The sequence below is a fragment of the Mesorhizobium sp. M1142 genome, from assembly GCF_040318565.1.
In the GTDB taxonomy this organism is placed as follows: Bacteria; Pseudomonadota; Alphaproteobacteria; order Rhizobiales; family Rhizobiaceae; genus Mesorhizobium.
In genome coordinates, this window is sequence record NZ_JAMYMK010000003.1 from 1 (window position 1) to 223,438 (window position 223,438).

A 223,438-nucleotide genomic window follows, 5' to 3' on the forward strand; every position below is an offset into this window, starting at 1 on the left:
GCCGTCGCCTTCCGCCCAACCGAAACCGATGGCGTCTTCGATGCCTACTTCCGCCACCAGAAAATCCAGACCATCGACCTCAATGCAAGCCAACGATAGGATGGCAAACTGTTCGCGATGTCCTCGCACAGCTGTTCGCGATGTCCCCGGTCCAAACACCCCCTTGAGGGGGAGATGGCCGCGAAGCGGCCAGAGGGGGTCGGTCCGACCGGGCTCGGCCCCTTATCGCAGGCGCAAGAGGTCGGTGCTCCATGCGAGACGACCCCCTCTGTCGCCCCCGGCGACATCTCCCCCTCAAGGAGGGAGATTCGCCATCCTGTTGATGTCAGAAAACCTTCATCGTTTCGAAATGTGCCTGAAACATTGAAGCTGGAGCTTGGCGGCGACGTTCAACGCCATCCAGGAGACAGCCATGAACAAGATTTCGATGACGCGGCGCGCTTTCGTCACGTCGGCCAGCGCCGTTGGCCTGGTCGGCGCGTCGGGCCTCGCGCTTCCCTATTACTCGCGCGCCAATCAGCGCCCGGCCTTTACCCACGGTATCCAATCCGGCGACGTCGACGCGACCAGCGGCATGGTCTGGGCGCGCACGGACCGGCCGTCGCGCGTCATGTTCGAAGTGTCGCCGACGGAGAGCTTCGCCAATGCCGTCCGCCTGGCGCCGCTCGATAGCTCGCCGGCCAGCGACTATACGGTGAAGCGGCTGCTTACCGATCTCGCCTCCGACCAGGACATCTTCTACCGCATGGTCGCGGCCGATCTTTCCGATGTCAACGCCGTTTCCGAGCCGATCATCGGCCGCTTCCGCACGGCACCTGCCTCGAAGCGCGACATTCGTTTCGCTTGGTCGGGCGACACCGCCGGCCAGGGCTGGGGCATCGACGACACCGGCATGAAGACCTACGCCACGATCGCCAAGCACACGCCGGACTTCTTCCTGCATTCGGGCGATACGATCTATGCCGATGGCGCGATGAAGGACGAGGTCGACCTGCCCGGCGGCGGCAAGTGGAAGAACACCGTGCTGATCGACGAAAAACGCAAGGTTGCCGAGACGCTGGATGAATACCGGGGTCAGTGGAAATACAATTTGATGGACAGGAACGTGCTGGCGCTGAACGCCATCTGCCCGACGTTCTACCAGTGGGACGACCACGAGGTGGTGAACAACTGGTCGGATTCGAAGGATCTGAGCGCCGACGACCGCTACACCGAAAATCCATCCATGTACTGGCGGCACGCGCGGCGCGCGCCTTCCACGAAATGACGACGATCCGCTACGAGCCGTCGGAGCCCGGCCGTGTCTACCGCAAAATCGCCTATGGGCCGCTGCTCGACGTGTTCTTCCTCGACATGCGTTCCTATCGCGGCCCCAACGGTCCGAATATGCAGGAGACGATGACGCCGCAATCGCGCATCCTCGGCGAACAACAGACGAAATGGCTGAAGCGCGAGCTGGCGAATTCCAATGCAACCTGGAAAATCATCGCCACCGACATGCCGCTCGGCCTCGTCGTCTGGAACGACGGCACCAAGAAGGTCGGGGCTGAGGCAATCAGCAATGGCGACAATGGCCCGGCCAAGGGGCGCGAGCTGGAAATTGCCGACCTCCTTCGCTATATAAAGAACGCGGGGATCAGCAATACCGTCTGGCTAACCGCGGACGTGCATTACACAGCCGCGCATTATTACAATCCGGACAAGGCGCAGTTCCAGGACTTCAATCCGTTCTGGGAATTCGTTTCGGGTCCGATCCACGCCGGCACATTCGGACCGAATGCTTTCGACATGACTTTCGGCCCGGAGCTGAGGTTCATCAAGGCACCGACCGCCGAACAGGGTCAGAACCTGCCGCCGTCGGCCGGCCTGCAGTTCTTCGGGCTCGTCGACATCGATGGAGCCACCGAGCAGTTGACGGTGCGGCTGATGGATCGCGACGACAGCGAACTCTATAAGGTCACGCTCGATCCGGTGCGGTCGGCGTGAGATTGCCTTTTAGGACCACCCCGAAGGTGGATGTGCATCAATCGGGATAGCAGACGACGGGAATCTTGGGCCAGACGGCGCTGTCGCATCCGGCGTTTTTTTGCCTTTGCTTGAAGGCGGTGCTGACCGGTCCGGTCACCACCGGGTCGACGCCGTCCGGAGCATCGGCAAAAAGCTGCTCTGCCGAGCGCTTGTCGGACGGCAGAGCAGACCGCGTCTCCTTGGACGGCGCGGCCGATTGCGCCGCGCTTGCCGCGAGGAGGACGGCGAGCGCGGTACATGCCAAAATCGGCCGGAGTTTGATGCCTGTCTCGATCATGAAATTCGAACTGTCCGGACCACGAAAGGTTCCGCCTTGGTTAATAATTCCACTTCACACCAAGATATTTAAGATTTGGTGACTTTATTTGGTGGCTCGCCTCCTCTTTCGCAAATGCGAAAAACCCTGTATGAGCCGCCCAACCGAAAGAGGCAGCGCCTTTTGGCCTGCTGCCTGCAACGCTCCCGAGACCGAAACATGAAAATCCGCAATATCGCGATCATCGCGCACGTCGACCATGGAAAAACCACCCTCGTCGACCAACTCCTGAAACAGTCCGGCTCGTTCCGCGACAACCAGCGCGTCGCCGAGCGCGCCATGGATTCAAACGATCTTGAAAAGGAACGCGGCATCACCATCCTGGCCAAGGCGACCTCGGTCGACTGGAAGGATACCCGCATCAACATCGTCGACACGCCCGGCCACGCCGATTTCGGCGGCGAGGTCGAGCGCATCCTGTCGATGGTGGATTCGGCCATCGTGCTGGTCGACGCCGCCGAGGGCCCGATGCCGCAGACCAAATTCGTCGTCGGCAAGGCGCTCAAGGTTGGACTGAAGCCGATCGTCGTCATCAACAAGATCGACCGGCCGGATGCCCGCCATGTCGAAGTGGTCAACGAGGTGTTCGACCTTTTCGCAGCACTTGACGCCACCGACGAGCAGCTCGACTTCCCTATCCTTTACGGTTCAGGCCGCGACGGCTGGGTCTCGGAAAACCCCGAAGGCCCGAAGGACCAGGCTCTGGCGCCGCTGTTCGACCTCGTCATCAAGCACGTGCCGGCGCCGACCGTTCATCCCGGCCCGTTCCGCATGATCGGCACCATCCTGGAAGCCAATCCGTTCCTCGGCCGCATCATCACCGGCCGTATCGAATCCGGCACGCTGAAATCCAACCAGGCGGTCAAGGTGCTGCACCATGACGGCACCCAGGTCGAAACCGGCCGCATTTCGAAGATCCTCGCCTTCCGCGGGCTCGAGCGCCAGCCCATCGAGGAAGCGCAGGCGGGCGACATCGTCGCCATCGCCGGCCTGTCGAAAGGCACTGTCGCAGACACCTTCTGCGACCTGTCGGTGACCGAGCCGCTGCACGCGCAGCCGATCGATCCGCCGACGGTGACGATGTCTTTCCTCGTCAACGATTCGCCGCTGGCCGGTACCGAAGGCGACAAGGTGACCAGCCGCGTCATCCGCGACCGCCTGTTGCGCGAGGCCGAAGGCAATGTCGCGCTGAAGATCGAGGAATCACCTGACAAGGATTCGTTCTTCGTTTCCGGCCGCGGCGAATTGCAGCTGGCCGTGCTGATCGAGACGATGCGCCGCGAAGGTTTTGAGATCGCCGTGTCGCGGCCGCGCGTCGTCATGCAGAAGGGCGATAACGGCGAATTGCTGGAGCCGGTCGAGGAAGTCGTCATCGACGTCGACGAGGAGCATGCCGGCGTCGTCGTGCAGAAGATGTCGGAGCGCAAGGCCGAGATGGTCGAGTTGCGCCCTTCGGGCGGCAATCGCCAGCGAATCGTCTTCCACGCGCCGACGCGCGGCCTGATCGGCTACCAGTCGGAACTGTTGACCGACACGCGCGGCACCGCCGTGATGAACAGGTTGTTCCATGCCTACGAGCCTTATAAGGGTGAGCTGCCGGGTCGCACCAACGGCGTGCTGATCTCCAACGAACAGGGTGAATCGGTGGCCTATGCCATGTGGAACCTGGAAGACCGCGGCCCGATGGTCATCGATCCCGGCGTCAAGGTCTATCAGGGCATGATCATCGGCATCCATTCCAGGGACAACGATCTCGAGGTCAACGTGCTCAAGGGCAAGAAGCTGACCAACATCCGCGCCGCCGGCAAGGACGAGGCGGTGAAGCTGACGCCGCCGATCCGCATGACGCTGGAACGCGCGCTGGCCTGGATCCAGGACGACGAGCTGGTCGAGGTGACGCCGAAGACCATCCGCCTGCGCAAGCTCTATCTCGACCCGAACGAGCGCAAGCGTTTTGAGAAGTCGGCGAAAGTGGTCGGCGCGGCATAAAGGGTAATACCGCGCAGTGAGCGGTAAACTCGTCACGGCTGTCATATACGACAATCGACGCGAGGCCGAAGTTTGCGTGTCGATGCTCGACGCGTATGGAATTTATGCTCCCGCGAATTATCTTCTCGACACGGGCAGGCTCGGCTTGATCCATGTGCAAGTCGCCGACAGCGATCTCGATGCAGCCAAGGGTTTGATCGGCTCGGCCTCCAAAGAGGGCGATTGACCCCTGGCCGCAACTGTCTCCGATTGCGGATGCCCTTGCCGTCGCCTCATCCGCCGGCAGCCGAAATGATGTCGTCCCGGTCTGGTTCGCCAGACAGGTGGATGCGGATCGCCGTTCCCGTCCGCGCCGGCCTGCGCAAGGCTTTGGCTCCGTCCGGACTAATGACCAGCAATCGTTTCTCTTCCCAAACCTGAAGCCGCGATCGCGAGACACCGAGTTCGCTGGCGAGCAACCGGTCGAGCCGCAGCGATGTCGGCGTTTCGAGCCAGAGCTGGAGTTCGAGAGCGGTGGTGTTTCCCAGCCTGTCGCCGAGCACCTCCTTTTGAACGGCGGCTTCGGCGAACTCCTCAACGCGCCCGATACTGCTTCGCAATGCGGCAACATCGAAGGCATGGCGCCGCGCCAGGACCGGATCGTTGCTTTCGAGCGCCTGCAATATTGCCGGTTCGATATCCCGGCGGCTGCAGCGCTCCAGAATGCCGAAATTCCAGGAATTGTCGCAGTCGATGCAGCGGTAGATCAACCAGGCGTCAATGCGCTTGCCATTGGCATTGACGCGGAATTTGCCGCTGCAGCGATAGGCTTTCAGGCCGCCGCAGCGATTGCAGTTGAGGTGAGGTCGAGGTCCGGTTTTGGGCGCGATCGCCCAGCGGATGAGCAGTATCGAAGGCATGCCGAAAAGCCCTTCCCGTCGGGAAGTTCGTCAGATCGGCGATATCGAGAACCCCTTGCGGGCACGGCGTGGCGAGAGACTGCGGCAGTTGGAAATCAGGTGTCGCGGGTGGTTATGCGCGACAGCGGTTCAGCAGTGCCAAACCGGTCTCGAACCGCCACCCTGAAGAACAGGTCATGTGAAAACAGGCACCGCGACTGCGACGCCCTGCTCTGTGTTGGGGGAGTTGACGAGACCGGCGGTTACGTAGGCAAAGTGAAGCTCGGAAAGGATTTCGGAACGACATCTCTAGCCGTGAGGTGCCTGGCGGACAAGCCTTCTTTCGGTAGACGCTACCGTCGCCGGAACAGTTGGGTTATGTTGAACACCCCAAACACTTCAAACGAGACCCCGTCATGCATTTCACGTCGCTGCTGATTTTTGCCGGCGCCCTGCTTGTTGCCGCCGGCTCGCCCGGCCCGTCGATTGCCGCTCTTGTGGCGCGGGTCATCGCAAAGGGCTTCCGCGACGTGTTTCCGTTCCTGCTTGCGATGTGGATCGGCGAAGCGATCTGGCTGTCTCTGGCGGTGTTTGGCCTCGCCGTGGTGGCGCAGACGTTCCATTATGCCTTTGTCGTCGTGAAGTGGGCCGGCGTCAGCTATCTCGGCTGGCTTGCCTGGAAGATGTGGACGGCACCGGTCGAGGCGAAGGAAGGTTCGCTGCCGCGCGAAGATTCTCCTGCCAAGCTGTTCTTTGCCGGCATGGCTGTGACGCTCGGCAACCCCAAGATCATGATGTTCTATCTGGCGCTGCTGCCGACCATCATCGACCTCGGTTCGGTCAGCGTGGTCGGCTGGGTCGAGCTGACGGCGACCATGGCAGTGGTCCTGGTCGCCATCGATTTGACCTGGGTGCTCGCCGCATCGCAGGCGCGCAAGCTCTTGAGAAGCAAGCGGGCGATGAAGATCGCCAACCGCATCAGCGCCGGCACCATGGCCGGCGCTGCGGCGGCGATCGCGGCGCGGTCCTGAGCCGGCGCGTCAACCCATTTCGATGATCGGCGCGATCTCGATACTAAAGGCTGGGTCGGTCAAGATAGGACAATCCTTGGCCTTGCCGACGGCATCGTCGATGTCTTTTGCTTCGATGATGGTGTAACCAGCGGTCGGATTGCTGCCGCCGTTGTTCTCGACCTTGCCGCCAGGCAGCACGGTCTTCGACATGCCGACTGGATTGCCACCGTCGACCACCGCTGAGCCGAGCTTGCCGTACCAGCCGGTCCAGGCATCCATCGCTGCCTTCCGTTCGGCCTCCTCGGTCGGCATCTTGCCTGAGCCATGATAGACGTAGAGAAATTTCGCCATGTTCTCCTCCTCTGATCGGCGGCATCGAACCGGCATGCGGTCATGCCGCATGCCGATCATCTGACCAAACCGGCAAACAAGCAACGAGAATGCGAAGTAGCTAATATAATGTGCGGTTGGCTCGCAACAGCGGTGCCCTATCGCGCCATCGCGTGGTATTCATCGTTCGGCCGCATATCGATTGCCGATGCCAGCCGGTTCGACATGTTGAAGAATGCCGCGGTCGAGGCGACATCCCATATGTCGCGGTCGGAAAAGCCGACTTGCCGCAGCGCCGCCCGGTCCGCTTCGACGATCTTTGCCGGTTGCTCGGTCAGCTTCACCGCGAATTCGAGCATGGCGCGTTGCCTGTCCGACAGCTTGGCGGCGCGAAAATTCATCACCATCATCTCGCCGAAGGCGGGGTCGCCGGAAAGCTGGCGCACCGCCGCGCCATGCGCGGCCAGGCAATAGTAGCAATGGTTGACCGAAGAGACGGCGACCGCGATCATCTCGCGCTCGAGTTTCGACAGGCCGGATTCACCCAGCATCAAATCATTGTACATGTCGGTGAAAGCGCGCAGCTTCTTCTCGTCGAAGGCATAGGCGAGTAGCACATTGGGAACGAGGCCGAGTTTCTCCCGGCATTTGGCGAAATAGGCCTTGGTCGCGTCGCTCAGCTCCGCCGGTGCCAGGTCAAGCGCGGTGATTTTGTCCGTCATGGCGGATTTCTCCTCGTTTTTCGCCAGGCTGCCGGTGAATTCCGACATTTCGTCGCAAGCCGTCAAACCTTTGTCGCCAAATACCCGTCATCTGTTAGCATAGCCGCAAAAACATGCGACGGGAGGGACTCATGGCCAGTGTAAAGTCAGCGAGCCGGTTGAAAAAAGCCGGCCTGACGAGGGGTGAAGCCGCGGGTGGCGAAAAGCCCGGCAGGCTTGCCGACTACCTGCTGGCCCGAGCTCCGGCCGAAGATGTCGCCGCCTACGACGTCATCGATCTCGAACGCGCTGCCGAACTCGCCGGCCGCGCAGTGGCCAGGCACAAGAAGGACGACTGCGTCGTTGCTATAGACGTCGATTCCGGTGTCGTCCGCCAGGGCCGGCCGATGACGGTGATCACCGTCGTCAACGACAACATGCCGTTCCTGTTTGATTCCGTCCTCGGCGAAATCACCGAGAGCGCGGGCGAGCCGCTGCTGGTTACCCACCCGGTCATAGTCGTCAGGCACGGCAAAAACGGCGTCGAGGAAATCCTCGGCGACGGGGGTTATGCCAAGGGCGACCACAGCCATGACCGGCTGAGCGTCATCCATGTCCATATCGGCCGCCTTTCGGCCGAGCAGGCTGAAGGTCTGGCCGCACGCCTGACCAAGCTGCTCGGCCAAGTGCGCGCCGCCGTCACCGACTGGAAGCCGATGCTCGCCCGCCTCGACCAGGCGATCTCGGAATTCCGCTACTCGCCAGTGCCGCTCGACAAGGCCCATGTCACCGAGGCGATCGCCTTCCTCGAATGGCTGCGCGACGACAATTTCACCTTTCTCGGCATGCGCGAATTCAACTACACCGGCGGCGAGACGAGCGGCATGCTCGAGCGGGCCGAAAAGCCCGGCCTCGGCATCCTTTCCGATCCCGACGTGCTGGTGCTCAGGCGCGGCACCGAAGCGGTAAGCACGACGCCGGAAATCCGCGCTTTCCTGCATGGGCCGGAACCGCTGATTGTCACCAAGGCCAACGCCAAGTCATCGGTGCACCGGCGCATCTACCTCGACTACATCGGCGTCAAGACCTACACCGGCAAAGGCGTGCTTTCGGGCGAGCTCCGCATCGTCGGCCTGTTCACGTCGACTGCCTATACGCGCTCGGTGATGAAAATCCCCTATCTGCGCTCGAAGGCGGAAACCGTCATCGCCAAATCCGGCTTCAATCCAAGCGACCATTCCGGCAAGGCATTGATCAACGTGCTGGAGAGCTATCCGCGCGACGAGCTGTTCCAGGTTCCGGTGCCGATCCTGCGCAAGCATGCCGAAGCCATCCTGGGCTTGATCGAGCGGCCGCGCGTCAGGGCATTGGTGCGTGTCGACCAGTTCGACCGCTTCGTCTCCGTGCTCGTCTTCGTGCCGCGCGACCGCTACGACAGCGTCGTGCGTGAGAAGATCGGCACGTATCTGAAGACCGTCTTCGAAGGCCGGCTGTCGGCCTATTATCCGGCGTTCCCGGAAGGCGGGCTGGCGCGTGTCCATTTCATCATCGGCCGCTCCGGCGGCAAGACGCCGAAGGTCGAGCAGGCGACGATCGAGGCGGCGATCCGCGACATCGTACGGACCTGGGACGATGCACTGCGCGAGACCGCGACAGAGACCGGCGCCGATGCGAGACTCACGGCCATCGCCTCGCGTTTTTCGGAAAGCTATCGCGACAGTTTTCCGCCGGCCGTGGCGCTGGCCGACGCCGGGCGCATCGCCAAGCTCGATGCGTCAAATCCGATCGCCATCGACTATTACCGTCACGCCGTCCAGAAGCCGCATCAGGCTGCGCTGAAGATCTATCACCACGGCAGCCCGGTGGCGCTGTCGCGGCGCGTGCCGGTGCTGGAAAACATTGGTTTCCGCGTCATCAGCGAGCGCACTTTCGAGGTCGGCGACAATCAATCCGGCATGGTCTTCATCCACGACATGGAACTCGAGAACAGCTACGGCAGGCCGATCGACCTCGGCAATGGCGGCGCGCTGTTCGAGGATGCGTTCCTTTCCGTCTGGCGCGGCGATGTCGACAATGACGGCTATAACGGCCTTGCCCAGACCGCCGGCCTGTGGTCAGGCGAGATCACCGTCCTGCGCGCCTATGGCCGCTATCTGCAGCAGGCCGGTATCCCGCAGAGCCAGGATTTCATCGCCGCCGCGCTCAATCGCTATCCCGAGATCGCCCGCGGCCTGCATGCGCTGTTCGTCGCCCGCCTCGGCCCGACGGCGGAAACGGAAGGTGTCGTCCAGGCCAAACATTTGAAGGCCAAGATCACGGATGCGCTGGAAGACGTTCCCAACATTGATGACGACACCATCATCCGCCGTTATCTGAACCTGATCGAGGCCTCGCTGCGCACCAATCATTTCGTTGCCGATACGAAAGAGAAAGGCCAATCGCTGGCGATCAAGCTCGATTCGCAATCGGTGGACGGGCTGCCGGCGCCGCGGCCATGGCGGGAGATCTTCGTCTATGGCTCTGAGGTCGAGGGTGTGCATCTGCGCTTCGGCCCAGTCGCGCGCGGCGGCCTGCGCTGGTCGGACCGTGCCCAGGACTATCGCACCGAAGTGCTCGGCCTGGTCAAGGCACAGCAGGTCAAGAATGCGGTGATCGTGCCGGTTGGCGCCAAGGGCGGTTTCTACCCGAAAAAGCTGCCGATGAGCGCCGGGCGCGACGCCATTTTCGAGGCCGGCACAGCCGCCTACAAGAATTACGTTTCCAGCCTGTTGTCGATCACCGACAATATCGGCCTGGACGGCGTCATCCCGCCGGCGGGCGTGGTGCGGCGCGACCAGGACGATCCCTATTTCGTCGTCGCCGCGGACAAGGGCACGGCGACCTTCTCGGACATCGCCAACGCCATCAGTGAAAAGCACGGCTTCTGGCTCGACGACGCTTTCGCCAGCGGCGGTTCGGCCGGTTACGACCACAAGAAGATGGGCATCACCGCCAAGGGCGCCTGGGAAGCGGTCAAGCGGCATTTTCGCGAGATGAACCGCGACATCCAAACCACTCCGTTCACCGTCGTCGGCGTTGGCGACATGTCAGGCGACGTGTTCGGCAACGGCATGCTGCTGTCGGAGCAGACCCGACTGATCGCCGCCTTCGATCATCGCGACATCTTCATCGATCCCGATCCCGACATGGCGGCTTCGATGGCCGAGCGCCGGCGTATGTTCGCTCTCGCCCGCTCAAGCTGGCAGGATTACGACAAGACGAAGCTGTCCGAAGGTGGCATCATCGTCTCGCGCAGCCAGAAGTCGATCACCTTGCCGGCCGCCGCGGCTGCAGCGATCGGCCTCGGCAAGACAACGGCCACGCCGGTCGAGATCATGAGTGCCATCCTCAAGGCGCCGGCAGATCTTTTGTGGTTCGGCGGCATCGGCACCTATGTCAGGGCATCGGGCGAGACCAACCAGGACGTCGGCGACCGTGCCAATGACGCGATCCGGATCACCGCGCTCGACCTGCGCGCCAAGGTGATCGGTGAGGGCGCCAATCTCGGCGTCACGCAGCGGGCGCGCATCGAATTCGGATTGAATGGCGGCCGCTGCAACTCAGATGCGATCGACAATTCGGGCGGCGTGAACTGTTCCGACGTCGAGGTCAACATCAAGATCGCGCTGGCTTCCGCGATGCGCAAGGGATCGTTGACCCGGCCGGCGCGCAACAAATTGCTAGCCGAGATGACCGACGAGGTCAGCGCCCTGGTGCTGTCCAACAATTACCAGCAGACGCTGGCGCTGTCGCTTGCCCGCAAGCGCGGCCTCGCCGACATCGCCCATCAGAGCCGCTTCATGGCGGCGCTGGAGGCGCGCGGACTGCTCGACCGTGCCGTCGAGGCGCTGCCGTCGCCGGCGGCCCTTGTTGAGCGCGAGACGCGCGGCGAGCCGCTGACCAGGGCCGAGCTCGGCGTGCTGCTTGCCTATGCCAAGATCGTGCTGTTTTCCGATATCGTCGCCAGCGACGTCCCGGACGATCCGCATTTCGACCGCGACCTGATGGGTTACTTTCCCGAGCGCATGGCAAAGAAATATGCTGCGGAAATCCACGGCCATCGGCTGCGCCGCGAGATCATCGCCCGTGTCGTCGCCAATGATCTGGTCAATCGCGGCGGTCCGTCCTTCGTCAACCGGCTGCAGGAAACAACCGGCCGCAGTGCCGCCGATGTCGTGCGCACCTTCGCCGTGGTGCGGGACGGCTTCGCGCTGCCGGCGCTGTACCGGCAGATCGACGCGCTCGACAACCAGATCGACGGGCAGATCCAGCTCGACCTTTATCAGGCGGTCAGCCGGCTGATCTATGTGACGAGCGGCTGGTACCTGAAGAACGACGCCGGCACCGCGCCGCTCGGGCAGCGGATCGCCGAGTTGCAGGACGCACGCAAGGCGCTGGAGCCGAAGCTGGTTTCGCTGCTGCCGGCCTTCTCGCGCGAGCGGATCGAGGAGCGGCGGCACAATCTGTCGAAGGGCGGCGCGCCGGGGAGCCTTGCCGAACAATTGGCGTTGACCGATGTGGCGGAACTCATCCCCGACATTGCCCTGACGGCGCGGACGGCGAATGCCGGCATCGTCGCTGCCGCCAAGGCATTTTTCGCGGTCAGCGATGTCTTTCGCATCCCGCGCGTCGAAGATGCGGCGCGCTCGATCACCCCCTCGGATTATTACGATCAACTGGCGCTTTCCCGTGCCACCGACACGATCGGCGCGGCCAGGCGCGGCATCGCCGTGGCGGCACTCACCGGCCATGCCGAGGCGGCGGATCCGGTGGCGGCATGGCTGGAGGCCGGCGGCGAACGGGTCGGACGCATCCGCGAGCGGCTGCAGGCGCTGACCGAGGGCGGCGACATCACCGTGTCGCGGCTGTCGGTGGCGTCCGGCCTGATGAGCGATCTGACGGGGCTGTGAGACGTCTTCCATATCGCGCGGGATTGCCGGGAAGAACTGCGCAATAGAGCGAACGGCGCGCTGCTTTTGGGAGCGCCGGAGCATGATGCCGAACCTAACGATCGGCTTTTGGACAAGATCGTGCTCAACAACAAGGTGGAAGCGTCATTCCGATTCGATCAGTATTGAGCAAGCTCCAGCGGAGGGGACATGGCTGAGATGGCAGTGCAGGGGGCGTCGGGACGCGGCATCTGGGGATGGATGCTGTTCGACTGGGCGGCACAGCCGTTTTTCACGGTCGTCACTACCTTCATCTTCGGTCCTTATTTCGTCTCGCGCATGGCCAGCAATCCCGAGACCGGGCAAGCGGCCTGGGGCTACGGCATTGCCGCCGCCGGCCTCGTCATTGCCGTTTTGTCGCCGGTCCTCGGTTCGATTGCCGACCAGACCGGACCGCGAAAGCCGTGGATAGCCTTCTTCGCCGCGGTCAAGATCACCTGCCTCACCCTACTGTGGTTCGCCGCGCCCGGCTCTGATCTTTTTCTGATCGTGGCGTTGTTCTCGCTGGCGTCGGTCGCGGCGGAATTCTCGACCGTGTTCAATGATTCGATGATGCCCCGCCTGGTGCCGAAGAGCGACATCGGCAGGATCTCGAACATGGCCTGGGGGCTCGGCTATCTCGGCGGCATGATCGCACTGATCTTCGTCGTTACCGTCATGGCCGGCTCGCCTGAAACCGGCAAGACCGTTGTTGGGCTGGACCCGATCTTCGGCCTCGATCCCAGGCTCGGCGAGGACGCGCGCGCCACCGGACCGTTGTCGGCGGCCTGGTATTTCCTGTTCATCCTGCCGATGTTCTTCTTCACGCCGGATGCAATCAAAGGCATTCCAATCGGGCCGGCGGTGCGCGAGGGACTGTCGGAACTCAAGTCGACGCTGGCCGAAGTGCGCAAGCGCAGCGGCATTTTTCGCTTTCTCGTCGCCCGCATGATCTATCAGGACGGCGTCAACGCGCTGCTGGCGTTGGGCGGAACGTTTGCGGCGGCAATGTTCCATTGGTCGATTACCGAGATCGGCCTGTTCGGCATCATCCTCAACGTCGTCGCCATAGTCGGATGCCTGGTTGCCGCACGCCTCGACACGGCGCTGGGTTCCAAGTCCATAGTGATGATTTCGCTGGTCATGCTGAGCATCGCCACGCTCGGCATCGTCTCGACCGGCCCGGGCTATACGCTGTTCGGCGCCTGGGTGATGCCCGGACTGGACGGCGGCGGATTGTTCGGCACGGCGGCGGAAAAAGCCTACATTTTCTACGGCCTGCTGATCGGGCTTGCTTTCGGGCCGGTGCAGGCATCGTCGCGCTCCTACATGGCGCGCAGCGTCTCCGCGGCCGAATCGGGCCGCTATTTCGGCATCTATGCGCTGGCCGGCCGAGCAACCAGTTTTGCCGCACCTTTCATGGTGGCCACGATCACCCTGGCCAGCGGCTCGGCGCGGCTCGGCATGGCGGCGATCGTGCTGTTCCTCGGAGCGGGCATGGCGATCCTGATCGGCACGCCCTATCCGGCGGATCGGCCGGCGGAGTGATCTGCTCGTCCCTTCTCCCACAGAGGGAAGGGAGGGAGTTCAATGCCTGAAATGCCTCACGCCGGTAAACACCATGGCGATGCCGTGAGCATCGGCGGCGGCGATGACATCGTCGTCGCGCATCGAGCCGCCGGGCTGGATGACGGCGGTGGCGCCGGCTTCGATTGCCGACAAAAGCCCATCCGCGAACGGGAAAAAGGCATCCGAGGCGACGACAGAGCCCTTGGTCAAAGGCTCCGTCAGACCGGCAGCCTCGGCCGCGTCGAGCGCCTTGCGCGCGGCGATGCGCGAGGAATCGACCCGGCTCATCTGGCCGGCGCCGATGCCGACTGTAGCGCCATCCCTGGCATAGACGATGGCGTTCGACTTGACGTGCTTTGCCACGCGAAAGGCGAATTTCAGATCGGCCAATTCGGCCGGCGTCGGAGCGCGGCTGGTCACCACTTTCAGGTCGAGGTCATCGATCACCGCATTGTCGCGGCCCTGGACCAGCAAGCCGCCGGCAACCGATTTCAAGCCAAGGCCCGCCGCGCGCGGGTCGGGCAGGCCGCCGGTAACCAGCAGGCGTAGATTCTTCTTGGCGGCAATGATGCGGACTGCTTCCTCGGACGCCTCTGGTGCGATGATCACTTCGGTAAAGGTCTTGACGATCTCTTCGGCGGTTCCGGCGTCGAGGATGCGGTTCATGGCGACGATGCCGCCGAAGGCAGAGACCGGATCGCAGGCCAGCGCCTTGGCATAGGCCGCGTGCAGCGAAGCGGCTTCGGCGACGCCGCACGGGTTGGCGTGCTTGATGATGGCAATTGCGGCGGAGCGGGTCGGATCGAATTCGCCGACCAGCTCGAAGGCGGCGTCGGTGTCGTTGATGTTGTTGTAGGAAAGCTGCTTGCCCTGAAGCTGGCGCGCCGTAGCGACGCCCGGCCGCCTGTCGCCATTGACATAGAAGCCGGCGCCCTGATGCGGGTTTTCGCCATAGCGCATCACCGATTGCAGCTTGCCGCCGAAGGCGCGCCATGTCGGATGCTCGATCTCGAGCGCCTCGGCGAACCATCCCGAGATCGCCGCATCGTAGGTGGCAGTACGGGCAAAGGCCTTGGCTGCCAGCTTCTTGCGGAAATCCAGCGACAGCGAGCCGAAATTCATCTCCAGCGCGTTGAGCACCGAGGCATAGTCGTCAGGGTCGGTGACGATACCGACATAGGCGTGGTTCTTGGCCGAGGCACGGATCATCGCCGGGCCGCCAATATCGATGTTCTCGACGATCGCCGCGTAGTCGGCGCCGGAGCGGCGCACCTCTTCGAATGGATAGAGATTGGAGACGACGAGATCTATAGGCTCGATACCGTGGTCGCGCATCGCAGCGGCGTGCTCGGGATCGTCGCGCACGCCGAGCAGTGCGCCATGCACCGACGGGTGCAGCGTCTTGACGCGGCCGTCCATGATCTCGGGAAAGCCGGTGAGCTCGGATACGTCGCGCACGGCCATGCCGGCCTCGGCGATCGCCTTTGCGGTGCCGCCGGTCGAAACCAGCTCGACGCCGGCCGAAGCCAGCGCCTTGGCGAAGTCGATCAGGCCGGTCTTGTCGAAGACGGAGAGCAGCGCGCGACGGATCGGAACAAGGTCGGGCGCGGGAATGTTCTTGGCGGCGACGGCCATGGGCTGGCGGCCTTTCCAGTTCTGGTTGGAGAGCGTCCGCGGGCCGTAGCACATGAGGCCCGGAAATCAAGCAGCAAGGCTTGATCAGTGTTTGCCGTTGCCACTGGCTTCAGCTTTTTCCGGATGACCACCGATAGTAGTCCGCGTCAATTGCCAGTGGACCTCGGAAATCTCCGAGGCTTTGAACGCAAGCACGATCTGCCGGCTGCGGCGCGGGCCGCCGAGCCCGGCGAAATAGATCGATTCCTCGACCTCGGGTGCCACTTCGGTGGAGGTAAACACCCAGGTGTCGGCATGGTCGGCGGCCAGCACCAGACGGTCATGCTCATCCTGGAGCAGGTTTATGTCGGGATGGACATGGAAACGCACCGTGACGAAATCACGGCCATTGTTGCGGATAGAGGCGCCGCCCGGCCGCAGGAAGCGGTCCCTGCCGGCAAGCACATTGCCTTCGGTCGATAATTTCAGCTCGCGCTCATGCAGGAAGCCGAAGCGCGCCCCATAGCCGTCATGGCGGGCGATGAAGCCCTGGCTGCCCTTCTGGTCGGTGCGCTTGCAAGGCACATGCTGCGGTCCGCCGATCAAAGGCGTGCCGAGCAGGTCGTTGACGCGCAGGGAGTGGTTGAAGCGCGCCGACGACGTGTCGTTGATGGTGGCGGTCGAATGGGCGGCGGTGGCGCGGGCAAGCGGCCGGAACTCGGCGGCGCCATAGGTGTCTATGCCGGCGTTGACGATATAGTGCTGGCGGCCCGACGACAATTCGAAGGCGAGGCACCCGGCGTGAGCGGCATTGGACACGTCGACGGGCGGCGGCGGTCCGGTATCGGCGATCACGGTGACACCCCCCATCGACAGGCGCTCATAACCCGAATGCGGCGCGTGCAGCAATGGTGCGCCGGCGGTGTCGTCGTGATGCAGGATGCTGGCGATACGGTCGTGGATGGTGGCGCCCATGCCGTTGAAGCGGGCAAGGCTGCCATCCTGATGGCGAAAGAAGCGCAGCGCCGGCAGCATCCGGTCGATGGCGCCGATCAGGGCGGCCGGCGGTGTCTCGGCCTGATTGGCGTATGTCTGGCGCAACGGCAGAAGGTCGGCGAGGATTTCAAGCACGGCCATCGGATTGCGCGAGATATGGCCGCCGTCAGGCAGGATCTGGCGGTCGATCTCCTCGGCGAGACTGCGGGTGGCACCGCGCAGCGCCGAGGCCGGCGCCGGCAGCGACAAAGCGGCAAAGGCCAGCGCAATGCGCGCGCGCAGCCTGTCCTTGCCGTCCGGCATCTCGCGCGCCATGGCGCGCAGATAGCGGATCTGGACGGCAAGCGATTTCAGGAAGGCGCGGTAGAACGGAAATTCGGCGCCCTGCAACACGATCGAGGAATGCTGCAGCCAGGCAATGACGCGCTTGGCCGTCGTGCCGGGCTCCCAGGCGACGCCGGAAATATGGCTGCCATGGATTGCAATCCAGTCGGAAACCAACGCCCGCGCGTTGGCGGCGGCGAGCTCGGTACGCGCGGCACGCATGTGGCGCAGCCAGCGAAAGCCATGCAGCGTCTTTTGCCAGCCGGGATTGGGCACGTCGATCTGGAAGGGCGATTTGCCGCCGGTCTCGACCAGATGCCCCGAAAGCGGATAGCGGCCGTAATAGATCTCGAGCGCAATCTGAGGATCGGCGAGGCGCAGGTCCGGCGGGGCGATCAGGACGCGCTCCGGCGTGCGGCCTGAGTAGCGCCAGCGATAGAGTGGTCCGGCACGCAAGCGCCGGCGCGCCTTGCGCCAGAACTCCCTCGCGACAAGCGTCCACAGACGCGTCGTGTTACCGGCAGCGATTGCCAAAATCTCTCCTGATCGTCCTCACCCAGGCACAAGTTTATATGATTCAAGAACTTGTGCGAAGGCGAATTCCGCGGCAGCGTGGCCGTTCAGCCTGTTTTCCGTGCCTCCTCGCTCCAAAAGGCCGGACGCGCTTCGATATCTGCCCTTAGCCGGCTCTGCGCATGCGGGCGGCGAAGAAGCCGTCCAGCCCGGAACGGGCAGGGGAGCCAAGCTCCAGGTCGGCAGGCGTGGTGCGCAACGTGCCTTGCGGCGTCAGGAACGGGTCGATGCCGGCGATCTCACCCGGCCGAAGCGGGTCGTCGATGATTTCCGCATTGCCGGCGAGAAAGCCGCGATAAAGCTCTTCGCCTTCGAGCGGATCGAGCGAACAGTTGGAAAAGACGATGCGTCCGCCAGGCTTGACCAGGGTGACGGCCCGGGCAAGCAGCCGGCGTTGCAGGTCGGCCAGTTTTTCGACGTCGGCCGCCGTCTTCGTCCAGGGGACGTCGGGGTGCCGGCGCACCGTGCCGGTCGAAGAGCAAGGTGCGTCGAGGAGGACGGCGTCGAAGCGGTCCTTCGGCTCGTATTTGAGCAGATCGGCCTGCACTATCTCCGCGGCCAGGCCGAGCCGTTCGAGGTTCTGCGTCAGCCGTGCCAGCCGCGTTCTGGACATGTCGAGGGCGGTGACGTGGGCGCCGGCGAGGATCAACTGGGCGGTCTTGCCGCCCGGCGCGGCACAGAGGTCGGCGATTCGCAAACCATTGATGTCGCCGAACAGCCGGGCCGGCAGGCTGGCCGCCGCGTCCTGAACCCACCAGGCGCCTTCCCCAAAGCCGGGCAGTTCGGTCACGGAAGCGCTGAGCTTTTCCACCCGCACCGTGCCGGTCGGCAAGACGAAGCCACCGAGCCGTTCGGCCCACAGCGCCGGGCCCGACTTGACGGTGAAATCGACCGGCGCCTCATGGCGATGGGCGAGCAGTATCTGCCTGGTCTTGTCGAGGCCGTAGACCGTTTTCAAACGGTCGGAAAACCATTTTGGCGCCTCGTCGGTGGCCGCAACCGCCGCCGCGAGCTCATCCTGCTTGGCCCGCGCCAACGTACGCAGTACGCCGTTGACGAGGCCGGAAAAGCGCGCCGTGCGCGGATCGGACTTGGCATGCGTCACGGCGAGGTCGACGGCGGCGCTGTCGGGAACATCGAGGAACAGGATCTGCGCCGCCGCCCCATGCAAGATGTGCGAAAGCGCCGTGGCGTTGGGCGGCAGCGGCTTTTCCAGGCGGCGGGCCAACAGGCCTGATATGGTCATGCGGTAGCGCAGGGCGGTGACCAGAATGGCGCGCACCAGGGCGCGGTCGCGCAGGTCGAGCGCCTTGTATTGCGGATGGCCGTTTTCATGGTCGGTCAGCCCGTCGAGCGGCGTTCTCGCGTCGATGACGGCGGCAAGCAGCCGCGCGGCTGCCTTGCGCGCGGCGAGACCGCGAGCTTCTGAAGCCTCACTGTGAGTTGGCCTCATTGTGCCGGCGATCGGTTGACTAGTTTAAATATGGCGCTGACAAAATCTTCTTTGCTTCCTAGGGGTGAGGTCACCTGAATGTAGTCTTTCTCAACCTTGTCAACATAGTCCGCGACTTGCTTTGGAGATGCACCATCCCCGACAAGTCGGACGATGTGGTGGAGATAGGTGTCATATTCGTTTTCAGGAAGCGGACGAAATTCCAGTTCACTTGATGTTTCCATGTTCGCCATCGGTATGCCGATAGGGTTCCAGTGCCTTGCACAAAGATCGCGTATTTCCGCCAGCGAGATCCCGCCTTTTTTGTCTGTCGCGCTCGTCACGACCACGGACCTTTAGGCCCGGTCGGATTGCGTCCCCAGGGATTGGGTTTCGGCCTGGCCGGCTCGGCCGGCCTTTCGGGCCGGGCGGCCCTTTCCCACGGACCCGACGGCTGCTGCCCGATCCCGTCCGGCGCCGGGCTTGGCGTCGCGGCCGCTTCGGGTGCGCCGGCCATCTGTTGCGCCATCCGCTGCAGGGCGGCGATGCGGTTTTCGGTGCTCGGGTGGGTGGAGAACAAATTGTCCATGCGCTCGCCGGAAAGAGGATTGATGATGAAGAGATGGGCGGTTGCCGGATTGCGCTCGGCATCCGGGTTGCGGATGCGTTCGGCGCCACGGGCGATCTTGTCAAGCGCCGAGGCGAGCCACAGCGGGTGTCCACAGATTTCGGCACCGCGCCGGTCGGCCTCGTATTCGCGAGTGCGGCTCACCGCCATCTGCACGATCATGGCGGCCAAAGGCGCGACGATCATTGCCACCAGCACGCCGACGATGCCGAAGGAATTGTTGTTGTCGCGGTTACCGCCGAAGAAGAAGGCGAAGTTGCCGAGCATCGAAATTGCGCCGGCGAAGGTGGCGACGATCGTCATGGTCAGCGTATCGCGGTGCTGCACATGGGCGAGCTCGTGCGCCATCACCGCCGCGACTTCTTCATGCGATAGCCGCTCGAGCAGGCCAGTGCTGGCGGCGACAGCGGCATTTTGCGGATTGCGGCCGGTGGCGAAGGCATTGGGCTGCGGATTGTCGATGAGATAGGTCCTCGGCATCGGCAGACCGGCGCGTCGGGCGAGGCCCTGCACGATGGCGTAATATTCAGGCGCGTTGCTTTCGTCGACCTCGATCGCTCGGTGCATCGCCAGCACCATCTTGTCGGCGTTCCAATAGCTGAACAGATTGGTGCCGGCAGCGATCAGCAAAGCGATCATCATGCCGCCGGATCCGCCGACCAGATAACCGACGCCCATGAACAGGGCCGTCATTGCGGCCAAAAGCATGGCGGTGCGAAGGGTGTTCATTGTCTGCTCCGTTCTGCCCAACAAAGGGGTCGATCCCTTGTGGACCCATCGCTATATGATGGGAAACAGCGGTTCTCGTTTCAATCGGGGGCCCGTTTCAATCTACCGGAAGATCGCATGATCGACGAATCCAACAAAACACAGGCTCACCACGCGCCGCAAAAGGCGCTGACGCCGGCAGCCCGGCGCGCTTTGGCGGAGGCCGAGGCCCGGCGGCAAAAATATCGCGAGACGGAAGCCACGCTGCCGAGGGAGATCGGCGGGCGCGGCGGCAAGGAGCCTGGCCGCTACGGCGACTGGGAGATCAAGGGCCTGACCAGCGACTTTTAGCCCAGGCAGGGCGCCAAACTACGCAGGCTGCGCCGTCCGCTCCGCTTCGATGGCAATCCAGCCGCTGGCATCGACGGCGATGCCGATCGCGTCATAGCCGGCGATAGCGGCATGCGGCGTCTGCAAAGGATGCCGGTGCGTGGCGCTGATCACCACGATTGCGGCGCCCGCGGCTTCGGCTGCCGCTATGCCGGCCGGCGCGTCCTCGAAGACAAGGCAGTCGCGCACATCGACGCCGAGCCGTTCGGCCGCCAGCCGGAAGCAGTCGGGCGCCGGCTTGCCGCGGGCCACGTCCTCCGCCGCAACGATCACGGCGGGAGCCGGAATGCCGGCGGCCTGCAGGCGCAGCAGGGCGAGTTCGCGCGGCGCGGAGGTGGCGATCGCCCAACTCCCAGGCGGCAGCGATGCGAGGAACGCCGCGGCGCCGGCGATCGGGCGAATGCCCTCGACATCGGCTGCCTCGGCCTGCAAAAGCGCATCGGCTTCGCGGGCAGGATCGACGCCTGGCAGCGCCAGCCGGCCGATGGTCTCGATCGCCCGCACGCCGTGGATGGTCGGCAGGAATGCGGCGACGTCAAGACCTTGCCGACGCGCCCAAGCTGCCCAGACCCTTTCCGCCGCGGCAATCGAATTGAGAATCGTGCCGTCCATATCGAACAGGAAGGCCGCAAATTTTCTGCCTGCAAACATCGGTTTTCCCGGGTCATCCTGGAGGGATTATTTTCGAAGGACGCGTGTCGATCGACCGTAACGTTGCCGCGTCCGTATGGGAAGCCGCGAGGCGTCGTTTTCGACGTTCGCAAGGAACCGCCGCGCACTCTCCTGCGTTGACCAGCACTATCTTCCATGACGATCGTAGGGGGACGGCGATGCTGATCAGGCTCGGCTATGAAATTGGCATTGAATGCGCTGCAGCCACGCCGATTGTTTCGCTGCTCGAGATCCACAGGGATCGCCAGGTCGACATCAAGCGGCAGACGCGCGTGCTGACCTCGCCGTCGGTCCCGACCAGGGTCTACCACGATCTTTTCGGCAATAGCTGCCGCCGCTTCACGGCGCCGGCCGGAAGCTTTCGCATCCTCTATGACGCGGTGGTCGAGGACAGCGGTGAGGCGGACGAAGTCAACACGCTGGCCAGGGAAGTTCCGGTCGCCGAATTGCCGGACGAGGTGCTCGGCTATCTGCTCGGCAGCCGTTACTGCGAGACCGACCATCTCGGCGACCTGGCCTGGCAACTGTTCGGCCAGCTTCCGCCGGGCTGGGCGCGGGTGCAGGCGATCGTCGACTATGTCCACAACCGCCTGTCCTTCGGCTACGGTTATGCGCGCTCGACCCGCACGGCGGCGCAGGCGCATGAGGAACGCGTCGGCGTCTGCCGCGACTTTGCCCATCTGGCGATCACGCTCTGCCGCTGCATGAATATCCCGGCCCGCTACGTGAACGGCTATCTCGGCGATATCGGCGTGCCCGCGGATCCGGCGCCGATGGACTTCTCGGCCTGGATGGAAGTGTTCCTCGACGGCAAGTGGTACACGTTCGATCCCCGCCACAACGTGCCGAGAATCGGCCGTGTCGTCATTGCGCGTGGCCGCGACGCCACCGATGTGCCGCTGTTGCACAGTTTCGGCCCGCACCGGCTCAGCCTGTTCAAGGTCTGGACCTACGAGCAGGAAGGCAACCTGTTCAGGCCGCCCTATCGCGGCCTCGACAGGACCGTCACCGCACGGGTGCTGGCCTAATCCTCCCGGAGACATCCACAGCCGTGTTTCCACGTCCCGCCATCGCGGTCGTGCTGATCCGGTTCGAGACATCTCTTCTGTACCGGATCGGGACGCAGTCCGGCCGTTCCGAATTGCGAGCCGGATCGTGGTAAGCGCTTTGTGAACAAAGCTGCGCCGACGCGGCTTTCGTTTACCGGCTGTTTACCTTGTCGCCGCTCGAAACCGTTTGGAAACAATGCCCTGAGCGGGGGGCGCTCGCTTTCCCGCGCCCGGCGGCGCGATCCGGCCGGATTCCTGCAATGCGCGTTCGGACAGCTGCAGGCTGTAGCGAATGGAGGCGGAAGGAATGCGGCGTTTCGGGGGTCTTGTTCAGGCGATCGGCGGGTTTGCCGGGGATCGCAGCGGAAATTTCGCGGTGCTGTTTGGTATAATCGGCTCAGTACTGGCGCTGAGCGTCGGCTTTGCCGTCAACGTCTCCCAACTCTACAATGTGAAATCGAGCCTGCAAGGCGTCGTCGATGCTGCGGTCACCTCGACGGCCCGCGACCTGACGACCAGCGTCATCAGCGAGGCTGACGCCAGCAAATCGGTGCAGGCCTTTCTCGATGCCAACAGCACGGCGGGTATCCTGCAGGACAATCAGATCGTTCTCGACAAACTGACTGTCGACCGAATCGCCAAGACCGTTCAGGCGGACGTTCATGTCAATGTCAGCTATTATTTCCCGCTTTTCAGCACGGGTAGCATGCAGCGCGTTCCCGCATCGACGACGGCTCTCTATTCGGACAAGCAGATCGAAGTCGCGACGATGCTCGATGTTACCGGCTCGATGGCAGGCCAGAAAATCATCGATCTGCGGACGGCTGCGGCGAATGCTGTCGACAGCTTCCTGGGCGGTCAGGACCCGTCCAAACCGCGCGTGCGGGTTGCCATCGTGCCCTATGCCAATTCGGTGAATGCCGGTACACTTGCCACCAGCAGCGTCTATGTGGAAACCACCGCCAGCCAACGCAAACAGGCGCCGGCCAATGACGCCGTGCAGTATGTCTCGGGCTTCATCCGTCCCGATAATTGCGCCACAGAACGCAAGGGGACCTACCAGTATTCGGACGCAGGCCCCGACGCCAGCATGGTCAACCGCGACTACCTGCTGTCGTCCTTCGCCTGGCAAACCGGCACCGCCGCCTGCCCGGCCGCCACGCTGATGCCGCTGACGGCCGATGCGACGGCGCTCAAGACGGTCATCAAGAATTTCGTCGCCTCCGGCGGCACTGCCGGCCATATCGGCGTGCAGTGGACCTGGTACATGCTCTCGGAGAGCTGGGGGAGCATAATGAGGACTTCGCAGCGGCCGGCCAAGATGGATCCAAAAAAGGTCGCCAAAATCGCGATCCTGATGACCGACGGCGAATTCAACCTGTCCTACTTCGATGCGAGCACGGTGAGCGACGTTTACAATGACGCCGGCAAGGAGCCGACCCGCACGGCAGCCAAGAAACTTTGCGCTGCCATGCGCGACAAGGGCATCGAGATCTTCACTATTGGATTTGACCTAAACGAAACGAATGCCAAGGCGACGCTCCAGGATTGCGCGAGCCCGGACACCACCAAGATCAAGCACTTCTACCAAGCTGCCAATGGAACCGAACTCAACCAGGCTTTCCAGGACATAGCGCGCAACGTCGAGATGTTGAGCGTAACCAAATAAGGGACAACAGCCCAAAAAGGAAAAGGCCGCCGCTTCTTGCGAAGTCGGCGGCCTTCCGTGTTTCCGTCCATGGCGCGGCTCCTGGCTGCGACGGTTGGTCGCCAGCCGCGCATCTCGCGCCTTAACGGGAAGACTGCTTCCCGAAAGTGCGATCCGCTGAGGCCACGTTCTGGAAAACGAAATCACTCGACATCGGATCACCTCCTTTCGATTTGTTGAACACTTGCTCATGATGGGGTGTCATCCGGCAAATGGCAAGGCGGGGCACTCGAAAATCCTGAACAAGCGTGCTTGTGCACTCGGGCGGCTTGCGGCCGGCCGATCCGGCAGGCAAGATCGAGCCGCGATTGTTCCGGGCCGCTTTTTGCCGGGTAAGGGAGGATGGGGATGGAGGCAGCCGAAAGAGCGGCCCGGATTGTTCGGACGGTCATCGAAACGCTGAAACCGGGTTTCGCGGTGAGGCTGTGGACAGGCGAGCGGATCGGCCCGGCTACCGGCCCGGTGCTCACTATCAACGACCAGGACATCGTCTGGCAGATCGTACGTCGGCCCTCTTTATCGACGCTGATCGAGATGTGGATTGCCAAGGCGGTCGACGTCGAAGACGGATCGCTGTTTGATTTCTACGCCTTGCCCACGCACGGCAAGCTCAGGACGAAGCTCAAGACGTTGCCGAAGCTGGCGATCCTGCGCGACCTGCCGGCGGTGCTGTTTTCGCGAAAACAGATGACGGCGCGAACCGATCTTTCCGGCCGCAATCCTTTCGTCAGCGGTTCGAGCCGGGAGGCAATCCAGCATCACTACGATATTTCCAACGCATTCTACCGGCTCTTCCTCGACGAGCGCATGGTCTATAGCTGCGGCTATTTCAAGGATTTCGCCAACGATATCGATCAGGCCCAAAGAGACAAGCTCGACCATATCTGCCGCAAGCTTCGGCTGAAGCCCGGCGAAAAACTGCTCGACATCGGCTGCGGCTGGGGAGCGATGCTCATCCATGCGGTGAAGAATTATGGCGTCGTCGGCCACGGTGTTTCGCTGTCGGAGGCACAGACCGAGCTCGCCCGCGAACGCATCCGCGCCGCGGGGCTGGAGGACCGCATCACCATCGAGATCAAGTCCTATGCCGAGCTGTCCGGCTCCTTCGACAAGATCTCGTCGATCGGCATGTTCGAGCATCTGGGGCTTGCCAACCATGCGGCCTATTTCTCGAGGATCCATCGCCTGCTCAAGCCCGGCGGCATCTATCTGCACCACGCCATCACCCGGCGCGACAAGGGCAGCTTGAAGAAGACGCTGCGAAAGGGGCCGGAATTCAAGGCGCTGATCAAATACATTTTTCCGGGCGGCGAACTCGATACGATCGGCATGACGCTCGGCAATCTCGAGGCGCACGGCTTCCTCGTCTACGACGTCGAAAACTTGCGCGAGCACTATGCGCGCACCTGCAGGCTATGGGCAGAGCGTCTCCACGCACGTTTTGACGAAGCCATCGCTGAGGTCGGCGAAGCCAAGGCGCGGCTCTGGCTGCTTTATCTCACCGGCTGCTCGATTACTTTCGAACGTGCATCGGCGCAGGTTTTCCAGACCGTCGCCACAAGGCGCGCGCGTGGGCCGAGCGGCCTGCCGCCGACGCGGGCGGATTTGTACCGATAGCTACAGGAGGCGCATCGTGGCGCCGATCTCGACGCGGGCCGGTCGATCGACGGTGCAGTAGACGCCGAGATTATGGGCGTTGTGGCGGACCAGGCTGCGCAGGATTGCCGGGTCGTGGTCCAACCCGTCCTGGCCAATGATGGTGAAGCCGCAGCGGCGGCACGGCTCGGAGATGGTCAGGAGCAGGTCGCCGATTGCCAGCTTGCGCCCGATCCATTCCGTCTCGGGGAACGACCCCTCGACCTCCGGCATATCGACGACGATGTTGGGGCGGAAGCGGCGCGCGTCGGCGGTGCCCTCTGGATGCAGCACTTTCAAACGCGCCAGTGAGGCGGTGGTCAGCAGATGAATAGGGGCTTTGACATAGCGTTCCGTCAGCAGAGGGCCGGCGTAATCCGGAGCCGCATTTTCCCGGCGGAACGGCCGGATGGAAGCCGCAAAGCCGAGATACGCGGAAACCGCGCGATCACTTTGCGCGCCAGGTGCCGAAAGCCAGCGTCCGTCGGGGATGGCGACCTCCAGCCTGCCGGCCTGCGACAGCCGGGTGCGGATGCGGGGCACCTTGTGCCATTTCGCTTCGCGGTCGGGCCGTGCGATTTCATCGGTCGAGGTATCGACAAGACCAAACAGGCGGTCGCCTTCGACGGTATACCAGTCGACGGAGATCGCCTCCTGAAACTCGCCGGCGAGCGAGCTCGCGGGATAGCGCCAAAGCTCGGTGACGGCGCCCAATGCGGGTTGCATCAGCCCTTCTTGTTTTGCCGGTTGGCGATCAGGTCGTCGACGACTGCCGGATCGGCGAGCGTCGAGGTGTCGCCGAGCGCGGCAAAATCATCCTCGGCGATCTTGCGCAGGATGCGCCGCATGATCTTGCCGGAACGGGTCTTCGGCAGGCCGGGCGCGAACTGGATCTTGTCGGGCGAAGCGATGGCGCCGATCTCCTTGCGGACATGGACGACGAGCTCCTGGCGCAATTCCTCGCTTGGCGTCTCGCCGGCCATCAGCGTGACATAGCAGTAGATGCCCTGGCCCTTGATATCGTGCGGGTAGCCGACGACGGCGGCCTCCGAGACCTTCTCATGCGAAACCAGCGCCGATTCGACCTCGGCGGTGCCCATGCGGTGGCCGGAGACGTTGATGACGTCGTCGACCCGGCCGGTGATCCAGTAGTAGCCGTCAGCATCGCGGCGGCAGCCGTCGCCGGTGAAGTACCTGCCCTTGTAAGTCGAGAAATAGGTCTGCACGAAGCGGTCGTGATCGCCATAGACGGTGCGCATCTGGCCCGGCCATGAGTCGGCAATGCAAAGATTGCCGCTGGCTTCGCCTTCCAGTACCTTGCCGTCGGCGTCGACCAGCTGCGGCTTGACGCCAAAGAAGGGCCGCGTCGCCGAACCCGCCTTGAGGTGGGTGGCGCCCGGAACCGGCGTGATCATGATGCCGCCGGTCTCGGTCTGCCACCAGGTGTCGACGATCGGCACCTTGCCGTTGCCGACGACGTTGAAATACCACTCCCAGGCTTCCGGATTGATCGGCTCGCCGACGGTGCCCAGCACGCGCAGCGACTTGCGCGACGTTTTGGTGACATGGGCATCGCCGGCGCCCATCAGCGCACGCAACGCCGTCGGCGCCGTGTAGAAGATGTTGACCTTGTGCTTGTCGATCACGTCCCAGAAACGCGACTGCGACGGGTAGTTCGGCACGCCTTCGAACATCAGCGTGGTGGCGCCGTTGGCGAGCGGCCCGTAGACGATATAGCTGTGACCGGTGACCCAGCCGACATCTGCGGTGCACCAGTAGATGTCGCCGTCATGATAGTCGAATACATATTGGTGGGTCATCGAGACATAGACGAGATAGCCGGCGGTGGTGTGCAGCACGCCCTTCGGCTTGCCGGTCGAGCCGGATGTGTAGAGGATGAACAGCGGGTCCTCGGCATTCATCTTCTCGGGCTTGCATTCGGCCTTAACCGTGGCGACCTCGTCATGGTACCAGACGTCGCGCCCGGCGGCCCAGCCGGTCTTGCCGCCGGTGCGGCGCACGACCAAGACCTTTTCGACTTTCGTTCCGGCCTTGGCGGCGATCTCGATCGCCTTGTCGGTGTTGTCCTTCAGCGGGATAGTCTTGCCGCCGCGCAGGCCTTCGTCGGCGGTAATGACGAAGGTCGACTTGCAGTCGTCGATGCGTCCGGCCAGCGCGTCCGGCGAAAAGCCGCCGAAGACGACCGAATGAATGGCGCCGATGCGCGTGCAGGCGAGCATCGCATAAGCGGCCTCCGGGATCATCGGCATGTAGATGGTGACGCGGTCGCCCTTCTTGACGCCGTGCTTCTTCATCACATTGGCGAGGCGGCAGACATGTGCGTGAAGTTCGTTATAGGTGATCTTCCTGTCGTCGTAGGGGTTGTCGCCTTCCCAGATGATGGCGGTCTGTTCGCCGCGCTTCTTCAGATGCCGGTCGATGCAGTTCCAGGAAACGTTTGTCTGGCCATCCTCGAACCATTTGATCGAAACCTTGCCGTCGAAGGACGTGTTCTTGACCTTGCTGTAGGGCTTGAACCAGTCGATGCGCTTGCCGTGCGTGCCCCAGAACTTGTCCGGGTTCTTGACGCTGTCGGCGTACCATTTCAGGTAGGTGTCATTGTCAATCAGCGCGTTCTTCTTCCACGCCGGCTGGACGCGATGGACATGAACATCGGACATTTCTTCGCCTTCCTCCCCAAAACCAAACCGCCGGCTTGACCGCCGGCAGGATCGCAGCGATGCGGCCGCGAATTCGCGCGCATTATTAACAGTTCGGCGGTGACGGCAACATTAGACGTTGGATTCGCGCGGCGGGATGCCGCAGGTGCCTTGCCGGGTGGTGTCAGCACTCTCGTGAGGCGGCTGCTAAGCGCATGTTTTTGCGGGAGGAATCTGGTTTGATCGCAGAAATATCAATAGACGAATAAGCAAATGGGGTGCACAATTTCAGGCTGGGAGGAAGGAGAATCAACCAGGGGACCGCAATGCGCGACCATTCAGAAATGGACCTGATGCTCAAGGGCTATGGCTTGACCACGGCCAAGATTCTTTATCACTTTCCCGATCATCCGCATCTGCTGCAGAGCTTCATCTGGCAGGATTACGACATCGCCCCGAAATTTCCGGTGCTGATCCGCTTCATCGAATTCTGGAAGGCCGAGCTCGAAGGCCCGCTGCATTCGGTGAGCTACACGCACCAGAAGCTGATCGCGCCGAACGAATGGCGCAAGGTCGACGGCGAGTTCGTGCTGCATTAGCCGGGGCGGCAGCCCGGGAGCCGCCGCCAGCTTTTGGAGCGTCAGACTGCGGGCGCGTTCAGCCGGACAAACCCCTCCTGCCGGCGATAGGGAAAATACGGGTAGGGTGCGGTGACCTCACTTGCCGTGTCGAGCTTCTTCATCTGCTCGGCTGTCAAGGACCAGCCGACGGCGCCGAGATTCTGGCGCAACTGCTCCTCGTTGCGCGCGCCAATGATGACGGAGGCGACGGTCGGCCGCTGCAGCAGCCAATTAATGGCGATCTGCGGTATGGTCTTGCCGGTTTCCTCGGCGACAACATCAAGCGCGTCGACGACCCGATAGAGATGCTCATCCTCGACGGGCGGTCCGAAGCTTGCCGTGTCGTGCAGCCGGCTTTTCTCAGGCAGCTTCTGGCCACGGCGGATCTTGCCGGTCAGGCGGCCCCAGCCGAGTGGGCTCCACACCAGCGCACCGACACCCTGGTCGAGGCCGAGCGGCATCAACTCCCATTCATAATCGCGTCCGACCAGCGAGTAGTAGACCTGATGGGCGACGTATCGGGGATAGCCATATCTATCCGCCAGGCCGAGCGACTTCATCACTTGCCAGCCGGAAAAATTGGAGACGCCGACATAACGCAGCTTGCCGGCGCGCACGAGACCGTCCAGCGTCGACAGCACCTCCTCGATCGGTGTTGCGGCATCAAAGGCGTGCAGTTGCAGCAGGTCGATGTAATCGGTTCCAATACGCTTCAGCGCGTCTTCGACGGCCTTGATCAGGCGTGAACGTGACGAGCCGGCATCGTTGGGACCGTCGCCCATCGGCAGCGAGGTCTTGGTCGAGATCAGCACGGCGTCGCGGCGGCCCCTGATGGCAGCGCCGAGCACTTGTTCGGAAGCGCCAATCGAATAGACATCGGCGGTGTCGAACAGGTTGACGCCGGCCTCTAGGCAGATGTCGACCAGCCGCCGTGCTTCCGTCGCATCGCTGTTGCCCCAGGCGCCGAACAGCGGGCCTGAGCCGCCGAAGGTTCCAGCGCCGAACGAGAGTGCCGGGACCTTCAGGCCTGATGCGCCAAGATTTCGATAATCCATGGGTTTGCTCCTTGTGGAAGGATGGCTGTTTCAAGGATTGGTTGAGGTTTGCCGTTCTATGACGGCGCGATTTCCGGTGTGGAGAGGGCAGGGTCTCGGTCGAGGCGCAGAGCAAACGCCGCCACGGCAAGCGCTGAAAGCGGCAACAGGGCCGCGACCCAGGTGACGGCGCCGAGGCCGGGACCGTGCGCGATGACCACGCCGCCGAGCCAGGCGCCGGCCGCGTTGCCGAGGTTGAAGGCGGCGATGTTGAAGGACGAGGCGAGGCTCTGGCCGGCGCCTTGTGCCTTTTCCAGCACCCACATCTGCAGTGGCGCCACGGTGGCGAAGGCGGCGGCGCCGAGCAGGCCGACATAGATAACGGCCATGACCTGGCTGTGCAGGGCGAACGTCATGGTGCCGAGCACCAGCGCCAGGACGACGAGACTGCCGAGAACGGAAGGTAGCAGCCGGCGGTCGGCGAACTTGCCGCCGGCGATGTTGCCGGCGATGAGGCCGCCGCCGAAGACCAGCAGGATAGGCGACACCGCTGCTTCCTCAAAACCGGTGATCTCGGTCAGCAACGGAGCGATGTAGGTAAAGACGGCAAAGACGCCGGCATAGCCAAGCACGGTGGTGGCAAAGCCAAGCAGGACGGGCGTGCGGCCGAGCACGGCGAGATCGGCACGCAAATTGCTCTTCTCAGGTTCTGTTCGGCTGCGCGGCACCACCAAGAGAATGATGGCGGAGGCGGCGATGCCGACCAGGGTCACCGCCCAGAACGTCGCGCGCCAGCCGAAGGCCTGGCCGAGCCAAGTGCCGAAAGGCACGCCGAGGATGTTGGCGATGGTCAGGCCGGTGAACATCAGGGCGATCGCCGAAGCTTTCTTGTTGGGCGCCACCAGCCCGGTCGCCACGACCGAGCCAACGCCGAAGAAGGTGCCGTGGGCGAAGGCGGTCAGCACGCGCGCACCCATCAGCGTCCAGTAGTCTGGGGCAAGCGCACAGGCGAGGTTGCCCAGCGTGAAGATCGCCATCAGCGACAGAAGCACGGTCTTGCGCGGCCAACGGCCGGTTGCGATCGTCAGCAGCGGCGCGCCGATGACAACGCCGAGCGCATAGCCGGAAATAAGCTGGCCGGCAGCTGAGATCGAGACGTCGAGATCGGTGCTGACGTCGAGCAGCAGGCCCATGATGACGAATTCGGTGACGCCGATGCCGAACGCACCGGCGGCAAGAGCGTAAAGAGCAAGGGGCATGGCGGTTCCCACTTCGATGACGACCAGTTTTGACGACGGGCGCCGTGTTCCTCCCACGCCCCAATTCGGAAGATCGTGTCGCGATGTGCTGTGAACCAGCCTTGCATCGGGCACATCGTCTGTGAAATAGATTCACCAATGACCAGACCCGACATCAACCGCTCCGGCGAGATCGAAGTGTTCGTCCGCGTGGTCGAGGCGGGCAGCTTTTCGGCCGCTGCCCGTGCGTTGCGGATGACCCCGTCGGCGGTGAGCAAGCTGATCGCGCGGCTGGAGGCACGGCTCGGCGCGCGGCTGGTCAGCCGTTCGACGCGCAGGCTGCAACTGACGCCGGAGGGGGCGGCCTTTTTCGACAGCGGCGTGCGTATCCTGGCCGACATGGCAGCGGCCGAGCGCGAGGCGGCGGCGGGTGCCGCGCCGCGTGGCCGGCTGCGGATCAACAGCTACGTGCCTTTCGGGCAGCATCGGCTGATCCCGCTTTTGCCGCGTTTTCTGGAGCGCTACCCCGAAATCTCGGTCGATCTGGTGTTGACCGACGATGTCATCGACCTGATGGAGGAGCGTGCTGACGTCGCCATCCGGGCCGGGCCGCTCGGCGAATCACGGCTGGTGGCGCGCAAGCTCGGACAGAGCCGGGTGGTCGTCGTTGCGGCGCCATCGTATCTCGAAGCGCGTGGCACGCCCGTGACGCCCGCCGATCTCGATCGTCACAACCGGATGGGCTTCCGTTTCGTACGCCACCTCGAGGGCTGGCCTTTTATCGATGCGGTCGGCAAGCCGATCAGCCTGTCGATCGCCGGAAATACGCTGGTCAGCGACGGCGAGGCGATGCGGCTGATGGCGCTGTCGGGGGCGGGCATCGCCCGGCTGGCAAGCTGGCATGTGGAGGCCGACATTGCCGCCGGCCGGCTCCTGCCGCTGCTGGAAGAGTTCAACCCCGGCGACGAGGAACTTACCCACGCCGTCTATGTCGGCCATGGCAAGCATCTGCCGGCGCGGGTGCGGGCCTTTTTGGACTTTTTGGTCGAGACTGTCCGGCTGAACTGAGCCCAAAACGATCGGGAGCCTGCCGGCTCCCGAAGCAACGAAGGTAAGAAGGTAAGATTGAGTTACTATTTCGGCGCAAAGGGCGCCGGCCGCCGGCCGGCCGCCTGACGCTCCAGCATCCAGCCCGGATATTCGGCGGGCAGGGCACTGGCTTCGTCGAGGCGAACAAGATCATCGGCATCGAGCTGCAACTCGGTGGCTGCAAGGTTCTGTTCCAGCTGCTCCGTGCGGCTGGCGCCGATGATGACGCTCATCACGAATGGCTTGGCCAGAACATAGCCGAGCGCCACCGTAGCGACGCTGACGCCGTGCTTGGCGGCGATCTCGCGCATGACGGCGACTGCTGCCCAGGCACGGTCCTCATTGACCGGCGGGAAATTGAAGCTGGCGCGGCGGCCCTCGCCATTGCCGGGGGCGCCCGGTCCGTATTTGCCGGAGAGCAGGCCGCCAGCCATCGGCGACCAGACCATCAGCCCGAGCTTCTCCTCGTTGAGCAGCGGCACGATCTCGCGCTCGAGATCGCGGCCGGCGATCGAATAATACGACTGCACGGTCTCGAAGCGGGCAAAGCCTTTGCGCTCGGCAATACCCAGCGCCTTGGCTATGCGCCAGGCCTGCCAGTTCGAGACGCCGACATAGCGGACCTTGCCGGCGGCAACCAGGTCGTCGAGCGCCCGCAGCGTTTCGTCGATCGGCGTCACCGTGTCGGTGCCGTGCAGCTGGTAGAGATCGATATGATCCAGCTGCAGCCGTTCGAGGCTGCCTTCGACCGAATCCATGATGTGGCCGCGCGAGGAACCACGCTGGTTCGGGCCTCCACCCATGGCGCCATGAACCTTGGTGGCGATGATCACGTCCTGCCGGTTGACGCCAAGGTTCCTGAGCGACTGGCCGAGAAGCCGTTCCGAGGCGCCAAAGGAATAGACATCCGCCGTGTCGAAGAAATTGACGCCGGCGGCGAGCGAGCGGGCAACGATCTGGTCAACGCCCTTCTGGTCGAGGCTGGCGATCAGGCCCCATTGGGCGTTCTCGCCGGCCGCGCCGAACGTCATCGTGCCGAGGCAAAGTTCGGAGACGAACATCCCCGTATTTCCAAGTTGATTGTAACGCATGGTGGCTCCAGACGGGTTGAGAATAACTCGACCCATATAGGAACGAAACGTTCCGTTTCTATATGCTGGCTTAGTCAATGTTAGCCTGTGGCCTAAGGCCGGCTGCGCCTCATCTGGCGCCGAAAATCGCCGATCCAACCCTGACACTAGTCGCGCCGAAGGCGATCGCGGTTTCGTAGTCGCCGGACATGCCCATGGAGAACTTGTCGACGCCGGCCTCAAGCCCAAGCTTTTCCAGCAGCGCGAAATGCGGACCGGGGTTCTCGCCGGCCGGCGGAATGCACATCAGCCCTTCGATGGCGAGGCCGTGAACCGAGCGGCAGCGGGCCACGAAGGCGACAGCCTCGCGCGGCTCGATGCCGGCCTTTTGCGGCTCGGAGCCGGTGTTGACCTGGACATACAGCCTTGGTGACCGGCCTTGCCTGGCGATCTCCTTGGCGAGTTCGGCGGCGATCTTTTCACGGTCGACGGTTTCGATGACGTCGAACAATGCCACCGCTTCCTTCGCCTTGTTCGATTGCAGCGGACCGATCAGATGCAGCTCGACGTCGGGAAACGCCGTCCGCAGTGCCGGCCATTTGGCTTGTGCTTCCTGGACCCGGTTTTCGCCGAAGACGCGCTGGCCGGCCTCGATAACGGGGCGGATATCGGCGGCGTCGAAGGTTTTCGAGACCGCGACCAGCGCCACCGCTCCGGCGTCGCGTCCTGCCTCGCGCTCGGCGGCAGCGATCCTTGCCTTGACCGTGAAAAGCTGTTCGACGGCGCTCGCCATGCCTATATCCTGCCTGTGTTTGGCTTTTCGCCGGATCGCCGCAGTTGACGGGTCCGGCAATCCATGGTGAACACCGCGACGACATTTCCTGAGCCGCCCGGGCATTGTCCGGCGGTTCGCGCATGCTTTTAAGTGAAAAACACCCGATGGCAACCGAACGATACAATCCGCGCGCGTCAGAGCCCAAATGGCAGAAGGCCTGGGACGCAAAGAAGCTGTTCGAAGCCGACAATGACGACCCGCGCCCGAAATATTACGTGCTGGAGATGTTCCCCTATCCGTCGGGGCGCATCCATATCGGCCATACCCGCAACTATACGATGGGCGACGTGGTGGCGCGCTACAAGCGGGCCAAGGGTTTCAACGTGCTGCACCCGATGGGCTGGGACGCCTTTGGCATGCCAGCCGAAAACGCGGCGATGCAGAACAAGGTCCATCCCAAGGACTGGACCTATCAGAACATCGCCGCTATGCGCGAGCAACTCAAGGTCATGGGCCTGTCGCTCGATTGGGCGCGCGAGTTCGCCACCTGCGATGTCGATTACTATCACCGCCAGCAGATGCTGTTCCTCGATTTCGTCGAGAAGGGGCTGGTGACGCGCAAATCCTCCAAGGTCAACTGGGATCCGGAGGACATGACGGTGCTTGCCAACGAGCAGGTCATCGACGGACGCGGCTGGCGCTCGGGCGCGCTGGTGGAACAGCGCGAGCTGACGCAGTGGTTCTTCAAGATCACCGACTACGCGCAGGACCTGCTGGATTCGCTCGATCAACTCGACGACTGGCCGGAAAAAGTGAAGCTGATGCAGGCGAACTGGATCGGCCGTTCGGAAGGTCTGCTGATCCGCTGGCCGCTGGCCAAGCCAGCAGCCGGCGAGCATGAGCTCGAAATCTATACGACAAGGCCTGACACCATCTTCGGCGCCTCCTTTATGGCGATTGCCGCCGACCATCCGCTGGCCAAAAAGGCCGCCGAAGACAATCCGGCGCTGGCAAAGTTCATCGACGAGGTCCGCCATATGGGCACCTCGGTGGCGGCTCTGGAGACGGCCGAGAAGAAGGGCTTCGATACCGGCATTCGCGTCGTCCATCCGTTCGACGAGAAGTGGACGCTGCCCGTCTACGTCGCCAATTTCGTGCTGATGGACTACGGCACCGGCGCCATCTTCGGCTGTCCGTCCGGTGACCAGCGCGACCTCGACTTCGCCAACAGATACGGCCTGCCGGTCATTCCGGTGGTGATGCCGGAGGGCGAGAATCAAGGGAGCTTCCAGGTCATCGATGAGGCCTATGTCGGCGACGGCGTGATGATCAATTCGCGCTTCCTCGACGGCATGAAGCCGGATCAGGCGTTCGACGAGGTGGCGAAGCTGCTGGAACAAAAGACCATCGGCAACCGGCCGATGGCCGAGCGCAAGGTGAACTTCCGCCTGCGCGACTGGGGCATTTCGCGCCAGCGCTATTGGGGCTGCCCGATCCCGATGATCCATTGCGAGGATTGCGGCGTGGTGCCGGTGCCGAAAGCCGACCTGCCGGTCAAGCTGCCGGACGACATCGAGTTCGACCGGCCGGGCAATCCGCTCGATCGCCATCCGACATGGCGGCGCGTCAAATGCCCGCGTTGCGGCAAGGATGCGCGGCGAGAAACCGACACGATGGACACATTTGTCGATTCTTCGTGGTATTTCGCTCGCTTCACCGCGCCGTGGGCAAATGATCCGACCGATCCCGAGGCCGCGACTGAATGGCTGCCGGTTGACCAGTATATTGGCGGTATTGAGCATGCGATCCTGCATTTGCTCTATTCGCGCTTTTTCACCCGCGCCATGCGCGAGACCGGCCATGTCGATCTCGCCGAGCCGTTCAGGGGCCTGTTCACGCAAGGCATGGTGGTGCACGAGACCTATCGGGTTGGCGGCGCCTCGAACGGCCGCTGGCTTGCGCCAAGCGAGGTCAGGCTGGAAGACGCCGACGGAAAGCGCCGCGCCTTCGAAATCGCCACCGGCGAAGAGGCGGTGATCGGTCCGCTCGAAAAAATGTCGAAGTCGAAGAAGAATACGGTGAGTCCGGAAGAGATCACCGACGGCTACGGCGCCGATACGGCGCGCTGGTTCATGCTGTCGGACTCGCCGCCCGAACGCGATGTCGAATGGACCGACGAGGGCGCGGCCGGCGCGCACCGCTTCATCCAGCGCATCTGGCGCCTGGTGTCGACGGCTGCCGAATCGCTCGCCGGAGTCCGGCCAGAGGCGGCGAAGGACGGCGAGGCCGGGACAGTGTCCAAGGCCGCGCACAAGATCCTGAAATCGGTCGGTGAGGATATCGAAAAGCTCGCCTTCAACCGCGCCATCGCCCGCATCTATGAGCTCGCCAATGCCTTGACTGTACCGCTCAACGAGGCGGCAGAGGGCAAGGCCGGTCCGGCGCTGCAAGCGGCCTGCCGTGAGGCCGTCGAGATCCTGGTGCACCTGATCGCGCCGGTCATGCCGCATCTGGCCGAGGAGTGCTGGCAGACGCTCGGCGGCACCGACCTTGTCGCCGAACGGCCCTGGCCGGTCTACGATCCCTCGCTTGTCGTCGACGCCGAGATCGTGCTGCCGGTGCAGGTCAACGGCAAGAAGCGCGGCGATTTGACAATTGCCCGCGACGCGGACCAAGGTGCGGTCGAAAAAGCGGTTCTGGCCCTCGACTTCGTGCAGAGAGCGCTCGAAGGTAAGGCGCCGCGCAAGGTGATCATCGTGCCGCAGAGGATCGTTAATGTCGTTGCCTGATCCGCGAAAGACAGAGCTGACGCTGCGCCGCGTCGTGCTTTGCGGGCTGCTCGCCTCGGTGGCGCTGGTTTCCGCCTGCACGGTGCGGCCGCTCTATTCGAGCGCGCCGCTGATCGCCGGCTCGCAGGTCGGCGCTGCTGCCGAGCTGGCATCGATCTCGGTCAAGCCGGTCAAGACCCGCTACGCCCAGCAGGTCCGCAACAATTTGATCTTCGCGCTCGGCCGGGGCGCCGGCGAGCCGGCTTCGCCGGTCTATTCGCTTGATCTCGGCGTCTCCGAACTCGTCGAATCGGCGGCAATCGAGCAGGTCACGACAGACGAGGACGAGCCGACCGCCGGCACTGTAACGCTGACCGCCAACTATGTGCTCAGCGATGCCAAGACGGGCACGGTCATAGCGAGGGGTAAGCGCTCGATTCCGTCGTCATACGACAGGCCGCGCCAGGAATTCGCGTCATACCGAGCCCAGATCGACGCCGAGAACCGTGCGGCGCGCGAGCTGGCAGATGTGCTGCGGCTGTCGATCGCTCAGGATCTGATCAAGCACGGCAAGCCGGCGGCAAGCTAGGTCTTTCCGGAGTGCGCAATCTGCAAAAAAAAGGCCGATTGCTCGGCCTTTTTTTGTTCGTAGGATAGTCGCTTCAGCCGATCTTCTGCCCGGTCTTTGCCCAGTCGGCGAGGAACAGTTCCAGGCCCTTGTCGGTCAGCGGGTGTTTGACCAGTGCCTTGAGCGTCGCCGGCGGCGCGGTGATGACATCGGCACCGATCAGCGCCGCCTGCTTGACATGGTTCACGGTGCGCACAGAAGCGGTCAGGATCTCGGTCTGGAAGTCATAATTGTCGTAGATGGTGCGGATATCGGCAATCAGCTCCATGCCGTCCCAGCCGCTGTCGTCGATGCGGCCGACGAAGGGCGAGATGAAGGAGGCGCCGGCCTTGGCGGCGAGCAGCGCCTGGGTGGCCGAGAAGCACAGCGTGACGTTGACCATGCGGCCGTCCGACCGGATGTCCTTGCAGGCTCTCAGGCCATCGAGCGTCAGCGGCACCTTGATGCAGACATTGTCGGCGATCCTGGCCAGGATCTTGGCCTCCGCCATCATGTCCTTGTATTCGGTGGCGACGACTTCGGCCGAGACTGGGCCCTTGACGATCTCGCAGATCTCTCTTGTGACGTCGGCGATCTTGCCGCCGGATTTCAGGATCAGCGACGGATTGGTGGTTACGCCGTCGAGCAGCCCCAAATCGTTCAGCTCGCGGATTTCCTTGACATCGGCGGTGTCGACAAAAAATTTCATGGCGGTCTCCTGAAGATTTTTCATGTGCACGTCATGCACATTCGGGGTCGGACTTTGATCTAGACCAAAGTCGGGGCAAGGTCACGCCTCATGATCGAAGATTCGCCCTTTGTCGCGGCCGCACCGGTGCTGGTGCCGATGCCCGCCGAGCGCCCCTACACCTATGCCGTGCCGGCTGGCATGCGCGTGGTGCCGGGCTCGATCGTGCGCGTTCCGCTTGGGCCCCGCCAGGTCGCCGGCATCGTCTGGGACGGCGCCGTCGAAAAGGTCGACGCGAAGAAATTGCGGCCGATCGAGCAGGTTTTCGACTGCCCGCCGATCGACCGCGCGATGCGGCGTTTTGTCGATTGGGTGGCGCAGTACACGCTGTCGCCGCCCGGCATGGTGGCGCGCATGCTGCTCAGGGCGCCGGAGGCGTTCGATCCGGAGCCGTGGATCGAAGGGCTGCAGCGCACCTTCGCCAAGCCCGACCGGATGACGGAGGCGAGGACGCGCGTGCTGGAGACGGCCGAAGGCGGACTTGCCTGGACGCGATCCGGCCTGGCGCATGCGGCAGGCGTGTCGTCGACGGTGGTGGACGGGCTGCGGGCGCAGGGCGTATTCCAGACGGTGATGATCCCGCCGCGGCCGGTGGTCGCAGCACCCGATCCCGGCTACGCCGTGCCTTCACTGACGCCCGACCAGAGCGATGCCGCCGAGACGCTGCGCGCCAATGTCGCGACCGGTACATTCGGGGTCACCCTGCTCGACGGTGTAACCGGATCCGGCAAGACGGAGGTCTATTTCGAGGCGGTCGCGGCCGCGCTCGATCGCGGCAAGCAGGTGCTGATCCTGCTGCCGGAAATTGCGCTGACCCATGCCTTCCTCGAACGCTTCCAGGAGCGGTTCGGCGCCAAGCCGGCGGAGTGGCACTCGGACCTGCCGCCAAGGATGCGCGAAAAGGTCTGGCGGCAGGTAGCGGAAGGCGGCGTGCGGGTCGTCGCAGGCGCGCGCTCGGCGCTATTCCTGCCATTCAGGGAGCTTGGATTGATCGTCGTCGACGAAGAGCACGATCCCGCCTACAAGCAGGAGGATCGCGTCTTTTACAACGCGCGCGACATGGCCGTGGTGCGCGGCCATATCGGCGGTTTTCCGGTCGTGCTCGCTTCGGCGACACCGTCGGTCGAAAGCCGGGTCAATGCCAGCCAGGGCCGCTACAGCAGGGCGGTGCTTTCGGCGCGCTTTGCCGAGGCGGCACTTCCCGATCTCAAGACGGTCGACATGCGCCGCGCGCCGCCGGCACGCGGCGGCTTCCTGTCGCCGGTGCTGCTCGGCCATATGCGGCAGACGCTGGAAAGAAAGGAACAGTCGCTGCTGTTCCTCAACCGGCGCGGCTATGCGCCGCTGACGCTCTGCCGGGTCTGCGGCCACCGCTTCGGCTGTCCGGTCTGCTCGGCCTGGCTGGTCGAGCACCGCTTTCGCGGCCAGCTCGTCTGCCACCACTGCGGGCACAATGAACGCCGGCCCGAAGCCTGTCCGGAATGCGGCACGCTCGATCATCTGGTCGCCTGCGGGCCAGGCGTCGAGCGCATCGCCGAGGAGGTCGTCGCGCATTTCCCCGATGCCCGCACCATCGTCTTGTCGTCGGACCTGATGGGCGGCGTGCGGCGGCTGCGGCTCGAGCTTGAAGCCATCGCCAATGGCGAGGCCGACATCGTCATCGGCACGCAACTCGTCGCCAAGGGCCACAACTTCCCCAACATGACGCTGGTCGGTGTGGTCGATGCCGATCTCGGCCTTGCCAATGGCGACCCGCGCGCCGCCGAGCGCACCTTCCAACTGCTCAGCCAGGTGACCGGCCGCGCCGGTCGCACCGGCAAGAAAAGCCTCGGCCTGCTGCAGACCTTCCAACCCGACCACCCGGTGATGCGCGCGATCGTCTCAGGCGATGCCGAGGCCTTCTACGAGCGCGAGATCGCCGAGCGTGAGCGGGCGGGGCTGCCGCCCTTCGGCAGGCTCGCCGGCGTCATCGTCAGCGCGGCGACACGGGCCGAAGCCGAAGGGCACGCCCGTGGCCTGCGCCGCGCCGCGCCGCAAGCCACCGACCTGTTCGTGCTCGGCCCGGCCGAGGCGCCGCTGTCATTGATCGGCGGCCGCCATCGCTTTCGCCTGCTGATCCAGGGCGAGCGGCGCGCCGACATGCAAGGGTTCATTCGCACCATGTTGGCCGAGGGACCGAAGATAAGGGGCTCGGTGCGAGTCCAGGTCGACATCGACCCGCAGAGCTTTTTGTAAGCTGTCGAATTACCCTTTCGAGGCGCGTTCGGTGAATGGGTTCAGGTAAGGCACGTCGAGAATCGCAAAATGCCGGGTGTTGGCCGTCAAAACTGACAGGCCGTGCAAACGGGCAGTAGCTGCGATCAGAACGTCCGCCAGACCCGGATTGGCGCCTCTGGCGATAGTGGCGTCTTCCAGTTTTCCGGCTTCTCGCGCGATTGCTAAATCGATGGGAAGGATGCGCTGGTTGAACTCTAGAAGCAACCTTTCGAACCACTCATTGATGCGCTCTGCCTTCATATGCCCGCCCGCCCGCTTCAGTTTCGCGATTCCTCGTTCCACCTCCAAGATGACGATCGACGAGAGCTGCCAAGAGCCGCGTTCTCCTTGTTCGGCAACCCAGTTCTGCACGTGTGCCGGAAGCAGAGGCCGACCAGGTGCAAATGCCGAGAGAAAAGACGTATCAAGCAGATAGCCGGTCAAAACTCCACTTCCCGCGACGGCGATTCGTTTCGCTCAAGCTCGATGCCGCCTGGATACTGAAGCAGGAAATCCACGAAGTCTTTTTGGCTGTTCTGCGGATAAAGTTTCCGTCCCTCACCGATTGGCACCACCATGACTGCGGGCTTGCCGTGCTTGGTGATAACCGTGGGCTCACCGTTCTCAGCAGCCTCCACGAGCGCGGAAAGGCTGGCCTTTGCCTCTCGTAGTTGCATCGTCTTCATGCGCGGAACCTCTTGTGGTCTCATGTAGTCACAATATAGGAATTGTGCAGAAAAAAACAGCCCGTTGTGTAACGTCCTGTTAGCCCGGTCGATACAACGGCGCTCGCGTTGGGCTGACGCCCCGTAAATTGCGACGGCCCATCTGGCGCATGTCTCTTGCTTCGCTAGAATGCCCGAAAATTTTGAATATCCATTTACGAGGGGACAAGGATGGAATTTGCGTTTCCATGGCCGATGAGCCAGGGCGAGTGGCTGGCATGGTCAAGCGCCGTCGTGACCTTGCTTTTCGGGCTGCTGCTGTTCCTGGCGCCAGGGCTGGCGTTCCGGATTCTCAGGCTGCAGGTCAAGCCCGAGAAGGCGGCGGCGATCGCCGAAGGTCGCGGCAGGATGTCGGGCTTCTATCTCGGTGTCAGCCTGTGCTGCATCCTCTTGGCGCAGCCGCTGCTCTATATGGCGCTCGGCTTCTCCTGGCTGTTCACCGCCTTCGGCCGGCTGCTGTCGATGATGTCGGACGGCGCCAACACGCCGTTCAACTGGGCTTCCATCGTCGTCGAGCTGGTGCTGGCGGCGCTGCCGCTTGCCTTCGCCTTCGGCTTTTTGCCCTGAATCAGGGATCAATCCGGGGTTGGTTGCTGAACTCGCCCGGCGGATGCGACAATAGTGCCTGAAAACCATGCCGGACGACGCATTGCGGTCTGAAAATGCCTGTGCTAGACGGCAATCGACTTTCGACCGGGGATAGCGGAAGCCGCGCCTCCGTGCTTGGAAAAATGCAGTAAGGTCAAAGATTTAGCCAGAGTTTTTGCTCGCGCCAACAATCTGCGGCCTATCAGACAAGAGAAAAGACGGTCCGTGGCCCAATCGTCATCGCCAATCTCAGGTGTCGCAGAACGCTATGCGGGTTCGCTGTTCGAACTCGCGCTGCAGGCCAATTCGGTCGCCGGCGTCGAGGCCGACCTCAACAGGTTCGAAACGATGCTCGAAGGCAGCGCTGACCTTTCGCGGCTGATCAGGAGCCCTGTCTTCTCCAGCGAGGACCAGGCCAAGGCGATCGCCGCGATCGCCGACAGAGCAGGGATTACCGGCCTCACCGGCAATTTCCTGCGCGTCGTTGCCCAGAATCGCCGGCTGTTCGCCGTGCCCGGCATGATCAAGGCGTTCCGCCAGATCGCCGCCGAACACCGCGGCGAGACCGCTGCCGAGGTCACCTCGGCGCATGCGCTGACGCCTGCCCAGGAAACCGAGCTGAAAGCAGCGCTGAAAAGCGTCGCCGGCAAGGACGTGGCGATCACGGTCACCGTCGATCCGTCGCTGCTCGGCGGACTGGTGGTCAAGATCGGCTCGCGCCAGATCGATACGTCGCTCAAAACCAAACTCAATTCGCTCAAGCTTGCACTGAAAGAGGTCGGCTGATGGACATCCGCGCCGCGGAAATTTCCGCAATTCTGAAAGACCAGATCAAGAATTTCGGCAAGGAGGCCGAGGTCTCCGAAGTCGGCCAGGTGCTGTCCGTCGGTGACGGTATCGCCCGCGTCTACGGCCTCGACAATGTCCAGGCCGGCGAGATGGTCGAGTTCCCCGGCGGCATCCGCGGCATGGCGCTCAACCTCGAAGCCGACAATGTCGGCGTCGTCATCTTCGGCGCCGACCGCGACATCAAGGAAGGCGACACCGTCAAGCGCACCGGCGCCATCGTCGATGCGCCCGTCGGCATGGGCCTGCTCGGCCGCGTCGTCGACGCGCTCGGCAACCCGATCGACGGCAAAGGCCCGATCCAGGCCACCGAACGCAAGCGCGTCGACGTCAAGGCGCCCGGCATCATCCCGCGCAAATCGGTGAACGAGCCGATGTCGACTGGCCTCAAGGCCATCGACGCGCTGATCCCGGTCGGCCGCGGCCAGCGCGAGCTGGTCATCGGCGACCGCCAGACCGGCAAGACCGCGATCATCCTCGACACCATGCTCAACCAGAAATCGGTGCACGACAACGGCCCTGAGAAGGAAAAGCTGTACTGCGTCTATGTCGCCGTCGGCCAGAAGCGCTCGACGGTGGCGCAGTTCGTCAAGGTCCTGGAAGAGCGCGGCGCGCTCGACTATTCGATCATCATCGCCGCGACCGCCTCCGATCCGGCGCCGATGCAGTTCCTGGCGCCGTTCACCGCCTGCACCATGGGCGAATATTTCCGCGACAACGGCATGCACGCGCTGATCAGCTACGACGACCTGTCGAAGCAGGCCGTCGCCTATCGCCAGATGTCGCTGCTGCTGCGCCGTCCGCCGGGCCGCGAGGCCTATCCCGGCGACGTCTTCTACCTGCACTCGCGCCTGCTCGAGCGCGCCGCCAAGCTCAATGACGAAAATGGCGGTGGGTCTCTGACTGCGCTGCCGATCATCGAAACGCAGGCCAACGACGTGTCGGCCTATATCCCGACCAACGTCATCTCGATCACCGACGGCCAGATCTTCCTGGAAACCAATCTGTTCTTCCAGGGCGTGCGCCCGGCGGTCAATGTCGGCCTTTCGGTGTCGCGCGTCGGTTCCTCGGCGCAGATCAAGGCGATGAAGCAGGTTGCCGGGTCGATCAAGGGCGAGCTCGCGCAGTACCGCGAAATGGCTGCTTTCGCGCAGTTCGGCTCCGATCTCGACGCCGCCACGCAACGCCTGCTCAACCGCGGCTCGCGTCTGACCGAGCTGTTGAAGCAGCCGCAATTCTCGCCGCTCAAAGTCGAGGAGCAGGTCGCGGTGATCTTCGCCGGCGTCAACGGCTATCTCGACAAGCTGGCGGTCAACCAGGTCGGCAAGTTCGAGCATGGTCTGTTGTCGCATATGCGCTCGGCCGGCAAGGACGTGCTCGACGGCATCCGCAAGGAGAAGGCGCTGTCCGACGATCTGCGCGCCAGGCTGAAGGCAGAAATCGACGCCTTCGCCAAGACCTTTGCTTGAGCAGGACGGACGGGATCAGGTTTAAAGCATGCCTTCGTTAAAAGACCTTCGTAACCGTATCGCCTCGGTCAAGGCGACGCAGAAGATCACCAAGGCGATGCAGATGGTCGCCGCGGCGAAGCTGCGTCGCGCGCAGGAAGCGGCGGAAGCGGCGCGTCCCTATTCGGAGCGCATGGGCGCGGTGCTGGCCAATATCACCCAGGCGATCGGCGGCGGCGGCGATGCTCCGGCGCTGATGACCGGCACCGGCAAGGACGACGTGCATCTGCTTGTCGTCTGCACGGCCGAACGCGGTCTGTGCGGCGGCTTCAATTCGCAGATCGCCCGCTTTGCCCGCGACCACATCCGCAAGCTTCTGGCAGACGGCAAGCAGGTCAAGATCATCTGCGTCGGCAAGAAGGGGTTCGACATATTGCGCCGCGACTACGGGGCGCTGATCATCGAGCGTGTCGACCTGCGCGAGGTCAAGACGCTGGGCTTTGTCAATGCCGATGCCATCGCCAAGAAGGTGATCCACCTGTTCAACGAAGGCGGCTTCGACATCTGCACGCTGTTCTATTCGCAGTTCAAGTCGGTGATCAGCCAGATCCCGACGGCGCAGCAAATTGTCCCGGCGGGCGCGCCTGCGGCTGGCGCGGAAGTGAGGGACGGCGGCAGCGCTGTCTACGAATACGAGCCGGAGCCGGGCGAGATCCTCTCCGATCTCATCCCGCGCAACATTTCCGTGCAGGTTTTTCGCGCGCTGCTCGAGAATGCTGCCGGCGAGATGGGCGCCAAGATGAGCGCCATGGACAATGCGACGCGCAACGCCGGCGACATGATCAACAAATTGTCGATCACCTACAACCGCCAGCGGCAGGCGCAGATCACCAAGGAATTGATCGAAATCATTTCGGGCGCCGAGGCGCTCTAGGCACGCTCACAAGGAGGTCATCGACCTCAAGCGTGTGAGAAACAAAGAGACGAAAAGGGTAAGGACGATGGCGAAAGCAGCGACCCCGAAGACGGCAGCCCCGAAGGCCGCGGCACCAGCAGCAGCAAAGGCCGCTCCGGCCAAGAAAGCGGCAGCAACCAAGGTCGCCGCTGTGAATGCGCCGGCCGCCACCATCAAGAAAACCGGCCTGGCAGGCAAGGTTCGCCAGGTCATCGGCGCCGTTGTCGACGTCCAGTTCGGCGAACATCTGCCGGCGATCCTGAACGCGCTTGAGACGATCAACGTCGGCAATCGCCTGGTGCTAGAGGTGGCCCAGCATCTGGGCGAAAACACCGTGCGCTGCATCGCCATGGACTCGACCGAAGGTCTGGTCCGCGGCCAGGACGTCTATGATACCGGTGCACCGATCACCGTGCCGGTCGGCCCGGGCATGCTCGGCCGCATCATCAACGTCATCGGCGAGCCGGTCGACGAGGCAGGCCCGGTCGACGGCATCGAGATGCGCTCGATCCATCAGCCGGCGCCGACCTATGTCGAGCAGTCGACGGAAGCGCAGATCCTGGTCACCGGCATCAAGGTGCTCGACCTGCTGGCCCCCTATGCCCGCGGCGGCAAGATCGGCCTGTTCGGCGGCGCCGGCGTCGGCAAGACGGTGCTGATCCAGGAACTGATCAACAACGTCGCCAAGGCGCATGGCGGCTTCTCGGTGTTCGCCGGCGTCGGCGAGCGCACCCGCGAAGGCAACGACCTCTATCACGAGTTCATCGAGTCCGGCGTCAACAAGAAGGGCGGCGGCGAAGGCTCCAAGGCCGCGCTCGTCTATGGCCAGATGAACGAGCCGCCGGGCGCCCGCGCCCGCGTCGGCCTGACCGGGCTGACGGTTGCCGAATATTTCCGCGATCAGGGCCAGGACGTGCTGTTCTTCGTAGACAACATCTTCCGTTTCACGCAGGCGGGCTCGGAAGTGTCGGCGCTGCTCGGCCGCATTCCTTCGGCCGTGGGCTACCAGCCGACGCTGGCTACCGACATGGGTGCGCTACAGGAGCGTATCACCACGACGACCAAGGGTTCGATCACCTCGGTGCAGGCGATCTATGTGCCGGCCGACGACCTGACCGACCCTGCACCGGCGACCTCGTTCGCCCACCTCGACGCGACGACCGTGCTCAACCGCGCGATTTCGGAAAAGGGCATCTATCCGGCGGTCGATCCGCTCGATTCGACCTCGCGCATGCTCGACCCGATGGTTGTCGGCGAAGAGCATTATCAGGTCGCCCGCCAGGTGCAGTCGATCCTTCAGCGCTACAAGTCGCTGCAGGACATCATCGCCATCCTGGGCATGGACGAGCTGTCGGAAGAGGATAAGCAGACCGTGGCCCGCGCTCGCAAGATCGAGCGCTTCCTGTCGCAGCCCTTCTTCGTCGCCGAAGTGTTCACCGGCGCACCGGGCAAGCTGGTCGACCTCGCCGACACCATCAACGGCTTCAAGGGCCTTTGCAACGGCGATTACGACCATCTGCCGGAGGCCGCCTTCTACATGGTCGGCGGCATCGAGGAAGCGGTCGAGAAGGCACAGCGCCTGGCCGCTGAAGCGGCCTGATGGTGAATGGTCAATAGTGAATTGTGAATGGGGAGTAGCGGATAGGAAATCGGGGGCTGAGTGAAGGTCATTCTTTCTGACCATTCACCATTCACCATTCACCAGTCGCTAAATTGATCATGCCTGAAGCTTTCAAATTCGAACTGGTCTCGCCGGAGCGCCTCTTGGTTTCCGAGCAGGTCGAATCCGTCGTCATTCCGGGCGCCGAAGGCGAGATGACTGTCATGGCGCATCACGCACCCGTCATGACCACGATCAAGCCCGGCGTCGTCACGCTGAAGACCGTTTCCGGCAAGGAAGAGCGCTATGTGGTGTTCGGCGGCTTTGCCGACATCGTTCCGGCCGGCTGCACGCTGCTCGCCGAATCGGCTGTGGCCGTGGGCGACATCGACCGCGCCGACCTTGCCCGCCGCATCCAGGAGGCCAGGGAAGACGCCGCCGACGCCAAGGACGACCAGACCCGCAGCAAGGCCGAGCAGTTCCTCAACCAGCTTACGACGCTTGAAGGCGCGCTGTTGCCGGCTTAACAGGCGCCCCCTGCCTTCTCCCCTTGTGGGAGAAGGTGGATCGGCGCGCAGCGCCGAGACGGTTGAGGGGTGTTGGAAGAAACGAGACGGCGGCGATCCCTGGAGCACCCCTCATCCGACCGAGCTCCGCTCGGCCACCTTCTCCCACAAGGGGAGAAGGGGGGCTGGTCACACCGTCAGCGCCTCCACTGCGCGCATGACGCCGCGCAGTTCGGCGAGGCCCTTCAGGCGGCCGATGCAGGAATAGCCGGGGTTCACCTTCTTGCCGATGTCGTCGACGATGGCGTGGCCATGGTCGGGGCGCATCGGAATCTGCCAGTCCGCCCTGCCTGCCGCCTTGCGCCGGCGCTCTTCGCCAATCAGCGCCGACACGACCGCCACCATGTCGGTGTCGCCGTCGAGGTGCTCGGCTTCGTGGAAGGAGCCGTCTGGCTCCTTGGTGACGTTGCGCAGATGGGCGAAATGGATGTTTTCGGCGAAGGCCTTGGCCATCGTCGGCAGATCGTTCTGCGCGCCCGCCCCGTAGGAGCCGGTGCACAGCGTCAACCCGTTGGCCGGCGAAGCGACGGCGTCGAGCAGCGCGCGGGCATCATTGGCGTTGGAAACGATGCGCGGCAGGCCGAACAGCGAAAAAGGTGGATCGTCGGGATGGATCGCCATCCTGACGCCGGCCTCTTCGGCCACCGGCACGATCTCGCGCAGGAAGGCAAACAGGTTTTCGCGCAGACCTTCGGTTGAGACGTCCTTGTAGAGGTCGAGGGCACGGCGGAAGCTTGCCCGATCGAAGATGAATTCGCGCGCCGGAACCCAGCCGATCAGGTTGCGCTCCAGCCTTGCCTTGTCGCTGTCGCTCATCCCTTGCAGTCGCACACGCGCGGCCTCGACGCGGGCCGGCGGGTGATCGGCCTCCGCCCCTTCTCGCTCAAGGATGAAGACGTCATAGGCGCAGAGCTCGACGACATCGAAGCGCAGCGCCGTGCCGCCATGCGGCATGGGATAATCGAGATCTGTGCGCGTCCAGTCGGTGATCGCCATGAAATTATAGCAGACGGTATTGATCCCGGCGGCGGCGACGGAGCGGACCGACGCCTTGTAATTGTCGATCAGGGTGCGCCAGTTGCCGCTGCGGGTCTTGATGTCCTCATGGACGACAATGCTTTCTACCACATCCCAGGTCAGGCCCGCTGCCTCGATGTCGGCCTTGCGCCTGGCGATCTCGTCCGCCGGCCAGGCGCGGCCGTCATTGAGGTGATGCAGCGCGCTGACGATGCCGACGGCGCCGGCTTGACGGACATGGGCAAGCGTCACCGGATAGTCTGGCCCGAACCAGCGCCAGGTTTGTCTCATGGCTTCTCACTCCCTATGCCAAGCGCCACGAAGGCAGCGGCAGGTCCGCCTCGCCGCAGGCGCTCGAGATGGGCTGCCGTCAGATCGATCAGTGTCATGCGGTGGGAATGGTCTTTGGCGAAGCCGGCGAGATCGAACATCGCTGTCACCGTTTCGATAGCTGGCCGGCTGCCGAGCACAGTAAGCCGAGTGTCGATCGGGTCGGTAAAATGGGCTTCCGGCAAAGTTTTGCCGCGCGCCTCGCAAGCGGCGATCCAGGCCGCCACCACCAGCATGAGATGCGCGGGCGGGTCACCGGCACCCAGCCGATCGACGGCCGAGGCGACGATGCGCTGCGGCAGTTTCTGGCTGCCGTCATTGGCGATCTGCGCCGTGCGATGGGCGAGGGCGGTGTTCGAATAGCGTTCGGCGAGCTGGGCCGTGTAGCCGGCCGTATCGAGCCCGGCGTCCTGCGGCAGCGTCGGGATGGCTTCGGCCCATAGTCCGTCGACGAATTGCCGGATCGCCGGATCGGCAAAGGCGCGGTCGACCGTGTCGTAGCCGCTGAGCAGGCCGAGATAGGCGATTGCCGAATGCGAACCGTTGAGCAGCCGCAGCTTCATGTCCTCGAAGGGCCCGACGTCGCCGACCATGGTGACGCCGAACTTTTCCCAGACCGGCCTGCCTGCCGGGAAATCATCCTCGACCACCCATTGGCAGAACGGCTCGGTCATCACCGGCCAGGCATCCTCGACGCCGAGCTCGACGGCGATACGCGCCCGGTCCGCATCGGTGGTCGCCGGCACGATGCGGTCGACCATGCTCGACGGGAAGGCGACGCCGTCGGCGATGTGCCCGGCAAGGCCGGGATCGCGCAGTGCCGCGAATTCGACCAGCAGGCGGTGCAGCGTGGCGCCATTGGCCGGAAGGTTGTCGCAGCAGAGCACGGTGAAGGGCTTGATGCCGGCGAAACGGCGGCGCGACAGCGCTTCGGTGAGAAAACCATGCGCCGTCCGTGGCATTTGCGGGTTAGCCAAATCATGGACGATGTCCGGATGGGTGCTGTCCAGACCGCCGCCGGCTGCTCTCAGATAAGCCTTTTCGGTGATCGTGAGCGTAACGATGCGGGTGCGCTGATCCGTCAGAGCGGCGAGCACCGCAGCCGGATCTTCCGGCGCCACCAGCATCGACAGGATCGAACCGACGACGCGCAGCTCTTCGCCGATGCTGCTCCTGATCGCCAGCGTGTAGAGGCCATCCTGCGGCGCTAGTGCGTCGCGTGTGTCTGGACTGCGCAAGGACACGCCGACAATGCCCCAGTCCGCCTCTCCCGCCGCCAGGCAGTGGTCGACATAGGCCGCCTGATGGGCGCGATGGAACGCACCGACGCCGAGATGGACGATGCCCGGTGCGACGCCGCCGCGGGCGTAGCGCGGAACCGCGACCGAAGCCGGCAGTGCCTTCAGCGTGCTGTTGGAAAGGCGTCTATTGGTCATTGCGCCACGTGTCTGATCGAGATTGTTGGGTCCTGCTGGCAGGCGGCGTAACACCCGATGCCGTCACGCACAATGGGCAATGGCCGACGAAAAGTCATCATACAACAACCCAGTTTTTGTATGTTGACATTATTTCTTTCCAACCCTACCGATGTCCGAGTTGGGAGGATTACGTGGCCGCATTGACGGATCCGGATTTGCTGTTTGCCGCCGAGGCGCGCCCGCTTTCGCTGGCCCGCGATCTCTACGCCGCGGTCAAGGATCTGCCGATCGTCAGCCCGCACGGCCACACCGATCCGCGCTGGTATGCGCTCAACGAGGCGTTTCCCGATCCGGCGCAATTGCTGATCGTGCCGGACCACTACATTTTCCGCATGCTGTTCAGCCAGGGCGTTCGGCTTGAGGAGCTTGGGGTGCCGACGCTTGACGGCTCGCCAGTGGAGACCGACGGCAGAACGATCTGGCGGCGCTTCGCCGAGCATTATTACCTGTTTCGGGGTACGCCGACCCGGCTGTGGTTCGACCATGTGCTCGCCCATCTGTTCGGCATCGGCGAGCCGCTGAATGCCAGGACAGCCGACCGCCACTACGACACGATCGCGACGCTGCTGCAGCGTGAAGACTATCGCCCGCGAGCGCTGTTCGAGCGCTTCAACATTGAAGTCATCGCAACGACCGAAGGCGCGCTCGACGATCTCCGATGGCACCAGATGATCCGCGACAGCGGCTGGGAGGGCCGCGTCGTCACCGCCTATCGGCCGGATGCGATCGTCGATCCCGACTTCGAAGGGTTCTCGGCCAATCTCGACCGGCTTGGCGAGGTCACCGGCTGCGACACCGGCAATTGGGCCGGCTATCTCGATGCGCATCGCCAGCGGCGCGCATTCTTCAAGAGCTTTGGCGCGACTTCCTCCGATCACGGCCATCCGACGGCCGAAACCGCCAATCTCTCGGATGCCGCCGCGCAGGAGTTGTTCAACCGCATCCGCCGCGGCTCGGACGACGAGCGCGAGCGAAAGCTGTTTCGCGCTCAGATGCTGACCGAGATGGCCAAGATGAGCCGCGACGACGGGCTGGTCCTGCAGATCCATCCCGGCTCCTGGCGCAATCATTCGCCGGCTGTCTTTCACAAGTTCGGCAGGGACAAAGGCTTCGATATTCCGACCCGAACCGAATATGTGACGGCACTGAAGCCGCTGCTCGACTGCGTCGGGCTGGAGCGCGACCTCACCATCATCCTCTTCACGCTCGACGAGACCAGCTATGCGCGCGAGCTGGCGCCGCTCGCCGGCGTCTACCCGGCATTGAAGCTCGGGCCGGCCTGGTGGTTCCACGACAGCCCCGAAGGCATGCGCCGGTTCCGCGAGATGACCACCGAAACGGCCGGTTTCTACAATACCGTCGGTTTCAACGACGACACCCGCGCCTTTCCATCCATACCGGCCCGCCATGATGTGGCGCGCCGGGTCGATTGCGCTTTTCTGGCGCGTCTCGTCGCCGAGCATCGGCTCGGCGAAGACGAGGCGCACGAGCTGGCGCAGGAACTTGCCTATACGCTCGCGAAAAAGGCGTACCGGCTCTAACGGCGCTTGCCGCCATCGTTCAAAACGGGAGGAAACCAATGCTGCATTTTTCAAGACTGGCGGGAGCTACGCTACTTGCCGCCGCACTGCTGGCCGGATCGGCAAGCGCCCAGACGGTCCTGCGCTCGTCCGACACCCACCCGGACGGCTATCCGACGGTCGAGGCGGTCAAATATTTCGGCGAGCTGGTGAAGGAGCGCACGGCCGGCCGCTATGTGGTCGAGATCTATCCTTCCGCGCAACTCGGCGAGGAAAAGGACACGATCGAGCAGGTGCGTACCGGCGTGATCGATCTCAACCGCGTCTCGATGGCGCCGTTCAACGGGCTCATCCCGGAGACCACCGTGCCCTCGCTGCCCTACATCTTCCGTTCGGAAGAGCATATGCACAAGGTCATGGACGGGGCGATCGGCGACCAGATCGCGGCGGCGTTCGACCAGGTCGGGCTGGTGCTGCTCGCCTTTTACGACGGCGGCTCGCGCTCCTTCTACAATTCGAAGAAGCCGATCAACACCGTGGCCGACATGGCCGGGATGAAGTTCCGCGTCATCCAGTCCGACATCTTCGTCGACATGGTGGCGGCACTCGGCGCCAACGCGACGCCGATGCCGTATGGCGAAGTGTATTCGGCGATCGAGACCGGGGTGATCGACGGCGCGGAGAACAATTTTCCGAGCTACGACACCGCCAAGCACGCGGAAGTCGCCAAGTACTATTCGCTCGACGAGCACACGATGGTGCCGGAAGCCTTCGTCATGGCGAAGTCGAGCTGGGACAAGCTGACGCCGGAAGACCAGGCGATCTTCAAGGCGGCCGCCAAGGAGAGCGTCGCCAAGCAGCGCGAGCTGTGGACCGCCAAGGTCAAGGAATCGCGCGCCAAGGTCGAGGCGGCCGGTTCGCAGATCACGACGCCGGACAAGCAGCCCTTCATCGACGCGATGGGGCCGGTCTATGAGAAGCACGTCAAGGACGACAAGCTGAAGGCGATGGTCGAAGCCATCAAGGCCGTGCAGTGATCAAGCGGCGGCGCGGACATTCCGCGCCGCCATCCTCTTGGGGAGAAAACCGGTGACTTCCAGCCCAAAACCAACACCGCTCCTGTCCGGCGTCGCGCAAGTGATGTCGCGCGTCAGCACGGCGGCGCTGTCGATCGCCGGCATCGGGCTGGTGCTGATGACCGCCTTCGTCGCCTGGCAGGTGTTCGGCCGCTATGTTCTGAACCGCTCGCCGAGCTGGACCGAGCCCGGCTCGGTGATGCTGATGAGCTGGTTCATTTTCCTCGGCGCTGCCGTCGGTGTGCGCGAGAACTACCATCTTGGCTTCGACGTACTGCTCTACGTGCTGCCGAAAGGCGGCAAGCGCTGGCTGCGGATGATTTCGGATCTTGTCGCGCTCGCCTTCGGCATCGGCATGATCTGGTATGGCAGCCAGCTGGTCGCATTGACCTGGGGCTCCGTCTTGCCGTCACTCGGCATATCGGGGGGCTGGGACTATGTCCCGCTTGTCGCGGGAGGCGCGCTCATCGTGCTCTTCACGCTGGAGCGCATCGTGCTTCGCCTCTCCGGCGCGCCGATCGACGATGCCCTCGATGAACTGCCGCCGGCCGAAGTCGCGGCCGAACTCGACACCGCCAACGTGAATGTCTGACGCCATGGAACTGTGGATTCTCTTCGGCGTCTTCACCCTGCTGATGCTTATCGGCACGCCGATCGCTTTCTGCCTGGGCGTCGCAAGCCTCGCCACCGTCCTCTATATGGGCCTGCCGCCGCTCATCGTGTTCCAGCGCCTGAATTCCGGCATGAGCGTCTTTTCGCTGCTGGCCATTCCGTTTTTCATCTACGCCGGCGACTTGATGGTGCGCGGCGGCATCGCCAGCAAGATCGTTGCCTTCGCTGGCTCGCTCGTCGGCCATTTGCGCGGCGGCCTCGGCCAGGTCAACATTGCAACCGCTACACTGTTCGGCGGCATTTCCGGCTCAGCGGTTGCGGAGGCAGCGGCGGTAGGCGGCCTGATGATCCCGCAGATGAAGGCGCGCGGCTATGGAGCGGACTACGCCGTCAACGTCACGTCGATGGCGGCACTGATCGCGCTGCTGCTGCCGCCGTCGCACAACATGATCATCTACTCGATCTCGGCAGGCGGAAAGATCTCCATCGCCGATCTGTTCACGGCCGGTATCATCCCGGGCCTGCTACTGGCCCTGTCGCTGATGGTCACCGCCTATATCGTGGCGCGCTCCCGCGGCTATCCGACCGAGGCGTTTCCGGGCTTCACCGCGGTCGCGCATCTTTTCGCCGTCGCCGTGCCCGGCCTGCTGCTGATCGCGATCATCTTCGGCGGCGTGCGATCGGGCGTGTTCACGGCTACCGAGAGTTCCTGTATCGCCGTCATCTATGCGCTGCTCGTGACCGTCTTCGTTTACCGGCAGATGACCTGGGAAGGGTTCGTTCATGCCACCCATGGCGCCGTGCGCACCACGGCCATGGTGCTGCTCATCATCGGCATGGCGGCGGCGTTCTCGTGGCTGATGGCCTTCCTGAAAGTGCCGGCAGCGCTCATCGCCTCCATGAACGCGATCTCGGACGATCCGCTGGTCGTGCTTCTCCTGCTCAACCTCCTGATGCTGTTCCTCGGCACGTTCATGGACATGGGGCCAACGATCATCATTTGCACGCCTATCTTCCTGCCCGTGGCGCAGGCCTACGGCGTCGATCCGGTGCATTTCGGCGTCATCATGATCCTCAATTTCGGCATCGGGCTGAACACGCCGCCGGTGGGCGCAGTGCAGTTCGTGGCGTGTGCCGTGGGCAAGATATCCGTCTGGGAATCGATGCGCTCGATCTGGCCATTCTATGGCGCAGGCCTCGTGGTGCTGGCGCTCGTCACTTACATTCCGGCCATTTCGCTATGGCTGCCGAGCGTCTTCAAATAGGGGGTGCGACATGGCATCGGACACTGCCGTCGGGCTCCGCGTCGAACGAAGACCGAAGCTTTCGGAAACCGTCGTCGCGGCGATCCGCAAGCAGCTGCAGGCGGGCGAGATCCAGCCTGGGCAAAAGCTGCCGACCGAGGGCCAGCTGACGGAAACCTTCGGGGTCAGCCGCACCGTGATACGCGAGGCGCTGGCCAAGCTTGCCGCCGACGGCCTGGTCGAGCCGCGCCAAGGCGCCGGCGTCTTCGTTACCGAGCATATCTCGACAGCGTTCGGTGCTCTGGCAGCGGAGATGGGCAGCAAGGATTCGATTGCCCTCAACGTGCTCGAAGTCAGGTTGGCGATCGAGATCGAATCCGCCGGGCTCGCCGCCATACGGCGCAACGCCGCGCAGGAAGCGGCAATCCAGGAAGCCTTCTTCGAGTTCGAACGGCTGCTCCTCAACAGCGAGCCGACTGGACCGGCAGACCTTGCCTTCCACCGCGCAATCGCCAGCGCCACCAACAATCCGTTCTATGTCGAGATGCTCGACGTGCTCGGCCGGCGCGCTATTCCTTGCGATGTGACCTCGCCCTGGTCGACCGAGTTCGCACAGTCCGACGCCTACCAGCGCGGCCTGCAGCGCGAACACCTGATGATCCTCAACGCCATCTCGGCAGGCGATGCCGAAGCGGCGCGGGAGGCGATGCGCGCGCATCTCGGTGCCAGCCAGCAGCGCTATCGCGAGCGCCTGCACGCGCGCCAGATTTTTTATGCCGACTCGGTCAAGGCCGCGGCAACTGAATAAGCAATTGAGGCAGCCCCATGGGACAGCAATGAATCACACTGACAATCATACGGATTTCACCTCCCGCTTCGCCATCGATCCTGTTTGTGCCGCAGCCATGGGAACGGACGAGCTGCGACACTATTTCCTGATCGAGGACTTGTTCCAGCCCGGCCGCATCAGCCTGACCTACACCCATTACGACCGCATGATAGTCGGCGGCGCCATGCCCGCCGGTACACCGCTGCCGCTGCAGGCGATCAAGCCGACCGGGACCAAGAATTTTCTCGACCGCCGTGAGATGATCATCGTCAACATCGCCGGTGCCGGCGTCGTGAAAGCCGGCGGTCAATCCTACGAGTTGCAGGCGCGCGACATGCTCTATCTCGGCATGGGCACGGATGAGGTATCGTTTGCTGCGACCAATCCGGCAGCGCCGGCTAAATTCTACCTGCTCAGCGCGCCGGCGCATCAGGGCCATCCCAACCGGCTGATCCGCATCGGCGATGCCAAGCGGCTCGATCTCGGCAGCCAGGCGACCTCCAACGAGCGCTCGATCTTCCAGTTCATCCATGCCGATGGGGTAAAGACCTGTCAGCTTGTCGTCGGCATGACGCAGCTTGCCCCCGGTTCCGTCTGGAACACCATGCCATGCCATGTGCATGACCGGCGCATGGAGGCCTATCTCTATTTCGACCTGCCGGAGGCGGCGCGGATGTTTCACTTCATGGGCGAACCGGACGAAACGCGCCATCTCGTCATGCGCAACGAGGAGGCGGTGCTGTCGCCGGGATGGTCGATCCATTCGGGCGCCGGCACCTCGAACTACGCCTTCATCTGGGCGATGGCTGGCGACAATGTCGACTATACCGATGTCGACCTGGTGGCGATGGAGGAGCTCAAGTGAGCGATCTCTCGGCCTTCAGCCTTGCCGGCAAGCGCATCCTCGTCACCGGCGCCAATACCGGCATCGGCCAGGGCATCGCAGTGTCGATCGCGCGCGCCGGCGGCGCGGTCGTCGGCGTCGGCCGGTCGGCGATGGACGAGACGGCGGAGAAGATTGCGGCTGTCGGCGGCCGCTTCGAGGCGGTCCGCTGCGATCTTGGTGATGATGCAGCCGCCCAGGCGATGCTTGACCGCGTCTGGGACGGCACCGGACCGCTCGATGGCCTGGTCAACAATGCGGGCATCATCCGGCGTGCCGATGCGGTCGACCTGACCGAAGCCGACTGGGACGACGTCTTGGGCGTCAATCTGAAGACGGTGTTCTTCCTCAGCCAGAGTTTTGCCAGGCGCGTGCTTGCCGACCCGGGACGGCGTGGCAAGATCGTCAACATCGCTTCGGTGCTGAGCTTTCAGGGCGGCATTCGCGTCGCCTCCTACACCGCCTCCAAACACGGCGTGCTCGGCATCACCCGCCTGCTTGCATGTGAATGGGCGGCAAAGGGCATCAACGTCAACGGCATTGCGCCGGGCTATATCGAGACCAACAACACCGAGGCGCTGCGCACCGATCCCGACCGCAGCGCTTCGATCCTGGCGCGCATTCCGGCCGGCCGCTGGGGCGCGCCGGAAGACATCGGCGACGCAGCCGTCTTCCTGCTGGCGCCAGCGTCCAACTACATGCACGGCGCGGTGGTGCCGGTGGACGGCGGCTGGCTGGCACGATGAACAACAAAAGGTGAGAGTTTGGCGATGACCGGAACCAAAATCTTCTCGCATGCCGGCGAGGCTGCGTGGACGCCGACGCCGGATGGCAACCGCAGGCGCGTGCTCCTGCACACGGATGAGCTGATGATGGTCGAATTCGGTTTCGACAAGGGTGGCGTCGGCGCGCTGCACTCGCACCCGCACGTCCAGGCGAGCTATGTCGCCGAAGGCCGCTTCGAAGTCACCATCGACGGCAGGACCGAAATCCTAGAGACCGGAAGCAGCTTCATCGTCCCGTCCAACCTTGTCCATGGCGTCAAGGCGCTGGAGGCGGGACGACTGGTCGACAGCTTTACGCCGCACCGCGCCGATTTCCTCGACTGAGCTGCGGGCCCGAAGATCAGGCAGCCGGTTTTCAGAACGAAAAAACCCGCGCCTCCGGAGAGACGCGGGCGTGTTGCCTGGGCGCTTGTGGCGCCGCGGTACTCAAAACATCACCGCAGAACCTGAACCTGCCGAATGATGGTGAAGATAGGATTAACCGCTCCGAGGCGGTGCGATATTCACAGCCAAGGCGAATAGGGGCTGGAACGACGGTCTGATATCGGCCAATGAGAGAAAAGTTCGCCTCAGGCGGTACCGCGGACAGGACCAGAGGGGTCGATAAATGTTCGAATCTGCTGTCCAGGCAATCACCTGGCGATTCGCCGGGGAATTTCGGCAGGTCGTATCCCCGAAAGTTCTGTAATGCAGGTAGCAGCGAGCATCCCGACAGAGGATTCCAAGCGGCGCGTCCTGAAGGATGTATTCGGCTTCGATGACTTTCGTCTCGGCCAGGCGGCCGTGATGGAGGCGCTGCTGGCCGGGCATCATGTGCTGGCTGTCATGCCGACCGGCGCCGGCAAATCGCTCTGCTACCAGGTCCCGGCGCTGGTGCTGGGCGGGCTCACCATTGTCGTTTCGCCGCTGGTGGCCCTGATGCAGGATCAGGTCGCCGCATTGCGCCTTGCCGGCGTGGCGGCCGATACGATCAATTCCTCGCTCGACCGCGATGCCAATGTCGCTGGATGGCGCCGTGTCGCGGCAGGCCAGACACGCCTGCTCTATCTTGCACCGGAGCGGCTAATGACCGTGCGAATGCTCGAGGCGTTGACCAAGCTCGATGTCCGGCTGATCGCCATCGACGAGGCGCATTGCATCTCGCAATGGGGACCGGCGTTCCGGCGCGAATACGAAGAATTGTCGAGACTACGTGATATCTTCCCGAAAGTGCCGATCATTGCGCTGACGGCGACGGCGGACGAGACGACGCGCACCGACATTGCCGCGCAGCTGTTCGACGGGCGCGTCGATACCGTGGTGCTCGGCTTCGACCGGCCGAACATCAAGCTAGGCATTGAGCCCAAGCAGGACAGCAAGCGCCAATTGCTAAACTTCGTGCAGCGCCATGCGGGCCGCAGCGGGATCGTCTATTGCCTGTCGCGCAAAAAGACCGAAGAGATGGCGGCGTTCCTCGAGCGCAGCGGCGTACGCGCGCTCGCCTATCATGCCGGCATGAGCAAGGACGCGCGTGAAGCGAATCAAAACGCTTTCATGACCTTGTCCGGCGTGGTGATGGTGGCGACCATCGCCTTCGGCATGGGGATCGACAAGCCGGACGTCGCCTATATCTTCCACACCGACCTGCCGGGCAGCTTGGAGGCCTATTATCAGGAAATCGGGCGGGCGGGCCGCGACGGGCGGGCGGCCGAGGCACATATGCTCTTCGGTCTCGGCGATATCCGCATGCGCCGGCTTTTCATCGAAGACGAGGACGCGCCGGCTGAGCACAAAAGGCGCGCGCATGGCCGACTCGATACGCTGATCGGCTACTGCGAGACGACGCAGTGCCGCCGTCAGATCCTGCTTGGCTATTTCGGCGAGAGTGCTTCGCCTTGCGGCAATTGCGACAACTGCCTCGACCAGGCGCCGCATGCGGATGGTGAGGCGGAGGCACGGCTCATCCTGGCGGCGATCGCACAGACCGGCGAGCGCTTTGGCGCCGGCCATGTCGTCGACGTTCTGCTCGGCCATGAGACCGAGAAGGTCCTGGACAGGAACCACCACAGGCTTGCCAGCTTCGGCACCGGTGTCGCGCACAAGAAAAATGTGTGGCTGTCGCTGGTCCGCCAGCTCGTCGCGGGAGGGTTTCTGACATTGGACTCAACGGGCCATGGCGGCCTCGCCATTGCCGAGAAGGGCTGTGCGCTGGCTCGGGGCGAGGCCTCGTTCCGGTATCGCGTGGACGCGCGCCAGTCATCGCGAGGCAAGATACGGACCGCACAGGATACCGCAACAGGCACGGAAGGTCTGGATTCGGTGCTGCTGGCCGCGCTCAAGGCTGTACGGCTGCGTCTTGCCCGGGAACGCCAGGTGCCGGCCTTCGTGATCTTTTCGGATCGTACACTGATCGATATGGCCGAACGCTGCCCGTGCGATCTGGACGCCTTCGCCGCGGTCAACGGCGTCGGCGCCGCCAAGCTCAAGGATTTCGGCGAGATATTCCTCGGCGCGATCGCTGCGCATCAATCTGGTGTGGCGGGCTGAAGACCCACTTCAGTGACGTAATCAGCACCTGCTTCGCCTCGCCGCCGCAATCGCAGCCTCCTGCTGCCGCAAGCGCTCGAGCTTCGCACTCTGGCGGGCAGCCACGGTCGAGGCGACACGCTGCCCTCCCAACAGCCAGCCCGGAATGTTGGTGTGGACGACTTTGCCACGAGCGATGGCTGTCGCCGACATTTCGTCGGCGACAGCGCCCATCGCCACGTTGAGCTCGACGCAACTCATCTTGTCGTATTTCGCAGCATCGAAGGATGCAGGCAAAGGCGATGCGCAACTTCCGACAAACATCAGGCTGCATATCAGAGGCGCGGCCGTGGAGATCGCCTTCATTTTCTTTTCAAGCACGTTGACGCCGGCCGAGCGAATTTCGGAGGGTTCTCGATCTCAGGCCGCGAAGCACTCCCGAGGTTCGGCGTAACTGAAGCATGTGACCTCTACAATACTCTGTGCTGACCGTCCTGTTTATCCTCGAAGAATTCCGAGAGTGCCGCTGCCGTTTTGTCGGGGTGCTCTTCCGGGAAAAAGTGCCCGCCTTGAACAGCGCGTCCTTCCACTCTGTCGGCCCATTTCCTCCAAATGGCCAGCGGCCCGCCCTCTTGCGCATACCAGTTCTCCAGGGCGCCTTCGCCACTCCATAGCGCCACTAGCGGACACTCGATGCGACTACCGTTTACCTGGTCCAGCGCGTCATGTTCACGATCGATCGTCGCAGCGGCGCGATACTCTTCGCAGATGGCGTGAATATGCGCGGGATCGCGAAGCGCATCAACATAGGCGTCCCTGACCTCTTTGGAGACCATTTTCGCCGACGATCCCCACTGCGTTATTGCATCGTCGACGACGGCATCGGGAGCCGCGCCTATCAGACGCTCCGGCAGGGGCTCCGGCTGGGCAAGAAGGCTCCAGGGCCAGAAGCCGAGTGCCAGTCTGGCATCCGCCCGATCCCATGTTGCGGCGGTGGGGATGATGTCGAGGACGGCGATTTTGAGCACTTTGTCGGGATGGTCGAGCGCCAGGCGATAGGCAACCCGCCCGCCACGGTCATGCCCGGCAACCATGAACCGCTCAAACCCCAGTTGCTTCATGGCCTGAACCATGTCGCCGGCCATGGCGCGCTTGGCGTATGGGCTATGATCGGCAGATGAAACCGGGCATCCGCTTTGCCCATAGCCTCGAAGGTCGGCGGCGACCACCGTGAAGCGGGGCGCCAAGGCTGCGGCGATATCCCTCCACATCAGATGCGTTTCTGGAAAACCGTGAAGAAGCAGCAGCGGCGGACCGGTGCCGCCGACCCTTGCGAAAATGGTCGTATCGTCCAGTCGCAAGCTGGTGGCTCTGAAACCTGCAAACACCGTCAGCCTCCTCGGGCGCCCTTAGACAAGCTCTCCAAGGGCGCTAACGGCCGCCTGAGGCGAACCCCGGCCGCGATGGCCTGGGTTCAAGCCGGCCAGTTGCTAGAATCGAAACCAGACCCACACGCGCCTGCGGAAGCACCGCCTGCGCCGATAGCCATTTCGCCAGTAAACGCGACAGACCCTTCTCCAAGCACGCCGGCGGCGCCGACGCGGCCGGTGCCACCGGCGATGATAGACTGGTTGCAACTCGGCTTGAGTTTCGTCGTCGTCGAAGGTTTCGACATCCGGCGCCTCGAGTTCATCGAGAATGCCGCTTCTGGCAGTTGGAACGCCGGCCACTGCGTTGATTGGCCGAACTGTGCTTGCAAGGGCCGCGGCCCCGGCAATGCCAAACATTCCTGTCAAAAATAGTCGCCGATCCATGGAAACCTCCCAGTCTTCAACCAGCGATAGAACAAGGCTAACGATGGGGAGATAGCGCAGTCGGTGCAAACGCCTAGTGCCGCCCGGCGATCGCAATGATCCGGTCGGCCGGAGGGCGTTGCCCTCCTCCCCGAAGTGGGATGGCTACCTCGATCGACAAACACCCGGCGCTTTCTGAATTTATGGCGAGCCGAGATCAACGAAGATCGAATGACGTCTACGCCAAAGCCACCCAATTTCACGCTACTCGCTTTGCAAGGAGGCTTGACGGCCATCCTACCAGAAGGTAGGTATGGGCATGAGCAACTTGTCTACCACCTCTGACGACATCCTGGCTTGTGCGCGTTCTCTGATCGTCGCTGGCGGCTACAACGGTTTCAGTTATGCCGACATCGCTGTTGTGGTCGGGATCCGTAAGGCGAGCATCCATCACCATTTCCCAAGCAAAGTCGATCTGGTTCGGACGCTGGTTGCGCGGTATCGGGAAGAAGCTGAAGCGGGGATGGCAAATGTCGAACTTCACGAATCCGATCCGCTCGAACAGTTGCGGATCTATGCCGGGTATTGGGAAGCCTGCATTGCGGACGCCAGCGCCCCGTTTTGTATCTGCGCGCTGTTGGCAAGCGAGCTCCCCGTTCTGCCCGAGGAAGTCGGCCTTGAGGTCCGGGCGCATTTCCGCTCCCTGTCGGCTTGGCTTACATCCGTGCTGGAGCGCGGCGCGCGGCGCGGCCAATTTCAACTGATGAGTACCCCTAGCGCCGAGGCTGAAGCGTTCATGGCGACCGTCCACGGCGCGATGCTTTCGGCACGGGCCTATGGCGACCCGACGATATTCGGCGTCGTGACAGGCCCGCTCCTGGAGCGGCTCGCTCCGCGTTCCCTCCAGATACGACACTAAGATCTCAACCAACCATAGCCGTAACGGCTCCGCGACGTTCGTCAAGACTCTCTACCTACTAGTCGAAAGGACATCCAATGACGGTTCACAATCGCGATCTTTCCCGTGCCAGCCAGGAACAATGGCTCAAGCTCTATTACTTCGCTCGGACGGCGTTCTCGGCTGCCTGGGTGGCGGCTGCCTTTACGGTGGGACAGAATTCCGGGGAGATCGCGGCGGTGTTACTCGTGGCTTATCCTGCATGGGATGCCCTGGCCAATTTTGTCGACGCATCGCGCAGCGGAGGATTGGGACAGAATCGCACCCAGACCATCAACGTCGTGGTCAGTGTGGCGACAACGCTGGCGGTGGTTGTTGCGCTGAAGATGAGCATGAATTGGGTGCTCGGGGTGTTCGGCCTATGGGCGATCCTGTCCGGCCTGCTTCAACTCGGCACCGCTGTCCGCCGTTGGAAGAGCTCTGGTGCGCAGTGGGCGATGGTCCTGAGCGGAGGGCAATCAGCACTGGCAGGCACGTTTTTCATCGCGCAGGTGCGGATGCCGATGCCGCCATCGATCTCCAACGTGGCCGGCTATGCCGCAGTAGGCGCCCTCTACTTTCTGGTTTCGGCGGTGTGGCTAAGTGTGAGCCAATTGCGGCGGAAGGCTGCATAGGCCGCGATCTTAAGCCATTACCGGCGCGATGAGAGATGCAGTTATCTATGGCTCGGGTCGTACCATTCCGAAGTGGCGGAGAGGGAGGGATTCGAACCCCCGATGGGCTTGCACCCATGCCGCATTTCGAGTGCGGTGCATTCGACCACTCTGCCACCTCTCCGCGGTCATGGTCCGCCGTTGCCGGCGCGGCGCACTAGATAACGGCTGGACAGGCAGGTTACAAGGGCCAATCTGCCCCGTCACCGCAGCTTCTGTCCCTGCTTCCTTCGAGCCGCCGGCAGCCGCTGCTCGATATTTGCAAGGACTGGGCTCAACCCGTTTGCAGCTTGCCCGCGGCGCTTGCCTTGACTCAAGCCGAACCTTCGGTTAGGGACAGCGCGCAATCGGCGTGGAGGGATCTTCCGCGCCGCTTGTTTTTTGAACCCGCAGACTGACAAAAAGACGGCCGAACCGCCTAAGGCGGTTCATCAAGGCCGACCGAACAGCGAAAGGCAAAAAATGTTCGCAGTCATCAAAACGGGCGGCAAGCAGTATCGCGTTGCCGCCAACGATCTCCTGAAGATCGAAAAACTCGAAGCCAATGTCGGCGATATCGTCGAGATCGGCCAGGTGCTCGCGCATGGCGAGGGCGAGAACGTCACGTTCGGTGCGCCGTTCGTCGACGGCGCCTTGGTCACCGCCGAAGTCGTCGAACAGGGCAAGAACCGCACTGTCATCGCCTTCAAGAAGCGCCGCCGGCAGAATTCGCGCCGCAAGATCGGCCATCGCCAGCTTTTGACCACCGTCAGGATCGCCGAGATCCTGCTGGATGGCGCCAAGCCGGCGAAGAAGGCCAGGGCCAAGACCGAAGCGAAGGCCGAGGTTGCAGCCAAGACCGAGGTGAAGGCTGAAGCCGCGCCGAAGGCCGAAGGCAAGGCAGAGGCTGCGCCGAAGAAGGAAGCCAAGGCTGAGACGACCGAGGCCAAGGCAACCGAAACCGCCGCTCCGCTGTTCAAGGCACCGAAGGGCGAACCGGACGATCTGACCGTGATCAAGGGCATCGGCCCGGTTGCAGCCGGCCAGCTCAACGAACAGGGCATCACGACCTTCGCACAGATCGCCAAACTGTCCGACAAGGATGTCGCCAAGATCGACGAGCACATGCCGTTCAGCGCCGACCAGATCAAGGACTGGCGTGAGCAGGCCAAGGAATTGGCGAAAAAGTAGAACGAACCGGCGCAATCGTCGCCGGATCGGACTTGAAACGGAACGCGAACGCGTTCATAAGATCGTTTAGGCGCCTCACGGCGCATCGGAGTAGTTAGATGGCACACAAGAAAGCTGGCGGATCGTCGCGCAATGGTCGCGATTCCCATTCCAAGCGGCTCGGCGTGAAGAAGTTCGGCGGCGAAGCCGTGATTCCGGGCAACATCATCATTCGTCAGCGTGGCACGACGTGGCATCCCGGCACCAATGTCGGCATTGGCACGGACCACACGCTGTTTGCGCTCGAAGCTGGCGCAGTCACCTTCAACAAAAAAGCCAATGGCCGAACCTACGTATCGGTGAACCCGATGACGAAGGCAGCGGAGTAGCCGGTTCCGCACGAGAACACCGGCACCCATCTCGGGACCGGTGTCTGGCCAAGCCAGGAAAAGGATCAGGGGAGATGGGTTTCCATCTCCCTTTTTTCTTGCCTGGAGGACTGACATGGTTGCCGAAGCGGAAGACTCAGACGACGAAAGTTACACGATAGATTGCCCGGTGCTCGCGACCGAGCGGCTGGTCATGCGTGCCCCGCGTGAAAGCGACATCGAGCAATTGGTGGCGCTCGCCGACAACCGCCATGTCGCGGAAATGCTGGCTCGCATGCCGCATCCCTATGGCGAGGCGGAGGCACGCGCTTTCCTGGCTATGACGGCCTCGCGCCGGGCTGGAATCGCCTATGCGTTGACGCTGGCCGGCACCGAGACCTTCGTCGGCTGTGCCGGTCTCAACACAACGGATCGCGGGCTGGAGCTCGGCTACTGGATCGGCGAGCCGTACTGGAAACGCGGCTACGCGACGGAGGCAGCGCACGCACTGGTCGACCTTGCCTTCCAGAGAACCACGATCCAGGTGCTGCACGCCTCGACGCGGGTTATCAATCCGGCCTCGCGCCGTGTCATCCATAAATGCGGCTTCCAGTATGCCGGCCAGGGCATGCTGAATTCGATCGTTGCCGGCCAGGTGCCGGTCGAGCGCTATCGCCTCGATCGCAAGACCTGGACCAGCCTGCGGAACTGGGTGCATTTTTGATGGATGCGGCTCACGTCATCTCGAGCCAGACCGGAAAGTGATCCGAACCGGCCGCTTGCCGGTCGACCCACAGGCGCCTCAGCGATTTGGCAAGCGAGGCGCTGGTGAAGATGTAGTCGATGCGCTTGTAGCGGCTGGTATCGCCCGGCTGCTTGGGGTCGACCCAGGTGACGAGATCGGCGCCGGCAGCGCCGAGGCGTGCGGCGGCATCGATGGCGAGGTCGGCGGTCACCGGCATGCCGAATTCGTGGTCAGGCTGGCCGGCGAGTTCGACATGTTCCGGCGATCCGGCCAGCATGTTGAAGTCGCCCATGACGACGAAGGCTTCGGGAGAAGGCAGCTCCGGCAAGCCGATCTCGGCGACGCCGGAGAGCCCGCCGCCCTCGAGCGGGTATTTCAACAGACGCTGGCGCAGAAAGCGGATCTGGCTCAGGCGTTCAACCGGGCTGCGATGGTCGAGATGGGTGGAATAGAAGCGGATCGGACCAAGCGGCGTTTCGACCAGCGCCTCCAGCGCGCCGCGCTGGAAGTTCATCGCCTCGACACTGCGGCTGCGCGGCAAAAGGAGATTGCGCGACAGATGGATCGGCGTCCTCGACAGCACCATGTTGCCGAGCTGGAAGGTGGTCGTGATGGCGCGGCCGTTCTCCAGGCGCGAGCCAGCGTCGGCTTCGAAATTGCTGCCGTAGACGGCAAAATAGTCGGGCAGCGCCTCGCCGAGGTCGGCCACCATGTCGCGGCCGCCATTCTTCGGGTTAGCGCGGGTGACCTCCTGCAGCGCGATCACGTCGGCGCCGCGCACGGCATCGGCGATACGGCCGATATCATAGCGGGCGTCGAGGCCGACGCCGTAATGGATATTGTAAGTTACCAGCTTCATTCCGACATCTCGCGCTTGGAAAGCCGAGGATCGATTTTTCGGCAAGGGTCAACCAAATGGTACGCGTCCAGAGCTACGCGCGACGTTACAGTAGCAAAAACGGCCCTCGCCCTTCGACCCGCCTTGGTTTAGAGCAATCCCGCAAAGCCAATAGCAGAAACCATACAATCCGATGAAATTTCTCGATCAAGCCAAGGTCTACATCCGCTCCGGCGACGGCGGCGCCGGTTCGGTGTCGTTCCGGCGCGAAAAGTTCATCGAGTTCGGCGGCCCGGACGGCGGCGACGGCGGTCGCGGCGGCGATGTCTGGGTCGAGGCGGTCGATGGGCTGAACACGCTGATCGACTATCGCTACCAGCAGCATTTCAAGGCCAAGACCGGGACGCACGGCATGGGCCGCAACATGACCGGCGCCAAGGGTGCCGACGTAACGCTGAAAGTGCCGGCCGGAACACAGGTCTTTGCCGAGGACAATGAGACGCTGATCTGCGATCTGACGGTCGTCGGCCAGCGCTTTCTGTTGGCCAAGGGCGGCAATGGCGGTTTCGGCAACCAGCACTTCAAGACCTCGACCAACCAAGCGCCGCGCCGCGCCAATCCCGGACTGCCGGGCGAAGAGCTCAACATCTGGCTCAGGCTGAAGCTGATCGCCGATGCCGGCCTTGTCGGGCTGCCCAACGCCGGCAAGTCGACCTTCCTGGCGGCGGTCACCGCGGCCAAGCCGAAGATCGCCGACTATCCCTTCACCACGCTGCATCCGGGCCTTGGCGTGGCCCGCATCGACGGTCGCGAATTCGTCATTGCCGATATTCCGGGCCTGATCGAAGGCGCGCATGAAGGTGTCGGCATCGGCGACCGCTTCCTTGGCCATGTCGAGCGCACGCGCGTCCTTCTGCACCTCGTCTCGGCGCAGGAAGAAAATCCGGGCAAGGCCTACAAGACCGTGCGCGCCGAACTCGGCGCCTATGGAAACGGGTTGACCGACAAGGTCGAGATCGTCGCGCTTTCCCAGGTCGACATACTCGATGCCGCCGCGCGCAAGGCGAAAGCCGCCTCGCTGAAACGCGCCGCCGGCCGCGCGCCGATGCTGCTTTCCGCCGTCACCGGCGAGGGCGTCGAGGCGGTGCTGCGCGCGCTGATGGGGGTGGTGGCGGAGGCACGCGAAGCCGTCGCCGCGCCGGTCGAGACGCGCTGGAACGCATAGCCATGGCCGCGCAATCGCTGAAAAATTATCGGCGCATTGCCGTCAAGATCGGCTCGGCGCTGCTTGTCGACCGCACGACGGGCCTGAAGCGCGACTGGCTGGCCTCGCTTGCCGACGACATCGCCGTGCTGGCCAGTGGCGGCGCCGAAATTCTCGTCGTGTCTTCCGGGGCGATTGCACTCGGCCGCACCATCCTCGGCCTCGGCAAGCGGGCGCTGAAGCTCGAGGAGAGCCAGGCTGCTGCTGCCGTCGGGCAGATCGCCTTAGCCGGCGCCTGGTCGGATGCGCTCGGCAAGAATGGCTTGAAATCGGGCCAGATCCTGCTGACGCTCGGCGACACCGAAGAGCGCCGCCGCTATCTCAACGCGCGGGCGACGATCTCGACACTGCTCAAGATGAAGGCGGTGCCGGTCATCAACGAGAACGATACGGTGGCCACCTCCGAAATCCGCTATGGCGATAACGACCGGCTGGCTGCGCGCGTCGCCACTATGATGGGCGCCGACCTTTTGGTGCTGCTCTCCGACGTTGACGGGCTCTACACGGCACCGCCGGCGCGTGACCCGCAAGCTCGATTCATTCAGGTCGTCGACCGCATCACTCCCGACATCGAAGCGATGGCGGGTGCCGCTGCTTCGGAATTGTCGCGCGGCGGCATGCGCACCAAGCTCGACGCCGGCAAGATCGCGACCGCCGCCGGCACCGCCATGATCATCACATCGGGCACGCGGCTGTCGCCGCTGCTGGCAATCGAGCGCGGCGAGCGTGCCACCTTCTTCCGGCCGAGCGCCAATCCGGTCAAGGGCTACAAGACCTGGATCGCCGGGCAGCTCGAACCTGCAGGACGGCTGACCGTCGATGCCGGCGCCATCGGCGCGCTGCTCTCCGGCAAGTCGCTGCTGCCGGCCGGCGTCAAACTGGTCAGCGGCAATTTTGCGCGTGGCGACACGGTGGCGATCCTGTCGCCCGAGGGCCGCGAGATCGCGCGCGGGCTGGTTGCCTATGATGCCGCCGATGCCGTAAGGATCGCTGGCCTGAAGACGGCCGAGATCGAAACCGTGCTCGGCTACGAGGCGCGTTCGGCGATGATCCACCGCGACGATCTTGTGGTGAGCCATGCCGGTGGCGAGCAAGTAGTCGGTGACCAGGTTACATAGCGGAGGATGAGCCATGCTGACGCTGCATGAAAAATCCCGGGATGATACCGTGGCGCTGATGGCCGATATCGGCCGCCGCGCGCGTGCCGCGGCCCGCCCGCTGGCCATAGCTGCGGCCGAGCGCAAGCACGCGGCGCTGTTCGGCATGGCTCAGGCGATCCTTCGGCATGAGCAGGACATCCTCGACGCCAATGCCATCGACATCAGAAATGGCAGGGAGGCTGGCCTATCGGCAGCGTCGATGGATCGGCTGAAGCTCGATCCCGCCCGCATCCGCGCCATGGCAGACGGTATCAGCGAGATCGCCGGGTTACGCGATCCGGTCGGCGATGTCATTGCCGCATGGGACCGGCCGAACGGGTTGCATATCGAACGGGTGCGCACGCCGCTCGGCGTCGTCGGCGTCATCTATGAGAGCCGGCCTAACGTGACCGCCGATGCCGGCGCGCTCTGCCTCAAGGCGGGCAATCCGGTGATCCTGCGCGGCGGCTCGGATTCGGCGAATTCTTCCGCCGCTATCCATGCCTGCCTGGTCGAGGGGCTGAAGGCAGCCGGGCTGCCGGAGGATGCCATACAATTGGTGCCGACCACCGATCGCGCCGCCGTCGGCGAAATGCTGAAAGGACTTTCCGGCAATCTCGAGGTCATCATTCCGCGCGGCGGCCGCAGCCTGGTCGAGCGTGTGCAGAGCGAGGCGCGGGTGCCGGTCTTCGCGCATCTCGAGGGCATCTGCCATCTCTATATCGACCGATCGGCCGATCTCGACATGGCGGTCAAGATCGCGGTCAATGCCAAGATGCGGCGCACCGGGGTGTGCGGTGCTGCCGAGACGCTGCTGGTCGACCGTGCCGCCGCCGGCACGCATCTGGTGCCGATCCTCGAGGCCTTGCGGGCGGCAGGCTGCGAGATCCATGCCGATGCCGAGGCGCTGAGGCTTTATGCCGATGCCCAGCCCGCGACCGATGCAGACTGGGTGACCGAGTATCTGGACGCGATCATTGCGGTGAAGCTGGTCGACGGCGTCGCCGGCGCCATCGAGCATATCGAGACGTTTTCCTCGCATCACACCGAGGCGATCATCGCCGAGGACGCCACAGCGGTCGACCGGTTCTTCAACGAGGTCGATTCGGCGATCCTTCTGCACAACGCCTCGACCCAGTTTGCCGATGGCGGCGAGTTCGGCATGGGCGCCGAGATCGGCATCGCCACAGGCAAGATGCATGCACGCGGGCCGGTCGGCGTCGAGCAACTGACCTCGTTCAAATACCGCGTACGCGGGTCGGGACAGGTGAGGCCTTGAGCGCCGGTCTTACCCTCCCCCTTGTGGGGAGGGTGGCGAGCATCGCGAGCCGGGTGGGGGTGCGACGCTGAACTCTGCAACACCCCCACCCTGCTCCGCTTCGCGGATCGACCCTCCTCACAAGGAGGAGGGTAAGGAATCCGTATCCTCCCACTATCTGCACATGCCGCATGCCGGGAAAGGCGTGGCGGTCGGGCTGTTCGGCGGTTCGTTCAACCCGCCGCATGCCGGCCATGCGCTGGTCGCCGAGATCGCACTCAGACGGCTTGCGCTCGACCAATTGTGGTGGATGGTGACGCCCGGCAACCCGCTCAAGCACGCCGGAGACCTGGCGCCGCTGGCTGAGCGGCTGCAGCTATCCGAAAAGATCGCCAAGAACCCGAAGATCAAGGTCACCGCCTTCGAGGCAGCCCACCGCGTCCGCTTCACCGCCGACACGCTGGCGCTGGTCAAGGCGCGTAACCCGGGCGTCGATTTTGTCTGGATCATGGGCGCCGACTCGCTTCGCGACTTCCACCGCTGGCAGCGCTGGCGCCGCATCGTCATGACGTTCCCGATCGCGGTGGTCGACCGGCCAGGTGCGACGCTGTCGTTCCTGTCGTCGGTGGTCGCCAAGACCTTCGACTATGCTCGCGTCGACGAGGGCGACGCACCGCGGCTCGCCCGCATGACGGCGCCGGCCTGGACCTTCATCCACGGCCCGCGTTCGTCGCTGTCGTCGAGCGCGATCCGCAAGGTGGCAAAGGGATAGGAGTCTCCTTCTCCCCCCTGTGGGACAAGGTGGCCGAGCGAAGCTCGGTCGGATGAGGGGTGCTGGAATGATCGCTAGCTTGAAGAACTAAGCACTTAAAATCCCTCGGTCTTTTTACGCTGCATTTCTTCCAGCACCCCTCATCCGTCTCGGCGCTACGCGGCAATCCACCTTCTCCCACAAGAAGGGGAGAAGGCAAGTCCGGTGATGTCGCTTTTGCCGCTGCCTTGACCTGCTTGATGGGCGATCCTCGGTCATGACGATTCTCGAGCGCGACCAGGACAAGAACGGTCTAGGGCAGCCGGCGCCGTCGATCGCCATTGCCAGCATCCTGTTGTCGATGGCGCTGATCGCCGTCGGCAATGGGCTGATGTTCGCCTACATCCCAGTCCGGCTCGGCGCCGAGGGCTTCGATCCGACATGGGCGGGGCTGATCGTCACCGGCCTTTCGGCTGGCGGCCTCGCCGGCTGCATCCTGACCGGGCCGCTGGTGCGGCGTGTCGGCCATGCCCGCGTATTCATGGTGCTGTCGGCGCTGATCGTGCTGTCCAACGCCGCGGTCGGCGCCGGGCCGCACCCATTGCCATGGATCGCTGCACGGGCGCTCTACGGCTTTGCCATATGCGGCCTGTTCATTGTCGCGCAGAGCTGGCTGAACGATGTCGTCGCCAACGCCATCCGCGGCCGGGTCATGGCTATCTTCTACGTTGCCTATGTCGCCGGGCTCGGCGTCGGTTATTCGACGCTGGCGTTGATCGATATCCGCGCGGCCGATGCGCCGCTGATCGGCATCGCCTTCACCGCGCTGTCGATCCTTCCCGTCGGGCTGACGCGGCTTGCGCAGCCGCCGGCGCCGCAAGCGGCGTCCGTGGCGCTCGGCCGCGCCTGGCGGATCTCCCCGGTCGGCGTTGCCGGCATGCTTGCCGTCGGCGGCCTGTCGATGACGATCTCGGGTTTTGCGCCGATCCATGCCACGACCAAGGGCTACAGCCAGGCCGACGTCGCCTTGCTGCTTTCGGCAATGCCGGCCGGCACGCTGATCCTGCAGATTCCGCTCGGCTGGATTTCCGACCGCACCGACCGGCGCTTTGTGCTGATCGCGGCGTCGGCGCTTGCCGCCGCGGCGGGCCTGTTTGCCCTCGGTTTCGACGGCGGCGCGCTGGCGGCGCTGCTTGTCATCTATGTGGTCTGGGACGGCGCCTCGGAATCGATCTACTCGCTGGCCAGCGCCCATGCCGGCGACCGCGCCGGCAAGGACGACATGGTGGCGCTGTCGAGCTCGCTTTTGTTTGCCTGGTCGCTGTCCGGCTTCGTCGTACCCGGCATTGTGACCGGGCTTTCCGCCGTCTACGGCACGCAGGCCTTCATCTATGTGGCAATCGTCATTGCCGCCGCCTACTGCCTGTTCGTTCTCTGGCGCGTCGTCATGGTCCGGCCGGTGCCCGCCACCGAGACCGGCAGTTTCGCGCCAATGACGGCGCAGGCGCCGCTGCCTGTCGATCTCGCCTTCGCGCCCGAAGATCAGCGCCGGCGCGAAGGACTTTGAACACCCTCCAGCTGGTTTCAAATGCTCTATTGCCGCGTGGCCGAGGCATCCGGCTGAGGCGCTTTCGGTGCCGGCGCCGGGACCGAAAGGCCCTCGGCATCGAACGCCTGCTTGACGCTCTTGGTGAGGTCGATCTGGGCGGCGAAGAAATCGGCAGCCGCCGTCCAGTAGCGCAAGGTGATGGCGACGGTGCTGTCGCCGACAGTCGCGACAAAGGCGATCGGCGCCGGCTGCCGCCTGACGCGCCGGTCGGCGGCGGCGACACCGAGCATGGTCTTCTGCGCAAAATCGATGTCGTTCCAGGAGCCGATGCTGAGCGTGATGTCGCCGCGGCGCACACCGTTGCGGGTGAAGTTGCGGACCGGCTGGTTCCACAGGGTCGAGTTGGGTGCAAGCACGTAGACGCCTTCGACCGTCCTCAGCGTTGTGGCAAACAGCCCGATCTCCTCGACGGTGCCGGATATCGCGCCGACTTCGACATATTCGCCGATGCGGAACGGCCGCAGCGCCAGGAGCATGATGCCGGCGGCAATGTTCTGCAGCGTGCCTTGCAGCGCCAGGCCGATGGCCAGGCCGGCGGCACCGATAGCGGCAATGATCGAAGCCGTCTGCACGCCGAACTGGCCGAGAACCATGATCACGACCAGTCCCAGGATGGCGTAGCGGACGACCTGCGAGAAGAAATGGCGGAGCGTTTCGTCGAAGCCGCTGATATGGCCGAGGCCGGCATAGATCGAACGCTCGGCGAGGCCGGCGACGATGTAGCCGATGACCAGCAGGATGACGGCGCCGACCGCCGAAAGCGAGTAGGAGACGATCAGCGTGCTGAGTTGCGCCAGGCCGGATTGCACGGTGAGGAGGGCGTTCTGGGGATCGATCGGCATGTCGGGATTCCGGTTCGTGGATGAGCCGATAACCGCTGCGGGGCGAGGCGGTTCCGATTTTCTGGCCCGAAAAGCCGGATATTCGGCCGCTGCCGGGTGCCTGCTTGCGAGCGGTGTCTTGAAACTGCAACCTAACTCTGCCTATCTAAGCAGTGTCACCTGATTTCAGAGGTGATTTGGTTGTTCTTGCTGCGAAAGGAAATACACTGAGAACAGCACTGCGGAAGAAGGCCGACATCGTGCCTTCGCCGGCCGGGATCAGCGTAAACGACGCCGTGTCCCGCGCCATCAAGACAGTCCTTGCCAGTCTGGAAGACTCCAAGGCCGAAAACATCGTCTCAATCGACATTCAGGGGAAATCGAGCCTCGGCGACTACATGGTCGTCGCGTCTGGCCGATCGCACCGTCATGTCTCGGCTGTTGCCGATCATCTCCTTAAGGCGCTCAAGGATGCCGGGCTCGGCACTGCGCGCGTCGAGGGGCTGGCTGGCGCCGACTGGGTCCTGATCGATTCGGGCGACATCATCGTCCATGTCTTCCGTCCCGAGGTCCGCGACTTCTACAATCTCGAAAAGATGTGGCAGGCGCCCGATCTCGAGGAGGAGACCCTCCACTGAGCCGTATTCGTCTTGATGCATGTCGTTGTCCGACATGCATCAGCGGCTCTTCGAGGCAGGGATGAAGATTACGGTTCATGCCGTGGGCCGAATGAAAGCCGGCCCCGAGAAGCAGTTGGCCGACCGCTATTTCGAGCGTTTTGCCAGGAGCGGTCCTGCCGTAGGCCTCGAATTCGCCGGGATCGTCGAGATTGCCGAAGGTCGCGCGCAGACGGCCAATGAGCGCCGGCGCGAGGAAGGCCAGAAGCTGCAGACGCACTTGCAACCGGGCACGGCGCTGATGCTGCTGGATGAGCGCGGCAAGAACCTTTCCTCCGAGGATTTCGCCGGCCGCATAGGTTCGCTGCGCGATGGCGGGCGCAAGGCGCTGGTGATCGCCATTGGCGGCGCCGACGGCCATGACCAGTCACTGCGCGACCTGGCTGATCTGACGGTGTCGCTCGGCGCGCTGACCTGGCCGCATCAGCTGGTCCGCGTGATGCTGGGCGAGCAGCTTTACCGGGCGGCCACGATCCTTTCCGGTCACCCCTACCATCGTTCATGAAGTCGGCTCCGTCGGCGAATTGATGCCAGCCGCCCGGATTTTTGCCCCAATGCTCATCGACAGTTTGGCCTCATGGGGTTTGTCGATGACGGCCGGGGCTCGAACATGGTTGATGGTTCGTTAACGAAGCCGCGCATAGAGTTGGGCTTCAATGTCTGAAGACTGGAAATCACGAACGGGCTCCTGGCGCGTGCGCTACGGCATCGCCGTGGCGACGATCGCGCTTTCGCTCGGCGTCGCGCGGGCCGAGAACACGCTCGACCTGGCGCCCGACCCGGACCAGAGCCGCGCCGAATACGAAAAAGTATCGAAAGAGATCACGCTGTCGTCCGAGCGGCTGGCCAAGCTCGCCGCCGACATAGCGGCTGTCAAGAAGGACCACGCCTCGATCACCGCGGCGCTGATCCAGTCGGCGATGACCGAGCAGAAGCTCGGCCAGGACATCGAGGACATTGGCGGCAAGCTGGAAGGGCTGAAGGCGCAGGGGCAGAAGATCCGCGCCTCACTGGCCGCCAGACGCGACGTTCTGGCCGAAGTGCTCGGCGCGCTGCAGCGCATGGGGCTCAATCCGCCGCCGGCGATCCTGGTCAAGCCGGAGGACGCATTGTCGTCGGTGCGCAGCGCCATCCTGCTCGGTGCCGTGGTGCCGGAACTGCGCCAGCAGACCGACATGTTGCTGGCCGACCTCAAGGAGCAGTCGCGGGTGACGGCCTCGATCGAGGCCGAGCGGGCGCGGCTGACGGCAGCTGTCGGCGAGCAGGCGGCGGAAAAAAAGCGGCTCGGCATGCTGCTCGAAGCCAAGCAGAAGCTCGCCGCCGATACGCAAACCGCGCTGGCCGCCGAAAAGCAGCGGTCCGCGACGTTGGCGGCCAAGGCCGGCAGCCTGAAAGAACTGATCGCCTCGCTCGAGGCCGACAGAGCCCGCAAGGCGGCGGATGCGGCCAAGGCAGCCGAGCAAAAGACGGCCGACGCCGACAAGGGCCCGGCATCGGCTGCGGCGCCGACGGAATTGGCCTCGCTGCCGGTGCCGGAGAGCAACAGGCTCACCGCTGCCGCGCCGTTTTCCGCGCTTCAAGGGCAGATCGCGCTGCCGGTCACCGGCAGGATCAAGCGGCGCTTCGGGGCCGACGACGGTAACGGCGCGGTGATGCTCGGTGACATGGTTGCGACACAATCGGGAGCCATCGTCACAGCGCCGGCGGATGGAAATGTGCTTTATGCGGGGCCTTTCCGCTCTTACGGTCAACTCTTGATCCTGAATGCGGGTGACGGCTATCATGTCGTCCTGGCGGGGATGAGCAGAATCAGCGTCGCGTCTGGCCAGTCGGTGCTCGCAGGTGAGCCGGTCGGCGCGATGGGAGAGGCCCGGGTGGCGAGCACCTCGGCATCGAAGAATGGAAATGCCACGCCGGAGCTCTATGTCGAGTTCCGCAAGGATGGAAAACCCGTCGATCCGGCCCCATGGTGGGCGGACCGTTTTTCTGGAAGGACGTGAATGATGCGGAAACTGTCGCTTCTGTTTGCCGGTGCGCTGATGGGTGCATCGGCGATGAGCCTGGTCTATGGCGCGCCCGGCTCGACAGCGAAAGCTGCGGGCTCCGAGACCTATAAGCAACTGGCGATCTTCGGCGATATCTTCGAACGGGTGCGGGCGAATTATGTGACGCCGCCCGACGACAAGTCGCTGGTTGAAAATGCCATCAACGGCATGCTGTCGTCGCTCGACCCGCACTCCTCCTACATGAATGCCGAAGAAGCGCAGGACATGCGCGTGCAGACCAAGGGCGAATTCGGCGGCCTCGGCATCGAGGTCACCATGGAGAACGACCTGGTCAAGGTGATCACGCCGATCGACGATACGCCGGCCGCCAAGGCAGGCGTGCTTGCCGGCGACTATATCGCCAAGATCGACGGCGAGGAGGTTCGCGGCCTGACGCTCAACGACGCCGTCGAGAAGATGCGCGGGCTGGTCAATACGCCGATCAAGCTCACCATCCTGCGCCAGGGCGCCGACAAGCCGATCGAACTGACCGTCGTGCGCGATATCATCAAGGTCAAGGCGGTCAAGTTCCGGGTCGAAAACGACATCGGCTACATGAAGATCACCTCCTTTACCGAAAAAACCTATGACGACCTCGAGAATGCCATCGACACCATCAAGAAGCAGGTGCCGAACGACAAGCTCAAGGGCTACGTGCTCGACCTGCGCCTCAATCCGGGCGGTTTGCTCGACCAGGCGGTGAGCGTGTCGGATGCCTTCCTCGACCGCGGCGAGATCGTCTCGACGCGCGGCCGCGACCCGAAGGACGTCACCCGCTTCGACGCGCGGGCCGGCGACGACATCGGCGGCAAGCCGCTGATCGTGCTCGTCAATGGCGGCTCGGCCAGTGCCTCGGAAATCGTCGCCGGCGCGCTGCAGGATCTGCGCCGCGCCACGGTGGTCGGCACGCAGTCCTTCGGCAAGGGTTCGGTGCAGACCATCATCCCGCTTGGCGAGAACGGGGCGCTGCGGCTGACGACGGCGCTCTATTACACGCCGTCCGGCAAGTCGATCCAGGGCAAGGGCATCACGCCCGATATCAAGGTCGACCAGCCGCTGCCGGCGGAACTGCAGGGCAGGGACCTGACGCGCGGCGAATCCGACCTCAAGGGCCATATCAAGGGCGCCGACGAAGGCACGACCGGTTCGGGTTCGGCAGCCTATGTGCCGCCGGAGCCGAAGGACGATTTGCAGCTCATCTATGCCGAGCAGCTGCTGCGCGGCCAGAAGACCGATCCGGCGTTCCCGCCGAATCCGCAAAAGGCCGTGTTGAACCAGTAAGGGCGGGCAAGCCGGGCCAAACGGGTCTGGCTGCCTGAGCGAAGCGATGCGATGCTGCCGGGGCCGCGAGGCTCCGGCAGTTTGATTCGGGGCTGCGGCCGGCATGCTGCGCGTCCAGTGAAGCAAGGGGACGCGCCGACATTTTGGATCTTGCGCCTCCGGAGAAGGTTTTACTTCGGGGATGCACGCCGGGGGTGCGGGCTTGGCTGATATCGGCAAGGACATAGAACGACCTCTCGGACAGGCGATCCGGCCGTCGCGCTCGGGCAGCGGGATCAGCGCCGGTGCGGTCGCGGCCGCGCTTGTCGTGCTGTCGGTGGTCGGCGTCTCCAGCGCGATCGCCTTGCGCGACAAGCCGTTCCGGAAGCTGCAGGAAGTAGCGGTCTCGACGCCGAAGACGCCGGCGGCGGATACCGCCGCTGCGCCTGCCAAGGCGACGCCCGAAACGGCAGCGCCAAGCAACGCAAGCGGGGCCAACATAAGCGGGCCGAAGACGGGCGGTCCGCAGATCATCCATGTCCAGACCGAGGAGGGCGATGGTCCACCCGAGGCGGCCATCGTCATCCGCGACCCTTCGACGATCGGCCAGAACCTCAGGATCGCGCACATTCCCGACAAGGCACTGATCGAGGCCAGCGAGACCGGTCCGCTGCCGATCCGCGCCGCCGACGGCCGGCGCCCGTTCGATGTCTATGCGCGGCCGTGGTCCGGCGCACGCGGTGCACGCGTGGCGCTCGTCATCGGCGGTCTTGCCGTGTCGCAGACCGGCACGCAGGCAGCCATCGCCAAGCTGCCGGCGGAGGTGACGCTGGCCTTCGCGCCGCAAGGCAACAGCATTGGCCGCTGGATGCAGGTGGCGCGGCAGAGCGGCCATGAGGTCATCATGCAGGTGCCGCTCGAGCCGTTCGACTATCCGAACGTCAATCCCGGCCGTAACACCCTGACCGTAGCTGCGACGCCGGACGAGAATTTAAAGAATTTACGCTGGGCGCTGTCGCGAACGACCAACTACACCGGCGTCATGAACTATATGGGCGCCCGCTTTTCAGCCGACGCGACGGCGATGGGGCCGTTGATGGCCGAACTTGGCAAGCGTGGTCTGGCCTATATCGACGACGGTTCGTCGGCGCGCAGCCTGGCACCCGAATTGGCGCTGAAGGACGGCGTACCGTTCGTCGGCGGCGATACGGCGATCGACGCGGTGCAGGACCGCGGCGCCATATTGAAGAAACTGGATGGGCTGGAAGCGACGGCGCGAGCGAAAGGCTTTGCCGTCGGCATCGGCTCGGCCTTCGACCTGACGGTCGATACCGTATCGTCCTGGGTGACCGAGGCCAAGAAGCGCGGCATCGAGATCGTGCCGGTTTCAGCGGTGGCCATAGATCCGGAAAAAGGCTGAGATGGCAAAGAACAAGCTCGTTGACGCCGAGACACTGCCCTACCGGCCCTGCGTAGGGGTGATGGTCCTCAATGGCGACGGCCTGGTCTGGGTTGGCCGTCGCATTGCCGAGCCGGACAGCGAATTCGCTGGAACGACGCAGCTCTGGCAGATGCCGCAGGGCGGCATCGACGATGGCGAGGAGCCGCTGCCCGCGGCGTCGCGCGAACTCTACGAAGAGACCGGCATGCGCTCGGTGTCGCTGCTGGCCGAGGCGCCGCACTGGATCAAATACGACCTGCCGGCGCATCTGGTCGGCGTCGCCTTCAAGGGACGGTATCGCGGCCAGACGCAGAAATGGTTTGCCTTCCGCTTCCACGGTGACGAAAGCGAGATCGCGATCAATCCGCCACCGGGTGGCCACAAGGCCGAGTTCGACCGGTGGGCGTGGCGGCCGATGCTGGAATTGCCGGGCCTGATCGTGCCGTTCAAGCGCAAGGTCTACGAAGACGTGGTGGCGGCGTTCCGGCATTTGGTGGCGTAGCCACTGGCCTTCCGCTAAAACAGGTCGGCATGAACGACATCTCCAGCAAATCTCTTCCGCAGGCCGTTGCCCCACGGCAGGCTGGCGCCCCGAGCGAGCCGATCAGCGAAGCGGCGGCGGGGGCAATCCTGACTATCGATCTCGGCGCCATCCGTGAGAATTACCGGCGGCTGAAGGCGCGGCTGGGCGGCGTCAGCTGTGCTGGAGTGGTCAAGGCCGACGGTTACGGGATTGGCGCGGCGCCGGTGGCGGCGGCACTGATGGCTGAGGGCTGTAATACCTTCTTTGTTGCGCATTTGGCCGGCGGCATCTTGCTGCGCAAGGCGCTCGGCTCAGGCCCGGCCATTTATGTGCTGAACGGCATTCCGCCGGGTGCGGAAAGGGAAGCGGTTGCGGCAGGGCTTTGCAGCGTACTCAACAGCGCCAGCCAACTCGCGGCATGGCGCGAGATGGCCGGGCGGGTGGGCCGTAAGTTGCCGGCCGCCCTCCAGGTCGACAGCGGCATGTCGCGGCTCGGCATGACGCCCGCGGAGGTGAAGGCAGTCGCGCAGGATACGCACGCCTTCGACGGTGTCGAAGTGACGTTCGTGATGAGCCATCTCGCCTGCGCCGACGAACCCGAGCAACTGGCCAACGAGCGGCAGCGGCTGGAATTCGAACGGCTGCGCCAAATGCTGCCGGAAGCGCCGGCTTCCCTTGCCAATTCATCAGGCATTTTTCTCGGGCAGCGCTATCACTACGACCTCGTTCGTCCGGGTGCCGCTCTCTATGGCGTCAATCCGACGCCGGCGAAGGACAATCCGATGCTGCCGGTGGTGCGATTGCAGGCCAAGGTCATCCAGACGCGGATATTGGAGGCCGGCGCCGGTGTCGGCTACGGCCACACTTTTCATGCCAAGGCCCCGCTTGCCGCGGCGACGATTTCGCTCGGCTACGGCGATGGCTGGCATCGTCGCGCCGCTTCCGCTGCCTGGTTCGAAAATGTGCGGCTGCCCTTCGTCGGCCGGATTTCGATGGATACGATCATCCTCGACATTTCCGCACTGCCGCCCGGCAAGCTGAAGGCCGGCGACCTCGTTGAACTGATCGGGCCGTCATCGCAGACGGTGGACCAGGTAGCTGGCCAGGCCGGCACTATCGGCTACGAGGTCTTGACCAGCCTCGGCCACCGTTTCCACCGGCGCTATGTGAATCGCTAGGACGCAAGCTTGTTGTCCTCACGCATGTCTTTTCCCTGAGCATCGGCACTTGGCTGACGCCACAGAATCCGGCAGACAGAAGGCGGCGATGATCCCGGTCTCGAATCCCGACGAGATGCCGCCGCGGAGAACCAAACGATGAAGATCTTCGTGCTGGGCGGCGGTGTGATCGGGGTCACCACCGCCTATTTTCTTGCCGAGGCCGGCCATCAGGTGACTGTGATCGATCGCCAGAAAGGCCCGGCGCTGGAAACCAGCTTTGCCAATGCCGGCGAGATCTCGCCTGGCTATGCCTCGCCCTGGGCCGGGCCCGGCGTTCCGCTGAAGGCCATCAAATGGCTTTTGATGAAGCACGGCCCACTGGTGGTGCGACCGGCCCTCGATCCGCATATGTGGATATGGCTGGTCAAGATGCTGCGCAATTGCACGGCTGAACGCTACGCGCTGAACAAGGCGCGCATGGTGCCGCTGGCCGAGTACAGCCGCGACACGCTGAAGGCGCTGCGCGAGGCGACCAGCATCGCCTATGACGAGCGCGCAAAGGGCACGCTGCAGCTTTTCCGAACGCAAAAGCAGCTCGACGGCGTCGGTGGCGATGTCGAGGTGCTGAAGACCTATGGCGTCCCCTACCAGGTTCTCGACCCCGACGGCTGCATTGCGGCCGAACCCGCGCTGGCTGGCGTGCGCGAAAAATTCGTCGGTGGCCTGCGGTTGCCCGGCGACGAAACCGGCGACTGCAAGATGTTTACCGACAGGCTTGCCGAGCTTTGCGCGGCACGCGGCGTCACCTTCGAATACGACACGGAGATACGGCGCGTCGTCAAGAAGCGCGATCGCATCACCAACATCAGCACCAGCAAGGGCTGGATGGTCGCTGATGCCTATGTGATGGCGATGGGCAGCTATTCGGCGCGGTTCATGCGCATGCTGAAGCGCCCCATCCCGGTCTACCCGGTCAAGGGCTATTCGATCACCCTGCCGATCAAGGACGCCACCGCCGCACCGGTCTCGACCGTGATGGACGAGAGCTACAAAGTAGCGATCACCCGGCTCGGCGATCGTATCCGGGTCGGCGGCACGGCGGAGATTTCCGGCTTCGATCTGCGGCTGCACGAATCGCGGCGCCGCACGCTCGAACATTCGGTCGGCGACCTGTTTCCGGGCAGCGGCGACATGCGATCGGCGACCTTCTGGTGCGGGCTGCGGCCGATGACACCGGACGGGCCGCCGCTGATCGGCCGCACCGATTTCTCCAATCTCTATCTCAATACCGGCCATGGCACACTCGGTTGGACCATGGCCTGCGGCTCGGCTAAGGTTCTAGCCGACATCATCTCCAGCCGGGTGCCCGACATCGACGTCGGCGATCTCGGGCCGGGACGATATGCCAAGTAAGACCCCCGGCAACTTAAGACAGCCGCCGGCCGATAGGCTTCACGCGAACAAACCCCTGTCCCGTTCGACGGCCTTGGTGATGAAGCTCGAAACGACCTGGACGCGGCGCAGCGGCCTGACCGATTCGTGATAGACCAGCCAGTAGGCGCGGCGAATGGGTGCGACGATATCGAGGGGCACCAACTCCGGCATCGAGCGGGCAACGAAGGTGTGCAGTATGCCGATCCCGGCGCCGGAACGCACCGCTTCGGCCTGGCCGAGCGCGGAGGAAATGGCGAAGCTGGTGCGCCAGTCGGCGCTGAATTCGGCCGCGTAGTCGAGCGAGGGACTGACGATCAGATCCGGCACGTAGCCGATCAGCGTATGCTGACCTAGCTCGGCGGCGCTTCCGGGCAAGCCATGGGTGTCGGCGTAGGCACGCGACGCGAACAGGCCGAGCGTGTAGTCGACCAGCTTTCCCGCCACCAGGCGGCCTTCCGTCGGCCGCTCGACGGTGATGGCAATGTCGGCCTCGCGCCGTGACAAAGAGAAGGAGCGTGGTACCGGCACCAACTGGATGGTGAGTTCACGGTGCAGAGCGGTCAGCACGCCGAGGCGCCTGGCCAGGAAGGCGACGCCAAAACCGTCCGGCGCGCCGATCCGCACGGTGCCCGACACGTCGTCGCCTTCGCCTGAAACAGTCGAGCGCGCGGCGATCATGTCGCCCTCCATGCGTTCGGCGATCTCGAGGAAACGCTCGCCCGCCGGCGTCAGCTCACTGCCGGTGGTAAGCCGGCGAAACAGTTTTGTCCTGAGCGCATCCTCGAGGGCGGCGATGCGGCGCGAGACGGTCGCGTGATTAAGCTCCAGCCGCCTGGCGGCGCCGAGGATCTGACCGGCGCGCGCCACGGCAAGGAAGATGCGGGCATCATCCCAGTTCATCGGGAGGGTCCGGATGATGACGATTACGGCAGCGCTCGACGGCGAAGAAACTCAATTTTCTCTATCCCATGGCGTACACCACACATCTCTATCATTTGCGCGATTTGATGCACAGACACCCACTGCTATCTATTTTCTGCACAACGGTTGCGTTTTCGCTCGCGTTGCCATCGCTCTCGCAAAGGCGGACAATGCCTCATCACGAACCAGGGAGAGAGACCATGATCGAATACGGTCATTTCATCGGCGGCAAGCGCGTCGCCGGAACCAGCGGCCGCAAGCAGGACGTCATGCAGCCGATGGACGGCACGGTGCGCGGCACGGTGGCGCTGGCTTCGCAGGCGGAATTGCGCGCGGCGGTCGAAAACGCCAAGGCGGCACAGCCCGGCTGGGCGGCGACCAACCCGCAGCGGCGCGTGCGCGTCCTGATGCGGTTCCTCGAGCTGGTCGCCAAGGAGTATGACGCGCTGGCCGAGATATTGGCGCGCGAACACGGCAAGACCATCGCCGACGCCAAGGGCGACATCCAGCGCGGCCTCGAAGTGGTCGAGGTCTGCATCGGTGCGCCGCACATGATGAAGGGCGAGTTCACCGATGGCGCCGGCCCCGGCATCGACGTCTATTCGATGCGCCAGCCGCTTGGCGTCGTCGCCGGCATCACGCCGTTCAATTTTCCGGCGATGATCCCGCTGTGGAAGATCGCGCCGGCCATCGCTTGCGGCAATGCCTTCATCCTCAAACCGTCCGAGCGCGACCCGGGCGTGCCGATGCGCATTGCCGAACTGTTCATCGAGGCCGGCCTGCCGGCGGGCATCCTCAATGTCGTCAATGGCGACAAGGAAGTGGTCGACGCCATCCTCGACGATCCCGACATCAAGGCCATCGGTTTCGTCGGCTCGACGCCGATCGCCCAGTACATCTACTCGCGCGGCTGCGCGGCCGGCAAGCGCGTGCAGTGCTTCGGCGGTGCCAAGAACCACATGATCATCATGCCGGATGCCGATATGGACCAGACCGTCGACGCGCTGATCGGCGCCGGCTACGGCTCGGCCGGCGAGCGCTGCATGGCCATATCGGTGGCCGTTCCGGTCGGCAACGACACCGCCAACCGGCTGATGGAAAGACTGGTGCCGCGGGTCGAGAGCCTGAAGGTCGGTCCGTCGACCGATTCTTCCGCCGATTTCGGCCCGCTGGTCACGGCACAGGCGCTGGAGCGGGTCAAGTCCTATGTCGACACCGGCGTCAAGGAAGGCGCCAAGCTGGTCGTCGACGGACGCGGCTTTTCCATGCAGGGTTACGAGAACGGCTACTATATGGGCGGCTGCCTGTTCGACAATGTGACCCCCGACATGCGCATCTACAAGGAAGAGATCTTCGGGCCGGTGCTGTCGGTGGTGCGCGCACCGACCTACGAGAACGCGATCAAGCTCGCCAACGAGCACGAGATGGGCAATGGCGTCGCTATCTTCACCCGCGACGGCGACGCGGCGCGCGACTTCGCCTCGCGGGTTCAGGTCGGCATGGTCGGCATCAACGTGCCGATCCCGGTGCCGATCGCCTACTATACGTTTGGCGGCTGGAAGGCGTCCTCCTTCGGCGACCTCAACCAGCACGGGCCGGACGCGTTCCGCTTCTACACCAAGACCAAGACGGTGACGTCGCGCTGGCCGTCCGGCGTGAAGGATGGCGCCGAATTCGTCATTCCGACGATGAATTAGCCGGACGGTTTTCTGTCTGCGCGTCCTCGCCTTCGGCTTCGGGCGCGCGGGCCGGCGTGAAGAACGGCGCCGAATTCGTCATTCCGACGATGAATTAGCCGGACGGTTTTCTGTCTGCGCGTCCTCGCCTTCGGCTTCGGGGGCGCGGGCCGGCGTGAAGGATGGCGCCGAGTTCGTCATTCCGACGATGAATTAGCCGGACGGTTTTCTGTCTGCGCGTCCTCCCCTTCGGTTTCGGGCGCGCCGGCCGGCGTGAAGGATGGCGCCGAGTTCATCATCCCGACGATGAACTGATCCAGATCGCGGAAAGCAAAAGAAGCCCTGGGCTCGACCCGGGTCTTTTTTGTCGCGATCTTCATCGGCATGAACACTAATGTGATGGAACCAAGAAGGCAGCAATCTTCTTAGGTTGCAGTCCTGCCGCGAAGCAGACGCTGGCAGATCAACCAACGGCGCTGGTGACGGCTCCGGGGATATCGTCCGGCGCAAAGGAGGTGTCAGATGACACGTCTCGTGGCGACTGTAGCTTGCGCTGCGATGGCCCTTTCCGCCGTCCCGGCAATGGCTGCCGAGCAATGTGCGGCACGCGCGGATATGGTCAAGGCGCTCGGCGAGAAGTTTCATGAAAATCCGAGCGCGGTCGGCGTCGTCAATCCGAATGTGGTGCTTGAAGTCTTCGTTTCCGACAAGGGCACATGGACCATCCTCGCCAGCGACACAAAAGGCCAAAGCTGCGTGATTTCAGTCGGCGAAGGCTGGGAGAGCGCGATGACGATAGCGGCGCTGCCAGGCACCTGATGAGGTTCCACGCTCGCGCGTAGCAGCGGCCTCGGCATGGCCGCGCAGCCTGGGTGGCCCCATTCTTCGGCGACAACCGTAAAACGGATCTGCAGGCGCCCGCTTGGGCGCCTGCTTGCGCTTTTCCATTGCCGATACCATATATCGGGAACATAATGGGAACATCTGGAATCGTTCCCACCGATGGCAGACCGGAACACAGAAAGGAACGACGCGATGATGATGACGTCGGAACCGGCCTGGATCGCTCCGGCAAAGTGAGGCTGTCAAACCCCTCCTTTGCCGGAACGCGATGGCAAAGGAGGTGCCTATGGCACACAAATCGCTGTTGGGATGGGTGAAAACCCTGGTTCTTGCTGGCGCATTGGCGGTGGGTACGAACACCGCAAGCGCGCAATATCAATACTGCGTTGAACATGGCGAGCTCGTCGCCCATTTGAGCGAGAAGTTCCAGGAAAGGCAGTTTGCTTTGGGGCTGATCGGTCATGAGGCGGTCATGGAAGTCTTTGTCGCCGAGACCGGAACCTGGAGTATCGTCGTCACCGATATCGCCGGCAGAAGCTGCATCGTCGCGGCCGGCGACAATTGGGAAAACGTGATGGCCCTGCCCGGCCAGGGCGCATGACGAAATGACAGGCTCAGCGTGTGGCAGCTGCCTCGGCATGGCCGCGCAAAAGTGCCATCAGGCGCTTGGCGTCCTTGGCTGCGGCCTCCTCGTCGCCTGCTAGGATCGAGCGGATCAGCGCGACATGATGCTCGGCGGATTCGGCCAAGCCGGTATCGGCCTTGTAGCGGAACCAGAAACGGCGGCTGTGGGTTTGCAAGGGCGCCGCCAGGCGCGCGGCGAACGGGTTGTCGGCAGCCAGCGCCAGCGCCTCGTCGAGCGCCTTGTCGGCCTGGATGAAGTAAAACACATTTTCCGAAATCACCGCCTTTTGCATGGCAAGGGCAGCGTCATGGAACAGGTCGGCGGCCTCGCGGGTGACGAAGCGAGCGGCCGAGCGGGCAAGCACCACCTCGACGCCACGGCGGGCGTCGAGGACACGCAGCCAGTCGCCGGGGTGCAGCGGGGCAATGGCAATGCCGGCGCGCGGCCGGACCTCGAGCAGCCCCTCCCAAGCCAGCCGCTGGATCGCTTCGCGAACCGGGGTGCGGCCGAGGCCGAGCCTGTCGATCAGCGCCCCCTCGGTGATGAAGCTCGCCGGCGCCAGCTCGAGAGTTACGATCATGTGCTCGAGCCTGCGGTAGGCCTTCGCAGTTGCCGGCTCGGAGCCCGGGCTCTCATATACCAATGCGGCTTCTCCTGATATATTGTTGATATATCATATCAGATTCAACGTTGACAGCCGGCTTCTTAAGAAATATACGACTGATATATCAGATGGAGCGATCGACATGTGGGCCGGAGTCTTCCCCGCCGTTACGACCAAATTCACCGAGGACGACGGCCTCGACCATGCCGAGATGGAGCGCTGCTTTGCGCTGCAGATGGAGGCCGGCTGTGACGGCATCATCGTCTGCGGGTCGCTCGGCGAAGGCCCGATGCTGTCGCATGACGAGAAGATCGCGGTGCTGAAGACCGCCCAGAAGATCGCCGGCAAAAAACCGGTGCTGTTGACGGTCAACGAGGCCGGTACACGCGAGGCGGCGGCGATCGCACGCCGCGCCGCCAAGGAAGGCGCCAACGGTTTGATGGTGGTGCCGAGCCCGATCTACCATACCAATGCCGAGGAGACGGTCGCGGCACTCAGCGCCGTCGCCGCGGCCGGCGACCTGCCGGTGATGATCTACTCCAACCGGCTTGCCTATCGCGTCGATGTCACCGTCGACCAGATGGAGGAGTTGGCCAAGGACCAGCGCTTCGTCGCCATAAAAGAGTCCTCAGACGACATCCGCCGCTCGACCGAGATCATCAACCGCCTCGGCGACCGCTACGACCTGTTCACCGGCGTCGACAATCTCGCCTTTGAGGCGCTGTCGGTCGGCGCCATCGGCTGGGTGGCGGGCTTGGTCACCGCGTTCCCGCGCGAGACCGTCGCCATCTATCAGTTGATGAGACAGGGCCGCCGCGAGGAGGCGTTGAAGATCTACCGCTGGTTCCGGCCGCTGCTCGACCTCGACGTCTCGACCTATCTGGTGCAGAACATCAAGCTCGCCGAAGTTTTGGCGATCAACACCAACGACCGCGTGCGCATGCCGCGCCAGCCATTGTCGGGCGAGCGGCGCAAGGCAGTCGAAAAGGTCGTCAGGGATGCGCTGGCCGTGCGGCCGCAACTGCCGGCATTCTGATCCAGTGCCTTCGAGGGTGTTTGCAGATGTGCAGCGCGGCGCATGCCAATGAATGACAATGCTACGCTCGATGTCGCCATCATTGGTGGCGGCATTATCGGCATCTGCGCTGCCGCATTTCTGGCCGAGGCGGGGCGAAACGTCACGATCTTCGATCGGACGGGGATCTGCGAGGAGACCAGTTCCGGCAATGCCGCCGCCTTTGCCTTCTCCGACGTGCTGCCGCTCGCCCACAAGGGCATGATCAGGCAGCTGCCGAAATGGCTCGCCGACCCGCTCGGCCCGCTCAGCATCCCACCAGCCTATCTGCTGAAGCTGCTGCCCTGGCTGGTCCGCTTCTGGCGCGCCGGCCGAAGCGACCGCTATGAAGCCGGCCTTGCCGCACAGGCCGGGATGATGAAGCTCGCCGAGGCGGAATGGATGGGTTTGCTCGACCGTTCCGGCACACGGCCGATGCTGCACGAGGACGGCTCGCTCGAACTCTACGAAAGCGAAGCCGAGTTCAAGGCCTCACTGCCCGGCTGGGCGGCAAGGCAGCGCTTCGGCATCGGCTTCAGCCATGTCGAGGGGAGCGCTCTCGCCGCCTTGCAGCCCGGTCTGTCGCCGCGCTTCGTCAAGGGAACTTTCGTTCCGGGGTGGAAAACCGTCGCCGACCCCAAGCGGCTTGGAAAGGCGTTATGGGCCTATGCCGAGAGGTTGGGCGCCGGGTTCGAAAGGGCCCGGATCGAGCGTGTCGAGGCAGGACAGGACGGCGCGATCCTGACCATGGCCGACGGCACGAGGCGACGGGCGAAGCATCTCGTCATCGCTGCCGGGGCCTGGTCGCACCTGCTGGCGAGACATCTCGGCGACGGAATCCCGCTGGAGACCGAGCGTGGCTACAACACGACGCTGCCGAAGGCTGCCTTCGACGTAAGGCGGCAATTGATCTTTTCCGGGCATGGCTTCGTCATCACGCCGCTCGAGACGGGACTGCGCGTCGGTGGTGCGGTCGAACTCGGCGGGCTTGAAAGGTCGCCCAATTATGCGCGCTCGAAAGCGCTGCTCGAAAAGGCGCAGAAATTCCTGCCGGGACTGGATCCGGCCAATGGGCGCGAATGGATGGGGTTCCGGCCGTCGCTGCCGGATTCGCTGCCGGTGATCGGGCAGTCGCAAAAAACGCCGTCGGTGGTGTACGGTTTCGGCCATGGTCACCTCGGCCTGACCCAGGCCGCGGCGACCGGACGCTTGATCCGCGAGCTCGTTCTCGGGCAGAGTCCATCGCTGGATCTCGGTCCGTTCAGCCCGCAACGGTTTTGAGATCGAAGACATTCAGTTGGGAGCCGGCATGGCCAAGCATTCCTTCTTCTGCATAGACGGCCACACCTGCGGCAATCCGGTGCGGCTGGTCGCCGGCGGCGGACCGCTGCTCAACGGCTCGACGATGATGGAGCGGCGGGCGTATTTCCTGGCCGAATACGACTGGATCCGCACCGGCCTGATGTTCGAGCCGCGCGGCCATGACATGATGTCCGGCTCTATCCTCTATCCGCCGACGCGCGAAGATTGCGACATCGCCATCCTGTTCATCGAAACCTCGGGCTGCCTGCCGATGTGCGGCCACGGCACCATCGGCACGGTGACCTTTGCCGTCGAAAATGGATTGATCAAGCCGAAGACGCCGGGCGTGCTCAGGCTGGATACGCCGGCGGGCGTGGTCGTCGCCGAGTACAGCCAAGTCGGCGATTATGTCGAGGAGGTGCGCATCACCAATGTGCCGTCCTTCCTCTATGCCGAGGCACTGACGGTCGAATGCCCCGGGCTCGGCGAGATCAGCGTCGATGTCGCCTACGGCGGCAATTTCTACGCCATCGTCGAACCGCAAAAGAACTATCGCGACATGGCCGACCATTCGGCCGGCGAGCTGATCGCCTGGAGCCCGGTGGTGCGGCAGCGGCTCAACGAGAAATATTCCTTCGTCCACCCGGAGAATCCCGGCATCGACAAGCTGTCGCACATATTGTGGACCGGCGCGCCGGCCAACCCGCAAGCCGATGCCCGCAACGCCGTCTTCTACGGCGACAAGGCAATCGACCGCTCGCCCTGCGGCACCGGCACCTCGGCGCGGATGGCGCAGCTTCACGCCAAGGGCAAGCTTGGGGTCGGCAACGACTTCGTCCATGAATCGATCATCGGGTCGCTGTTCAAGGGCAGGGTGGAGAAAGAGGTCACCGTCGCCGGCAAGCCGGCAATCATTCCGTCGATCGGCGGGTGGGCGCGGATGACCGGATTGAACACGATCTTTATCGACGACCGCGACCCGTTCGCGCACGGCTTCGTCGTCAAATAGAGAAAACGCTGACGTTAGGGAAGGAAGAGAGCGCAAACGGATTGCCTTCGACGGCGCAACGATCCCGCCCATCAACTTATTTTGACGGCGATTTCTTCGACATGGGGCGCATGGAGCGATTGAATCGTCAAAGACATTGCGTTAGGCCAATGGTAGGGTCCGCGATGGTCCAGGGGGCGGACGGGAACAAAACGGGCAATCGGACGGCATGCGGCGAAAACACGCGTAATGATCGAAAAATCACGTTGCAATCCGGGCTCGACACTTTACGACTAGGGAAAATACGAAAAGGAATGCGTCTGCATGGGCGACATTCCAGGGGAGCCACGACAGCATGCAGTATTTTGTCCAGCAGCTTATCAACGGGCTGACGCTGGGATCGATCTATGGGCTGATAGCGATCGGCTATACGATGGTCTACGGCATCATCGGCATGATCAATTTCGCCCATGGCGACATTTTCATGATCGGCGCTTTCACCGCGCTCATCGTTTTCCTCATCCTCGGTGCGTTGTTCTATTCGCTGCCGATCGTCGTTGCGCTGCTGATCATGATGATCGTCGCGATGCTGCTGACCAGCCTGTATAATTGGACGATCGAGAAGGTGGCCTACCGGCCTTTGCGTGGTTCATTCCGGCTGGCGCCGCTGATCACTGCGATCGGCATGTCGATTGCGCTGTCCAATTTCGTCCAGGTGACGCAGGGGCCGCGCAACAAGCCGGTCCCGCCAATGGTGTCCACGGTCTACAACATCGAAGGCATCAGCGTCTCGCTGAAGCAGATCATCATCGTCCTGGTCACCATAGTCCTGCTCGCGGTGTTCTGGTACCTGGTCAACAAGACCTCGCTCGGCCGGGCGCAGCGCGCCTGCGAGCAGGATCGCAAGATGGCCGCACTGCTCGGCGTCGACGTCGATCGCACCATCTCGATCACCTTCATCATGGGCGCCGCCCTCGCCGCCGTCGCCGGCACGTTGTTCCTGATGTATTACGGCGTGGTGGTGTTTTCCGACGGTTTTACGCCCGGTGTGAAGGCGTTTACTGCCGCGGTGCTCGGCGGCATCGGCTCACTGCCCGGCGCCGTGCTCGGCGGCCTGATGATTGGCTTCATCGAAAGCATGTGGTCGGCTTACTTCTCGATCGACTACAAGGACGTCGCCGCCTTCTCCATCCTGGCGATCGTGCTGATCTTCCTGCCTTCCGGCATTCTCGGCCGGCCAGAAGTCGAAAAGGTCTGAGATCATGGCGGTTACCGTGTCTCCGGAAAGCACCGTCGTAGCCACCCCGGTCCAGCGCGCTTTTCGCGAAGCGCTCTATGCCGGCGCCATCTCGCTTGGCCTGTTCGTGCTGTTCATCGGCCTGAAGACCGACCAGAACATCTCCAACGAACTGATCCTGGTGCAGCGCTGGGGCTTGCTCGCCGGCGTCGTGATCGCCACCATGGCCGGACGCTTCCTTTATGTCGCCTATGGCCAGCCCTTCCTGGCGAACCAGAAGATCGTCGACGTCGCTACCGGCCTGCTGCCGGTCAGCCTGGCTTCGCGATTCTTCCGCCTTCCCGCGTTTATCGTGGCGCTCGCCGTCGCCGTTCTTCTGCTCGCGCTCAGCGGCTTCCTGACCGAGGCTTTAGGGCCGGAACTTTCCGATTTTGTGCGGTTCCTGCGGGCACTTGCAATCATCTATGCGCTAGCCTGGCTGATATATCGTTTCCGGGCCTTCATTCATTCTCATTTCTCGGCATTGGGCATAACCGCACTGGCGCTCTACCCGATTATCGTGGTGTTGGTGCTGGCGCTATATGCTGGGTCCATGGCGGCCGGTTTCCAGGGTTCGCTGAAGTATGTCGACAATTTCGGCATCCAGATCCTGATCTACGTGATGCTGGCCTGGGGGTTGAATATTGTTATTGGCTTGGCCGGCCTGCTGGACCTAGGCTATGTCGCCTTCTACGCCGTCGGTGCCTATGCCTATGCGCTGCTCGGCACGCATTACGGCCTTTCCTTCTGGATCCTGCTGCCCGCCGCCGGCCTGATGGCTGCATTCTGGGGCGTGATGCTGGGCTTCCCTGTGTTGCGCCTGCGCGGTGACTATCTGGCGATCGTGACGCTCGCTTTCGGCGAGATCATAAGGCTGGTGATCATCAACTGGCGCGAAGTGACCAACGGCTCGGCCGGGATTTCCGGCATCCCGAAGGTCTCGTTCTTCGGCCTGATGTCGTTCAACGTCTCCGACCCGAACTACATCTCCAAGGTGCTTGGCATCGCGCAGTCCGGTGCCTACTACAAGATCTTCCTCTACTACCTGATCCTTGGACTCTGCCTGCTGACCGCTTTCGTCACGGTGAGGCTCAGGCGCCTGCCGGTCGGCCGCGCCTGGGAAGCGCTGCGCGAGGACGAGATCGCCTGCCGCTCGCTCGGCATCAACACCACCACCACCAAGCTCACGGCCTTTGCCACGGGCGCGATGTTCGGCGGCTTTGCCGGCTCGTTCTTCGCCGCGCGGCAAGGCTTCGTCAGCCCGGAATCCTTCGTCTTCCTGGAATCGGCGATCATCCTTGCCATCGTCGTGCTTGGCGGCATGGGCTCGCTGGTCGGTATTGCCGTCGCCGCCATGGTGATGATCGGCGGCACCGAAATCCTGCGCGAACTGGATTTCCTCAAGACCGGCCTGAGTTGGGGCAACATCAAGGTCATACCCGGGTTCGGCCCCGACTTCACGCCGGAGCTTTATCGCATGCTGTTGTTCGGCATGGCCATGGTCATCGTCATGCTGTGGAAGCCGCGTGGCTTCGTCGGCAGCCGCGAGCCGACAGCCTTCCTCAAGGTGCGCAGGGCGGTGTCCGGGTCCTTCACCAAGGAGGGACACGGCTGATGAACGCGAGCCCCTCCGTGAACGATGCCATCCTGCAGGTCGAGCATCTGTCGATGAAGTTCGGCGGTCTCATCGCCATCGGCGATTTGTCATTCCAGGCCAAACGTGGCGAGATCACCGCGCTGATCGGCCCCAACGGCGCCGGCAAGACCACCGTGTTCAATTGCATCACCGGTTTCTACAAGCCGTCGGAAGGCATGATCACGCTCAACCGGCGCGACGGCTCGACCTTCCTGCTCGAACGCCTGCCGAACCATGAGATCCCGGCGCGGGCCAAGGTGGCGCGCACCTTCCAGAACATCCGCCTGTTCTCGGGCATGACGCTGCTGGAGAACCTGCTGGTGGCCCAGCACAACAAGCTGATGAAGGCGTCCGGCTATACCATTCTCGGCCTGTTCGGCTATAGCGGATACAGACAGGCTTCGGCGGAATCGGTTGAACTCGCCGAGCACTGGCTGGAGAAGGCCGATCTCGTCGACCGCGCCGACGATCCTGCCGGCGATCTGCCATATGGCGCGCAGCGACGGCTCGAAATTGCTCGCGCCATGTGCACCGGCCCTGAGCTTTTGTGCCTCGACGAGCCGGCCGCCGGCCTTAATCCGAAGGAATCGGCGGCGCTCAATGCGCTGCTGATGGACATCAAGGACAACACCGGCACCTCGATCCTTTTGATCGAGCACGACATGGCGGTGGTCATGCAGATTTCAGACCATGTCGTCGTCCTCGAATACGGGCGCAAGATCTCCGACGGCAACCCGCAATCGGTGCGAACCGACCCGCGCGTCATCGCCGCCTATCTCGGCGTCGAAGACGAGGACGTCGAGACGGTACTGACCGAAGTCGGCGACGAGGACGTCATCGAGCAACTGGATACGGGTCCGGATGCCGCGCATGGACCGGGCACATCGTCTTCCTATCTCGCCGGACCGGTGGCCGATACGGTCGGCCATAGCGAGGGCGAACGCGTCACAGTGTCAAAGGGCGCTTCGAAGGCCGGGCAGATCGATGCAAGGTCGAGCGCTGCTGCTGCAAAGTCCGGATCGCCGGCCAAAGCCAAATCGGCCGCGAAATCTTCCACGGCAAAGCCGGGCAAGGCTCCGGCGAAGTCGAAAACTCCCGGCACCTCTAATCGGCGTGGGGGGCGGAAATAATGGCCGGCACAACGCTGCTCGATATCAAGGGCGTCCAGACCTACTACGGCAACATCAGGGCGCTGAACGGCGTCGACGTCACCGTCAAACAGGGCGAGATCGTGGCGCTGATCGGCGCCAACGGCGCCGGCAAATCGACACTGATGATGACCATCTTCGGTGCTCCGCGCGCTCGTGCCGGCACTATCACCTTCGCCGGCACCGATATCACCCAGATGCCAACCCACGAGATCGCGCGCATGCGTATCGCGCAGTCGCCAGAGGGCCGGCGCATCTTTCCGCGCATGACGGTGATGGAAAACCTGCAGATGGGCGCCAGCCTCGACGGTCTCAAGCATTACGACGAGGATGTCGAAAGGGTCTTTACGCTGTTCCCGCGGCTCAAGGAACGCGTCAGCCAACGTGGCGGCACGCTTTCGGGCGGCGAGCAGCAGATGCTGTCGATCGGCCGCGCGCTGATGGCAAGGCCGAAGCTGCTCTTGCTGGATGAGCCGTCGCTAGGCCTAGCGCCGCTGATCGTCAAGCAGATATTCGACGCCATTCGCGAGCTGAACCGCACGCAGGGACTGACCGTGTTCCTGGTCGAGCAGAACGCCTTCGGCGCACTGAAGCTCGCCACGCGCGGCTATGTCATGGTCAACGGCAATGTGACGATGAGCGGCACCGGCAAGGAACTGCTCGCCAATCCGGAAGTGCGCGCCGCCTATCTCGAGGGCGGCCATCACTGAGTTTCAGGAGTCTTCATCATGCAGGGCATTCTTTATGAGGAACCCTCGATTTGGCAGTTCTTTTTCGTCACCTGCCTGCTCGGCGGCTGGGCGGCCTGGATGACGGGCAAGGCGTGTGCCCAAACATGGCGCAGCTTCGTCCAGCTATTCGCCTATATGCTGGGGCTCGGCATCGGCGTAAGATTCATCCATCATGCGCTGTTCGGCGGAACGATGTTTTCGCTGCATTACTACGTGGTCGATACCATCGTGCTGATGATATTGGGCTTCATTGGCTACCAATACACGCGCACGAACCAGATGGTAACGCAGTATAATTGGCTTTACGAAAGAGCCTCTCTTTTGAGCTGGAAACCGAAAGGTTGACATTTATCATTAACGGCGTTTCAGGGATGAATCGGCGTGACAAGTGCCTGAAAATCGGCAAAGTACTCTTTCTGCGAGCAAGGGTGGGCATCGCATGAAAGCAACATCCACGCCCACTCGGTAAATGGGAGCGTTTCAATGAAAAAGTCACTTTTGTCCGCCGTCGCCCTGACCGCGCTTGTCGCGTTCAGCGGCAACGCGTGGGCTGACATCCTGATCGGCGTTGCCGGTCCGATCACCGGTCCGAACGCAGCGTTCGGTGCCCAGCTTCAGAAGGGTGCCGAACAGGCGGTCGCCGATATCAATGCGGCGGGCGGCGTTCTTGGCCAGCAGCTCAAGCTTGAAGTCGGCGACGACGTCTCCGATCCCAAGCAAGGCATCTCGGTCGCCAACAAGTTCGTCGCCGACGGCGTCAAGTACGTCGATGGCCACTTCAACTCCGGCGTCTCGATCCCGGCGTCGGAAGTCTACGCCGAGAACGGTATCCTTGAGATCACGCCGGCCGCGACCAATCCGAAGTTCACCGAACGTGGCATGTGGAACACCTTCCGCACCTGCGGACGCGACGATCAGCAGGGCAAGGTCGCTGGCGACTATCTCGCCGCGAACTTCAAGGATGCCAAGATCGCTGTCATCCATGACAAGACGCCTTATGGCCAGGGCCTCGCCGACGAAACGAAGAAGGCGCTCGCAGCCAACGGCGTGACTGAGGCCATGTATGAAGGCATCAATGTCGGCGACAAGGATTTCTCGGCCCTCATCGCCAAGATGAAGGATGCGGGCGTCTCGGTCGTCTACTATGGCGGCCTGCACACCGAAGCCGGCCTGATCATACGCCAGCTCGCCGACCAGGGCCTCAAGGCAACCTTCATGTCCGGCGACGGCATCGTGTCGAACGAATTGGCCTCCATCGCCGGCGACGCCGTCGAGGGCACGCTGATGACGTTCGCTCCGGATCCGCGCAAGAATCCGAACGCCAAGGAACTCGTCGAGAAGTTCCGTGCGGCCGGCTTCGAGCCTGAGGCCTATACCCTCTACTCCTACGCAGCGATGGAAATCATCGCGGCCGCCATCACCAAGACCGGCTCAGCCGATGACGCTCAGAAGGTAGCCGAGACCATCAAGTCGGCCGGCCCCTGGAAGACTGCGATCGGCGAGATCGGCTACGATGCAAAGGGCGATATCACCCGTCCGGACTACGTCATGTACACCTGGAAGAAGGGTGACGACGGCAAGTACACCTATGTCGAGAACGAACCCGGCAAATAACCGGACGTTGCTGTATGAGAATGCCCGGCGCCTCGCGCCGGGCATTTTTCATGGGGGTTTCCCAAATGCCTGGATCCGGACTGCCCCAGGCGTTGTCCGGGTCGACACTAGATCATACTAAATCGGTTTAATCCCTCTTTTCGATTTTGTTTGCACTGCAGCATTTTCGCGCTAATCATGTCCGGCAGTTCCCTTCCCCGCGTCCGGAGCCCTGTCCTTGGCAATCTCGAAGATCCTTGTCGCCAACCGCTCCGAAATAGCCATCCGCGTCTTCCGCGCGGCCAATGAGCTCGGCCTTAAAACCGTGGCGATCTGGGCAGAGGAGGACAAATACTCCCTGCATCGCTTCAAGGCCGACGAAAGTTACCAGGTCGGGCGCGGGCCGCATCTGGCCAGGGATATGGGGCCGATCGAAAGCTATCTGTCGATCGAGGAGGTTATCCGCGTCGCCAGGCTTTCGGGCGCCGACGCCATCCATCCGGGTTACGGGCTGCTGTCGGAGAGCCCGGAATTCGCCGAGGCCTGCGCCAGGGCCGGCATCATCTTCATCGGGCCAAACCCCGATACGATGCGCAGGCTGGGCAACAAGGTCGCCGCGCGCAATCTCGCGATCGAAGTCGGCGTGCCGGTAATTCCCGCTACCGATCCCTTGCCGGACGACATGGCGGCGGTAAGGGAACTCGCCAGGACGATCGGCTACCCGGTGATGCTCAAGGCATCCTGGGGCGGCGGCGGCCGCGGCATGCGCGCCATCCGCTCCGAGGCCGATCTCGCCCGCGAGGTCATGGAGGGCAAGCGTGAGGCGAAGGCGGCTTTCGGCAAGGACGAGGTCTATCTCGAGAAGCTGATCGAGCGCGCCCGCCATGTCGAGGTGCAGGTGCTGGGCGACCGCCAAGGCAACGCCGTGCACCTGTTCGAGCGCGACTGTTCGATCCAGCGCCGCAACCAGAAGGTCGTCGAGCGGGCGCCGGCGCCGTATCTGGAAATGTCACAACGCGAAGAGCTTTGCGGCTACGCGCTGAGAATTGCGCGCCAAACCAGCTATATCGGCGCCGGCACGGTCGAGTTCCTGCAGGATGCCGACACCGGAAAATTCTATTTCATCGAGGTCAATCCGCGCATCCAGGTCGAGCACACCGTCACCGAACAGGTGACCGGCATCGACATCGTCAAGGCGCAGATCCATATCCTCGACGGCTTTGCCATCGGCACGGCGGAATCGGGCGTGCCGGCGCAAAAGGACATCAGGCTCAACGGTCACGCCCTGCAGTGCCGCATCACCACGGAAGATCCCGAACATAATTTCATCCCCGATTATGGCCGCATCACCGCCTATCGCGGTGCCACCGGCTTCGGCATCCGCCTTGATGGGGGCACCGCCTATTCGGGCGCGGTGATCACCCGCTTCTACGATCCGCTGCTGGAAAAGGTGACGGCGTGGGCGCCGACGCCGGCCGAGACCATTGCCCGCATGAACCGGGCGCTGCGCGAATTCCGTATCCGCGGCGTGGCGACCAATCTCACCTTCCTCGAGGCGATCATCAATCACCCGAGCTTCGCCGACAATTCCTATACCACCAAGTTCATCGACACGACGCCGGAACTGTTCGCCAGTGTGAAGCGGCAGGACCGCGCGACCAAGCTGCTCAACTATCTTGCCGATGTTTCGGTCAATGGCCATCCCGAGACGCGCGGCCGGCCGCAGCCAAAGGCCGATGCGGCGCCGCCGGTGGTGCCATATCTCAACGGCAATGTGCCTCAAGGCAGCAAGCAGAAGTTCGACGTGCTCGGGCCGGAGAAATTCGCCGCGTGGATGCGCGAGCAAAAAGAGGTGCTGGTCACCGACACGACAATGCGCGACGGGCATCAATCCTTGCTCGCGACGCGTGTGCGCACCTATGACATCGCCGGAATTGCCGGCACCTATGCGCGTGCTCTGCCGCAGCTTTTGTCGCTCGAATGCTGGGGCGGCGCCACATTCGACGTCGCCATGCGCTTTCTCACCGAGGACCCATGGGAGCGGCTGAGCAAAGTGCGCGAGGCAGCACCCAACCTTCTGCTGCAGATGCTTCTGCGCGGCGCCAATGGCGTTGGCTATACCAACTATCCCGATAACGTCGTCCAGCATTTCGTCCGCCAGGCCGCTGCCGGCGGCATTGACCTGTTCCGCGTCTTCGACTGCCTGAACTGGGTCGAGAACATGCGTGTGGCCATGGATGCGGTCGGTGCCGAGGGCAGACTGATCGAAGCGGCGATCTGCTATACCGGTGACATACTCGATCCGGCGCGGGCCAAATACGATCTGAAATATTATGTCGGCCTGGCCAGGGAATTGCAGTCGGCAGGCGCCCATATCATCGCCGTCAAGGATATGGCCGGGCTTTTGAAACCGGCGGCGGCCCGCGTGCTGTTCAAGGCGCTGCGCGAGGCGACGGACCTGCCGATCCACTTCCACACCCACGACACATCCGGCCTGTCGGCGGCAACCGTGCTGGCGGCGGTGGAGAGCGGCGTCGACGCCATCGACGCGGCGATGGATTCGCTATCGGGCAACACCTCGCAGCCGTGCCTGGGTTCGATCGTCGAGGCGCTGAAAGGCACCGAGCGCGACCCGGGTCTCGACCCGCAATGGATCAGGCACATCTCGTTCTACTGGGAGGCGGTGCGCAACCAATATGCAGCCTTCGAAAGCGACCTGAAGGGGCCGGCATCGGAGGTCTATCTGCACGAAATGCCGGGCGGTCAGTTCACCAACCTCAAGGAACAGGCGCGCTCGCTCGGGCTGGAGACACGCTGGCACGAGGTGGCGCAGACCTATCACGACGTCAATCTGATGTTCGGCGACATCGTCAAGGTGACGCCGTCGTCCAAGGTCGTCGGCGACATGGCGCTGATGATGGTCAGCCAGGACCTGACCGTCGCCGATGTCGAGAATCCGGCGCGGGACATCGCCTTCCCGGATTCGGTGGTGTCGATGTTGCGCGGCGATCTCGGCCAGTCGCCGGGCGGCTGGCCAAAGCCATTGCAGAAGAAGGTGCTGAAGGGCGAAAAGCCGATCACGGTGCGGCCGGGTTCGCTGCTCAAACCGGCGGACCTCAAGGCCAGTCGCACGGAGGTCGAGGAAAAACTCGAGCGCAAGCTCAGTGAGTTCGAGTTCGCGTCGTGGCTGATGTATCCGAAGGTGTTTTCCGATTTTGCCGCCGCGCAGGAGACCTACGGTCCGGTCAGCGTGCTGCCAACGCCGACCTATTTCTACGGCATGAAGCCGGAAGACGAGATTTTCGTCGATATCGAAAAAGGCAAGACGCTGGTGGTGCGCTGCCTTGCCATGGGCGATGTCGACGAAAAGGGCATGGTCACCGTGTTCTTCGAGCTCAACGGGCAGCCGCGCCGGGTGAAGGTGCCGGACCGGGCGCATGGCGCCTCTGCTGCCAAGGTACGACGCAAGGCGGAGCCGGGCAATGAGGCGCATGTCGGCGCGCCGATGCCGGGCGTCGTCTCGGCGCTTGCGGTCGCTGCCGGCCAGGCGGTAAAGGCCGGTGACGTGCTGCTGTCGATCGAAGCGATGAAAATGGAAACGGCGTTGCATGCCGAACGCGACGGCACCATTGCCGAGGTGCTGGTCAAGGCCGGCGACCAGATCGATGCCAAGGATCTGCTGATCGCATTCGGGTAAGGTGGGCTGATATTCAGGTGATGCCGGCCTGCAAACGCCGGCTTCCTGCGCTACCGGTGCTCACGTACTCAGGTACGCTCCGCTCCGGTTCTCGGCAGCCATCGTTTTCGGCTCGGCCTGACCTGAATCTCAACACACCTTAAGGCGTGCCCAACCCGTTCATGCCGCATCGATAGCACCTTGACCCGCCGCGCCCGGTCGGGCATCGAACCGCTGCAATTCGCCGCTCGGGTTACCCCGAGTCGCGGCGAGAAACGACGCGGAGAGAAGAATATGGCCGACGACATCACCGAGACCAGCCAGACTGTTGCCGCCGGCCAGCTGCGCGCCTTCATCGAACGCATCGAGCGGCTCGAGGAAGAGAAGAAGACGATTGCCGACGACATCAAGGAAGTGTTTGCAGAGGCCAAGGGCACCGGCTTCGACACCAAGGCGATGCGGTCGATCATCCGGCTGCGCAAGAAAGACCAGGCCGAGCGGCAGGAAGAGGAATCCATTCTCGACCTCTACAAGGCCGCGCTTGGAATGGTGTAGAGACTGTCTGGAAATTCTACTCCGGCGGCAATCCGATGGTGTTTTCGGCGGTTCCAGCGCTCACGGACCTAAAGTCCGCCGCGCTCCGGTTTTCGAAACCACCACCATACGACCCGCCAGAGCGAATTTTCGAAACCGTCTCGGCAACAGTCTCGGCCTGATGCCGGAGCGAGCATCGAACCATGAGCGAATTCGATTTTGGCGCCCGCCGCGCCTCTGAATTCCGCCAACGCAGCTTCTGGACGCTGTTCGCGGAACGGCATCCGGATGAAAGGGCTCTGCTGGCGAGGCGCGGGCCGTGGTTCTGGCAGCGTGGGCTGCCCGACTTCGCATTGGTCATTTCCATGTATGTCGCGCCTGCGCACAATCATGTCGGCGTCTTCTTCGGCCGCAACGAGAAGCTCGGTGCCACGCAAGCCTGGTCGCGGTTGAAGCCGTTTCAGCCGGCCATCGAAGACAGGCTGAAGCTCAGGCCAGAACAAAGTTGCGACGGCCTAGGCATCAATTCGATGTGGCGGGTGAATTGTTTTGCCGAAGACAGTTGGCCGGCGATGACCGACTGGCTGGTTACGGAAGCCTCACGTTTCGAGCGCGCGATTGCCGAAGTTCTGGGTCAGGAATAAAGCAGGATTTCCAGACGCAATCCTTAGAACCGCTCTGGTGAGCAGAGCGAGGGAGCCGGTCGATCGATGACGATCATGTCGCGCGTTGCCGCCTTCTTCCGCTCACGCTGGCTGGGCGGCGTGCCGCTCGATCGGCTGTTCTGGCGCGACATGGTCGTTGTCGGCACAGCGATCAACGTCGCGTTGTCGGTGGCGGCACTCATTCTGCTTGGGCTGAAGCTGCCGCTTGCGCTAGTCCTGGCGGTGCATTTCGCGCCGGTGCCCTATAATATCTTCCTGACCTTTGCCGTTTGGCGAACTGCCGGAAAATCGAGTGGCGCCAAGGCCTCGCTGATGACGCTTGGCGCGACGTTGTGGCTGATCCTGGTGGTCGTGGCCTGACGATCAGGCGGCCGGCTCGAATTTGAGCGCCACGCCGTTGATGCAATAGCGCAGGCCGGTCGGCGGCGGGCCGTCCTCGAAGACATGGCCGAGATGGCTGCCGCAGCGGGCGCAATGGCACTCGGTACGGACCATGCCGTAGCTGCGGTCGACGGTGGTCTCGACCGAGCCCGGCACGGGATCGTTGAAGCTCGCCCAGCCGGTGCCGCTCTCGAATTTCAGGTTGGATTCAAACAAGGGCTGGTCGCAGCCGACGCAGGAGAAGGTGCCGGCGCGCTTCTCGTGCAGCAGGGCGCAGCTTCCCGGCCGCTCGGTGCCATGGTTGCGCATCACCGCATATTGCTCGGGCGTCAGCCGGGCGCGCCATTCGGCATCGGTGCGGGTAACGGGGTAGGTGTGGCTGTCCATTTTTTCCTCTTAGCTTATGTCGCTATTTGGGTTGCCTTCCCAACTTCGCTTGAAATAGGCATTTGTTACGGCGTTTGCTCGTATTTCCTATCCTGCTGCGACGAATTCCTCAGGCGAGGGCCGCGAGATAGCGCGCAACCGATGCTGAAAATGCCGCCTTTGCGTCTCCGATGACATTCTGGTTCCACCATGCGCCGTAGATATGGTCGAACGTGAAAGGCTCCAGCGCGGCCTTGATGCCGAGCACTTTCGTCGCGTTGAGCGGGATATAGTTCGGGTAGCTGTACATGAAGCTGACATGACGGCGCGTAGGCGTCACCTGCAGGATGTCGCCGGCCAGCATGGCATTGCCGCTGTCGCGCTTCCAGTGCAGCACCTGGCCACCGGCAAAGTGGCCGCCGCAGCGGATGAGCGTCAGCGACGGGTTAATGGCGCGCGTTTCGCCTTCCCAGCTGATGATCGCCGGATGCGGCCGCATGATCCACTGACGATCATCGGCGTGCAGATAAATCGGCACGCCGCCAAACGCCTCGCTCCACTCGACCATTGCCGAATAATAATGGCAGTGCGAAATGGCGATGGCGGCCAGGCCGCCCCGGCGGTTGATCTCGGCCACCGCGTCGTCGCTGACCATCGAGATGCAGTCCCACAGCACATTGCCGTGCGGCGTTTGCGCCAGCAACGCCCGCTGGCCGATGCCGAAGCGCGGCTCTATGCCGAAGGCGAGCACGCCGGCATCATCCTTGATCACGACCCGGTGCCCGCCTGCGAGCTCTTCCGGCGTGGTCCAGGCCTGGCCCTCCCAGCGCACATATTGCCGCTCGTCTTCGCAGATCGGGCAATGTTGCCGCGGCGTCGCTGTCGCCGCGAACTGGACACCGCATTGCAGGCAAAGGAAACAGGTCGACCGTCCTGTTTTGCGTGGGTCCATTCAGTGCTTCCTTGAAAGTTGCTTCGTCGCGGCTTCGAGGCCGGCGAGCGTCAGCGGAAACATGCGGCCGCCAAAGATATCGCGGATCATGGCAATAGAATGGGTATAGCCCCAGTTCTTCGCGTCTTCCGGATTGAGCCAAATGGCGTTCGGCCATTGCTGCAGCAGCCTGCCGAGCCACACGGCACCGGCCTCCTGGTTCCAGTGCTCGACCGAGCCGCCGGGTTGGCCGATCTCATAGGGGCTCATCGAGGCGTCGCCGACGACGATCACCTTGTAGTCGGGGCCATATTTATGGATGAGGTCGAAGGTCGGAATCACCTCGGCATGGCGGCGGCGATTGTCCCTCCATACCCCTTCGTAGAGGCAGTTGTGGAAGTAGAAATATTCGAGCTGGCGGAATTCGGCGCGGGCGGCCGAGAATAGCTCCTCGACACTGCTGACATGGTCGTCCATCGAGCCGCCGACATCGAAGAACATCAGCAGCTTCACGGCATTGCGACGTTCGGGTTGTGTCTTGATGTCAAGATAGCCGCGCTCGGCGGTGGCGTGGATGGTGCCAGGCAGGTCGAATTCCTCTTCGGCGCCTTCGCGCACCCAGCGGCGCAACCGCTTCAGCGCGACCTTGATGTTGCGGGTGCCGAGCTCGACGGCATCGTCGAAATTCCTGAACTCGCGCCTGTCCCAGACTTTTACCGCGCGGCGGTTGCGGCTTTCGTGCTGGCCGATGCGCACGCCTTCGGGATTGTAGCCATAGGCGCCGAAGGGCGAGGTGCCGCCGGTGCCGATCCATTTCGAACCGCCCTGATGCCGGCTCTTTTGTTCCTCCAGCCGCTTCTTCAGCGTCTCCATCAGCTTTTCGAAGCCACCCAGCGCCTCGACCAGTTTTTTCTCCTCGTCCGACAGGTGCTTTTCAGCGAGCCTCCGCAGCCATTCCTCAGGGATGTTTTCGACATCGACCGCGTTTTCGCCAGCCAGCGTCTCGACACCTTTGAAGATGTGCGAAAAGACCTGGTCGAAGCGGTCGATGTGGCGCTCGTCCTTCACCAGCGCGGCGCGGGCGAGATAGTAAAAGCCCTCGACATCATAGTCGACCAGCCCGGCTTCCAACCCCTCCAGCAGCGACAGATATTCGCGGAGCGAGACCGGAACCCGCGCTGCCTTCAGTTCGAGGAAGAAGGGGATGAACATGGTCCGACTTTATCTGTGTCCCTCGATCTTCTCCCGTGCGGCGCTGGCGATAAAGGCGGAACGCGTCAGACCACGCCGACCCGCTTCTTCGTCGATTGCCGCCAAAAGACCTGCGTCGAGCGACAGATTGGCCCGGACAGGCCGTCCGGAATCGATCAGCACAGGGATCATCACGGCGGATTCACCGGCAGCGCTATCGACTTCGCCCAGTCGGAGCAGATCTGCCACAGTGCGCGCGGCGGGCAAGGGCAAGTTCTTCGCCATTCGTGTCTCTGCCCATTCGCGAACGGCAGAAGTCGCATCGGCTATCGCCTCTTCGGGACTTGCGCCACCGCCGTGACATCCGGGAAGATCAGGCACCCGCACTCCCCAGACTTCATCTGCGCCGTCAAGAATTCCGACATAGTGCGTCATGATTCGTCCTTAAATCCATCCAGCAAGCCGGGCGATCGACCGCGCAACACCCAGAGATTGTTCGCGATGCCGCGGCACGATAATCATGATCTCCGGCCTTTCCGAATGCTCGTACTTCTCGTGTTTGCCGCCGCCTACGTTCACCCAGCGGTCACGTAAAAGCCTCATGACAATCTTGCGCGTGTTGGTCTCGATCAGCGGCACTGTCGCCCCTGATCATGCGCAATATATTGCGCACAGGTGATTATTTCAATCGTTGGCTTCATCAGAGCAGATCATATTCGATAAAGCCGGTCCTGCGCGCCACGTGGTCGTAGAGCTTGCGTGCGGTGGTGTTGGTTTCGTGCGTCATCCAGTAGACGTTCTTGACGCCGATCTTGCCGGCTTCCTGCTTGACCGCTTCGATCAGGGCGGCGCCGACGCCCTTGCCGCGCACATCTGGGTCGGCGAACAGGTCCTGCAGGTAACAGTTGTTTATCTGCGACCAGCAGGAGCGATGGTAGAGATAGTGCGTCAGGCCGACGGCCTTGCCGTCGAGGGTGGCGATGAAGCCTTTCGGCTCGAACTCGCCCGCCGTGAACAGCCGCTTCCAGGTGACGGCGTAAACGTCTTCCGGCAGCTTGGTTTCGTAGAAGGTGAGATAGGCGGTCCACAGACGCCGCCAGTCGGCATGGTCGGGTTGCGCAAGCGGGCGGACGGTGATCTCGGTCATTTCATTTCCTCTGAATTCGGCAACACGAAGCTGCCTTCACGCCTCGCTGGCGGCAACGGTCCAGCGACGGGAAAGCGCTGTCCGGCGGCTTTCGTCGACCGCCCCTCACCCTTGCCGTCTCGCCATGAAGGCCAGGCGCTCGAACAGATGCACGTCCTGTTCGTTCTTCAGCAAGGCTCCGTGCAGCTTGGGCAGCGCGTTCCTCGCGTCGGCGCGCAGGTCTTCGGGCGCGATGTCGTCGGCAACAAGCAGGCGGATCCAGTCGAGTGCCTCGGAGGTCGACGGCTTCTTCTTGAGGCCGGGCACGTCACGGATTTCATAGAATTGCGTGAGTGCGGCGCGCACCAGGTTCTGCTTGATGCCGGGATAGTGCACGTCGACAATTTTGTGCAGCGTCTCGACGTCGGGAAAGCGGATGTAGTGGAAGAAGCAGCGGCGCAGGAAGGCGTCCGGCAGCTCTTTTTCGTTGTTGGATGTGATGACGGCGATCGGCCGGACGGTGGCGCGGATGGTCTCGCCGGTCTCGTAGACAAAGAACTCCATCCTATCCAGTTCCTGCAACAGATCGTTGGGGAATTCGATATCGGCCTTGTCGATCTCGTCGATCAGAAGCACCACCTTCTTGCCGGCGGCGAAGGCGTCCCACAGCTTGCCGCGCTTGATGTAATTGCGGATGTCGTTGAAGCGCTCGTCGCCGAGCTGGCTGTCGCGCAGCCGCGAGACGGCATCATATTCATAGAGGCCCTGCTGCGCCCGCGTGGTCGATTTGACGTGCCACTCGATCAGATCCAGGCCGAGCGCTGCCGCCACCTGACGGGCAAGTTCGGTCTTGCCGGTGCCGGGCTCGCCCTTGACCAGCAATGGCCGCTCAAGCGCGATCGCCGCGTTGACCGCCACCATCAGATCCTTGTCGGCAACGTAGGCCGCCGTGCCTTCGAAACGCATTTTTGCTCCCGGGTCCATCGCGCGACCCTAAGGACGCGGCCTTCGCTGTGCAAGGCGCCGCTGGCGAAGCGAAGATCTTGCCGGCGCGGCCCTCGCCGAGGGGTTCTGCGTCGAATTACGCCTCGAAACATGTCGCCTCTCTGGCGCTTGGTCTGGCGTCAGCCTATATTGGGCATGACGGTCTGCGCTTCCCGGCAGGAGAACATTTTCCCCGGGGCCTTAATGATCCCTAGGGAGCTGTCCCTGGGAAGACCCGTGGGTTTTCTCATACGGCGCCCACCTACTTTGTAGGTTCCCGGGATCGCTCTCTCCACCGGTTGTGTGGATCGTCACCTATCGAAAAGGCCATCTGGCGGATCTTGTCGTCGCGCCGCTTTTTGCGGTGCTCTCGAACGACAAGTTCGCCCCGCTCTTCCAAAACGTCGCTCGTAAAACTCCATCCAAATCGGACCTTTGCTACCGTCGGCGCATGACATCCCCAAAAGACCTGAAAAAAAATCTCCGCAACCAAGCCCTCGGGCGCCGCGATGCGCTCGATCCTTTCTGGCGTGTGGAGGCAGCACTCGAAATGGCCGAGACGGCGCGCGACCGGATCACGGTCGAGCCGGGCCAAATCGTCTCCGGTTTCTGGCCGATGCGCTCGGAAGTCGACGTCCGGCCGCTGATGTTTGCCCTGCGCGAGAAGGGCGCAAGGCTCTGCCTGCCGGCCATCCTCGACAAGACCACCATCGTTTTTCGCGAACTGGTGCGCGGCGCGCCGATGATCGACATGGGTTTCGGCACAGTCGGGCCGCATGAGGAAGCCGAGGTGCTCGATCCGCAGCTTATGCTGGTGCCGCTTGCCGCCTTCGATGCGCGCGGGCACCGAATCGGGTACGGCGCAGGCTATTACGATCGGGCGATCGGGCGGCTGGCCGACAAGGGCCAGCAGCCGCGGCTGATCGGCATTGCCTTCGACTGCCAGGAGGTGGCCCTGGTGCCGGACGAGCCGCATGACGTGATCATTCCCGAAATACTCACCGAGAGCGGGTTGCGCCGGTTCGCGCCGAAATTGTAGATAAGTTCCTGGACGCATGGTCTTTTCCGAAAGTCATGCAGCTTTTTGCTTCGCTGACCTTCGGTTCGGGATCGCGCTTATATGAGACTTCTCTTCCTCGGCGACATGGTCGGCAAGACAGGACGTACGGCGGTGTGGGAACAACTGCCCGGCCTGATCTCGGATTTCAAACTCGACTTCGTCATCGTCAATGGCGAGAACGCCGCCGGAGGCTTCGGCATCACCGAGGAGATTTTTCGCGAGACGATCTCGGCCGGCGCCGATGTCGTCACCACCGGCAACCATGTCTGGGACCAGCGCGATGCGCTGATTTTCGCGCCGCGCGAAGAGCGCTTCCTGCGCCCGTCCAATTTCCCCAAGGGTACGCCGGGGCGCGGCTCAGGCGTCTATATCGCCAGGAACGGCGCGCGCGTGCTGGTCGCCAACATCATGGGTCGGGTGTTCATGCATCCCGAGCTCGACGATCCGTTCCAGGCCGGCGAGCGCGAACTTGCCGCTTGTCCGCTTGGCGAGCAGGCCGATGCAATCGTCATCGATTTCCATGCCGAGGCGACCTCGGAAAAAATGTGCTTCGCTCATTTCGTCGACGGCCGTGCCAGTCTTGTTGTCGGCACCCACACGCATCAGCCGACCGGCGATCACCAGATTCTCAATGGCGGCACCGGTTATATTTCCGATGCCGGTATGTGCGGTGATTACGATTCCTCGCTCGGCATGGACAAGGAGGAGCCGCTCAACCGGTTCTTGTCCAAGGTGCCGAAAGGCCGCTTCGAGGCGTCGACCGGACCGGCGACATTGTGCGGCGTCGGCGTCGACATTTCCGACCGTAGCGGCCTGACCGAACGGATCGCGCCGTTTCGCCGCGGCCCGCGGCTCGAGGAAACGGCTCCATCCTTCTGGTCGTGACATTGATATAGACGCTTGCAATACCCAATTGCCGGCGAAACTGCTCTAGATCGTAGAGGGGACGACCTCCATGCAGCTAGTCGAATTCCTGGCGCCGCATTTCGCCTTTGTCTCCGACCCGACTGCGTGGGTCGCGCTGCTGACGCTGATCGTGCTGGAGGTCGTGCTCGGCATCGACAATCTGATCTTCATCTCGATCCTGACCAACAAATTGCCGGTAGCGCAGCGAGCCCGCGCCCGGCGGCTCGGCATCTCCGCCGCGCTGGTGATGCGGCTGATCCTGCTGGCCACCATTTCGATCATCGTCCAACTGACGACGCCTATATTCACCGCCTTCGGCCACGGGTTTTCATGGCGCGACCTGATCCTGATCGCCGGCGGCCTGTTTCTCGTCTGGAAGGCGACCAAGGAGATCCACCACACGGTCGATCTCGATGATCACCAGGACACGATGATGGGCGAGACGCTGCAGCTTTCGCTGGCCGGCGCGATTTTCCAGATATTGCTGCTCGACCTCGTCTTCTCGATTGACTCGATCATCACCGCCGTCGGCATGACCGACGAAATCGCGATCATGTACATCGCGGTGATCGTGGCGGTGAGCGTGATGATGCTGGCGGCCGGGCCGCTGGCCGATTTCATCGCCAAGAACCCCAGCATCGTCATGCTAGCGCTGGGCTTCCTGCTGATGATCGGCATGACCCTGATCGCCGACGGCATGGGTTATCATGTGCCGAAAGGCTATATCTACGCCGCCATGGGTTTTTCGGCCCTGGTCGAAGGGCTCAACATGCTGGCGCGGCGGCGGAAGAAGGCAAAGGGCGGCGGGCACTGAGGATGACCCACCGCGGCTGACCTAATGCCCCGGCACGCCTTTCGGATGGCGGTCGCCGATCAGGCCTAGCATCACGCCTTGCTCCAGCCACGCCTTGGCGCCGGCGAGCACCAGCGCAAAACCGCCGGTCGAATCGATCGCCTGCTTGACCTGCTCATCGAGGCTGCCGGCAAAGCCGAAATTGCGGACCTCGACAAAGGTCGTGGCGCCCGGCATCTCGGTAAAGGTCCACACGACCGTGGTCGGCGGATCGCTCCATTGCATCAAGATCTTCTTGTTTTCGACGATTTCACGGACATTGACCGTCGTCGAGACGCCATACATGCGCCATTCCCAATGGATTTCCTTGCCGCTGTCCAACCTGTCGCTGCCATGGGTGAACCAGAACTTCGTCGTGATCGCCGGATCGACGAAGGCTTCGAATACGTCGGCGACCGGCCGCCTTATCAGCATGCCGGCTTCGGCGGTCGGTGTTTCGCGGATTTCCATATCGTCCTCCTTTCCACGGTGCCGCCTGTTCACCAGGCATCGGGTTCGCGCACCAGGTGAATGATGTCGGCCGGGTTGGTGATCCAGCCGCCGCGAAAGCCTTCACCCAGTGCCTCGATGGCGTCGCAGCGCACGACACCGGCCTTGGCGAGATGCTCCGCTGCGGCCGGAAAATCATCGGTGAACAGTTCCAGCCAGATCTCGGCCTGGCTCATCATCGGCGCCTCGTCGATCCACAGTCGATTGGGACCGAGTTCGAAGCCGACGGCCGGCGGTTTGGCCGTGAATGGCTTCAGGCCGATGACGTCGCGATAGAAGGCGATCGTTGCCTGGTATTGATGCGGCGGGACTTTCATCGCGATGTTGATGCCGCCGGTGATCTTCGCGGTCATTCTTACTCCATTTGCTCTCAGATGTTGTTCTCGTTGGCCGGCTCGCCCTTCATCTCGCTGCGGTAATAGCCGTCGCGCAGATTGATGCCGTATTCGACATAGGCCTTCATGCAGGCCAGCATCTGCGACCAGCCCTCGCAATTGAGGTAGGATTTCTTTAGGCCGACCGCGTCCTCGTGCCAGCCGGTTTCGGCGATGGTGACGAAGGTGCCGCCGTCGTCGAGCGGCTCGAAATTCATCTCGATGCGGGTCTTGTAGGCGGGCTCGCCGTCGGCGTCGGTCGCATCCCAGCGCAGCACGATGCGGCTGTCTTTCTCCACCTTGTCGACCTCCACGGGAACCTTGCCCCACCAGATGACGGTGGCGCCCGCCAGCAGCGGTGCGCTGGCGCCGCCGATCGTGGTGAAGTAGCCGCTGAGCTTCTTCGGATTGACGACCGCATCGAAGACTTCGGCGACGGGTTTGCCGATGCGGCCAGAAACCCTGAATCCAAGAGACATATCCACAGCTCCTTCCTTGAATGCAACGGCATTATGTTATAAAAACATAACATGTCAAGCACGGCGCAGGACGACAATGTTTTCAAGGCGCTGGCGCATCCGCGCCGGCGTGCGTTGCTGGACCGGCTGAAGGATGCGCCGCAGACCACCGGCATGCTGTGCGATGCCTTCCCAGACATGGACCGCTGCACGGTCATGCTGCATCTGAAGGTGCTGGAGGAGGCCGACCTGGTCGTGGTGCGCCGGCAGGGGCGCGAACGCTGGAACCATCTCAACGCGCTGCCGATCAAGCACATCCACGACCGCTGGATCAGTCAATATGCCACGCACGCGATCAGCATCCTCGACCGGCTGAAATCCGATCTTGAGGGATGAAAGGTTGCCGAAGCCTGCCACTTTCGGGCCTTGAGACCCTTGCGTGTCCGACGCAATGGCGCGGCTGGACGAATTGAGCCGATTTATCTATAAGCCGGCCATTCCGACAGAGAGCGCCGTACGTCCGTCCGGACGCAGCAGGACGTTCTGAAGTTTTGAATTCGAGCATTTTGCAAGGCGCCGGGTGGTTCACCAGGCCGCAGATGCTCTAGCCGAGAAAACGACAGGGGTGCCATGGCTGGCCATTCACAGTTCAAGAACATCATGCATCGCAAGGGCCGCCAGGATGCGGTGCGATCGAAAATGTTTTCCAAGCTGGCGCGCGAAATCACCGTCGCCGCCAAGAGCGGCACGCCCGATCCATCGATGAACCCGCGCCTGCGCCTTGCGGTGCAGAACGCCAAGGCGGTGTCGATGCCGAAGGACAACATCCAGCGCGCCATCAACAAGGCGTCGATGGGCGATGCCGAGACCTACGAAGCCGTTCGCTACGAGGGTTACGGGCCAGGCGGCGTCGCGCTGATCGTCGAGGTGCTGACCGACAACCGCAACCGCTCGGCGTCGAATGTGCGCGCTGCCTTCACCAAAGCCGGCGGGGCGATGGGCGAGACCGGCTCGGTTTCGTTCATGTGGGACCGCGTCGGCGAGATCTACTATCCGGCATCGGCCGGCAGCGCCGAGAAGGTGATGGACGCAGCGATCGAGGCCGGCGCCGACGATGTCCAGTCGGACGAGGAAGGCCACACGATCTATTGCGCCTTCGAGAATCTCGGCGAAGTGTCGAAGGCGCTGGAAGGCGCACTCGGCGAGGCCGAATCGGTGAAGCCGATCTGGAAGCCGCAGACCAATATCGCGGTCGACGAGGAGCGGGCACAATCGCTGATGAAGCTGGTCGCGACGCTCGAAGACGACGACGACGTGCAGAGCGTCTACGCCAATTTCGAGGTCGACGAGGAGACCTTGGCGAAGCTCAGCGCGGCGTAAGTTGAGAACGCCGCGCATCGACCACGTATCTTTCTTCTAGAGCTGTCAGTTACTGATGGGGGACGGATGACTGACACTGACGAGGCTCGTTTTTCTGACGCGATGTCCTGGCCTCGCCGGGGTGGCATATGGCGCCGGCTGTTCGCTTCGATCATCGACTATCTTATCGTCCTGATACCTCTTTACGGACTTGTAGCGGGTTTGTTTCTGCTAACTGACGGCGGAGTCAAAGGCAGCTTTTGGTTGAACTGGAGACTATGTCAGGCGGCTACGTTAAACGGAGCAAGTGATCCATCATTTGCCCGTTACGATTGGCAGATATGCAGAACGTCGCTGTTCGGTTTGACGGTCGCCGAATGGGCCCTGGGAACGGCTTCGGGCTCACAGTCTGAAGGAAATCCCTCCATCTCATTTGATTTGGATTCGCAGGGCAATATCCGACCGGCAGCATTGGATCTGGGTTTCCTCGAACTGGTCGTTCTCGCGTCTTATCTCCTTGTCATGGAGTTGACCTCTGGCCAGCCAATCGGCAAGCGGTTCGCGGCGCTCATAGTGCATGACCAGGATGACAAAAATAGAATCGGACTGCCCGTACGAAAGGCTGTTCGGCGGCAGGGAATGAAATTTCTCGGCGCTTTGCCCATAATGTTCATGGGAGGGTGGTACACTGTTCAGGCTTGGGGCAGCGCTCCTGGGGTCGCGCAGGACTTCTCCCGGCTGGAGATTGTCGGTGCATACGCCGCGTTGGTCTTGGTTATGGTCTGGCCGATCTGGATCGCAATATCCATAGCTCTTGGCAACGACCCGATACACGATCGATTTGCCGTAACCACAGTTCGCGCAGATGAGACCGAGACATGAACGTGTCAGACAGAGCCCGCGTCCGCATCACCTATTGCACCCAGTGCCTGTGGCTGCTCAGGGCCAGCTGGATGGCGCAGGAGCTGCTGTCGACCTTCGGCACCGATCTGGGCGAAGTGACGCTGGTGCCCGGCACCGGCGGCATCTTCACCATTTCCTGCAATGACACGCTGGTCTGGGACCGCAAGCGGGACGGCGGTTTCCCCGACGCCGCAAAGCTCAAGCAACTGGTTCGCGACGTCATCGATCCGGATCGCGATCTGGGCCATGCCGACCGCAAGGGCGATAAGTCAAAAGACCCTGCCTGAGGCCTTTTACACTTCCGTCCTGCATTCACCGCCAGGCGAAGATGAAGCAGCCCAGCGCCACGATGGCGGTGATGGTGCGGACATGGTTCCACATCACCCAGTCCCTGAGATAAGTGGCCCATACTGCAGCGCCGTTGGCGCTTGTCGGATCGACGGCGGCCAGGGCGTTGTTGAGCGGCACGTTGAACATCATCGTCACGATCGGGTTGCCGACGAGGTAGATCAGGGCGCCGGCGAGGAGCCAGAATGCACCCGGTTGGCTCCAGCCGATAAGAGCGCCGGCGGCAAGGACAAGACAGACCAGCCCGGTGCCGAAAAGCGCGGTCATGAATGCCGGCGTAATCACGGTGATGTTGATCGAATTCATGGCGGCGATGCCGCCTCCGGCAGGCAAGCGGCCGAGCGCCGGCATGATAAAGTTGGAGAAGGCGAAGAAAACGCCGCCGACAACGCCTGAGCCAATGGCAGCGACGAAAGTGAGGGTGGGAAGCAGTTTCATGATCATGTCAGTTGCTCCAGATGCCGGTTGAGGCGGTTTCGGTTGCGTAGGCGGAAAAGTCCTTTGGGGCGCGGCCGAGCACGCGCTCGACGCCGTCTGTCAGCGACTCGTTGCGGCCGTCGAGGACTTCGGTGAACAGCTCGTTGAGCAGCCACGCGAACTCGGCCGGCAACTCATGCTCGGCGATGGCGGCGGTGAACTCGGCGTGTGAAATCCGCTTGAAACGAATGTCGCGGCCGACGGCCCTGCCGATTTCGGCGACCGCGTCGGCGAAGCTCAGCAGCCGCGGCCCGGCCAACTCGTAGAGCTGGCCGATATGGCCCTGCCGGGTTAGTACGGCAAAGGCGGCGTCCGCGATATCGTCGGCATCGACGAATGGCTCACCGACATTGCCGACCGGCAACGCCACCTCGCCCTCGCGCAGGGCATCCACGAGAAACCCCTCACTGAAGTTCTGGGAAAACCAGGCGCAGCGCAGGATCGTCCAATCGGCGCCTGAGGCTTTCAGCATCTCTTCGGCACGTTGCGCTTCCGTTTCGCCGCGCCCCGACAGCAGCACCAGCCGGCGCACACCACACTGCACGGCAAGGCGAGAGAAGACGCCGACCGTGTCGGCCGCGCCGGGCACCGCAAGATCAGGATAGTAGCTGATGTAGACGGCGCCGACACCATCAAGGGCGGGTTCCCAAGTGGCTTTGTTTTCCCAGTCGAAGGGTGGCGTGCCCGAGCGCGAGCCTATCCGTACCGGTAGGCCCCGCGCCGTCAGCCGCTCGGCGAGGCGACGGCCGGTCTTGCCGGTGCCGCCGAGGATCAAAGTTGGTCTCGTTACAGTAGGGTTCATGTCGATTTTCCTCAGTTTGAAATGTGAGTAATCCTCACATTTGCAAAACGTGATAAACCCTCGTATTTTGCGAGTCAAGCCAATTTGTTGATTCTTCGTCGGGAGACAGTGATGGAAGGCTCTGCCGTATCGGATTCACAGGACGGCCAGATCGCATCGCCGCGCCGGGCACCGAGCCAGCAGCGCAGCCGCGAGCGGGTCGAGCGCATGCTGGCCGCCGCCTCGGCGCTGATCGCCGAGCAAGGCAGCGACGCCATGCGCATGGGAGTGGTGGCCGAGAGGGCTGGCGTGTCGATCGGCTCGCTCTACCAGTTCTTCCCGGACAAGCGGGCAATCATCTGGGCGCTGGCCGAGCGCTACACCGCGGAAAGCCAGGCCTGCATTGCCACGGCATTGGCGGAGGTCAGGGACGCCGAAGGCCTGTGGAAGGCGTTTTCGGAACTGGTGGATACCTACTACGGAATGTTCCTGGCGGAGCCGGTGATGCGCGATATCTGGTCGGGCACGCAGGCCGACAAGGCGCTGCGCGAGCTTGAGCTTGCCGACAGCCGGGCCAACGCCGAATTCCTCACTGCGGTGCTGAAAAGGCTGCGGCCGTCTGCCGATCCGGCGGCGCTGGAAGCGACGGCATTTCTCATCTGGCAGCTGGGCGAAGCCGCCATGCGGCTGGCGATCTCGGTCGGGCGAGAAGAAGGCGACAGGCTGGTTGCCGCTTACAAGCGAATGGCGCTGCGCGAGCTGGTGGACGGGTAGGCCGCCGTGCTCGTAGGGACAGGCCGTTAGGTGGTGGCGATCAACTGCGGAAGCGGGGCGCTGGCCCTCATCTGCCTGCCGGCACCTTCTCCTCGTTAGAGACGGGAAGAAGGGGGAACTCCAGCGCCGGCGACCCCTCGCCCCGTTCTTCACGAGGAGAGGGTAAGGGTGAGGGGCAGCGCCAAACCTGAGATGATTGCCGCTGAGGCCCAATCAATAAAAAACCCGCCACGAGGGCGGGTTTCTCGATCAGCGAAACGCCAGTGCTTAGAGGCCGAAACCTTCGAAACGCTTCTTGAACTTCGACAGGCGGCCACCGCGGTCGAGCAGGGTCTGCTGGCCGCCGGTCCAGGCCGGATGAGTGGTCGGGTCGATATCGAGGTTCATCGTATCGCCTTCCTTGCCCCAGGTCGAACGGGTCATGTATTCGGTGCCGTCGGTCATGACGACCTTGATGGTGTGATAGTCGGGATGGATGTCGGTCTTCATGGGTCTGTTCCTGGCTTGCCGGGTGCTGCCGACGGGCTGAAGCCTGCGTCGATGCGCCCCTTTTTAAAACTCGAAGCCGCAGCTATTGAGGAGCCACGGCTTCTAAAACGGTCGGCGAGCCTATACATCAGCCGGAATTGAATCACAAGGCCGCGGCAAGCGCATATTGATGGCGCAAACCTCAAAGGGCCAAAGGAAACGGGTCATGGCGAACATCAGCGGCGATGCAGACGAGCGCAAGCGCTCGCTGAGGCCGCTGCAGCGCCTGTTTCCCTATATCATGCATTACCGCAAAATGGTCATCGGCGCGATCGCCTCGCTGGCCGTCGCGGCGGCGACGACACTGGCGCTGCCGCTGGCCGTGCGGCGGATGATAGATCACGGCTTTTCCGCTTCCGATTCCAGCTTCATTGCCGAATATTTCGCCATGCTGGTGGTGATGGCCGCCGTGCTGGCGGCGGCGTCTGCCAGCCGCTACTATTTCGTCATCACGCTTGGCGAGCGCGTCGTTGCCGATATCCGCCGCGATGTCTTTGCCCACGTCACTACGCTGTCGCCCTCCTTCTTCGATACGGCCCAGTCGGGCGAGATCGTCTCGCGGCTCGCCGCCGACACGACGCAGGTCAAATCGGCCGTCGGTGCCACCGCCTCGGTGGCTTTGCGCAACGTCATCCTTGGCCTCGGCGCCGTGGCGATGATGGTCTTCACCAGCCCAAAACTGTCCGGCCTGGTTATCGCGGCCATTCCGCTAATCGTGCTGCCGCTGGTCGCCTTCGGCCGCTCGGTGCGGCGCAAGTCACGGCTGGCGCAGGATACTCTGGCCAATGCCACCGCCTACGCCAGCGAGCAGATCGGCGCGGTGCGCACCCTGCAGGCCTTCACCAACGAGAAGCTTGTAACCGGGTATTTTTCATCCGCCGTGGAAGCAGCGTTCGAAGCGGCGCGGGCCTCGATCTTTGCCCGCTCCTTTCTCACCTTCTTCGCCATCTTCATGATCTTTTCGTCGGTCGTGGCGGTGCTGTGGTTCGGTTCGCGCGACGTGCTCGACGGCACGCTGTCGCCGGGCACGCTTGGCCAATTCCTGCTCTATTCGGTGTTCGCCGCCGGCGCGCTCGGCGCCCTGTCGGAAGTCTGGGGCGAACTGTCCCAGGCAGCGGGCGCCGCCGAACGGCTGACCGAGATCCTGGCCGAGAAACCCGCGATCCAGGCGCCCGCCGATCCGACGCCGCTGCCGGCAAAGGCGAGAGGCGCGGTCAGCTTCGACGATGTCTCCTTCTCCTATCCGGCCCGGCCCGACCGCGCCGCCGTCCATGGCCTGAGCTTTCAGGTCAAACCCGGTGAGACGGTGGCGATCGTCGGGCCATCCGGCGCCGGCAAGAGCACGGTGTTTTCGCTGCTTCTGCGCTTCTACGATCCGGAGGCCGGCAGGATCGTCATCGACGGGGTCGATCTGCGCGAGGCCGATCCGGCCGCGATCCGCGCGCGCATCGCCATCGTGCCGCAGGACGTCACCATTTTTGCGGCGAGCGCGCGCGACAATATCGGCTTTGGCCGGCCCGGTGCTAGCCAGGCCGAGATCGAGGCGGCGGCGAAGGACGCGCTTGCCGACGAGTTCATCCTGAAGCTCGAAAAAGGCTATGACAGCCAGGTCGGCGAGCGCGGCGTGACGCTGTCGGGCGGCCAGCGCCAGCGCGTGGCGATCGCCCGCGCCATTCTGCGCGATGCGCCGATCCTTCTGCTCGACGAGGCGACCTCGGCACTCGATGCCGAAAGCGAGACGCTGGTGCAGACGGCGCTGGACCGGCTGATGCAGGGCCGCACCACGATCGTCATCGCCCATCGGCTAGCAACCGTGCTGAAGGCCGATCGCATCCTGGTCATGGATGGCGGCCGCATCGTCGAGGAAGGCACGCATCAGAGCCTGGTCGCCAAGGGCGGCATCTATGCGCGGCTGGCCAAGCTGCAGTTCGATACCGGTGCGAATGCTTTCAGGGGCGCGGCCGAGTAGGTCTGCCCGCGACGGCCGGGATTCTTCAGCTACCGAAAGCTCGGCGTTTGCCGCGTCGATAGGCGATGAAGAGGGGAACGCCGACAAGCAACGACAACAAAAGCATGCTGGCGACCGTCTGTCGCTGCTCCTTTGCCGGATCGCTGAGCGGCACATCGGCAGGCGGCTCTTCATAGGTAAAATCGTACTGCCAGCGAATTTGGTCTGCGACCTCATCGACGGTTTTCAGATAGTCGGCAATCGCCTTCGCCGGCACTTCGCTTGCCAGCGTCTGAAAGTTCCATTCAACTTGAAACTCGGTGGGCGTGTTGGACCAGGACGCCTTGAGAGACAGGTAGGGCGTCACGACGTTTTTCATCGATTCGCCGGAAAACCTCGCCTTGACGTTGCGCACGGTCACCTTGTGGCGGCGGTAGAACTGGGAGCCGAGGGAGACGGGCCCGGTTCGGTCGACGATTGTCGGGGTTGGAAGAGAGTTGTTGCCGAGATCGGCCGCGCGGATCGGGAAATTCTTTGCCAGATCGTTGGCCGCCAGCGCCTCCGCCGGCAAGCGATAACTTTCCTTCACACTCACTATGTTGCCGTCGCGGCGATCCACGATTTCCGGCTTGGCGATGGTTTGGATGCCCGGATATTGCTTGTTGTAGTATTTCAGGTAGGCGTCTGACACCTCGCTCAGCGACCGGCTGGCGAAATTGCCGCGCATCCAATCGGCATCGGCGTCCTCATATGTCGAGAAGACCGTCAGCACCAAGGGATCGCCCGGTTTGCGCGGAAAGTCGAATTCCTCGGCGATCTGGATCGATGGGCTGGTGAGCACAGGGCTCGGCATCTTCTCCAACCCGCCGGTGCTGGAAAGCGGCAGCGCGAAGCCGTAGTCCGGCTGTGCGAGATTGTGCGCCCTGCCGCCCTGAAGATAGTTCGTGGCGTCCAGCCAATATGTCTTTGCTCCGATCCTTGCCTTGACTATGGCATGGTCGAAATCGCGGAGCGCCGGCAGATGCTGGTCCAGGGCCCGTCCCTCGTCGAGATCGGCCAAGGCGACCTCGGCAGCAATGCCAAGCCGCACAAGCGACGAAACCAGCAGCAGGGCCTTGTCCTTGCAGTCACCGAACCCGCTCAGGATGACCGTCGCGGGATCACGCGGAACGTAGGAACCGGCACCCATCGACAGGCTTACATAGCGGATCTGGTCCTGCACCAACCGCGTTGCCTCGACCATTCGGTCCTCCGGCGCCGGATGCCGCAGAGCGATGTCATCGAGCTTTGCGGCAAAAGCCGGGGGGAAAACGGTCGCTGGCTTGTAATAGGGCGCAACGGCATCGACCACACTTTGCCAATTCGCGGTAGACGCGACATCGATGGAGCCCCAGCCTGGATAGGTCACGGGCAGGTTGTCCTCGACATTGACCGGTTTCGGGTTTGGAATTTCCCATAGATAAGTGGTGTCCGGCCCAGTCGGGGAGATTGAGGGCTTAAGTCGGGTTCCCCTTGTCTTGATCTGGAGCGGCTGGCCCGAAGGCCAAATGATGCTTGTGCGGAGAAGCGCTACCGGCTCTTCCCATTCGGTGGAGAAATTCTTGAAGAAAAGGTCCTTGCCGACCAGCGGTGTTACTTCGTAGGTCGACCCGTAATCGACGATGTCGCCGGCACGCACGTCATCGATGTTGACATGTGCAGTCAGCCAGCCGTCGAAGACGCCTTTCTCGGCGTCTCTTTCCCTGCGGAAGATGTCGAATTCGACGCCTTCCAGCCGGTCCAGAACGGCGCCATCGCGGATGATGTGAAGATGGTTGAGCGTGACCTTGTGCCGGGACGGATCGAACTGCAGATCGATACTCGCGCCACGATCCAGGCCGGGACGGTCGACGATCTTATAGACGGTGCGCGAGTACTCGACATAGCCGCCGGCGCGATGCTTGATCTGGTCGTCCGAGAGCAGCCATGAAACGCCATTCTTGATTTGATCCGATCGGGCGGGATCGGCAGCCGGAATATCAAGCTGCTTTACCCAGCTTTCTGCCGGACCCTTGAAAACCATGTCGTCGGACATGGCCGGAGAACTCAGACCGATCAATAAGATGAAAAATACCAAGCGGGGCCAGAAAGACTTCACCCTATGAAAACTGTAACAGGCAGACATCTACGCTCGCCCAACTTGGAAGAACTCCTTTTTCAGAGGCTTTCCCACCAAAGTAAAGGCCAGTTTCGCGGATTTCCGCGGTCACCGCGGCAAGAGCCGGGAATAGACGGAGCGGCTCACTTCCCGTACCGCTTCTTCAGGTGATTGGTGAAATGCACGGCATTGAGCTTTTCGCCGGTGGCGCGTTGGAGCAGTTCCGGCGTCGACCAGCGCGAGCCTTGCGACCAGATCCTTTTGCGGCGCCAGTCGTTGATCGCGGCGAAATCGCCCTTGGCGAGGTCTTCGTCGGCTGAAGGATGATCTCTGGTCAACGCCGCCCATTGCTGTGCCGCCATCATGGCGCCGAGCGTGTAGGAGGGGAAATAGCCGAAGGCGGCACCCGGCCAGTGGACGTCCTGCATCGGACCATCAGCCGGATTGTCTGATGTCGACAGGCCGAGATAATCGCGCATTTTGGCATCCCAGGCCTCGGGCAGGTCTGCTGCTTCCAGCCGTCCCGAGACAAGCTCCTGCTCCAGCTCGTAGCGCAGGATGACGTGCAGCGGATAGGTGACCTCGTCGGCATCGACACGGATCAGGCCGCGCTCGACCCGGTGCACATGCGGCAGGATGTCGTCGATCGTCCAGATCTCACCAAGGTGTCTTTCGAGCACCGGCAGCGCCCAGCGCCAGAATTCTGGATTGCGGCCGATCTGCTTTTCGACGAACAGGCTCTGGCTTTCATGCACCGCCATGCCGCGCGCTTTGCCAAGCGGCCAGTGCGCCCACGCCTTCGGCAGGTTCTGCTCGTACAGCGCATGGCCGGTCTCGTGCAGCACGCCCATCAGCGCCGACAGGAAATCCGAGGTCTTGTAGCGGGTGGTGATGCGCACGTCGCTCGGCACCCCGCCGCAGAAAGGATGGTGCGAAACCGACAGCGAGCCGTGGGTGAGGTCGAAGCCGACTGCCGCCATCATGGCGAGGCCGAGCTCGCGCTGCTTGTCCAAGGGGTAGCTGCCGGAAAGTGGCTTCAGCGGATGTTTCGCCAGCCGCTCTTCCTGCACGGCCAGTGCCTCCGGTACGAAGCCTTTCAGGAAGGCTTTCAACTCGGCAAACACAGGCGTGATGTCGGCGGTGCGATTGCCCGGGTCATATTGCTCCATCAGCGCGTCGTAAGGCTCGAGCCCGAGTACCTCGGCGCGAAGTGCCGCCTCCTCGCGGACTAGCGCCACGACGCCTTCCAGCGCCGGCAGGAAGCCGGCCCAGTCGTTCTTGGCGCGCAGGTCGCGCCAGAGCTGCTCGGAGCGCATGCGCGCGGTCGTCTGGCGCTCGACGAACTCGACCGGCAGGCAGGTCAGGTTGGTGTATTGCCGGCGGAATTCCCTGACCGCGGCCTGCTGCTCTTCGTTCAGCGCTTCCTGCTCGGCCGCCGCGATCCAATCGGCAATCTCCGGCGCAGTCGCCCGGGCATGGTGCATGCCGGCAAGCGCCGACATTGCCTCCGCGCGCTTCTCGCCGCCGCCGACCGCCATATGGGTCGCTTCATCGGCGCCGAGGATGGCAAGGGCGTGTTCCAGTGCTTCGAGCTTGTGGCCGAGGTCGTCGAGTTTTTGAAAGGACATTGTGGGTTCCGCTGATTTGACGGCGAGAAAAGATATCAATGCAAAACTGTTGGCAACCCGAAAGCCGCCCGCGACCGACGCCGTGCCGGCAGTGCTGGCGCTGATTGCGCAGGCGTTGGGCTAGCGCATGATTCCCTGAACCGAAAGCTGGACAAGGATCATGCGCAAAAATCAATTGCCACAGCGCCGGGCGCTGCGGCCGGTTTCAGCCGCCTGGATAGGTTGGGCCATAGCCGTTCGGATAGTATCCGCCATCGGCGCCGTTGCCGATGAGGAAGGCACTGCCGGTATCAGCGCGCACCTTTTGGCTGACATCGTCGAGCTGCGCCAGCAACTGCTGATCTTGCGTGCTCGGCATCGTTCCCTCGCGTGCGGCCCACTCGGCGGCCCGGTCGAGTTGAGCGACCTGCGTGCGCAAGTCACGCGCCTCGCCCGGCTCGAGCTTGTTCGCCTGGATGGCGCCCTGGATACCTGTCTCCACGCTCTGGATCTGATTGATCAAGGCCGTCTCGCGTGGGCCGGCGTAAGCGCCGGCAAACGGAACGAGGAGAAGTGTGGCGAGCGCAGCGGTCCTAAAATTCCTGGGAGCGAAGAAGCGCATGGTTGCGTCTCCTTTACTGCGGAAGGCGGTGGTTGGGAGGGGCCCTGCCTTCCGGCCGCGGGCCGTCAGGTTCCGTCGCGTCGCGATGAGCGGTTCTACCGCCGGCGGTTCTCGGCCCATGACCAAGGCTAAAAGGCCACGGCGGCAAAATGTAATTAAAAAAGGTAATTTTTTCAGCTCTTGCCGCTGCCGCACCAGTGCACTAAATGCCGCCGACTTGAGCCGGCTCGCCCTGGCGCATGATATAAGCCAAAGGCTTGCAGATCACCGCTCGGTCAGCTTCAGCTCGATACGGCGGTTTTTGTTGCGCGCCTCTTCGGTATCGGCGGGGTCGAGCGGCTGGAATTCGCCGAAGCCGGCCGCGACCAGCCGGTTGGCCGGCACGCCGTTCTCGATCAGGAACTTGACCACCGAGGTCGAGCGCGCCGTCGACAATTCCCAATTGTCGCGGTAGCGGCCGGTGCCGGAGAGCGGCTTGTTGTCGGTGTGGCCATCGACGCGCAGCACCCAGTTGATCTCCGGCGGGATTTCCTTTTGCAATTCGATGATGGCATCGGCAAGCTTCTTCATCTCGACCTTGCCGGCATCGTTGATCACTTCGGAGCCGGTCGGGAAAAGCACTTCCGACTGGAAGACGAAGCGGTCGCCGACGATACGGATGTTCTCGCGGTCGGCGAGAATTTCACGCAAGCGGCCGAAGAAATCGGACCGGTAGCGGTTCAGCTCCTGCACGCGTTGCGCCAGTGCGACGTTGAGGCGGCGGCCGAGATCGGCGATCTTGGTGTTGGATTCGCGGTCGCGCGTTTCGGACACGTCGAGCGCTTGTTCGAGCGCTGCGATCTGCTTGCGCAGCGCCGAAATCTGCTGGTTGAGGATCTCGACCTGGCTCAGCGCCTGCTGGCTGATCTGGCGCTGGCTGTCGAGCTCGCCGGAAAGGGCCGTTGCGCGCTGGTTGGCGGCATCGCCGGCACCGGCGCCTTGCGCCAGCAATTGCTCGAGCCGGCTTTTTTCGGCCTCCGATGCGGATAGCGATGCCTGCAAATTGGCAAGGGTGTCTTCCTTGTCCTGTGTCGTCGAGCGCTCCAGCGCCAGAAGCTGGGTCAACTCATTGATCTGCGAGTTGAGGCGGTTGAGCACCGTGTCCTTGCCGGAGATCTCGCGGCCGAGCAGGAATTGCGCCAAAACGAAAACCGTGAGCAGGAACATGATCGCCAACAGCAGCGTCGACAGCGCATCGACGAAGCCCGGCCAGTAATCGATGCGGCGGTCGGAGCGCCGGCCTCGCGCCAACGCCACGTCAATGCACTCCAGGCTTCTTCAAGGCGTCGGCGATCTTCTCCAGGGTGTTGCGCATCGCCTTCTGCTCGTCGGACTGGGCCTCGACCCAGTCGCGCATGATCTGCTGTTCCGAGCGCATGTTCTTGACCAGGCCGGAAATGCCGTCGGCGAGATTGGCCATGGCAGTGGCCACGCGCGGATTGGAGCCGCCGCCATTTTCCTGCAGAGTGCGCAGCTTTTCCGACAACAGCCGGATTTCCTCGGAGGGTTCGGTCCTCGCCGCGTCGGCAACGACGATGTCGGAGGACAGGTCGGTGACCGAGGACAGCCAGTTTTCGAGTTCGGTATAGAAGCGCGTCTGGGCGCGGCCGGCCTGCAGGTCGAGGAAGCCGAGCACCAGCGAGCCGGAGAGGCCAAACAGCGAGGACGAGAAGGCGGTGCCCATGCCGGCCAACGGCGCGGAAAGTCCCTGCTTCAGGGATTCGAGCACGGCGGCGGCATCGCCGGTGCCGGGATCGAGCGACTCGATGGTTTCGCGGATCGAGCCAATCGTATTGAGCAGGCCCCAGAAGGTGCCGAGCAGGCCGAGGAACACCAGCAGTCCGACAAGGTAGCGCGACGTGTCGCGGCTTTCGTCGAGGCGGGTGGCGATCGAATCCAGCATGGTGCGCATCGAACTGGTTGAGAAGGCAATCGTCGAGGAGCGGCCGATCATCGCCTTCATCGGCGCCAGCAGCACCGGCTCGGTTGTCTCGGAACCGGCGCGGAACGAGTTGACCCAGCGCACCTCGCGGAACAGCCGGCCGACCTGGACGAAGGCCAGCAGGATGCCGACCGCCAGCACGCCGATGATCAGGCCGTTGAGACCGGGATTGGTGACGAAGGCGGTCGAGATCTGGCGCGTCAGGATGGCGGCGATAAAGGCCACGATGAACAGAAAGATCACCATGGTCAGCAGAAACACCTGCGGACTCGACAATTTGTGCGGATCGTAGATCAGAACGTCGGAGCGCCTGCCCATGCCGAAGGATCTGAGAAGAGTCATCCGTGCCCCGTTTCCGATGCCGTCGCCGCCGATCAATTTGTGTTTGCGACTCTAAACGGAATTGTGACGAAATTGAATGGCGCTTGGCAATATTGCCACTGTCCGCGACCGGAGGTCAAAGCCGGTTGATGACCAGGCAGTCGACCATGGCGGCCAGATGCAGGCCGGCGCCGGTGACGACAAAGCCATGCCACAGCGCATTGTGGAAGCGCAGGCCCTTCCAGGCGAAGAAGATCACGCCGCAGGAGTAGACGATGCCGCCGGCAACGATGAGCGCGATCGATGTCGCCGGCAGCGTCCGCACGAGCGGCTCCACCAGAACGAGACCGCTCCAGCCGATGGCTAGATAGAAGACGATCGCCAGCCGATCGAAACGGCCGGGAAGAAAGACCTTGATGGCGATGCCGACCGCCGCGGCGGTCCAGACCAGGAGGATCGTCGAAACGGCCAGCGGCGAGCCGCCGAGCTGGGCCAGGAAAGGCGTGTAGGTGGCAGCGATCAACAGGTAGATCGCGGCATGGTCGAAGCGCCGCAATATCCATTTTGCCGGCGACGACACCGGCCAGACATTGTAGGCCAGCGAAATCGACAGCACGGTGAGCAGCGAGACCACATAGAATGCGGCGGCGACATATTCGCCGGGGCCGGTTCGATAGGCGGCCAGTGCCAGCAGCGTCGAGCCCGCAGCGATCGCCAGCACGATGCCCACGGCGTGGACAATACCGTCGGCGATGATCTCGGCGCGCGAGTAATGCCAGCGCCCCATGAAGGGAATGTCGAGCTGGGAGAATTCGCTCTGGGATTTGGGCCGGCTGTTCGTCATCGATGATCCTGCGTCGCCTTATCTGGGCGGCCGCGGGCGAGTATTTCAAGCTTTGGTTGCGGTTTTGCGACTGCGGCGCTTCAGCGCGGCGCGCCTCTATCAGCTGGCTGAGAGTGGCCTTTTTATGGTCTTCAACAGCGCGCGCTGGATGAGTTCGTTGCCGGCAACCAGCGAACCGGCGTTCAGCACGTCCTGTCCCCCGGCGAAATCGGAGACGAAACCGCCCGCCTCGCGGATCAGCAAGATGCCGGCGGCGACATCCCAGGCCGACAGGCCGGTTTCCCAGAACCCGTCCATGCGGCCGGCGGCGACGTAGGCGAGATCGAGCGAGGCGGAGCCGAGACGGCGGACGCCAGAAACCTCGGCCATGACATTGCGCAACTCGATGAGGAAATTGCCGTGCTGGCCACGCCCGAGATGCGGCATGCCGCAGCCGATCACCGCATCGACCAGCTTGGTACGGCCGGCGACGCGCAGCCGGCGGTCGTTCATGAAAGCGCCGCCGCCGCGCTCGGCGGTATAGAGCTCATCCATCGCCGGATTGTAGACGACCCCGGCGACGATCTGGCCCTGGCGCTCCAGCGCGATTGAAACGGCAAAGAGCGGAATGCCGTGCAGGAAATTGGTGGTGCCGTCGAGCGGGTCGACGATCCAGCGGTGCTGGCCGTCGTCGCCCTCGATCACGCCGCGTTCCTCCATCAGGAAGGCGTAGCCGGGCCGCGCCTTCGACAGTTCGGCAAAGACGATGTCTTCGGCCTTGCGGTCGGCCTGGCTGACATAGTCGCCTGGCCCCTTCATCGAGACCTGCAGGTTCTGCACTTCGCCGAAGTCACGCGACAGGGAGCGGCCGGCCTTCATTGCGGCCTGGACCATGACATTGAGGATCGCGGAACGCGCCATTGTGTTTCTTCCTGCTGCCCGCGCTTTAGTCGGCGCGGCGCACGTAAGTGATTTCGTTGGTATCGACGATGATGCGCTCGCCCGAGCCGATGAACGGCGGCACCAGCACGCGGATGCCGTTTTCGAGTATCGCCGGCTTGTAGGACGAGGCTGCCGTCTGGCCCTTCACCACCGGGTCGGCCTCGGTGATGGTCAACGTGACATAGTCGGGCAGCGAAATGCCGATCGGCCTTTCGTCATAGAGCTGGACCGTGACCATCATGCCGTCCTGCAGGAAGGCGGCGCGATCGCCGACGAACTCCTTTTGCAGTTCGAGCTGCTCATAGCTTTCGGTGTCCATGAACACCAGCGCGTCGCCCTGTTCGTAGAGGAAAGAAAAATCCTTTAGATCGAGCCGGATCTGCTCGACCGTTTCGGCCGAACGGAAGCGCTCGTTGAGCTTGGTGCCGTTGATCAGGTTCTTGAGCTCGACCTGGTTGTAGGCGCCGCCCTTGCCGGGCTTGACGGTGTTGGTCCTGACCGCCACCCAAAGGCCGCCATCATGCTCGATGACATTGCCGGGACGGATTTCGTTGCCATTGATCTTGGCCATGGTGAGGTGATCCGGAAATGAGATGATCGCCGCAAAGGGCAATTTGGCGCCTCCAAGACCACAAATCGCCAGCAGAGGCAAGGAGCGCCTTTCAGGTGAAGCGGGAACGAAGCTGGCCCGGCAACGCGGCGCGGCAGCCTCAGTCCGTCCCGACGGTTGCGGTGACCGCCTCGGTCACCGCGTCGGCAACCTTTCTCAAAAGATGCAGGTGCGGCGAACGTAGGACGACAATTCGCAGCGACAGCTCGAGGCCGGGAGCGTCGACCAGGGTAATACCCTGCGGCAGCTTTTCCCGCAGCAGCCGCCTGGGCAGCAGGCCAAGGCCTTGGCCTCGACGAACCCAGTCGATCTGCAGCACGCTGTCCTGAATCTCGGCGCCGACGATCAACCTGTGGCCGCCCTCGGCAAGGGCAGCCGCCAGCCGCCGGCGCGCGTCGCAAGGTTCAGGGCTGAGGACCCAGGGCATGGTCTTGACGCCAGCTTGCCGGCCGGTGTTTTCGGCAGCGATGATGCCGAGGGGCTCGGTTCCGACAACACCGTCGCCGGCTTTGGAATTGCTGCCGTCCAGGATGAAGGCGAGGTCGAGCTGTCCGCGCTTGTGCTGGTCGGCCAGCTCAAGACTCCAGCCGCTCTTCAGCCGCAGCGAGACCTTCGGAAACCGCGCCACGGCATCAGCGATAGCGGCGGCCACAGCTTTGTCGCAAAGTCCATGCGCGAGGCCGAGCCGCAGCAGGCCCTCCGGTTCGTCGCCCTTGGCGAATGATCTCAGCGCGTCGACCGCGGCGAGAATGTCCTTGCCGCGTGCCAGCACTTCTACGCCGGCCGGGGTCAGTCGCGACGGTTTCAGCCGGCGGTCGAGCAATTCCGTGCCGAGCATTTCCTCCAGCCGCTGGATCTGGCGGGTGACGGCCGGCTGCGTCAATGGCAGGCGTCGAGCCACCTTCTGAATCGAACCCTCCTCGGCAAAGAGGGCCAGTGTTTTCAATTCTTCAAGCACGATACACCAGAACATGTCATAGAAGCATAATTATTCTGAACATTATGAATTTGAAATCCGATGGGTTGCAAGCGATTTTCCTCCGGCAGGACCCAGCCGGAAAGGGACGACGATGAAAGCGATCGAATTGCGGAGCCCGGGCGGCTTCGAGAACCTCAAAATGGTCGAGCGGCCGATGCCTGGACCAGGGCGTCAGGAGATGATTGTGAAAGTCAAGGCCACGGCGCTGAACTACCGCGATGCCGAGATCGTCCGCGGCAGCTATCACACGAAGTTTGCATTGCCGCTGGTGCCGCTGTCGGACGGCGTCGGCGAAGTCGTTGCCATCGGCGCCGAGGTCAGCCGGTTCAAGATCGGCGACCGGGTCTGCGGCACCTTCTGGCAACGCTGGGTCGGTGGCAGTTTCGCGATGGCTGAGCCCTCCTACCAACGCGGCGGCCCAATCGACGGGCTGCTCAGCGAATTTGCCCGGCTCGACGAACAGGCGGCGGTGCTGGCGCCGGCCAATCTGAGCGACCTCGAAGCAGCGACGCTGCCATGCGCCGGCGTGACGGCATGGCACGCGCTGTTTACGGAGGGCAGCGTCAAACCCGGCGACACCGTGCTTTGCCTCGGCACCGGCGGCGTTTCGCTGTTTGCGGTGCAGTTCGCGGCCGCTGCCGGGGCGCGCGTCATCGTGACGTCGAGCAGCGACGAGAAGCTTGCGCGGGCAAAGCAACTTGGCGCGCAGGATGGCGTGAACTATCGCAGCATCCCCGATTGGGCATCGGCCGTGCTGGGATTGACCGATGGCCGCGGCGCCGACCATATCATCGAGGTTGGCGGACCGCAGAGTTTTGCACAATCCCTGAGGGCAGCGGCGCGCGGCGCCCAGATCAACGTCATCGGCTATCTCGGCGGCAGTGACGGCGCCATCAACCCGCTCGACATCTTCCGCCGGCAGGTCCGGGCGCGAGGCATACCGGTGGGCTCACGCGAATCCTTCGAGGCGATGAACCGCGCCATTGTCGTCAACCGGTTGAGACCGGTGATCGACCGGGTTGTGCCGTGGAGCCAGGCCGCCGAAGCCTTTCGGTACCTTGAACACGGCTCGCCCTTCGGCAAGGTCGTGCTCGATCATACGCAGTGAGCCCGCCTGACGAGCCCGGGTGCGATGAGTCGCGAGATCGCGATCAGGGCAGGCGGTTGGCCCGTTGCAGCGCCTGCTGTGTCTGCTCGTCGGTCAGGCCCTGCAGGAAATCGTCCATTTCTTGGTCGATGAGCCCGGCGCGGCGGGCGACAACATACCAGGCGCCGGCTAGGATCAGATCCGGATCGGTGCCGATGCCGTTCATGTAGAGCTTGGCGAGACGGTTCTGGGCAGCGACATTGCCGCCTTCTGCGGCCTGCTTCATCCAGTTGAAGCCGGATTTCAGGTCGCGTGCGCCGCCGCGCCCCTCGATCATCCAGGTGGCGAGATCGATCTGTGCGGTGTCATAGTTCTGCCGCGCGGCCTGTGCCAGCAGGCCGCGGGCGCGGACATCGTCGCGCGGCTTGCCGCCGGCGCCGTTGGCGTAGACCTGTGCCATCGCATATTGTGCGTCGGCAAGCCCGGTCGCGGCAGCGCGCTCGTAATAGGATACGGCTTTGGCAATACCGGCATCGCCGGGCTCCTGCTCGACCATCAGCTGCGCAAAATTGAACTGCGCCAGGCGGTTGCCGGCCTCGGCGGCGGCCTGCATCAGCGCATAGGCTTCCTTTTCGTCCTTTTTGACGTAGCGGCCGTCGAGCAGCATCAGCGCATACTGGAATTGCGATTCCGGCACGCCCTGCTCGGCGGCAAGCGCATACCACTTCGCCGCCCCAGCCGCGTCGACCGGCACGCCGAGGCCGCGCGACAGTATCTCGGCCACCAGCGTCTGTGCCGCCGGATCGCCGTTTTGAGCACGGGACAGCGCAAGATTGTAGGCCGTCTTGTAGAGCCCGCGCTGAAAGGCGCCGTAGGCGGCGTCGGACGGCTTTGCGCCGAAGCGGTCGGGGTTGATGGTATCGGCCGACGGCAACGGGGCGGTCGTGGCGGGCTGCGGCAATTGTGCGGCGATCGGCTTATCGGCAGGTTCGCTGGAATCCGGCCTGGGCTGCGGTAGCGGAACGGGTTCCGCCGCTATCGCCTGCGTCACGGCCGTTGCAAGAAAGGCGCTGAAAAGGATTTTCCGCGAGAGCACGTCAGTCCTCGAAGCGCGGCGCGGTTTCGTCGAGCAGCGCGTTGGCGGCGGCAACCGCCGTCTTCGGATCGGCGCCGTCGGCGAAGACGGCGCTGGACAGCGCAACGAATTCGGCACCGGTGGCGGCGACCGCTTCCACCGAGGCAAGATCGGATCCGGCCATGACGATGCAAGGGATCTGGATCACGTCCGCCCACCATTGCCCCAGCGACAGGTTGCGCGGGTGCGGCTCCGGCTTGTTGTCGTAACCGAAGCGGCCGAAGAAGATGTAATCAGGCCTGAGCTCGCCGAGTTCCAGCGCATCATCGCGGGTCTTGGCGCCGCCGGTGCCGACCATCATCCTGGCCTGGAAATGTTCGATCGTTTCGGCGAGCTCGTCCTTGCCGACCTCGACATGAATGCCGTCGGCCTGGACGCGGCCGGCGATGCGGGTGTCGCCGGCAATGATGACGGCAATGCCGGCCGCTTGCGCCACCGGCACGATCTGCTCGGCAAAGGCCTGGAAGGCGGCCTCGTCCATACCGTTTTCCGGCAGGATAAGCGAGGCGACGTCACCGCCGTCGAAGGCCGCGGCGATGCGCTCGGCCGGCACGTTTGGCGGCGCGATCAGCACGATACGGCAGCGGTTGGGCGGCGTTGCGTCATTCATTGGTGTTCGGTCCCGGTTATCGCCTATGCCGGGCGAAGATGGTTGCATTGCGGCATAGAGCAAAGTGCGGGAGTTGAACAGGCGGCAGGGGGTCGCTTGCGGGCTCTAGGCTGGCACTTTCGATTTCCACAGCGACCAGCCGAGGTTCATGCCGGCGGCGGCGACCAGGATGGCGGCGGCGCCGACGATCTGCGCCGGCTGCAGACGATGACCGAAAGCGACCACGTCGACGAGGATGGCGACGACGGGATAGATGAAGGACAGCGATCCCTGCAGATGCGTCGGCAGCTTCTGGATGGCGCCGTACATGAGGATGTACATCAGGCCGGTATGGACGATGCCGAGCGTCGCCAGCATGCCCCAGCTCCGCGCGTCGGCGGGAAGGTGGGTGAGATTGGCGAAGGGTGCCAGCATGACGACGCCGACACAGACCTGGATCAAGGCGATCAGGTGCGGCGGCGTGCCTTTGAGTTTCTTGGTGACGATAGCCGCAACGGCCCAGAAGAAAGCCGCGGCCAGCGCCATCGCAATGCCGGCAAAGTAATCCGTACCATGATCGCCTGCATCGGGCGCGGCCTGCACGATCAGCAGCATGCCGGCGAAGGCAATGCCGAGCCAGGTCAGCTTGGTCATCGTCAGCCGTTCAGAGAAGAAGAGCGCGCCAAAACCCACCAGCATGAAGGGCTGCGTGTTGTAGACAGCCGTGGCGATCGAGATCGAGGCACGCGAAAACGCGCTGAACAGCAGCAGCCAGTTGATAACGATGGCAGCACCGCCGAGAGCCGCGATGGCTACAATGCGAAGCGACAGCCTGCCGCGCAGCAGTCCCAGCGCCGCGCAGATAATCAGCAGCGTTACCGCCCCGAAAGCACAGCGCCAGAACACCACGTCCATGATGGGCTGGCCGGAAAGGACGACGAACCAGCCGATCGTGCCGAGGATCGCCATCGCCGCCGTCATTTCGATCGTGCCGCGTACCGTGTTGTCCATGGATGCTCCCGAACCTTTGTTGAGATTTTATAATCCCACAGCGGATCGGGTCTTTCCATGACTTGTAGCCGGTGATATGCAGGACGAGCCTCATTAAATTAGGTAAACATCGCTCTTTTCCTGGAATTGTAAAATGCTGGACGAGCTCGATAGAAAGCTCCTCGATATCCTGGTCAAAGATTCACGGACCTCGCTGAAGGAACTGGCGCTGCAGGTCGGGTTGTCGTCGCCAAGCGTTTCGGAGCGGCTTCGACGGCTAGAGGATCGCGGCGTCATCCGCGCGTTCACCATCGACATCGATCCGCAGGCGCTCGGCTACGCCTTGCAGGCGATCGTTCGCGTCCGGCCATTGCCGGGCAAGCTGCACATCGTCCAGAAGCTGATCGAGGAAATCCCCGAATTCGGCGAATGCGACAAGGTGACGGGCGATGACTGCTTCGTTGCGCGGCTGTTCGTCCGCTCGATCGGCGAGCTCGATGGGATTCTCGACCGCATCGCCGACAAGGCCGAAACCAGCACCGCGATCATCAAGGCGCAGCCGATCCGGAGACGCCCGCCGCCGCTCGACATGCCAAACATGTGACGGGTTTCGGTGGCGTGGCCCACATATTTGCGGTCGCGGTCTGGCCATTTCTGGTCTATTCCAGAGATCACTTCCCTCCAGCCTCCTTTCCCTCATGTCAGGCCTGCTCGTCGATCCCTGGTTCTATGCCGCGGCCATTCCGGCCGTCATCCTCGTCGGCCTGTCGAAAGGCGGCTTCGGCGGCGCCGTCGGCTTTGTCGGCGTGCCATTGATGGCGCTGACGATGCCGCCGGTTCAGGCTGCCGCTATCCTTCTGCCAATTCTGTGCCTGATGGACATTGTCTCGGTGTGGACATGGTGGGGCATCTTCGACCGCAAGATGCTGGCCGACATGATGCCGGGCGCCGTGATCGGCATTGCCCTTGGCTGGCTGACGGCGGCCTTGGTCACCGAAGAGATGGTAAGGCTGATCGTCGGCGCGGTTGCCCTGATCTTCGTGCTGCGCTGGCTCTATTTGCAACTCCGCCACGGTGCCGGCCACGCGGCGGAGCCCAACCGCGTCGCCGCCGGCCTCTGGGGTACCGTTGCCGGGTTCACCAGCTTCGTCGCCCATGTCGGCGGCCCGCCTTTTCAGGTCTATGCGCTGCCGATCAGGCTCGATCCGAAGGTGCTGTCGGGCACCGCGGCGATCTTCTTCGCCGTCACCAATGCGCTGAAGCTCATCCCCTATTTCGCGCTCGGCCAGTTCGACACCACCAATTTGACCGCGTCGGCGGTGCTGATGCCGCTGGCGCCGCTGTCGACAATCGCCGGCGCCTGGCTGGTGCGGCGGATGCGGCCGGAGTTGTTCTATCCCTTCACCTATGCGACCGTGGCGGTCGTCGCGGTTAAGCTTCTGTGGGACGGCATCGCCGGCCTCCTGTAAGACGGCGGCCCCAGTCGGCCGCCGTCGGATTCCTTAAACCTCAGGCGGCACTCGGCAGCAGCGGCCGCGTCCTGCCAAGCGCCAGGGCAACGCCGGTTGCTAGCACGAACGCCATGCAGCCCAGAATGGTGATGTCGTGCAGCGTCGGCTTCAGCACCATGTCTGCGATGATCACCAGCATCACCGAATAGTCGAAGCGCGCGGCATTGAGGACGCGCTGGCCCTGGGCAAGCACTGCCGGCGTCACGCCATCCTTGGCGATCATGCCTGCCATGCGGTCGGCAGTCGGCTTGAAGACGAACATGCCGATGCAGAAGGTCGTCGCATAACCGGCAAGGCCGATCAGCACCCACAGATCGGAAAAGCCGACCCAGAAGCCGCACATGATGAGGCCGAAGAGCAATGTCAGCATCGACATCGGCGCGAAGAACCGGTTGCCGAGCTCGCCGGTGGCGCGCATCGCCTGCAGCATGCCTTCGACGTTTCCGGCACGGTCGGCGCGTACCGCAAGCAGCATCAGCGTGAAGCCGCCGCCGACCCAGAGGATCGCCGAGACGATGTGCAGAAATTTAACGACCGAGTACCAATCCATTGTTCGCTCCTTGAGAGATTTTCATGATTGCCGGAGCGCAAGGTTTGCTCCGCCTCGTTGCGAGGAGCGCGGCGTTTAGCGCGTCGCCTGTTTCGGAACGATGTCGCGGGCAGTGCCGCTTTGTTTCGGTATGTCGGTCACGATCTGGAAGAACCATGGCGCAAGCGGGTCGCCCCCGCTTCCAGCCAGTGGTGTGAACGCCGCCCTGGCCGGTCAGCTGTGCTGTTACGGCACAGATGCCGGGCCCTTGATCGAAAAATATGCGCTGCGTTAAGGCTTCGTTAAGCTTTACAGGCGTTTACTATGTCCATCCAGTGATCTGGATTCTTACCGAGTGGTTGGAGCCACTTTGTTTGACGCCTCCCTGTTAAACTCCTGAGAGCCGCCTTATCCGCGGCTCTTTTTTTGTGCGCCGGCATGGGCGTCTAGCGGCTAAATGCGGCCGTTAACCGTTTGTTAAACATGTGCTTGCCTTCGCTGGCAGCGAAGCGCATTTTCAAGCTTCAGTCGTTTAGGCTGCCGGATGTGGCAGACCAAGAGCCGAATCGGCCGGCTGTGAGGCAAGTGCAGGGGCGTGGCAATGAACGAGCCTTCGAAGGCTGGCGCGAAAACCATCAAGCTGGCGGAGCGCCGGGTTTTCTCCCAATCCTTCAAGCCGCTCTATCAGGAAGGCATGGGCCTGGTCGAGCAGGCGGCCGAGTATCTCGACGGCAAGGGCCGCGCCGAGGCCAAGAAGCTGTCGAGGCCGGCGGCGACGCTTTATGCGGCCGAATCGATGCGGCTGACCACCAGGCTGATGCAGGTCGCCTCGTGGCTGCTTTTGCAACGGGCGGCGAATTCCGGCGAGATGACCCGCGATCAGGTGGCCTCAGAAAAATCCAAGGTGCGTCTCGACACCGCCTCGGCGCATGAGGAGGCGCCCGGCTGGGCCGAATTGCCGAACGATTTCACCGACCTCGTCAACCGCTCGCTGCGCCTGCAGGCGCTGGTGCGCCGCATGGACGAGGAGATCTATGGCGGCCTCACCGAGGTGCCGCCGTCGAGCCGTCGCCTCAATCCGGTGTCCGACCAGATCACGCTGCTCAACACGGCTTTCGCCCGCGGCTGAGGGACCGTTTGATAATTCTACTCCGACGGACACCTAAGGCCGCCTCGGTTCTCGAAAATCACGCCATCTGCCTCGTCAGAGCGAATCTCAAACAGCCTGCGCGACGTAGCCACCCCTCGTTTCTGGTTTGTTCACATTTCGCTGGCATCGCTGTCTACCAGGGGTAAAGTTGGCGGATGGGGGAAGCGATTCGCATCATCGGCATCGATCCGGGGCTGAGGCGCACCGGTTGGGGCATCGTCGAAAGCCTCGGTAATTCGCTGCGCTTCGTCGCTTCCGGCACGGTGCGGTCCGACGACAAGGCCGCCCTGGCGATGCGTCTTTGCCAATTGCATGATGGGCTCGCCGAGGTCCTGCATGCCGCGATGCCGCACGAGGCGGCGGTCGAGCAAACTTTCGTCAACAAGGACGCCGCAGCGACGCTCAAACTCGGCCAGGCACGCGGCATCGCCATGCTGGTGCCGGCGCGTGCCGGCCTTGTCGTTGCCGAATACGCGCCAAACGCCGTCAAGAAGGCGGTGATCGGAGTCGGCCATGGCGACAAGAAGCAGATCCACATGATGGTCAAGGTGCTGATGCCGAAGGCGACTTTCGACAGCGACGACGCCGCCGATGCGCTGGCCATCGCCATCTGTCACGCACACCACCGGCAGAGCATCGCCTACAGGCTGGCGGCGCTGGTCGGATAAGTTTGTTCTTGACTTGTTCTCAGGCCGGCAATAAGTAATACCGACGAGGTATTACCATGCGCGTTACCACCAAGGGGCAAGTGACCATCCCGAAGGAGATCCGGGATCATCTGGGTATCGGCCCAGGTTCGGAGGTGGAGTTCGTTCCCACCGAGGACGGCGCTCGTGTTATGGCGGTCAACGAAAACATGTCGGAGGAGGAAGCCTCGCGCAGATTCAGCCAGATGCTCGGCCGTATGGCCGGTACGCTGGATTTGGGGGGCATGACGACGGACGAATATATGAAATGGCTGAGGGGCCCGCGTGAAGACCTCGACATTGATTGACACAAATGTCTTGGTCGACGTTTGGGGTCCTGCCGGACGGGAGAGAATGTGGTCTGCGTCGGCAATTACCGCATGCCGGCGCGACGGCGCGCTTGTCATCAACACAATCGTCTGGTCCGAGCTCGCGCCGCTGATTGCAACGGAGCAGGCCCTTCGCCAGGCAGCCGACATGCTCAAGATCGAGCGTGAATTCGTGCCGTGGGAAGCAGCCTTCCTTGCCGGTGTCATGCACTCGCGCTATCGCCGCGCCGGCGGCATTCGCGAACGAACCTTGCCGGATTTCTTTATCGGCGCCCATGCAGTTGTCGCCGGGCATCGCCTGCTGACGCGCGATGCTGCGCGCTATCGCAGCTACTTCCCGGACCTCGACATCATCTCTCCGGAAACCCACCCGGCATGATCGGCACGCTCAAATGATCGGCAAGCTAAAAGGCACGCTGGACGAGATCGACGAGGATTTCTGCATCGTCGACGTGCATGGCGTCGGCTACGTCGCCTATTGCTCGGCGCGTACGCTGGCGGCATTGCCGCAGCCGGGCGAGGCGGTGGTGCTGTTCATCGAGACCTATGTGCGCGAGGACATGCTGCGGCTCTATGGGTTCCAGTCGGTGCTGGAGCGCGAGTGGTTCCGGCTGTTGATGAACAATGTGCAAGGCGTCGGCGCTAAAGTGGCACTGGCCATCCTGTCGACGCTGGCGCCGGCCGATCTCGCCAATGCGATTGCGCTGCGCGATATCGCCATGGTCAGCCGTGCGCCCGGCGTCGGCAAGAAGGTCGCCGAGCGCATCGTCACCGAGTTGAAGAACAAGGCGCCGGCCTATGCAGGCACTGCCTCCGGCACCATCGGCCTGAAGCAGGAGCTCGGTGAGGGCGTTGCCTCGGCGCCGATCACCGACGCCGTCTCGGCGCTGGTCAATCTCGGCTATTCGCGCGACACCGCCGCCAATGCAGTCGCAGCGGCGCTGAAGGCGGCAGGTGAGGAGGCGGACGCATCGAAGCTGATCCGCTTCGGGCTGAAGGAGCTCGCACGGTGAGACGTTGCTGGAAAGTGAAATTCCAACTACTATGTGATCGGTAAGAATTTTCTCCAGGAGTAAGAATATGGGCGCATATGCCAGTCTGACCTCCAAGGGACAGCTCACGATTCCAAAGGACGTCCGCGACGCCTTGTCGCTCAAGACGGGCGATACGATCGCCTGGACGGTCATGGATGGTTACCTGATCGGAACGCCGCGCAACCTCGGATTTGCCGACCTCGCCGGATTCTTGGGAGATCCGCCTGGCGGTCCCGCTACGCTGGAGGAAATCGACGCCGCTGTGCGGGATGCAGTCGGCCGGCATGTTGTCGGGGATAGATCAAATGACGGACAAGAGGGTCCCGCTTGACGTCGATCGGCATCGATACCAACGTTCTGCTTCGCATGGTGCTCAATGATGATCCGGAGCAGCGGGCAAAGGCGCTTGCGTTCGGCAGCGGCCTTAGTGTGAAAATGCCCGGCTTCGTGAGTTTGATGGTGCTGGTCGAATTCAGCTGGTCGTTGGCTTCGCGCTACAGGCAGCCAAAGGAACAAGTATTGGCCGCAATCCAGAGGCTGCTCAAGATCAAGACGCTGGAGTTCGAAGACTTCGATGCCATCGTCATCGCGCTCGAGCGATCGAATTCAGTGCAGGTCGACTTTGCCGACGCGTTGATTGCGGAACACAATCGAAAATTAGGTTGCTCGCACACGGTCACCTTCGATCAGCGCGCTGCCAAGGCCATTCCCGGTATGGAACTGCTCGCATGAGCCTTTCGCCACGCCTAATTGCTCCCGACAGACGCGGCGAGGACGCCGAGCAGACCTTGCGGCCGCAGACGCTCGGCGACTTCGTCGGCCAGGCTGCGGTGCGGGCCAATCTCAAAGTCTTCATCGAGGCCGCCAAGGGCCGCAGCGAAGCGCTCGACCATGTGCTGTTCGTCGGCCCGCCCGGCCTCGGCAAGACGACGCTGGCGCAGATCATGGCGCGCGAGCTCGGCGTCAATTTCCGCTCGACCTCGGGTCCGGTCATCGCCAAGGCCGGCGATCTGGCGGCGTTGCTCACCAATCTCGAAGACCGCGACGTGCTGTTCATCGACGAGATCCACCGGCTCAACCCGGCGGTCGAGGAAATCCTCTATCCGGCGATGGAGGATTTCCAGCTCGACCTGATCATCGGCGAGGGGCCGGCGGCGCGCTCGGTCAAGATCGACCTGGCTCGCTTCACGCTAGTCGCCGCCACCACCCGGCTCGGCCTGTTGACCAACCCGCTGCGCGACCGTTTCGGCATTCCGGTCCGGCTCAATTTTTACTCGGTCGAGGAACTCGAGCAGATCGTGCGGCGCGGCGCCCGCATCCTTGCCATGCCGCTCGGCGACGACGGTGCCTTGGAGATCGCCCGGCGGGCGCGCGGCACGCCGCGCATCGCCGGGCGGCTGTTGCGCCGGGTGCGCGACTTCGCCAGCGTTGCCGGCGACGGTCATGTCGACCGCAAAGTCGCCGACGAGGCGCTGACGCGGCTGCAGGTCGACGGGCTCGGCCTCGACGCGCTCGACCGCCGTTATCTGTCGATGATCGCCCGGAATTTCGGCGGCGGGCCGGTCGGCATCGAGACCATCGCTGCCGGGCTTTCCGAGCCACGCGATGCCATCGAGGACATCATCGAACCCTTTCTGATCCAGCAAGGCTTCATCATGCGTACCCCGCGCGGCCGCGTGCTGGCGGCCAATGCCTGGCGGCATCTCGGCCTCGACGCGCCGAAGGACCTGGCGCAGCAGCAGATCAGCCTGTTCCAGGAAGAGCCCTAAGTTCCGCTACTTATGGCTTTGCTGCTGCCAGTTCCCCGGCCCAGCCCTCCAGGTCTTGATCATCGCCGGTCTATGCGCAAAACAGGTGGTGTCAAAACAGATGCTCGTCGGGACCAAAAGGACAGCGCAATGGACGATCATGGTGAATCGGCGTTGTCCGCCGGGCTTTCCGGAGCGCTGACGGAATTCGGCCATCGATTGATGGCGCGGGTCTATTATGCAGACACCGATTTTTCCGGCGTCGTCTACCACGCGCGCTATCTCGAATTCTTCGAGCGCGGCCGTTCCGACTATCTGCGGCTGGCCGGCGTCCACCACACCGAGCTTGCCGACGGCAGGCATGGCGAGAGAATAGTCTGGGTGGTGCGGCGCATGGAGATCGACTTCCGCGGTTCGGCCCGCATGGACGACATCCTGACCATCGATACGCGCACCGACGAGATTTCCGGCGCCCGCATCGTCATGGCGCAACAGTTGAAGCGCGGCAGCCAAGTGCTGGTCGAGGCGCGTGTCGAAGCGGCGATTGTCGGCGAGAACGGGCGGCCGCGGCGCTTTCCCAAGGACTGGATCGCAGCCTTCATGCCCAGAACGCGCAAATAAGGTCTCAGAGGCGGACGATCCGGAACTCCTGATCGAGGCGAGGATCGCCGGGCGGCTCGTCGGGGCGCGGCAATGCGCCGCGCTGTACGTCATAACCCATCCTTAACCATAACGGTCCATGAAGGGATTGGTTAAGATTGGGAGAATCCAAGCGCCTTCCTTTCACCAATATTTGCCCCGAAAAGGCCGCCAACGGTGCATTTGGGGTTATTCCGCAAGCTTAACGCGAACGGACCACAAGGGATGCCCATGGGCCAGCCGCCAGCCACGCCCGGAAAATCTTTAAGGACGTAACATGGAAAACATCGCTCTCGCCGACCCGGGCGCGCATTTATCGATTTGGGCCTTGTTCATGCAGGCCGGTTGGGTGGTCAAGCTGGTCATGATCGGCTTGCTCTGCGCCTCGATCTGGACCTGGGCGATCATCGTCGACAAGCTCGTCGCCTATGCCCGCATGCGGCTGGCGCTCAACCGCTTCGAGCAGGTGTTCTGGTCGGGACAATCGCTGGAAGAGCTTTACCGCACGCTCGCCGACCGCAAGACGACCGGCATGAGCGCGATCTTCGTCGCCGCCATGCGCGAATGGAAGAAAAGCTTCGAGAAGGGCGCGAAATCGCCGCTCGGCCTGCAGACCCGCATCGACAAGGCGATGGATCTGGCGTTGACCCGCGAAATGGAAAAGCTGGAAGGGCGGCTCGGGTTTCTCGCCACCACCGGCTCGGCGGCGCCCTTCATCGGCCTGTTCGGCACCGTGATCGGCATCATGACCTCGTTCCAGGCGATCGCCGCCTCGAAGAACACCAGCCTGTCGGTGGTCGCGCCCGGCATCGCCGAAGCGCTGCTGGCGACAGCCATCGGCCTGCTCGCCGCCATCCCGGCCGTCATCGCCTACAACAAGCTGTCGTCGGACGCGAGCAAGATCGCGGTGCGCATGGAAGGGTTTGCGGATGAGTTCTCCGCCATACTCTCGCGCCAAATCGATGAAAAAGTCGCGCAGAAGGCCTGAGGAACGATCATGGGAATGTCCGTAAGCGCAGGTGGCGGAGGACGCGGCGGGCGCGGCCACAGGCGGCGCGGCCGCCATCACGCCTTGATATCGGAGATCAACGTCACGCCGATGGTCGACGTGATGCTGGTGCTGCTGATCATCTTCATGGTCGCAGCACCCTTGCTGACGGTCGGCGTGCCGATCGACCTGCCGGATACGCAGGCCAAGGCGATGAACGCCGATACGCAGCCTATAACCGTGTCCATCAACCCGGCCGGTCAGATTTACCTCCAGGAAACCGAGATCCCTGTCGAGGAGCTGGTGGCGAAGCTGCAGGCGATCTCGAAGACGGGCTATGACGAGCGCATTTTCATCAGGGGTGACAAGGCGACGGATTACGGCACGGCCATGAAGGTGATGGCCCGCATCTCGGCTGCCGGCTACAAGAATATCGGCCTGGTTTCACTGCAGGAACAGGATCAGTAGACGCAAGATGAGGACCGGCCTCACCACATCGGTGATCTTGCATACGGTGGCGATTGCCTTCGGGCTGTTCACCTTGTCCTCGCCGCCCGCGATGCCTGCGTCCGATGCGGAATCGGTGTCGGTCGAGATCGTGCCGATGGAAGCGACGGCACAGGTCCTGCAAGGCGACAAGAAGTCTGTGATGCATGACAAGCCGGCGCCGCTGCCGACACAGCGTCCCGACATCGTTCCCGATGCCCAGAAAGTCGGCGATAACAGCGTCGATACCGACAAGCCGCCGACACCTGAGCCCAAGCCCCAGCCAGTCGACATGACGGCGGCTCCGCCACCCGCGCCGACGCCGGTCGAAAAGCCCAAACCCGAGGACGTGCCGAAGCCGAAGGAAGAGCCGAAGCCTATTCCCGCTACGGAGGTCGCGCCGGTGCCGCAGCCGAAGGAAGAGGTCAAGCCCGAGCCGGTCAAGCAGACCGAGCCCAAGCCGACGCCGGCCACGGAGCCGACGCCCACGCCACCGCAGGACAAGACCGCCGCGATCGATCCGCAGCCCGAGGTCAAGCCGGATGCCGTCGCCGAGGCGATTGCCAAGCAACCGCCGACCGAGGAGGCGCAGCTTCCGGACTCGGCGCCAGCACCCGAGGCTCGGCCGAAGCCGCAGCCGGCCCAGGCCGAAAGCGCCAAGGCGCCCGAGCGCAAGGATGCCGACAAGCCGGTCAAGGAAGCCTCGTCCAGGCCGAAATCTGAAGACAAGCAGTTCAACGCCGACGAGATTTCGGCTCTGCTCGACAAGCGGAAGCCGTCCGGCGGCGGCGCCAAGCGCTCGACCCAGCAAGCATCGCTCGGCGGCGACAAGGATCAGGGCCAGAAGCTTTCGAAATCGGAGCAGGGGGCATTGGAGGCCCAGCTTAGTAATTGCTGGACCCTGCCGGTAGGGCTCGAGGGTTCGGAGAATTTCGTGGCTGTGATCCAGTTCAACCTGGACGCCTCCGGCAAGCTGGATGGCCGGCCTACTGTCGAAAAATCGAGCGGAAACCGCCCGTTTGACGAAAGTGCAGTGCGCGCGGTTCAGAAATGCGACATGGCCGGCCTGCAGGTTCCGGCGGGCAAGCAAGACATCTGGTCCGACGTTCGGGTCACTTTTGACCCTAGGGAGATGCTCGGCCTTTAGGCCCGGCGCTCACAGAATCAGCGAAAGAAGCGAGAAGACATGAAATCCATCCTCAAGCCGCTCCTGACGATCGCAGCGATGGCGCTGGGTATGACCGTTGCCGTCACCCTGCCGGCGCGGGCGCTCGTTGAGCTCAACGTCAATAAGGGCAATGTCGAGCCGTTGCCGATCGCCATCACGGACTTCCAGGGCGGCGATGCGCTCGGCGCCGAGATTTCCGGCATCGTCAGTGCCGACCTGAAACGCTCCGGCCTGTTCGCGCCGATCGACAAAAGCGCTTTCATTGAAAAGATCTCGAGCCCGGATGCCACGCCGCGCTTCGAAGACTGGAAGGTGATCAATGCGCAGGCGCTGGTCACCGGCAGTGTCGGCAAGGAGGCTGACGGCCGCATTCGCGCCCAGTACCGGTTGTGGGACACGTTTGCCGGCCAGCAGATGTCGGGCGAGCAGTTCTTCGCCAACGACGCCAATACCAGGCGCGTCGCCCATATCATCGCCGATGCGATCTACGAGCGGCTGACCGGCGAGAAGGGCTATTTCGACACGCGCGTTGTCTTCATCGACGAGTCCGGTGCCAAGAATGCGCGCAAGAAGCGGCTTGCCATCATGGACCAGGACGGGGCCAACGTCCGCTATCTCTCGAACGGCAAATCGATCGTGCTGACGCCGCGCTTCTCGCCGAACCGGCAGGAAATCACCTACATGTCCTATGAAAGCGGTCAGCCGCGGGTGTACCTGCTGCAGATCGAGACGGGGCAGCGCGAGCTGGTCGGCAATTTCCCCGGCATGACGTTTGCGCCGCGCTTTTCGCCCGACGGCCAGAAGGTGATCATGAGCCTGCTGCGCGATGACGGCAATTCCAACATCTTCGCCATGGACCTGAGAAGCCGCTCGACGACCAGGCTTACCAACTCGACCGCCATCGACACCTCACCGTCCTACTCGCCTGACGGCAGCAAGGTGGTGTTCACCTCGGATCGCGGCGGCCGCGCGCAGATCTATGTGATGGGCGCCGACGGCTCGGGCCAGACCCGCATCTCGTTCGGCGACGGCGTCTATTCGACGCCGGTATGGTCGCCGCGCGGCGATCTCATCGCCTTCACCAAGCAGACCGGCGGCGAATTCCAGATCGGCGTCATGCGCACCGACGGTTCGGGTGAGCGCATCCTGTCTACCGGCTTTCAGCAGGAAGGGCCGACCTGGGCACCCAACGGCCGGGTGCTGATGTTCTTCCGTGATTCCAATGGCGGACCAAAACTTGTTTCGGTCGATCTCACCGGCCGCAACGAACAGCCGATCCCGACGGCGAACTTCGCCTCGGATCCGGCCTGGTCGCCGCTGCTGGAATAGGCGGGAAGAGGAATTGAGGAATTGAAGAACTGACGAACTGACGAGTTGAAGAACTGAAGAGTTGAAGAACTGAAGAATGGAGAAGGCAGAGGTCACATCGAGCACGCGAGGGATTTAGAAGTCTATAAGCGTGCCTATGCGGTTTCCCTTGGGGTACACAGAGCCACGCTTGCCTTTCCGAAAATGGAGCAATACGCGCTCGCCGATCAACTACGTCGTTCCAGCAAGGCGATCTGCGCCAATTTGGCCGAAGGCTTTGCCAAACAGACCCACTCCAAGCCCGAATTCGCACGGTTCACTTCGATGGCCATAGGATCGTGCAGTGAAGTGGAGACCTGGATTTCGTATGCGTTCGACCTCGAGTACATCACACAGGCGCAACGCGACGATTGGTTGCAATCCTATGCCCGCGTCTATGGAATGCTGGTCAATCTCAGAGAGAAGCTGAGGTGATCTCTTCCTCAATTCCTCAATTCCTCAACTCCTCAATTCCCTCTTTTCATGTTTTGGCCGCATTTCCGCCTACGGTCCGCGCTCATTGTCGCCCTTGAGTAGCCCTCGGCAGAACGGTTGCGGACGGCAGCCGAAACCAAATTTTAACCGTGTTTCTTGAGCGTCGGTTAACCCAAACGTGGTTACTGGACGATCAATGAAATCACTCGAATTGCGAAGGAGAGGCGGCATGGGCCGTATCGCAGCACTTACCACAAACCCGGTCATGATCGCGCTTGTCGCGATGCTCGCGATCACCGGTTGCGCCTCGAAGAAGACGCCGAACAGCGCCGCCGATCTCGGCCTCAACGGCGCCGGCGCGGCAACGCCCGGGTCGGCCCAGGACTTTACCGTCAATATCGGCGACCGCATCTTCTTCGATACCGATTCTTCCTCGATCCGCGCCGATGCGCAGACGACGCTGTCGCGCCAGGCGCAGTGGCTGAACCAGTACAAGCAGTATGCCATCGTCATCGAAGGCCATGCCGACGAGCGCGGCACGCGCGAATACAATCTGGCGCTCGGCGCCCGCCGTGCTGCCGCCACCCGCGACTTCCTGGTCGCCAAGGGTGTTTCGGCGCAGCGCCTGAAGACCATTTCCTACGGCAAGGAGCGTCCGGTCGCGGTTTGCGACGACATCTCCTGCTGGTCGCAGAACCGCCGCGCCGTGACCACCCTGAGCGGCGCCGGCTCCTGATCGGCAAAAATGCAACACTTAGTGCGAAAGGCGGCCGCAGGGCCGCCTTTTTCGTATCTGCTCGCTCCAAACAAAATTTGGCCGAAGTCTCACGTCCTGTTAAGAGCCGAGAGCGTCTGGCCAGTCCCCAGTTGGCTGGTCTACTTCGAGTGAGAGGCGCGCAACAATGGTTTCACGGCGAGAGGCACATGCATTTCAGATCGGTCTTGAGCGGCACGCTTGCGCTGCTGCTCGTATCAAGTATCGCGGCACTTGCTGACGGTATCGGGGCAAACGCCACCGAGCAGTCATCGGAAAGCGGTTTTTCCTTCCATCTGCCGACGATCAAACTGCCCGCCATTTTCGGCGAAAGGAAAAAGCCGGATCAGGTTCAATTCGCACAACAGGATGGCACCGGCACTCCGGCGCTGGAGGAACAGCTCCGGCAGATGAACGGCAAGATCGAGGAACTCAATTTCCAGGTTCTGCAGATGCAGGAGCAGATCCGCAAGCAGCAGGAAGACAACGAATTCCGTTTCCAGCAGTTGGAAGGCGGTCCGCAAGGCGCGCAGCAGCCGGCCGGACAGAAGAAGTCCGAGGCCGCGCCCAGCAGCGACGGTAACGTGGCGGAGGTCCCGGCAACGCAGGCTCCGGCCGACGCGGGCAAGGCAGCAGACGGCGGCAAAAGCGTCGAAGACGTCATCATCGAATCGCCCAACGGCGATCCCGGCAAGCTGATCCCCGGCGCGCCGCCTAAGACGTTCGGCACCATCACCGTCGACAAAAACGGCAATGTCGTCGAAGCCGATGGCAATGCGCAGGCGAACGCGCCGTCGCAGAATACGGCCCCAGCCAACGGCGCCAGCGCGGCCGGCAACAAGGCCGGTAAATCCGACGACACGGTGGTCGCGGCACTCCCATCGACCAACGACCCGGAGGAGCTTTACCGCAACTCTTACCAGTTCATCCTGTCGGGCGACTACAGCACCGCCGAACAGGGTTTCCGCGATCACATCGCCCGTTTTCCCCGGGACGCCAAAGCGGCGGATGCGCATTACTGGCTTGGTGAATCGCTGCTCGGCCAGCAGAAATACCGCGATGCGGCCGAGATTTTCCTCGCTGCCAGCAAGGACTATCCCAAGGCCAAGAAGGCGCCCGACATGCTGCTGAAGCTCGGCGTTTCACTGGTCGGGCTGAAGCAGCGCGACGTGGCCTGTGCCACTTTCAGCGAGATCGGCAAGCGCTACCCTGATATTTCCGGCGCGCTCAAGGAGCGGGTCAAGCAGGAAAGGGCACTCGCGGCGTGCTAGTTTTTCCGTTGCGTGTCGCTGCCGCAAAACCGGGCCCACGCTTGGGCGACATGCATGACGCTCGACACCGGGCCTGACCTTTCGGATTTTTCGCGGATCGACTTTTCCAACGGCGCTGTTGCGGCCGTGTCCGGCGGCAGCGACTCGACCGCCCTCCTCCTCCTCCTCAAAGCCCATCTCGACCGTAACGCCCCGGCAACGAAATTGCTGGCGGTGACGATCGATCACCAATTGCGGCCGCAAGCGGCAGCGGAAGCGCAAGCCGTGGCCAGGCTGTGCGCGGCGCGCGGCATTGCCCATCGCATCCTCGCCTGGTCGGGGCACAAACCATCGACCGGCCTGCCCGCCGCCGCGCGCGAAGCCCGATACCGGCTGCTCGCCGAGGCCGCCGACGCGGAAGACATCGGCCTGATCCTGACCGGCCACACCGCCGACGACCAGGCCGAGACGGTGCTGATGCGGCAAGCACGTGACGACGGGCCAGGTGAGGAGAGGCCGCGCGACGAAGGGCGGGGCCTTGCCGGCATGGCGCCGGCAACCCTCTACGAGTGGCGGCACTGGATCGTGCGGCCACTGCTCGGCGTAAGGCGTGGGGCACTGCGCGAATTCCTGCGGCGTGAACAGGTTGCCTGGATCGAAGATCCGACCAATGCCGACACCGCTTTCGAGCGGCCGCGCGTCCGCGCAGCACTTGCCGAACGCGATAGTGCGCCTCGCGTGGCCGAAGCGATAGCGTTGGCCAGAAAGGTGGCGGCCGAGCGTGAGCAATTGGGACGCCGCGCGGCCATGCTGATCCGCAGCTTGGCCTCCAGGCCAGCCGCCGGCCTCGTCCGCCTCGACCGGGATTTTGCGACTGAAAGCGACAGCGGGGCGGCTATTTATGCGCTGCGCATTCTGCTGGCGGCGACCGGCGGCACAGCCTTCCTTCCCGACCAGGCCCGCAGCGGAGCCCTTTTCGGCCGGCTCCGCACCGGGGCGCTTTGTGCCACATTGTCGCGGACCGTGATCGATGCCCGGCGTACCGGTATCTTTTTGCATCGCGAATTGCGCGATCTGCCGCCCGCTGTCGAGGTTTCCGACAATGCCCTTTGGGACGGCCGCAGACGGATCACATTGGGCGACAGTTCAAGTGCATTGTTGATCGCGCCGCTGTTGGTAGCCCCGCTCGGGGCGGCTCTTGCCGCAAAGCGGGCAATTGCCGGGCATGGCACGCCGGCAAGCCTTGTACGCGCAGCCCTGGCCGCCGAGCCGGCGTTATGGCGGGATGGCGAATGCCTTGGTCTGCCTGGGGAAGGCCCGGGTTTGCCCGGGGAAAGCCCGATGCCGGCGGCTGTCGCCGCATATCCGGCAGTCGCGCCCTTCGCCCGTTTCCTGCCGTCCTTCGATCTGGCGCCGGCCGATGCCGTCGCCGCCTTGCTTGGCGCGGCGCCGGTTCCAGCCTCGCCATTCGGCGGCCACAGTGCCGGCCTACCACGGGCGAAAGCTTAACCGAGACCTGCTGTTATGCTTGGCAAGGGGAGACGCTCTCCCTATGTTAGGGCCAAGTTTCCTCTCACGACGCGTGTCCGCCCAGCGGCGCCAACGGGACAATTGATGAATCCGAATTATCGCAACCTCGCGCTCTGGGCGATCATAGCGGTCCTGCTCATCGCTCTCTTCAATCTTTTCCAGACGCCGCAGACGCGTGGGGCCTCGAGCGATGTCCCCTATTCGCAGTTCCTGCAGGAAGTCGGGGCGGGACGGATCAAGTCGGTGACCATCGCCGGCGCCCGTATCTCCGGCAATTACACGGACAGCTCCAACGGCTTCCAGACCTATTCGCCTGGGGACCCATCACTGGTTTCGCGTCTGCAGGACAAGAACGTCACCATCAATGCGCGTCCTGAATCCGACGGCTCCAATTCGCTGTTCGGCACCCTGATCTCCTGGCTGCCGATGATCCTCATCCTCGGCGTCTGGATATTCTTCATGCGCCAGATGCAGTCCGGTTCCGGCCGTGCCATGGGCTTCGGCAAGTCGAAGGCCAAGCTTTTGACCGAAGCGCATGGCCGCGTCACCTTTCAGGACGTCGCCGGCGTGGACGAAGCCAAGCAGGATCTGGAAGAGATCGTCGAGTTCCTGCGCGACCCGCAGAAATTCCAGCGGCTCGGCGGCAAGATCCCGCGCGGCGTGCTGCTCGTCGGTCCTCCCGGAACCGGCAAGACGCTGCTCGCCCGCTCGGTCGCCGGTGAAGCCAACGTGCCGTTCTTCACCATTTCGGGCTCGGACTTTGTCGAGATGTTCGTCGGCGTCGGCGCAAGCCGCGTCCGCGACATGTTCGACCAGGCCAAGAAGAATGCGCCTTGCATCATCTTCATCGACGAAATCGACGCGGTCGGCCGCCATCGCGGTGCCGGCCTCGGCGGCGGCAATGACGAACGCGAGCAGACGCTGAACCAGCTGCTGGTCGAGATGGATGGCTTCGAATCCAACGAAAGCATCATCCTGATCGCCGCCACCAACCGGCCCGACGTGCTCGATCCGGCGCTGCTCAGGCCGGGCCGCTTCGATCGCCAGGTGGTGGTGCCGAACCCCGACATCGTCGGCCGCGAGAAGATCCTGAAGGTGCATGTGCGCAACGTGCCGCTGGCGCCCAATGTCGACCTCAAGGTGATCGCGCGCGGCACGCCGGGCTTTTCCGGCGCCGACCTGATGAACCTGGTCAACGAGTCCGCCCTGATGGCGGCGCGGCGCAACAAGCGCCTCGTCACCATGGCCGAATTCGAGGACGCCAAGGACAAGATCATGATGGGCGCCGAGCGCCGCTCGTCGGCGATGACGCAGGCCGAGAAGGAGCTGACCGCCTATCACGAGGCCGGCCACGCCATCCTGGCGCTCAACGTGCCGTCGGCCGATCCGTTGCACAAGGCGACCATCATTCCGCGCGGCCGGGCACTCGGCATGGTCATGCAGCTGCCGGAAGGCGACCGCTATTCGATGAGCTACAAATACATGATCTCGCGCCTCGCCATCATGATGGGCGGCCGTGTCGCCGAGGAGTTCAAGTTCGGCAAGGAGAACATCACCTCGGGCGCCTCCTCCGATATCGAGCAGGCGACCAAGCTGGCGCGCGCCATGGTGACGCGCTGGGGCTTCTCCGACAAGCTCGGCCATGTCGCCTATGGCGACAACCAGGAGGAGGTGTTCCTCGGCCATTCGGTGGCGCGCACGCAGAACATCTCGGAAGAGACGGCACAGATCATCGACGCCGAAGTGCGCCGGCTGATCGACGAGGCCTATTCGACGGCAAGGTCAATCCTGACCAAGAAAAAGAAGGAATGGATCGCGCTGGCGCAAGGCCTGCTCGAATACGAGACGCTGTCGGGCGAGGAGATCAAGCAGCTGATCGCCGGCAATAAGCCCGCCCGTGACCTCGGCGACGACACGCCGCCGAGCCGTGGCTCGGCCGTACCAAAGTCCGGCCGCCGCAAGAAGGGCCCCGAGCCCGAAGGCGGCATGGAACCCCAGCCGTCAAGCTAGGGCCCAGGACAGATCGACTTCGAAACGCCGCGGGCTCTAACCGCGGCGTTTTCCTTTTGATGTTCTCGAAGGCGCTGAAGCTGCCGATCTCCGCAGTTGTGGGCAGGGCTATCGCAGGTGGAAAGCCGAGGCTTTCGCTCTACGATGACCCCTAACCCCATAAAGGGGAGGGAGACTCGGCGCCGACCTGGGCAAATTGCGTGCCTTTCCGGCGCCAAGGGCTCAACGGCGCCGACGACCCGCCCTCCGAGGCGGGTTCTTTGCTTCCGGCGGCGGACAGAGGGAGCGAAGGAACGCGACCTGACAGTTGGTCCGACCTCGGAAGGCCCTCTCACTTGTTCGGCAATAACAAAAAAGCCCGCGAACCTTGCGGCTCGCGGGTTCCTATCGTCGGATGATGATGGCGCCGGTCAGCTCTTCAGCTTGGCGTTGCAGAGGCTGTAGAAGCCGCCGCCCTTCTGGATCGACCTGAGGCCGCCCAGCGTGTTGGCGTCCTTGTTCGCGTAATAGAGGTCGAGGCAGGTGTGCATGCGGCCCTTGGCCGGGGTCTCGGTTGCATACTTCTTGGAGATCGCCGTCGGGAATTTCACGCCCTGGGGGGCGGTGATGGTCGGCGGCTGCGGATCGCCGGTATACTTGGCATCAGGAGCCGGCAGGGTGTCGTCGTCGGCTGCGCCGGCGCCGCATTGGCTCTTGCGGAAGTCGTTCCACTTCATGCCGTTCAGCGTGTTGCCGGCCTTGGCAGCCTGATATTTGGCGCTGCAATCAGCCATGCTGAGGCCTTTGCCGGAATCGGTCGCGGCGGCTGTCACCGCCTCGGCAGGTGCCGCGGCAGGCTGTGCCGCTGCAGTTGCGCCGGCGGCGCATTCACTCTTGCGGAAGTCGTTCCATTTCATGCCGTTGAGGGTGCCGGCAGCCTTGGCGGCCTGGTATTTGGTGCTGCATTCCTTGGCCGTCAGGCCCGGCGCAGCGTCGTCGGCGGCTGCCGCAGCCTTGGTCGTGGTGGCGGGTTGTGCGGCTGCCGTCGCGTCGGCGGCGCACTGGGTCTTGCGGAAATCGTTCCACTTCATGCCGTTCAGCGTGCCGGCGGCTTTTGCCGCCTGGTACTTGGTGCTGCACTCCTTCGCCGTCAGGCCCGGTGCCGCATCGTCGCCGGCGGCTGCCTTGGTGGTGTCAGTGGCCTTGGCCGGGGCGGTGTCGGTCGTAGCGGCGGTGGCATCGGTGCCGCATTGCGCCTTGCGGAACTGGTTCCAGTTCTGCCCGCCAAGCGTTCCCGCATCCTTCGCCGCGTTATACTTGGTGCTGCACTCGGCCATGGTCAGCGCATTGGCAGGCGCCGCCAGGAACAAGATCGCGACGGCAAGACCCGTCAAAGTGGCAAGTCGGTGGATGAGCATGCGTTTTCTCCCTATGGCAGTTCATGATATGTCCCAGTGCAGCAATAGCGCTCAACGGCTGGTTGCGCCAGATGCTAAGTAGCGTAGAGACAAATTTAGAAGTGCATTCTTTTCTTTAAGGTGATGAATTCGTTGCCGGGACCGTCTCCGAGCCAAGTTCGTCCGGGTGCATTGCACGGAGAGCGCGCATATGGCTGGTTCCCAGCGAGGCCACTGCGTCACATGACGGCCAGTCAAATCGGCGGGTGCGGAGGACCTGAGCCTACCGCTGTCTGGAGCCGCACGATGCGGACTCGGGTTCAAGGCCACACTGCCACAGACCAAAGGATCCAGATGAGGTTTGAGTTGACGTTTCTGATGCTGCTGCCGCAGCAAGGGCTCGGAACTTGAAAATCAACACACTAGCGTGACGCAAAACACACAAAACAACAATTTTCTAAGGATTGGTCGTCCATAATCATACAATGTGATGACGGGGCTTGGGCCATTTTATGGCATGAGATGCTCGGAAAGAACCATCGGGAAGCTGGCGAACATGGCAGGACATTATTTCGGTACGGACGGCATTCGTGGGCGAGCCAACAAGTTTCCAATGACGGCGGAGGTCGCCATGCGGGTCGGCATGGCCGCCGGCCTCTCTTTCCAGCGCGGCAGCCACCGCCACCGCGTCGTGCTCGGCAAGGATACCAGGCTTTCCGGCTACATGATCGAGAACGCGATGGTATCCGGCCTGTGCGCCGCCGGCATGGATGTCTTCCTGCTCGGCCCTATCCCGACGCCCGCTGTTGCCATGCTGGTGCGCTCGCTGCGCGCCGATATCGGGGTGATGATTTCTGCCTCGCACAACCCCTATTACGACAACGGCATCAAGCTGTTCGGGCCCGATGGCTACAAGCTGTCCGATGAGATCGAGGAGCGTATCGAGGGGATGCTCGACAAGGATATCGAATTGGCGCTCGCCGATTCCGATGGGCTCGGCCGCGCCAAACGCGTGGACGGCGTGCATGACCGCTATATCGAATTCGCCAAGCGCACGCTGCCGCGCTCAATGTCGCTGTCGGGCCTGCGCATCGTCGTGGATTGCGCCAATGGCGCCGCCTACAAGGTGGCGCCCGACGCGCTGTGGGAACTCGGCGCCGAGGTCGTCGCCATCAATGTCGAGCCGAACGGCTTCAACATTAACAAGGAATGCGGCTCGACTCATCCGGCCGGCCTGCAAAAGAAGGTGCACGAGGTGCGCGCCGATATCGGCATCGCGCTCGACGGCGATGCCGACCGCGTCGTCATCGTCGACGAGAACGGCGCGATCGTCGATGGCGACCAGATCATGGCGCTGATTGCCGAGTCCTGGCACCAGAGCGGGCGGCTGGCCGGCGGCGGTGTCGTCTCGACGGTAATGTCCAATCTCGGCCTCGAACGCTTCCTCGGCGACATGAACCTGCAGTTGCATCGCACCAAGGTCGGCGACCGCTATGTCGTCGAGCACATGCGTGCCCATGGGCTCAATGTCGGCGGCGAACAGTCGGGTCACATCGTGCTGTCCGACTTTTCGACCACCGGCGACGGCCTTGTCTCGGCGCTGCAGGTGCTCGCCTGCATCAAGCGGCAGAACCGGCCGGTGAGCGAACTGTCGAAGAAGTTCGAGCCGGTGCCGCAGCTGTTGAAGAATGTGCATATTTCCGGCGGCAAGCCGCTCGAGGAGGCGCCGGTCAAGGCAGCGATCGAAGATGCGCGCAATCGCCTCGGTAAGGCCGGGCGCCTGGTCATCCGGCCATCCGGCACGGAGCCGCTCATTCGCGTCATGGCGGAAGGCGACGACCCACAACTTGTCGAGTCCGTCGTCAACGACATCGTCGAGGTCATTTCGGAAACGCGCAGCGCCGCCTGATCTCCCTCCAACATCGGTTCAAAGCCCGCCTTGCCGGCGGGCTTTTTATTGAGTCGCCAATTCCGCCTGCAGCAACGGCCGCCAGATTGCTCGACTTTTAGAGATTCGTGGTTAATCAATACGGTTAAACGCCTTTTAACCTTTCCGATTCATTATCCACAACTGAGGTCAATCACGTTTCGGGCGCGTTCGCCGTTCGAGGGTTCTCAGGAGTGATAAGCATGTTCAACACAGCAAGAATGGCCCTCCTGGCCGCGCTGTTTGCCGGCGCCGGGCCGGCATTCGCCGCCGATTTCGTCGAGCCGCCCGTAGTCGAGGAGGCGCCACCACCGGTTGCCTACGAGCAGCCGGCCGAATTCGGCGGCTGGTATATCCGTGGCGACATCGACTATCACTGGTCGAAGTTTCGCGGTGGTGACTACATCACCTACGGTGTAGCGCCCCAGAATCCCGGCAAGTTCGATACAGGCAAGCTGGACGGCGCCTTCTCGGCCGGCGGCGGTGTTGGTTACCAGATCGACGAGCATTTCCGCACCGATCTCACCTTGGACTGGATGAGCAAGTCCAAATTTCGCGGCTCGACCAACGGCTTCTGCGGCCCGCAGCAAACGCCTTGCACGTCCGTCGATACCTCGTCCTATTCGGCGCTGCTGCTCTTGGCTAACGCCTATGTCGACATCGGCACCTGGCATGGGATCACGCCTTATGTCGGCGCCGGCATCGGCGGTGCCTGGGTCAAGTGGGATGAACTGCACAACGTGGATAGCGACGGTTCATTTGATCATAGCGGTGGCAAGGGCTGGCGTTTTGCCTATGCTGCCATGGCGGGCGCATCCTACTGCCTGACCGACCGCGTCAAACTCGATGTCGGCTACCGCTTCAGCCACATCAATGGCGGTAAGATGTTCGACTATGCCTCCCTCCCCAATGTCGGCCCAGGCTATGACCGCGGCATCAACGTGCACGAAGTGCGTGGCGGCCTGCGCTACCAGTTCGGCAGGTCGGACTGCGCGCCGCCGGAGCCCTACGTTCCAGAACCCGAGCCCGTCTACACCAAGTAGTTGTTTCTGAAATCCAGGAATTCGTCGACCGCCCGGCTGATGCCGGGCGGTTTCGTTTTGGCTGCCTAAGATGCTGCGGCGCTCTGGAACACCGCCCAACTTGAGAAGCGAAAGCGGATCAAATCAATTGCTAACGCCTTGTTATCCTTAACCCGCACTTAACCACTATGGTTAACAATGCTGTCTGAAACGGCGCGCGATTGCGAATGCGCCAAGTTCGGGAGCCGAGGACCATGACATCCAAATCGCCTGTAGCACTGGCGCTAGCAGCAGTCGTCGTGTTGCCGCTGACGCCGGCGCTTGGTGCCGATTACGAACCGCCGGTCTATGTCGACCAGGCGCCCGATTATGTACCGGTCGAGGTTGGCTCGGGATGGTATCTGCGCGGCGATGTCTCCTATCTGGTGCAGAAGAGCTTCAGGGATGAGGATTTCGCCTTCACGCCCGCGAGCTTCGACGAAAAGGAAGATCCCATCTTCGCCAGCATTGGCTTCGGCTACCATTTCAACGACTATTTGCGCGCCGATCTCAATGCCGGCTATCTGCCCGGCAACAAGATCGAGGTCGGCTATAACAACGGAACGACCGTGGCATCGGCGACCCTGAAGAACTATGCCTTCTCAGGCATACTCAATGGCTATGTCGACCTTGGCACCTATGTCGGAATCACGCCTTATCTCGGCGCTGGTGTCGGTATCCTCCAGAGCAAGCGCCGCCTGTCGGCGAGCTACTTCACCGCCAACGCCGACCCCACCGACGATTTCGTCCTGCGTGACAACAAGACCCAATACTCCTTCGCCTACACGCTGAATGCCGGCCTTGCCTACCAAGTGTCCAAGAATGTCTCAGTCGATGTGGGGTATCAGTATTTCTCCGCACCCGACGCCGAATATGTGACGGCCGAAAGCCTGACTTCTTATCCGATCCGCAAAGGGATCAATAATCACCAGGTCAAAGTCGGACTGCGATACGACCTCTGGTAGGCTCGATCGAAGCTGAGGCGTGAACAATGGCGGGTCTTTGGCCCGCCGTTTGCGTTGTGGCACTTTTTTTCCAAAGGCAGCCGGTATCCCGACAGCGACAAAAACTTTCCCCTTGACGCCGAAAGCCTGAACGCATATCGCCGTCCGTGGGCCACCCCTCCCCAACGAGGGGCCACTATCTGGAAGGATAGACCACGATGACGACGCATACGAAGCCCGAATTCCGTCCGGCAAATCCCAATTTTTCCTCAGGTCCCTGTGCAAAACGCCCCGGCTGGTCGGTCGAGGCGCTCAAAAATGCCGCGCTCGGGCGCTCGCACCGCGCCAAGATCGGCAAGACCAAGCTTGAACAAGCGATCGAGCTGACCCGGGAAATCCTCCAGGTTCCGGCGGATTACCGCATCGGCATCGTGCCGGCCTCGGATACCGGCGCGGTCGAAATGGCGTTGTGGTCGCTGCTCGGCGAACGCGGCGTCGACATGGTCGCCTGGGAGAGCTTCGGCTCCGGCTGGGTCACCGATGTGGTCAAGCAACTGAGGCTCGCCGATGTGCGCAGGTTAGAGGCGGACTACCGCGCGCTGCCCGACCTGACCAAAATAGATTTCGACCGCGACGTGGTCTTCACCTGGAACGGCACGACGTCGGGCGTGCGCGTGCCGAACGGCGATTTCATCCCGGCCACCCGCAAGGGCCTGACCATCTGCGACGCCACTTCGGCGGCCTTTGCGCAAAAGCTCGATTTTCAGAAACTCGACGTCGTCACCTTCTCCTGGCAGAAGGTCCTGGGCGGTGAAGGCGCGCACGGTATGCTGATCCTCAGCCCGCGCGCCGTCGAACGGCTGGAAAGCTACAAACCGGCCTGGCCACTGCCGAAGATCTTCCGTCTCACCTCGGGCGGCAAGCTGATCGAAGGCATCTTCAAGGGCGAGACCATCAACACGCCGTCAATGCTGTGCGTCGAGGACTATCTCGACGCGCTGCGTTGGGCGCAGTCGATCGGCGGCCTCGACGCGCTGGTCACCAGAGCGGATGCCAACGCCGCTGTTCTCGATCGCTTTGTCCGGAAATCTTCCTGGCTCGGCCATCTTGCCGTCGACCCGGCGACGCGTTCGAACACATCGGTCTGCCTTTCATTCACCGATCCGGATGTCGCTGCACTCAACGCCGATGGACAGGCTGCGTTCGCCAAGGCAATCGTCTCGGCGCTCGACAAGGAAGGCGTTGCCTACGACATCGGCGCCTACCGCGATGCACCGCCCGGCCTGCGCATCTGGTGCGGCGCGACAGTCGAGACCTCCGATCTCGAAGCGCTGCTGCCCTGGCTCGACTGGGCTTTTGCCGCACAAAAGGCGTCGCTGAAGGCAGCCGCCTAACTCCCTCTCCCTCGAAGAGAGGGTGGCCCAAAGGGCCGGGTGGGGTCGCCTCCAACCGCTCACCGATCCGCCATCCAGAAAGAAAAAAAGATTTGGCCGCATCCGGCCGCAATGACCCACCCCGGCGCTTCGCGCCGACCCTCCCCTCAAGGGGGAGGGACGCCAATCGCAAAGGACCAAGCCAATGCCCCGCGTTCTCGTCTCAGACAAACTTTCCACCACCGCCGTGCAGATCTTCAGGGATCGCGGCATCGAGGTCGACTATTTGCCGGATCTCGGCAAGGACAAGGAAAAACTGCTCGAAGTGATCGGCCAGTATGATGGGCTGGCCATCCGCTCGGCGACAAAGGTGACGGAGAAGCTGATCAACGCCGCGACCAGGCTGAAGGTCGTGGGCCGCGCCGGCATCGGCGTCGACAATGTCGACATCCCGGCGGCGAGTCGCAAGGGCATCATCGTGATGAACACGCCTTTCGGCAATTCGATCACCACCGCCGAGCATGCCGTCGCCATGATCTTCGCGCTGGCCCGCCAGATACCGGAGGCCAACGCCTCGACCCATGCCGGCAAATGGGAAAAGAACCGCTTCATGGGCGTCGAGATCACCGGCAAGACGCTCGGCATCATCGGTTGCGGCAATATCGGCTCGATCGTCGCTACGCGCGGCGTCGGCCTGAAGATGCACGTCGTCGCCTTCGACCCGTTCCTGTCGGACAGCCGCGCCGAGGAACTCGGTGTCGAAAAGGTCGAGCTCGACGAGCTGTTCGCCCGTGCCGACTTCATCACGCTGCACACACCGCTTACCGACAAGACGCGCAACATCATCGACGCCGCGGCGATCGCCAAGATGAAGACCGGCGTGCGTATCATCAACTGCGCCCGTGGCGGGCTGATCGTCGAGGCCGACCTGATCGCGGCCTTGAAGAGCGGCAAGGTGGCCGGCGCCGGCATCGACGTGTTCGAGGTCGAACCGGCGGAGAACAACGCGCTGTTCGGCATGGAGAATGTGGTGGCGACGCCGCATCTCGGTGCCTCGACGATGGAGGCGCAGGAGAACGTCGCGCTGCAGGTCGCCGAGCAGATGTCGGACTATCTGATCAAAGGCGCTGTCTCCAATGCCATCAACATGCCGTCGATCACCGCCGAGGAAGCGCCGCGGCTGAAACCTTTCGTCAAGCTCGCCGAAGTGCTCGGCGCCTTTGTCGGACAGGTCACCGAGGATCCGATCAAGGAGGTCGAGATCCTGTTCGACGGCTCGACCGCGACGATGAATACGCGGGCGCTGATCAGCGCTACTCTTGCCGGGCTGATCCGGCCGCAGGTCGCCGACGTCAACATGGTGTCGGCGCCGATCATGGTGAAGGAGCGCGGCATCATCGTCGCCGAGGTCAAGCGCGACAAGTCGGGCGTGTTCGACGGCTATATCAAGCTAACGGTCAAGACCGAGCACAGGACGCGCTCGATCGCCGGCACCTGTTTTTCGGACGGCAAGCCGCGCTTCATCCAGATCAAGGGCATCAATCTCGACGCCGAGGTCGGTCAGCACATGCTCTACACGACCAATGCCGACGCGCCCGGCATCATCGGCCTGCTCGGCACGGTGTGCGGCGAGAACGGCGTCAACATCGCCAATTTCCAGCTCGGCCGCAACCGGCCGGGCGGCGATGCCATTGCCTTGCTCTATCTCGATGCGCCGTTCCCGGAAGACGTGTTGGCGCAGGTGCGCTCGCACAAATCGATCGACTCGGCCAAGCGGCTGCATTTCGACGTCGGCGCGGCCTGAAATTCGATCGCCCCGTGTGCAGCAGCACGCGGGGCGCTTCCATGGTCGTTGACGGACCGCAGTGAACCGTCGCGGCAAGCGACTTCATTCAGCAGCGGATACCGCCATCTTCCGTCCGCTGTATTCGGCGAGGCTGATGCCGCCCAGCACCAGTGCGAGAGCCAGCGCCTGATAAAGCTGGAATGTCTCACCGACAATCAGCACCGACAGCAGCGTACCGAAGATCGGCACCAGATTGATGAACAGGCCGGCCCGGTTGGCGCCGATCAGCTCGTTGCCCCTGATATAGAAGATCTGCGAGATGACCGAAGCACCGATGGCGGTATAGAACGCGACAGCCCAGCCGCGGGCGTCGGGGACGATGACCTTGCCGGCGGCAATCTCCCACAGGAAGAAAGGCAGCGATGTGATGAGTGCGGCAACCGACAGCGCCAGCATCAGGCTCTGCCAGCGGATGACCGGCTTCAGCCGCAACCCCACCGAATAGAAGGAGTAGCAAAGCACGGCGACCAGCATGATCGCGTCGCCGAAGTTGAGATCCAGCTTGAGAAGCTGGCGCAGGTCGCCATGGCTCGCCGTCACTGCGACGCCGATGATGGTCAGCACGACGCCAGCGATCTGCACCCGGTTCACCCGCAGGCGAAACAGCACGAAATTGGCGATGATGATCACGATCGGTATCGCCGCCTGCTCGATCGAGACGTTGATCGCCGTCGTGTAGTTGAGCGCCGTGTAGAAGATCGCATTGAAAAAGGCGAAGCCGCAAGCGCCGAGCCCGCCAAGCAGCAACCAGTGCCGACGCACCACTGGCCAGTCCTGATGCAGCGTTCGCCAGCCGATCGGCAGCAGGATCAGAACGGCCAGAATCCAGCGCAGGAAGACCAGCGTCATCGGTGAAATGTGGTCGACGGCCAGCTTGCCGGCCACGGAGTTGCCGCCCCACAGCAAGGTGGTGAACAGCAGGAAAAGGTAGGCGGCTCGATGCATCGTGACATTCCGGCCAAGCAGAGGGAATTTGACGTCGGTGTGGGCCTATTGCGACCGCCAACCCAAGTAAATGATGTCAAAGGCGAAAATTGTTGTGCCTCGGAGCGTTTTGGGTGGCAAAGAGTGGTCGCGCTCGCCGGGTCTTGACGCTATAGAGCGACGTGCGTGCGATTGGACGCTACAAGTACGCGTCGGAAGGCTCTAATCCTCGCGTCGTGCTTTTCCGAAAATCGATTCCGATTTTGGGGGGCCGATGCGATAGAGGCCTGTCGTTTCGAACTGTTTTCAAGCTGCTCGTGCGGCGTCTCAAGGGAAAAGAAATATGGCCAATGTGGTGGTCGTCGGCTCGCAATGGGGCGATGAGGGCAAAGGCAAGATCGTAGACTGGCTGTCGGAGCGCGCCGACGTTGTCGTGCGCTTCCAAGGCGGCCACAATGCCGGCCACACGCTGGTCGTCGACGGCAAGATCTACAAGCTGTCGCTGCTGCCGTCCGGCGTGGTGCGGCAAGGCAAGCTGTCCATCATCGGCAATGGCGTCGTCTTCGATCCGCACGCTTTCGTAGCGGAGGTTGCGAAATTGAAGGGGCAGGGCGTCGAGGTGACGCCAGACCGCCTGAAAATAGCCGAAAACACCGCGCTTATCCTGTCCTTGCACCGGGAGCTGGACGGATTCCGCGAGGACGCCGCGTCCAATTCCGGAACGAAGATCGGCACGACCCGCCGCGGTATCGGTCCCGCCTACGAAGACAAGGTGGGCCGGCGCGCGGTCAGGGTGATGGATTTGGCGGATTTGGAAACGCTACCCTTGAAGGTCGACAGGCTGCTGACGCACCACAATGCGCTGCGGCGCGGGCTTGGCCATGGCGAAGTCACGCATGAGGCGATCATGAGCGAGCTGATTTCCGTCGCTGACGAGATCCTGCCCTATATGGACCGCGTCTGGAAAATCCTCGACGACAAGCGCCGCGCCGGCGAGCGCATCCTGTTCGAGGGCGCGCAAGGCACGTTGCTCGACATCGATCATGGTACCTATCCGTTCGTCACCTCGTCAAATACCGTTGCCGGCCAGGCCGCTGCCGGGTCCGGTGTCGGCCCGGGCGCCATCGGCTATGTGCTCGGCATCACCAAGGCCTATACCACGCGTGTTGGCGAAGGCCCGTTTCCGACCGAGCAGAAGAACGAGATCGGCGAGTTCCTGGGCACGCGTGGCCATGAATTCGGCGTCGTCACCGGTCGCAAGCGCCGCTGCGGCTGGTTCGATGCCGTGCTGGTCCGCCAGGCTGTCGCCGTCAACGGCATCAAGGGCATTGCGCTGACCAAGCTCGATGTGCTCGATGGGCTGGACGAGATCAAGGTCTGTACCGGCTACCGACTCGACGGCGAGGCGATAGATTACCTGCCGGCCAGCCAAGGTGCGCAGGCCCGCGTCGAACCGGTCTACGAGACGCTGGAAGGGTGGAAAGGCACCACCGCCGGCGCGCGCAGCTGGAACGATCTGCCGGCCCAGGCGGTGAAGTACGTCCGCCACATCGAAGAGCTGATCGGCGCGCCGGTCGCACTCCTTTCCACCAGCCCTGAACGGGATGACACGATACTTGTGACCGATCCGTTTCAAGACTAGTTTCTCAGCCTTTCCGGGCATTGCGGCTGATTTGCGGGGGCCGGCCCAGAAACAAATGCAGGTCGACTGAAGCATGGTAGATTTTGTTGGTGCCCTGAAAAAGACCCTAGACAAGCTTGATAGGCCGTCGGCGGAAGTGCGCGCCAAGGTTTATGACATGGCGCGTTCGATGATCGCGAAGAAAATTGCCGAACGCGATCCGCCGTTTGCGCCGTCGGATGTCGCCAGGCAGAAGCGCGCACTCGAAGACGCCATCGCAAGCGTTGAGCGAGAATATGCTAAACCGGCACCGGCATCCGATCCGCTGGCGGAACTGGAGGACATCTTCTCCTCCATCGACCGCAACAAGAACCAGCCCAGCCATGTCCGGCAGCCGGCAAAGACCGAGCCAGCAACGACCAGGCCAGCAAAGACCGGGCCGGCCCAGACTGGGCCGGCATGGCAGTCCACGCCCGCCAAGGCGGTGCCGAACTGGCAAAAGCCGCAGCCCGTCGCTCTTCCTCAAGAGCGCGCTGGTCCGCCGCCGTCCGATATGGATCTTCCGACGGCCGATGACCAAGACAGCGTTTTTCGGGGCGACGACTTTTCCAACGACGGCGGCCCCGCGGAGGACAGGTTCCAGCGACTCCATCCTGCCGAGCGCAGGCGCAGCTATGGCGGCGTGATCGCCGCCGCCATTGCCCTGCTGGTCATTGCCGGTGGCGGTTATGGCATCTGGCTGAACAAGGATGCGTTCGGCAGCATGCTCGGCCTCGACGAGACCAAAGCCGTCGCCACCGAACCGCTGGTAAAACCAGCCCCGGCCAAGCCGGTGGCCGATGCGGCCGTACCGGCCGCCGCGCCTCCGACGGAGGCCGGCGAGGGCGCGAAGTTTACGCAGCGCCTTACGCCCGAGGGCCACGAAGTCGATCCCGGCCCCGCGGCCGGGCAGGCGGGCATCGGCGAAGGCGAATCCGTCGCCGCACTGACCACGCCGCCATCGGCCGCTCAAGCGCCGACCACCCCGGCACCCGCCGCGCCGGCACCGGCGGCACCCGCCGACACGCAAGCCACGGCCAATGCTCCAGCAGTCAATGGGTCGGCTGCGCCAACGCCCGCAACGCCGCCCGATGCTGCAGCTGCTCCGCCAGCCCCTGCAACGGCCGCCCCACCGCCCGCGACGGCAGCGGCACCGACGGCAGTTCCGCCGCAAGCCGCGTTGGCCGTCGGCCAGAAGGCGATCTTCTACGAGGAGCGCACCAGCACCGCTCAAGGCTCGGCCGAGCCCGGCAACATCGTCTGGTCGCTGGTGCAGGAATCGCCCGGCGGCGACCTGCCGCCCGAGCCGGCGATCCGTGCCGAGGCGACCATTCCAGGCAAGGATATCCAGTTGCGCATGACGATCCGTCGCAACACCGACCAGACTCTGCCGGCCAGCCACATCATCGAGATGATCTTCCTGACGCCTAATGGCTTCGAGGGCGGCGGTGTCGACAACATCTTGCGTGTCGCCATGAAGGGCTCCGAGCAGGATGCCGGCAGCCCGCTGATCGGCATCCCGGCCAAGATCGCCGATGGCTTCTTCCTGGTTGCGCTCAACGACACCAAGGCGGATGAAGACGCCAATCTGACCTTGCTCAGAGGTCAGGACTGGATTGACGTGCCGGTCGTCTACAAGACCGGGCGGCGGGCGCTGCTCACCATGGAAAAGGGAATTCCCGGCGAGAAGGTGTTCGACGAGGCGCTGAAGGCCTGGCAGACAAAGACGGCGGGGTGAGGCCGACAACGCCTCCTTGGCTCAGAAGCCCTGGAACAGCATGTCGAGCGCGCTCACGATGTCTTCGTGATGCCTGGTCAGATTCAGTCGGCTCTCGCCCAGTTCCGTCGCCGCAACCGTGGCGATCAAATGGGTGGTCATGACCAATTTCCGACCATTGATCTCGAAAACGGGATGGAGCCTTCGCATTGGTGATGGCGCCATCGCAACCGGCAGCAGCGGGACGACCACCCGGGTCTTGAAATGGTCGAGCAGATCGGCCTGGACGTCGAGGAGATAGCCGCCTTCGATGCTACCCGCGAAGACGTCGTAGCGCGCCATCAGAATTGCCGATGTTCTGCCAGCGGAATACCGTGTTTTTCGATATATTCGTTCCACGCATCTATCGTCGCGCGGTTCTCAAGCTTCCACAGCCGCGTCTTTTCGGCGGCCACTGCCTCTGCGATGCCGGCTTCAGCGGCGCGCGAGACATTCACATCGAGCCCCTTGGCTTCCTTCATGAGCTTTGAGTCGATCGACAGATTTGCCGGCTGACGAACCGCATTCACAGCTATCTTGCGCATGATCACCTCCGCAGCATGCGCATAATATATGCGCACTCCCGTCCAGTCGCAACGACAAGGTGCTTGAACTCGCGAATTACCCCTCCATTTCCTCGCGCAGCATCTCAAGTTCCAGCCATTCCTCCTCGAGCGCTGCCAGTGTGACGCGCTCCTTGTCGAGCGCGGCAATCGTCTTCTGGAACGAGGCCGGGTCGCGCTCGTAATAGGCCGGATCGGCGATATTGTTCTCCAGCCGCGAGATCGAGGCCGACACCGCCTCGATCTTCCTGGGTAAGGTTTCCAGCGCGAATTTCTGCTTGAACGACAGTTTCTTTGCCGGGCCCTTGGGAGCGGCCGCGTCGCTCCTACGTGCAGCCGTCGCCTCGCCGGTCTCTGCCTTCGGCCGCGCCTTGCGGTCGTCCAGCCTGGTGCCGCCGCGCTGCGCCAGCATGTCGGAATAGCCGCCGGCATATTCGATCCAGCGGCCATCACCATCCGGCGCGATGATGCTGGTCACGGTGCGGTCGAGGAAATCGCGATCGTGGCTGACCAGGATCACCGTGCCGGCAAAGCCGGCGACCAGTTCCTGCAGCAACTCCAGCGTCTCCATATCGAGGTCGTTGGTCGGCTCGTCGAGCACAAGCAGGTTTGCCGGCCGCGCCAAAACGCGGGCGAGAATCAGCCGTGCCCGCTCGCCGCCCGAAAGCTCGCGCACCGGCGTGCGCGCCTGTTCCGGCTTGAACAGGAAGTCTTTCATGTAAGAGACGAGGTGGCGCTGTTCGCCATTGATGACCAGGTTCTCGCCGCGACCGTCGGTGAGATACTGCGCCAGTGTCTCCTGTGGATCGACGGCCTCGCGCTTCTGGTCGAGCGTGGCGATCTCCAGATTGGTGCCGAGCCGCACCGTGCCTGCGTCCGGCTTCAATTCGCCGGTCAGCATCTTCAACAGCGTCGTCTTGCCAGCGCCGTTCGGCCCGACCAAGCCAACGCGATCGCCGCGCTGGATGCGGGTCGAAAATCCCTTGACCACGATCAGATCGCCAAAGCTCTTCTCGATGTTCCTGGCCTCTATCACCAGCTTGCCGGATTCGGCGGCGTCGCTGGCTGTCATCGTCGCCGCACCCTCGGCGCCGCGATGACCGCGAAAGCGCTGGCGCATGGTCTGCAACTCACCGAGCCGGCGCATGTTGCGCTTGCGCCGCGCTGTCACGCCATAGCGCAGCCAGTGCTCCTCGCGGACGATCTGGCGACCGAGCTTGTGCTGCTCGCGCTCTTCCTCCTCCAGCACCGTGTCGCGCCATTGCTCGAAATAGCCAAAGCCCTTGTCGAGACGGCGGGTCTGCCCGCGGTCGAGCCAGATTGTGGCGCGTGACACGCGCTCGAGAAAACGGCGGTCATGCGAGATGACGACCAGTGCCGAGGAGGTGCGGGCAAGCTCCTCCTCCAGCCATTCGATGACCGACAGGTCAAGATGGTTTGTCGGCTCATCGAGGAGGAGAATGTCGGGCTCCGGCGCCATGACGCGGGCGAGTGCCGCACGCCTCGCCTCGCCGCCGGAGAGGTCGTTCGGCCGTTCTTCGCCGGTCAGGCCGAGATGCTCCATCAGATAGGTGGCGCGATAGGGATCGTCGGCGGGCCCGAGCCCCGCCTCGACATAGGCGCGGACGGTCGCAAAACCTTCCATGTCGGGCATTTGCGGCAAGTAGCGCACGGTTGCCGAAGGCTGGCGGAAGACTTCGCCGTCCTGCGGCTCGATCAGCCCGGCGGCGATCTTGAGGAGCGTCGACTTGCCCGAACCGTTTCGGCCGACCAAGGCGATCTTGTCGCCAGCTGAGGCCGTCAGGGCGGCACCGTCGAGCAGCGGCGTGCCGCCAAAGGTCAGCTTTATCCCATCGAGATTGAGAAGCGGCGGTGCCATGTCAGCTTTCAGGTAAGGGAAAAGGATGCGCGAGCAGCAGCGCGCGGCCGCTGGCCAGCGCGATTTCCAACCGGCCCCTGACCTCGTTGGAAATGGTCAGCGACGAGCCGAACGCAACCTCGACATGGTCGAGCGGCCATTTGGCACCGGTGACGCTCAGGCCGGCGAGATCGGAGAAGCCGAGCACCGAAAACAGCGTGCCGTCGGCATAGTCGAAGCCAGTCTTTCCGGGCAGCAAGGGAATGCCTTCCTGTGCGCCGCTGGTCAAAAGCACGTCCGTCCCGCCTTCCGCCAGCCGGACGCTCAGCGCCAGATGCAGGAAGATGTGGTCGGTGCGTTTGCCGCCGAAAGCGCCTGCGAGCACAAGGCTGGTCGCACCGCGTTCGAGTGCGGCGGCGATAGCGAGTTCACCGTCGGTCTTGTCCTTTTCGGCGGGAAACACCTGCCGTGGCACGGCGGCCAGATCCTCCGGCAACTCGGCAGGTACGGAATCGAAATCGCCGACCCAGAGTTCCGGCCTCAGGCCCAGCATACGGGCATGGCCGATGCCGGCATCGGCAGCGATGACGCGCGAGCCTTCGACCTGGCGGTCGAGCAGCGGCGTGCGGATGAGATCGCCGCCAAGCAGGATGGTGAATTTGCTCATATCTCGTGGCCCTTACCAGCCCTGCCCCAGAAACGGAAGAATGAAACGGAAGATGAAACGGCAGACGAAACGGAAGGCTGGGCTTTGGATGCCCGGCAAACTTCCGCTTGCGCGGCACTTCGGCCGGGCCTATGTGTCGAAACGCTCTAACGGGGTGCCGGACGCGATCTTCGCGGACCGGCTGAGAGGCAAGACTGCCAACCCGCTGAACCTGATCCGGTTTGTACCGGCGGAGGGATTAGACGCTTCGGACAGCCCGGCGCCTCAATTCCTTTCAATGCGAACGAAGGAGGCGCCGATGCGCAGTTTTTTCCACTCTCTTGTCCCGATTGTCCTGCTTGCGGCATCCGCGCTCGCCCTGCCAGGGCAGGCATCGGCACAGGATAGACTGACCGTCTATACCTATGAAAGCTTCACCGCCGATTGGGGTCCGGGACCGGCGGTGAAGAAGGCCTTCGAGGCCGAGTGCAGCTGCGTCGTCGAATTCGTCTCGGTCGCTGACGGCGTGGCGCTGCTCAACCGTGTGAAGCTGGAAGGGGCCGCCACCAAGGCCGATATCGTGCTTGGCCTCGATACCAATTTAACCGCCGACGCCAAGGCAACCGGCCTGTTTTCGCCGCATGGCGCCATATCGGATGTCAGCGTGCCGGGCGGCTGGCGCGACGATACTTTCGTGCCGTTCGACTATGGCTATTTCGCCGTCGTCTACGATACCGAAAAACTGAAGAACCCGCCGAAGAGCCTCAGGGAATTGGTCGAGGGCGATGCCGGAGAGAAGATCGTCATCCAGGACCCGCGCACCTCGACGCCGGGCCTTGGCCTGCTGTTGTGGGTCAAGTCGGTCTATGGCGACAAGGCGCCCGAAGCCTGGGCCAAGCTCAAGGCAAAGGTGCTGACGGTGACGCCAGGCTGGAGCGAGGCCTACGGCCTGTTCACCAAGGGCGAGGCGCCGATGGTGCTGTCGTATACCACGTCGCCGGCCTACCACATGGTCGCCGAAAACACCGAGCGCTACCAGGCGGCGTCCTTCGAGGAAGGCGAATACCTGCAGATCGAAGTTGCGGGGATCACCACCAAGGGCGCGAAGAACCCGCTGGCGGAAAAGTTCATCGCCTTCATGACCGGACCGAAATTCCAGGATGTCATTCCCGAAACCAACTGGATGTTCCCGGCCGGCAAGACCGACAAGCCGCTCAATCCGGCGTTCGACAAGCTTGTCAAACCGACCAAAACCTTGCTGTTCAGCCCGGAGGAAGTCGCGGCCCACCGCAAGGCCTGGGTCGATGAGTGGCTTGCGGCGATGAGCAAGTAGCTTTGGCCGATTGATCGAAGATGATCGCTCTACGGCGCCCCCCTCTGTCCTGCCGGACATCTCCCCCACAAGGGGGGAGATCGGACGGCACGGCGGCTTTCGCCAGTCGCCGATGTTGCTGGAATGAGCGGAGCGCTGAAACTGCCAATCTCACCCCTTGTGGGGGAGATGTCCGGCAGGACAGAGGGGGGCGCGAAGGAACGCAATCCTCACTAAGAATCTCGAATCTGGTAGTCTAGCGTGCAACGCGCACCATCATCTGACTCCCGCGTCAACGCCGGCATCGTCGCGCTCGCCGCCATCGCGTTGCTGATCGGCGGTGCATTCACCGGGCTCGTCGTCGAAGCCACGCGCGACCCGTCCGGTGTTGTCTCCGCCTTCGATTCGTATCTCTTGCGTATCGTCCGTTTCACGCTCTGGCAGGCTCTGTTGTCGACCCTGCTCTCCGTCGCGCCAGCGCTGTTCGTCGCGCGTGCCCTGTCGCGGCATCCACAGTTTTTCGGGCGAGGCTTTATCCTGCAGCTTTTCGCCGTGCCACTGGCGCTGCCGGCCATTGTTGCCGCACTCGGTGTCTTGGCACTCTATGGCCGCGCCGGCTATTTTGCCGGCACGCTGGGCGCGCTAGGCGGCCAGAGCTGGCCCGGCATCTATGGCCTGTCGGGCATACTCGTCGCCCATGTCTTCTTCAACCTGCCGCTGGCGACGCGGCTGTTCCTGGAGGCGTTGCAGATCGTGCCGGCCGACCAATGGCGGCTGGCGAGCCAGCTTGGCATGGGTGCTGCGCCGGCCTTCCGGCTGATCGAATGGCCGCCGCTGCGTGCGGCCTTGCCGGGCGTTGCCGGGCTCGTTTTCATGCTGTGCATCACCTCCTTCACCATCGTGCTTACGCTCGGCGGCGGACCCAGCGCGACGACGCTGGAGGTTGCCATCTACCAGGCGCTGCGTTTCGACTTCGACCCGGCGCGGGCTGTGACGCTGACCCTGCTGCAGATTGCCCTGACCTTCGTGGTCGTGCTGGCCTTGACGCGGCTTGGCGCCAATATGACCGGCGACGCCAATCTGCCGGTGGCGCCGCGCCGGTATTTTTTAGCCGGTGCGGCCGAGACCGTGCTGAACGCGCTGGTGATCGGGCTGGCACTGCTATTTGTCGCCGGGCCGATGGCGGCCACGCTGGCGGCCGGGCTTGGCGCCGATCTCGGCCGCCTTGCCGGCGAGAGCGCGGTGCGGCAAGCGACGGCGACCAGTGCCGTGCTGTCCGTCTTATCGGCGCTGCTCTCCCTGGCGCTGTCGCTGTCGCTGGTCATGGCGCGCCGGGCGCTGGCGCTCACCCGGCGGACAGGCCGGCGGACGGTGCTCGAGCATCTGGCCGACACCGGTGCGGGGTTCGTCCTGGTGGTGCCGCCCATCGTCATCGGCGCCGGCTGGTTCCTGCTCCTGCGCACCGTCAGCGATGTCTTTGCGATCGCCCCTGTCATGGTCGTTGCGGTCAATGCGGTGATGGCGATGCCGTTCGCCATCCGCGCCATCCGCCCTGCCTATGACGCGGCGAGCGAACGCCACGAACGGCTTTGCGCACAGCTTGGCATCTCGGGCTGGAACCGGTTGCGGCTGGTCGACTGGCCGTCGCTGCGGCGGCCGCTCGCCACCGGCTTCGCTTTCGCCATGGCGCTGTCGCTCGGCGATCTTGGCGTCATTGCGCTGTTCGGCAGCGATTCCGTGCAAACCTTGCCCTACCTGCTGCTGGCCCGCATGGGCAGTTACCGCACCGAGGATGCGGCCGGGCTGGCGCTGGTGCTCGGCCTTGTCTGCCTGGCGCTGGTGCTGACCGCGGACTGGATGGGAAGGAGGGAGAAATCATGATGCCGATCAGCCCGGAACGGTCCATTTCGGTGGAAAAAGGCGCGGCCGTGCGGCTCGATAATGTCTCGTTCAGCTATGGTGAAACGCCGCTTATATTCGATGTCGATTTCCCGGCGTCGGAAATCACCGCCATCATGGGGCCGAGCGGTTCGGGAAAGTCGACACTGCTCAATCTGGTGGCCGGTTTCGAAGCGCCACGGTCTGGCCGCGTGCTCATCGGCGGCGCCGACGTCAGCACTGCGCCGCCATCAGCGCGGCCGGTATCGATGGTGTTCCAGGAAAACAACCTGTTTGCCCATCTGTCCCTCGAGCAGAATGTCGGGCTCGGCCGCTCGCCTTCGCTCAGGCTGAGCGAGGCTGACCGCGCCGCAATCGCCGCAGCGCTGAAGCGCGTCGGCCTTGCCGGCAAGGAAAGCCGACTGCCGCGCGAACTCTCCGGCGGCGAGCGGCAGCGCGTCGCGCTCGCCCGGGTTTTAGTGCGCGACCGGCCGGTGCTGTTGCTTGACGAGCCGTTCGCTTCGCTCGGACCGGCACTGCGCGACGACATGCTCGACCTGGTGGCCGACGTCCATTCGGAGCAGCGCATGACGGTGCTATTCGTCACGCACCAGCCGGACGATGCGCGCCGTATCGGCCAAAACATGGTTTTCCTGGACGGTGGCACGGTTGCCGCGACCGGCACCGCCGCCGATTTTTTCGTTGGGGCTGGACCGGAGGCATTCCGACGCTATATCGGCTCGGGTCCGTTTGCGACTGGATCACGAGATGTTGCCCGGAAGCGGACATAATTTATGGTCAAACCGGCGGAAGGCGAAGCGGCGCTTGCTTGCCATGGTCGAGGTAGTGTGGCTAGGTCCGCCAGGAACTGGTCCGGCTTAGACCGTGATTTGCCCTTGCTGCCTCGTATCTGTCGGACGCACGAAGGACGCCGTAGAACTTGATTTTGCGCGTGATGCTTTCCGGAAATCGCGCCCGATTTTCGCGGTCACGTCCCAGGACTTGAAAGGAAGCCGACCTGCCGACCGGCATCGACAATCGGAGGCTGAAACCGCTGGCGCGCTTTCTTGCGCTGGCCGGTCTTGCCGTGGCGCTGGCAAGCTGCCAGATGTTCACGCCTCCCGACGTGCAGGAATCGGGCTTCCAGCCCTCCGACAAGCCGATTACGGTCGACAATGTCGCCGCTAACAGCAGGCTCGCCGAACTGGCGAAGGCGCAGCACCCGCGCATCCTCGCCACCTATGGCGGCGAGTATTCCGACCCCAAGCTCGAGCGCATGGTGGCCAAGGTCGTCGGCAGACTGACCGTGGTGTCGGCCAACCCGACCCAGACCTACCGCATCACCATCCTCAACTCGCCCAACGTCAATGCCTTCGCGCTGCCGGGCGGCTATCTCTACATCACCCGCGGCCTGCTGGCGTTGGCCAACGATTCAGCCGAGCTTGCCGCCGTCATTGCGCATGAGATGGGCCACGTTACGGCCAATCATGGTCTGCAGCGCCAGCAGCTGGAAGCCGAAGAGGGGTTGGCGACCAAGGTCGTTTCGGACGTGCTCGGCGACAACCCGACGGCCAAGGCGGCGCTGATCCGCGGCAAGCTGAGGCTGGCCCAGTTCTCGCGCAATCAGGAGCTGGAGGCCGATGCCATCGGCATCAAGTCGATCGGCGAAGCCGGTTTCGACCCCTACGCCGCCGGCCGCTTCCTGCAGTCGATGTCGGCCTATACCGATTTCCGCTCGATCAGCGGCGCCACCGACGCCAGCCTCGACTTCCTGGCGACGCACCCCAACACGCCGCAGCGTATCGATCTCGCGCAGCGCCACGCCCGCCAGTTCGGCGCGCCCGGTGTCGGGTCGCGCGACCGCGATTCGTTCCTTGCCGGCATAGACGGGCTGCTCTACGGCGACACGCCGGAGGAAGGCTATGTGCGCGGCGAAACCTTCCTGCATCCTGGCCTCGGCGTGTCGTTCTCAGTGCCCAACGGCTTCATCATCGACAATTCGGCGGCGGCGGTGACGGCCACAGGCCCGGGCGACATGGCAATCCGCTTCGACGGCGTTTCGATCGACAAGGACCGCTCGCTGACCGACTACATCCGCAGCGGCTGGGTTGCCGGCCTCGACGACAGCAGCGTGCGTCAGGAAACGATCAACGGCAACGAAGCGGCGACCGCGCATGCCGGCGCCGATGGCTGGCAATTCGATATTGCGGTGATCCGCGCCGGCGGCCAGGTCTACCGCTTGCTGACTGCTGCACCGTCGGCCAGCACCTCGCTGAGCACGGTGGCGCGCTCGGTCAGCGGCTCATTCCGCATCCTGAGTGCTGCCGAGAAGGCAGCACTGAAGCCACTGCGTATCCGCATCGTCACGGTGCAGCCCGGCCAGACAATGGGCTCCCTGGCCGCACAGATGGTCGGCGTGGACCGCAAGCTGGATTTGTTCAGGGTGCTCAACGCGCTGTCGCCGGGTGCGGCGGTTTCGGCCGGCGACAAGGTTAAGATCGTCACCGACAAATAGCAGCCGACGCGATTCAGGCTGCGAGAAATTCCGGATTCTGCTTTACCAGCGCCGCCTTGAGCTTTTCCATGGCGCGCGCCTCGATCTGCCGGACACGTTCCTTGGAGATGCCGAGCGTCTCGCCAAGCGCTTCGAGCGTCGCGCCCTCGTCGCTCAGCCGGCGTTCCTCGATAATCCTGAGCTCGCGCGCATTGAGAGCGCCGAGCGCCGTCTTCAGCCACACCGAGCGGCGTTCGACGTCGATCGTGTCGCCGACGACCTCATCGGGCAGCGGGTCATCCGAAACCAGGAACTCCATCCGCTCGGTTGCGCCCGCATCGTCGGCAAGCGGCGTGTTGAGCGAGCTGTCCGGCGCCGAAAGGCGGGAATCCATCATCGCCACATCCGCCTCCGATACCCCGAGAGCCGCCGACACTTCGCGGTAGAGCGTGGCATTCGACGTCTGCTCGGCGCCGTTTGCCAGGCGGGCGCGCAGACGGCGCAGGTTGAAGAACAGCGCCTTTTGCGCGGAGCTGGTGCCGCCGCGCACGATCGACCAGTTGCGCAGGATATAGTCCTGCATCGATGCGCGGATCCACCATGTCGCATAGGTCGAGAACCGCACCTCGCGCTCGGGCTCGAAACGGGCCGCGGCCTCCAGCAGCCCGACATGGCCTTCCTGGATCAGGTCGCCCAGCGGAAGGCCGTAGTGGCGAAACCGCGACGCCATGGAAATGACCAGCCGCATATGTGCGACGGTGATGCGGTGCAGCGCGTGCTGGTCATTGTTTTCCTTCCAGCGCAGCGCCAGGAGATGCTCTTCGTCACGTTCCAGATAAGGGGCTTTCATCGCCGCGCGAACCATGGTCCGTCCTGCACTGTCTTCCATCATGCCGCGCTCCTGCTTCAGGCGTTGCGGTGCGATCGAATCGTGAGTTGGCGCCGATGGTTGAAATGGCGGCGCCGCGCCCTACAACAGCGAAGAACGTGCCATGCGGGGGAATGTTCCCCTGGACTGTCATGTCGATTGCGCTGTTCCAGGCGATTCGCCACCGGCCTTGACTCAGCCGGATGGCGCCGGGAACTGCTGGTTGAGAATTGGATTTCAAGGGCGCGAGATTTTTGAAATTTAGTTTCTTATTCCGGCATCGCGCATCTGTCATTTTCCGGCACTCGCAATGACGCCGGACATCGGCCAAGGACGGGATCACAGAAAAATGAAATGGCTCAAATCGCTTATTATCGCCGGAACGCTGCAGGTTCTGGCCATCGCCGCCGGTCATGCCGGCGCCAATCTCGACCAGATCAAGCAGTCCGGCGTCTTCAAGGTCGGCACGGAAGGAACCTATGCGCCCTTCACCTATCATGATGCTTCCGGCGCGCTCGTCGGCTTCGACGTCGAGATCGCACGGGCCATCGCCGAGCGCCTCGGCGTCAAAGCCCAGTTCCTCGAAGGCAAATGGGACGGGCTGATCGCCGGTCTCGACGCCAACCGCTACGATGCCGTCATCAACGAGGTCGGCATCACCGAGGCGCGCAAGGCCAAATATGACTTTTCGGATCCCTACATCGCCTCCAAGGCGGTGCTGATCGTGCGTGGCGACAACACCGATATCAAGAGCTTCGCCGATCTCAAGGGCAAGAAGGCGGCGCAGTCGCTGACTTCGAACTTCGGCAAGCTGGCTGAAACCAACGGCGCCGAACTCGTCGGCACCGACGGCTTCGACCAGTCGATCCAGCTTCTTCTTACCGGCCGCGCCGACGCCACCATCAATGACAGCCTGTCCTTCCTCGACTTCAAGAAGCACAAGCCCGACGCCAATGTGAAGATTGCCGCGCAGGAGGAAAACGCCGACTATTCCGGCGTCATCGTGCGCAAGGGCGATCCGGAACTGGTGGCCGCCATCAATAAGGCGCTGGCCGACATCAAGGCCGACGGCACCTACAAGAAAATCGCCGAGACCTATTTCGGCCAGGACGTTTCGAAGTAAAACGGCTTTCTCGTGTGGGCCGAACGCCGGCCCGCGTCGTTCATATCGCGGCGAGCTGTCTTTTGACGGCCCGCCGCTTTCGCGTGATATGAGCGACGGCAATCTGGCAAGGAGGAGCCTTCGTGCCGCACTGGCTGCAATTGATGCTGGAATCCCTGCCTACGCTGCTGTGGGCCGCACTCATCTTCACCGTGCCGTTGACGCTGCTGTCGTTTGCATTCGGTCTTGTCCTAGGCCTGGTTGTGGCGCTTGTCCGGCTGTTCGGTCCCAAACCGCTGGTCGCCGTGGTCCGCTTCTACGTCTGGATATTCCGCGGCACGCCGCTTCTTGTGCAACTGTTCCTGATCTTCTACGGCCTGCCATCGGTCGGCATCCTGCTCGACGCCTTTCCGGCAGCACTGATCGGCTTTACCTTGAACATCGGCGCATATTCGTCGGAAATCATCCGCGCCGTCATCGGTTCGGTGCCCAAGGGCCAGTGGGAAGCGGCCTATTCGATCGGCATGACCTGGGCCCAGGCAATGCGGCGCACCATTCTTCCACAGGCGGGGCGCGTCGCCGTGCCGCCGCTGTCCAACACCTTCATCTCGCTGGTCAAGGACACTTCGCTCGCCGCCGCCATCACCGTGCCGGAGATGTTCCAGGCGGCGCAGCGCATCGTCGCCACCACCTATGAGCCGCTGATCCTCTATGTCGAGGCAGCGGCTCTCTATCTGGTCATGAGCTCCGTGCTGTCGGCCTTGCAGGCGCGGCTGGAAACGCGGCTCAACCGTTATGGCGGCTTCCTGGAGGCGCGCGCATGATCGGCCTCACCAACATCGAAAAGCGTTTCGGCGACAATTTGGTGCTGAAGGGCGTGACCGTCACCATCGAGGAAGGCAGCGTCACGGCGCTTGTCGGGCCGTCGGGCGGAGGGAAGAGCACGCTTTTGCGCTGCATCAACCTGCTCGAGCTGCCGACTTCAGGCACGGTGCGGATCGGCGACGATGCACTCGAATTCCACCCCGGCGGCAGGGTCTCGACCAGGGATATCCAGCGACTGCGGCTGCAGACCGGCATGGTGTTCCAGAATTTCCAGTTGTTTCCGCATCGCACTGCGATCGAGAACATCATGGAGGGGCTGGTGACGGTGCTGAAATGGCCCAAGGAAAGAGCGCGCGGACGGGCGCTCGCCCTGCTCGAAAAGGTCGGCATGGCGCATAAGGCCGACGCCTGGCCGGCGACGCTGTCAGGCGGCCAGCAGCAGCGCGTAGCGATTGCCCGGGCGCTGGCGCCTTCGCCGAAAGTCCTGCTCTGCGACGAGCCGACCTCTGCACTTGATCCGGAACTGGCGCAGGAGGTGGTCGACGTGCTCGGCAAGCTCGCCAGCGAGGGCACGACCATGGTGATGGCGACGCATGATCTGCGGCTCGCCTCGAAGATCGCGCGGGAAGTGGTGTTCCTCGATGCCGGCAACATCGTCGAACAAGGGCCGGCCGCGGTGCTGTTCAGCAACCCCGAGCGCCAGCGGACCAAGCGGTTCATCGCCACGCTGAAGCAGGAGGCGGAACGGGAAGGCGGCGGCAAGAGCTAGAATGGCCATTACCGGTCAGCCAAAACAAAAAACCCGGCGCGAGGCCGGGTTTTTCTGATTCGAAGGCGAAAAGCTCAGGCAGCCTCTTCCTGCTCGGCTTCCTCGTTGTCTGCCTTGGCGCCGCGCTTGGGGCCCTTGTTGAGGTTCACCTCGATGAGGCGAACCGCTTCGGTCTCCGACATGCGGTTGACGGCCGCGATCTCGCGGGCCATGCGGTCGAGGGCCGCCTCGTAGAGCTGGCGCTCGGAATAGGACTGCTCCGGCTGGTTGTCGGCGCGATAGAGGTCACGCACCACTTCCGAGATCGAGATCAGATCGCCGGAGTTGATCTTGGCATCATATTCCTGGGCGCGGCGCGACCACATGGTGCGCTTGACGCGGGCGCGGCCCTGCACGACCTTCAGCGCGCGCTCGACATAATCCTCTTCCGACAGCTTGCGCATGCCGATCGAGGTCGCCTTGGCGACCGGCACCTTGAGGCGCATCTTGTCCTTCTGGAAGTCGATGACGAACAGCTCCAGCTTGTGGCCCGCGACTTCCTGCTCATCGATCGAGACGATCTGGCCGACACCATGCGCCGGATAGACGATGTACTCGCCGGTCTTGAAACCGTGGCGCGCTGCGGTGGACTTCTTCTGCGGGGTGATCGTTGCCATTACGCCCTGAACTCCTTGTTGTGGTACCGGCATCGTGCCGGCCCGAACTCGTGCGACCGGGGTGACCGGTCCTTAGCCACACAACGATGAACTCACCGGAAAGGCCAGGACCGGCAAATCGCAACATTGCGACCGCCTGCCCCAGATCGCTCTGGTCCGGATTGAGAAATTCACCTTTCAGTGATTTGGGGCGTTTGCGCCATAAATCGACGTTGTGTCACCGGCATGTTTGGCTGATTTAACACAAAAAGTCGGAAGAATCAAGGTTTTGCTGCACGCGCGAAGGCCACGCGCCGTTGCCGCCTGTCAAGGCAGTTAATGTATCACGTCTGTTAAGCGGCGTCAGGCGGCCGCAGCCGGCGGGCTCGTCAGTCGCCTTCGCCGGGCTCGGGGGAGAAATATTTCTCGAACTTGCCAGTTTCGCCATCGAAAGTTTTAGCGTCGGCCGGCGGCTCCTTCTTGGCGGTGATGTTGGGCCATTTCTCGGCATATTCGGTGTTGATCTGCAGCCATTTGTCGAGGCCCGGTTCGGTATCGGGCTTGATCGCGTCGGCCGGGCATTCCGGTTCGCAGACGCCGCAATCGATGCACTCGTCCGGGTGGATGACGAGCATGTTCTCACCTTCGTAGAAGCAGTCGACCGGACAGACCTCGATGCAGTCCATGTATTTGCATTTTATGCAATTGTCGGTCACGACATAGGTCATTGGTCGGCTCCGGGACGTCCCATTTTGTTGGGCTTTTTTGGTGAGGTAACGCCTTTGTCCGCTGGTGGCAAGGGCGGCCCCTGCCAGCGGTGCCGCGGTTTCCGGAATGGAATTCCGGAAGGCCGGCAAAGCGGGCGTTCGACCTTGCTCAATCGTCGCCGAGCAGGTGGTCGGTCTGGCGGCGTTCCTTCTTCGTCGGGCGACCGCTGCCGGCCTCGCGCAACGGCGGCACCGCATCCGGAAGCGCCTCGCCCTTGGGCGTGGCGGGCGGCGACATGTCCTCGTAGAGCAGGCGGGCCTCTTCGGCCGGGCCACGCCGTACGCCGGTGCCAAGGACTTTCCAGACGAAGATCCGCCGCTCCAGCGTGATGGTCAAAACGTCGCCCGGCCGGACCGCATCGGAGGCCTGCGCTGCTTTGTCGCGATTGATGCGGACGCGTCCGGCGACGACCAGCCTGGCTGCCAGCGTGCGCGATTTTACCGCGCGCGAGAAGAACAGCCACTTGTCGATGCGCTGGCGGGCATCAGTGACCATTGGACGAGCAGCTTACTTCTTCAGCTGGTCGCGCAACGCGGCGAGCTTGGCGAAGGGCGAGTCCGGGTCGAAGCGGACCGGGCGTTCCTCACGCGGTTTCGACTGGAAGGCGGGCTTTGCGCCTTGGGCGCTGCCTTTACCGTCCTGCCGGCCAGCCTTCCAGTCGGGCCGGTTTTCGCGCCGGTCGGGGCGGTCGCCTTGTGGCTTGCCGGCGCGCTGCTCTCCAGCCTCGCCTTGCGGTTTAGGCTTGAACTTGCTGCGATCGAAGCGCGGTTTGCCGGCGCCGTCACGCGGGTCGTGGCGCCCCTGACGGGCGGCCCGGTCGCCTGGTGTCGGTTGCCCGCCCGCATCTACCGGCGCATCGCTGCGACTGTCCGGCGCAGCTTGACCATTGCGCGCGCGAGCGCCCCGTTGATTGTCCCGGGGGCGGTGGTCATGCTGGCGATGACGCGGGCGCTGGTCGAAACGACCCTGCCGCCACAACAGGATAGGTTTTGGCTCCTCCGCCTCCGGGGCAGCGTCGTCGGCGACTGCTTCCGCCGTCGCTGCAGGTTCGGCCGGCGATGTTTCCGTCGTTTCGAAGATCGGCGGCTCTGCCGGTGCCATAGCCTCAGTTTCCGCCCCAAGTTCCGCCGCCCTTGGCTCGGCCGCTGGTTCTGCAACCGCTTCGGCGGTGGGCAGGATCTCTTGCGTGACTTCTGCCGCAGCTTCAGGGGCTGGAGCTTCCGCGACAGGCTCTGCCGTCGCTTCGGTTACAGCTTCGGCCGCCGCCTCCGCAACGGGAGCCGCATCCGACACGGGTTCCGAAGCCTCCGCCGGCGGCTCTGCCGCGGCAGATGCTTCCGCCATCCTCGCCTGCTCGACTCGCGTTGCGTCTTCAGCCGCCTGCTTTGCAGCGGCCGCTTCGCGCGCGGCATTGTCCTGTGCTTCGAGCCGCGCCTTGACCTCGGCCGCCGGTTTGGCATCAGCGCGATAGCCGAGCCCCTTCAGGATTTCTTCCATGTCGTCGGCGGTCGCGCCGAGGATCGACATCATCGGCGGCGTCACCATGAAGGACTGGCCGTCATAGGCGCCATCGGGGCGAGGCCCGAGGCCCGGCTTCCAGTTGGTCGCCGGCCGGATCAGGTCGGCCAGCCGCTCGAGAATATCGACGCGTACAGCACGCCGGCCAAGATTGCGGTAGCCGGCAAGCTTGTAGAAGGTCTTGTCGAAGGTCGGATCGATGACCACCGAGGTGCGGCCGGAGGCCAGTGCGTGAACGACATCGCCGAAGCCGGGCTTGTCCTTGCCGTCGTTTCTCAGCGCCCACAGGAGCGTGATCAACCCGGCCGGCGCCGGCTTGATCAGCGCCGGCACAAAGACATGGTAGGCGCCGAAGCGCACGCCGAGGCGGCGAAGCGCCGCGCGGCCTTCCTGGTCGAGCGACTTCATCTCGTCGGCGATGTCGCGACGGTTGATGAGGCCGAAATGCTCGACAAGCTGGAAAGCGATGCCGCGGCCGATGCCGGTGATCTGCTCGGCATTCTTGAGGTCGACCAGCGGCTTCAGCAGGGATTCGATCTGGAAATTGACGAAGCGCTCGGCGCGCGCCGCAACCTTGTCGCGGGCCGGACCGGTGAGCTGCTCGTCGGCCAGCAGGACAAGACGCGGCTTCAAAGCGTCTTCGCCGGCGACCAGCGTGCCGATCGGCGCGCCGATCCAGCGCAGCGTGCCATCCGAACCCAGGGCGATGTCGCCATTGGCAGAGGCGCCGAAGCGCTCGGCCCGCGCCTCGAACTCGGCGGCAAGCGCCTTCTGCGCCGCCGCCCGCACCGCCTTGGCGTCCTCGCCGCCGGCGCTCTGGTCGGCGGTAAAGCGGAAACCCTGCAGCTCGCCGACATGATGGCCTTCGACGAGGACGGTTCCGGTTGGGCTGATTTCGGCTTCAGGCATCGTGTTTTCTCTAAGGCGCCGCATGAGGACGGAAGTCCTGCGGTCTACAAAACGTTTCGTCAACCGCTCATGCAGCGCATCCGACAATCTGTCTTCGATTTCGCGCGTCTTTTCCTGCCAGTGTGCCCGATCGGCCAGCCAGCCGGGTCGGTTGGAAACGAAGGTCCATGTGCGGATCTGGGCAATCCTGTGCGACAGCGTGTCGATGTCGCCTTCGGTGGTGTCGGCACGGCGCACCTGCTCGGCCATGTAGTTCTCGTCGACATGGCCATGCCTGGCAAGGTCCATGTAAATGGAGGCGATCAAGTCGGCGTGCTGGGCCGGCGCGATCTTCCTGTAGTCGGGAAGCGCGCAGGCTTCCCACAGCAGCGCCACGCGTCTCGCATCGGTGGTGAGTGCCCGGACGTCCTCGTCGCGCGACAGATGCTCGAGCGCCTGCGCGTCCACGGCCGGCAGCGCGCGCGTCAGGCCCTCGACCGGGGCGTTGGTCTCGATCGAGCGCTTCAGCGCATCGAGGTTGGCTAAATCGAAATGCGCGGTGCGCCACTGCAGCACTTTCACCGGGTCGAAATCATGCGCCACGATCTTCTTGACCAGTTCCTCATCCAGCGGATCGACCTGGCCGGTGACGCCGAAGGTGCCGTCGCGCAGATGCCGGCCGGCGCGGCCGGCAATCTGGCCGAGCTCGGCCGCTGTCAGGTTGCGGTACTGGTAGCCGTCGAATTTACGGTTCTGGGCGAAGGCGACGTGGTCGAGGTCGAGGTTGAGGCCCATGCCGATGGCGTCGGTTGCGACGAGGTAGTCGACGTCACCCGACTGGAACAGCGCCACCTGGGCGTTGCGGGTGCGCGGGCTGAGTGCGCCGAGCACGACGGCGGCACCGCCTTGCTGGCGGCGGATCAGCTCGGCAATGGCATAGACCTCGTCGGCCGAGAAGGCGACGATCGCGGTGCGCCGCGGCAGGCGGGTCAGCTTCTTCGAGCCGGCATAAGCAAGATGCGACAGCCGTGGCCGGGTCACCACCGACACGCCCCGCAGCAGGCGCTGCAGGATGCCGTGCATGGTGGCCGCGCCAAGCAGCAGCGTCTCCTGGCGGCCGCGCAGATGCAGGATGCGATCGGTAAAGATGTGGCCGCGTTCGAGATCGCCGGCGAGCTGGACCTCGTCGATGGCAACGAAGGCGGCGTCGGTCTCGCGCGGCATCGCTTCCACCGTGCAGACCGAGTATTTCGCGCCAGCCGGCTGGATCTTTTCCTCGCCGGTGATGAGCGCAACCTTATGGGCGCCGACCTTCTCGCAGACGCGCGCATAGACCTCGCGGGCAAGCAGCCTGAGCGGCAGGCCGATGACGCCGCTTTCATGCGCCACCATGCGTTCGATGGCGAGATGGGTCTTGCCGGTGTTGGTCGGGCCGAGCACGGCCGTCACGTCCCGGCCGGTCAGGATCAGCGGTTCAGTGTGTTTCGGATGGATGTTCATCGGCCTGGAAATAAGGCTCTCCGCCTCGCATTGTCGGGAGCGCGCCCATATTGGCCGCGTATGACAGGCGACACATAGGGATTTCGGGCGCGAAGCGAAAGCGGAATGTGCCGAGGGCAGGCCGATTGGTCGCTTCAAAGCCAGAAAATCTGTTCCCGATTAACAGTTGGAACGAGTCTGGAACGAATCAGCGACGAATCACTGACTCTCGCCGATTCAGGTTTTGTTCACGGCTACATCTGGGTTTTCTGCCGGCGTACCTCACCACATGCTGAATCACGGGAACTGGCCCGATTCATGCAAGCGGCATCCAGGCGAGCACCATGGTTAACCTTTGCCGGTGAATGGTCGTGGGTGGCCAATCTGCTTCGCACAACATTATGAAATTATTGATGTTTCCTAACGCGCTTTAATCATTTCGAGGGCGTTTTCAGCTCTCGTCGTTAACGTTCCGCTCAAAGCCGGAACGAATCGGCGACGAATCAGAGATAGCCGAAGTTTCTTGGTTTGTTCACCGCAACATGTTGTGTTGTGAACAGCTTCTCCACCGAGAATCCACAGGCTGCGGGACGGATTGTGCACAGGCTGCGCAGCGGCCATTAACCTTTGCGTGCTGGTTCGGCACACGCCGGCGTCATGGCCAATCGGTCGGCGCACTTGCCGCATGAGGCTCAGACTCGGCCTCACGCTGAACGGCTTGTTCAAGGCACGTCCTCTCCGACGGCATAGCGCTGCAATGTAGGGCCGACGGTCTGGATGATTTCGTCGTGAGACAGGGCGACGACCGGTGGTAGGCCCAGCAGGTAACGGCACATCGCCAAACCCAGCAGCTGGCTGGAAATGAGTCCGGCCCGCCGGCCCGCATCGGCGGGATCAGCGACCGCCGCAACCAGTGGCCTCACCTGGTTGGCAAATACATCGCGCAACTTTTCGGCGGCGAATTCGTTCGACGTCGCCGACCGCAGCAGAATTGCCATGCCGGTACCGTTGGCCGGATCTTCCCAGATTTCGAGAAATCGCCTGATCAGTGTCTTGCCGATGGCGGTTCGATCGATCACCCGCAGTGCCGGCAATTTCAGGTCGACGACCGCCGCTCTGGCGAATAGCTCGTCCTTGCTGCGGAAATAGCGGATCACCATGGCCGGATCGATCGAGGCATGGGCGGCGACGTCGCGGATGGAGGCGCCGTCATAGCCGTGCTTGGCGAACAGCAGCCTCGCGGCTTCGAGGATCTGGGCGCGGGTGCGGTCCGACTTGCTGGTTTTCTTCTGCTGATTCTCGCTCATGAAATCCATATGCCAACGGCTGTTGACAAATGCAATGGCTTCGGCTAGAAAGTCAACATGTGTTGATAAATGGAGAGCGAAAATGTTGCCTGATGCAACGGAAGTCCTGATTATCGGCGCCGGCCCGACCGGCTTGGCGCTGTCCATCGTGCTGCACCAGGCCGGGGTCGACCATATTCTGATCGACAGGCTTGGGGAGGGCCTTCAGACCTCGCGGGCCGGCGTCATCCACGCTCAGACGCTGGAAGCGCTGGAGCCTCTGGGCGTCACGCGCGGCTGAGCGAACTTGCCCTGAAGCTGCAGAATTTCGCCATCCGAGATCGCAGCCGGGCACTGCTCAAGCTCGATTTCGGAAAGCTTCCGTCGAGACATCCCTATCTGATGATGCTGCCTCAGAATCTCACCGAGCAGGTGTTCGCCGAGCGGATTGCCGCCCTGGGCGGCGTGATCCACCGCATGGTCGAGGCCAAAGCGGTGGTTCAGGACACTGACGGTGCGCGCGTGACGGTGGTCGAGAACGGCCGCGAGAAGATCATATCGACACGTTACGTCGTTGGCGGCGACGGCATGCACAGCCTGGTGCGCAACTCGGCCGGCATCGAGTTCGACGGCGCGGCCTATGAGGCGTCGTTCGTTCTCGCCGACGTTCGTCTCGACTGGCCGGTTGGGCCAACCGAAGTATCGCTGTTCTTTGCGCCAGCCGGACTGGTGGTGGTGGCGCCGCTCCCAGACGGATCGTACCGCGTCGTCGCGACAATGGACGATGCACCGGAAAAACCCGCAGTCGCAGACATACAGGTGCTGCTCGACAGCCGCGGACCGACCGGCAGACGAGGCCGGGTGCTTGAGCTGAAATGGAGCTCGCGGTTTCGCGTGCATCACCGCCTGGTCCGGTCATACCGCAAGGGCCGGTTGTTCCTGATGGGCGATGCCGCGCACGTGCACAGTCCGGCGGGAGGGCAAGGCATGAATACCGGCATCGTCGACGCGGTCGTGCTTGGCCAATTGCTTGGCGACGTGGTGAACGGCGTGCGCCCCGAAGCGGAGCTCGAACTCTATGAAACGCTGCGACGCCCGGCAGCCCAAGAGGTGCTTGACCTGGCTGGCATGATGACCGGCATGGCGCTTGCCCGCAGTCCAGTGAAGCGGTTCGTTCGCAACCTCGTACTATCGGTGCTGAACCTCACACCATTCCTGAAGCGCCGCATCGCCTTGAAGCTGTCGGGCCTCAGCCGGGCACCGCTTGCCCGTCTGCCGGCACCCGCGTGCAAGGCAGGTTCAATTACCCGAACCCAGCCTGAAGCCAGCCCAGCGCTGAAGCTTGCCGCGTGACAGCCCGGCTATCTGCCCGTACCTGCCGTCGGGCCGGTACGGGGGCATCCGCGACATCCCAAGCCTCAGCTGATGTACTGGCCGCCATTGGCTGAAATGGTCGAGCCGGTGATGAAACCGGCATCGTCGGAAGCGAGGAAGACGACGCAGCGCGCGATCTCCTCCGGCTCGCCGAGACGGCCGACCGGGATGTGCGGGATGACACGCTCGTTGAGCACCTTCTCGTCCATCGCCTTGACCATCTCGGTGGCGATATAGCCGGGGCAGATGACGTTGACGGTGATGCCGGCGCGCGCGCCTTCTTGGGCCAGTGCCTTGGTGAAGCCGATGTCGCCGGCCTTCGAAGCCGAATAATTGACCTGGCCGACCTGGCCTTTCTGGCCGTTGATCGAGGAGATGGTGATGATGCGGCCGAACTTGCGGTCGCGCATTCCACCCCACAACGGATGCGTCATGTTGAAGACGCCGGAAAGATTGGTGTCGAGGACCTCTTTCCATTGCTCGCGCGTCATCTTGTGGAACATCGCGTCGCGGGTGATGCCGGCATTGTTGACCAGCACCGAGACGGGACCGAGATCGGCCTCTATCTGTTTGATGCCGGCAGTGCAGGCTTCATAGTCGGCGACCGACCATTTATAGACCGGGATGCCGGTCGCTGCCTTGAACTTTGCCGCCGCATCCTCGTTGCCCGCGTAGTTTGCGGCCACCGAATAGCCGGCGCTCTTCAAGGCGACCGATATCGCCGCGCCGATGCCGCGCGACCCGCCTGTGACGATTGCAACCTTTGTCATGTGTCCTCCCGGGAAATGCAGATGGCTGCGCGTTGAAGCGGTGGGGTTTGCCCTCTATTCCCTACTCGCTTTGCACCAGCATCCTACTCGTATCGCCTATCTCATCACAATGCTTCCACGCACATGGCAACGCCCATACCGCCGCCGATGCACAGCGTGGCAAGACCTTTCTTGGCACTTCTGCGGCGCATCTCGTAGACCAGCGTGTTGAAGATGCGGGCGCCCGAGGCACCGACCGGATGGCCGATGGCGATGGCGCCGCCATTGACGTTGACGATCGCCGGGTCCCAGCCCATGTCCTTGTTGACGGCGCAGGCCTGCGCGGCGAAGGCCTCGTTGGCTTCGACCAGATCGAGGTCGCCGACCGACCAGCCGGCCTTGGCCAGCGCCTTGCGCGAAGAGGGGATCGGTCCCGTCCCCATGATCTGCGGGTCGACGCCGGCGGTCGCCCAGGAAACGATACGCACCAGAGGTGTGATGCCGCGCCTTGCGGCTTCCGCTTCGGTCATCAGCACCACAGCTGCGGCGCCGTCGTTGATGCCGGAGGCATTAGCTGCCGTCACCGTGCCTTCCTTGTCGAAGGCCGGCTTGAGCTTGGTCATGGCATCGATTGTCGCGCCGTGGCGGATGTATTCATCCTGGTCGACTACGGTGTCGCCCTTCCTGCCCTTGACTGTGAAGGCAACTATCTCGTCCTTGAATTTTCCGGCTTTCTGCGCGGCCTCGGCCTTGTTCTGGGAAGCCAGTGCGAACTGGTCCTGGTCGTCGCGGGTGATCTGGAACTGGCGAGCGACGTTCTCCGCGGTGTTGCCCATATGATAGCCGTAGAACGCATCGGTCAGGCCGTCCTTGATCATGGTGTCGATCAGCTTGAAGTCGCCCATCTTGACGCCACCGCGCAGATGTTGCGCATGCGGAGCCATCGACATCGATTCCTGGCCGCCGGCAACGATGATCCTCGCGTCGCCCTGGGCGATCTGCTGCATGCCGAGCGCGATGGCGCGCAAGCCCGAGCCGCAGAGCTGGTTCAGGCCCCAGGAGGTAGCCTCCTGCGGCACGCCGGCGGCCATAGCCGCCTGCCGCGCCGGGTTCTGCCCTTGGGCCGCGGTCAGGATCTGGCCGAGAATGACCTCGTCCACCTCCTTGCCCTCGACGCCGGCACGGACAAGCGCTTCCCTGACGGCGACCGCACCCAATTCATGGGCTGGCGTGTTGGCGAAGGCGCCGTTGAAGGAGCCGACAGGCGTGCGCGCTGCACTGGCGACAACGATGGCGTTGGAAGCGGACATGTTCTTCTCCAGGCTTTCGGGGAACGATTTCGGGTGCCGTCGGGGACTTTTCTTGCCCTTTCCACAACCCGAGTCAAACCCGAAATGGGCATGGCGTCCGACTGCCGCAAGCATGCAGCACGTCGCTGCAACGGCGGCCCGTCCGTGCTGCGCAGCATAAAATGTTCCCGCACTGCACAAACTGCTTGGATTCATGACGCTTTTGCGCATATCCTTTAAAAAGGCGCAATCGTTACCGGCGGCTTACTTAAGCTGCCCGGTGTCCGGGGAGGATGCAGATGGCCGCAAAAGACGAACCTATTGTTATCAAGAAATATGCCAATCGCCGTCTCTACAATACGGGCACCAGCACCTATGTGACGCTTGAGGATCTCGCTGAAATGGTCAAAAAAGGCGAGGACTTTACTGTCCAGGACGCCAAGACCGGTGACGACATCACGCATCCGGTGCTGACCCAGATCATCTTCGAGCTGGAGAACAAGGACGGGCAGAACATGCTGCCGATCCCGTTCCTGCGTCAGCTCATCGCCTATTACGGCGACCAGATGCAGATGATCGTGCCGAGCTTTCTCGAGCAGTCAATGCTGGCGTTCTCTAAGGAGCAGGAACGCTTTCGCGAGCAGATGAAAGATGCGCTCGGCAAGTCGCCGATGGACATGATGAAGATCGCCACGCCGATCAAGGTGCTGGAGGAGCAGACGCGGCGCAACATGGAAATGTTCCAGAACGCCATGCGGCTGTTCACACCGTTCCCGCCTGCGGGCTCTGCGCCGGCAGCAGCCCCGGCCGAACCGGCCAGGAAGGAAACACCGGAAAAACCCGACGACCTTCAGGAACTGAAGGAGCAGATCGCCGCGATGCAGCGCAAGCTCGACACGATGTCCTGACTGCCGGCTGGCGAAGTGCCGGCCGAAACTTCCTTCAGCAGACCGTGTGATAAACATCTTCGTCTCGAAAGGCGGAGATGTCATCCATGCTATGCATCGTGGCATGCTCTATTTCGTGGTCACCGTCACCAGAGCGGTAACAGGTTTGCCGTCTACTAGAATGGGCCGGTGATGATCATCGGCAAGAAGCACGCCGATTACGTGTCTGCCGGCGGCATTCGGGCAATGGCCGAAACGGGCCTTGATAAGGTCACCGCCAAAGTCGCTGTTCATGCTGTTGTACGGCTTGCCGGGGATGTTGCAGGTGTCTCCGTCGGGATCGATCTTCATATGCACGTGGCCGCATTGGCTGATTTCCCCGCACTCACCCGCAGCGAGCAGCCTGAAGTTGCTCCTGACGACGACGCCTATCGCCTTCTCAGGAGCATTGCCCAGTTCGACAACTGAACCTGCGGTCGGCCAGGCGATTTCCAGGGTGGGCCGATCCTCGGCCTCGGCAGACACGAGCGACAATAAGGAAAAAGCGAGGGCAGTCGTTGCGATGATGCGAAACATGATAACCTCCGTTGCGATGTAAACACTGATTACATATGCAGTGCTCGAACACAAGGGAAATAATCAGCGATTACATTCCGCTCTCGTGCTATTTGGCTGAGATGACCAAGACTACTGATTCCGACGAAGCCGGACATGCCAAGCGATACCATCACGGCAATCTTGTCGAGGCCTTGATCACGGCAACCGTGGAGATCATCGAGGAACGGGGAGCCGAGCATGTCTCCGTACGCGAAGCCGCAAAACGTGCCGGCGTTTCACCCGGCGCACCATTCCGGCATTTTCGATCGAAAACAGCGTTGCTAACCGCGGTCGCCGAACAGGCCATGGATCGGCTGACAGAGGCTGTTGCCAAGGCGCAGTCGAAAATCGGCAGCGCAGATCCCATTGAGGCTTTCGAAGCAATCGGACAAGGCTATCTGGAATGGGCAATTACCAACCCCACGCATTTCCAGATCATCAGTTCCAGAACCCTAATTGATTTTGAAGCGTCGGACAGCCTTCGTCATCAGAATGAGGCTATTCGGCGGAGGATGATCGACTTGCTGACGCAAGCGCAACAACACGGTCGGCTTGCTCCCGACACCGACTTTGATCATCTTGTGCTTGCCGCGCGTGCACTCGTGTATGGGTTGGCACGCATGGCGCTCGATGGTCATTTCCGGGAATGGCATCCGTCCGAGCCGCCAGCCCTGGCCGCGCAGCGGGCTCTCCGACTTTTCATGAACCGTATGACCATTCCATCTAAAGCTTAAATCCGCCAGCACCCAAAAAAGGGACCGGGATTGCGCCACCAGCTAATGGAACTCCGGCAGCGGTCCCTGGTAGCGGGCGCGTGGCCGGATCAGGCCGTTGCTTGTCACCTGTTCCACCGCGTGCGCGGCCCAGCCGACGCTGCGGCCGAGCGCAAACAGACGGAACGGCGCATCGGACGGCAAGCGGAGGCTGCGCGTCAGGGCAGCCAAGGCGAAATCGACGTTCGGGCGCATGCCCGTTGCCGCAAAGGCCGCATCCCAAAGCCGCAGCAGCCCGTCATCGACATCGATAGCGGCCAGCAAAGGTTCGGCGCGCGGATCGCCGTCGGGATAAAGCGGATGGCCAAATCCGGGCAGTGGCATGTCGTGACCGAGCCAGCGTCCGACGGCCGCATCCGGCCCCAATCTCTGCGCATCCTCACCCAATATCATGACGGCCTCCGCGGCGGCGCCATGGCGCGGACCGGAGAGCGTGGCGAGGCCGGCAAGCAGGCAGGCCGAAACAGGTGCGCCGGTGGACGCGGCGACCCGTGCGGCGAAGGTCGATGCGTTCAATTCGTGATCGGCCAACAGTACGAGCGAGCGGCGGATCAAGTCTGCGCCGGCCGCATCGAGCGACCATCGCCGCGCCAGCCTTTCGTGCACGGCACCGGTTCCGGGAATCGCGCCGAGCGCCTGGGCCAAGGCGGCGATGGCGCCGGCCGCATCGTGGTTGAGCGAAGCTGATCGGCGGCCGAGCGAAGGCCGGCCCTTGGCCGCCAACGCGGCCAATCCCGCGAAGGCGGCCGGCCGGCCAGTTGCGCCGTTGCCATGGCGGCTCGCCGAGACAAACGACACTGGTGCGTCAGACGCCCAAAGCAGGTTTGCCGTCTGCTCCAGCGTGGCAGCCTCGCAGAGTGCAACCGCATCCTGGCCGCGATAGACGAGGCGGCCGTGCAAAACGGTCGAGATCGTGGTGGCTATCGCCGGCTCGCCCCAGGCAATTGCACTTTCGGCGATGGCCTGAGGATTTCGGCCGCGCGCCCGGCGGCTCGCCAGCGCCGCGATGTCGTCGGCGCGATACTGGCTACGGCGTGGATCCGCCCCATCCGGCCGCATGCCGATGCGCCCGCGGCTGACATAGGCATAGAGCGTCTGGGCGCGCACCTTGAGACGCTCCAGGGCCTCGTCCCGCGTCAGCCACTCCGTCATGTCAGTCCTGTCATGTTGATTCTGTTGATCAAGATTGATGATCCAGTCGCCAACCCTTATCTACCGCGCGGAAAGGGTCAAGGAGAAAACCAATGGCGAATGGGCTCGATGATGTGGTGGCGGCGGAAACGGTGCTCTCCGATGTTGATGGTCTTGGCGGCCGCCTGACCATCCGGGGCCATTCGTTGCCCGAACTGGCAGGCCGCTGGAAATACGCCGAGGTGGTCCATCTGCTGTTCGACGGCTTTTTCGACGATTTTCCCGACGACAAGGAGCTGGCGAACGCGATCGGTCGGGCGCGCAGCGAAGTGTTCGGGCAGATCGAACCCTTGCTGCCGTTTCTCGCATCCCTCGATATCTACAGCGCGATGCGCGCCGGCATTGCGCTGCTGCCGGACGGCAGCAAATTGCCGGACGCGCTGCGGCTGGTTGCAGCACCTGCCGTGCTGACGCCGGCCTTGCTGCGCTTGCAGCGCGGCGAAAGCCCGATTGCGCCCGATAGCAAGGCCGATCATGCCGCCGACATGCTGCGGATGCTGACCGGCATTGCGGCCTCGCCGAAGTTGGCGAAGGCACTCGATGCCTATCTCGTGACGGTTTGCGACCATGGCCTCAACGCATCGACCTTCGCCACGCGCGTGGTCGCTTCGACGCAGGCCGGGCTTACTTCGGCGGTGCTGGCCGGGCTCGGAGCGCTCAAGGGGCCGCTGCATGGCGGCGCCCCAGGTCCGGTGATCGAGATGCTGGATGCGATCGAGGCGCATGGCGACGCCGCCGGCTGGCTGCGTGACGAGATCGGGCGCGGCCGCCGCATCATGGGCTTCGGGCATCGCATCTACCGCGTGCGCGATCCGCGTGCCGACGTGCTGAAAGCGGTGGTGCGGCAACTCGGCGCCAAGGGCGTAGCCGCCCACCGGCTGGGGTTTGCCGAAAGCGTCGAGCAAGCGGCGCTCGAAGTGCTTCGCATCGCCAAGCCGTCGCGCTCGCTCCAGACCAATGTCGAGTTCTTCACAGCACTTCTGCTGGAAGCGGCGGGCTTTCCGAAAGAGGCGTTCACCAATGTCTTTGCTGCCGGGCGCGTCGCCGGCTGGATTGCCCATGCGCGCGAGCAGCAGACGAGCGGACGGCTGATCCGGCCGCAGTCGCGCTATATCGGGCCGGTCCCAGACCTCGTCGCCTGAGGATTTTTCCCTCGCATACTTGCGGAAACCGGTCGCAATAGCCGGTGCCGGACACCTCTCTCGTCGAGATAAGAGAGGTCCTCATGACAAAAATTTCATGTCATTGCTCCACACATCCGCTGTTCTTGGATGGCAGAGAACCTATATGCTGCAGTGCAACATGGTTCCGCGGGAACCCACTTCAAAGGAATAGCCAGCCTTGACTACCAGAAAAACCGCCATAGTCACGGGTTCTACCTCGGGCATCGGCCTGGCTATTGCCCACGCGCTCGCGGCCGAAGGCTGCAACCTCGTCGTCAATTCCTTTTCCGATACCGCAGACGACCACGCCATCGCAGACGCGATCGCGAAGCACCACAAGGTGAAGACCGCCTATGTCAAAGCCGACATGTCAAAGGCGGCCGAGTGCCGGGCTTTGGTGGCGAAGGCAGCCGAGGCATTCGGCTCGGTCGACATCCTGATCAACAATGCCGGCATCCAGCATGTCGCGCCGGTGGAAAGCTTCCCGATCGAGAAGTGGGATGCGATCATCGCCATCAACCTGTCATCGGCCTTCCACACCATCGCCGCCGCCATCCCGTTGATGAAACAGGCCGGTGGCGGCCGGATCGTCAACGTCGCCTCGGCCCACGGCCTTGTCGCCTCGCCGTTCAAGTCGGCCTATGTCTCGGCCAAGCATGGCATTATGGGCTTGACTAAGACTGTCGCTCTGGAGCTGGCGCGCGACAAGATCACCTGCAATGCCATTTGTCCGGGCTATGTGCTGACGCCGCTGGTCGAGGCGCAGATCCCCGATCAGATGAAGGCCAACAAGATGGACCGCGAGACGGTGGTCCGCGAGGTCATGCTCGAAAAGCAGCCGACCAAGGAGTTCGTTACCGTCGAGCAGGTTGCGGCGGCGGCAGTGTTCCTATGCTCGGATGCGGCGGCGCAGATCAACGGCACGCACATCTCTGTCGATGGCGGCTGGACCGCTCAGTGAGCCATCCAGCGGTCAAGGGCCACGCCATGCCGAAGAACGGCAAGGTGGAAGAGCCAAAGAAGATCAACATCGCGCTGCAAGGCGGCGGCTCGCACGGGGCGTTTTCCTGGGGCGTGCTCGATCGGCTGCTGGAGGACGGGCGCCTCGATATAACGGCGGTTTCGGGCACCAGCGCCGGCGCCATGAATGCCGTGGCGCTGGCCGACGGCTTTGTCCGCGGCGGCGTCGAGGGTGCGCGGCGGAAGCTCGACGATTTCTGGCGTGCGGTGGCGGCAAAGGGCCGCTTCAGCCCGGTGCAGCGCATGCCTTGGGACGTCGCCTGGGGCAATTGGTCGATCGAGAACACACCCGGCTATTTCCTGTTCGATACGATGTCTCGGGTATTTTCGCCCTATGTCGCCAATCCGCTCGCCATCAATCCGCTTCGCGACGTGGTCGAACGTGAGATCGATTTCGACAATGTGCGCGCCTGCAAGTCGATTGAACTGTTCATATCCGCTACCAATGTCGAGACCGGCCAGTTGCGGGTCTTCTCGGACGGCGAGATCGACCTCGACACGGTGATGGCGTCGGCCTGTCTGCCGCAATTGTTCCGTGCCGTCGAGATCAAGGGCGTGCCCTATTGGGATGGCGGTTATGGCGGCAACCCGGCACTGTTCCCGTTTTTCAAGACGGCGGCCACCGAGGACGTGCTTTTGGTTCAGATCAATCCGGTGGTCCGCGAGGGGACGCCGAAGAGCGCCAATGAAATCCAGAATCGCATCGACGAGATCACCTTCAATGCCGGGCTGTTGCGCGAATTCCGCTCGATCGCCTTCGTCAAGGAATTGATCGCCGCCGGCCGACTGCCGCACGGCGAATATCGCGACATACGCATGCACCGCATCGATGCCGACGAAGCGTTCAAGGATTTGTCGGCATCGTCCAAGGTCAATGCTGAATGGGCGTTCCTTGCCTATCTGCGCGACCTCGGCCGCACCGCGGCCAGTGACTGGCTGGAAGAAAATTACGACGCCGTCGGCAAGCGGCCGACGATCGATCTGTCCGGCGAGCTCGATGACGGCCTGAAGCCGGTACGCGGGCCCGCACCGGGCCGCCGGGTCAAGGAGTTTCTTGCGGCGCGCAAGCAGCCCGAGGCCGCCCGCCGTCCGGCCTAGAACGGTTCATCGTTTCGGAAACGCCGAACCGCTCTATCTTTTTGTTTTTGTTTTGACGCAATTCCGGACGGAAACCGTTTCACACTTTTGCTGGAATTGCTCTCGCTCCTCCGCAAAGCAGATGACATCGCAATCTGTCCAATCATCCTGACACTTGCTGCCATACCGCTGTTTTGGCGATCAACAGCCGATGCTGCAGCCGCATCTTTGCGGACAAAGCAACAATCCATCAACTTTTCTGACTATATTGCGCCGCAACTTTGAGGTAGAAGCGCGCTTCGCCGATCACGGCAATTTGAATACGGCCTCGCGCGCACCCATATCGGCGACGCGCCCCAAGTAGAAGATGCGGCTTGGCCGAACCCCGCGCACTGGAAAAATAACGATGCCGAAATTCAGGTTTCACAAGCTTGCTGCCATTGTTGTGCTCATCGGTTTCGCCGGCTGGATGGCGACAGGCGAGTTCTCGTCCGTCGGCAGCGCGTCCGCCGACAACAAGCCCAAGGCAGGAGAGGTCGAGCAGCCCAAGACAGCCGACGCAGGCAAGCCCCAAACTGGCGAACAGGGGGCTGCCAAGCCGGGGACTGCCGAGGCGGAACAGCCCAAGGCGCCGTTACGCACGGTCGCGGTCATAACCCCGCCGCGGCGCACCTATGCACGCGCTATCCGCATTTCCGGACTGACCGAAGCCGACAAGCGCGCCGTCCTGGCGACACGCGTCGCCGGCGTTATCGACAAGCTGCCGGTCAAGCAGGGTCAGCACGTCAAGACCGGCGACCTGATCCTGATGCTTGCCGCCGAGGAAAAAATCTCGGCGGTCGACAATGCCAAGCAGCTTGTCGTGCAGCGGGAGGCAGAGCTGGCTGCTGCCCTGCGGCTGATGAAAACCGGCAATCTGCCCAAGTTGCAGCTCGATACAGCCCGCTCCAACCTGACGCTGGCCAAGTCGCAACTGGACGCAGCGCAAGCCGAACTCGACCGCAATGAGGTGAAGGCGCCCTTCGACGGCGTTATCGACCGGGTGCCGGTGGAGCTTGGCAGTTCCGTGATGCAGGGCGGCGAGGTGGCTACTATTCTCAGCCTCGACCCGGTGATTGCGCGCGGCGAGGTCAGCGAACGCGATCTCGGCTATCTGAAGATCGGTGACAAGGCGAATGTGCGTCTGGTCAGCGGCCAGAACGTCGAGGGCATCGTGCGCTACATCAGCCGGGATGCATCATCGGCAACCCGTACCTTCCGGGTCGAAGTCGCCATCCCGAATGCAGATGGTTCCGTACCGGCCGGCATGACGGCCGAAATCGCGCTCAGCGCCCAGCCGACCGACGCCGTCATGCTGCCGCGCTCGGTGGTGACGCTCGGCGACAAGGGCGACCTCGGCATCCGCGCCGTCGACAAGGACGACAAGGTCGTGTTCTTCCCGATCGACCTGGTCGACGACACGCCGACCGGCCTGGTGCTTGGCGGCATTCCGGCCGACGCCCGCATCATCGTCGCCGGCCAGGAGCTGGTGAAGGAAGGCGAAGTGGTCAAGCCGGTCGAAGCGGACCAGGCGACCATCCAAAAGCTGTTGGGCGAAGCGACGACCGGGACGCAGTAATCATGGACATCGTCAAACTTGCAATCAGCAATGCCCGGCTGACCATATCGGTCCTGGTCTTTCTCATCCTTGCCGGTGCGGTCGCTTACCAGTCGACGCCGAAGGAAGCGGAACCGGACGTTCCGATTCCGATGATGTATATCAGCCTGATCTACCAAGGCATCTCGCCGGAAGATTCCGAGCGCCTCTTGCTGCGGCCGATGGAAGCCAAGCTGAAGAGCCTGAAGGGCCTCAAGGAGATGCGCTCGGCCGCCTTCCAGGGCGGCGGCTATGTGCTGGTCGAATTCCAGCCACAGACGGATCTCGCCACCGCGCTGCAGGACACGCGCAGCAAGGTGCAGGACGGCAAGGCCGACCTGCCGCAAGCGGCCGAGGAGCCCGTGGTCTCAGAGGTCAACATCTCCGAGTTCCCCGTCCTGGTCGTGACGCTGTCGGGCGAGGTGCCCGAGCGCGTGCTGACGGCGGCGGCGCGCGAGTTGCGCGACCGCATCGAGGAAGTGCCTGGTGTGCTCGAGGGCTCGCTGCAGGGTGCGCGCGACGACCTCGTCGAAGTGGTCATCGATCCGATGAAGCTGTCTTCCTACGGGCTGCAGCTCGACCAGTTGATCGGTGCGGTCGGCGCTTCCAACAGTCTTGTCGCCGCCGGCAATATCGAAGGGTCCGAGGGCAAATACGCAGTCAAGGTGCCGTCGCTTATCGAGACGCCAGAGGATGTGGCGGCGCTTCCGGTCGTCGCCGGCCCCAATGCCGTGGTGCAGGCCAAGGATATCGCCACCATCCGCTCGACCTTCAAGGACGCCGAGACGGTTACCCGCCTCGACGGCAAGCCGGCGATTGCCATCGAGGTGAAGAAGCGCATCGGCTCCAACCTGATCGATACGATTGGCAAGGTCAGGGAGGTGTCCGACGCCTTCATCAAGACGATGCCGGAGGGCATGCACGTCACCTACACGCAAGACAAGTCCGTTTTCGTGAACCAGTTGCTCGGCGACCTGCAGAACCACGTGATGATCGCCGTCATCCTGGTGTTCATCGTTATCCTCTACGCGCTGTCCGGCCGTGCCTCGCTGCTGATCGGACTGGCCATCCCCTCATCCTTCCTGATCGGTATCCTGTTGCTGGCAATGATGGGCTACACGATCAACATGATCGTGCTGTTCAGCCTGATCCTGGCGGTCGGCATGCTGGTCGACGACGCCATTATCGTCACCGAATTCGCCGAGCGTCGCATGAGCGAGGGCATGCCGAAGCAAGAGGCGTTCGCGCTTGCCGCCAAGCGCATGGCCGGCCCGGTCATCGCGGCGACGATGACGCGCATTGCCGCCTTCTCGCCGCTGTTGTTCTGGCCGGGAATCATCGGCGACTTCATGAAATATATGCCGATCACGCTGATCGTGACGCTCTCGGCCTCGATGCTCTATGCGCTGGTCTTCGCACCGACGCTGGGCGCGATATTTGCCAAGGCGCCGGCCCATCACCCCGACGACAATCGCGACGGCTGGTACATGGCCGTGGTCAAGCAGGCGGTGCACTATCCCATCACCGTGCTTGTCCTTACTGTGGCGCTGTTGTTCGGCGTCGGCTACGCCTATTCGAAATTCGGCGCCGGCGTCGAATTCTTCCCGAATGTCGAGCCTGACTACGGCCTGCTCTATGTCCACGCCCGCGGCAATCTTTCGCTTGCCGAAATGGACGCGGCCACCAAGACGGCGGAAAATCGGCTGCTCGGTTGGCCGGGCGTGAAGTCCGTCTATACGCGTGTAGGCAAGACGCAGGGCGGCGGCCAGGACGTTCCGGAAGACGTGGTCGGCGTGATCCAGTACGAATTCGTCGACTGGCGCGAGCGCAAATCGGCGAACTCAATCCTGGACGAACTGCGCGGCGTGATGGCCGGCATTCCCGGTGTCGACGTCGAGGTTCGCGTGCCGGAAGCCGGCCCGCCCACCGGCAAGCCGATCCAGATCAGGCTTTCGGCCGTCGATCCGAAGGGCCTTGACGACAAGGCCCGCGCCGTCGCCGCGCGCATTGCCAAGGTGCCCGGCGTCATCGATATTTCCGATGGTCTGGCGCCGCCCGGGGTCGACTGGGCGCTCGAGGTCGATCGCGCCAAGGCGGCGCAGTACGGCATCAGTCCGACCGCGGTCGGGACGGTCGTGCAATTGGTGACCAACGGGCTGAAGCTCAGCGAGTACCGGCCCGCCGGCGCCGACGATGCGGTGGACATCAGGCTGCGCCTGCCCGAGGATCGGCGCACGCTGTCGACGCTCGACGAACTCAGGGTGCAGACCGCGCAAGGCTCGGTGCCGATCTCGAACTTCGTCGTGCGCAAGCCGGAGCCGACGGTCGGTATCCTCAACCGCATCGACGGTGCGCGAACGGTGGTCGTCCAGGCCAACGTCGCAGCCGGCGGCCAGGTGGCTGCCGTCCAGCAGGAGGTCACCAAAGCTGTCGCCGACATGAACCTCGGCAGCGGCATTCGCTGGAAGCTTGCCGGTTCGAATGAGGACAGTGCGGAGGCCGGGGCCTTCCTCAGCAAAGCCTTCGGTGCGGCGATCTTCCTGATCTTCATCGTGCTTCTGGCGCAGTTCAACAAGTTCACCAGCGTCTGGTTGGTGCTGTCCTGCGTGGTCATGGCGACGATCGGCGTGTTCCTCGGGCTGCTGCTGACGGGAGAGGCATTCGGCATCGTCATGTCGGGCATTGGTGTCATCGCGCTGGCCGGCGTGGTGGTGAACAACAACATCGTGCTGATCGACACCTATGACCGGTTGCGCGAAGAGGGCTGGGACAAATACGAAGCCGTTCTGCAGACCTGCCGCGAACGTGCCCGCCCGGTGGTGCTGACGGCAGTGTCGGCGATTCTTGGCGTGCTGCCGATCGCTTTCGGCCTCGGCCTCGAAATCTTCCACCACGAGACGACGATCAACGCGCCGTCGACGCAATGGTGGATTTCGCTGTCCTCGGCGATCGTCTTCGGGCTGTCCTTCGCCACCGTGCTGACGCTGGTGGTAACGCCGTCGATGCTGATGGTGTTCACGCGCGCCAAGGTCAAACCCGGTGCGCGCCGTGGCTGGTTCAGTCGCCTGTTGGGGCGTCGCAAGGCCGAGATCTCCTCGGAAGGCCTGGGGGCCGATCTGGGCGCCGAGCCGGCGATCGCCTTCCCGAAGGCCGCCGAATAGAGTCCGATTGCTGCCCTGATCAAGCAAAGGCCGCCCGGGAACAATGGGCGGCCTTCTGCATTGTTTCGTCATTGCAACCTCAAAGCGAGGATTTTCTGATGACGATCAGCACCATTCTCATCATTATTCTTATTCTTATCCTGATCGGCGCGGTTCCGGCGTGGCCGCATTCTCGGTCCTGGGGTTACGGCCCATCCGGCATCGTCGGCGTCATCCTGATCGTTGTCCTGGTGCTGCTGTTGATGGGCCGGATCTGAGCGCAATCATTGGTCCGGACAAGCGGCGGATGACCGTCAGACCATCCGTCTTTTTCAACTTCCTTATTGGGCAGCTTGCTGCACCGGCTTGGTTGTGGCGATGCCGATATCCTCAAGCGCTTCCGATACTGCATCTTCCAGCGGCGTGTGCGGGATCGTACTGATAATGCCTTCCAGCCGGGCTGAAGCCAGCCGGTGCGGCTCGAAGCGGAGATAGCACATCGAAACGATCTCGCGCCACATCGCCACGAACGGGCTGCCGGCGCGCAGCACCCACCACGGCATCTTCGTCAGCTTCAGCGCGCGTCCGAGCGCCTTCTCCGCGGCTGCCTTGATCTGGAGGTCGGTCACAGCATGGCCGGGAAAATTCAGCGCCTCGTATGAGCCGAGCTTGTCGAGATTGTCAGCCAGCCCGACGAAGGCCTTGGCCAGGTCGGGCAGATAGGCCCATTCATGCACGAGATCGACCGGTCCCGGTGCCGTATAGATACCCTTGGTCATCTTGGCGGCGACAACCAGATCGAACCACGATCCGCTGCCGGTGCCGCCGAAGAAATCACCGGCGCGCAGCAGGATCGTGCGCACCCGACCCGCGTCGGCCTCGCGGCGAAACAGATCTTCCATGGCGACGCGGATGCGGCCCTTTTCCGTCGTTGGGCGAAACGGCGCGTCTTCGGCGATCACCGCCGGCATCGGCGAGCCGTAATTGTAGACGGTGCCCGGGAAGAGATGCAGTGCGCCGTTCGCCCGGCAGGCAGCCATGACGTTCTCCGCCATCGGCAGACACTTGCCCCAGTCGGTGTAGAGCGGGTTGAGGCCGTTGAAGATAATGTCGACGCCTTCGGTGGCGCGGATCAGCGCGTTGCGGTCGAGCGCGTCGCCGGCGATTGCGGCGGCGCCTTTGAGCTCGGCCGGCACCTTGCCGCCGCGGGTGACGGCGCGGACACCGTAGCCGGCATCGAGGAAGGCCTTGGCCACCGCACGGCCGAGCCGGCCGTTGGCGCCGAGAATCGCGATCTTGGTCATTGTTCGTCTCCGTGTTTGTGTTGCGAGCCTGTTGTGGTCTCTTCGCAAGCGAATGAAAATTGACTAAAGCTGGTGATCTGATATTCAATTTTGAATGGATATCGATTGGAACCTGATCAAGAGTTTCGTCACGGTGGCGGAGACCGGCAGCCTGTCTGCCGCCGCGCGAAAACTTGCCGCAAGCCAGCCGACGCTCGGCCGCCACATCGCCGAGCTGGAACAGGCGCTCGGCGTCACCCTGTTCCGGCGTGGGCGGCGTGGCTATGCGCTCACGGAAGCAGGCAGCACGCTCTTTGAACAGGGTCGCGCGGTGAGCGAGCAGGCAAGTGCCTTTTCGCTGCTGGCGCTGGGATCGGTCGAGGCGATAGAGGGTACGGTGCGCATTGCCGCCAGCGAAGTGGTGGCGGCCTATGTGCTGCCAGAAATCACCGCGAGGCTTGGTTTCGAGGAGCCGGGCATCGAGGTCGAGATCGTCGCCTCGAACCAGGTCGAGAATCTGCTGCGTCGCGATGCCGATATCGCCATTCGCATGGTCAAGCCGGCGCAGAATGAACTGGTCGCGCGCAAGGTGACCGACATTCCGCTCCGCGCCTGCGCGGCAAAATCCTATCTCGACCGGCGTGGCCGTCCGCGCGAGGCGCGCGATCTCGCCGGCCATGATCTGGTCGGCTTCGACCGCAGCGATGAGATCATTCGCGGCTTTGCCCAGTTCGGCGTCCCGCTTGCCCGCAATGCCTTCCGCTTCAGGACCGATAATCAGATCGTGCTGTGGGAAGCGGTGCGGGCGGGAAACGGCATCGGCTTTGGCCAGGAGCCGCTCGCCGACCGTGATCCGCTGGTCGAGACAGTGCTGCCGGGTCTCCCGCTGCCGACGCTGCCGGTGTGGCTGGCCATGCACCGCGACGTGCGTACAAGCGTCCGCATCCGCCGCGTCGCGGATTTCCTCTACGAAGAGTTCAAGCGCTATTCAGCCGGTGCTGCCTCGGCTGCGAATTCAGCGCGGTGAGCGAGCCCGGCCATCAACAGCACGACGATCAGCAGCCCGGAAAGAGCGACGAAGATCGGGCCGAAGCTCGAGTGTTCGGCGATGAAGCCGATCGCCGACGGCGCCACCAGAATGCCTGAGTAACCCATTGTGGTGACGACGCTCATGCCGGTGCCGGACGCCATGCCCTCCTGGTTGCCGCCGGCCGAAAAGATGATCGGCACCATGTTGGCAATGCCGAGACCGCAAAAGGCGAAGGCGGCAATGGCGAGCCAGGGCGAGGGAGCCAGCCCGGCCACCAGCATGCCGGCAGCAGCGGCAAGAGCCGAGGCGCGCAACGTCGTAACGGCACCGAAACGGTTGCGGACGCCATCACCAAGGAAGCGCATGACGGCCATGACACCGGAAAAGGCGGCGTAGGCCAGGCCTGCGATGGCAAGATCGGCACCGAGCTCCTGCCTGAGATACAGCGCCGCCCAGTCGAGCACCGCACCTTCGGAGATCATCGTCAGCAGCGCCATCAGCCCAACCAGATAAACCAGCGGGTTTGCCGGCAGCGCGAATTTGTGGTGCTCGGCGACTGGGTGCTTGTCCTCGGCGATCAGGTAGCGGATCGCTACGGCGATGACGGCAAAGGCAAGAGCCGTCACCACCGTCGCATGGGCGAGGTGACCGTAGTTCTGGATGGCGAAACCGCCCAAAGCGCCGCCAGCGAAACCGCCAAGGCTCCAGAAGCCGTGCGAGGACGACATGATGGCACGGGACAGCCGCCGTTCGACTGCCACTGCATTGGCATTCATGGCGACGTCCATGCCGCCGATCGAACCGCCGAAGATGAACATGGCGATTGCCGCCAAGGGCACGTTGGGGGCCAGAGCCACGACCAACAGGCCGAAGCTGCCGGCAAGTCCGAACCAGCGCAGCACCGTGCGCGAGCCATGCTTCGAGATCAGATGGCCGCACCAGGTCATGGCGGTTACGGCCCCGGCCCCGAACAACAGAATCAACAGGCCGAGCGTGAATTTGCTTATGTCCAGCCGGGTGAGGAACACCGGGATCTGCGGCGCCCAGCTCCCGGTCAGGAAGCCATTGGCGAGGAAGATGCCGGCCACTGCCCAGCGTCCACGAATCGCGGTCTGCGTCATTTTCTGCGCGTCCATCGGGTAGAATCCGGTCCGGAAATGGCTTCGCGCGGCAAATTAGATCGATTCAATTCACAGTCAAGCGCTCTTCGCCGAAAGTGCTTGGACCAGGCGCTACGTCCTCTCGCGTCGGCCAACCATCTCGGCGGTCCACTCCGAAATCCTTACGGCTCGGGATAAGGCGCGCCATCCTTGTGCACAAACCGGCCATCAGCGTTGGTGCTCATCATGTCGATGTCGGAGCAGGTGGCGACGTCGTCGGGCCAGCGCGAACCGACTTCGAGATAGATCGCCATCGCGCCCGATTTGTTGATCATGTGATGGCCGTTGCCTGATCCTTTCGGAAAGGCCGCGCAGCCACCGGCGCGCAGCACCGTCTCACCGGCATCTTCGACGAGCGTCAGCTCGCCTTCAAGCACGTAGACGAATTCGTCTTCGTGCGAATGCCAGTGGCGCTGGCTCGACCAGTTGCCCGGCGGCAGGCGCATGAGATTGATACCGAAGTCGGTGAGCCCGCCTGCGTTGCCCAGCCGCTGCCGCACGCGTTCGGCACAGGGTGCATCGAACGGCGGTGGATAGGATGAGCCCTTGCGTCCGGGCACGTCGGCAACGTCAATCTTAGGCACGGCGTCCTCCCTAGTGATCCCTGGGGCGCCTTGCCTCGAACTCGGCCTTCTTGGCATCGGAGGCTTCGATCTGGTTCAGTGCCTGCCACTCGGCATAGGGCATGCCGTAGATGATCTCGCGCGACTGTTCCTTGCTGAGTTCGACACCCTCGGCCTGCGCCGCATCGCGGTACCAGTTGGACAGGCAGTTGCGGCAGAAGCCGGCGAGGTTCATCAGGTCGATGTTCTGCACGTCGGAACGCTCGCGCAGATGCGCGACCAGCCGGCGGAAGGCAGCGGCTTCGAAATCGCGCTTTTGTTCGTCGCTGAGTTCGGTCATGTCTTTGGCGTCCCTTGGGCCTTTCGTCACACCGGTCCGGTGCGCGAGCCGAATATTTTCACCGCATGTATATCGGCACGTCGATCGATCGCGTCAACGATCGGCGCCAGCCGTTCGGCCCAGTCGAGGGCACCCTTAAGGTCGGCGATCAGGTCCTGGCGGATCTCGAGCAGCGCATGGGCAAATCCGTTGACGATGGCGTGCCTGAACATGGTATCGCCGCGTAGTGCGCCGTCATAGGGTTCGTTGTCGCCGACGATGAGGCTCTTGTCCTTGGCGAGCATGTCGATCAGCGGCCGCGCAACGCGATCGTCGAGATCCCATAATATGCCGACGTGCCACGGCCGCACGAAGCCCTGCATGGTCGGCGTGAAGGAATGCACCGAAAAGATGAAAGGTGCCTGCGCGGACGCTTGCGCCACCGAGGCGATCATGGCGCCGACGGCATCATGATAGGGGCGGTAAAAGCGGTCCAGACGTCTTTCGCGTTCCTCCGGCGCCATGGGATAATTTCCCGGGATGATGGTGCCGTCATAGAGCTGGCGAATCAGCGTTGGATCGTCCTCGCCGCGATTGGGATCGATCAGCAGCCGTGAAAAATTGGCAAGCACCGCCGGAACGCCGAGCAGACTTGCGAGTTCGCGGGTTACAGTCTCGACGCCGATGTCGTAGGCGATGTGGCGGTCGAACTCCGCCGCTGGCAGGCCAAGGCTGCCATACTCCTCCGGCAGGTCGCGGCGAGCGTGATCGGCCAAAAGCACCATGCCGCGCTTGCGGTCGCCTTCGACGATGTCGAAAGGCGCGAAAACTGTGGATCGGGTCATCGGCGGGAAAGGTCTGTTCGCGGGCTTCCTGGGAGGGTGGTATCGTCATTCCACGAAGAGAACGCTTGCGCAATGCCGTTGTTTGGCCACGGTTTCTGCCAAAAAACTGAGCAGGGGCGACCGCAAGCGCGCCGGAGCCTTCTAAATCGATTGGAATTGGACAGATCGGCGCGTTGACATGCGTACGGACTTTTCCGAAAAGGGGCGTTGAGAGATGCAAATGTGGTTCTTGAGGGGTTTCAGGATGGGTTTCGCCGGCAGGCTGCGTGTGCGCCATGCCTTGGCCATGCCGCTCCTGATACCGGCAATGGGCCTTTTCGCGGTGATCACGGCCTCGCCGGCACGGGCCGATTTCCGGGTCTGCAACGCCACGCAGAACCTGGTCGGCGTCGGCATCGGCTATCGCGCCAAGGCCGGCTGGATCACCGAAGGCTGGTGGCACATCGAAGGATCGAGCTGCAAGACGCTGATCGAGGGACCGCTGTCATCAAGGTTTTACTATCTTTATGCAGAAGACGCCGAGCGCGGCGGACGCTGGGATGGCCCGATCAACATGTGCGTGGCCGAAAAAGAGTTCAAGATCGCCGGCGTTACCGACTGCGTCGCCCGGGGCTTTCAGCGCGCCGGATTTCAGGAATATGACACGGGCGAGCAGGCAAGCTGGATGGTCCAGCTGACTGACGAGCCCGCAACGGATGGCGCTGCAGCCGCCCCGGGAACAAACAGTCAATGAGACGCAGCCGCAAGGTCAAGATCCTCGCCACCATCGGTCCGGCCTCCTCGTCCGAGGAGATGCTGAAGAAGCTGTTCGAAGCCGGTGCCGACGTGTTCCGGATCAATATGAGCCACACCGACCATGAATTGATGCGGACGCTTGTCGGCCGCATTCGTGCCGTCGAGGAGGCGGTCGGCCGGCCGATCGGCGTTCTTGCCGACCTGCAAGGGCCAAAGCTGCGCGTCGGTAAGTTCGCCAACGGCAAAGAAGTGCTGACCGTCGGCCAGACCTTCACGCTCGACGACAATCCCGAGCCCGGCAATTCGAAGAGGGTCTACCTGCCGCATCCCGAAATCCTGCGTTCGGTCGAGGCCGGTCATCGCCTGCTGATCGACGACGGCAAGCTCGAGCTCAAGGCGGTCAGCAGCAACGGCCAGGCGATCGTCTGCACCGTCGTCGCCGGCACCACCATTTCCGACAAGAAGGGCGTCAGCCTGCCCGACACCGACCTGCCGGTCGGCGCGCTGACGGAAAAGGACCGCCGGGATCTTGACGCAGTTCTGGCGACCGGCGTCGACTGGGTGGCGCTGTCCTTCGTGCAGCGGCCCGAGGACCTGGCCGAAGCGCGCAAGATCGCGCGCGGCCGGGCGCTGATCATGGCCAAGATCGAAAAGCCGCAGGCCGTCGCCCGGCTGGCCGAGATCATCGAGCTTTCGGATGCGCTGATGGTCGCCCGCGGCGATCTCGGCGTCGAGATGCCGCTCGAAGCCGTGCCTGGCATTCAGAAGCAGATCACCCGCGCCGCCCGCCGCGCCGGCAAGCCTGTGGTGGTTGCCACGCAGATGCTGGAATCGATGATCACCGCGCCGGTGCCGACCCGCGCCGAAGTCTCGGACGTCTCGATCGCCGTGTTTGAAGGCGCCGACGCGATCATGCTTTCGGCGGAGTCCGCCGCCGGCGCCTACCCGGTCGAAGCGGTGGCGATGATGAACCGGATCGCCACCAAGGTCGAAACCGACCCGACCTACGCCGGCATCATCAACGCGCAGCGCTCGGAACCGGAAGCGACCGGCGCCGACGCCATTTCGCTTGCTGCCCGCGAGATCGCCGAGACGCTGAAGCTGTCGGCCATCATCACCTACACGGCCTCGGGTACAACCGGCCTGCGCGCCGCGCGTGAGCGGCCGCAAGTGCCGATCGTCGCATTGTCGCCGATCCTCAACACGGCGCGGCGGCTGTCGCTGTTGTGGGGCACGCATTGCGTCGTTTCTCCCGATGCCATCGACCTCGACGATATGGTCGATCGCGCCTGCCGCATCGCCTTCGACGAAGGTTTCGGCAAGCCCGGCGACCGCGTCATCATCACGGCCGGCGTTCCGCTCAGGACGCCCGGTTCGACCAACATGCTGCGCATCGCCTATGTCGGATCGGAAGTCGGACGCTAATGCCGGCGGCGGCTGGCGGATCGGCCGGCTGCATGGCGCGTCGTAAACACGGCGCCAGCCCGGCGCATCGACGGCAGTCGGGTTAGGATCGACGCCGAACTCCGCCAGCTTGCATCGGCCTGCAGCCGGCGGTTCGAAGGTCCTGTTCGACTTGAGCTGGAAGTCAGTTAAGCTAATCTCTCCTGGGAGAAAGAGGAGGGTGATCCAATGTGGATGCGCACTGATCTTCTGGAACTCCTCGGCATTGAGCACCCGATAATCCAGGCGCCGATGAGCGGCGTCACCACACCGGAACTCGCGGCGGCGGTCAGCAATGCCGGGGCACTAGGCTCGCTCGGATGCGGTATTCTGCCTGCTGCGGCTATCCGCGAGCAGCTCACGGCGACACAGCACGCCACCAATCGTCCGGTCAACGTCAACTTCTTTGCGCACCCGGCGCCGGCACGCGATGATGCGGCTGCACAAACTATGCGCGACCGCCTTCGCGGCTGCTATGAGGAGGTCGGCCTCGGACCGGTGCCCGAGCCGGGCGAGCCCTTCCCCACCTTCGATCGTGAGCGTCTCGAAATCGTGCTCGAGCTGCGCCCGAAGGTGGTCAGCTTCCACTTCGGCCTACCCGACACCGCAATTGTGCAGCAGTTGAAAGCGGCCGGCTGTACTGTCTTGTGTTCGGCTACCACCGTCTCGGAAGCGCGCCAGCTTGAGGCAGGAGGGGTGGACGCCATTATCGCCCAGGGATACGAGGCCGGTGGGCATCGCGGCACATTCACTGGCGACCCTGCTATCGGCACAGCCGGCACCATGGCCTTCGTACCGCAGATTGTTGATGCCGTGCGGGTGCCTGTAATTGCCGCCGGCGGTATCTTCGACGGTCGCGGCATTGCCGCCAGCTTTGCACTTGGTGCATCTGGTGTGCAGATCGGCACGGCTTTCCTGGCCTGTCCTGAAGCCAATGTGCAGCCAGTCTATCGCGCAGCATTGCGCTCGGCCAACGACGAGAGCACGTCGGTGACCCGCTGCTTCACTGGCCGCCCAGCGCGCGTGGTGCGCAACCGGTTTGTGATGGAAATGGCTGGTGAGGAAGATGCTGCGCTGGCGTTTCCGCTACAGGCGAGTCTGGTCATGCCGCTTTCGATGGCGAAGGATGAAAGCAAGCGGGCTGACTTCTTGCCCATTTGGGCCGGGCAGGGCGTTGCGAAGCTGCGGCAGATGCCGGCCGCCGCGCTTGTGGAGAAACTCGTCACGGAAGCAAGCGGCATAGATCGGGCCTGTAGGGGAGTAGGGGAGTAGGGGAGCATGCGTTTCCGCAGTGCAATCTACACCACTCACCTACTGCCTTACTCCCCTATTCCCTTACTGGCTTCAAATGCCTTCGCCGGCAAGCTCCTCGGAAAGTGCGGCGACCTGGTCCTGGGCGCTGCGCATCATCGGGTAGATGCCGAGAACGCGCTGCCAGGCTTCAACTGCCGACTGCTTGTGGCCGGTTTCGGCCATGATCTGAGCCAGGCCGGACAGCGCGCCGAAATGGCGTGGTTCGAGCTGCAGGGTGCGGTCGATGTCCGCCATTGATTTTCCGTAGTTCTTCATCATGAAATGAACAGTGGCGCGGCGGTTCCAGCCTTCCGCATAGGTCGGCTGCAAAGTCACCACCTGATCAAGAAAATCGAGTGCAACATCGAATTTCTGGTTTTCGATTGCCTTCTGCGACCATTGCATCATCAGGTCGATAGAGGCACTGCCCGACTGGGACCACTCGCTGCCGATGCGTCCGGCAATGCGCTCGGCCGCCTTTTCATTGCGTTCGCGCTTGAGATCGGCAAACAGCTGATCGAGCCGCGCCTGTTTCGTCTTGACGACCGGAGGTGCTGTCGGCGGAGTTGTGGTCGGATCTTCAGCCCACGCCGGCAGCGAGACAGCGCCGGAAACGAGGAAAGCCGTGAAAAATGCAAAAAGAATCCGCATCGCGGGAATCTAGCCCCCGACGCCGGATCGTCAAACTGAATTTAGCGTGAGTGTCGTATCATGCGAACGGAGGCGCGCAGCCTCCGTCGAAAACTCAACCCTGGCGCGCCTTGTAGCGCGGCGCGGTCTTGTTGATGATGTAGATGCGGCCCTTGCGACGAACCAGCTGGTTGTCGCGGTGACGCGCCTTCAACGCCTTAAGCGAATTCTTGATTTTCATGGTCTTGCCCGTCGGTCTGGGCCCGGTCACGGGCCGAATTATTAAGGCGCGCCCACAGACGCGCCTTTGAACTGTGCGTGGCTCATAGACGAGGAGCGTTGCCCGTGTCAACCGCAAGCGCGTTGCCTAAACGATACGGACCGTTTCGTATCATCAAATATCCGCCACTGGCGCCTTGCGGCATTGCGCAGGCTTGCGACGGCTGGAATGATGCGGTTGCGAATTGGAGATCGTCATGCGCCGAATTCTTGTGTCCGCCTGTCTTGTCGTCCTCGCGGCAGGCTCTGTTGCCCATGCGCAGGAATGCGACCGCAATGACGACAGCCAGCAGATGATGAACATCTGCGCCGACGCGGACTACAAATCCGCCGACGCCAAGCTCAACAAGGCCTACCAGGATCTCATCGGCGGAAGTGACGCAAAAGCCAGGAAGCTGTTGCAGACGGCGCAGCGCGCCTGGATCGCTTTTCGCGACGCGGAATGCAGCTATTCCGCCGCGGACAGCGAAGGCGGCTCGATCTATCCGATGCTGATATCGGAATGCCTGACGCGGCTGACCGACGATCGCACCAAGCAGCTCACCGCCGATTCGACCTGCGTGGAAGGCGATGTGAGCTGCGCCAGCCCCGACGAGGACGAGAGCGGCGACATCCAGTAAGCGTAGGTTCTAACTTTGTGTTTGAGCATGATCTTTTCCGAAACCGGATTCCACTTTTCGCTAGCGCGGACCTTCGGTTCGGCATCATGCTCTAGCTGCGGCGGCTCACGCGCGTAAAATGGCCCATCTTGCGGCCGGGCCGCGCCTCGGCCTTGCCATAGAGGTGCAGCATCAGATCGGGCTCGGCGAGCAGCTCAGAAACGCGCCTGACATCGTCGCCGATCAGGTTTTCCATGACGCAGTCGAACTGCCGGGCGGGATTTCCCAGCGGCAGGCCGGCGACGGCGCGGATGTGCTGCTCGAATTGCGAGATGGTGCAGGCGGCCTCCGTCCAGTGGCCGGAATTGTGGACGCGCGGCGCTATCTCGTTGACCAACAGCGAACCGTCGGCAAGGACAAAGAATTCGACGCCGATGACGCCGACATAGTCGAGCGCTGCAAGGATCTCTGCCGCCGCCGTTTGAGCCGCAGCCGCCGTCTCGGATTTTACTCCGGCCGGCAGCGTCGAGCTGTGCAGAATACCGTTGCGATGGACATTCCACGCTGGATCGTAGGCGGCGAGCGAGCCGTCGCTGCCGCGCGCGGCGATCACCGAAATCTCACGCTCGAAGGTGACGAAGGATTCCAGGATCAACGGCACGTTGCCCATCGCCTCGCAAGTGCCGGCAAAGCCGCCTGTTTCCATGTTGCGGAAGACACGCTGGCCCTTGCCGTCATAGCCCATGCGGCGCGTCTTCAATATGCCGCTGCCGTTGAACTGTTTCAGCGCAGCCGTCAGTTCCTCGTCATTGTCGACGGGACTGAAATCCGCGGTCGGTATGCCGATACCGTTGAGGAATTTCTTTTCCGCCAGCCGGTCCTGCGCCACTTCCAGTGCGCGTGCCGGCGGATAGACCGGCACCGTGGAGGCAAGTGCCGCGGCAGCCGCGACCGGAACGTTCTCGAATTCATAAGTAACGACGGCACTGGCCGCAGCCAGTTCGCCAAGCGCGGCCGCGTCGTCGTAGGCGGCGACGATCTGCCGGTTGGCGACCTGTGCCGCCGGGCAATCCGGCTGCGGCTCCAGCACGACGATGCGATAGCCGAGGCGGGCCGCGGCCATCGCCAGCATGCGGCCGAGCTGGCCGCCGCCGATGATGCCGATGCTCGATCCCGCCGGCAGGCTCACGGCGCGTCCGTGGGCTCGGCGGCCACCTTGGCGGTCTGCGCGGCGCGCCAGCTATCCAACCGGGCGGCGAGCTTTTCGTCGCTCAGCGCCAGCACCGCGGCGGCGAGAAGGGCAGCGTTGGCAGCGCCGGCCTTGCCGATGGCCAAAGTGCCGACCGGAATGCCGGCCGGCATCTGCACGATGGAAAGCAGCGAATCCTGGCCCGACAGCGTCTTTGATTCCACCGGCACGCCGAACACCGGCAGCGGCGTCATCGCCGCCGTCATGCCGGGCAGATGCGCCGCACCGCCGGCACCCGCAATGATCACCTTGTAGCCGGCCGCCTTGGCGCCCTTGGCGAAGTCATAGAGCCGGTCGGGCGTGCGGTGGGCCGAGACGATCAGGCGCTTGTGCGGAATGCCAAGCGCCTCCAGCGTTTCGGCGGCGTGGCGCATCGTCGCCCAGTCGGACTGGCTGCCCATGATGATGGCGACGTCGGCGCGGTGATCGTCCAAGCTTCTGCTCCCCGGCGGCAAAGGCGCGCATTAGCGGAAATCGACGGGAGCCGCAAGGATGGCCGGAAACGGCAAAGCCGCTTGTGCCGTCTGCGTGGCCACGCACATGGACTTGGGCGGTCTGTCATCGGGCGGCCGCTGCTCGGAAGCGGTTGACGAAGTCGTCAAGTTCAGGCCGTTCGGTATCGGAAATCGCCCAGTAGGAAAAGGCGCTGTCGCTCCAGTGGACCAGCGAGAAGCCACCAGCAGAAAGATCGACCGGTCCGGCTGTCGAGCCGGTTTCCTCGGGCGCGGCGACGAGAGTGATCAGGTGCTCGCGGTGCCTGTAGACCAGTGCCGGCACTGGCTGGTCGGCGATCACCTCGACCCGGCCGCCGAGCAACGCGAAGCCGTCACTGGCAAGGTCAGGTGCCGGCGGCGACAGGCCGACCCTGCCATCCAGCCAGGGTTTGACCGTGTGCCGGTCCGACGAGACGACGTCCACGGGGCTGGCTGCCAGCAGGCTGCGGCGATGGCCGCTGGCGACCGCGGCGGCAAAGCTGTCGGGCGCCCTGCTCAGCATCATCCACTGCGTCGCGCCGCTGGCCAGCACGGCGGTAACGACGATCGACGCCGCCAGCGCGCGCCAGTCGAACGCGCCAAATCGGTGCACGGCTCTGTGTGCCGGCGGCACTCGAGCGGCGGGCGCCGGCGCCGGCAGCACTTTCTCCGTACCGGCTGTCCCGATTGCAGCGATGCGAGCCTTGAAATCCTCACGGACATCGAGCCTCGGCAGCCCGCTGACGACCGTCTGCAGCGCAACGATGCGGGCATGCTCGGCGGCGAGCGCCGGGTCGGCCGCGATGCGTCGCTCGACAGCCAATGCTGCTGCTGCGTCGAGCTCGCCATCGACCAAGGCATGGATCATCAGCGCCACGCCCGCCGGGTCATCGGGCAGTCCATCGTTGTGCGCGCTCATGGCGCCCTCCCAAGTTGGGATATCAGCAGACCGCGCGCCCTCGCCAGCCGCGACATCACCGTGCCTAGCGGCACGCCAAGCAGCGTCGCGATCTCGCGATAGCTGAGGCCGTTGACGTCGCGCAGCACCACAGTCTCGCGAAATTGGTGCGGCAGCGCGGCGATCGCCGCCTCGAGTGCGGCCGTGTCGGCCTTGGCGATCAGGCTTGCCTCAGGATTATCCGTATCGGGCAGGCCGGCGCCATATGCAGCCGTCATGTCATCGAGGTCGCTCAGGCCGCCGACGGCGACGATACTGCGCGGCCGGTTGCGCGCCAGCCAGGAGTAAGAGGCGTTGCGCACGATCGCCAGCAGCCAGGCGCGCGCATTGCCGCCGGCATAGGCGGCGATGCCCGCATGCGCCTTCAAACAGGCCTCCTGCACCACATCCTCCGCATCGGCGGCGTTGCCCGTCAGCCAGCGGGCAAGCGCAAGCGCATCCGCGAGATGGGGCAGAACCACCTCGCGAAAGCGCTCGGTCGCGGCCTCTTGGTTCAACACCGTCGCATCGCCCGGCATCCCGGGCAGAACCTTCCGAAAATCCTCACGGAGCGACGGTGATCCTGCCCTGCATGTGCGGGTGAAGCCCGCAGAAATAGGCATAGTCGCCCACTTTGGTGAAGGTGAAGGCATATGTGTCACCGGTGTCAAGCGCCTTGGAGCGAAACGAGGCATCGTTGGCGACCACCAGATGCGGGATGTCGTCGTCATTCTCGAAGGTTACAGTAGTGCCCTGCTTTATCGTCAGCACCGCCGGTGTGAAGGCAAAGTTCTCGATCTTGATCATTGGACTGGTCTGCTGCGTTCAGTGGCATGGCAACCATTATCAGGATCGCCGCCAAACCGAGCGTGACAGGGGATACGACCAAGACGCGGGATGGGAAGCGCATCATCGCATTTCCCCTCAGGCCAGCGTGCTGTCGATGATGGCGAGGTCCTGCCCGCCTTGCTTGACTGTCACGCTGCTCGTGCCGAGCAGGCTGCGCAACTGGCCGGCAGGTACCGTCATCGGCCCGGGTGAGGCTGCGGTGCCCGGCGCCGGTTGCGGGAAAGCGGTCGAGCGCGCGGTATGAAAGGTAACGTTGCCTTCGACCTTCTGCATGATCTGGTGGATATGGCCGTTGAGTATGGTGACGGAGCCGAAGCGCTTGAGCAGGGCCAAGGCCTGCGCCGCGTCATCGGTGCCCCAGCCCCATTCGGGATAAACAGCCCATAGCGGGATGTGGGCAAAGACGACGATTGGCGTCGAGGCGGTGACCGCCTTCAGATCATCGGCCAACCATGCCAACTGGTCGGCGCCGAGATTGCCCAGCCCGCCAGCCTTCAGGTTGACGACGTTGACCAGCCCGATGAAATGGACGCCGTTCTGATCGAACGAATACCAGCCGGCGCCCTTGGTGCCCTTGCCGTAGCGGTCGAGATAGGCCTGGCCATTGCCGTCGTCGATCAGGTCGTGCTCACCGGGCACATAATGTACGTCGAAGCCTGCGCCGCCGATGATCTGGGCAGCGTTGTCGAACTGCGCGGCTTTCGACAAATGGGTGATGTCGCCGGTGTGGATCATGAAAGCGGGCTTTTGCGGCAACGCCTGGATCTTGCCGATGGCCTCCTTCAGCGTGTCGATGGCGTGCGGGTTGGCAGCCTTGTCGAAGCCGATGTGGCTGTCGGAGATCTGAAGGAAAGTGAAGCCGGTGGCCAAGGCCTCTGCGGCTTGCGCCGCGCCGAGCAGGCTCAGCGAAACCGGCACGCCGGCCGAAATCGTCCACAGCACTCCCGTGCCGGCCCAGATCATGCATTCCAGTGCATGACGGCGGCTGATGCCGTCAGCTTCATTGTCGTGGTGGTGGGGCATACCGGTCTCCTGCAACGCCGGAAATGGCGTCTGCTTGGGAGACCAATGGGCGGGGTGGTTTATTCCGCCCGACGACCAAAAAGTCATTCACAGTGCCGTGATGGCGCAATGGCCCGATGCCAAGCCGGCGCTGGAAGGCACTGGCTCGACCACGTTCTGGCGATATCTAGTCCGGCCAGCGCAAGGCCCCGGCGGACTGCTTGCGAGCGGGTTTCATCGCATCCGCAGGACGCTCCTTCGCGGTCAGCACGGCGCGAAGCTGCTCGGCGACGATTTCTGCCTCGCCGGGGTGCAGGTTGCACGGATCAAGGAAGAAGTGACCGCGCTCGACCTCGTGGTTGCGCACGATGATGGGGGGCGAGCCCGCCGCCAGCGCCGAGGCAAGGCCGGCGGCGGTGAACCTGCTTTCAGGCGTAACAAACACCTGCAGGCGGTCGAGCGGATTGGCGGTCGGATCGGGAATGATATGCGCGGCGATACCAGGCAGTCCTTGCAATGCGTCTTTCCACAGATGCAGGGCGGCTTCCTCCCGCTGACGGATGCCGGCATGGTCGCGCCGCTCCCAGGCTTCCAGGGCCGCCATGGTACCGGCAATGCTTTCCTTGCCCACCTTCATCGCCCGCGCAACGCCACGATTCTGGAGATAGGCGGCCCGCACCAGATCCGTGCGCCCCGTCACGATGCCGCTTGTCGGTCCGCTGAGGAACTTGTGCCCGCTATAGACGACGATGTCGGCGCCGCGTGCGAGAAAGCCGCGCAGGTCGTATTCGGAGGCGGCGTCGACGATCACCGGCACGCCCTTGGCGTGGCAGATCTCGCAGAACTCCTCGAGCGAAAGCATGCCGTATTGCACCGTGTGGTGCGCAACTACGTAGAGGCCGGCTGCGGTGCGGTCGCGGATCGCGTCGCGCACATGATAATCCTGCGTCACGCTGACCGTGCCGGCGGGTATTGTCTTCGCCCCGGCCAACCGGATCGACTGGTCGATCGGCGCGCCATAATTGACGATGTGACCGAGCTGGACGATGACCTCCGACTTGAGGCCCTCAGTGTCGTCCGGCAGCCGCTCGATCGCAAGAAGGCTGGTTCCGGTCATCGCGCCGGCAATCGCCATGGTTATGCCGCTGGCGCAGCACGCGGTGATGAAGCCGGCCTCGCCGCCGGTGAGGCGTGCAATCACAGTACTTGCGGCGCGTTGCAGATCGTCCATCTCGACCCATTGCGAGGCGATTTCCGACATTGCGGCAATCGCTTCTGGCACGATGATCGAAGCGCCGAGCGCCGTCATCGTACCGGAAACGTTGATGATCGGGCGAAGGCCAAGCCGTTCGCGTATTGTCGTGTTGGAACGGTCAGCGGCATAGGTCGTCATCTCTGCAGATCCTGTTTCGAACGATTTCAGGCGATCTCGACGACCGCCTCGATTTCAACTGTGATGTTGCCCGGCAGCGAGCCGACACCGATTGCCGAGCGGGCATGTCCGCCGATCTTATCAAAGACGGCGGCGAAAAGATCGGAACAGCCATTCACCACCTTGGGGTGCTCGCTGAATGTCGGCGTCGCATTGACAAAGCCAAGCAGCTTGACGACGCGCACGACGCGGCCGAGGTCGCCGGCCGCCGCATGCATGACGGCGAGCAGGTTCAGGCCGGTCAGACGCGCATGCCCATAGGCCTCTTCAACGCTGACGTCGTCGCCGACCTTGCCGGTGCAGAGCGCGCCGTCGGCGCGCAACGGCCCCTGGCCGGAGAGGAAGATCAGCCGTCCGCTCTCGGCATAGGTGACGAAGTTGGCGATGGGCTTCGGCGGCTCGGGCAGTGTCAGGCCCAATTCCGCGAGCCGGATGTAAGGCGTCATAAAAGCTCCTTGCGACAGCTTTCGCCGTCCGATGTCAAAAATGCGAGGCGCGAAATCGCGCCAGGAAGCTGCGAAGGCGTTCATTGTCGAAGCCCGCCGCCAGAATCTCGGCGGGTGGTCCGACGGCGCTGACGCCGCCGTCCGCCATGAAAACGATGCGGCTCGATGCATCGCGTGCAAAAGCCATCTCATGCGTGACCATCAGCATCGTCATGCCGTCTTCGGCGAGGCTGCGAACGACCTCGAGCACCTCGCCAACCAGTTCGGGGTCGAGCGCCGAAGTTATCTCGTCGAGAAGCAGTATCTTCGGCTCCATCGCCACCGCGCGGGCGATGCCGACGCGCTGCTGCTGGCCGCCGGACAGCTCGGCCGGCAGGCTGTCGGCCTTATGGGCGAGGCCGACCCGGCCGAGCCAGTGCTCGGCAATGGTGCGGGCCTCGGCATTGCTCTTGCCGCGCACCTTGCGCAGGCCAAGCATGATGTTGCCGGCGGCAGTCAAATGCGGAAACAGATTGAAGCTCTGGAACACCATTCCGGTCTCGGCTCGCATCGCCGCCAGGTCGCGCTCGCTGCGTCGCTGGCGTGTTCCCGTCTCGCGATAGCCGACCTCCTTGCCATCGATACGGATCGAGCCGCTGTCGTAGCTCTCCAGGAAGTTGACGCAGCGCAGCAGCGTGGTCTTGCCGCTGCCGGAAGGGCCGATGACAGTCACCACCTCGCCGCGTGTCACCTTGAGACTGACCGAGCGCAGGACCTCGACGGATCCAAAGGCTTTGGAAACCTCGGAGACATCGAGAAGTGCCGGATTCTGGTGCGAGGCATTGGACATCTTGCTATTCCCGGATGAAGGAGAAACGCTGCTCCAGCCGCCGGCTGGCCAAGGAGAGGGCGTAGTTGACGGCGAAGTAGACGAGCGCACCGAGAATGTAGAGCGGCATCGCCTCATAGGTGCGGCCGATGACCTGGTTGATTGCCTGCATCAGGTCGGTGATGCCGAGCAGCGAGACCAGCGCGCTGCCCTTCACCGCGTCGGTCACGCCATTGATCCAGGGTGGCAGGAACCGCCTGAACGCCTGCGGAAAAATGACGTAGGCCAGCCGCTGACGAAAGGTCAGTCCGATCGCCATCGCCGCCTCGGACTGACCCTTGGGAATCGAGCCGACGGCGCCCCTCAGATATTCGACCACTTGTGCGGTCTTGAAGAGGGTGAGGGCGAGTACGGCCGCCCAAAAGGATTCGAGATGCAGCCCCACCGCGGGCAGGCCGTAATAGACGAAGAAGATCAGCACCAGGATCGGAATGCCGCGTATGGTGTCGCTGAAGATGCGCACCGCCCAGCGCAGCGGAGCCGGACCGTAGACAAGGCCGACGCCCATCAGCACGCCGGCGATGAGCGATAACACCACGACCAGCAGCGACACCCACAAGGTTACCGCAAAGCCCTGGGCGAGGAACGGCAAGGCGTAGATGATCTGGCTCAGCATCTCAGCGCGCCGCCTTGAACCGGCGCTCGACCAGCCGCAAGGCGAAAAGCAGTGCATAGCCGGTCAACAGGTACATCGCCGTCACCACCAGATAGACCTCGACAATGCGGAACGTGTTGAAGTTGATCCACTGGGCGCCGTAGGTGAGCTCGGGTACCGAGATGACCGATGCCACGGACGTGTCCTTGAAGAGCGATATGAATGTGTTGGAAAGCGCCGGCAGGGTTATGCGCAGCATCGTCGGCAGGCGCACGTGGAGCAGCCTTTGCCATGGCGTCAGGCCGATTGCCTTGCCGGCGTCGAGCTGTCCGCGCGGCACCGCCTCGAGCCCCGAGCGAAACACCTCGACCAGGTAGGCGCCGCTGTAGAGCGATAGCGTGGCAATAAATGAGGTTTGCGCACTGTAGGCAATGTCGATCACCGTCGGCAGGCCGTAGAAGACCAGATAGACGAGCAGGATCAGCGGCACGTTGCGGATGAACTCGACATAGGCCGCGATGATGGTCCGCACCGCACGTCCGGCCGATACGTACCAGACCGCCAGAACGAGCCCGATGACGATGCCGATCGCGATCGAGATGACGGCCAGTTCGAGGCTTAACAGCAGTCCGCCCCAGAGCTTGTCGAAATGCCGCCAGATCAGGTTGAAGTTGAGGGTATAACCCATGCATCCCCGTCATAGAGGGCTGTGATGAGAGGGGGGCGGAAGGACGTTTGTCCTTCCGCCTGCTTGCATCAGATGACCGGGAAACCGGGATGGCGGGCCGGCGGCTCCTGTCCGAAATAATCCTTGAACGCAGCGTCGTAGAGTGCCGTTTCATGGCCGAACATGGCGATGGTGAAGGTCTGGTTGACGAAGGTCAGCCAGTCGAGGTCGCCCTGCCGCAGTGCGGCGCCATAAAGCATCGAGAACCAGCTCTTGCCGGCATCGAAGTATTTGTCCGGATTGCGCGAGGCGAGCCAGCGGACCGTTGACAGATCAACCGCGGCAGCGTCGACGCGCTTGGATTCCAGGGCCTGCAGCACGTTGGCCTGCGTGTCTATCTGCATCACCTGCGACTCCGGCAGCACGATATGCACATTTGCCTCGGCATCAACGTTTTGCAGGATGGAAATCCGGGTCGCCGAACCGGCGGCAAGCAGCTTGTCGAAGGTCTTGTTTTCGGCGTTCGGAAGGGTCAGCAAGGCGATGCCTTCGACGTAGTAGGGCCTGGAGAAGTGGATCAGCTGCGAGCGCTGGGCGGTCATGGTCATGAACTGGATGGTGATGTCGACCTTGTTGGTGGTCACGTTCGGAATGCGCTGAGCCGGATCCTGCATGACGAATTCGACTTTGGTCGGGTCGTCGAAGAGCCCCTTGGCGAGAATGCGACCCATGGTGATGTCCATGCCCACCAGTTCGCCGGCGTCGTTCTCGAAATGCCAGGGCGCATTGGTGCTGCCGGTGCCGACGATCACCTTGCCGCGCTCGAGGACGGTGCGCAGCAGGCTGTCCGGCGCTGCCTGGGCCGCCGCTTTCTGAACGTCGACCGCGGTAGCGGCGCTCATCACTCCGGCCGTTGCAAGCCCGGCCATTCCCAGTTTCAGAAATTCACGTCTTTTGGATGTGTCGTTCACGGCGACCTCCTTTCGTGTTGTGTTCCCCTTTGGACCAGCGATACAGGCATCGGTTGCAACTGATGTAATTGTCTCTTACAAGAGACGCCTGTACTCTGTACAAGACAGATTAACATCAGGGATCGATAATGCAAGATGGCAATGCATTGGCCGCTCGACCGGACGCCGGACTGGACGAAGACAAGACCTCGGGCTCTCGGGAGAAGGGTCTCAACCGGGTTCTCCAGATTTTGGAGTTTCTCCACACGACCCAGCGCGCGATCGGCGTTGGCGACCTTGCCAAAGGAGTGAACGCGCCGCGTTCGACGACTTATACGCTGGTGCGCTCGCTGGTCGACGCAGGCCTGCTTGAGATGGCCGGAGACGGCAATCGGGTCTATTTCGGAAAGAAGCTTTATCTCTACGGAATGGACTATGTGCGGGGCAACGACCTGCTCAGGCGAGGGCGCCAGGAAGTCGACCATCTGTCGCGCGAGACCGGCGAGACCTCGGAGCTGTGCATGCTGCAAAGCGGCCGCTACACCATCGTCCATTCAAGCCCGGGAACGAGGCCATTCAGGATCAGTTCGGCGACGGGTCTGCAAATACCGCTTCCCTGGACAGCTTCCGGGCGGCTGCTCCTCGCCGGGTTCGACAGGGCGGCGATCGAGGATATGGTCTCGGAAGACGATCTCGTGCTGCCGGACGGCCGCAGGTTGCGGCTCGACGATTTCATAGCTGACATCGCCGTCGCCAAGTCGGCCGGCTACTGCGTCACCTCCGGCCTTGTCGATGCCTATACGAAATGCCTGGCCGCGCCGGTTTTTTCAGCGCCGGGCAGGGTCGAGGCGACGATGTGCCTGCTGGTTCCGATCGATACCTCGACCGAAAAGACCGACGATCTGATAGCGTTGTTGCGCGAGCGCGCCGCACGGCTTTCGATCGCGGCATAGCGCTTTTCCAGCAGGCCGGCGCCGGCGTTCGTTCAAGCAATAATGTCTGGAATGATCTTGTCTTCCAGCGCCATCAGCCTGTCCTTCAGGAAAAGCTTCTTTTTCTTCATGCGCTGGATCTGCAGCGGGTCGCAATTCATGGCGATCATCGCATTGATGGCCGCATCGAAATCGGCGTGTTCCTGCTTCAGCCGGGAATATTCGAGGCGGATATCAGCCTGTTCCTGATCGGACATTTTTACCGTCTGCACGTCTGCGGCGCCCAAACACTGGGCCTGATTGGGCGGGACCGGGGCCTTCTTGCACCGGCGCGCAGCCCATACCACATTTCACATTGTCGTGGAATGCTACCACGCAGCATTCGACATCGGTGCTCGATGGTGGCACACTGTCATTATGCCGTCACAGAAGCGAGCCTGCGGTGGACGTGCCTTGGCGGCTGCAATCGAGGAAACCATGAAAGGGAGAACCAATCATGTCTCTTGCATCCCATCTTGATGAGCTGCAGCGGAAACACGGCGACATCGAACGGGAAATCGACGATGCGATGGCCCATCCATCGGTAGACGACCTCGAAATCGTGAATCTCAAGCGGCGCAAGCTGGCGCTCAAGGACGAGATTGAAAAACTGAAGGCGAAACCGACGACGCACTGAAGCCCTTCCAGGACTAGAAGCGCGCGCCGCCCGGCGCGCGTCCCTTTCCGGTGGCATACCGCTATGCTGCCGGAAATGCCTGTGGATTTGCGGCAAGCTGCCGTCTTGTCATTTCCGATTTGCTAGGCCTGCGCGCCAGTCGCCATTGACAAGCCATCTTTGCTCCTCCACCTCATGCCCGGACCTTCAAGATTAAAGGCAGCCGGCATGACCGGATATTTTTCCTCACCCTTCCCACGCCGCAGGTCGATCGGTGTCGATGTCGGCGGCGTGATTGTCGGCGGCGGCGCGCCGGTCGTCGTCCAGTCAATGACCAACACCGACACGGCCGATGTCGATCAGACGGTCGCACAGGTGGCGGCGCTGCATCGCGCCGGCTCCGAGATCGTGCGCATAACCGTCGATCGCGACGAAAGCGCTGCCGCCGTGCCGGCCATCCGCGAGCGGCTGGAACGACTCGGCATCGACGTGCCGCTGGTCGGCGATTTCCATTATATCGGCCACAAGCTCCTGGCCGACCACCCGGCCTGCGCCCAGGCACTGGCCAAATACCGCATCAATCCCGGCAATGTCGGCTTCAAGGACAAGAGAGACCGGCAGTTCGCCGCGATCGTCGAGATGGCGATCCGATACGACAAACCGGTGCGCATCGGCGTCAATTGGGGTTCGCTCGACCAGGACCTGCTGACCCGGCTGATGGACGACAACCAGGCCCAGGGCTTTCCGCTGACCGCCCAGGAAGTGACGCGCGAGGCAATCGTGCAGTCGGCAATCCTGTCGGCCGAAATGGCTGAAGAGATCGGCCTTGCCCGCGAGAAAATCATCCTGTCGGCCAAGGTCAGCGGCGTGCAGGATCTGATCGCCGTCTACACCGAGCTTGCCACCCGTTCCGACCATGCGCTGCACCTCGGCCTGACGGAGGCGGGCATGGGCTCGAAAGGCATCGTCGCCTCGTCCGCGGCCATGGGCATCCTGCTTCAGCAGGGCATTGGCGACACCATCCGCATCTCGCTGACGCCGGAGCCAAACGGCGACCGCACGCGCGAGGTGCAGGTGTCGCAAGAGCTGTTGCAGACCATGGGCTTCCGGCAGTTCGTGCCGATCGTCGCCGCCTGCCCGGGCTGCGGGCGCACAACCTCGACCGTGTTCCAGGAGCTTGCCCAGAACATCCAGGCCGACCTGCGCAAGAACATGCCCGTGTGGCGCGAACAATATCCCGGCGTCGAGAACCTCAAGGTCGCGGTGATGGGTTGCATCGTCAACGGTCCGGGCGAATCCAAGCACGCCGATATCGGCATTTCGCTGCCCGGCACCGGTGAGACGCCGACCGCCCCGGTGTTCGTCGACGGCAAGAAGGCGGCGACCCTGCGCGGCCCGTCGATCGCCGCGGATTTCGAGAAAATGGTTTCCGACTACATCGAACGGCGGTTTGGGCAACACGGCAAAGCCGCGGCGGAGTAGTTCGATGCGGCGTTTGCTTGGGGCGACGCTGGTTGTCATTTCCGGGCTGGGCTGGGCGGCGGCCGTCCAGGCCGATCCGCCGCGGCCCGCCAAGCAGAAGCTGATCGATCGAGTTTGCGATCTTATCGAGACGCATGCCGACCAGAACGGCCTGCCCCGGGATTTCTTTGCCCGGCTGATCTGGAAGGAGAGTCGTTTCGATCCCAACGCGGTCAGCCCCGTCGGCGCGGAGGGTATCGCCCAATTCATGCCGGGCACCGCCAAGATGCGCGGGCTCGCCAATTCGTTCGATATCGAGCAGGCTATCCCGGCCTCGGCAAAATATCTCGCCGAAATGAAGACCGGCTTTGGCAATCTGGGCCTCGCCGCCGCAGCCTACAATGCTGGCGAGAGCCGGGTGACGCGCTGGCTGAATTCCGGCGGATTCCTCCCGATGGAGACCGAAAGCTACGTCCTGGACGTTATGGGCGAGCCGGCCGACAAGTTCACCGATGCCGCGTATGCCGGCGTCATCCGGCCGCTCGACAAGAAGGCGAGTTTCGCTGCCGCTTGCCGCGAGCTGCCGGTGATCATGTCCAGAACCGTGCCGATGTCGTCGATCAACATCAAGCCGTGGGGCGTGCAGGTGGCCGGCAATTTCCGTCGCGCCGCGGCGCTCAATCAGTGGAGCAACGTGAAGCGCCGGTTTCCAGCCTTGCTCAGCGGTCGCGATCCGGTGGTCAGCCGGGTGCGCACACCGATCGGCAGACGCGGCATCTATGCGGTGCGGATCGGCGCCGACACTAAAGCCAAGGCCGACGATATTTGCCAGAAACTGCACAGCGTGGGCGGCGCATGCATCGTGGTGCGCAATCGGTAAGCCATATGTCGGTGCGTTTCGCGCCATTGCTGCCATCTTGCTCCCCGTGGGCACTTCGTCCTCGACACGTGAAATCATATTTTCGGTGAACCGTTAGCCAGGTCTTGCATCGTTGTCGATGCGGGGTAAGGTCCCCGCGATTTTTCGCGAAAGGGATCAGCATGGCCGGCTTCAAGACACTGGACGACATCGGCAATATCAGCGGCAAGCGTGTGCTGGTGCGTGTCGACCTCAACGTTCCCGTCACCGAGGGCAAGGTTACCGACGCCACCCGCATCGAGCGCATTGCGCCGACCATCGCCGAGCTGTCCGGCAAGGGAGCCAAGGTCATCCTGCTTGCCCATTTCGGCCGGCCCAAGGATGGACCGGCGCCCGAATTCTCACTCGAACCGATCGCCAGGGCGACGGCGGACGTGCTCGGCCGCCCCGTCGGCTTTGCCGCCGACTGCATCGGCGACAAGGCCGCAAATGCCGTTGCTACCATGAACGGCGGCGACGTGCTGCTGCTCGAGAACACCCGCTTCCACAAGGGCGAGGAGAAGAACGACCCGGCCTTCACCGAAAAGCTCGCCGCTAATGGCGACATCTTCGTCAACGACGCCTTCTCCGCTGCGCACCGTGCCCATTCGTCGACAGAAGGGCTGGCGCATGTGCTGCCGGCCTTCGCTGGGCGCACCATGCAGGCCGAACTCGATGCGCTGGAAAAGGGGCTTGGCAATCCAGTCCGTCCGGTTGTCGCCATCGTCGGCGGCGCCAAAGTCTCGACCAAGATCGACCTGTTGATGAACCTTGTGAAGAAGGTCGACGCGCTGGTCATCGGCGGCGGCATGGCCAATACGTTTCTAGCGGCGCGCGGCACCGACGTCGGGAAATCGTTGTGCGAGCATGATCTCGCGACCACCGCCAAGCAGATCATGATCGAGGCGGCCGAGGCCGGCTGCGCCATCATCCTGCCCGCCGACGGCGTCGTCGCCAGGGAGTTCAAGGCCGGTGCTGCCAGCGAGACCGTCGCCATAGCAGACGTGCCGGCCGATGGCATGATCCTCGATGTCGGCGCGAAAACCGTGAAGACCATTGCCGAATGGATCGACCGCGCCGCGACGCTGGTCTGGAACGGGCCGCTCGGCGCCTTCGAAATCGAGCCATTCGACCACGCAACGGTGGCGACGGCCAGGCACGCGGCAGCGCGCACCAAGGCCGGCAGACTGGTCTCGGTCGCTGGCGGCGGCGACACGGTGGCAGCGCTCAATCATGCCGGCGTCAGCGATGATTTTACTTATGTATCGACGGCCGGCGGCGCTTTCCTCGAATGGATGGAAGGCAAGCCCTTGCCCGGCGTCGACGTCTTGAAGCGCTGAGCGCGACCGCAAGAGCAGCGCGAAGGAGTGCCCCCGCGACTTTCAATCGATTCGCGCTTGTTTGACGAAATGGTTCGACTTGAACCTGCGTGGCTCTGGTGGTCTGCTGGGCGCGGATCAATTCTTTCAGGAGAAGCACGATGAGCGAACGTCTCGAGGACATTGCCGCCGCGATGGTGGCCGATGGCAAAGGCTTGCTGGCGGCCGACGAAAGCTCCGGCACCATCAAGAAACGCTTCGACGTCATCGGCGTCGAGTCGACCGCCGACAGCCGGCGCGACTATCGCGAGATGATGTTCCGCGCCAGCGAGGCAATGACCAAATACATTTCCGGCGTCATCCTCTATGACGAGACCATCCACCAGAAGGCCGCCGACGGCACGCCGCTGGTCGACATCATCAAGGCAACAGGCGCCATCCCCGGCATCAAGGTCGACGCCGGCGCCAAGCCTCTGGCCGGCTTTCCCGGCGATACCATCACCGAAGGCCTGGACGGCCTGCGCGAACGCCTCGCCGACTATTACAAGCTCGGCGCCCGCTTTGCCAAATGGCGCGCGGTGATCGACATCGATGTTTCCAAGGGCGTGCCTTCCGCCACCTCGATCGCCTCGAACGCCCATGCGCTCGCCCGTTACGCCGCGCTTTGCCAGGAAGCCGGCATCGTGCCGATCGTCGAGCCGGAGGTGCTGATGGACGGCGCCCACGACATCGACACGTGCTACGAGATCAGCAAGGCGACACTGACAAAGTTGTACGCCGAGCTCTATGCGGCCCGCGTCGCGCTCGAAGGCACCATCCTGAAACCGAACATGGTCCTCGCCGGCAAGAAATCGGGCAAGGTCAGCAGCCCCGAGGAAGTTGCCGAAAGGACCATAAAACTGTTCCGCGAGACGGTGCCGGCGGCGATTGGAGGCATCGCCTTCCTTTCGGGCGGACAATCGGACGAGGAGGCGACCGCCAACCTCAATGCCATCAACGCCATCGGCCCGCATCCGTGGAAGCTGACCTTCTCCTATGGCCGCGCCTTGCAGGCCGCTCCGCAGAAGGCCTGGGGCGGCAAGGCAGCGAACGTCGCCGCCGCGCAGGCCGCCTTCGCCCATCGCGCCCACATGAATCATCTGGCAGCGCTTGGACAATGGCAGCCGAAGCTTGAGCAAGCCGCCTGACCGAAGACATCTTGCGTTTCTCCCGACCCGGGCCACGTGCCCGGGTTTTTGTTTGAAAGCAGCAAGGGGTGCAATTTCTTGCAACTGAAATGCAGCCCGGTGTCGGTATTCCTCGCTGCCGAACGTCCTCCGTGAAAAGAGGAGCAGACCTATGCCAAACAACAAGACCGTTTCGCAGGAAGACTGGTTTCAGGCGCACAAGGCGCATCTGGCGCGCGAAAAGGAATTGACCCGCTTTCGCGATCGTGTCGCCGCCGAACGCCGCGAACTGCCGTGGTTGAAGATCCGCAAGGACTACGTCTTCGAAACCGAGCAAGGGCCAAAGAAACTGCCCGACCTGTTTGGCGGCAACAGCCAGCTGATCGTCTACCATTTCATGTTCGGGCCGGGCGCCGATTATCGCTGCGAGGGCTGCTCATTCCTTGCCGATCATATCGACGGCGCCAACCAGCATCTCAGGCACCACGATGTCTCACTTGTCGTGGTAGCGCGGGCGCCATTGGCCGAATTGCTGCCCTACAAGCAGCGTATGGGCTGGAAATTCGACTGGGTGTCGTCCTACGCCTCGGACTTCAACTTCGATATGCAGGTGTCATTCACGGACAAGCAGATCGCGGTCGGCGATACGACCTACAATTTCGAGCGGCGCGCGCGAAACTCGAAAGACCTTCCCGGCGCCAGCGTGTTCTATCGCGACGAGAAGGGCGACATCTTCCTGACCTTCGTCTTGCGCTCCCGAGGCGGCGATCCGCTGATCGGCGCCTATCATTATCTCGACCTGACGCCGAAGGGTCGCAACGAAACCGGCCCGCATCATAGCCTCGTCGACTGGGTGCGGCTGCATGACGAGTACGAAGATCAATCCGGGACACATGACTGCTGCCATTGAGGCGACAAGGGTGTCACTGTAAGGTCGTTCACCTCCAATGCAACATGCGCTAAGTGCTGTTCGCTATGCCCTAAAAGGGACTTGCCATGCGGCGCTTTCCGACCCTTCTCACCTGGTTCGCCTTTCCGGTCTATGTCTGGCAAGGACTTGGCGTGCGTCGCCGCACCACCCGCATGCTGCCGGCACAAGGTCCGGTCATTCACGAGATATCTGGCCTGACGCCAGCAATCTCGGTTCTGGTGCTTGGCGATTCCTCCGCCGCCTCGGTAGGCATCGGCAATTCCGAAAACGGATTGGCCGCGCAACTGGCCGTTCTGATTGCGCAACGCACCGGCCGCATCGTGCGCTGGCGGTCAGCCGGCTTCAACTCGGCAACCTCCGGCCAGATCCGCGATCATGTGCTGCCCAATCTATCGGCCGATCCGTGGACGCATATCGTGCTGGCCATCGGCACCAACGACACCAAGAATTTTCATTCGGTACCGCGGTTCAAGCGCGAGTTTGGCGGGCTGCTTTACGCGCTGCGCGCCAAATGGCCGGAGGCGCGCGTCGTGTGGTCGCCGGTGCTTGAGTTCACCCGGGCGCCGGCGATGCCGCCGCTGCTCGGCAAGATTCTCGAAATCCGTGCCGTCGAAATGAACCGGATGGGCGCGCGCCTTTGCCTCGAGCGCGGCGCCATACCGGCGCCCCGCCTGCCGATCACCGATGCCGAGGCCGGCTTTGCGTCGGATGGATTTCATGCTTCGGAAGCCGGCTACCGAGCCTGGGCGGAACATCTGGTCAGCCTGGTGCTCGGCAACGAACCGGGCGTCGCGTAGCGGGCCGCCGGCACTAAAGCGCGTCGCGTTCGATTGGCCTCATCCGACGCGCTTCAGGTACTGTTTCCATGCATGTCGTTGTCGCAAAACCGCTGCACACGTTTGCGCGACATGCATCACGTCCAGTGCCCGAGCACCGCCGTAATCGAAATCGCCGCCATCGCCAGCAGCGCCAGCTTCCAGAAATCGCTGCGCCGCTTCAGTCCGGGCCAGCCGAGCGGCTTGATGAGCTGGATGACCATCATGGCGATGATGACGAGCGCGAGAAGTTTCGACATGCAGCCTTTGATCAGCATCGCGGCTGGCTGTCAAAGCGGCTCCGCGATCGCCGTCTTTCCAGTGCGGCAGGCCTCTTTTCAGCACTGCCTTGTCACTTCGATGGATAAATCGGAACGCCGGTCATGAGAGCCGCACCCTCCTGACAGACTGCTGTCAGCAGGGGTGTGCGATAGTGCCTGCATCGAAAGAGAGGAGACCAGCCATGAACGGCATTACCATTCTGCGTAGCGTGCAGCACTATGTCGGCAAGATCCGGACGATCCGCAATGAGATCCGCACCCAGCGATTCATGAACACCCTGCCGGCGGACATCCGCAAGGATATTGGTTGGCCGGACATGTATGGCGACCGCCGCAATGGCAGCAATTGAGGCAAGCTTTCTGCGTGGCGTTTGGATGCGACCTGGCGACGAGCTGAAATGGGCATGCTGAAGCCTCCTGACAGTATGGTGTCAGGAGGCTCGTGCCATAGTGCGATGGCCGCCGAAGCCGGATGGC

The 223,438-nt window shown here is 63.1% G+C and carries 224 protein-coding genes, 1 tRNA gene, 1 other RNA gene, 1 pseudogene and 1 riboswitch; of the genes and pseudogenes, 135 read left to right on the forward strand and 92 right to left on the reverse strand.

What is annotated here, in order from left to right:
• Together NKH42_RS31210 and NKH42_RS06300 are read left to right on the forward strand one after the other, a co-directional pair.
• Positions 1–99: hypothetical protein (locus tag NKH42_RS31210; RefSeq protein ID WP_502896066.1), on the forward strand; the 99-nt coding region annotated here is incomplete at its 5' end.
• Between the two features lie 313 nt (positions 100–412).
• Positions 413–1,986 (forward strand): annotated as a pseudogene (locus NKH42_RS06300) (alkaline phosphatase D family protein).
• A gap of 37 nt (positions 1,987–2,023) precedes the next feature.
• Here NKH42_RS06300 and NKH42_RS06305 read toward each other — a convergent pair.
• Positions 2,024–2,305, reverse strand: coding sequence for a hypothetical protein (locus NKH42_RS06305; RefSeq protein WP_352479551.1), 282 nt, complete (start codon positions 2,303–2,305; stop codon positions 2,024–2,026).
• A gap of 198 nt (positions 2,306–2,503) precedes the next feature.
• Here NKH42_RS06305 and typA point away from each other — a divergent pair, with 198 nt between their 5' ends.
• A complete protein-coding gene (gene typA, locus NKH42_RS06310) occupies positions 2,504–4,333 on the forward strand; it encodes a translational GTPase TypA (RefSeq protein WP_254817743.1) in 1,830 nt (609 codons plus the stop codon).
• A 16-nt stretch (positions 4,334–4,349) separates the two neighbouring features.
• Positions 4,350–4,559: a hypothetical protein gene (locus tag NKH42_RS06315; protein ID WP_352751270.1), complete on the forward strand. Its 210-nt coding sequence runs from the start codon at positions 4,350–4,352 to the stop codon at positions 4,557–4,559.
• Between the two features lie 46 nt (positions 4,560–4,605).
• Here the strand turns inward: NKH42_RS06315 and NKH42_RS06320 are convergent, their stop codons facing one another.
• A complete protein-coding gene (locus tag NKH42_RS06320) occupies positions 4,606–5,232 on the reverse strand; it encodes a DUF1062 domain-containing protein (RefSeq protein WP_352974002.1) in 627 nt (208 codons plus the stop codon).
• 395 nt (positions 5,233–5,627) lie between these two features.
• On the opposite strand from NKH42_RS06320, the gene NKH42_RS06325 reads away from it, so the two are divergent.
• A complete protein-coding gene (locus NKH42_RS06325; protein WP_352504862.1) occupies positions 5,628–6,242 on the forward strand; it encodes a LysE family translocator in 615 nt (204 codons plus the stop codon).
• 9 nt (positions 6,243–6,251) lie between these two features.
• Here the strand turns inward: NKH42_RS06325 and NKH42_RS06330 are convergent, their stop codons facing one another.
• Together NKH42_RS06330 and NKH42_RS06335 are read right to left on the reverse strand one after the other, a co-directional pair.
• Positions 6,252–6,575 carry a YciI family protein gene (locus NKH42_RS06330; protein ID WP_254817740.1) on the reverse strand — a complete coding sequence of 108 codons (324 nt, stop codon included), beginning with the start codon at positions 6,573–6,575 and terminating at the stop codon, positions 6,252–6,254.
• Between the two features lie 137 nt (positions 6,576–6,712).
• Positions 6,713–7,276, reverse strand: a complete 564-nt coding sequence (locus NKH42_RS06335) for a peroxidase-related enzyme (protein WP_254817739.1) — start codon at positions 7,274–7,276, stop codon at positions 6,713–6,715.
• A 131-nt stretch (positions 7,277–7,407) separates the two neighbouring features.
• On the opposite strand from NKH42_RS06335, the gene NKH42_RS06340 reads away from it, so the two are divergent.
• Positions 7,408–12,204 carry an NAD-glutamate dehydrogenase gene (locus NKH42_RS06340; protein ID WP_352751269.1) on the forward strand — a complete coding sequence of 1,599 codons (4,797 nt, stop codon included), beginning with the start codon at positions 7,408–7,410 and terminating at the stop codon, positions 12,202–12,204.
• Positions 12,205–12,393: 189 nt separating this feature from the next.
• Entirely contained in the window at positions 12,394–13,770 is a 1,377-nt protein-coding gene (locus NKH42_RS06345; RefSeq protein WP_352751267.1) for an MFS transporter, read from the forward strand.
• Between the two features lie 39 nt (positions 13,771–13,809).
• Here the strand turns inward: NKH42_RS06345 and purH are convergent, their stop codons facing one another.
• The 5 genes from purH to htpX form a co-directional block, all read right to left on the reverse strand.
• The gene (gene purH / locus NKH42_RS06350) at positions 13,810–15,426 is read right to left on the reverse strand and encodes a bifunctional phosphoribosylaminoimidazolecarboxamide formyltransferase/IMP cyclohydrolase (RefSeq protein WP_352687063.1); all 1,617 of its coding nucleotides are present in this window, start codon (positions 15,424–15,426) and stop codon (positions 13,810–13,812) included.
• An 84-nt stretch (positions 15,427–15,510) separates the two neighbouring features.
• Entirely contained in the window at positions 15,511–17,259 is a 1,749-nt protein-coding gene (locus NKH42_RS06355) for a heparinase II/III family protein (RefSeq protein ID WP_352504867.1), read from the reverse strand.
• Between the two features lie 145 nt (positions 17,260–17,404).
• Positions 17,405–18,751 carry an RsmB/NOP family class I SAM-dependent RNA methyltransferase gene (locus NKH42_RS06360; protein WP_352504868.1) on the reverse strand — a complete coding sequence of 449 codons (1,347 nt, stop codon included), beginning with the start codon at positions 18,749–18,751 and terminating at the stop codon, positions 17,405–17,407.
• On the reverse strand, positions 18,748–19,074 hold the full coding sequence (locus NKH42_RS06365; RefSeq protein ID WP_352504869.1) for a hypothetical protein: 327 nt from the start codon (positions 19,072–19,074) through the stop codon (positions 18,748–18,750). Before NKH42_RS06365 ends, NKH42_RS06360 begins: the two co-directional genes overlap by 4 nt.
• Positions 19,071–20,087 carry a zinc metalloprotease HtpX gene (htpX, locus tag NKH42_RS06370; protein WP_352504870.1) on the reverse strand — a complete coding sequence of 339 codons (1,017 nt, stop codon included), beginning with the start codon at positions 20,085–20,087 and terminating at the stop codon, positions 19,071–19,073. The genes NKH42_RS06365 and htpX overlap by 4 nt, the downstream gene beginning before the upstream one ends.
• A 117-nt stretch (positions 20,088–20,204) precedes the next feature.
• Between htpX and NKH42_RS06375 the strand changes: the two genes are divergently transcribed.
• Positions 20,205–20,417, forward strand: a complete 213-nt coding sequence (locus NKH42_RS06375; protein ID WP_352504871.1) for a DUF1674 domain-containing protein — start codon at positions 20,205–20,207, stop codon at positions 20,415–20,417.
• 18 nt (positions 20,418–20,435) lie between these two features.
• Here the strand turns inward: NKH42_RS06375 and NKH42_RS06380 are convergent, their stop codons facing one another.
• Positions 20,436–21,107 (reverse strand): HAD-IA family hydrolase, encoded by a 672-nt coding sequence (locus tag NKH42_RS06380; protein ID WP_352687068.1) that lies wholly within the window; start codon positions 21,105–21,107, stop codon positions 20,436–20,438.
• A 179-nt stretch (positions 21,108–21,286) separates the two neighbouring features.
• On the opposite strand from NKH42_RS06380, the gene NKH42_RS06385 reads away from it, so the two are divergent.
• The 3 genes from NKH42_RS06385 to NKH42_RS06395 all read left to right on the forward strand — a co-directional run bounded on the left by NKH42_RS06385 (position 21,287) and on the right by NKH42_RS06395 (position 25,502).
• The gene (locus NKH42_RS06385) at positions 21,287–22,156 is read left to right on the forward strand and encodes a transglutaminase-like domain-containing protein (RefSeq protein WP_352504873.1); all 870 of its coding nucleotides are present in this window, start codon (positions 21,287–21,289) and stop codon (positions 22,154–22,156) included.
• 328 nt (positions 22,157–22,484) lie between these two features.
• Entirely contained in the window at positions 22,485–23,846 is a 1,362-nt protein-coding gene (locus NKH42_RS06390; RefSeq protein WP_352974003.1) for a pilus assembly protein TadG-related protein, read from the forward strand.
• 387 nt (positions 23,847–24,233) lie between these two features.
• A complete protein-coding gene (locus tag NKH42_RS06395) occupies positions 24,234–25,502 on the forward strand; it encodes a class I SAM-dependent methyltransferase (protein ID WP_352504874.1) in 1,269 nt (422 codons plus the stop codon).
• Here NKH42_RS06395 and NKH42_RS06400 read toward each other — a convergent pair whose 3' ends face one another.
• On the reverse strand, positions 25,503–26,246 hold the full coding sequence (locus tag NKH42_RS06400; RefSeq protein ID WP_352504875.1) for an MOSC domain-containing protein: 744 nt from the start codon (positions 26,244–26,246) through the stop codon (positions 25,503–25,505). It abuts the gene before it with no gap.
• Positions 26,246–28,201 (reverse strand): acetate--CoA ligase, encoded by a 1,956-nt coding sequence (acs, locus tag NKH42_RS06405; RefSeq protein ID WP_352504876.1) that lies wholly within the window; start codon positions 28,199–28,201, stop codon positions 26,246–26,248. Before acs ends, NKH42_RS06400 begins: the two co-directional genes overlap by 1 nt.
• A 305-nt stretch (positions 28,202–28,506) precedes the next feature.
• Here acs and NKH42_RS06410 point away from each other — a divergent pair, with 305 nt between their 5' ends.
• The gene (locus NKH42_RS06410) at positions 28,507–28,779 is read left to right on the forward strand and encodes an usg protein (RefSeq protein WP_254820441.1); all 273 of its coding nucleotides are present in this window, start codon (positions 28,507–28,509) and stop codon (positions 28,777–28,779) included.
• A gap of 41 nt (positions 28,780–28,820) precedes the next feature.
• Here the strand turns inward: NKH42_RS06410 and NKH42_RS06415 are convergent, their stop codons facing one another.
• Complete coding sequence (locus NKH42_RS06415) at positions 28,821–29,855, reverse strand: aldo/keto reductase (protein ID WP_352974005.1); 1,035 nt, start codon at positions 29,853–29,855, stop codon at positions 28,821–28,823.
• A 56-nt stretch (positions 29,856–29,911) separates the two neighbouring features.
• Entirely contained in the window at positions 29,912–31,093 is a 1,182-nt protein-coding gene (locus NKH42_RS06420) for an MFS transporter (protein WP_352687073.1), read from the reverse strand.
• Positions 31,094–31,231: 138 nt separating this feature from the next.
• Between NKH42_RS06420 and NKH42_RS06425 the strand changes: the two genes are divergently transcribed.
• Positions 31,232–32,140, forward strand: coding sequence for a LysR family transcriptional regulator (locus NKH42_RS06425; protein WP_352504879.1), 909 nt, complete (start codon positions 31,232–31,234; stop codon positions 32,138–32,140).
• A gap of 65 nt (positions 32,141–32,205) precedes the next feature.
• Here the strand turns inward: NKH42_RS06425 and NKH42_RS06430 are convergent, their stop codons facing one another.
• Both NKH42_RS06430 and NKH42_RS06435 read right to left on the reverse strand, forming a co-directional pair.
• On the reverse strand, positions 32,206–33,252 hold the full coding sequence (locus NKH42_RS06430; RefSeq protein WP_352504880.1) for an aldo/keto reductase: 1,047 nt from the start codon (positions 33,250–33,252) through the stop codon (positions 32,206–32,208).
• 109 nt (positions 33,253–33,361) lie between these two features.
• A complete protein-coding gene (locus NKH42_RS06435) occupies positions 33,362–34,024 on the reverse strand; it encodes a YggS family pyridoxal phosphate-dependent enzyme (protein WP_352504881.1) in 663 nt (220 codons plus the stop codon).
• Between the two features lie 146 nt (positions 34,025–34,170).
• Between NKH42_RS06435 and leuS the strand changes: the two genes are divergently transcribed.
• The gene (leuS, locus tag NKH42_RS06440) at positions 34,171–36,795 is read left to right on the forward strand and encodes a leucine--tRNA ligase (protein ID WP_352687079.1); all 2,625 of its coding nucleotides are present in this window, start codon (positions 34,171–34,173) and stop codon (positions 36,793–36,795) included.
• The gene (locus tag NKH42_RS06445; RefSeq protein ID WP_352504883.1) at positions 36,782–37,363 is read left to right on the forward strand and encodes an LPS assembly lipoprotein LptE; all 582 of its coding nucleotides are present in this window, start codon (positions 36,782–36,784) and stop codon (positions 37,361–37,363) included. Before leuS ends, NKH42_RS06445 begins: the two co-directional genes overlap by 14 nt.
• Before the next feature lie 73 nt (positions 37,364–37,436).
• Here the strand turns inward: NKH42_RS06445 and fsa are convergent, their stop codons facing one another.
• Positions 37,437–38,090, reverse strand: a complete 654-nt coding sequence (fsa, locus tag NKH42_RS06450) for a fructose-6-phosphate aldolase (protein ID WP_023678103.1) — start codon at positions 38,088–38,090, stop codon at positions 37,437–37,439.
• 90 nt (positions 38,091–38,180) lie between these two features.
• Here fsa and NKH42_RS06455 point away from each other — a divergent pair, with 90 nt between their 5' ends.
• Positions 38,181–40,364 (forward strand): primosomal protein N', encoded by a 2,184-nt coding sequence (locus NKH42_RS06455; RefSeq protein ID WP_352974007.1) that lies wholly within the window; start codon positions 38,181–38,183, stop codon positions 40,362–40,364.
• 9 nt (positions 40,365–40,373) lie between these two features.
• Here NKH42_RS06455 and NKH42_RS06460 read toward each other — a convergent pair whose 3' ends face one another.
• Together NKH42_RS06460 and NKH42_RS06465 are read right to left on the reverse strand one after the other, a co-directional pair.
• Positions 40,374–40,829, reverse strand: a complete 456-nt coding sequence (locus tag NKH42_RS06460) for a type II toxin-antitoxin system VapC family toxin (RefSeq protein WP_352471284.1) — start codon at positions 40,827–40,829, stop codon at positions 40,374–40,376.
• The gene (locus tag NKH42_RS06465) at positions 40,826–41,071 is read right to left on the reverse strand and encodes a type II toxin-antitoxin system Phd/YefM family antitoxin (protein ID WP_254018681.1); all 246 of its coding nucleotides are present in this window, start codon (positions 41,069–41,071) and stop codon (positions 40,826–40,828) included. The genes NKH42_RS06460 and NKH42_RS06465 overlap by 4 nt, the downstream gene beginning before the upstream one ends.
• Positions 41,072–41,281: 210 nt before the next feature.
• Here NKH42_RS06465 and NKH42_RS06470 point away from each other — a divergent pair, with 210 nt between their 5' ends.
• From NKH42_RS06470 to NKH42_RS06495, 6 genes are all read left to right on the forward strand, one after another.
• Positions 41,282–41,677 carry an AGROH133_08824 family phage infection protein gene (locus NKH42_RS06470; RefSeq protein ID WP_352500793.1) on the forward strand — a complete coding sequence of 132 codons (396 nt, stop codon included), beginning with the start codon at positions 41,282–41,284 and terminating at the stop codon, positions 41,675–41,677.
• Positions 41,678–41,923: 246 nt separating this feature from the next.
• On the forward strand, positions 41,924–42,484 hold the full coding sequence (locus NKH42_RS06475) for a F0F1 ATP synthase subunit delta (protein ID WP_352504886.1): 561 nt from the start codon (positions 41,924–41,926) through the stop codon (positions 42,482–42,484).
• The gene (gene atpA, locus NKH42_RS06480) at positions 42,484–44,013 is read left to right on the forward strand and encodes a F0F1 ATP synthase subunit alpha (RefSeq protein WP_352450899.1); all 1,530 of its coding nucleotides are present in this window, start codon (positions 42,484–42,486) and stop codon (positions 44,011–44,013) included. Before NKH42_RS06475 ends, atpA begins: the two co-directional genes overlap by 1 nt.
• 28 nt (positions 44,014–44,041) lie before the next feature.
• Positions 44,042–44,926, forward strand: coding sequence for a F0F1 ATP synthase subunit gamma (locus NKH42_RS06485; protein ID WP_352504888.1), 885 nt, complete (start codon positions 44,042–44,044; stop codon positions 44,924–44,926).
• Between the two features lie 67 nt (positions 44,927–44,993).
• Positions 44,994–46,547 carry a F0F1 ATP synthase subunit beta gene (gene atpD / locus NKH42_RS06490; protein ID WP_352974009.1) on the forward strand — a complete coding sequence of 518 codons (1,554 nt, stop codon included), beginning with the start codon at positions 44,994–44,996 and terminating at the stop codon, positions 46,545–46,547.
• 119 nt (positions 46,548–46,666) lie between these two features.
• Positions 46,667–47,074 (forward strand): F0F1 ATP synthase subunit epsilon, encoded by a 408-nt coding sequence (locus tag NKH42_RS06495; RefSeq protein ID WP_352504890.1) that lies wholly within the window; start codon positions 46,667–46,669, stop codon positions 47,072–47,074.
• Positions 47,075–47,242: 168 nt separating this feature from the next.
• Here the strand turns inward: NKH42_RS06495 and uxuA are convergent, their stop codons facing one another.
• Positions 47,243–48,421: a mannonate dehydratase gene (uxuA, locus tag NKH42_RS06500; RefSeq protein ID WP_352504891.1), complete on the reverse strand. Its 1,179-nt coding sequence runs from the start codon at positions 48,419–48,421 to the stop codon at positions 47,243–47,245.
• Positions 48,418–49,896, reverse strand: a complete 1,479-nt coding sequence (locus NKH42_RS06505; protein ID WP_352504892.1) for a mannitol dehydrogenase family protein — start codon at positions 49,894–49,896, stop codon at positions 48,418–48,420. Before NKH42_RS06505 ends, uxuA begins: the two co-directional genes overlap by 4 nt.
• Positions 49,897–50,069: 173 nt before the next feature.
• Here NKH42_RS06505 and uxaC point away from each other — a divergent pair, with 173 nt between their 5' ends.
• From uxaC to recQ, 9 genes are all read left to right on the forward strand, one after another.
• On the forward strand, positions 50,070–51,479 hold the full coding sequence (gene uxaC, locus NKH42_RS06510) for a glucuronate isomerase (RefSeq protein WP_352751264.1): 1,410 nt from the start codon (positions 50,070–50,072) through the stop codon (positions 51,477–51,479).
• Between the two features lie 38 nt (positions 51,480–51,517).
• Positions 51,518–52,495, forward strand: coding sequence for a TRAP transporter substrate-binding protein (locus tag NKH42_RS06515; protein WP_023678091.1), 978 nt, complete (start codon positions 51,518–51,520; stop codon positions 52,493–52,495).
• 103 nt (positions 52,496–52,598) lie between these two features.
• Positions 52,599–53,126: a TRAP transporter small permease gene (locus NKH42_RS06520; protein ID WP_352751276.1), complete on the forward strand. Its 528-nt coding sequence runs from the start codon at positions 52,599–52,601 to the stop codon at positions 53,124–53,126.
• Positions 53,127–53,130: 4 nt separating this feature from the next.
• A complete protein-coding gene (locus NKH42_RS06525; protein WP_023678089.1) occupies positions 53,131–54,411 on the forward strand; it encodes a TRAP transporter large permease in 1,281 nt (426 codons plus the stop codon).
• Positions 54,412–54,421: 10 nt separating this feature from the next.
• The gene (locus tag NKH42_RS06530; RefSeq protein ID WP_352618125.1) at positions 54,422–55,198 is read left to right on the forward strand and encodes a FadR/GntR family transcriptional regulator; all 777 of its coding nucleotides are present in this window, start codon (positions 54,422–54,424) and stop codon (positions 55,196–55,198) included.
• A gap of 28 nt (positions 55,199–55,226) precedes the next feature.
• Positions 55,227–56,084, forward strand: a complete 858-nt coding sequence (gene kduI / locus NKH42_RS06535; RefSeq protein ID WP_352740024.1) for a 5-dehydro-4-deoxy-D-glucuronate isomerase — start codon at positions 55,227–55,229, stop codon at positions 56,082–56,084.
• A complete protein-coding gene (gene kduD, locus NKH42_RS06540) occupies positions 56,081–56,848 on the forward strand; it encodes a 2-dehydro-3-deoxy-D-gluconate 5-dehydrogenase KduD (RefSeq protein ID WP_352751263.1) in 768 nt (255 codons plus the stop codon). The genes kduI and kduD overlap by 4 nt, the downstream gene beginning before the upstream one ends.
• Before the next feature lie 24 nt (positions 56,849–56,872).
• Positions 56,873–57,211 carry a cupin domain-containing protein gene (locus NKH42_RS06545; RefSeq protein WP_352594361.1) on the forward strand — a complete coding sequence of 113 codons (339 nt, stop codon included), beginning with the start codon at positions 56,873–56,875 and terminating at the stop codon, positions 57,209–57,211.
• Between the two features lie 363 nt (positions 57,212–57,574).
• Positions 57,575–59,413, forward strand: coding sequence for a DNA helicase RecQ (gene recQ, locus NKH42_RS06550; protein ID WP_352751262.1), 1,839 nt, complete (start codon positions 57,575–57,577; stop codon positions 59,411–59,413).
• A 21-nt stretch (positions 59,414–59,434) separates the two neighbouring features.
• Here the strand turns inward: recQ and NKH42_RS06555 are convergent, their stop codons facing one another.
• Positions 59,435–59,689 (reverse strand): hypothetical protein, encoded by a 255-nt coding sequence (locus NKH42_RS06555; RefSeq protein ID WP_352751260.1) that lies wholly within the window; start codon positions 59,687–59,689, stop codon positions 59,435–59,437.
• Between the two features lie 173 nt (positions 59,690–59,862).
• The gene (locus tag NKH42_RS06560) at positions 59,863–60,699 is read right to left on the reverse strand and encodes an alpha/beta fold hydrolase (RefSeq protein WP_352753823.1); all 837 of its coding nucleotides are present in this window, start codon (positions 60,697–60,699) and stop codon (positions 59,863–59,865) included.
• On the opposite strand from NKH42_RS06560, the gene NKH42_RS06565 reads away from it, so the two are divergent.
• From NKH42_RS06565 to NKH42_RS06575, 3 genes are all read left to right on the forward strand, one after another.
• Positions 60,589–61,194 (forward strand): hypothetical protein, encoded by a 606-nt coding sequence (locus NKH42_RS06565; protein WP_352753835.1) that lies wholly within the window; start codon positions 60,589–60,591, stop codon positions 61,192–61,194. The two genes, NKH42_RS06560 and NKH42_RS06565, sit on opposite strands and share 111 nt — an antisense overlap.
• Positions 61,195–61,504: 310 nt before the next feature.
• Positions 61,505–62,104: a TetR/AcrR family transcriptional regulator gene (locus tag NKH42_RS06570; protein ID WP_352751275.1), complete on the forward strand. Its 600-nt coding sequence runs from the start codon at positions 61,505–61,507 to the stop codon at positions 62,102–62,104.
• 77 nt (positions 62,105–62,181) lie between these two features.
• Positions 62,182–62,757 (forward strand): DUF308 domain-containing protein, encoded by a 576-nt coding sequence (locus NKH42_RS06575; RefSeq protein ID WP_352751259.1) that lies wholly within the window; start codon positions 62,182–62,184, stop codon positions 62,755–62,757.
• A 73-nt stretch (positions 62,758–62,830) separates the two neighbouring features.
• Here NKH42_RS06575 and NKH42_RS06580 read toward each other — a convergent pair.
• A tRNA-Ser gene (locus NKH42_RS06580) sits at positions 62,831–62,920 on the reverse strand.
• A gap of 338 nt (positions 62,921–63,258) precedes the next feature.
• Here NKH42_RS06580 and NKH42_RS06585 point away from each other — a divergent pair.
• The 3 genes from NKH42_RS06585 (at position 63,259) to NKH42_RS06595 (ending at position 65,037) form a co-directional block, all read left to right on the forward strand.
• Positions 63,259–63,966 carry a 50S ribosomal protein L21 gene (locus tag NKH42_RS06585; RefSeq protein ID WP_352751257.1) on the forward strand — a complete coding sequence of 236 codons (708 nt, stop codon included), beginning with the start codon at positions 63,259–63,261 and terminating at the stop codon, positions 63,964–63,966.
• Positions 63,967–64,064: 98 nt separating this feature from the next.
• Positions 64,065–64,334 carry a 50S ribosomal protein L27 gene (rpmA, locus tag NKH42_RS06590; RefSeq protein ID WP_023678077.1) on the forward strand — a complete coding sequence of 90 codons (270 nt, stop codon included), beginning with the start codon at positions 64,065–64,067 and terminating at the stop codon, positions 64,332–64,334.
• Positions 64,335–64,449: 115 nt separating this feature from the next.
• A complete protein-coding gene (locus NKH42_RS06595) occupies positions 64,450–65,037 on the forward strand; it encodes a GNAT family N-acetyltransferase (protein ID WP_254820471.1) in 588 nt (195 codons plus the stop codon).
• 10 nt (positions 65,038–65,047) lie between these two features.
• On the opposite strand, the gene NKH42_RS06600 is transcribed toward NKH42_RS06595, so the two are convergent.
• Entirely contained in the window at positions 65,048–65,917 is an 870-nt protein-coding gene (locus NKH42_RS06600; protein ID WP_352504901.1) for an endonuclease/exonuclease/phosphatase family protein, read from the reverse strand.
• A 172-nt stretch (positions 65,918–66,089) separates the two neighbouring features.
• On the opposite strand from NKH42_RS06600, the gene obgE reads away from it, so the two are divergent.
• The 5 genes from obgE (at position 66,090) to NKH42_RS06625 (ending at position 71,875) form a co-directional block, all read left to right on the forward strand.
• Positions 66,090–67,121, forward strand: coding sequence for a GTPase ObgE (obgE, locus tag NKH42_RS06605; protein WP_352504902.1), 1,032 nt, complete (start codon positions 66,090–66,092; stop codon positions 67,119–67,121).
• Between the two features lie 2 nt (positions 67,122–67,123).
• Positions 67,124–68,278: a glutamate 5-kinase gene (gene proB / locus NKH42_RS06610; RefSeq protein WP_352504903.1), complete on the forward strand. Its 1,155-nt coding sequence runs from the start codon at positions 67,124–67,126 to the stop codon at positions 68,276–68,278.
• 13 nt (positions 68,279–68,291) lie between these two features.
• Complete coding sequence (locus tag NKH42_RS06615; RefSeq protein ID WP_352504904.1) at positions 68,292–69,578, forward strand: glutamate-5-semialdehyde dehydrogenase; 1,287 nt, start codon at positions 68,292–68,294, stop codon at positions 69,576–69,578.
• Between the two features lie 163 nt (positions 69,579–69,741).
• The gene (locus tag NKH42_RS06620) at positions 69,742–70,329 is read left to right on the forward strand and encodes a nicotinate-nucleotide adenylyltransferase (protein WP_352504905.1); all 588 of its coding nucleotides are present in this window, start codon (positions 69,742–69,744) and stop codon (positions 70,327–70,329) included.
• A 256-nt stretch (positions 70,330–70,585) separates the two neighbouring features.
• Positions 70,586–71,875, forward strand: a complete 1,290-nt coding sequence (locus tag NKH42_RS06625; RefSeq protein ID WP_352751255.1) for an MFS transporter — start codon at positions 70,586–70,588, stop codon at positions 71,873–71,875.
• A 26-nt stretch (positions 71,876–71,901) separates the two neighbouring features.
• Here the strand turns inward: NKH42_RS06625 and NKH42_RS06630 are convergent, their stop codons facing one another.
• Positions 71,902–72,759 carry a mechanosensitive ion channel family protein gene (locus NKH42_RS06630; protein ID WP_352745856.1) on the reverse strand — a complete coding sequence of 286 codons (858 nt, stop codon included), beginning with the start codon at positions 72,757–72,759 and terminating at the stop codon, positions 71,902–71,904.
• A gap of 239 nt (positions 72,760–72,998) precedes the next feature.
• Between NKH42_RS06630 and rsfS the strand changes: the two genes are divergently transcribed.
• The 8 genes from rsfS (at position 72,999) to NKH42_RS06670 (ending at position 81,257) form a co-directional block, all read left to right on the forward strand.
• Complete coding sequence (rsfS, locus tag NKH42_RS06635) at positions 72,999–73,376, forward strand: ribosome silencing factor (protein ID WP_023678068.1); 378 nt, start codon at positions 72,999–73,001, stop codon at positions 73,374–73,376.
• A gap of 61 nt (positions 73,377–73,437) precedes the next feature.
• The gene (rlmH, locus tag NKH42_RS06640; protein WP_023678067.1) at positions 73,438–73,920 is read left to right on the forward strand and encodes a 23S rRNA (pseudouridine(1915)-N(3))-methyltransferase RlmH; all 483 of its coding nucleotides are present in this window, start codon (positions 73,438–73,440) and stop codon (positions 73,918–73,920) included.
• A gap of 151 nt (positions 73,921–74,071) precedes the next feature.
• Positions 74,072–75,415 carry a murein hydrolase activator EnvC family protein gene (locus NKH42_RS06645; protein ID WP_352696887.1) on the forward strand — a complete coding sequence of 448 codons (1,344 nt, stop codon included), beginning with the start codon at positions 74,072–74,074 and terminating at the stop codon, positions 75,413–75,415.
• Positions 75,416–76,741: a S41 family peptidase gene (locus tag NKH42_RS06650; protein WP_023719673.1), complete on the forward strand. Its 1,326-nt coding sequence runs from the start codon at positions 75,416–75,418 to the stop codon at positions 76,739–76,741.
• A 202-nt stretch (positions 76,742–76,943) separates the two neighbouring features.
• On the forward strand, positions 76,944–78,140 hold the full coding sequence (locus NKH42_RS06655) for a divergent polysaccharide deacetylase family protein (RefSeq protein WP_352751252.1): 1,197 nt from the start codon (positions 76,944–76,946) through the stop codon (positions 78,138–78,140).
• A 1-nt stretch (position 78,141) separates the two neighbouring features.
• The gene (locus NKH42_RS06660) at positions 78,142–78,663 is read left to right on the forward strand and encodes an RNA pyrophosphohydrolase (protein ID WP_352751251.1); all 522 of its coding nucleotides are present in this window, start codon (positions 78,142–78,144) and stop codon (positions 78,661–78,663) included.
• A 29-nt stretch (positions 78,664–78,692) separates the two neighbouring features.
• Positions 78,693–79,862, forward strand: a complete 1,170-nt coding sequence (alr, locus tag NKH42_RS06665; protein WP_352687125.1) for an alanine racemase — start codon at positions 78,693–78,695, stop codon at positions 79,860–79,862.
• A 66-nt stretch (positions 79,863–79,928) separates the two neighbouring features.
• Positions 79,929–81,257, forward strand: a complete 1,329-nt coding sequence (locus tag NKH42_RS06670) for a D-amino acid dehydrogenase (protein WP_352751273.1) — start codon at positions 79,929–79,931, stop codon at positions 81,255–81,257.
• A 39-nt stretch (positions 81,258–81,296) separates the two neighbouring features.
• On the opposite strand, the gene NKH42_RS06675 is transcribed toward NKH42_RS06670, so the two are convergent.
• A complete protein-coding gene (locus tag NKH42_RS06675; protein ID WP_352751249.1) occupies positions 81,297–82,178 on the reverse strand; it encodes a LysR family transcriptional regulator in 882 nt (293 codons plus the stop codon).
• A 221-nt stretch (positions 82,179–82,399) separates the two neighbouring features.
• Between NKH42_RS06675 and NKH42_RS06680 the strand changes: the two genes are divergently transcribed.
• The gene (locus NKH42_RS06680) at positions 82,400–83,896 is read left to right on the forward strand and encodes a CoA-acylating methylmalonate-semialdehyde dehydrogenase (RefSeq protein WP_352687131.1); all 1,497 of its coding nucleotides are present in this window, start codon (positions 82,400–82,402) and stop codon (positions 83,894–83,896) included.
• A 176-nt stretch (positions 83,897–84,072) separates the two neighbouring features.
• Here the strand turns inward: NKH42_RS06680 and NKH42_RS06685 are convergent, their stop codons facing one another.
• On the reverse strand, positions 84,073–84,261 hold the full coding sequence (locus tag NKH42_RS06685) for a hypothetical protein (RefSeq protein WP_352820998.1): 189 nt from the start codon (positions 84,259–84,261) through the stop codon (positions 84,073–84,075).
• A 136-nt stretch (positions 84,262–84,397) separates the two neighbouring features.
• Here NKH42_RS06685 and NKH42_RS06690 point away from each other — a divergent pair, with 136 nt between their 5' ends.
• Positions 84,398–84,694: a hypothetical protein gene (locus NKH42_RS06690; RefSeq protein WP_352751245.1), complete on the forward strand. Its 297-nt coding sequence runs from the start codon at positions 84,398–84,400 to the stop codon at positions 84,692–84,694.
• 292 nt (positions 84,695–84,986) lie between these two features.
• Positions 84,987–85,319, forward strand: coding sequence for a hypothetical protein (locus NKH42_RS06695; protein ID WP_352479613.1), 333 nt, complete (start codon positions 84,987–84,989; stop codon positions 85,317–85,319).
• A gap of 13 nt (positions 85,320–85,332) precedes the next feature.
• On the opposite strand, the gene NKH42_RS06700 is transcribed toward NKH42_RS06695, so the two are convergent.
• Positions 85,333–85,986 (reverse strand): GntR family transcriptional regulator, encoded by a 654-nt coding sequence (locus tag NKH42_RS06700; protein WP_352751243.1) that lies wholly within the window; start codon positions 85,984–85,986, stop codon positions 85,333–85,335.
• 103 nt (positions 85,987–86,089) lie between these two features.
• Between NKH42_RS06700 and NKH42_RS06705 the strand changes: the two genes are divergently transcribed.
• From NKH42_RS06705 to NKH42_RS06765, 13 genes are all read left to right on the forward strand, one after another.
• A complete protein-coding gene (locus NKH42_RS06705) occupies positions 86,090–86,983 on the forward strand; it encodes a dihydrodipicolinate synthase family protein (RefSeq protein ID WP_352504915.1) in 894 nt (297 codons plus the stop codon).
• Between the two features lie 48 nt (positions 86,984–87,031).
• Entirely contained in the window at positions 87,032–88,282 is a 1,251-nt protein-coding gene (locus NKH42_RS06710) for an NAD(P)/FAD-dependent oxidoreductase (RefSeq protein ID WP_352751242.1), read from the forward strand.
• 28 nt (positions 88,283–88,310) lie between these two features.
• Complete coding sequence (locus tag NKH42_RS06715) at positions 88,311–89,312, forward strand: 4-hydroxyproline epimerase (RefSeq protein WP_352751240.1); 1,002 nt, start codon at positions 88,311–88,313, stop codon at positions 89,310–89,312.
• Positions 89,313–89,646: 334 nt separating this feature from the next.
• A complete protein-coding gene (locus NKH42_RS06720) occupies positions 89,647–90,549 on the forward strand; it encodes a branched-chain amino acid ABC transporter permease (protein ID WP_254816418.1) in 903 nt (300 codons plus the stop codon).
• A 4-nt stretch (positions 90,550–90,553) separates the two neighbouring features.
• On the forward strand, positions 90,554–92,182 hold the full coding sequence (gene livM, locus NKH42_RS06725; RefSeq protein WP_352751239.1) for a high-affinity branched-chain amino acid ABC transporter permease LivM: 1,629 nt from the start codon (positions 90,554–90,556) through the stop codon (positions 92,180–92,182).
• The gene (locus NKH42_RS06730; RefSeq protein ID WP_352751237.1) at positions 92,182–93,333 is read left to right on the forward strand and encodes an ABC transporter ATP-binding protein; all 1,152 of its coding nucleotides are present in this window, start codon (positions 92,182–92,184) and stop codon (positions 93,331–93,333) included. The genes livM and NKH42_RS06730 overlap by 1 nt, the downstream gene beginning before the upstream one ends.
• A complete protein-coding gene (locus NKH42_RS06735; RefSeq protein ID WP_352504920.1) occupies positions 93,333–94,061 on the forward strand; it encodes an ABC transporter ATP-binding protein in 729 nt (242 codons plus the stop codon). The genes NKH42_RS06730 and NKH42_RS06735 overlap by 1 nt, the downstream gene beginning before the upstream one ends.
• 18 nt (positions 94,062–94,079) lie before the next feature.
• Positions 94,080–94,427 carry a DUF6867 family protein gene (locus tag NKH42_RS06740; RefSeq protein ID WP_352687144.1) on the forward strand — a complete coding sequence of 116 codons (348 nt, stop codon included), beginning with the start codon at positions 94,080–94,082 and terminating at the stop codon, positions 94,425–94,427.
• 138 nt (positions 94,428–94,565) lie between these two features.
• On the forward strand, positions 94,566–95,696 hold the full coding sequence (locus tag NKH42_RS06745; protein ID WP_254816422.1) for a branched-chain amino acid ABC transporter substrate-binding protein: 1,131 nt from the start codon (positions 94,566–94,568) through the stop codon (positions 95,694–95,696).
• Positions 95,697–95,913: 217 nt separating this feature from the next.
• The gene (pyc, locus tag NKH42_RS06750; RefSeq protein ID WP_352687147.1) at positions 95,914–99,372 is read left to right on the forward strand and encodes a pyruvate carboxylase; all 3,459 of its coding nucleotides are present in this window, start codon (positions 95,914–95,916) and stop codon (positions 99,370–99,372) included.
• Between the two features lie 273 nt (positions 99,373–99,645).
• Complete coding sequence (locus NKH42_RS06755; RefSeq protein WP_023719653.1) at positions 99,646–99,906, forward strand: DUF2312 domain-containing protein; 261 nt, start codon at positions 99,646–99,648, stop codon at positions 99,904–99,906.
• 182 nt (positions 99,907–100,088) lie between these two features.
• A complete protein-coding gene (locus tag NKH42_RS06760) occupies positions 100,089–100,529 on the forward strand; it encodes a hypothetical protein (protein WP_352751236.1) in 441 nt (146 codons plus the stop codon).
• A 66-nt stretch (positions 100,530–100,595) separates the two neighbouring features.
• On the forward strand, positions 100,596–100,910 hold the full coding sequence (locus tag NKH42_RS06765; protein ID WP_254816425.1) for a hypothetical protein: 315 nt from the start codon (positions 100,596–100,598) through the stop codon (positions 100,908–100,910).
• 3 nt (positions 100,911–100,913) lie between these two features.
• Here the strand turns inward: NKH42_RS06765 and msrB are convergent, their stop codons facing one another.
• The 7 genes from msrB to NKH42_RS06800 all read right to left on the reverse strand — a co-directional run bounded on the left by msrB (position 100,914) and on the right by NKH42_RS06800 (position 105,511).
• Positions 100,914–101,318 carry a peptide-methionine (R)-S-oxide reductase MsrB gene (gene msrB, locus NKH42_RS06770; RefSeq protein ID WP_352751234.1) on the reverse strand — a complete coding sequence of 135 codons (405 nt, stop codon included), beginning with the start codon at positions 101,316–101,318 and terminating at the stop codon, positions 100,914–100,916.
• 109 nt (positions 101,319–101,427) lie between these two features.
• A complete protein-coding gene (locus tag NKH42_RS06775; protein ID WP_352737812.1) occupies positions 101,428–102,249 on the reverse strand; it encodes an MBL fold metallo-hydrolase in 822 nt (273 codons plus the stop codon).
• Complete coding sequence (locus tag NKH42_RS06780; RefSeq protein ID WP_352751232.1) at positions 102,250–103,440, reverse strand: vWA domain-containing protein; 1,191 nt, start codon at positions 103,438–103,440, stop codon at positions 102,250–102,252.
• 9 nt (positions 103,441–103,449) lie between these two features.
• Positions 103,450–103,854, reverse strand: coding sequence for a type II toxin-antitoxin system HicB family antitoxin (locus tag NKH42_RS06785; RefSeq protein WP_254816428.1), 405 nt, complete (start codon positions 103,852–103,854; stop codon positions 103,450–103,452).
• 9 nt (positions 103,855–103,863) lie between these two features.
• Positions 103,864–104,058, reverse strand: coding sequence for a type II toxin-antitoxin system HicA family toxin (locus tag NKH42_RS06790; RefSeq protein WP_352751230.1), 195 nt, complete (start codon positions 104,056–104,058; stop codon positions 103,864–103,866).
• A gap of 61 nt (positions 104,059–104,119) precedes the next feature.
• Positions 104,120–104,566, reverse strand: a complete 447-nt coding sequence (locus NKH42_RS06795; RefSeq protein ID WP_352504924.1) for a GNAT family N-acetyltransferase — start codon at positions 104,564–104,566, stop codon at positions 104,120–104,122.
• Positions 104,567–104,671: 105 nt separating this feature from the next.
• Positions 104,672–105,511: an AAA family ATPase gene (locus tag NKH42_RS06800; RefSeq protein ID WP_352504925.1), complete on the reverse strand. Its 840-nt coding sequence runs from the start codon at positions 105,509–105,511 to the stop codon at positions 104,672–104,674.
• 176 nt (positions 105,512–105,687) lie between these two features.
• On the opposite strand from NKH42_RS06800, the gene ssrS reads away from it, so the two are divergent.
• From ssrS to NKH42_RS06820, 4 genes are all read left to right on the forward strand, one after another.
• Positions 105,688–105,843: non-coding RNA, 6S RNA (gene ssrS / locus NKH42_RS06805), on the forward strand.
• Positions 105,844–105,980: 137 nt separating this feature from the next.
• Entirely contained in the window at positions 105,981–106,568 is a 588-nt protein-coding gene (locus tag NKH42_RS06810) for a 5-formyltetrahydrofolate cyclo-ligase (protein ID WP_352504926.1), read from the forward strand.
• A gap of 81 nt (positions 106,569–106,649) precedes the next feature.
• On the forward strand, positions 106,650–107,474 hold the full coding sequence (locus tag NKH42_RS06815; RefSeq protein WP_023678036.1) for a TIGR00282 family metallophosphoesterase: 825 nt from the start codon (positions 106,650–106,652) through the stop codon (positions 107,472–107,474).
• A 70-nt stretch (positions 107,475–107,544) separates the two neighbouring features.
• Positions 107,545–108,309 (forward strand): TerC family protein, encoded by a 765-nt coding sequence (locus NKH42_RS06820; RefSeq protein WP_254816433.1) that lies wholly within the window; start codon positions 107,545–107,547, stop codon positions 108,307–108,309.
• A 21-nt stretch (positions 108,310–108,330) separates the two neighbouring features.
• Here the strand turns inward: NKH42_RS06820 and NKH42_RS06825 are convergent, their stop codons facing one another.
• From NKH42_RS06825 to NKH42_RS06835, 3 genes are read right to left on the reverse strand one after another with little or no spacing between them, the layout of a single operon-like run.
• Positions 108,331–108,798, reverse strand: coding sequence for an SRPBCC family protein (locus tag NKH42_RS06825; protein WP_352479625.1), 468 nt, complete (start codon positions 108,796–108,798; stop codon positions 108,331–108,333).
• Positions 108,799–108,827: 29 nt separating this feature from the next.
• Positions 108,828–109,190: a VOC family protein gene (locus NKH42_RS06830; protein WP_352479626.1), complete on the reverse strand. Its 363-nt coding sequence runs from the start codon at positions 109,188–109,190 to the stop codon at positions 108,828–108,830.
• A gap of 17 nt (positions 109,191–109,207) precedes the next feature.
• Positions 109,208–109,690 (reverse strand): SRPBCC domain-containing protein, encoded by a 483-nt coding sequence (locus tag NKH42_RS06835; protein WP_254816435.1) that lies wholly within the window; start codon positions 109,688–109,690, stop codon positions 109,208–109,210.
• A gap of 51 nt (positions 109,691–109,741) precedes the next feature.
• On the opposite strand from NKH42_RS06835, the gene NKH42_RS06840 reads away from it, so the two are divergent.
• The 4 genes from NKH42_RS06840 (at position 109,742) to NKH42_RS06855 (ending at position 112,218) form a co-directional block, all read left to right on the forward strand.
• A complete protein-coding gene (locus NKH42_RS06840; protein ID WP_352504927.1) occupies positions 109,742–110,065 on the forward strand; it encodes an ArsR/SmtB family transcription factor in 324 nt (107 codons plus the stop codon).
• A gap of 234 nt (positions 110,066–110,299) precedes the next feature.
• Positions 110,300–111,049 (forward strand): YebC/PmpR family DNA-binding transcriptional regulator, encoded by a 750-nt coding sequence (locus NKH42_RS06845; protein ID WP_254816437.1) that lies wholly within the window; start codon positions 110,300–110,302, stop codon positions 111,047–111,049.
• A 66-nt stretch (positions 111,050–111,115) separates the two neighbouring features.
• Entirely contained in the window at positions 111,116–111,910 is a 795-nt protein-coding gene (locus NKH42_RS06850) for an RDD family protein (RefSeq protein ID WP_352504928.1), read from the forward strand.
• Positions 111,907–112,218 carry an Rdx family protein gene (locus NKH42_RS06855; RefSeq protein ID WP_352479629.1) on the forward strand — a complete coding sequence of 104 codons (312 nt, stop codon included), beginning with the start codon at positions 111,907–111,909 and terminating at the stop codon, positions 112,216–112,218. The genes NKH42_RS06850 and NKH42_RS06855 overlap by 4 nt, the downstream gene beginning before the upstream one ends.
• Before the next feature lie 25 nt (positions 112,219–112,243).
• Here NKH42_RS06855 and NKH42_RS06860 read toward each other — a convergent pair whose 3' ends face one another.
• On the reverse strand, positions 112,244–112,723 hold the full coding sequence (locus tag NKH42_RS06860) for an anthrone oxygenase family protein (protein ID WP_254816440.1): 480 nt from the start codon (positions 112,721–112,723) through the stop codon (positions 112,244–112,246).
• Position 112,724: 1 nt separating this feature from the next.
• Positions 112,725–113,558: an NAD(P)H-binding protein gene (locus tag NKH42_RS06865; RefSeq protein WP_352504929.1), complete on the reverse strand. Its 834-nt coding sequence runs from the start codon at positions 113,556–113,558 to the stop codon at positions 112,725–112,727.
• A 111-nt stretch (positions 113,559–113,669) separates the two neighbouring features.
• Between NKH42_RS06865 and NKH42_RS06870 the strand changes: the two genes are divergently transcribed.
• Positions 113,670–114,311 carry a TetR/AcrR family transcriptional regulator gene (locus tag NKH42_RS06870; protein WP_352504930.1) on the forward strand — a complete coding sequence of 214 codons (642 nt, stop codon included), beginning with the start codon at positions 113,670–113,672 and terminating at the stop codon, positions 114,309–114,311.
• A 267-nt stretch (positions 114,312–114,578) separates the two neighbouring features.
• On the opposite strand, the gene rpmE is transcribed toward NKH42_RS06870, so the two are convergent.
• Entirely contained in the window at positions 114,579–114,800 is a 222-nt protein-coding gene (gene rpmE, locus NKH42_RS06875) for a 50S ribosomal protein L31 (RefSeq protein WP_006327661.1), read from the reverse strand.
• Between the two features lie 205 nt (positions 114,801–115,005).
• Between rpmE and NKH42_RS06880 the strand changes: the two genes are divergently transcribed.
• A complete protein-coding gene (locus NKH42_RS06880; protein ID WP_352504931.1) occupies positions 115,006–116,808 on the forward strand; it encodes an ABC transporter transmembrane domain-containing protein in 1,803 nt (600 codons plus the stop codon).
• Positions 116,809–116,833: 25 nt separating this feature from the next.
• On the opposite strand, the gene NKH42_RS06885 is transcribed toward NKH42_RS06880, so the two are convergent.
• From NKH42_RS06885 to NKH42_RS06925, 9 genes are all read right to left on the reverse strand, one after another.
• On the reverse strand, positions 116,834–118,861 hold the full coding sequence (locus NKH42_RS06885) for a DUF3857 domain-containing protein (RefSeq protein WP_352751228.1): 2,028 nt from the start codon (positions 118,859–118,861) through the stop codon (positions 116,834–116,836).
• Between the two features lie 206 nt (positions 118,862–119,067).
• Positions 119,068–120,552 carry a carboxypeptidase M32 gene (locus NKH42_RS06890; protein WP_352504934.1) on the reverse strand — a complete coding sequence of 495 codons (1,485 nt, stop codon included), beginning with the start codon at positions 120,550–120,552 and terminating at the stop codon, positions 119,068–119,070.
• A 205-nt stretch (positions 120,553–120,757) separates the two neighbouring features.
• Positions 120,758–121,153 (reverse strand): hypothetical protein, encoded by a 396-nt coding sequence (locus NKH42_RS06895; protein ID WP_352504935.1) that lies wholly within the window; start codon positions 121,151–121,153, stop codon positions 120,758–120,760.
• Positions 121,154–121,417: 264 nt separating this feature from the next.
• Positions 121,418–122,449, reverse strand: a complete 1,032-nt coding sequence (locus NKH42_RS06900; RefSeq protein WP_352465687.1) for a peptidoglycan -binding protein — start codon at positions 122,447–122,449, stop codon at positions 121,418–121,420.
• A 1-nt stretch (position 122,450) separates the two neighbouring features.
• Positions 122,451–123,476 (reverse strand): MotA/TolQ/ExbB proton channel family protein, encoded by a 1,026-nt coding sequence (locus NKH42_RS06905; protein WP_352476085.1) that lies wholly within the window; start codon positions 123,474–123,476, stop codon positions 122,451–122,453.
• Positions 123,477–123,591: 115 nt separating this feature from the next.
• Entirely contained in the window at positions 123,592–124,299 is a 708-nt protein-coding gene (gene trhA, locus NKH42_RS06910; protein ID WP_352504936.1) for a PAQR family membrane homeostasis protein TrhA, read from the reverse strand.
• Between the two features lie 99 nt (positions 124,300–124,398).
• Complete coding sequence (locus NKH42_RS06915; protein ID WP_352504937.1) at positions 124,399–125,199, reverse strand: inositol monophosphatase family protein; 801 nt, start codon at positions 125,197–125,199, stop codon at positions 124,399–124,401.
• 25 nt (positions 125,200–125,224) lie between these two features.
• Positions 125,225–125,791: an elongation factor P gene (gene efp / locus NKH42_RS06920; RefSeq protein ID WP_254816449.1), complete on the reverse strand. Its 567-nt coding sequence runs from the start codon at positions 125,789–125,791 to the stop codon at positions 125,225–125,227.
• 139 nt (positions 125,792–125,930) lie between these two features.
• Positions 125,931–126,803 (reverse strand): LysR family transcriptional regulator, encoded by an 873-nt coding sequence (locus NKH42_RS06925; protein ID WP_352751226.1) that lies wholly within the window; start codon positions 126,801–126,803, stop codon positions 125,931–125,933.
• Positions 126,804–126,900: 97 nt separating this feature from the next.
• Between NKH42_RS06925 and NKH42_RS06930 the strand changes: the two genes are divergently transcribed.
• Positions 126,901–127,917 carry a zinc-dependent alcohol dehydrogenase family protein gene (locus NKH42_RS06930; protein WP_352504939.1) on the forward strand — a complete coding sequence of 339 codons (1,017 nt, stop codon included), beginning with the start codon at positions 126,901–126,903 and terminating at the stop codon, positions 127,915–127,917.
• Between the two features lie 43 nt (positions 127,918–127,960).
• Here NKH42_RS06930 and NKH42_RS06935 read toward each other — a convergent pair whose 3' ends face one another.
• The 3 genes from NKH42_RS06935 to NKH42_RS06945 form a co-directional block, all read right to left on the reverse strand.
• The gene (locus NKH42_RS06935) at positions 127,961–128,992 is read right to left on the reverse strand and encodes a tetratricopeptide repeat protein (protein WP_023678013.1); all 1,032 of its coding nucleotides are present in this window, start codon (positions 128,990–128,992) and stop codon (positions 127,961–127,963) included.
• Between the two features lies 1 nt (position 128,993).
• On the reverse strand, positions 128,994–129,641 hold the full coding sequence (locus NKH42_RS06940) for a thiamine phosphate synthase (protein ID WP_352504940.1): 648 nt from the start codon (positions 129,639–129,641) through the stop codon (positions 128,994–128,996).
• Between the two features lie 105 nt (positions 129,642–129,746).
• Positions 129,747–130,631, reverse strand: coding sequence for a DMT family transporter (locus NKH42_RS06945; protein ID WP_352504941.1), 885 nt, complete (start codon positions 130,629–130,631; stop codon positions 129,747–129,749).
• A gap of 133 nt (positions 130,632–130,764) precedes the next feature.
• On the opposite strand from NKH42_RS06945, the gene NKH42_RS06950 reads away from it, so the two are divergent.
• Complete coding sequence (locus tag NKH42_RS06950) at positions 130,765–131,214, forward strand: Lrp/AsnC family transcriptional regulator (protein WP_352504942.1); 450 nt, start codon at positions 130,765–130,767, stop codon at positions 131,212–131,214.
• A 94-nt stretch (positions 131,215–131,308) separates the two neighbouring features.
• A complete protein-coding gene (locus tag NKH42_RS06955) occupies positions 131,309–132,079 on the forward strand; it encodes a sulfite exporter TauE/SafE family protein (protein ID WP_352504943.1) in 771 nt (256 codons plus the stop codon).
• Positions 132,080–132,119: 40 nt separating this feature from the next.
• On the opposite strand, the gene NKH42_RS06960 is transcribed toward NKH42_RS06955, so the two are convergent.
• A complete protein-coding gene (locus NKH42_RS06960) occupies positions 132,120–132,671 on the reverse strand; it encodes a DUF2269 family protein (protein WP_352476095.1) in 552 nt (183 codons plus the stop codon).
• A gap of 580 nt (positions 132,672–133,251) precedes the next feature.
• Between NKH42_RS06960 and rcdA the strand changes: the two genes are divergently transcribed.
• The 18 genes from rcdA (at position 133,252) to ftsH (ending at position 148,204) form a co-directional block, all read left to right on the forward strand.
• A complete protein-coding gene (gene rcdA / locus NKH42_RS06965; RefSeq protein ID WP_352504944.1) occupies positions 133,252–133,779 on the forward strand; it encodes a protease adaptor protein RcdA in 528 nt (175 codons plus the stop codon).
• Positions 133,780–133,955: 176 nt separating this feature from the next.
• Positions 133,956–134,468: a crossover junction endodeoxyribonuclease RuvC gene (ruvC, locus tag NKH42_RS06970; protein WP_254816459.1), complete on the forward strand. Its 513-nt coding sequence runs from the start codon at positions 133,956–133,958 to the stop codon at positions 134,466–134,468.
• A 56-nt stretch (positions 134,469–134,524) separates the two neighbouring features.
• The gene (locus NKH42_RS06975) at positions 134,525–134,794 is read left to right on the forward strand and encodes an AbrB/MazE/SpoVT family DNA-binding domain-containing protein (RefSeq protein WP_352504945.1); all 270 of its coding nucleotides are present in this window, start codon (positions 134,525–134,527) and stop codon (positions 134,792–134,794) included.
• Positions 134,772–135,194 carry a type II toxin-antitoxin system VapC family toxin gene (locus NKH42_RS06980; protein WP_352504946.1) on the forward strand — a complete coding sequence of 141 codons (423 nt, stop codon included), beginning with the start codon at positions 134,772–134,774 and terminating at the stop codon, positions 135,192–135,194. Before NKH42_RS06975 ends, NKH42_RS06980 begins: the two co-directional genes overlap by 23 nt.
• A gap of 13 nt (positions 135,195–135,207) precedes the next feature.
• Positions 135,208–135,828 carry a Holliday junction branch migration protein RuvA gene (ruvA, locus tag NKH42_RS06985; RefSeq protein WP_352504947.1) on the forward strand — a complete coding sequence of 207 codons (621 nt, stop codon included), beginning with the start codon at positions 135,208–135,210 and terminating at the stop codon, positions 135,826–135,828.
• 67 nt (positions 135,829–135,895) lie between these two features.
• On the forward strand, positions 135,896–136,180 hold the full coding sequence (locus NKH42_RS06990) for an AbrB/MazE/SpoVT family DNA-binding domain-containing protein (RefSeq protein WP_352476100.1): 285 nt from the start codon (positions 135,896–135,898) through the stop codon (positions 136,178–136,180).
• Positions 136,177–136,581 carry a type II toxin-antitoxin system VapC family toxin gene (locus NKH42_RS06995; protein WP_352687200.1) on the forward strand — a complete coding sequence of 135 codons (405 nt, stop codon included), beginning with the start codon at positions 136,177–136,179 and terminating at the stop codon, positions 136,579–136,581. The genes NKH42_RS06990 and NKH42_RS06995 overlap by 4 nt, the downstream gene beginning before the upstream one ends.
• Entirely contained in the window at positions 136,578–137,618 is a 1,041-nt protein-coding gene (gene ruvB, locus NKH42_RS07000; RefSeq protein ID WP_352504949.1) for a Holliday junction branch migration DNA helicase RuvB, read from the forward strand. Before NKH42_RS06995 ends, ruvB begins: the two co-directional genes overlap by 4 nt.
• A gap of 129 nt (positions 137,619–137,747) precedes the next feature.
• Positions 137,748–138,218: a tol-pal system-associated acyl-CoA thioesterase gene (ybgC, locus tag NKH42_RS07005; RefSeq protein ID WP_352504950.1), complete on the forward strand. Its 471-nt coding sequence runs from the start codon at positions 137,748–137,750 to the stop codon at positions 138,216–138,218.
• A gap of 295 nt (positions 138,219–138,513) precedes the next feature.
• The gene (gene tolQ / locus NKH42_RS07010) at positions 138,514–139,224 is read left to right on the forward strand and encodes a protein TolQ (protein WP_352489260.1); all 711 of its coding nucleotides are present in this window, start codon (positions 138,514–138,516) and stop codon (positions 139,222–139,224) included.
• Between the two features lie 9 nt (positions 139,225–139,233).
• On the forward strand, positions 139,234–139,692 hold the full coding sequence (tolR, locus tag NKH42_RS07015) for a protein TolR (protein WP_352504951.1): 459 nt from the start codon (positions 139,234–139,236) through the stop codon (positions 139,690–139,692).
• 7 nt (positions 139,693–139,699) lie between these two features.
• Positions 139,700–140,857, forward strand: a complete 1,158-nt coding sequence (gene tolA / locus NKH42_RS07020) for a cell envelope integrity protein TolA (protein ID WP_352687204.1) — start codon at positions 139,700–139,702, stop codon at positions 140,855–140,857.
• Positions 140,858–140,935: 78 nt separating this feature from the next.
• A complete protein-coding gene (tolB, locus tag NKH42_RS07025) occupies positions 140,936–142,207 on the forward strand; it encodes a Tol-Pal system beta propeller repeat protein TolB (RefSeq protein ID WP_502896067.1) in 1,272 nt (423 codons plus the stop codon).
• Positions 142,208–142,303: 96 nt separating this feature from the next.
• A complete protein-coding gene (locus NKH42_RS07030) occupies positions 142,304–142,660 on the forward strand; it encodes a four helix bundle protein (protein WP_352505151.1) in 357 nt (118 codons plus the stop codon).
• Positions 142,661–142,889: 229 nt separating this feature from the next.
• Positions 142,890–143,396, forward strand: coding sequence for a peptidoglycan-associated lipoprotein Pal (gene pal, locus NKH42_RS07035; protein WP_352504953.1), 507 nt, complete (start codon positions 142,890–142,892; stop codon positions 143,394–143,396).
• 188 nt (positions 143,397–143,584) lie between these two features.
• Positions 143,585–144,685 carry a tol-pal system protein YbgF gene (ybgF, locus tag NKH42_RS07040; protein ID WP_352504954.1) on the forward strand — a complete coding sequence of 367 codons (1,101 nt, stop codon included), beginning with the start codon at positions 143,585–143,587 and terminating at the stop codon, positions 144,683–144,685.
• 54 nt (positions 144,686–144,739) lie between these two features.
• Complete coding sequence (tilS, locus tag NKH42_RS07045) at positions 144,740–146,173, forward strand: tRNA lysidine(34) synthetase TilS (RefSeq protein WP_352504955.1); 1,434 nt, start codon at positions 144,740–144,742, stop codon at positions 146,171–146,173.
• Between the two features lie 105 nt (positions 146,174–146,278).
• Positions 146,279–148,204, forward strand: coding sequence for an ATP-dependent zinc metalloprotease FtsH (ftsH, locus tag NKH42_RS07050; RefSeq protein ID WP_352504956.1), 1,926 nt, complete (start codon positions 146,279–146,281; stop codon positions 148,202–148,204).
• A 410-nt stretch (positions 148,205–148,614) separates the two neighbouring features.
• On the opposite strand, the gene NKH42_RS07055 is transcribed toward ftsH, so the two are convergent.
• Entirely contained in the window at positions 148,615–149,601 is a 987-nt protein-coding gene (locus NKH42_RS07055; protein ID WP_352974012.1) for a hypothetical protein, read from the reverse strand.
• A 535-nt stretch (positions 149,602–150,136) separates the two neighbouring features.
• On the opposite strand from NKH42_RS07055, the gene glmM reads away from it, so the two are divergent.
• The 5 genes from glmM to serA all read left to right on the forward strand — a co-directional run bounded on the left by glmM (position 150,137) and on the right by serA (position 156,689).
• Positions 150,137–151,489 carry a phosphoglucosamine mutase gene (gene glmM / locus NKH42_RS07060; RefSeq protein ID WP_292664754.1) on the forward strand — a complete coding sequence of 451 codons (1,353 nt, stop codon included), beginning with the start codon at positions 150,137–150,139 and terminating at the stop codon, positions 151,487–151,489.
• A 221-nt stretch (positions 151,490–151,710) separates the two neighbouring features.
• Positions 151,711–152,550 (forward strand): outer membrane protein, encoded by an 840-nt coding sequence (locus tag NKH42_RS07065; protein WP_352751222.1) that lies wholly within the window; start codon positions 151,711–151,713, stop codon positions 152,548–152,550.
• A gap of 233 nt (positions 152,551–152,783) precedes the next feature.
• On the forward strand, positions 152,784–153,533 hold the full coding sequence (locus NKH42_RS07070) for an outer membrane protein (RefSeq protein WP_352504959.1): 750 nt from the start codon (positions 152,784–152,786) through the stop codon (positions 153,531–153,533).
• 197 nt (positions 153,534–153,730) lie between these two features.
• Positions 153,731–154,906 (forward strand): phosphoserine transaminase, encoded by a 1,176-nt coding sequence (locus NKH42_RS07075; protein WP_352974013.1) that lies wholly within the window; start codon positions 153,731–153,733, stop codon positions 154,904–154,906.
• 184 nt (positions 154,907–155,090) lie between these two features.
• Positions 155,091–156,689 (forward strand): phosphoglycerate dehydrogenase, encoded by a 1,599-nt coding sequence (gene serA, locus NKH42_RS07080; RefSeq protein WP_352476115.1) that lies wholly within the window; start codon positions 155,091–155,093, stop codon positions 156,687–156,689.
• 84 nt (positions 156,690–156,773) lie between these two features.
• Here serA and NKH42_RS07085 read toward each other — a convergent pair whose 3' ends face one another.
• Positions 156,774–157,676, reverse strand: a complete 903-nt coding sequence (locus NKH42_RS07085) for a DMT family transporter (RefSeq protein ID WP_254816480.1) — start codon at positions 157,674–157,676, stop codon at positions 156,774–156,776.
• Between the two features lie 322 nt (positions 157,677–157,998).
• Here NKH42_RS07085 and NKH42_RS07090 point away from each other — a divergent pair, with 322 nt between their 5' ends.
• Together NKH42_RS07090 and NKH42_RS07095 are read left to right on the forward strand one after the other, a co-directional pair.
• On the forward strand, positions 157,999–159,297 hold the full coding sequence (locus NKH42_RS07090; RefSeq protein WP_352751220.1) for an adenylosuccinate synthase: 1,299 nt from the start codon (positions 157,999–158,001) through the stop codon (positions 159,295–159,297).
• A gap of 73 nt (positions 159,298–159,370) precedes the next feature.
• The gene (locus NKH42_RS07095; RefSeq protein ID WP_352751218.1) at positions 159,371–161,053 is read left to right on the forward strand and encodes a hypothetical protein; all 1,683 of its coding nucleotides are present in this window, start codon (positions 159,371–159,373) and stop codon (positions 161,051–161,053) included.
• Between the two features lie 21 nt (positions 161,054–161,074).
• On the opposite strand, the gene NKH42_RS07100 is transcribed toward NKH42_RS07095, so the two are convergent.
• From NKH42_RS07100 to NKH42_RS07115, 4 genes are all read right to left on the reverse strand, one after another.
• The gene (locus NKH42_RS07100) at positions 161,075–161,374 is read right to left on the reverse strand and encodes a CcdB family protein (RefSeq protein ID WP_352737782.1); all 300 of its coding nucleotides are present in this window, start codon (positions 161,372–161,374) and stop codon (positions 161,075–161,077) included.
• Complete coding sequence (locus NKH42_RS07105) at positions 161,374–161,616, reverse strand: type II toxin-antitoxin system CcdA family antitoxin (RefSeq protein WP_097573514.1); 243 nt, start codon at positions 161,614–161,616, stop codon at positions 161,374–161,376. The genes NKH42_RS07100 and NKH42_RS07105 overlap by 1 nt, the downstream gene beginning before the upstream one ends.
• A 76-nt stretch (positions 161,617–161,692) precedes the next feature.
• Positions 161,693–163,513: an ABC-F family ATP-binding cassette domain-containing protein gene (locus NKH42_RS07110; RefSeq protein ID WP_352751216.1), complete on the reverse strand. Its 1,821-nt coding sequence runs from the start codon at positions 163,511–163,513 to the stop codon at positions 161,693–161,695.
• Position 163,514: 1 nt separating this feature from the next.
• The gene (locus NKH42_RS07115) at positions 163,515–164,159 is read right to left on the reverse strand and encodes a thiamine diphosphokinase (RefSeq protein ID WP_352504966.1); all 645 of its coding nucleotides are present in this window, start codon (positions 164,157–164,159) and stop codon (positions 163,515–163,517) included.
• Between the two features lie 140 nt (positions 164,160–164,299).
• Positions 164,300–164,414, forward strand: a riboswitch (TPP riboswitch).
• A 43-nt stretch (positions 164,415–164,457) separates the two neighbouring features.
• Here NKH42_RS07115 and thiB point away from each other — a divergent pair.
• From thiB to NKH42_RS07135, 4 genes are all read left to right on the forward strand, one after another.
• Positions 164,458–165,471, forward strand: coding sequence for a thiamine ABC transporter substrate binding subunit (gene thiB / locus NKH42_RS07120; RefSeq protein ID WP_352504967.1), 1,014 nt, complete (start codon positions 164,458–164,460; stop codon positions 165,469–165,471).
• 240 nt (positions 165,472–165,711) lie between these two features.
• Positions 165,712–167,331 carry a thiamine/thiamine pyrophosphate ABC transporter permease gene (gene thiP / locus NKH42_RS07125; RefSeq protein ID WP_352504968.1) on the forward strand — a complete coding sequence of 540 codons (1,620 nt, stop codon included), beginning with the start codon at positions 165,712–165,714 and terminating at the stop codon, positions 167,329–167,331.
• Entirely contained in the window at positions 167,328–168,119 is a 792-nt protein-coding gene (gene thiQ, locus NKH42_RS07130) for a thiamine ABC transporter ATP-binding protein (RefSeq protein ID WP_352504969.1), read from the forward strand. The genes thiP and thiQ overlap by 4 nt, the downstream gene beginning before the upstream one ends.
• Before the next feature lie 254 nt (positions 168,120–168,373).
• Positions 168,374–169,843: a M48 family metalloprotease gene (locus NKH42_RS07135; protein WP_254817057.1), complete on the forward strand. Its 1,470-nt coding sequence runs from the start codon at positions 168,374–168,376 to the stop codon at positions 169,841–169,843.
• A gap of 13 nt (positions 169,844–169,856) precedes the next feature.
• On the opposite strand, the gene NKH42_RS07140 is transcribed toward NKH42_RS07135, so the two are convergent.
• Positions 169,857–170,714: an RNA polymerase factor sigma-32 gene (locus NKH42_RS07140; RefSeq protein ID WP_254816490.1), complete on the reverse strand. Its 858-nt coding sequence runs from the start codon at positions 170,712–170,714 to the stop codon at positions 169,857–169,859.
• Between the two features lie 325 nt (positions 170,715–171,039).
• Here NKH42_RS07140 and NKH42_RS07145 point away from each other — a divergent pair, with 325 nt between their 5' ends.
• From NKH42_RS07145 to NKH42_RS07155, 3 genes are all read left to right on the forward strand, one after another.
• Positions 171,040–171,813 carry an amino acid ABC transporter substrate-binding protein gene (locus tag NKH42_RS07145; RefSeq protein WP_352504970.1) on the forward strand — a complete coding sequence of 258 codons (774 nt, stop codon included), beginning with the start codon at positions 171,040–171,042 and terminating at the stop codon, positions 171,811–171,813.
• Positions 171,814–171,935: 122 nt separating this feature from the next.
• Positions 171,936–172,616: an ABC transporter permease subunit gene (locus tag NKH42_RS07150; protein ID WP_023721020.1), complete on the forward strand. Its 681-nt coding sequence runs from the start codon at positions 171,936–171,938 to the stop codon at positions 172,614–172,616.
• Positions 172,613–173,386, forward strand: a complete 774-nt coding sequence (locus NKH42_RS07155) for an amino acid ABC transporter ATP-binding protein (protein WP_254816493.1) — start codon at positions 172,613–172,615, stop codon at positions 173,384–173,386. Before NKH42_RS07150 ends, NKH42_RS07155 begins: the two co-directional genes overlap by 4 nt.
• A 74-nt stretch (positions 173,387–173,460) precedes the next feature.
• Here NKH42_RS07155 and NKH42_RS07160 read toward each other — a convergent pair whose 3' ends face one another.
• The 5 genes from NKH42_RS07160 to NKH42_RS07180 all read right to left on the reverse strand — a co-directional run bounded on the left by NKH42_RS07160 (position 173,461) and on the right by NKH42_RS07180 (position 180,128).
• A complete protein-coding gene (locus NKH42_RS07160) occupies positions 173,461–174,042 on the reverse strand; it encodes a CarD family transcriptional regulator (RefSeq protein WP_006327799.1) in 582 nt (193 codons plus the stop codon).
• A gap of 368 nt (positions 174,043–174,410) precedes the next feature.
• The gene (gene fdxA / locus NKH42_RS07165) at positions 174,411–174,749 is read right to left on the reverse strand and encodes a ferredoxin FdxA (RefSeq protein ID WP_254816494.1); all 339 of its coding nucleotides are present in this window, start codon (positions 174,747–174,749) and stop codon (positions 174,411–174,413) included.
• 148 nt (positions 174,750–174,897) lie between these two features.
• The gene (locus NKH42_RS07170) at positions 174,898–175,284 is read right to left on the reverse strand and encodes an RNA-binding S4 domain-containing protein (protein ID WP_254816495.1); all 387 of its coding nucleotides are present in this window, start codon (positions 175,282–175,284) and stop codon (positions 174,898–174,900) included.
• Between the two features lie 12 nt (positions 175,285–175,296).
• Complete coding sequence (locus tag NKH42_RS07175) at positions 175,297–178,695, reverse strand: helicase-related protein (RefSeq protein ID WP_352504971.1); 3,399 nt, start codon at positions 178,693–178,695, stop codon at positions 175,297–175,299.
• Between the two features lie 701 nt (positions 178,696–179,396).
• On the reverse strand, positions 179,397–180,128 hold the full coding sequence (locus NKH42_RS07180) for a TetR/AcrR family transcriptional regulator (protein WP_352504972.1): 732 nt from the start codon (positions 180,126–180,128) through the stop codon (positions 179,397–179,399).
• On the opposite strand from NKH42_RS07180, the gene NKH42_RS07185 reads away from it, so the two are divergent.
• Entirely contained in the window at positions 180,064–180,261 is a 198-nt protein-coding gene (locus NKH42_RS07185) for an FAD-dependent monooxygenase (RefSeq protein ID WP_352751212.1), read from the forward strand. The genes NKH42_RS07180 and NKH42_RS07185 overlap by 65 nt on opposite strands.
• 101 nt (positions 180,262–180,362) lie before the next feature.
• The gene (locus NKH42_RS07190) at positions 180,363–181,313 is read left to right on the forward strand and encodes an FAD-dependent monooxygenase (RefSeq protein WP_352751210.1); all 951 of its coding nucleotides are present in this window, start codon (positions 180,363–180,365) and stop codon (positions 181,311–181,313) included.
• A gap of 65 nt (positions 181,314–181,378) precedes the next feature.
• On the opposite strand, the gene phbB is transcribed toward NKH42_RS07190, so the two are convergent.
• On the reverse strand, positions 181,379–182,104 hold the full coding sequence (gene phbB / locus NKH42_RS07195) for an acetoacetyl-CoA reductase (RefSeq protein ID WP_352504974.1): 726 nt from the start codon (positions 182,102–182,104) through the stop codon (positions 181,379–181,381).
• Between the two features lie 104 nt (positions 182,105–182,208).
• Complete coding sequence (locus tag NKH42_RS07200) at positions 182,209–183,393, reverse strand: acetyl-CoA C-acetyltransferase (RefSeq protein ID WP_254816500.1); 1,185 nt, start codon at positions 183,391–183,393, stop codon at positions 182,209–182,211.
• Between the two features lie 278 nt (positions 183,394–183,671).
• Here NKH42_RS07200 and phaR point away from each other — a divergent pair, with 278 nt between their 5' ends.
• Positions 183,672–184,280, forward strand: a complete 609-nt coding sequence (gene phaR / locus NKH42_RS07205; RefSeq protein WP_254816501.1) for a polyhydroxyalkanoate synthesis repressor PhaR — start codon at positions 183,672–183,674, stop codon at positions 184,278–184,280.
• Between the two features lie 108 nt (positions 184,281–184,388).
• On the opposite strand, the gene NKH42_RS07210 is transcribed toward phaR, so the two are convergent.
• Positions 184,389–184,835 (reverse strand): hypothetical protein, encoded by a 447-nt coding sequence (locus tag NKH42_RS07210; RefSeq protein WP_352504975.1) that lies wholly within the window; start codon positions 184,833–184,835, stop codon positions 184,389–184,391.
• A 101-nt stretch (positions 184,836–184,936) separates the two neighbouring features.
• On the opposite strand from NKH42_RS07210, the gene NKH42_RS07215 reads away from it, so the two are divergent.
• Positions 184,937–185,590: a TetR/AcrR family transcriptional regulator gene (locus tag NKH42_RS07215; protein ID WP_352504976.1), complete on the forward strand. Its 654-nt coding sequence runs from the start codon at positions 184,937–184,939 to the stop codon at positions 185,588–185,590.
• Between the two features lie 42 nt (positions 185,591–185,632).
• Here the strand turns inward: NKH42_RS07215 and NKH42_RS07220 are convergent, their stop codons facing one another.
• Positions 185,633–186,781: a citrate/2-methylcitrate synthase gene (locus NKH42_RS07220; RefSeq protein WP_352504977.1), complete on the reverse strand. Its 1,149-nt coding sequence runs from the start codon at positions 186,779–186,781 to the stop codon at positions 185,633–185,635.
• Positions 186,782–186,873: 92 nt separating this feature from the next.
• Between NKH42_RS07220 and NKH42_RS07225 the strand changes: the two genes are divergently transcribed.
• From NKH42_RS07225 to NKH42_RS07250, 6 genes are all read left to right on the forward strand, one after another.
• Entirely contained in the window at positions 186,874–187,962 is a 1,089-nt protein-coding gene (locus NKH42_RS07225; protein ID WP_352504978.1) for a citrate synthase/methylcitrate synthase, read from the forward strand.
• Between the two features lie 199 nt (positions 187,963–188,161).
• Positions 188,162–188,944 carry a 3-hydroxybutyrate dehydrogenase gene (locus NKH42_RS07230; protein WP_352504979.1) on the forward strand — a complete coding sequence of 261 codons (783 nt, stop codon included), beginning with the start codon at positions 188,162–188,164 and terminating at the stop codon, positions 188,942–188,944.
• Between the two features lie 26 nt (positions 188,945–188,970).
• Positions 188,971–190,101 carry a patatin-like phospholipase family protein gene (locus NKH42_RS07235; RefSeq protein WP_352476433.1) on the forward strand — a complete coding sequence of 377 codons (1,131 nt, stop codon included), beginning with the start codon at positions 188,971–188,973 and terminating at the stop codon, positions 190,099–190,101.
• A 385-nt stretch (positions 190,102–190,486) separates the two neighbouring features.
• Positions 190,487–191,698, forward strand: coding sequence for an efflux RND transporter periplasmic adaptor subunit (locus tag NKH42_RS07240; protein WP_352476139.1), 1,212 nt, complete (start codon positions 190,487–190,489; stop codon positions 191,696–191,698).
• A 2-nt stretch (positions 191,699–191,700) separates the two neighbouring features.
• The gene (locus NKH42_RS07245) at positions 191,701–194,877 is read left to right on the forward strand and encodes an efflux RND transporter permease subunit (RefSeq protein ID WP_352504980.1); all 3,177 of its coding nucleotides are present in this window, start codon (positions 191,701–191,703) and stop codon (positions 194,875–194,877) included.
• Between the two features lie 98 nt (positions 194,878–194,975).
• A complete protein-coding gene (locus NKH42_RS07250) occupies positions 194,976–195,134 on the forward strand; it encodes a DUF3309 family protein (protein ID WP_023678456.1) in 159 nt (52 codons plus the stop codon).
• A 63-nt stretch (positions 195,135–195,197) separates the two neighbouring features.
• On the opposite strand, the gene NKH42_RS07255 is transcribed toward NKH42_RS07250, so the two are convergent.
• Entirely contained in the window at positions 195,198–196,160 is a 963-nt protein-coding gene (locus NKH42_RS07255; protein WP_352504981.1) for an SDR family oxidoreductase, read from the reverse strand.
• 94 nt (positions 196,161–196,254) lie between these two features.
• On the opposite strand from NKH42_RS07255, the gene NKH42_RS07260 reads away from it, so the two are divergent.
• Positions 196,255–197,166, forward strand: a complete 912-nt coding sequence (locus tag NKH42_RS07260) for a LysR family transcriptional regulator (protein WP_352504982.1) — start codon at positions 196,255–196,257, stop codon at positions 197,164–197,166.
• Here NKH42_RS07260 and NKH42_RS07265 read toward each other — a convergent pair.
• The 4 genes from NKH42_RS07265 to NKH42_RS07280 form a co-directional block, all read right to left on the reverse strand.
• The gene (locus tag NKH42_RS07265; protein ID WP_352476143.1) at positions 197,124–198,305 is read right to left on the reverse strand and encodes an MFS transporter; all 1,182 of its coding nucleotides are present in this window, start codon (positions 198,303–198,305) and stop codon (positions 197,124–197,126) included. The genes NKH42_RS07260 and NKH42_RS07265 overlap by 43 nt on opposite strands.
• 146 nt (positions 198,306–198,451) lie before the next feature.
• Positions 198,452–198,913, reverse strand: coding sequence for a cupin domain-containing protein (locus NKH42_RS07270; protein ID WP_352751206.1), 462 nt, complete (start codon positions 198,911–198,913; stop codon positions 198,452–198,454).
• 10 nt (positions 198,914–198,923) lie between these two features.
• A complete protein-coding gene (locus tag NKH42_RS07275; RefSeq protein WP_254816513.1) occupies positions 198,924–199,232 on the reverse strand; it encodes a DUF1244 domain-containing protein in 309 nt (102 codons plus the stop codon).
• A gap of 26 nt (positions 199,233–199,258) precedes the next feature.
• Positions 199,259–200,056 (reverse strand): N-formylglutamate amidohydrolase, encoded by a 798-nt coding sequence (locus NKH42_RS07280; protein WP_254816514.1) that lies wholly within the window; start codon positions 200,054–200,056, stop codon positions 199,259–199,261.
• A gap of 268 nt (positions 200,057–200,324) precedes the next feature.
• On the opposite strand from NKH42_RS07280, the gene NKH42_RS07285 reads away from it, so the two are divergent.
• The 3 genes from NKH42_RS07285 (at position 200,325) to NKH42_RS07295 (ending at position 203,506) form a co-directional block, all read left to right on the forward strand.
• Positions 200,325–200,789: a DUF1036 domain-containing protein gene (locus tag NKH42_RS07285; RefSeq protein WP_502894192.1), complete on the forward strand. Its 465-nt coding sequence runs from the start codon at positions 200,325–200,327 to the stop codon at positions 200,787–200,789.
• Positions 200,786–202,216, forward strand: a complete 1,431-nt coding sequence (pyk, locus tag NKH42_RS07290) for a pyruvate kinase (protein ID WP_352504984.1) — start codon at positions 200,786–200,788, stop codon at positions 202,214–202,216. Before NKH42_RS07285 ends, pyk begins: the two co-directional genes overlap by 4 nt.
• Before the next feature lie 207 nt (positions 202,217–202,423).
• Positions 202,424–203,506 (forward strand): NAD(P)H-dependent flavin oxidoreductase, encoded by a 1,083-nt coding sequence (locus NKH42_RS07295; RefSeq protein ID WP_352751204.1) that lies wholly within the window; start codon positions 202,424–202,426, stop codon positions 203,504–203,506.
• Between the two features lie 72 nt (positions 203,507–203,578).
• Here the strand turns inward: NKH42_RS07295 and NKH42_RS07300 are convergent, their stop codons facing one another.
• A complete protein-coding gene (locus tag NKH42_RS07300; RefSeq protein ID WP_352751202.1) occupies positions 203,579–204,178 on the reverse strand; it encodes a tetratricopeptide repeat protein in 600 nt (199 codons plus the stop codon).
• A 94-nt stretch (positions 204,179–204,272) separates the two neighbouring features.
• The gene (gene ykgO / locus NKH42_RS07305) at positions 204,273–204,398 is read right to left on the reverse strand and encodes a type B 50S ribosomal protein L36 (protein WP_006203764.1); all 126 of its coding nucleotides are present in this window, start codon (positions 204,396–204,398) and stop codon (positions 204,273–204,275) included.
• Positions 204,399–204,633: 235 nt separating this feature from the next.
• Between ykgO and NKH42_RS07310 the strand changes: the two genes are divergently transcribed.
• Positions 204,634–205,056: a lysozyme inhibitor LprI family protein gene (locus tag NKH42_RS07310; RefSeq protein ID WP_352751200.1), complete on the forward strand. Its 423-nt coding sequence runs from the start codon at positions 204,634–204,636 to the stop codon at positions 205,054–205,056.
• Positions 205,057–205,147: 91 nt separating this feature from the next.
• Here the strand turns inward: NKH42_RS07310 and NKH42_RS07315 are convergent, their stop codons facing one another.
• From NKH42_RS07315 to NKH42_RS07370, 12 genes are all read right to left on the reverse strand, one after another.
• Entirely contained in the window at positions 205,148–206,224 is a 1,077-nt protein-coding gene (locus NKH42_RS07315) for a 5-(carboxyamino)imidazole ribonucleotide synthase (protein ID WP_352751198.1), read from the reverse strand.
• Positions 206,221–206,718, reverse strand: coding sequence for a 5-(carboxyamino)imidazole ribonucleotide mutase (purE, locus tag NKH42_RS07320; protein WP_023678468.1), 498 nt, complete (start codon positions 206,716–206,718; stop codon positions 206,221–206,223). The genes NKH42_RS07315 and purE overlap by 4 nt, the downstream gene beginning before the upstream one ends.
• 124 nt (positions 206,719–206,842) lie before the next feature.
• A complete protein-coding gene (locus tag NKH42_RS07325) occupies positions 206,843–207,676 on the reverse strand; it encodes an anti-sigma factor family protein (RefSeq protein WP_352739619.1) in 834 nt (277 codons plus the stop codon).
• Positions 207,673–208,233 carry a sigma-70 family RNA polymerase sigma factor gene (locus NKH42_RS07330; protein ID WP_352687272.1) on the reverse strand — a complete coding sequence of 187 codons (561 nt, stop codon included), beginning with the start codon at positions 208,231–208,233 and terminating at the stop codon, positions 207,673–207,675. The genes NKH42_RS07325 and NKH42_RS07330 overlap by 4 nt, the downstream gene beginning before the upstream one ends.
• 25 nt (positions 208,234–208,258) lie before the next feature.
• Entirely contained in the window at positions 208,259–208,501 is a 243-nt protein-coding gene (locus tag NKH42_RS07335; RefSeq protein WP_352974016.1) for a cupredoxin domain-containing protein, read from the reverse strand.
• 117 nt (positions 208,502–208,618) lie between these two features.
• Positions 208,619–209,566, reverse strand: a complete 948-nt coding sequence (locus NKH42_RS07340; protein WP_352974018.1) for a metallophosphoesterase family protein — start codon at positions 209,564–209,566, stop codon at positions 208,619–208,621.
• Positions 209,567–209,732: 166 nt separating this feature from the next.
• Complete coding sequence (locus tag NKH42_RS07345) at positions 209,733–210,938, reverse strand: aminotransferase class V-fold PLP-dependent enzyme (protein WP_352751196.1); 1,206 nt, start codon at positions 210,936–210,938, stop codon at positions 209,733–209,735.
• A 26-nt stretch (positions 210,939–210,964) separates the two neighbouring features.
• Positions 210,965–211,423, reverse strand: a complete 459-nt coding sequence (locus NKH42_RS07350; RefSeq protein WP_254816524.1) for a RidA family protein — start codon at positions 211,421–211,423, stop codon at positions 210,965–210,967.
• A gap of 34 nt (positions 211,424–211,457) precedes the next feature.
• Entirely contained in the window at positions 211,458–212,252 is a 795-nt protein-coding gene (locus tag NKH42_RS07355; protein ID WP_352489302.1) for an amino acid ABC transporter ATP-binding protein, read from the reverse strand.
• Between the two features lie 4 nt (positions 212,253–212,256).
• A complete protein-coding gene (locus NKH42_RS07360) occupies positions 212,257–212,907 on the reverse strand; it encodes an amino acid ABC transporter permease (RefSeq protein ID WP_352650810.1) in 651 nt (216 codons plus the stop codon).
• 1 nt (position 212,908) lies between these two features.
• A complete protein-coding gene (locus NKH42_RS07365) occupies positions 212,909–213,574 on the reverse strand; it encodes an amino acid ABC transporter permease (protein WP_352650808.1) in 666 nt (221 codons plus the stop codon).
• A gap of 68 nt (positions 213,575–213,642) precedes the next feature.
• Positions 213,643–214,524 carry a transporter substrate-binding protein gene (locus NKH42_RS07370; protein ID WP_254816528.1) on the reverse strand — a complete coding sequence of 294 codons (882 nt, stop codon included), beginning with the start codon at positions 214,522–214,524 and terminating at the stop codon, positions 213,643–213,645.
• A gap of 128 nt (positions 214,525–214,652) precedes the next feature.
• Here NKH42_RS07370 and NKH42_RS07375 point away from each other — a divergent pair, with 128 nt between their 5' ends.
• Entirely contained in the window at positions 214,653–215,456 is an 804-nt protein-coding gene (locus NKH42_RS07375) for an IclR family transcriptional regulator (RefSeq protein WP_352974019.1), read from the forward strand.
• A gap of 32 nt (positions 215,457–215,488) precedes the next feature.
• Here NKH42_RS07375 and NKH42_RS07380 read toward each other — a convergent pair whose 3' ends face one another.
• Positions 215,489–215,692: a YdcH family protein gene (locus tag NKH42_RS07380; protein WP_023678480.1), complete on the reverse strand. Its 204-nt coding sequence runs from the start codon at positions 215,690–215,692 to the stop codon at positions 215,489–215,491.
• A 239-nt stretch (positions 215,693–215,931) separates the two neighbouring features.
• Between NKH42_RS07380 and NKH42_RS07385 the strand changes: the two genes are divergently transcribed.
• From NKH42_RS07385 to NKH42_RS07415, 7 genes are all read left to right on the forward strand, one after another.
• A complete protein-coding gene (locus NKH42_RS07385; RefSeq protein WP_254816530.1) occupies positions 215,932–216,111 on the forward strand; it encodes a YdcH family protein in 180 nt (59 codons plus the stop codon).
• A gap of 207 nt (positions 216,112–216,318) precedes the next feature.
• Positions 216,319–217,572, forward strand: a complete 1,254-nt coding sequence (gene ispG / locus NKH42_RS07390) for a flavodoxin-dependent (E)-4-hydroxy-3-methylbut-2-enyl-diphosphate synthase (protein ID WP_352504996.1) — start codon at positions 216,319–216,321, stop codon at positions 217,570–217,572.
• A 4-nt stretch (positions 217,573–217,576) separates the two neighbouring features.
• Positions 217,577–218,431 (forward strand): lytic transglycosylase domain-containing protein, encoded by an 855-nt coding sequence (locus tag NKH42_RS07395; protein WP_352504997.1) that lies wholly within the window; start codon positions 217,577–217,579, stop codon positions 218,429–218,431.
• 161 nt (positions 218,432–218,592) lie between these two features.
• Positions 218,593–219,789: a phosphoglycerate kinase gene (locus tag NKH42_RS07400; RefSeq protein WP_352504998.1), complete on the forward strand. Its 1,197-nt coding sequence runs from the start codon at positions 218,593–218,595 to the stop codon at positions 219,787–219,789.
• A 140-nt stretch (positions 219,790–219,929) separates the two neighbouring features.
• On the forward strand, positions 219,930–220,955 hold the full coding sequence (locus NKH42_RS07405) for a class I fructose-bisphosphate aldolase (protein ID WP_352504999.1): 1,026 nt from the start codon (positions 219,930–219,932) through the stop codon (positions 220,953–220,955).
• A gap of 151 nt (positions 220,956–221,106) precedes the next feature.
• Positions 221,107–221,844 (forward strand): DUF899 domain-containing protein, encoded by a 738-nt coding sequence (locus NKH42_RS07410; protein WP_352687284.1) that lies wholly within the window; start codon positions 221,107–221,109, stop codon positions 221,842–221,844.
• An 86-nt stretch (positions 221,845–221,930) separates the two neighbouring features.
• On the forward strand, positions 221,931–222,662 hold the full coding sequence (locus NKH42_RS07415) for an SGNH/GDSL hydrolase family protein (RefSeq protein ID WP_352505001.1): 732 nt from the start codon (positions 221,931–221,933) through the stop codon (positions 222,660–222,662).
• Positions 222,663–222,778: 116 nt separating this feature from the next.
• Here the strand turns inward: NKH42_RS07415 and NKH42_RS07420 are convergent, their stop codons facing one another.
• Positions 222,779–222,940: a hypothetical protein gene (locus NKH42_RS07420; RefSeq protein ID WP_008873884.1), complete on the reverse strand. Its 162-nt coding sequence runs from the start codon at positions 222,938–222,940 to the stop codon at positions 222,779–222,781.
• Between the two features lie 203 nt (positions 222,941–223,143).
• On the opposite strand from NKH42_RS07420, the gene NKH42_RS07425 reads away from it, so the two are divergent.
• Positions 223,144–223,311 carry a hypothetical protein gene (locus NKH42_RS07425; RefSeq protein WP_352505002.1) on the forward strand — a complete coding sequence of 56 codons (168 nt, stop codon included), beginning with the start codon at positions 223,144–223,146 and terminating at the stop codon, positions 223,309–223,311.
• The last annotated feature ends 127 nt before the right edge of the window (positions 223,312–223,438 follow it).

Excerpts from the sequence above, each read along its gene's own strand:
- NKH42_RS07280 (WP_254816514.1), bottom strand. The coding sequence starts at position 200,056 with ATGACCCGATCCACAGTTTTCGCGCCTTTCGACATCGTCGAAGGCGAC.
- NKH42_RS07075 (WP_352974013.1), top strand. The coding sequence starts at position 153,731 with ATGACGACGCATACGAAGCCCGAATTCCGTCCGGCAAATCCCAATTTT.
- NKH42_RS06330 (WP_254817740.1), bottom strand. The coding sequence starts at position 6,575 with ATGGCGAAATTTCTCTACGTCTATCATGGCTCAGGCAAGATGCCGACC.
- NKH42_RS06445 (WP_352504883.1), top strand. The coding sequence starts at position 36,782 with ATGTCGTTGCCTGATCCGCGAAAGACAGAGCTGACGCTGCGCCGCGTC.
- NKH42_RS06780 (WP_352751232.1), bottom strand. The coding sequence starts at position 103,440 with ATGTTCATCCCCTTCTTCCTCGAACTGAAGGCAGCGCGGGTTCCGGTC.
- NKH42_RS06305 (WP_352479551.1), bottom strand. The coding sequence starts at position 2,305 with ATGATCGAGACAGGCATCAAACTCCGGCCGATTTTGGCATGTACCGCG.
- trhA (WP_352504936.1), bottom strand. The coding sequence starts at position 124,299 with ATGACGAACAGCCGGCCCAAATCCCAGAGCGAATTCTCCCAGCTCGAC.
- NKH42_RS07250 (WP_023678456.1), top strand. The coding sequence starts at position 194,976 with ATGACGATCAGCACCATTCTCATCATTATTCTTATTCTTATCCTGATC.
- atpA (WP_352450899.1), top strand. The coding sequence starts at position 42,484 with ATGGACATCCGCGCCGCGGAAATTTCCGCAATTCTGAAAGACCAGATC.
- rpmA (WP_023678077.1), top strand. The coding sequence starts at position 64,065 with ATGGCACACAAGAAAGCTGGCGGATCGTCGCGCAATGGTCGCGATTCC.
- NKH42_RS06645 (WP_352696887.1), top strand. The coding sequence starts at position 74,072 with ATGTCTGAAGACTGGAAATCACGAACGGGCTCCTGGCGCGTGCGCTAC.
- NKH42_RS06940 (WP_352504940.1), bottom strand. The coding sequence starts at position 129,641 with ATGAATGACGCAACGCCGCCCAACCGCTGCCGTATCGTGCTGATCGCG.
- NKH42_RS06625 (WP_352751255.1), top strand. The coding sequence starts at position 70,586 with ATGACGATTCTCGAGCGCGACCAGGACAAGAACGGTCTAGGGCAGCCG.
- rpmE (WP_006327661.1), bottom strand. The coding sequence starts at position 114,800 with ATGAAGACCGACATCCATCCCGACTATCACACCATCAAGGTCGTCATG.
- NKH42_RS06840 (WP_352504927.1), top strand. The coding sequence starts at position 109,742 with ATGTCAAGCACGGCGCAGGACGACAATGTTTTCAAGGCGCTGGCGCAT.
- NKH42_RS06600 (WP_352504901.1), bottom strand. The coding sequence starts at position 65,917 with ATGAAGCTGGTAACTTACAATATCCATTACGGCGTCGGCCTCGACGCC.
- NKH42_RS06960 (WP_352476095.1), bottom strand. The coding sequence starts at position 132,671 with ATGGATTGGTACTCGGTCGTTAAATTTCTGCACATCGTCTCGGCGATC.
- NKH42_RS06675 (WP_352751249.1), bottom strand. The coding sequence starts at position 82,178 with ATGAACTGGGATGATGCCCGCATCTTCCTTGCCGTGGCGCGCGCCGGT.
- phbB (WP_352504974.1), bottom strand. The coding sequence starts at position 182,104 with ATGACAAAGGTTGCAATCGTCACAGGCGGGTCGCGCGGCATCGGCGCG.
- NKH42_RS06730 (WP_352751237.1), top strand. The coding sequence starts at position 92,182 with ATGAACGCGAGCCCCTCCGTGAACGATGCCATCCTGCAGGTCGAGCAT.
- NKH42_RS07255 (WP_352504981.1), bottom strand. The coding sequence starts at position 196,160 with ATGACCAAGATCGCGATTCTCGGCGCCAACGGCCGGCTCGGCCGTGCG.
- NKH42_RS07100 (WP_352737782.1), bottom strand. The coding sequence starts at position 161,374 with ATGGCGCGCTACGACGTCTTCGCGGGTAGCATCGAAGGCGGCTATCTC.
- NKH42_RS07325 (WP_352739619.1), bottom strand. The coding sequence starts at position 207,676 with ATGAGCGCGCACAACGATGGACTGCCCGATGACCCGGCGGGCGTGGCG.
- NKH42_RS06705 (WP_352504915.1), top strand. The coding sequence starts at position 86,090 with ATGTGGGCCGGAGTCTTCCCCGCCGTTACGACCAAATTCACCGAGGAC.
- NKH42_RS06320 (WP_352974002.1), bottom strand. The coding sequence starts at position 5,232 with ATGCCTTCGATACTGCTCATCCGCTGGGCGATCGCGCCCAAAACCGGA.
- NKH42_RS07395 (WP_352504997.1), top strand. The coding sequence starts at position 217,577 with ATGCGGCGTTTGCTTGGGGCGACGCTGGTTGTCATTTCCGGGCTGGGC.
- NKH42_RS07330 (WP_352687272.1), bottom strand. The coding sequence starts at position 208,233 with ATGCCGGGCGATGCGACGGTGTTGAACCAAGAGGCCGCGACCGAGCGC.
- NKH42_RS06340 (WP_352751269.1), top strand. The coding sequence starts at position 7,408 with ATGGCCAGTGTAAAGTCAGCGAGCCGGTTGAAAAAAGCCGGCCTGACG.
- NKH42_RS07295 (WP_352751204.1), top strand. The coding sequence starts at position 202,424 with ATGTGGATGCGCACTGATCTTCTGGAACTCCTCGGCATTGAGCACCCG.
- glmM (WP_292664754.1), top strand. The coding sequence starts at position 150,137 with ATGGCAGGACATTATTTCGGTACGGACGGCATTCGTGGGCGAGCCAAC.
- NKH42_RS07415 (WP_352505001.1), top strand. The coding sequence starts at position 221,931 with ATGCGGCGCTTTCCGACCCTTCTCACCTGGTTCGCCTTTCCGGTCTAT.
- NKH42_RS06455 (WP_352974007.1), top strand. The coding sequence starts at position 38,181 with ATGATCGAAGATTCGCCCTTTGTCGCGGCCGCACCGGTGCTGGTGCCG.
- NKH42_RS06495 (WP_352504890.1), top strand. The coding sequence starts at position 46,667 with ATGCCTGAAGCTTTCAAATTCGAACTGGTCTCGCCGGAGCGCCTCTTG.
- rcdA (WP_352504944.1), top strand. The coding sequence starts at position 133,252 with ATGAACGAGCCTTCGAAGGCTGGCGCGAAAACCATCAAGCTGGCGGAG.
- ykgO (WP_006203764.1), bottom strand. The coding sequence starts at position 204,398 with ATGAAAATCAAGAATTCGCTTAAGGCGTTGAAGGCGCGTCACCGCGAC.
- NKH42_RS06880 (WP_352504931.1), top strand. The coding sequence starts at position 115,006 with ATGGCGAACATCAGCGGCGATGCAGACGAGCGCAAGCGCTCGCTGAGG.
- NKH42_RS06575 (WP_352751259.1), top strand. The coding sequence starts at position 62,182 with ATGACGGTTCACAATCGCGATCTTTCCCGTGCCAGCCAGGAACAATGG.
- NKH42_RS07170 (WP_254816495.1), bottom strand. The coding sequence starts at position 175,284 with ATGGTCACTGATGCCCGCCAGCGCATCGACAAGTGGCTGTTCTTCTCG.
- NKH42_RS06855 (WP_352479629.1), top strand. The coding sequence starts at position 111,907 with ATGAACGTGTCAGACAGAGCCCGCGTCCGCATCACCTATTGCACCCAG.
- NKH42_RS07405 (WP_352504999.1), top strand. The coding sequence starts at position 219,930 with ATGAGCGAACGTCTCGAGGACATTGCCGCCGCGATGGTGGCCGATGGC.
- NKH42_RS07105 (WP_097573514.1), bottom strand. The coding sequence starts at position 161,616 with ATGCGCAAGATAGCTGTGAATGCGGTTCGTCAGCCGGCAAATCTGTCG.
- NKH42_RS06685 (WP_352820998.1), bottom strand. The coding sequence starts at position 84,261 with ATGCCGATGAAGATCGCGACAAAAAAGACCCGGGTCGAGCCCAGGGCT.
- NKH42_RS06390 (WP_352974003.1), top strand. The coding sequence starts at position 22,485 with ATGCGGCGTTTCGGGGGTCTTGTTCAGGCGATCGGCGGGTTTGCCGGG.
- proB (WP_352504903.1), top strand. The coding sequence starts at position 67,124 with ATGGCCGCGCAATCGCTGAAAAATTATCGGCGCATTGCCGTCAAGATC.
- NKH42_RS06360 (WP_352504868.1), bottom strand. The coding sequence starts at position 18,751 with ATGAGGCCAACTCACAGTGAGGCTTCAGAAGCTCGCGGTCTCGCCGCG.
- NKH42_RS07185 (WP_352751212.1), top strand. The coding sequence starts at position 180,064 with ATGTTGCCTGATGCAACGGAAGTCCTGATTATCGGCGCCGGCCCGACC.
- rlmH (WP_023678067.1), top strand. The coding sequence starts at position 73,438 with ATGAAGATTACGGTTCATGCCGTGGGCCGAATGAAAGCCGGCCCCGAG.
- fsa (WP_023678103.1), bottom strand. The coding sequence starts at position 38,090 with ATGAAATTTTTTGTCGACACCGCCGATGTCAAGGAAATCCGCGAGCTG.
- NKH42_RS07085 (WP_254816480.1), bottom strand. The coding sequence starts at position 157,676 with ATGCATCGAGCCGCCTACCTTTTCCTGCTGTTCACCACCTTGCTGTGG.
- NKH42_RS06845 (WP_254816437.1), top strand. The coding sequence starts at position 110,300 with ATGGCTGGCCATTCACAGTTCAAGAACATCATGCATCGCAAGGGCCGC.
- NKH42_RS07360 (WP_352650810.1), bottom strand. The coding sequence starts at position 212,907 with ATGCTGAGCCAGATCATCTACGCCTTGCCGTTCCTCGCCCAGGGCTTT.
- NKH42_RS06865 (WP_352504929.1), bottom strand. The coding sequence starts at position 113,558 with ATGAACCCTACTGTAACGAGACCAACTTTGATCCTCGGCGGCACCGGC.
- NKH42_RS06385 (WP_352504873.1), top strand. The coding sequence starts at position 21,287 with ATGCTGATCAGGCTCGGCTATGAAATTGGCATTGAATGCGCTGCAGCC.
- NKH42_RS07215 (WP_352504976.1), top strand. The coding sequence starts at position 184,937 with ATGACCAAGACTACTGATTCCGACGAAGCCGGACATGCCAAGCGATAC.
- NKH42_RS07155 (WP_254816493.1), top strand. The coding sequence starts at position 172,613 with ATGATCGGCCTCACCAACATCGAAAAGCGTTTCGGCGACAATTTGGTG.
- NKH42_RS06860 (WP_254816440.1), bottom strand. The coding sequence starts at position 112,723 with ATGATCATGAAACTGCTTCCCACCCTCACTTTCGTCGCTGCCATTGGC.
- NKH42_RS06785 (WP_254816428.1), bottom strand. The coding sequence starts at position 103,854 with ATGACGCACTATGTCGGAATTCTTGACGGCGCAGATGAAGTCTGGGGA.
- NKH42_RS06925 (WP_352751226.1), bottom strand. The coding sequence starts at position 126,803 with ATGTTCTGGTGTATCGTGCTTGAAGAATTGAAAACACTGGCCCTCTTT.
- NKH42_RS06825 (WP_352479625.1), bottom strand. The coding sequence starts at position 108,798 with ATGGAAATCCGCGAAACACCGACCGCCGAAGCCGGCATGCTGATAAGG.
- ispG (WP_352504996.1), top strand. The coding sequence starts at position 216,319 with ATGACCGGATATTTTTCCTCACCCTTCCCACGCCGCAGGTCGATCGGT.
- NKH42_RS07220 (WP_352504977.1), bottom strand. The coding sequence starts at position 186,781 with ATGACGGAGTGGCTGACGCGGGACGAGGCCCTGGAGCGTCTCAAGGTG.
- NKH42_RS06570 (WP_352751275.1), top strand. The coding sequence starts at position 61,505 with ATGAGCAACTTGTCTACCACCTCTGACGACATCCTGGCTTGTGCGCGT.
- NKH42_RS06400 (WP_352504875.1), bottom strand. The coding sequence starts at position 26,246 with ATGCAACCCGCATTGGGCGCCGTCACCGAGCTTTGGCGCTATCCCGCG.
- ruvB (WP_352504949.1), top strand. The coding sequence starts at position 136,578 with ATGAGCCTTTCGCCACGCCTAATTGCTCCCGACAGACGCGGCGAGGAC.
- ruvC (WP_254816459.1), top strand. The coding sequence starts at position 133,956 with ATGGGGGAAGCGATTCGCATCATCGGCATCGATCCGGGGCTGAGGCGC.
- NKH42_RS06905 (WP_352476085.1), bottom strand. The coding sequence starts at position 123,476 with ATGACTCTTCTCAGATCCTTCGGCATGGGCAGGCGCTCCGACGTTCTG.
- tolB (WP_502896067.1), top strand. The coding sequence starts at position 140,936 with ATGGCGCTGGGTATGACCGTTGCCGTCACCCTGCCGGCGCGGGCGCTC.
- NKH42_RS06735 (WP_352504920.1), top strand. The coding sequence starts at position 93,333 with ATGGCCGGCACAACGCTGCTCGATATCAAGGGCGTCCAGACCTACTAC.
- NKH42_RS06815 (WP_023678036.1), top strand. The coding sequence starts at position 106,650 with ATGAGACTTCTCTTCCTCGGCGACATGGTCGGCAAGACAGGACGTACG.
- tolA (WP_352687204.1), top strand. The coding sequence starts at position 139,700 with ATGAGGACCGGCCTCACCACATCGGTGATCTTGCATACGGTGGCGATT.
- NKH42_RS06545 (WP_352594361.1), top strand. The coding sequence starts at position 56,873 with ATGACCGGAACCAAAATCTTCTCGCATGCCGGCGAGGCTGCGTGGACG.
- NKH42_RS07240 (WP_352476139.1), top strand. The coding sequence starts at position 190,487 with ATGCCGAAATTCAGGTTTCACAAGCTTGCTGCCATTGTTGTGCTCATC.
- phaR (WP_254816501.1), top strand. The coding sequence starts at position 183,672 with ATGGCCGCAAAAGACGAACCTATTGTTATCAAGAAATATGCCAATCGC.
- msrB (WP_352751234.1), bottom strand. The coding sequence starts at position 101,318 with ATGGACAGCCACACCTACCCCGTTACCCGCACCGATGCCGAATGGCGC.
- pyk (WP_352504984.1), top strand. The coding sequence starts at position 200,786 with ATGAGACGCAGCCGCAAGGTCAAGATCCTCGCCACCATCGGTCCGGCC.
- NKH42_RS07260 (WP_352504982.1), top strand. The coding sequence starts at position 196,255 with ATGGATATCGATTGGAACCTGATCAAGAGTTTCGTCACGGTGGCGGAG.
- thiB (WP_352504967.1), top strand. The coding sequence starts at position 164,458 with ATGCGCAGTTTTTTCCACTCTCTTGTCCCGATTGTCCTGCTTGCGGCA.
- NKH42_RS06680 (WP_352687131.1), top strand. The coding sequence starts at position 82,400 with ATGATCGAATACGGTCATTTCATCGGCGGCAAGCGCGTCGCCGGAACC.
- NKH42_RS07115 (WP_352504966.1), bottom strand. The coding sequence starts at position 164,159 with ATGAGCAAATTCACCATCCTGCTTGGCGGCGATCTCATCCGCACGCCG.
- ybgC (WP_352504950.1), top strand. The coding sequence starts at position 137,748 with ATGGACGATCATGGTGAATCGGCGTTGTCCGCCGGGCTTTCCGGAGCG.
- NKH42_RS06525 (WP_023678089.1), top strand. The coding sequence starts at position 53,131 with ATGGAACTGTGGATTCTCTTCGGCGTCTTCACCCTGCTGATGCTTATC.
- NKH42_RS06465 (WP_254018681.1), bottom strand. The coding sequence starts at position 41,071 with ATGAAGACGATGCAACTACGAGAGGCAAAGGCCAGCCTTTCCGCGCTC.
- efp (WP_254816449.1), bottom strand. The coding sequence starts at position 125,791 with ATGGCCAAGATCAATGGCAACGAAATCCGTCCCGGCAATGTCATCGAG.
- ruvA (WP_352504947.1), top strand. The coding sequence starts at position 135,208 with ATGATCGGCAAGCTAAAAGGCACGCTGGACGAGATCGACGAGGATTTC.
- NKH42_RS06895 (WP_352504935.1), bottom strand. The coding sequence starts at position 121,153 with ATGCGCTTCTTCGCTCCCAGGAATTTTAGGACCGCTGCGCTCGCCACA.
- NKH42_RS06335 (WP_254817739.1), bottom strand. The coding sequence starts at position 7,276 with ATGACGGACAAAATCACCGCGCTTGACCTGGCACCGGCGGAGCTGAGC.
- NKH42_RS06830 (WP_352479626.1), bottom strand. The coding sequence starts at position 109,190 with ATGACCGCGAAGATCACCGGCGGCATCAACATCGCGATGAAAGTCCCG.
- htpX (WP_352504870.1), bottom strand. The coding sequence starts at position 20,087 with ATGAACACCCTTCGCACCGCCATGCTTTTGGCCGCAATGACGGCCCTG.
- NKH42_RS06615 (WP_352504904.1), top strand. The coding sequence starts at position 68,292 with ATGCTGACGCTGCATGAAAAATCCCGGGATGATACCGTGGCGCTGATG.
- NKH42_RS06755 (WP_023719653.1), top strand. The coding sequence starts at position 99,646 with ATGGCCGACGACATCACCGAGACCAGCCAGACTGTTGCCGCCGGCCAG.
- NKH42_RS07180 (WP_352504972.1), bottom strand. The coding sequence starts at position 180,128 with ATGGACAGCGCCAAGCCGGTCGGGCCGGCGCCGATAATCAGGACTTCC.
- NKH42_RS07110 (WP_352751216.1), bottom strand. The coding sequence starts at position 163,513 with ATGGCACCGCCGCTTCTCAATCTCGATGGGATAAAGCTGACCTTTGGC.
- NKH42_RS06650 (WP_023719673.1), top strand. The coding sequence starts at position 75,416 with ATGATGCGGAAACTGTCGCTTCTGTTTGCCGGTGCGCTGATGGGTGCA.
- NKH42_RS06325 (WP_352504862.1), top strand. The coding sequence starts at position 5,628 with ATGCATTTCACGTCGCTGCTGATTTTTGCCGGCGCCCTGCTTGTTGCC.
- tilS (WP_352504955.1), top strand. The coding sequence starts at position 144,740 with ATGACGCTCGACACCGGGCCTGACCTTTCGGATTTTTCGCGGATCGAC.
- NKH42_RS06745 (WP_254816422.1), top strand. The coding sequence starts at position 94,566 with ATGAAAAAGTCACTTTTGTCCGCCGTCGCCCTGACCGCGCTTGTCGCG.
- NKH42_RS06430 (WP_352504880.1), bottom strand. The coding sequence starts at position 33,252 with ATGCGTTACAATCAACTTGGAAATACGGGGATGTTCGTCTCCGAACTT.
- NKH42_RS06520 (WP_352751276.1), top strand. The coding sequence starts at position 52,599 with ATGTCGCGCGTCAGCACGGCGGCGCTGTCGATCGCCGGCATCGGGCTG.
- NKH42_RS07175 (WP_352504971.1), bottom strand. The coding sequence starts at position 178,695 with ATGAACATCCATCCGAAACACACTGAACCGCTGATCCTGACCGGCCGG.
- NKH42_RS06425 (WP_352504879.1), top strand. The coding sequence starts at position 31,232 with ATGACCAGACCCGACATCAACCGCTCCGGCGAGATCGAAGTGTTCGTC.
- acs (WP_352504876.1), bottom strand. The coding sequence starts at position 28,201 with ATGTCCGATGTTCATGTCCATCGCGTCCAGCCGGCGTGGAAGAAGAAC.
- NKH42_RS07245 (WP_352504980.1), top strand. The coding sequence starts at position 191,701 with ATGGACATCGTCAAACTTGCAATCAGCAATGCCCGGCTGACCATATCG.
- tolQ (WP_352489260.1), top strand. The coding sequence starts at position 138,514 with ATGGAAAACATCGCTCTCGCCGACCCGGGCGCGCATTTATCGATTTGG.
- atpD (WP_352974009.1), top strand. The coding sequence starts at position 44,994 with ATGGCGAAAGCAGCGACCCCGAAGACGGCAGCCCCGAAGGCCGCGGCA.
- NKH42_RS06820 (WP_254816433.1), top strand. The coding sequence starts at position 107,545 with ATGCAGCTAGTCGAATTCCTGGCGCCGCATTTCGCCTTTGTCTCCGAC.
- NKH42_RS06945 (WP_352504941.1), bottom strand. The coding sequence starts at position 130,631 with ATGGACAACACGGTACGCGGCACGATCGAAATGACGGCGGCGATGGCG.
- NKH42_RS06950 (WP_352504942.1), top strand. The coding sequence starts at position 130,765 with ATGCTGGACGAGCTCGATAGAAAGCTCCTCGATATCCTGGTCAAAGAT.
- NKH42_RS07310 (WP_352751200.1), top strand. The coding sequence starts at position 204,634 with ATGCGCCGAATTCTTGTGTCCGCCTGTCTTGTCGTCCTCGCGGCAGGC.
- NKH42_RS07210 (WP_352504975.1), bottom strand. The coding sequence starts at position 184,835 with ATGTTTCGCATCATCGCAACGACTGCCCTCGCTTTTTCCTTATTGTCG.
- purH (WP_352687063.1), bottom strand. The coding sequence starts at position 15,426 with ATGGCCGTCGCCGCCAAGAACATTCCCGCGCCCGACCTTGTTCCGATC.
- livM (WP_352751239.1), top strand. The coding sequence starts at position 90,554 with ATGGCGGTTACCGTGTCTCCGGAAAGCACCGTCGTAGCCACCCCGGTC.
- NKH42_RS06915 (WP_352504937.1), bottom strand. The coding sequence starts at position 125,199 with ATGGCGCGTTCCGCGATCCTCAATGTCATGGTCCAGGCCGCAATGAAG.
- NKH42_RS07375 (WP_352974019.1), top strand. The coding sequence starts at position 214,653 with ATGCAAGATGGCAATGCATTGGCCGCTCGACCGGACGCCGGACTGGAC.
- leuS (WP_352687079.1), top strand. The coding sequence starts at position 34,171 with ATGGCAACCGAACGATACAATCCGCGCGCGTCAGAGCCCAAATGGCAG.
- uxuA (WP_352504891.1), bottom strand. The coding sequence starts at position 48,421 with ATGAGACAAACCTGGCGCTGGTTCGGGCCAGACTATCCGGTGACGCTT.
- NKH42_RS06375 (WP_352504871.1), top strand. The coding sequence starts at position 20,205 with ATGATCGACGAATCCAACAAAACACAGGCTCACCACGCGCCGCAAAAG.
- NKH42_RS06595 (WP_254820471.1), top strand. The coding sequence starts at position 64,450 with ATGGTTGCCGAAGCGGAAGACTCAGACGACGAAAGTTACACGATAGAT.
- NKH42_RS06765 (WP_254816425.1), top strand. The coding sequence starts at position 100,596 with ATGACGATCATGTCGCGCGTTGCCGCCTTCTTCCGCTCACGCTGGCTG.
- NKH42_RS07065 (WP_352751222.1), top strand. The coding sequence starts at position 151,711 with ATGTTCAACACAGCAAGAATGGCCCTCCTGGCCGCGCTGTTTGCCGGC.
- alr (WP_352687125.1), top strand. The coding sequence starts at position 78,693 with ATGAACGACATCTCCAGCAAATCTCTTCCGCAGGCCGTTGCCCCACGG.
- NKH42_RS07345 (WP_352751196.1), bottom strand. The coding sequence starts at position 210,938 with ATGACGACCTATGCCGCTGACCGTTCCAACACGACAATACGCGAACGG.
- serA (WP_352476115.1), top strand. The coding sequence starts at position 155,091 with ATGCCCCGCGTTCTCGTCTCAGACAAACTTTCCACCACCGCCGTGCAG.
- recQ (WP_352751262.1), top strand. The coding sequence starts at position 57,575 with ATGCAGGTAGCAGCGAGCATCCCGACAGAGGATTCCAAGCGGCGCGTC.
- NKH42_RS06630 (WP_352745856.1), bottom strand. The coding sequence starts at position 72,759 with ATGCCGATCGATCCCCAGAACGCCCTCCTCACCGTGCAATCCGGCCTG.
- NKH42_RS07335 (WP_352974016.1), bottom strand. The coding sequence starts at position 208,501 with ATGATCAAGATCGAGAACTTTGCCTTCACACCGGCGGTGCTGACGATA.
- kduI (WP_352740024.1), top strand. The coding sequence starts at position 55,227 with ATGAATCACACTGACAATCATACGGATTTCACCTCCCGCTTCGCCATC.
- NKH42_RS06975 (WP_352504945.1), top strand. The coding sequence starts at position 134,525 with ATGCGCGTTACCACCAAGGGGCAAGTGACCATCCCGAAGGAGATCCGG.
- fdxA (WP_254816494.1), bottom strand. The coding sequence starts at position 174,749 with ATGACCTATGTCGTGACCGACAATTGCATAAAATGCAAATACATGGAC.
- NKH42_RS07350 (WP_254816524.1), bottom strand. The coding sequence starts at position 211,423 with ATGACGCCTTACATCCGGCTCGCGGAATTGGGCCTGACACTGCCCGAG.
- NKH42_RS07265 (WP_352476143.1), bottom strand. The coding sequence starts at position 198,305 with ATGGACGCGCAGAAAATGACGCAGACCGCGATTCGTGGACGCTGGGCA.
- NKH42_RS06810 (WP_352504926.1), top strand. The coding sequence starts at position 105,981 with ATGACATCCCCAAAAGACCTGAAAAAAAATCTCCGCAACCAAGCCCTC.
- NKH42_RS06530 (WP_352618125.1), top strand. The coding sequence starts at position 54,422 with ATGGCATCGGACACTGCCGTCGGGCTCCGCGTCGAACGAAGACCGAAG.
- NKH42_RS07140 (WP_254816490.1), bottom strand. The coding sequence starts at position 170,714 with ATGATGGAAGACAGTGCAGGACGGACCATGGTTCGCGCGGCGATGAAA.
- NKH42_RS07300 (WP_352751202.1), bottom strand. The coding sequence starts at position 204,178 with ATGCGGATTCTTTTTGCATTTTTCACGGCTTTCCTCGTTTCCGGCGCT.
- NKH42_RS07365 (WP_352650808.1), bottom strand. The coding sequence starts at position 213,574 with ATGGGTTATACCCTCAACTTCAACCTGATCTGGCGGCATTTCGACAAG.
- NKH42_RS06885 (WP_352751228.1), bottom strand. The coding sequence starts at position 118,861 with ATGTCCGACGACATGGTTTTCAAGGGTCCGGCAGAAAGCTGGGTAAAG.
- NKH42_RS06710 (WP_352751242.1), top strand. The coding sequence starts at position 87,032 with ATGAATGACAATGCTACGCTCGATGTCGCCATCATTGGTGGCGGCATT.
- NKH42_RS06585 (WP_352751257.1), top strand. The coding sequence starts at position 63,259 with ATGTTCGCAGTCATCAAAACGGGCGGCAAGCAGTATCGCGTTGCCGCC.
- pal (WP_352504953.1), top strand. The coding sequence starts at position 142,890 with ATGGGCCGTATCGCAGCACTTACCACAAACCCGGTCATGATCGCGCTT.
- NKH42_RS06395 (WP_352504874.1), top strand. The coding sequence starts at position 24,234 with ATGGAGGCAGCCGAAAGAGCGGCCCGGATTGTTCGGACGGTCATCGAA.
- NKH42_RS06690 (WP_352751245.1), top strand. The coding sequence starts at position 84,398 with ATGACACGTCTCGTGGCGACTGTAGCTTGCGCTGCGATGGCCCTTTCC.
- NKH42_RS07340 (WP_352974018.1), bottom strand. The coding sequence starts at position 209,566 with ATGCCCCACCACCACGACAATGAAGCTGACGGCATCAGCCGCCGTCAT.
- NKH42_RS06720 (WP_254816418.1), top strand. The coding sequence starts at position 89,647 with ATGCAGTATTTTGTCCAGCAGCTTATCAACGGGCTGACGCTGGGATCG.
- NKH42_RS06990 (WP_352476100.1), top strand. The coding sequence starts at position 135,896 with ATGGGCGCATATGCCAGTCTGACCTCCAAGGGACAGCTCACGATTCCA.
- NKH42_RS07380 (WP_023678480.1), bottom strand. The coding sequence starts at position 215,692 with ATGTCCGATCAGGAACAGGCTGATATCCGCCTCGAATATTCCCGGCTG.
- NKH42_RS07400 (WP_352504998.1), top strand. The coding sequence starts at position 218,593 with ATGGCCGGCTTCAAGACACTGGACGACATCGGCAATATCAGCGGCAAG.
- NKH42_RS07160 (WP_006327799.1), bottom strand. The coding sequence starts at position 174,042 with ATGGCAACGATCACCCCGCAGAAGAAGTCCACCGCAGCGCGCCACGGT.
- NKH42_RS06835 (WP_254816435.1), bottom strand. The coding sequence starts at position 109,690 with ATGTCTCTTGGATTCAGGGTTTCTGGCCGCATCGGCAAACCCGTCGCC.
- NKH42_RS06760 (WP_352751236.1), top strand. The coding sequence starts at position 100,089 with ATGAGCGAATTCGATTTTGGCGCCCGCCGCGCCTCTGAATTCCGCCAA.
- NKH42_RS06930 (WP_352504939.1), top strand. The coding sequence starts at position 126,901 with ATGAAAGCGATCGAATTGCGGAGCCCGGGCGGCTTCGAGAACCTCAAA.
- NKH42_RS06795 (WP_352504924.1), bottom strand. The coding sequence starts at position 104,566 with ATGACCGAGATCACCGTCCGCCCGCTTGCGCAACCCGACCATGCCGAC.
- NKH42_RS07235 (WP_352476433.1), top strand. The coding sequence starts at position 188,971 with ATGCCGAAGAACGGCAAGGTGGAAGAGCCAAAGAAGATCAACATCGCG.
- NKH42_RS07225 (WP_352504978.1), top strand. The coding sequence starts at position 186,874 with ATGGCGAATGGGCTCGATGATGTGGTGGCGGCGGAAACGGTGCTCTCC.
- NKH42_RS06890 (WP_352504934.1), bottom strand. The coding sequence starts at position 120,552 with ATGTCCTTTCAAAAACTCGACGACCTCGGCCACAAGCTCGAAGCACTG.
- NKH42_RS06870 (WP_352504930.1), top strand. The coding sequence starts at position 113,670 with ATGGAAGGCTCTGCCGTATCGGATTCACAGGACGGCCAGATCGCATCG.
- NKH42_RS06505 (WP_352504892.1), bottom strand. The coding sequence starts at position 49,896 with ATGACCAATAGACGCCTTTCCAACAGCACGCTGAAGGCACTGCCGGCT.
- NKH42_RS06740 (WP_352687144.1), top strand. The coding sequence starts at position 94,080 with ATGCAGGGCATTCTTTATGAGGAACCCTCGATTTGGCAGTTCTTTTTC.
- NKH42_RS06345 (WP_352751267.1), top strand. The coding sequence starts at position 12,394 with ATGGCTGAGATGGCAGTGCAGGGGGCGTCGGGACGCGGCATCTGGGGA.
- NKH42_RS06470 (WP_352500793.1), top strand. The coding sequence starts at position 41,282 with ATGGAATTTGCGTTTCCATGGCCGATGAGCCAGGGCGAGTGGCTGGCA.
- NKH42_RS06515 (WP_023678091.1), top strand. The coding sequence starts at position 51,518 with ATGCTGCATTTTTCAAGACTGGCGGGAGCTACGCTACTTGCCGCCGCA.
- NKH42_RS07145 (WP_352504970.1), top strand. The coding sequence starts at position 171,040 with ATGAAATGGCTCAAATCGCTTATTATCGCCGGAACGCTGCAGGTTCTG.
- NKH42_RS07425 (WP_352505002.1), top strand. The coding sequence starts at position 223,144 with ATGAACGGCATTACCATTCTGCGTAGCGTGCAGCACTATGTCGGCAAG.
- NKH42_RS06435 (WP_352504881.1), bottom strand. The coding sequence starts at position 34,024 with ATGGCGAGCGCCGTCGAACAGCTTTTCACGGTCAAGGCAAGGATCGCT.
- NKH42_RS06695 (WP_352479613.1), top strand. The coding sequence starts at position 84,987 with ATGGCAAAGGAGGTGCCTATGGCACACAAATCGCTGTTGGGATGGGTG.
- NKH42_RS06775 (WP_352737812.1), bottom strand. The coding sequence starts at position 102,249 with ATGGACCCACGCAAAACAGGACGGTCGACCTGTTTCCTTTGCCTGCAA.
- NKH42_RS07070 (WP_352504959.1), top strand. The coding sequence starts at position 152,784 with ATGACATCCAAATCGCCTGTAGCACTGGCGCTAGCAGCAGTCGTCGTG.
- NKH42_RS07055 (WP_352974012.1), bottom strand. The coding sequence starts at position 149,601 with ATGCTCATCCACCGACTTGCCACTTTGACGGGTCTTGCCGTCGCGATC.
- NKH42_RS07385 (WP_254816530.1), top strand. The coding sequence starts at position 215,932 with ATGTCTCTTGCATCCCATCTTGATGAGCTGCAGCGGAAACACGGCGAC.
- NKH42_RS06380 (WP_352687068.1), bottom strand. The coding sequence starts at position 21,107 with ATGTTTGCAGGCAGAAAATTTGCGGCCTTCCTGTTCGATATGGACGGC.
- obgE (WP_352504902.1), top strand. The coding sequence starts at position 66,090 with ATGAAATTTCTCGATCAAGCCAAGGTCTACATCCGCTCCGGCGACGGC.
- NKH42_RS06660 (WP_352751251.1), top strand. The coding sequence starts at position 78,142 with ATGGCAAAGAACAAGCTCGTTGACGCCGAGACACTGCCCTACCGGCCC.
- NKH42_RS07095 (WP_352751218.1), top strand. The coding sequence starts at position 159,371 with ATGGTAGATTTTGTTGGTGCCCTGAAAAAGACCCTAGACAAGCTTGAT.
- NKH42_RS07200 (WP_254816500.1), bottom strand. The coding sequence starts at position 183,393 with ATGTCCGCTTCCAACGCCATCGTTGTCGCCAGTGCAGCGCGCACGCCT.
- NKH42_RS06410 (WP_254820441.1), top strand. The coding sequence starts at position 28,507 with ATGCGCGACCATTCAGAAATGGACCTGATGCTCAAGGGCTATGGCTTG.
- NKH42_RS06715 (WP_352751240.1), top strand. The coding sequence starts at position 88,311 with ATGGCCAAGCATTCCTTCTTCTGCATAGACGGCCACACCTGCGGCAAT.
- NKH42_RS07190 (WP_352751210.1), top strand. The coding sequence starts at position 180,363 with ATGATGCTGCCTCAGAATCTCACCGAGCAGGTGTTCGCCGAGCGGATT.
- NKH42_RS07410 (WP_352687284.1), top strand. The coding sequence starts at position 221,107 with ATGCCAAACAACAAGACCGTTTCGCAGGAAGACTGGTTTCAGGCGCAC.
- NKH42_RS06620 (WP_352504905.1), top strand. The coding sequence starts at position 69,742 with ATGCCGCATGCCGGGAAAGGCGTGGCGGTCGGGCTGTTCGGCGGTTCG.
- NKH42_RS07275 (WP_254816513.1), bottom strand. The coding sequence starts at position 199,232 with ATGACCGAACTCAGCGACGAACAAAAGCGCGATTTCGAAGCCGCTGCC.
- NKH42_RS07090 (WP_352751220.1), top strand. The coding sequence starts at position 157,999 with ATGGCCAATGTGGTGGTCGTCGGCTCGCAATGGGGCGATGAGGGCAAA.
- ybgF (WP_352504954.1), top strand. The coding sequence starts at position 143,585 with ATGCATTTCAGATCGGTCTTGAGCGGCACGCTTGCGCTGCTGCTCGTA.
- NKH42_RS06485 (WP_352504888.1), top strand. The coding sequence starts at position 44,042 with ATGCCTTCGTTAAAAGACCTTCGTAACCGTATCGCCTCGGTCAAGGCG.
- NKH42_RS06850 (WP_352504928.1), top strand. The coding sequence starts at position 111,116 with ATGACTGACACTGACGAGGCTCGTTTTTCTGACGCGATGTCCTGGCCT.
- NKH42_RS06955 (WP_352504943.1), top strand. The coding sequence starts at position 131,309 with ATGTCAGGCCTGCTCGTCGATCCCTGGTTCTATGCCGCGGCCATTCCG.
- thiQ (WP_352504969.1), top strand. The coding sequence starts at position 167,328 with ATGATGCCGATCAGCCCGGAACGGTCCATTTCGGTGGAAAAAGGCGCG.
- NKH42_RS06800 (WP_352504925.1), bottom strand. The coding sequence starts at position 105,511 with ATGCGTTTCGAAGGCACGGCGGCCTACGTTGCCGACAAGGATCTGATG.
- NKH42_RS07420 (WP_008873884.1), bottom strand. The coding sequence starts at position 222,940 with ATGTCGAAACTTCTCGCGCTCGTCATCATCGCCATGATGGTCATCCAG.
- ftsH (WP_352504956.1), top strand. The coding sequence starts at position 146,279 with ATGAATCCGAATTATCGCAACCTCGCGCTCTGGGCGATCATAGCGGTC.
- tolR (WP_352504951.1), top strand. The coding sequence starts at position 139,234 with ATGGGAATGTCCGTAAGCGCAGGTGGCGGAGGACGCGGCGGGCGCGGC.
- typA (WP_254817743.1), top strand. The coding sequence starts at position 2,504 with ATGAAAATCCGCAATATCGCGATCATCGCGCACGTCGACCATGGAAAA.
- NKH42_RS06420 (WP_352687073.1), bottom strand. The coding sequence starts at position 31,093 with ATGCCCCTTGCTCTTTACGCTCTTGCCGCCGGTGCGTTCGGCATCGGC.
- NKH42_RS06415 (WP_352974005.1), bottom strand. The coding sequence starts at position 29,855 with ATGGATTATCGAAATCTTGGCGCATCAGGCCTGAAGGTCCCGGCACTC.
- NKH42_RS07355 (WP_352489302.1), bottom strand. The coding sequence starts at position 212,252 with ATGTCCAATGCCTCGCACCAGAATCCGGCACTTCTCGATGTCTCCGAG.